Source organism: Paenibacillus pinisoli (assembly GCF_003605435.1).
Classification (GTDB): Bacteria; Bacillota; Bacilli; order Paenibacillales; family Paenibacillaceae; genus Pristimantibacillus; species Pristimantibacillus pinisoli.
Map to the genome: position 1 here is coordinate 1,208,468 of NZ_QXQB01000002.1, position 163,976 is coordinate 1,372,443.

Below are 163,976 nucleotides of genomic sequence, written 5' to 3' on the forward strand. Positions count from 1 at the left end.
ATTTGACTAGTTTAAGTACTTAAATAAACTCAAAAACGGGTACGATGCGTCTCCTGTATTTGATATGTGGTGGAGCTATCGCATGTCTTAACGATACTGATGCTTCCTTTCTGTATCAGTTGACTTACTAAAATATACAAAAAATAACGGTGACTTCATAGCCACCGTCATTGTTCTTAAGTACTCAATATAGGAACACAACTCGGATCAATTAAGTTACACATACTGCCAAATAATACTCATCTGTACTTGTCACGCCGTCTCCGTCCCTCTGCCCCTCACCAATTTCACGACAAGGAACAGTACAACGAGAACCAACAGCGCAGCCAAAGCGTAGCTTGTATAAGCCACCGTCGGATAAGCCTGCTGCTTGATGCCAATGGCAATGAACGCCCAGATGAAAACCAGCATGCAGGCAATGTCCTTATACTTAAACCCCAGTGCCAAAGCGACAACAGTCGCAATACCCAGCATAATGATCGCCCACGTTGTATCCGGCAGGCCCCATCCGTCCCACCCGCCAGCAGACAGCGCAACTGCCACGTTCACGATTGAGGCTACGCATATCCAGCCCAGATAGATGCTGAACGGCAGCCGGACCGACCATCTCTCTGCATGCCGCGCCGGCTTGGCACTGTTGATCTTGCTATAGACGATACCTAACGTAATCAGCAAAGCGAACATCATAAATACGCTGCTCGTCAGCCGCTCATGATGCCAAAGCAACAGCCAGCCGATATTGAACAAGCAAGACAGAAAGAAAAACACACCGATTGCCGCCACCCTGCCGCTGGCCCTTCCGTCCTTCGTAAAACCATAGATGACGAACAGGAACAACAGCATATAAATGATGGACCATATGGAAAATGCGTAGCCTGCAGGCGTAATCAGCACCGGATGCTGGGCCGATATCTCGCCGGTCGTCTTGCCGCCGATGGGCAGCTTGTTCGCTAAGAAATTGACGATAATCATGCCGAGAAACCCGATCAAATTAAGCCAAGCGTATATCCCCTTCATAGGCAGCCTCCAATGTTTGTATCCCATCCTGGTCGTGGACCTGTACAGCCCTTGTACTGGGTATGTTATGCCTTTACCCGAATGGTTATGTTTTAAACATGGAGGACTCCGTAACGCTAAGTGAAGCTCGTCTAACCAACCCGCACTTTTCTTACAAAATAATTCAAACGCTCCGTGCACAGAATCATCGCAACAGCGAACAGAACAATGAACATCGGGAAGATGCCAATCGTCGAGTTAGACGCAAGCAAGCCGAGGAACGGCGGCACCAATGTCGTGCCTGTATAGGCTGCAGCCATCTGATAGCCGATAATGGACGGCGCATGGCCTTTGCCGAATCGGGCTGGCGTCTCGTGCAGCATGCACGGGAAGATCGGCGCAAGTCCGAGGCCGATAACCATCAATCCGGCGAGCGAGACGATGGACGGGAGCGGCAGGATCAACAGCACCGTACCAGCCAATGCGACCCATTGGCCGTACCGAATCAGCATACGGTTGTTCACTTTAAACGTAATGAAGCCAGTCAGCATCCGGCCAACCGTAATCCCTACATAAAACAAGGAAACCCACTGAGCCGCAGTAGCCGCAGGCAAATCCTTGATATTAACCAAGAAGCTGCTTCCCCACAAGCCTACGCTGGCTTCAACGCCACTGTAAAACACGAAGGTGAGCAGAGCCAGATTGACGCCTTTTACACGCCAGGATTTGACCGAAACGGAAGCCCCAGCGGCCGCTTCTTCATGCTCTTGCTGGCCCTCCTGAGCGCTTAGCTGGACCCTGCTACTCTTCGCCACCTTATCCCATAATGGAAGCGTGACGAACAATATAACGACGAGCAGAAGCTGAATGCCCGCTACAGCCAGATAGCCTTGTCTCCACAGCAGATTGTCGCCTGCCATGAAGGAAGCCATAATAATCGGCCCCAGCGATGCGCCGACACCCCAGAAGCAGTGCAGCCAGCTCATATGATGGGCCTTATAATGGGCGGCGACGTAGCTGTTCAGACCGGCATCGACCGAACCTGCGCCGAGCCCCAGCGGAATCGCGAACAGGACGAGCCAAATCAAGGATGGCGACCATGAGAATCCGGCCAGCGCCCCTGCCGTCAGAATACAGCTGATCAGCGTAACCTTCCCTGTGCCGAACAGCCTAAGCACCGTTCCGCTCAACAAGCTGGATACGATCGTACAAGCGGCAATAACCATAGACAGCACGCCTGCCGTGCCAAGCGACGCATCCATATCCAGTCTCATGACAGGCCATGCGGACCCCAGCATAGAGTCCGGAAGCCCCAGGCTAATAAATGCCAAATAAATAATAATTAAGAAGAACGTTGCCATGATGGTATCTATGCTCCTTCGTGATGTTATGCTCTACTCATATAATCATAAATTTGCCTTTAGGGGAAGGGAACTTTTTGGCGCGATGAGCAGTCTAATGGGCTAAAGGAGGGATGCACTTGCAGCAAGAAACCCTGTGCTTCAATGAACTGGTAAGAACATATGAACAAGATGTGAGGCGCTATTCTCTCTTCCTGTGCGGGAACCGGGACTTAGCTGAGGACATAGCTCAAGAAACCTTTTTAAGAGCGTATCGCTATATCCACTTGTTCCGGGGAGACGCTTCTTTCAAAACATGGCTATTCAAAATCGCCCAGCATGCGGCCAAAGATTTGCAGCAAAAGCAGTCCGCGCAGCACTCCATCCTTACAAAAGCCAAGCTGGCCCTGAACTATTATCCATCAGCTGAGCATACTTACTTCGATTCATACCTTAAAGACGAAATTTGCGAAATCGTGCTGATGCTTCCGCATGTATTCCAGCAGGTCATCGTGCTTGATGTGAAATATGACCGAAGCATCCAAGAGATTGCCCAGCAACTTCAGGTATCTGCCGGCACGGTGAAATCGCGTTTGTATCGGGCCCGGATCAAAATATCCGAGCATATGATGAGGAGGCATGGTTAGATGAAGCATTTTTTGGCCGGCAAAAGGGTTGTGATCATCGGAGGAAGCTCCGGCATTGGACTTGCAGCCGCCAAAGCGGCTTGCGAACAAGGGGCCTCGGTACATATCGCTGCCCGATCAAGGAATAAGCTTCTGGACGCTATACAAGCCATCGGAGGCGATGTGACTGCGCATGAAGTGAATGCCGCCTATGAAGACGAAATGAAGGCGTTGTTCGATTCAATGGATCTTGTAGACCATGTATTCGTAACAGCCTCAGAGGTAGCGACCGGGGCTGTGCTGGAGAGCGACAGCGAGCAGCTAAGAAGCTCGCTCGACAGCAGGTTCTGGGGATGTTATTTTGCGGCAAAATATGCCTCGCCTAAGATGCATCGCGGCGGCTCCATCACCTTTATGTCCGGCACATCCAGCGTAAGGCCCTCCATCGGCAGCGCTGTTGCGGCAGCATCGGGCGCGGCTGTCGAATCATTAGCCAGAACTCTGGCGCTTGAGCTTGCCCCTATTCGGGTAAATACGATTAGCGCAGGCGCTATCGATACACCCTTATTGGACAACATCTTCGGCGAGAAAAAAGCGGCAGTGCTCGCTCATCTGACCGAACAACTGCCCGTGAAGCGAATGGGGCAGCCAGAGGATATTGCCGATGCCGCCTTATTTCTGATGAACAACAGCTACACAACAGGGACCGTTCTTACTGTGGATGGCGGTATGCTGGTTACATAAGCTCTGAGATGCAAAAAGCATCTCATACAGCGAGTGATGCAGCATGTGGGGCCGGATGCAGAAGAGAATCGCATTGACCTTACTTTGGAGAATCTTGCAAGCGGACAAAGGATTGAGCTTGATGCCAACCGGATGACCCAAGTGCTGCTCAACTTGCTGGTTAACGCGATTCGCTACACGCCAGAGGGCGGCTCTGTCAGAGTTGTGCTAGAGGATCGTCGTATCGGGAATAAGGACTTCCTGAAATCTCTGTCTCCGACACTGGAGTAGGCATGAAGCCGGAGCAGCTGAGTCTATCTTCAACCGCTTCTACCGAACGGATGAAGCCCGCGCACGCAACAGCGGCGGCATGGGGCTTGGACTTGCCAAAGCCAAGGAATTCGTAATCGCCCATCAAGGGACGCTCAAAGCAGCCACCACACGGGGACAAGGAACGATATTTACCGTTAAGCTTCCTTATTAGGAATCCATTCAACGCGAAAAAGCCGACCCTTCTGAGGTCGGCTTTGAATTTTATCGGATGTAGTAGGTTCCCCGGTTCAGCACTCTTTGCGCAGCTTCAAATATCGCCTCAGCCGTCTTAAGGCCTGCTGCTTGTTCAATCGCAGCAATTCTAAGCGTGACGGATAAAGCTGCGTCCACCATTTATCGCTGTCCTCCGCCTAACCTCTGGTGCTTGTCGCTTCCTGGCCTGTTCAAGGCACCAATATCCTTTGTCGAACAGCGGCTTGTAATTAAATCCATGCTGTAACGGAAATGAGCGACCTTAATTGGGCATATTGTCGTGAATTTTCATTCTAACGGAAACAGATGATGCTATTTAGCGATAAATCCAGTAAAATCGCGGTTTTGCCGCTAATAAGGTCGCCTGTTTCCGTTATAACTTCAAAATCGCGTTTTGGAAGGATATAAGAGCTGTCACTTCCGTTACGTTGGCAACTTAGCATCAAGGCATCGAGGCGTCGAGGCGTCAAGGCATTGAGGCATTGAGGCATCTAGGCGTCATGGCAGCAAGGCATCGAGGCATCTAGTCGTCGGGGCGACAAGTCATCAAGGCAACAGTGCAGCCATGCTGAATCGAAGCGAACAGCTCATAGGCTTCATTGCTATCGAAAAGCAACTCATCGGATTTCAGAGGAGATTTTGAAGTCATTGGGACGGTAAAAAGAACGGGGCTGTCCCATAAGGTCCCCTCTTTAGATAACTGAGGGACTCCCCTTAACGATTAACCGTGTGGCATAACTATTCGCTTTTGGACAGTCCCTTTCTTTAAGTATCGCAATTTATATTCTATACTCCGGCGCTTCCTCGACCGTGTCTTTCTCGGTATAAATAGTGCTCCCCAGAATAACGGATCTATCTATGAACTTATACTTGCTGCTATCCTTCAAAGTGCTGCTGTTCCCCAACAAGATTCTATTTTTATCTGTGGCACGATGGATATACCACTTTTCCGTTTCAAGCCAAATATAGAGCGGACCTTCATTAATGTAATTAGGATTTATCGACTTCAAATCTATATAATTGAAAACAGCTTTAAACATCGACATACACAATAAAGAAAAGAAGGCGTAACCTATGCTTAATGCTATAAATGTTCCTAGTTTATCTAGATCACTAACTAATCTCGAATAGTTTTTTATTCCAACTAAATAAGCAGGCATCGCAATGCTGGAAGGAACAAAAAAGAAAAGCAAAAAAAGAAAAACGATAATATTTACGGTTCTATACTTTCCAGTGAACAATAGCTTTTTTCCCCTTATCTCTACATTCCACAAGACCCAAAGATGTATAAATATCACTACTATAACCCACACATATCCAAGAGTTTCGTTGTACTCCGCCTCTATAAAATAAGTTAAAAACAGCATGATTGACGTATACAGCATAATTTGTACAAGACCATTCAACATCACATGCGCGACTTTCTTCTCTTTTGAGTACAGCTTCTTCTCGAGGTTTGTTGAGGTCAGAAACGTTAATGGGCCAAACTTTATAATAGTGCTTAATATTGCAATAACTGCACCAGGAATCCCTGCATAAGTAAATATGGTTTTTGCAACGTCTAACATTTCTTCTTCCCCTTTTTAGCGATCAGCAATATTTAATGGAGTAAAATACTCTTGTTAAGTTCGTCTTTTATATACAAATCCCTCCTCCATTTCCTTTTATCTTTTTCTTTTAATATTTTTTCTTATGTATCCAGCCCTTATAAGATCGGTAAGAATTGCATGTACCGATTGCTTAAAACGGCAAAGCCCATTACGATACCTATAAGGATGCTCGTCCAGCTGTGAGCGCTTGAAGCGTTCACCCCATGAACGTTTCAAGGAAATATTTATAAATACGCGCATTCTGTCCCATACTTAGGTCTATCAACTTAAGAGACGACTTCATCTTACTGATTCTTTCAGGAAGGAGAGATCAGACCATGGAAAAGGAATTTACATTGACGCAAAAGCTGCTGATCCTGCTCGATTCGGAATATCGCTGGTTTACACTGGCCGAAATCGAAGAGCAGCTTGGCGTATCGGACAAAACGATCCGTAAAATTATTGACGAAACGGTGCAGGAGCTTCCTCCTTCGATTCATATTGAGATTTCCCGCGGCAAAGGCGTCATACTCCATTATGAGAAACGGAATGTCGCGATCGGTGAAGTCATCTCATCCATGTACAGGCAGAGAACCTTATATCAGCTGCTCGATTTGCTGTTCGCCGAAGGGGGCCAAAGCTCACTGGAAGAGCTCGCCGACAAGCTGTATATGAGCTCCTCCTCGCTTAAGAAACTGATTATCCGGCTCAACAATCATGAATTGAAACGATATCACCTGCGCATCGCGTATTCCATGCCTGAGGTCAAAGGCAACGAAATGAATATCCGTTATTTTTATTGGAAGCTGTATCACGATGCCTATGAATTTTCCGGCTGGCCGTTCCCCGGCATCGATCAGGCTCAAATTCACGAATACATCACCACTATCGAGTCGGAGAATGATATCGTGTATTTCCTCAATGCCAAGCGGAGCCTGTCCTTTCTGGCCGCCATCATTATGACAAGAGTGCTGCAGGGCAAATATGCAGACGTTCCGAGGGGCCAATACGACTGGGAGAGCAGCATGCTCCATTCCTCCGTCACGGCACTTGCCCGCGCGCTGGAGCAGCGGTATTCCATTCATTTGCCGATGGACGAAATCCGGTTTCTTCAGGCCATGTTCAGCCTGGGCCAATACAACTATTATGACGATGCGAAAATCAGCACGATGATTGCGATGGAGAAAACCAATCTCGTACAGATCCAAGAGGAAAAGTATCAAATCGTCAATCATTTTCTGATGCTGGCGCTTACCGCTTTCCCTGCCATAGATATGAATGACCGGTTCATCTGGGAAGTCGGGGAATTCTTCGAAAAGCTGCGGCTGGAGAATGTGCTGCCGGGGATGATCGCGATCTCAACAAGCAACCTGACAGACTATGTCCAGAAAGAATGCAGCCCCATGTACCAACGCGTCAGGAGCTGCATGCAGGAGTGGAGCCTGCGGTATCCCGACATTCTGTACAATGACTATCATCTGACGAAGCTGACGCTATTGATCATCTCCAGCTTGCGCTACAAGAGCAAAAGAGCGTTCCTGCTGATCGGCGGCGAATTCTCCATCCGCCATTACGTAGCTAAGCTTATCAAGAATGAAATCGGGGACGAGCTGATCATTAACACCTCCATTATGGAGGGGCTCTCCGATGAAATCATTCAGAAGCACGGCATTGATTTTGTGATCAGCACCTTCCCACTTGAGCTGAATACCGTACCGGTGGTCATCATTTCCACCATACCGACTAAACGGGATTTGGAGAATATACGCAAGGAACTAATGCAGCCATGAGACCTCATGGTTGCATTTTTCCGTTAAGCTCCGTAACTTTCTGGTCTTGGTTCTCCCGCCGATTCTTACTATGATGGAGACAGCAAGATAATAAAGCGCTTTCTTAAGAAGGAGGCCAGCAGGAGGAGCAACATGAGTATACATTTGGGAGCAAAATTGGGAGATATCGCAGAACGCGTGCTGCTGCCCGGCGATCCGCTTCGGGCAAAGTTTGTAGCAGAGAACTTCCTGGAGGATGTCCATTGCTACAACGAAGTGAGAGGCATGTACGGGTATACCGGACTCTATAAAGGAGTTCCAGTGTCGGTCCAAGGCACAGGAATGGGCAACCCAACCATGAGCATTTATGCAACAGAGCTGATTCAGGATTACGGTGTCAAAAAGCTGATTCGCATCGGTACATGCGGCGCCATGCAAAAAGAGCTACAGGTCCGCGATATCGTACTGGCCCAAGCTGTATCTTCAGACAGCAATCTGATGGAAAAAATATTTTATGGCTGCAATTACGCTCCAACCGCCGACTATGGGATGTTAAGCAAGGCCCATCAACTGGCTCAGGAGAAAAGCGTCAATGTCCACGTCGGAAATATCTATAATTCAGATGAATTCTACCGGGAAACGCTGGACCGTCTTCATAAATTTATGGATTTCGGCGTGCTCGCGGTGGAGATGGAAAGCGCTGCGCTGTACACGCTGGCCGCCAAGTACGGTGTAAGGGCTCTGTCCATATTAACGGTAGGCAGCCATCTGCTGACCAATGAACGCTCGTCTCATCAAGACAGCGAGAAGTCCTTCCATGACATGGTGGAAGTAGCGCTTCATACGATCTTGACAGACGAATAGTCGTTCAAAAAGACGCGCTTTAACGGGTTTCTTTTATGCCAAATATGCTCCTAGGGGGAAAAAGCGATGGGAATCAAACGCGGACTTAAATATGATTTTTCATTGTTGGCCATTCTGTTAATTCCAATCGGTATCGCAATCAACTTTGTCGGTGCGCAAATTGTGCTGCTGCTCAAGCTGCCGATCTATCTGAACACCATCGGAACGATTCTGACCGCGATGATCGGCGGCCCTTGGGTCGGTATGGTTACGGGCGCAAGCACCAATCTCGTAGTCGGAATAACGAACCCGGTCTCGTTCGCATTTACACCTGTTCAGATGGCCGTCGGCCTGGTAGTCGGCGTGCTGGCGATGAAAGGGATGTATACGAAGCTGTGGAAAGTCATCTTGGCTTCATTAGCCGTCGTCCTGACCGTATTGATCGTTGCATCTCCAATCCAGGTGCTGATGTTCGGCGGCGCGACCGGCAACTCCTCAGATGCCGTGGTCGCGACATTCCTGGCTTCGGGACAACAAATATGGACAGCGGTATTCTCAACCAAGATTCTAGTGGAAAGCGTCGATAAAATCCTCACCAATCTCATTGCCTTTGCCATCGTGATGAAGATGTCGCCGAGATATTTGTCCAAGCTGAATTACGGCGCTATTTTCATCAAAAAGAAATGACGTATAGCCAGTAATGGTTGCGCTCTTTAGAAGGAGGGGTTCTTGTGAATAATGAACGGTCCATGTTGAGCCGTCTTTATCCAACAACCAAGTTTTTCATTACCATCACATTATGTTTGGCTGCCTTTATCGTACCCGGCTACGGGTTCAGCTACGCCATTCTGCCGATCTGCATGGTGCTCGCCTACTTCGCCGGCAGCTTCAAGGAATTTTCCAATCTGGCGGTCAAGGCCCTGCTCATGATTGTTGTGTTCATCTTTATTCTGCAATGCTTCTTCTATCCCGGCAAAGACATTATGTGGAGCTGGAGCATCTTCTCCATCAAGCGGGAAGGCCTGGAATTCGCCCTGTTCCTGACATCCAAAATCGTAGCAGTAGCATCGGCGTTCATTCTGTTCTTCCGCATCACCAAAGTAAAGGATTTGGTCTATTCGCTGGAACAGGTGGGCTTGCCGTCCAAGGTAACCTATGTGATCTTGTCCACGCTGCAGCTCATTCCGGAGATGAAAAAGCTGACCCATGTCATCATGGATGCGCAAAAAACAAGAGGCGTCGAGACCGAAGGCAAGCTGTTTGTCCGCATGAAGGCTTTCATACCAACGCTTAGTCCGCTTATTCTAGGCTCGGTGGCAAGCACGGAGGAACGGGTATTAACGCTGGAATCGCGGGCTTTCTCAGCCAAAGTGAAGAAAAGCAGCATCTACAAATTGGAGAAAACAAAGCTTGACCGGCTGGTTCAAATTCTGCTGCTTGTCCTGCTTGTTATCCTAATCGTCTGGAGAGTTGCGCTATGAGTATGATTACGATCAAGAATTTATCCTACCAATACCCCATTAGCGAGACCGATGCGCTCAAGGACGTGAATGTAACCATTGAGAAAGGCAAGCTGTATGCGCTGGTTGGCGCCAACGGGGGCGGAAAAACAACCCTATGCAACGTCATCCGCGGGTTTATCCCCCATTTCTACAAAGGGGATCTGCGCGGCGAGATGCTGATCGAAGGCAAGGATATCCGCGAGTGGGAATTGGGCGAGCTTTCGCAAAAAATCGGCTATGTCTTCCAGAATCCTTTTACCCAAATTAGCGGCGTAAAGGATAACGTATTCGAAGAAATCGCATTTGGCCTTGAAAATCTGGGCATGGAGCCCGAGCTTATCCGGGAAAAGGTAGCCCAGGTTATTGAGATGCTTGGAATCGGCTATTTGCGGGATAAAAACCCGTTCGAGCTCTCCGGCGGCCAGAAGCAGCGGGTTGCCCTCGCTTCCATTATCGTCATGGAGCCGGATGTGCTGGTCATTGACGAGCCGACCTCACAGCTGGATCCGAAGGGGACGGAAGAAGTGTTCAAGATTATTGAGCTGATGAAGAAGAAAGGAAAAACCATCATTCTCGTCGAGCACAAAATCGAGCTGATTGCCGAATATGCCGATTACGTCATCCTTCTGAACGAGGGTGAAGTGGTCATGCAAGGAAATACGAAAGAGATTCTTACCGATGAGCGCTCGCTTTCATTCGGGGCCGCTCTCCCTCAATATTCGATGTTCGGCCTGGAAATGCGCAAGCGCGGGATGGATCTCGGCACGATTCCGTTAACGGAAAAAGAAGCGATCGAAGCCGTGAAGGCTTGGATGAAGAAGGAGGTTAAAGCATGAGCTTCCTCACTTTGACGAACGTATCCTTTGCCTATCCGAATGGCTACAAAGCAGTGGATGGAGTCAACATGAGCTTCAAAAAAGGCGAATCGGTTGCCATTGTAGGACAGAACGGCGCGGGTAAAACAACGACGGTTAAGATGATGAACGGGCTGCTGAAGCCTTCCGAAGGTGACGTCCTCATTGATGGCTGGAACACGCGGGATTATACAACCGCGCAAATATCGAGAAAGGTCGGTTATGTGTTCCAAAACCCGGATGACCAGATCTTTCATAACGATGTGTACAGCGAGATTGAATTCGGCCCCCGCAAGCTGGGTCTGCCGGAGGATCAGGTCAAAGCGAACGTCATGAAAGCGGCGGAGCTGGCCGGGGTCGTCCCCTATCTGAAGGACAATCCCTACAACTTGCCCTACTCTATGCGCAAATTCGTCACCATTGCCTCCGTCATAGCGATGGATTCCAGTGTCATCATTCTGGACGAGCCTACAGCAGGCCAGGATATTCCCGCTATGGAGCGGCTGTCTCATCTCATTGAGACATTAAGCAAGGAAGGAAAAACCATTATCACCATCACGCATGATATGGAATTTGTCGTGAACAACTTCCAGCGCGTCATCGTCATGGCGAACCGCCGGGTCATTGCGGATGACGACAAGAGGTCTATCTTCTGGGAACTTGATGTCCTGGAGCAGGCGATGCTGAAGCAGCCGCATATTAGCAGGCTCAGTTACTCCCTGGGTATCGGCGGCAATATCCTGACGATACCAGAGCTCGCGGACGAGCTTGCCAAGCATAAGTAAGGGTGTAAGGAGTGACGATATGGAGCAGGTAAAGCACATCCTGTTGGATGTGGATACCGGCGTGGATGATGCTCTGGCGCTCATCTATGCCGTTAAATCCAAAAAGCTGTATATAGAAGGCATCACCACTGTATTCGGCAATGTGGATGTGCAGCAAGCGACAGACAATACACTTAGGGTGCTGGCATTGGCCCAGCCCCGTTACGATATTCCGGTTGCTATGGGTGCGAACGCTCCTTTGTTTCGTCCCCGCCGCGAGAACGTAACCGCCATTCACGGAGCCAACGGCCTTGCCGGATACGAGCTGCCCCAGTCGGGCCAGTCGCTGGTGGACGAGAGAGCATCCGATTTCATCGTTCGAAAGGTGCGGGAACAAGCGCATGATATTACGCTGGTATTCACCGGCAGGCTGACCAATCTGGCAGTCGCGCTCGCCAAGGACCCGTCTATTGCACAGAAGGCGAAGCTGGTGCTGATGGGAGGCGCCGTCAAAGTGCCAGGCAATACAACGCCAGTGTCTGAGGCTAACATCCATGGCGATCCTGAAGCGGCGCACCGGGTGTTCGAATCCGGCATTCCGATTACGATGGTCGGCCTGGACGTGACCGGCAAGGCTAAATTCGGCGAAACGCATTTTCATGAGCTGATGAACGGCTTTACGGATGAACAGGCCGCATTAAAAGCATTCATGCATCATATCTTCACATTCAGCTTTGAGGCAAGCGAACGCTTGAATGAGGGCAAAAACAGACTGATGCATGATCCGCTGGCAATCGCTGTCGTCGAGGATGCTTCTTTTGTGGAGATGGAGAATTATTACGTATATATAGAGACAAAGGGACAATTATCCTCAGGTGCTACCTTAGTCGACTTCAGAGCGCCGCAGTCACGGACCAATGCCTCCGTATGCATGCGCGTCCGTGAAGAGGCATTCCTGCAGCATTACATTCGCACGGTGCTGTCATAACCGTCAGACGAAGGAGGAGCATGATTGATGCACCGAATATTATTGGATGTAGATACAGGGGTTGACGATGCGCTGGCGATTGCCTACGCCGTCCGGTCCTCGGATCTGGATGTCATCGGGATCACAACCTGCTTCGGCAACGTGCCGGTTGACCGCGCGACGCGCAATACGCTCCATGTGCTGGAGCGGTTAGGAGCAACCGAGATTCCTGTCGCCATGGGTGAAGCCGCCCCGCTGTTCCATCCCTCCAAGGAGGCATATCCCGCTCAATTTCATGGAGAGAATGGGCTTGGCGATCTGGCATTCCCCGATCCGGCGGGCAAGCCGGTATCAACGTCAGCGGCGGCCTTTATGGTGGATCAGATCAGGCGATACCCGAAGCAGGTAACGCTGATCTGTGTCGGCCCATTGACCAATCTGGCCGCCGCTATTCTGCAAGCGCCGGAGATTACAACGCTGGTGCGGCAGGTTATTATAATGGGCGGAGCTGTGGAGGTGGCGGGAAACCGCCGGATGCATGCGGAAGCGAATGTGTACTCCGACCCGGAGGCGGCTCAGCTCGTCTTCCAATCCGGAGCCCCGATTACGCTAGTCGGACTGGATGTGACGATGCAGACAGAGCTTAAGCTGGAGGATATTCAGCGCTGGCGAGAACTGAATTCAGACCTTGCCGGCTTCCTGGCGGATATTACCTCCTGCTATATCGAAGGCTATCGGCAAGCTTATGGCGACCGGACAGGCTGTGCACTGCATGATCCGCTGGCTGTTGCCGTTGCGATCGATCCGAGCCTGGTCGCGGTTCAGCCGATGGTTCTCCAGGTTGACCTGGAGGGTGTCCACTCCTACGGCAGAACCGTAGCCGACCTGCGCCCGCGCTGTACGGACCAGCCGAACGTCAACGTCTGCACGAGTGTCGACGCCAAGCGGTTTCAGGAGCATTTTATGGGGACATTAATGTCATAAATTGCAGCATAAGGAGTGTGCGCTAGGAGCGTACGCTCCTTTTTGATCTGCTTCCAGCGGCAAGGATTCCATCCTTAACCGCCGCTTTTTTGCATTTGAAAAACCCTACACGTCGGCAGCAATGCGAAAACCGCAATTTCCCGTAGAACTGTCCGGTGTATTGGAGCTTCTGGCCGCGACCCGATAACGATTGCAATACGACCGGTGGCACAGGTAAGAACCGCCGCGCATTGACTTTCTTCCGGTCTCTTGCGAGTATAACGGGTTCAGATCCGCAGTCTGCCTATGGTAGCCAGGGCTGAACCAATCCGCACACCATTCCCACACATTTCCTGAAGCATTATATAGACCGTAGCCATTAGGCTCATAGGCATGCACCGGCGCTGTGCCGATATATCCGTCTGAGGCGTTATTTTTGACCGGAAACTTGCCCTGCCAAATATTGCACATATGTTTCCCATCCGGTTTAAGCAAGTCGCCCCATGGATAGGTTCTGCGCGCCAATCCGCCCCTTGCCGCATATTCCCACTCCGCCTCGGTAGGCAGCCTGGTTCCCGACCACTTGCAATATGCATTCGCATCATTCCAGGAAATATGGACAACAGGGTGATCCATCCGGTCTACGATCGAAGAATCCTTGCCTTCAGGCCTTGCCCAGTACGCTCCTTCCACAACCAGCCACCACGGAACCCCCTGCGGCACGTCCTTCACCTGCTCGCGGACCTGGTCAGATGCAAGCAAATGGAAAACATAGGACCAGCCGAAGCTCTCTGCTTCCGTAACATAACCCGTAGCTTCGACAAATGATTGGAACTCGGCATTCGTCACGGCGTAAGGCGAGATGCGGAATGAGTTGACGGTTACTTTGCGTATCGGCCCCTCTCCGTCTGACGGGACGCCTTCTGCCGAATCCGTCCCCATGTCGAAGGTACCGCCTCCGATGTGTATCAATCTTTCTGCCATGTTCAATTTATCATAAGGCGACAGCTCTGAAACCGATGCTTCTTGATCCACTCTGCGCAAGTGCTCTGAAGCTCTCGATGCCGCACAGCATGATTTCATATGCTCCACAACCGTATCCCCTCTCGCAAATAGGTTAGCTCATTTATATTCTACCATCTTATTTTCGTTTTGGAATTAACTTTTCTTCATCGTTCATTCAAATCGGGTAATATTTCTTGAAACCAGCTATATATTTTAATTTTTATTTGAACCTACTCAAAACCAACAAAAACTTTATTCCATTTTGGAATTTAGTTGTTATAATAGATAATGAAGATACGAGGAGGTAGATCGGAACGATGTTACAACAGCTTAGAATGCTCTTCCCCTTATTCTGGACCTTTTTCCGAATCGGTCCCGCTACTTTCGGAGGCGGATATGCCATGATCTCCTTGATCGAACACGAGACCGTCACGAAGCGCAGATGGCTTGACGATCAAGAGCTTAGCGATCTGGTATCGATAGCGGGTTCGGCTCCAGGCGGTGTCGGCGTTAACGCCGCCGCTTTTATCGGTTACCGAATGGCCGGCATTACAGGTGCTGTCATCTCGATTATTGGAATTACCCTGCCTACTTTCCTCATCATATTGGGGCTGAGCTTTCTATATATGAATTTGGACGGCAACCCAAAAGTCGCCGCAGCCATGAAAGGGATTCAAGCAGCTGTTATCGCATTGATTCTCAGCGCCGCATACCGAATGGCGAAGACGTCCCTATTCGATCTCTCCACCGTTATTATCGCTATTGCGACATTGGTTGTGCTGCTTTTCACGGAAATCAACCCTATTTATGCCATTCTGTCAGGTCTTCTTATCGGTGTTGTCAACATTACGGTTAAGATGTTATTGGGGCTAAAGGTTCGAACCGAGAAGGAAACACCGCAAAAACGGGAGGACGCCGTATATCTCGAATATTATATTTAGAACATTTCATTTAGATTAGAGGCGATACCATGCTGCTCAAATTATTTCTTTTTTTCCTCAAGATTGGCTTCATTTCTTTCGGCGGCGGCTATGCGGTCATTCCTATGATTCAACATCAAATGAGCTCGCAATCGTGGCTAACGGACAGCGAGTTTCAGGAAATCGTCACTCTTGCCAGTATGGGTCCTGGTTCTATTGCCACAAACAGCGCTACGTTAATCGGCTTTCATATTGCGGGCATCCCAGGCGCCATTGCCTCCACAGCAGGAATTATTATACCGTCATTAATTATTATTGTGCTTATTGCGGCATTTTTCTATAAGTTTCATAACAATCAGTGGGTGAAAGCCTCATTCTACGGACTGCGGCCGATTATTGTCGCACTAATCGCATATGCGGCCATCCATTTGGGCCTCCAATCAGGAAAAGCCTTCGCTCCAAGCTGGGCGACAATAATGACTTTCGTAATTTGCGGCGCATCCGCCTTCGCCTTGATCAAATATAAAGTGCATCCATTCACGGTTATTGTTGCCGCAGGAATTGCCGGAATCATCTTATTCTAAGAAGCAAAGCGATATTTCAATCAAATCTGATATACGTTATAATGATCTCAATTATAAGTACGCTGATACGAAAAATGGGGATCGAACGTGGACAAACAACGTAAAAATGCATTCGTTTCGCCTAAGAGCGCTATATATAATCAAATAGCTGAGCAGGATATCATGTCGAAGGCGGAATTGCTTTCGGCTTTTAAGCTTACGAACAGCACGCTGACGCGCTTACTCGACGAAATGGTTCAGGAAGGATTGCTCGTCACATCCGGACTTGGACCCTCTAGCGGAGGCCGCCGGCCGATTCTCTATGAGATTAACAGTCATTACGGCTACTTCTTCGGCCTGGAATTATCGAGGCGAACGTCATCTCTCGGCTTCTTCGATATGAAGATGAATCCCAAATCGTTCACGCGCTGGCGCATGGACGAAGCGATGACGCCCGAGCAGCTGACCAAGCATGTCGCTCAGAATATTCGCTCCATCCTGAATGACCATCAGCTCGAACGGCGGCAAGTAGCCGGAATCGGCATTGGAGCCGTCGGTCCGTTGGAGCGCTCTACAGGAACGATCCTTCGCCCGCTGAATTTTCCGGCAAGAGGCTGGACGAATGTGCCTATCTGCGAGATGATTGCGCAGGCGACCGGTATTCCCGCAGTGCTTGAGACTGGCGCGAACGCAGCGCTGATCGGGGAGCAATGGGCACTGCGCGAGAAGAACCTGCAGCATATGCTCTATGTCCATGCCGGAGTCGGACTCCGGTCCGCCATGATGTCGAACGGACAGATTGTGCACGGCTCCATCGATATGGAGGGCTCGATCGGCCAGATGATCATTCAGACAGACGGGCCACGGCTGCAGAATTACGGCAATTACGGAGCGCTTGAAGCGTTTGTGTCCGTACAAGCTTTGGAAGAGCAGGCACGAGGCGATGCCAAGCTTGGTCTCAATAACTTGCCTCAAAGTTATAACATGGATCCAGGGCGAATCAGCTTCGATACGCTATTGCAGGCCTTATCGCAACAGGACGCCTACGTCACTCAGCTCTTCATGAAGTCCGCCTCTTACTTTGGAGTCGGACTAGCCAATTTGATCAACATATTTCATCCCGAGAAAATCATTCTTGGCGGCGCGCTCGTCAATGCTTACAAGCCATTCTATCAATCCGCCATACAGATCGCGCTGAGGAACAGCTATTGCTATCCCGACCATATTCCTTCATTCTCCAAGGGGGTACTGAAGGAAGATGCTGTGGCCACTGGAGCCGCGCTTATCGTAAGAAAAAATATGGAGCTATAGCAGAGTCATTTTCGCGCATATTTCCGCAAAAAAAGCATCGTCCCGCATAAAGGGAACGATGCTTTCCTTACGTCGAATATCAGCTGCAGCCTACGCGCTGCAGCATTTTTTGTACTTTTTCCCGCTGCCACAGTAGCAGGCGTCATTGCGCCCGATTTTCACCGGGTTCAAATGCTGGCGTACCGCTGGTTTCGCAAGGCTCGCCGCCTCGCTCAATTCAGCCGCCGTGTATCCGCCGTTGGACCACACTCTTGTATGCTGCGCAGCCTCCGTTACCAGGCTAACGAACTTTTTCGCCTGATTGAGATCCTGGAATGCAATCCCTCTGTCCGTAAGCTCATTCAGAACCTCTTCCATCCCGCTTTCCCATGAGAGCATAAGCTGGATATTGCCCATCATCAAGTTCGCAATGCCTTCCCTCTGCTCCAGCTCCTTCTGAATAAACAGCTTCAGTATATGCAACTGCGAGGTCATCTCATAATGTGCAGGATTGGCGTACTTCAGAAACTCCTCTTGGCTTGGCACATAATACGACTTATCCTTAACTTTCGCCAGAAGCTCTTCAAGCTCAGCGTTGCTTCCATCCCCATAATACGTATCAACCAGATAGCCGTTCTTATGCCATATGAATGGCTGCTCCCTCATGCTGTGGAACTTACTGATTGTGCGCAGATCCTGACGCGTAATCGAATCGGCCTGATGTGAATTATAAATCTCCACAACCCGCTCCGGTTTGCAAGCGCCGTATAGATGAACGGAAGCGCTCATGTAGTCCAGCACCCCTTGCTCGTAAGCCCTTGTCTGGTGCACATGCGTCCAATCCAGCTTCTTCAGCGCTTCTTTCACTTCAAGCGGTATAAAATAACCAAACTGCCCTTCGTGTATGACGCAGACCAGAACGCCCTTATCAATTAAATAGCTTAAGTGTACAGGCATGTGTTCACTTATGGTTAGAGACTCCGACTTCAGCAGATCCTGATAGAAATCGAACTCGTCGTTATGCATAAGCAGAAGCATGTTCTGCAATGCCTCCGGCTGAACAATAGCCTCCGCTAATGCGGATGCCAGGTCGGCCTTGTTTAACTTCGAGCGGCCAACTATGGCGTTAGCGCTTGCCTTTTGCATAAGGCTGTCTTTTTTCTGCTGCTTGAATACATCGTTCAATCCCAACCCCGATACAGATTCCAATACATAATCACTGTTCATTGCTATGTTTTGTTCCTTGTTCACGATAGTAATATTCCTCTCCATCTCTTGCAAAAAATTAACGGTCGCACCTTACCCTCCTGATTACTATACCACTACCTATGCCGAAATGCTTCTTCCCTGAAAATTATTAATCGTTTTAATATTCGCACATTTTCTCCGAAAGATTCGGTTAAATCTCCCTATCAATCTATCCATACCATCTCTTAATTATTGAATATCATGTACTAATCGCTAGTAGGAAGGGGGGACTTAGGCATGAGCAAAAATGTAGAGATCAGCAACCGATTTGATGATGAGGATGACTTCGATGACTTCGATTTTGAAGACTTTAACGACTTCGAGGAAGATCGCAACAGAGGCCGCAATGGAGGCCGCGACAGACGCCGTCAGCTCCGCAGACTCAGACGCCTGTTGAGACGCCTTATTAGACGCCTTCGCAGACTCATCCGCCGCGGCGCCGACCGCCGTGAAATCCGCAGATTAAGACGCCTCATCAGACGCATCCGCAGACTCATTCGCAGACTGGAAGATCGGGGCTAATGCAAGAGAAAACCTGTAAGACGGCAGATGCCTCTCTTACAGGTTTTTTGCATCTTGGGGCAAACCCCAAATTTCTCAAGCTTCAGGACAACCGTCTGCTTTTCCATACAAACGCGGAATAAAATCAATTAATCTCCCTATTAATCTATCTATACCATCTCAAATCTACTGAATAAAATGAACTATTCTTGCAGAGAGGTGGATGGATAATGAGTAAAAAAGCAGAAATCAGCAACCGATTTGACGATGAAGATTTTGATTTCAACGACTTCGACGATTTTGATTTTGATGATTTCGATTTTGACCGCTTTGACTTTGAGCGTTTCGAACGGGAGCGCGAATGCGGACGCCACGACGGAAGAGGTCGTGATCGCAGAAACCGCAGAATCAGACGTCTGATTAGACGCCTGATCAGACGTCTTCGCCGTTTGATTCGCCGTGGAGCCGATCGCCGTGAAATCCGCAGACTGAGACGCCTTATTAGACGCCTTCGCAGACTCATTCGCGAGGTCTAATCATAACTCTGTTAACTGGCTTTAAGTGACACTCCTCTGTCATGCAACAAAGCGCTATGTTAAAGCCCGCAAGATGGACGAGCGTCCATTTTGCGGGTTTTACAATTCCTGCAGCATAATTAATCATCCATTAACAAACAGTATTTATACTTAACCTCATCAAGCACTTATTTCATTCTATTAAGAAAGGAACACAACACTATGGGCATTCATACGTATTTTCAGTCGCTGACCGATCTGGAGCGCATTATCCGCTGTCCCGGAAAGTTCAAATTTCAAGAGCATAGCGTATCGGCGCATTCCTGGAAGGTGGTCCAATACGCCAAGACACTTGCGGACATTGAAGAAAGCCATGGCGTCACAGTAGATTGGAAGAAGCTCTACGAGATTACTAGCAGCCATGATTACGGCGAGATTTTTATCGGGGATATCAAAACGCCCGTGAAGCATTATTCGCTTGAGCTTCGCTCGATGCTTCAGCAGGTGGAGGAAGGCATGGTTGCGCATTTTATCGATGAGCATATTCCAGAGGAGTTCAAGCCGATCTTCCGCAGACAACTGCGCGAGGGCAAGGATGACTCTGTCGAAGGCCAGATTCTCGAAGTGGCAGATAAGCTGGACCAGATCTACGAAGCATTTGCAGAGCTGCAACGGGGCAATACGGAGAAGGAATTTATCGTCATGTACCGCAGCGCGCTGATTAAAATCAAAGGCATTAAACTCCATTGCGTCGCTTACTTTCTACAGCACATCCTGCCCGACATGGTCAGTGAAGGCGCAAGATCCCCTATCGATATCGCCACCATTACGAATGAGGCTCTCGCTTCGTAACTCCCTGCAGCGCAGAGCCTTAATTCGCAGGCTTCCCCTTGGAATGAACCCCTGTAACTCCTCCCTACCTATCAGCACTTCCTTAAAATCAACAAATTGGAATAGATTCAACCCTCTACCTAAAGACTTCTCTCTATTCCACGTAACGATTCCGCGCAGCGCCAAGTCCGACCACCCCGAGCAGGATGGATGAGGCAACTAGGATTATCAGAGGCGCATTCCAGCTGCCAGTAGCGTCATGCAAGTAACCAAATAACGCCGGGCCTGCCGCGGCGAGCAAATACCCTACCGATTGAGCCATGCCGGACAGCTCCGCTGCCTGTCTGGATGTCCTCGTGCGCAAGCCGAAGAACATCATCGCCAGGCTAAAGGCAAAGCCTATGCCCATCCCAAGCAATATGATCCACACGATCAGCAAATGAGAGCTGCCAAGGAGCAAGCCGAGCGTTCCCGCTAATAGAAGCACGGTCGTTGTCGCAACCAAAATGCGCTGATTAGCCATACGTCCCGCGATGACCGGAATAATAAACGTAAGCGGCAGCACTGCCAATTGCATAATAGACAGCAGCCAGCCGGATTGATCCGAACTTACGCCCTGCAGGCGAAGCATATCGGGAAGCCAGGCAATCAATACATAGAACAGCATGGACTGTATCCCCATGAACAGCGTAATTTGCCATGCTAACGGAGATCGCCATACATTCACGCGGCGCTCCTTCGAATGGCTCACGGATGCGACAGCCCTGCGAGAGCGGATTTGCGGAAGCCATGCCAGCAGCGCGATGAAGCCCAGGATGCCCCATATCCCAAGCGCCCCCTTCCATCCCAGCCCTGCCTTGACGGCAAGCGGAACGCTAATGCCCGAAGCAATCGCTCCACACAGATTCATAGCGATGGAGTATACGCCTGTCATAACGCCCAGCCGATCGGGAAAATCCCGCTTGATCAGACCCGGAAGCAATACATTGCATACTGCAATGGCTAGTCCCAAGATGGCTGTACCGGCGAACAAGGCGGCTGTACCGGATACGGAACGGATCATGACCCCCAGGAATAAAAACAAGACGGCAATAAGCATCAGGGGTTCAATGCCATAACGTCCTCCGAGACGAGGCACAAACGGGGACAGCAGAGCAAAGGCCAGCAGCGGCAATGTCGTGATCATTCCCGCCCAAACTCCGGTCAAGCCGAGGTCCGTCCGAATAAGCTCCGACAGCGGGCCTACCGAAGTAAGCGGAGCCCTCATATTCATAGCAATAAAGACGATGCCGATTATAAGCCATAGAGCTGCCGATTGGCGGCCTGTGCCTCTGCGTTCTCCTAACTGCTCTTGCACGCGTTCTGTTGTATTCATGTTGCACTCCTCCTGTTGGAGTCTCGCTTTAAACGAACCAGACTCATTAAATTATATATTATAATATACTTAACAATATTTATAACACATCATACTATACAAATATCAACTCGTCTACTCTCGTTTTTTTCCACGGATGCAATCGCCTCAACATCAAAAACCCTCAATCCATACGATTGAGGGTTGGAACGTATAATCACAGCATGAAAGCTGCACATTAGTTGTATCTCAAAATAATATGCAATACCGCAAGCTCATCGCTTAGATTCGTGTAGGAATGCGTATCATCTGCGCGAAAGCTAATGGAATCGAAAGCACTCAGTCTATAGCTTTCATCATTCACACGAATTTCCACTTGGCCGGTCATGACCGTCGCAACCTCCGTCGAATGCGGATGATGTTTTTCAGGATAATAAGTGCTATTCGGCTGCAAATACGCCCGGCACATCTCGATATTCAGGCGACTTTGCTGGAAGATCGGCTCTATTACCCAAGCATCGTCATCGCCGGCAATTCTAAGCCCTTCCCCTGCTCGCGACACCTGAACATCGCTTGAATCGGAGAACAACGCCATCAACGGCACCGAGAGGCTATTGGATATTTTCCACAGCATGCCGATTGTCGGATTTGTATCTCCTCGCTCAATATTGCCCAGGGTCAGCTTGCTGACACCCGTCACCTGCGCCAGCTCCTCCAGACTCAGTCCCTTGTCCTTCCGCAGCTTCTTCAGAACAGAGCCTACTTGCAACACGACCTGCTTCGGGTCATCAATCTCCATGGGTTACAGCCTCCTGCTTTACATTCTACAACCGAACCTATTCGCTTTCCCTATTATAAATGAACATCTCCACTAAGCAAAACATCCCCACTCTGATCCCGCCGCCAAAAAAAAGCTGACCCCGGGAAACCGGAATCAGCTTTCGTATCTTGCATCCGTATTCGGTCGCCGCTCAAGCATGCCGCAACTGAAGGCCTTTAACCCAGCTTCTGGCCGCAGTTGGAGCAGAAATTAGCCCCTTCTGTCTTCGTTCCGCAGTTGGGGCAGAAGTTCGGCTTGGCCCCGCCTTGAGCTGCCGGCTGGCTTGCCGGTTGCTGCTGCCCGGATGGCTGTTGCTGAGCCGCTGGCTGCTGTTGTCCGTTCTGGGCCGGCTGCTGCGCATTGCCGCCTCCATTCGAATTCGGGTTCATGTTCTGCATCATCTCTTTGGCAATGTTCATGCCCATCATCATGCTGGCCATATCGGCCGCAGCGCCGCCGCCTTGCATCTTGCCCGAAGCCATGCCGTCGACCATCGAGACTTGCTGGTAGCGCTGCATATCGCCGATCATGCTGTGGGATGCCGTCTTTGTAATCATTTGCTGAATTTCCGGCGGGTAGTTGAAGCTCATCACCTGGAAGCCAGTGATGCTGATTCCGCTTGCCAACAGCTCCATATCCAGATCCTCGCGGATGCCTCTGGAGATGGCATGAGCATTCGCCTGCAAATTGAACATATCTTTGCCTTCCGTGCTGATCCACTTCATCAGCAGCTGATCCAGCACCGACACGATTCTGAGACGCACATCCTCCACCAGGTAGCTTTCTCTTACACCCGCGATCTTATCAATAAACGTCACGTAATCCTTGACCTTGAACACGAAGGTGCCATTCGCGCGAATCGGCAATCCGCCCGGCAGCTGGGGCGTCGGAATGAGAATCGGGTTTTGCGTTCCCCATCTGACCGTGAACTCCTTCGTATTGACGAAGACGACTTCCACCCGCATGCCGCTGTTGAAGCCGAACTTAAAGCCTTTCAGCGTAGAGAGGAACGGGATGATCTGCGAATCAACCGCGTATTCTCCTTCATCCTGGAAGATCCCTTCGATCTTCCCGTTATGGACGAAGATCGCGTCTTGTCCAGGACGTATAATCAGCTTGCTTCCTTTCTTAATCTCGTTGTTGCTCCACTTCCAAAATATCATATCATCGCGAAACTCTTCCCATTCCACAACATTGGCAAATTGATTTCTGAAAAATGACATAAGACTGCTCATTCCCTTCCAGGTTAAAATGATCCTCTGCTGCCGCTATGCGAGTGCCCGCCCGAGGTTGTACCTCCTCCACCGCCTCTGCCGCCTCCGCTGCTGCTCGGCTTCGGTATCGGCTTCTTCGTGACCGTCGTGCGCAGATAGATATCATGCTTGTCGATAATGCCTGAAGTGCCTGCATTCGCATACGTTCCCGCGTTCACGGTGACGCGTCCGCCTGCATTCGCCTTCATTCCCCATACGATAAACAACGCGATGAAAAAAGCGACTGCCAGCTGAAACCAGCCGTTAAATATAATGTTATCCGGATTTGTGCCCGGCTTAAACCCCATATAACGATCTGCCGTATTCATATATTTAGAAAACGCAGAGTAATAATAGCCGCCACTCAAATCAGGCGTAATCTTGTTGCGGATTTTGTCCAGCCTGCCGTCATCCAGCAGCGTCTTCGCTTTGTAGAAGCCGGCAAGATAGACCTCTCTGTTCCTCATATCCATCGTCAGAATAACTGCGTTGCCGTGAGGCTTGTCATACCCCAGCTTCTTGCTGTCATAGAAATCCTGGGTCAGCTTTACTACATCAACGTTCTTCTCGTTATTCGTCGTATAAATAATAAAGTCCGTATCCCGCTTCTCCGCGTGCCTTGCAGCTGCGCTTTCGAGCAGCAGTCTCTCGTCTGCATCCAGCAGGTTGGCATCGTCATAGACCATCCGCTTCGGCTCAGCCGCATACGCGGCGGACGCCAAGAATGGCGAAGCCCATGCGACCAGCATGGCTATGAGCATGACTGCTCCCAAATACCGTCTTCTCCTCATCACCAGAAACCGCCTCCCATCGCCAAGGAGATCCCTTTCATCGCAATGAGGGATGCCAGGAAGATACCAGAAAACCACATAAACATTTTGCCCTTGCTAATCGGCGGATGTCCGACGACCTTGCCCGTCTGGCCGTTCATGGCAAACGTATATTTCTTCCGGTTGTAATCATAATGGAACACCCACACCGGCAGCAGCACATGCTCCGCCTTGCGCGCGGTGGTGTCAACATCCTTGCTCTTGTACGTTACCGTATGGTATCCCGACATCGTCGAGCGTACATATGATTCAATGAATCCATCAACCTTATGCTGCGCCCGGGGCATGAGCTGGTTATTGTCGTAATTGTATTTCTCCGCGATGTATCCGGCGAGATAAGGCGTCTTGAAGTCCTTCAGCTGATCGTACGGGAACGGCTCCAGCTTATCCATCAGCTCGTCGTTCATCTTCTCAGACGCGTCTACGGGAACCTTCACATAATCGAGCGTAATGTCCCGGTATACATCAAAATGCTGCGTCTCCGTATAGAAATAATCTCCGCTCGTGTAGGATCGCACCCTCGTGCCATGCGCCCGCACCTCAACGTCGCTGTGCAGATCATACAGCCAGAATGGGACATATAGGCCCGTGATGCCTTTAATCCGGTTCGCCTGCATGAAGCCCCCTGGCGTCAGACGCCCGTTCTTGCACCATTTCTGGAATGCCTTCTGCGCCTGATCTTTGCTAATCGCAAAGGGGATGACCTTCGACGGAGCGAATTGGCCTGCTATCCGGTCGATCAGGACGACGCTTGAATTGCAGAAGCTGCATGTTGTCGCCGTCGTCTCGGGTTCAGTAACAATGACGGCTCCGCAGCTGTTGCACTGGTATTCCTTCATCTGGCTCTGGGCAGATACCGAAGAGCGCGGCGCGTCCGCATACTGCTCAATATTGTCCTTTCTTCCGCAGCTTCCACAGGCCAGCATGCCCGATGCGCTGTCGAATGTCATTTCCCCGCCGCAATTCGGACATTTGTAGTCTAATACTGCCAATCCCCTCACCTGCCTGATGTATGATTAATCCTGGTTGTTCAGCTTCTTCTTCAGTTCAGCCAGCTCATCGGCAGGACTGTCCGCCTTGCCTCTCTCCAGCTCGGCGAACCGCTCGTCCAGATCGCTGCTCTCATCCTTCTGCAGCTCTGCCATTGCCAGCGCTTCGTAATACGCTTGCTCCGCTTTCTCTTCCAGGGCGCTGATTCCCGCCCCGCCCATCTTCTTCTCGGATTGCACAGAGGCAAGCCTTCCCTTCGCTTCCAGCACGCGCGCTTCCAGCGTTCCGATGTCGGACGAAAGCTTATCCCGCAGCTGTCTCATTCGCTGCGCATTAGCCGCTATCTGATCGTATGCAGACTGCAAGGAAATCTCCTTTGTCGCCTCCGCCGCCTTCATCTCGAGGAAACGCCGGGCTTCATCGTCCCGGCCATCCTGCACCATCTTCTCCGCGTAACGCTGCAGCTTCCGAATCTCAGCCCGGCATTCGTCAAGCTCTCTTCTTGCCCTGCTCTCATCCGCCGCCATTGCGCTCATCTCTGCTTTGACTTGGCCCAAGTCCGAATTCAGGCTCCTCATATATTCATTCAACGCCTTCACCGGATCGTCTGACCGCTTCAGACTGGCGTTCACATTGCTCGACATAATCATTTTAAATCTGGATAGGATACCCATAGACCAATCCCTCCTTCAGCATGTGCTGCTCTGTATTCTAATAGTACCTGATTTTTGGGCAAAAGGATTCACTTTTCTCATTACTTCTAGCTAATGGAAGTTGAATATTCCGTCCAGCAGGCCTTTTTTTTCACAGAAATAAAAGATTACATGGAAGCCCTATACGTGAAACAAATTATTAGCCATATTTCAACAAGAATATTCACATATTCAACCTGTATGCTAAGTATAATGAAACGCAGAAGGGTTTTCACAACAAAACAGAACGCTGGCCAGCATTCATGCACCTAGAGAGGTACTCCTTCTACCATCCTCCAATTTGAAAGGGCGATATGAATGAAATTGAAAAAGGTAGCTATCCTGCTCATGACTGTTGTTATGCTTCTCATGACTTCTGCTGTTGCGAGCGCATCCGTTCCGCTCAACCATACGGATACGGTAACGGGCCAAGGCACGCTTATCATTACGGGCTCGGCCTACTTCAGCGGCAATCCTCCAGCAGGAGTAGTATTTGCTAATGTCTATCGCGTAACAGGCGGTACGGAAGTTCTCGTCGAAAGCAGCCGTACGAATATCTATACGAATCCAACGGTTGTCAATTATACAATTAACTTCAATACCAACTTCACACAAGGCACTTATATCATCCGCTATTCGCACAGCGGCTCGCTTGCAGATTTAACGACATATGCACGCTTCCTCTAATACTTAAATAAGAAGAAACCGTCAGCCGCGTGGACTGCATTCTCTATAGATAGAGATGCAGTTCACCGCTCTGACGGTTTCTTTGCGTCTATTCTAGTGAGCCCAATTGCCCCTCCGGAAGACAGGCTCGATGGTACCGTCCGGCAGCTCACCGTCGATATCAAGCTCTGCGCAGCCAATCATGAAGTCCACATGGGTCAAGCTGACGTTCGCCCCGCGCTCCACCAGCTGCTCATTCGCAAGCTTGGTTCCGCCATCCAGATTGACTGGATACGCGCTGCCGAGCGCGAAATGGCAGGATGCGTTCTCATCGATCCCGGTGTTGTAGAATACCCGGTTCATATTCGAGATCGGGGAATCATGAGGCACCAAGGCGATTTCCCCCAAGTAGGATGCTCCTTCATCCGTCTCCAGCAACGAAGTCAGATGCTCCTTGCCCGACTCGGCATCATACGCCACGACCTTGCCATCTTGGAACGTAAACGTAATCCCTTCGACCAGACGGCCGTTCAAGTTAAGCGGCAGCGTGCTTTTCACCGTCCCGTTCACACCCAAGCGATGCGGCATCGTATACACTTCTTCGGTCGGCATATTGGCAACGAAATATACGCCCTTCTCGTTCTCCCCGCCGCCGCCGCGCCAGATATGGCCCTCTGGCAGCTCTACACGGATATCTGTGCCGGGCGCCCGGTAGTGGAGGCTCTTATATCTCTTCTCGTTCAGGCGATTCTGGCTTTGCTTCAATTGCGCGATATGGTCCCGCCATGCGGCGATCGGATCCTCCGTATTGACGCGCGCCATGCGGAATACCGCCTCCCACATGGCGTCTACGCGCTCTTCCTTCGGCAGGTCGGCGAATACTTTGTCCGCCCATGCGCGGGTAGGCGCTTTGATCAGCGACCAGCTGATCTTGCTGTTGCGCGTATACGTCGAATATTCCTTGCGCGCAATGGCAGCCGCCTTGACCGCCCTCGACACTTTGGAGGAGTCGATGCCTTGGAACAGCTCCGGATTCGGCACCTTAATGTGAAGAATTGCTCCGCCCTCTTCGGCAAAGTGAACCATGCTGTCCGCTTGCCACTGCGGGTAATAGTCGAAGGAATCCTCAGACGCATGCTCGTAACGCGCGCGGGTAACGGCATCGTCATCCCATTCTACAATGACATACTTGGCTCCCGCCTCGTAAGCTTTTGCGACGATCAGTCTCGTAAGCTCAGCCGTCTCGATCGGCGCATGGACAATCAGCACCTGCCCGGCCTGAATGTTCACACCGACTCTGACGACCAGCTCCGCATATTTATTTAATTGTTGTTCGAATGTATCCATTGTCATTCCCCTTCCTGTCGCTTTCGTCCTCTAGATGTCTAGGCAAAAAAACTGTATCCCTAGCATACCAAATGCCCGCTGTGATTGCATCTGTGCGGGGAGACGGATGGGAATTGACAAGCGCTGGGTTGTTGAACAGGCGGAATTGACAAGCGCTCGATTGCAGCCGTACAGGACACAGCCGGAATTGACAAGCATTGAGAGGGTGCTCTAGCATGGAAATATAATTTGATCGCTATGCTTGGCAGGTGCTCCGTAGAAGTAATTTCGTCAGCCATGCATGGAAGATGCTCTAGCATGCGATGCTCGACCCTCATCATTCAGAGAAAGCACCGCACGCGGTTCGTAATTTGTTTGCCATACCTAGAGAAGGAGTGGATAGATCTGGATACCAAGCATATTCCATGGGAGCAAGGGACATGGACAGCCCAACCTGTATCTGTCAGCATCGAGGATGGCTGCCTGAGAGCGGCAGCCGAGAAAGGAAGCGACTATTGGGAGAAAACGCTGTATGAGTTCCAGCACCGCAACGGCCATGCGCTGCTTGCTCCTTGGGAGGATAGCCATGCGATTGAAGTAACGTTCCGGCTCGATTCGTTCACCGAGCTGTATGATCAAGCTGGCTTAATGCTATGGCACGGCCAGGAGCAATGGATCAAGGCTGGCATCGAGCTGAACGACGGTGTTCCGCACCTTGCCGTCGTCGTCACGGACGGCTATTCGGACTGGTCGCTCGCTCCTGCGCCCGATTGGGCGGGACAAGAAGTTACGATCCGCGCCTCCCGCATGAAGGATGCGGTCATTCTGCGGGCTCGCTGCAGCTCTGAGGCCTGGCGAACGATCCGTGTCGCCCGCTTTCCTTACCCTGCTGGCAAGCAAGCCGGGCCTTTCTTCTGCGCCCCGACAAGATCGGGACTCGAGGTTGTCTTCACCCGCTGGGTACAGACTGCACCGGATGCGGATTTGCATACGGATCCGCCGATATCGGGATAAATTGCTGGATAACCCCTAGCCTTCGTAAAAGTCAGGGGTTGAGTAGTTTTTTTGTACATACTCCCTCTCCTTCGAGTTTACCAATCTAGCTCTGCGGAGGGAGCCCGGCTTGCAGCTCTCCGCGGCGCGCGGTCAACCGCTCTATGCCGACTTTCTCGGCCTGCAGCTCTCCGCGGCACGCGATCAACCGCTATATGCCGACTTTCTCGGCCTGCAGCTCTCTGCGGTGCGCGATCAACCGCTCTATGCCGACTTTCTCGGCTTGCAGCTCTCTGCGGTGCGCGATCAACCGCTCTATGCCGACTTTCTCGGCCTGCAGCTCTCCGCGGCGCGCGGTCAACCGCTCTATGCCGACTTTCTCGGCTTGCAGCTCTCCGCGGCGCGCGATCAACCGCTCTATCCCGACTTTCTCGGCCTGCAGCTCTCTGCGGCGCGCGATCAACCGCTATATGCCGACTTTCTCGGCCTGCAGCTCTCTGCGGTGCGCGATCAACCGCTCTATGCCGACTTTCTCGGCTTGCAGCTCATCACAGCTGCAGATTCACATGGCAAAAGTGTACCACTACTACTCGCTTACTGAGGAAGTCCAAAACCTAACTCCGAACAAACACTTGTACATAATGGCCGCACTGGATACTTCATACCAGAGTGCTTACAATAAGAATGAAAGGTGGTAACCTAATATGACTACTTCCCGTATAGATAAACTTCAATCTTATATGGATGCACACAATCTTGATGCCATACTGATCACATCGCCGCGGCATGTCTATTACTTAACCGGCTTCGCCACGAATCCCCACGAGAGGTTTCTTGGACTGCTCCTGCCTAGAGGAGCAGAAGCCAAGCTGCTCGTTCCGGCGCTCGATTACGAGGCAGCCCAAGCGGCTTCCTCTGTAACGTCCATCCTTACGCATAGCGATACGGATAACGCATACGAAATATTGGGCCAACTCATGCCTTCCGGCATCCGCCATCTGGGCGTGGAAAAGGAAGATTTGAGCGTCCTCCGCTTCGAGGCGATCAGCGCCGCTGTCAGCGCGGAGAGCTATAGCGATATCGGCTTGCCGCTAAGAGAGATGAGAGCCATCAAGTCGCCGGAAGAAGTGGCGCGCATGAAGCATGCAGTGCGCATCGTCGAGGATGTGCTGAGAGCGGGCGTAGCCAAAGTACGGCCAGGCGTCACCGAAATTGAGCTTGTGGCAGAGCTGGAATTCCAAATGAAAAAGCTCGGCGCACAAGGCCCTTCGTTCGATACGATGGTGCTGGCCGGAATAAAGTCGGCTTTGCCGCACGGCACGCCGGATCATACGAAGATCGCCGAAGGCGAGCTCCTTCTGTTCGATCTCGGGGTATATGCTGATGGCTATGCTTCGGACATAACCCGTACATTCGCTGTTGGCGAAATATCCGAAGAGCTCCAAAATATCTATGCCGCTGTCCTGAATGCCAATCTCCTGGCGATTGAGGCTGCGCGCGAAGGCGTAACCTTCGGCAGCTTGGACCGCACGGCTCGCGAATCGATCGAAGCGGCAGGCTACGGCCCCTACTTTAACCATCGGCTCGGACATGGCCTTGGCATGGATATTCACGAATACCCGTCCGTCCATGGCCGGAATGAGGATCTCCTGCGCGCAGGCATGGTCTTCACGATCGAGCCAGGCATATACGTGCCGGCAGTTGGCGGCGTCCGAATTGAAGACGATGTGCTCGTTATGCCAGACGGCGTGGACGTGCTGACCTCCTATCCCAAGCAGCTGACGGTGATCGGCTCTTAAGAAGAATAGCAGAATAAAGTCCCTCCTTATTAGGCAGGGACTTTATTCTGCTAAAAAATTTGTTCTGGTCACTCATTATAACCCTGAATCTTAAAGGTCAAAAATAGCATGATTAAGCCTTGACTCAGATTTACCGAATTCTTCTTCTATTAAAACTTCTAACCAAATTTGCTAAATCAAAAAAAGTCATGGGGACCGAGATACAGTTCCAAATTCTGTTGAAAACTTTGAAAATGATATTCTGCCCTATGTCCAGCTGCCTACATCAGCATATTTTGAGTATATGACTTCTTTTGGGACACTTTTCTTCATTGGCTCATAGTACTTTTCGTAAAAAGCCATAGCTTCTGCAAAATAATAATAACGAATCAGCGATTTTAACAATGCAGGATTCCCCATAAACTCCCCCCATTAACTAACATTGCAACTTTTTTGCATAGCTCACTTATTTTTTCGCAATAAACCACCGCCTCACTTCCCGTATACCAGCGAATTAGCGATCTGCAATTGGTGTCGTAATGTGCCACAAGTTTAAATGGAGGGCGCTTAGTTCATAATGGATTCATAAAAGACAACATGTTTGTTGACGCAATAGGGTGATGACAATGTGGAAAAAAATGATCTTTTATTTTCCTGAATGGACCGTATTTCTGCAAGGCTTTATCGCATTTTTAGTCCCGTATGGGATAGCCAAAATATATAAATGGATTTGCACGGCAAAGGAAGAAAACGAAATGGCGGACATCAAAGATGAAACAAAACTCAGATCCTGAATGGTTTACCGGTGACTTTGCTATAGATCTTGCACTTGTGAGGAACGAGATCGGCCATAACTCGGATGTGCATTTTAGAGAGTTTCATATCGGAGGCACAGACGTATGTGCGGCCATTATTTTTGTAGAAGGGCTGACGGACCGAGAGCTTATCGACAAACACATTATTAAATCTTTAATGATGAGCTTTACTGGCGGAGCTGTGTCGAGGGATTTTATCACCAACCGTGTTCTATCAATTGGCGAAGTAGCCGAGGAGCAGGCCTTGAAGAGCTTGGTCGCGAAAGTATTGACCGGCTCGACCGCGCTGCTCATTGATGGCTTGCCGAATGCGCTTGTTCTAGGAACAACCAAAGAGAAATCGCGCCAGATTGAAGAGCCGGTGTCGGAGGCCACGGTCAGAGGTCCGCGGCTGGGCTTCACAGAAACATTATGCGACAACACCGCCCTGTTGCGGCAGCACGGGGAAAATGCCAGCTTGTCCTTCATGAAGCTGCAAGTCGGGCAGCGCACCAAAAAAGAGCTGGTCATTGCGTATATAAAGGATATTGCCGATCCTGACCTGGTCGAAGAAGTGAAGAAACGAATACAAAATATAAAGGCTGATGATGTACCAGAATCAGGCTATGTGGAGCAGCTCATCGAAGATAACTATCTGAGTCCATTCACGCAAGTACAGAATACCGAGCGCCCCGACCGGGTATTCAGCGCCTTGATGGATGGACGCGTCGCCATTCTGCTGGACGGGACGCCTTTTGCCTTGATTGTCCCGGTTACATTCAGCATGATGCTGCATTCACCGGAGGATTACTATGAGCGCTGGCTGCCTAGTTATCTCTTCCGCCTATTGCGTTATCTTGCGGCAGCTATTTCGCTTTTTGGACCCTCCTTGTATATTTCATTCGTCTCCTTTCACCAAGGCCTGATCCCAACCAAGCTGGCCTTATCCATTATGGGGACAAGGGATGGCGTTCCTTTTCCTGCGATTATTGAAGCTCTGATTATGGAAGTAACCATCGAGATTTTGCGGGAAGCCGGGCTGCGCTTGCCTAAGCAGATTGGCCCAACGATTGGCATTGTAGGCGGTCTTGTCATTGGAGAAGCTGCCGTGCAAGCGGGAATCGTCAGTCCTATTATGGTCATTGTCGTCGCGTTGACCGCTATCTCTTCCTTTGCCATTCCCCAATATAGCGCAGGGATATCGTTGCGGCTGCTTCGTTTTCCCGCCATGTTCTCCGCAGCTGTGTTCGGGCTGTACGGGGTTGTTCTGTTCGCCCTGTTCCTCTGCAGCCATCTGGTCAAGCTGAAGAGCTTTGGCGTTCCTTATGTCAGTCCGATCATACCCGATCGATTGACGAATTGGACGGATTTTATGATTCGTATGCCGCTTAAGAAGATCAAGCGCCGAATGAAGCCTATATCTGCAAATGGCTCCACCCGCAAAAAATAGCTCGTCAGGAGGGGAATTTGCTAGCCATGAGCGGCAGTTCAAAGGATCGAATTACGAATTTGCAAGCAGCCGTCATCCTCGTCAACTATATTCTTGCGGCAGGCATCCTCACTCTGCCACGCACATCTGTCGAGAAGGTGAAAACACCCGATGTGTGGATCACCGTTATCATCGGCGGTCTAATCACCATGATCGCAGGGGTTATTATCGTGAAACTGAGCCAAAGGTACCCTGAAAAAACCTTTTATCAATATAGCGGTGAAATCGTAGGGAAATGGATAGGCGGACTGCTCAGTATCCTGATTATCGCTTACTTCTTCACTATATCCGCCTATGAAGTCAGAACGATGGCCGAAGTGACCGGCTTTTTCCTGTTGGAAGGCACCCCGACCTGGGCAATCATCATGCCCTTTATGTGGATAGGGCTGTATCTGATCATTGGCGGGATCACTCCGCTCGCTCGGCTGTTCGAAATGATCTTCCCTGTGACGATTATTATATTTTTACTCGTTGCCTTTCTGAGCTTGGGCATATTCGAGTTCAACAATCTTCGGCCTGTGCTGGGATTGGGAGTTATCCCTGTGTTAAAAGGGATTAAAACAACCGCGCTCGCCTTTCTAGGCACTGAAGTCATGCTGCTCCTCGTAGCGTTTATGAAAAGACCGGAGAAGGCAGTCAAAGTCGTTCTGATTGGGGTAACCGTCCCCATGGTCTTTTACGTCATAACCGTCGTCATGGTCATAGGAGCTTTATCCATCGATGGAGTAACCACGAGAACTTGGCCGACGCTTGAGCTGATGCGCGGCTTTGAAATCCCCGGCCTGATCTTCGAACGGTTTGAATCCTTTTTGCTTGTGATATGGATCATGCAAATTTTCACCACTTTCACGATAACGTACTATGCCGCTGCTCTAGGGCTGTCACAGCTGCTCAAGAAGGACATACAGCCCTTTATTTATGCTTTATTGCCGGTGATTTATGTGATTGCCATGATACCCAAAAACATCAATGACCTGTTCCACATGGGAGACATGGTCGGCAATGTAGCGTTGCTATTGTTTGCCGTCCTGCCCCTCATCCTGCTCCTCATATCAAGACTGAAGAAGGGTGGAAAAGCATGAATACCCAGCAATTGCGGCGGCTGTTGTGCTCATTGTCCATTCTTATCCTTCTGCCTCTTGCAGGGTGCTGGAGCAGCAAAGAAATCGAGAATCTAGGGTTCATTGTAGGCACTGCATTGGATTTGGAAAAAAAAGACCCTGACCATAATGGACATTTGCTTACCGTAACCAATCAATTTGTAACCTCAGAGACGATTGGCTCAGGCACCAAAGATGGAAAGACCCAACAAAAAGCCTACAAAAACATATCTGAGACAGGCGATGCCGCCCTCCCTACCTTGCGCAATATGATATTGAGAATCGACAAGCGCGCTTTTGCCGAACACTCCAAAGTTCTGGTCATTGGCGAGGAGCTTGCGCGCACCTTGAATCTGCAGCAAACTCTGGATTTCTTTATCAGGGAACAAGAGATGAGGCCAAGCGGACTTATCCTGATCGCTAGAGAGCGCGCGAGCGGAACGCTGGAATCCAAGAATCTCGTGGATATTCCGGCATTTCAGCTCATCGAAATGACACAAGGGCATGACAGAACAACAAAAATTCTGCCTCCGATGACTCTGACCAAAATACAAGGAAAGCTGCAATCAGGCTCAAGCTTTCTCCTGCAAAGCGTGAGCTCTATCAAAGGGGAAATCAAATTTACAGGCGCTGCCGTCATTAAAGGGAAGACCAACAAGCTAAGCGGGTTTTTGAACGAAGAGGAATTAGAGGGCATAACTTGGATATCCGGAAAAGGAAAAGGCGGTTTGGTTAGAAGCTTTGATGATGAAGGCCTGCCCATTGTGTACGAAATTCTATCCATGAAAAGCGTGATTAAATCGCATGTTGACGGGAATCGCATTTCATTCGATTTGATCATCGAATCTGAAGGACGAATAGCGGAGCATTGGGATGTTTCGGAGAAAGACTTTGAGAACGGATATTTGAAAAGAGCCGAACAAGCTTCTGTGAAAGAGGTCAAACGTTTAATCCGTAATGTCCTGAACAAAATGCAGCATACGTACCAGGCTGACGTATCCGGGTTCGGCAACAAATTGCGTATTGAATATCCTTACGTATGGGAAAAAGTGAAAAAAGACTGGGATCAAACCTTCAGTGAGGTTCCCATCCGTTGCGAGGTGAAATTAACGATCAAAGATTACGGAACATCCGATCACTGAAACTGAGCATTTTGATTAAGGTAGCACTAATTGACTGGCCTGGAATCCTATGGAATGATGTTGTCAGGGTGATGATATGGAAACGATGAATGAGAAAGACACGGCATTAGGAGCAAGCACGAAGGGCGGCTTTCGAAAAGGGGCGGGCAGGAAGCCCATCGGCATTACGCGCAAAATCTCGCTAACCTTGCCCCAGGCCTGCTGGGAGGAAATTGACCGCTGCTGCCATAGAGGCGACCACTCCATATCCGAAGTGATCAGAGCGATTATCGAGGACAACCTGAGCCATGCAGATCTATTGTAAAGGAGGCCCTGCCGATGTCCCAGTACGCCGATGTAAGTAGAGGGGACATATTCTATACGGTTGCCGGAAGCGGCGAACCCCTTATCCTGATTCATGGGAATTTCAATGATCATGGCATCTGGAAGGAGCAGGTCTCTACTCTTGCCTCGCACTATCAGTGCATTCGGTATGACTTGCGCGGGTATGGCCGCTCCAGTACGCCAACCGCTGCCTTTTCCAACGTTGAGGATTTGAAAGCGCTCGTGGATATGCTTGGTTTGGAGAAAGTTACGCTTATGGGGTCTTCATCGGGTGGCGGCCTTGCGGCAGACTTCTCGCTTGCTTATCCAGAGCTGGTGAGGGCACTGATTCTGGTCGCGCCTTCGATTCATGGCAACAAGTATCCAGTATCCATGATGTGGCAGGGGACCAAAAACTTCATTAATGCCCGCCTAAGAGGGCAGGAGAAGGCAATCAAGCTATTCTTAACCAATCCCTTCTGGCACTATTATTTCCCTTCCGGAACCAAGGGTGAAGCTCGGCTAAAGGTTGTCCACCATGCAAGCAATCGCGATAACTTCTGCCGATTCCCGCCAAAGCTGTCGCTCGCTCTGAAGCCTTATGCGTTCGGCCGGCTGCATGAACTGGACATCCCTACTCTAATTATCGTACCTGAGCTGGATCATCCCTTCAACGTCCGTACCGCGAATGCTGTTCATGCCAAAATCAAAGATTCAACTATAATTACAATGCAAGGCTGCAGCCACCTCCCATTCGTCGAGGAGCCGGAAGAGTTCAATCGTCATGTTCTTGAATTCCTATCGAATTCAAATGCCTGATGATTTATGGCAGCTCCTCCCCGCGAACACCGAAGAGCTTGCTGGAGGCGGCAGAGATGAGCAGCATTTGCTCGATGAATTGCTCTTGCGGCGGATTCATGCCGTTATCCAGCCACTTGCGAATCGTCTGGATCGTTCCCCCTACATTCCATTCAACATAGACTGTGCCGGCGGCGAGATTTACCAATAATCCATAGCCCGACTTAAGCGGGCTGCTGGTTATTTCGTTTGGAACGACCACACCTTAGAGATGGAATAAACGATTAGGTTGGAGGCATTATCAATGTGCATTCCCTTACGGGACATGTTCATAGTAATGCCTTTTCCTTTGACTGCGGCGAGAATCCAGCTTGAGATACGCGTGTATCTGCCTGCACGCTCCGCGTAGCGAGTTTAAGCACTGTTTTGCGGCTTGCAGCTCTCTCGTGAGCTTCCTTTGCACCTGCAAGCCGAGTTTCTCGGATTGCAGCCCTCCCACGGCTCCGCTCTGCACCTGCAAGCCGAGTTTCTCGGATTGCAGCCCTCCCACGGCTCCGCTCTGCACCTGCAAGCCGAGTTTCTCGGATTGCAGCCCTCCCACGGCTCCGTTCTGCACCTGCAAGCCGAGTTTCTCGGATTGCAGCTCTCTCGTGAGCTTCCTTTGCACCTGTAAGCCGAGTTTCTCGGATTGCAGCCCTCCCACGGCTCCGTTCTGCACCTGCAAGCCGAGTTTCTCGGATTGCAGCTCTCTCGTGAGCTTCCTTTGCACCTGTAAGCCGAGTTTCTCGGATTGCAGCTCTCCTGCGAGCTTCCTTTGCACCTGCGAGCTTCCTTTGCACCTGCAAGCCGAGTTTCTCGGATTGCAGCTCTCTCGTGAGCTTCCTTTGCACCTGCAAGCCGTGTTTCTCGAATTGCAGCTCTCCCGCGTGCGAAAAAGCACATCACGTTGCTTTTCGCATGAAAGCAAACAAAAAAAGATGGCCCAGAGGACCATCTTTTACATACGACAACCATTCATTTCCCTTGATCTACTACAACGCTGGCCTTATCTTCTTTTGCCTCGATGATCTCATTCTCCATATAATAGTCCTTCAATTCATCTTGGGCGGTCTGCTCGGTTAACGGCACCTTATGGCGGTAAGCGGCCCGGCAGATCACATGGGCAGCCACTGGGGCTGTCAGAAATACAAAGAAGATTCCCAAGATGAGGCGGATGCTGAAAAAGCCGTCGGTAATTAAAAAATACAGCAAGGTTCCAACGAGCGCGCACAGCACGCCAAGCGTAGAACTTTTAGATGCAGCATGAGATCTGGTATACACATCGGGCAAACGCACATTCCCTATCGCGCTAATCAAGCTGAAGATAGCGCCAATAAGGATAAGGATCGCCCCGATTACTTCACCGCTTCCGCTCAATCACAACACCTCTTTCAATGAATCTGGCAAAGGCGATCGTTCCGATAAAAGACAAGATTCCGATCAATAAGATTAGATCAAAAAAGGCATGAGTGTGCAGCAGCACAGAGAACACGGCAATACTGGCGATCAGATTAATGCCGACGGAATCCAGCGCTATAACCCGATCCGCACTGGACGGCCCTTTGACCACCCGATATAAATTGGCCAGAATGGCCAGCAGCAATATACATAATGCCGTAATCAACACCGTCTCAAATATCATTTTCTCGTCACATCCTTTATCGCCTTTTCAAAAACAGATTTTGATTTTAGAACGGATTCCTTCGATTCGGGCATGTTCAGACCGTGAATGTACAGCGCCTTCGAATCAGGGCTGACCTCCATGACGACGGAGCCTGGCGTTAGGCATATTAATAAGGATAGGAGCGTGATTTCCAAGTCCCCCTCCAAATCCGTTTCTACCTTGAAAATGCCTGGTCTGACATCAATTTTGGGACGGAGTACATGCTTCATGACCGCTACCGCAGAAGTATTCAGCTCGTGGATAAAAAGAATGAACAGCTTGCCGATTGCAGCTAGCGTGAATAGATAAAAGCGTTTATTAAAGAAACGACGGATACAAAGCAATATAATCAGACCGACTAAGTAACCGCTGATAAAGTTTAATATGGTCATTTCCTCTTGCAGAAACATCCACAAGTAAGCAATGAAAATGTTAAGTAGCACCTGAACGGGCATGGCTGGTTCCCCCCTTTATTCAAACACGGCCTGAATATATAAATTTGGATTCAGCAATTCCTCAGCGGCTTGAGCCACATACCCCGTAATCGCCTCGGCGCCGACTCCCAGGGCCACACTAGCCACTGTCAAGAGAGCGATCGGGAACAACAAGCCTTTCGTCGTCCCTTTCTCCTCTTCTACACTCAGAATCGTCTCACCCCAAAAAGCGTTCATAAACAATTTGATCATCGAATACAGGATAAGCAAGCTGGCCGCCAGGCCGATTATGCCAAGCCAGTAATACCCTGCTTCAAACACGCCTTGCGTCGTAAACACTTTGCCAAGAAAACCGCTTAACGGAGGAATTCCAACCATAGACAAAGCTGCAATGAAGAACATCCAGCCTAATTGAGGGTGAAGCCGGATCAAGCCGCTAATATTTTTCAAGTCGCTTGTTCCCGTGAGATGAACAATCGTTCCCCCAATCAAAAATACAATCGCCTTAATCAGGATGTCGTGAATCAAATAATAAATAGAACCCGTTATGCCGGCAGGTGTTAATGAGACAAGTCCAGCCATAATAAACCCGACACTTATGATCACATTGTAAGTTAAAATTTTTCTCAAATCAGAATATCCGCTTGCTCCGAGTCCACCTAAAATCATCGTAATTGCGGCTAATATCCCGATAAACAAATGGGTAATCTGCGGTTCATGATAAAAAACGAGTGTAAACATTCTGAAAATCGCATATATCCCCACCTTAGTGAGCAACGCGGCAAAAATAGCAGCGATTGCCGTCGGCGGTACGCTATATGATCCCGGCAGCCAGAAATAAAGCAATAATCCCGCCTTCATGGCAAATACGATCAGGAATAATATTGCGACAGTAGTGATTAACCCATCCTGGCCAATCTCTGAGATCCGGATCGATAAATCAGCGAGGTTCAATGTGCCTGTTATCGAATACAGATAGGCAACGCCGATCAAGAAGAACGCCGATGCAATAATGTTCGTGAAAATATATTTCAGCGACTCACGAAGCTGCCTCTTGGCTCCCCCCACTGTGATCAGTACATATGAAGCAACCAAAAACACTTCAAAACAAACATATAGATTAAACAAATCCCCAGTCAGGAATGAGCCGTTGACGCCTGTAATCAAAAACAAAAATAATGGATAGAAGTAGAGCTTTTCTTGCCTTCGCCCAATCGAGGAAAAGGCATAGACAAGGCAGCCCACCGAGACAATTGAGGTAGCCAAAAGCAGCAAAGCACTGAACATGTCGCCCACTAAACTGATGCCGTATGGCGCTTCCCAGCCGCCCAGCTGTAAGGTTTGAATCCCACCGTCTCTGATCTGATTCATCAATAGAACCGAAGTGACTATAGTGGCTAACAATGCGACCAAACTAAGAATCCGCTGAAGCATTATATTTTTCTGGAATACAATGAGGACCATTCCAGTCAACAGAGGAAGGATAATCGGCGCGATCAATAAATTATTCATGCTCATTTCCCCTTAATTGCTCCATGTCATCCGTCCCGAAGCTCTGATAGGAGCGGTAACATAAAACGAGTACTACCGCTGTCACGGCAAAGTTAATGACAATCGCAGTTAATACTAATGCCTGAGGAAGCGCATCTGCAAAGCCCGCGGCTTTCTCTCCCAGCAAAGGGGCGCTCCCCGTCTTGAGCCCGCCGGAAGTTATGATGAGCAGATTGACCGCGTGGCCCACGATCGATACGCCGAGGACAATCCGCAGCAGCTGCTTGGATAGAATCAAATAGGTTCCAATGGATACCAAAATACCGACAAGTATGACCATGAGTGTCTCCATATTAACGGTCCTCACTTATGCTTAGAATGATATTGACTGCGGTGCCTATAACCGCCAGAGCGACTCCGGTATCAAAAATCAAAGCAGACGCGAGCTCGGTATTCCCGAATATAGGTAAGTCATAATAACCAAAGGCCTGGCTTAAAAAAGGTTTGCCGAATACCACGCCTGCCATTCCGGTCACAAGCGCAATCAACACGCCGATCGCGGCCAGCTTTTTGAAATCGACTCGTATATTTTCCCTTACCTTCTCGATTCCAAAGGAGAGATACAGCAGGACAATAGCTGATGCGGTGCTAAGTCCCCCAATGAATCCCCCTCCCGGATGATGGTGGCCATTCATAAATAAATAAATCGAAAAGGTCGATATGATTACGGCTGCCACCCGAGTTACGCTTTTCAATATCACATCATTCGGTTTCATGTTGTTCCCTCCTTTTGGAACGCTGATGAACCAATATATACACGCCTAGCCCGGCTATGGCGAGCACGGAGATTTCCAGCATCGTATCGAAACCGCGGAAGTCCACTAATATCGCGTTGACGATATTTTTGGCGCCCGCCAGCTTATAGGAATTTTCAAAAAACGATGAAATCGGTTCAAATAATTTATGTCCGTTCGCAGACAATGCGAGCACGGTCACCGTTAACCCCATCGCGATCGAAATAATCAGATTCGTCAGCTTGAAAGGAATGCGTTCGACCGATTTCTTCAGCTTCGGCAAATGGTAGAAGCACAGCAGGAACAGCACCGTCGTCACAGTTTCCACAACCATTTGGGTCAAAGCCAGGTCAGGCGCCCTAAAGATGACAAAGAACATAGAAACCATATAGCCTAACGCGCCTAGCGCAACAATAGCTACGATCCGGTTGCCGGCAAATAAAACCGTAAGCGCGGCGATCACCATCGCGAGCACAAGCCCCGCATCAAAAATGCTGATAGCTGCATTATTAGAGAAATCGAACTGAATACCATGGAGCAGCAGCAGCGAGCTCAGCAGCACAATCGCAAAGAAAGCAAAAATGTAGATCAAATAATGTCTAAGCGATCCTGTCATGTACCGGTTCGTCAGGGATGCGGAGAGCTTCTCCGTGCCTGATAAGCCCTGATTGTACAAATGATTCAACGTTAGGCCCTGCGGATAATTGCGCAAGATCTGAACCCAATGCTTCTTCGTCTTGAAGAGAAAGATGCCGATAACAATGACGCCGATCGTCATGATAAGCTCCATATTCAGCCCATGCCATGCGCTAATTTTCAGGTCGTATGAGGAAATTGGCATCTTAGGCAAAATAGCGGTTAATGCCGGAGTGAGAATATACTTTCCGAGTACATTCGGGAAGAAGAAAATGAATATAACGAGCAATCCCAAAACAACTGGAGAAAACAGCATCCCCCAAGGCGCTTCATGCACTTTTCGCGTCAGCTTTTCAGGGCGATATTGTCCTCCAAAGGTTCTGAATACAAAAATCATGCAGTAGACGAACGTAAATACGCTGGCTACCCAAGCAATGACCGGGAACAAGAGACCGATTTTGCCCAGACCGAAAATGCCGGCCCCGGATACGTCATTTACCGCCGCAAAGAACATTTCCTTGCTCAAGAAGCCGTTAAACGGCGGCAACCCCGCCATGGAAAAGCCGCCAATCACAGCAATCGTGAACGTGATCGGCATCACTTGCATCAAACCGCCCAAATAGCGAATATCACGCCGTCCTGTCTCATGGTCAATAATGCCGACAACCATAAACAGGCTTCCTTTAAAGGTCGAGTGGTTAAACAGATGGAATAGGGCGGCAAATGTAGCTACCGTAAAGATCGTACCGCTATCGCCAGGTCCAAAATAAATCGCCAAGGAACCGACCCCAAGCAGGCACATGATCATTCCCAATTGGCTAATCGTTGAATAAGCTAACATAGCTTTCAGATCCGTCTGTCTCACTGCAGTCAAAGAACCATAAAGCAGAGTAATGATACCAATGCCCGCCACAAGCCAGAACCACACGGAGCTGCCTCCGAAAAGCGGTGTCATGCGAGCCACTAAATAAATGCCAGCCTTGACCATCGTAGCCGAGTGGAGATAACTGCTGACCGGGGTTGGAGCCTCCATCGCGTCCGGCAACCAGATGCCGAACGGAAATTGCGCGGATTTCGTAAATGCGCCAAGCAATACACATAGCATGGCAGGAATAAATAATGCATGGCCCTGGATAACATCCAGGTTAGCGATCATTTCCCGTATGCTGTACGTATCCGCCATCATGATCAGCATAATAAATCCAGCCAACATGCCGAACCCGCCAAGGACGGTAATGAGCATTGCCTTCAAGGCGCCTTGGCGAGAGCTCTTGCGCTCGTACCAATAGGATATTAATAAGAAGGAAGAGACGCTGGTCAACTCCCAGAATCCGTACAGGACCAGGAGGTGGTCCGAGAATACCAGCCCCAGCATGGCGCCCATGAACATGAGCAAATAGACATAGAAGCTATGGAGAGCCTCACGAGCCTTGGACATATAGAAAATAGAATAAATAATGACCAAGGTGCCGATACCGCTGATGAGCAGGCCGAATAACAGGCTGAGCCCGTCTACGTAAGAGGTGAAATTCATATCAAGAGACGGAATCCAGGATAAGGAGTATTTATAGGTGTTCCCAGCGGCAACGTCAGGTATATACCTTAACAAATAGATAAAAATAGATAGTGGCACAAGTAAAACGAACCATCCTGTATGTACTAGGCGATTCAAATACTTATAAAGTAGGGGTACAATCACTGCACTGATCAACGGGAGAAAAATAAATATAAAGAATATACTCAAGTGCACTCCTCCTATTCATGACTTCTGCTTCCTTGACTCTTGCCGTAACATCCACTATAGTCTTACATAATAATCGAGACCTTGAGGTGAAATATTTAAAATGAACAATGTGTACAATGAGAGTATTCTTGTTTGCGTTTATTATGGTCCCAATGGCGAAAGACTAATCAAACGCGGTTGCGCAATCGCTAATTTGATGAAATCTCCGCTATATATATTGACCATTGATCCCAAGCCATTCGACGAGCTGGATGCCGAAAAATTATTCTATATCGAACAATGGAAAGAATATGCCCACTCTCATGCAACAGCCCAATTTATTATGAAGGACAATGAAAGCCGCCCTGTCTCTAAGGTCATTGCTGAAGTAGCCAGAGATAACAACATTACACAGATCATTCTTGGTCAGACGGCGCACAGCCGCTGGGAACAAATTACGAAGGGATCTATCATTAATTCCTTAGTGCGCGAGATCCCGTTTGTCGATCTGCATATTGTTTCCGTTGCCCGTTATATTCGGGATGAAGAGGGTATATATGAAAAGGGAGTTCGCGCTTATCTGGTCAAAGACGGGAAACAATATAAGCTAAGCTTCAATCACGAAAAAGATACTGAATTCGAGGGCATCTTCTTCAAAGAAGTCGATACCGATTTCGATAACGGAATCTTCCGCTTAATGAAGGATGCCGTAACTTTAAATGTGCTCGTCAGTGACGGGATCGTCACCGAATTAAAAAACGTAGATATTTCTACCGCGATGGGCCTGGACGACTCTGCCGAATAAAAGCGAATAAAGACATTCTCTCTCCGCATGTTTCATGCGGAGATTTTTTTATTTTCGCCGAACAGGGATCCTTTACAAATTGACATCCACTTGAATGGGTTTCTTCTCAGCTCTGTCGATGCCCAGATACTTTAGTGTCTCCGCAGTGGAATGATGATGAAAAATCGATTTTAAGATGGAGATCGCCACTCCCTTATAGTACGCATGGTAGCCAAACGTCTTCCTCAGCGTATGTGTCCCGATTTTCTCGGAAATCCCTACCTCCCTTGCCGAGTGGTTAATAATTCGATACGCCTGCTGACGGGTAATGGGACGGCAATCCTTTTTGGATTTAAACAAATAATCCTCAGGCTTCCAATCGCCGTTAGATAAATACTCGATCAGGATCTCGCCGATCCTGCTGTTCAGGTAGTGCGCCTTATCTTCTCCTGTCTTTTCATCCTTAATATAAAGAAACGGCTTGGCATTTTGGCCATCCCAAACGTCCTGTACAGTAAGATTCAGCAGGTCAAGGAGACTAATCCCCGTGTTAATGCCCAGTACAAAAAGCAACAAGTCCCTTATCGAGTGTTTTCTCAGCTCATCTTTCATCGCTTGAATGGTTTTTATATCTCGAATCGGATTAACAAATTGCACAGAGAACCCCTCCGGTTAATGTTACTTAACTTAAGGTTAACAGATATTAAGTAACATCACAATAAAAAAGTCACTTCAATTGAATAAAAAAAATCGGACAATTGGCCCTATCACTGACTTCATATGAACTATTCCGGTAAACATAGAGTGAATTTCCATGGAATGTATTCCAACCGGATATTCGTATCCAATTTCGTCATGATAAGAGGAACACGGCAGGCGTTTATCGAAATGTATCCTTTGCGAATTTTGAATCGAGAAGGTGACGAAAGTGGCAAAACAAAAGGTTTATGTCGTGTGGGCAGGCCATAAGCCCGGCATCTATTCGACTTGGGCGGAATGCCAGGAGCAGACGAATCATTTCACAGATGCGAAATATAAATCATTCGGCTCGCGCGAGGAGGCTGAACAGGCCTATCGTGATGGATGGCGGCTGCATTGGGGCCAGAAGAGCGCAGACAAGCCCCTCCGGGAGAAATCTGCAGCAGCCAGTCTGGATAGCGTAGAGGAAATTGATTGGGACAGCATCAGTGTCGATGTCGGCTGCAGCGGCAATCCGGGGATTGTGGAGTATAAGGGCGTAAATACACAAACTGGCGAAATCCTCTTCTATCATGGACCCATCGCCAAAGGAACGAATAATATTGGAGAGTTCATTGCCATTGTGCACGGACTGGCCTATCTGAAGCAAAAAGGCAGCAAGCAGACGGTATATACCGATTCCAGAACCGCGCTAAGCTGGCTGAGAAAGAAAAGCATCAGCTCCAGTCTGGTCCGGGACGCTTCCACCAAGGAAATATGGCAGCTGGCCGACCGGGCGGTCAGCTGGCTCCAGAACAATACCTATGACAATAAAGTGCTGAAGTGGCAGACGGAGGTCTGGGGCGAGATCAAAGCCGATTTCGGCAGAAAATGATCGTTCAGTGCATCTGACGCAAAAACACCTTCAAGTGTCTGGCAATCTGTCCTTAGACAGACCGCCAGCCTTGAAGGTGTTTGTCATTGCTTTATCTTTCGTGCCATTCAGTGTCTCTTTATTTAGCGGGACCGCTGCGATACAGAAGCGACTTTGGCGAGACCCTCTTCCTCGGTCTTCAGCTGAGCGATCAGCTTATCGCCTTCGACATCCAGATTAGGCAGCATGCGGTCCAGCCACTTCGGCAGCCACCAGGCCTTGTCGCCGAATACGGCCATAACGGCAGGAACGAGCGCCATACGGATAATGAACGCATCGATCAGAATGCCGATCGCCAGCGCAAACCCGATTTGCTTGATCATAATGTCGTGGGCGAAGATAAAGCCGGCAAATACAGATACCATGATGACTGCTGCCGCTACGACAACACGGGCTGCCTGATCATATCCGTCAATGACGCTCTCTCTTCCATGATGCCCGTGAACATAGGATTCGCGCATGGAGCTGACCAGGAACACCTGATAATCCATCGCAAGCCCGTACAAAATACCCGTTACCATTATTGGCATGAAGCTCAGCAGCGGACCGCCTGTGTCGAAGGCGAAGAGGTCATGCAGCCAGCCCCATTGGAACACCGCTGTCGTCACCCCGAATGTAGCCAGGACGCTGAGAAGGAATCCCACAGTCGCCTTGATCGGAACGATAATGGAGCGGAATACGAGCAGCAAAATGATTAGCGAGAGAATGACGATAATGCCCACGTAAAGCGGGAATACCTCAGCCAATCTCGACGACATATCAATATTAATGGCCGTAAAGCCAGTGACGCCAAGCTTGATGGCATTTGCTTTCGCCAACTCGGAATCCGCAGCGCGAAGCTCTTGCACCAGATTTTTCGTCTCAGCATCCGTCGGACCCGTCTTCGGAATCAGGCTTATGATCGCCATATCGCCTGTTTGGTTCAGACCCATTGGCGTGACCAGCGATACATTCTCATGCTGCTGAAGCTGTTGAACCAGCATGCCAATCGTCTCCGGCGCCAGCGTATCCGAGGATCCTTGCGGTTCAGCCACAAGCAGCAGCGGGCCGTTGAAGCCTTCGCCAAATCCTTCGGAAATCGCGTCATAGCTTTGTCTGGCAGGCGTATCCAGATTGGCCGTAGCCCCTGAAGGAATGCCCATTTCCATCTTCATTACCGGAAGCGCCGCCGCTCCCAGGATCACGATGACGCCAATAATGATGACCCAGCGTCCTTTCACGACAGACGTTACCCAGCGCTGCGCTGTGCCGTTGCGCGGCTGCTTGGCCGCTTCCCGGCTCTTGGCGCGGGCTTTCTCCGAACAGATCCGCTCGCCTACCAGGGCCAGCAGCGCCGGCAGCAAGGTTAACGCGACAAGCACATTGACGAGAACCGCAACGGCCGCCACAAGCGCCATGGCGGACAAGAAGCCGATCCCGATGACCAGCATGCCGCACAGGGCAATAATAACGGTCAACCCGGCAAAAAAGACGGCGCTGCCCGCGGTGCCTACCGCACGGCTTGCAGCTTCTTTAGCGCTAAGCCCTTGCTCCAGAATCATCCGGCGCTGGCGGTTGACGATAAACAGCGAGTAGTCGATCCCGACTGCCAGGCCTACCATGAGCGCCAGAACCGGCGTGAGATCGGTCATATGGAACATCTTCGAGAAGGCGTATGCTCCACCTACGCTAATGCCAACCCCCATAAGAGCGGTCAACAACGGCAATCCCGCTGCAACCACAGAACCGAGCGTCATGAACAATACGACGGCTGCGACGGCAATGCCGATCGCCTCTGTCGAGCCAATAGCAGGCTTGCCCATAAGCGAATCGCTTGGCAGCGCCTGAATGCCCGTGTTTTCGGCGGCTTTGGCCGCTTCGATGACGGAATCCGGAACCGAATCCGGCAGCGACATCTGCTGCACCGTGAACTGGAATTGGAACAGAGCCACGCTGCCGTCCGTTGCCAGCATGACACCTGGAACCGGCATCCCGTTCACCATAAGCGGACCGTACGGAGGCAATTCGCCAGCGGCCGCCCCGCCATTCTGGGCATCGCTTCCCTGTCCCGCTCCTGCCCCGGCAGCATCACTGCCTTGCGCGGCGCCCGCTCCCTGAGCGGCATCCCCTTGGGCTGCCCCTGCCAGAGCAGCGGCGTCGCCTGCTGCTACACCGGCTTTCTCAGCCAGTTCAATCGGATTAATGACGTATTCCACGTTGTATACCTTATTAACTGCTTCAATAATAGAAGCTAGACGCTCTTCCGTATCCAAGCGCTCGCCTTGAGGCGCTTTGAACAGGATGCTGGCTTGACCGCCAGAGGCCTCCGGCAGCTCCGCAGCCAGCTTATCCAGCACTTTCTGTGATTCTGTACCTTCGATTTTCATATCGGAAGTGACATGTATGCCGTTAACCCCGAGAATGGCGAGTACGGCCCCGAGGATGACAATCCAGCTAATAATGAAAGCCCAGGGCTTGCTGTAAGCCGACTTGCCTAATTTGTACAAGAAAGTAGACATGAGATTATGCTGCTCCTTTTCATCCTTTATTCACATGTAACAATAGACTAGAATCCTTGGCGCAAGTAGCTGAACATGGTATCCAAATACTGCTCGAACGTAACGGCATCCTCCGTATCGACGACAGGATGATCCGGAAGCCGCACGTTCAGGCTGCCGTCCAAGAGCGGCAGGATCGCTCCATATACAGCGCCTGTGAGAAGATGGGTATAGCCTTCCGGATGGCGTCCGCGAGACAGCTTGGCCAGCATCTCTTGGGCGTCTCTCTGCAAGCCATGGAGAGCGCTTAGAATATACAGCTCAAGCGTCGGATGCTGCTTCGATAGCTGCACGAGCTGACGCAATTTGTGAAAGTGCTCGGTCGTCATTTGCATTTTCAACAATTGGTACAGGCTGTCAAGCGGAGACATCTCCTCATCGAGTGCCTCGATCCATTCGATGACTTCTTCCGCTCCTTTGAAGTTGATAGCGGCGGCGGCTACCGCCTCTTCCTTGCAGGAATAGTAGTTGGCGAAGGTTCTTCTGGAGTAGCCCGCCCGCTGAACGATCTCCTCCACGACGAAACCATCCGGCCCCTTCTCCAGCGCAAGCGCAAAAGCCGCATCGGCAAGCGCGCTTGCCGTAGCTTCCCTTTTCATATGGCGCAGACCAGGTTTGTTCATCATATTCCGACTACGTGTACACTCCTTTTCAAGATCATAGAAATTAGTGCATAAAAAGATGGCTCCCTCTTATTATTGCCCAATGAGCAAACTTGCACAATGAGCAACATGTGAAACTTATGTGGCAATGGCGGCTGTTATCGTCATTACCTGCTCATTCTGCTCACAAAAGCAAAAGCAACTACTTGGGATCATCTCCAGTGATCCTAGTATTTGCTCTTCTGTGAGTTTCCATTTCATTAGCGGCATGGTTTATGATAAATAGACCTATATCAGCTTACTTAAGGAGCTTTCACGATGAAACAGACCATCATATCAGACAAGTGGAAAAGACACGCAATTGTTACGATTGGCGGCGTCTTAATGGGGGCAGGCATAGCGGATTGCCTGTTCGCCATGAATGAATTGGATTTAAATCAAATTGCGAGAGGTTTGACGATTGCCAGCGCAGGCCTGACCATTCTGGTTGTCATAGACAACTCCAAAACGCAAAAGGAAGCCGAGCATATTCAAATCGAATCCCGGCTTCGCTTGGAGCAAGTAGAGAAAAAGCTGACGGCCATCGAGCAATCCCAACAAATGACGGAAAGCCAGCTTCGTGAAATAAAGGAGCTGCTGCTGAAGGCAAAATCATAACTATTCACGCAAAAGATCCATACTTAAAAATGCCACCCTTAAGGGCGGCATTTTTAAATTACTGTTTCAGTTGAAATATGAATGCAATTCTTCTTGAGGCTAATCGGTTGCAGGCGGAGCTATGGCTGTCGCTTTGCGGACCATGCTGGCCGCCCCATCGGATCCTATGACCGTTACAACATAGACGTCATACTCTGCCGCCGTCTCTTCAAGTTCAACTTCATATTGGAACTCCCGGTCCGCTGCAATATCCGCGCGATAATAAGCCAGCCAGCTCGGATTCTCCAGGCCTTCAATCAATTGTTCTGCCGCAGGAGCGGCCTCGCCGCGCGGCACCACAACGAAGAATACCATGCCCGATTGGTTCGTCTGCACAAGAACGTGGATGCGTGTAGTTTCATCCAAAGTGTCGGCATATGTTTTTGGATATCCCTCGGCAAATTCAGGCCGATCCTCTTCCGGGACAACAATGGTATAGCTTAGAGTTAAAATTGCGCTGCTTGTATACCCCGATTTTACGGCAACCGCTTTAATGGTTATATTGTCCTCGATCACCAGCGGCTCTGTATAAAGCGTGCCGTTGCTTGCTGATGGCGCGCTTCCGTCAGTAGTATAATAAATAGCAGCCCCCTCTGTCGCGGTCGTCAGCTCAATCTCGGTGCTCGGCTCCACAGCTCCGCTCACGATGCTTGCCATTGGCATTGCGGCTCTTGGCGCAGCCGGAATGGACGGTGCAGGCGGCGTCGGCGCCTGTGGCAGCTGCGCCGCATCCTGCTGCTGCTTTTGCCTATCCAACTCTTGCTTCTGCTGCTCGAACTTTTGCTTTTCTGCATCCGAAAGCTGCTGCTTCAATAAATCCTCCGCTCTCTTTGCCGCTGCTTCCTGCTGCTTCTTGTTCTCTTGATCCAGCCGCTCTTTTTCAGCCAAAAGTTTATTCTTCAAAGCCTCCAGTTGCGCCTGCTGTTGTTCGCGCAGCTTATCTTGCTCCTGCTGCTTCTTTCTTCTTTCCTCCTCCAGCCGCTTCTGTAGCTCCTGCTGCTGCCGTTGCTGCTCTGTTAATTGAAGAGGAGGGACATTGTTTATATCAATTTTGTTATTCAATTTCTTATTGGCCTCGTCGATTATTTCCTGAAGTTTGTCCTTATCCAGCTTCCCTTGGTCGAGGGCTTGCTTGGCAATATTCGCGAGCAGGTTCTCCAAATTTCTCTCGAATTGGTCAAGCTCGTAAGGAGAAAGATTGTACGGATTGCCGCCAGGGTCAGAACCGGCAGCCGCATTCTTCATTCTCTCCAGCATCTCTGCATTCTCTTGTTCAACCTGCTTCATTTGCTTCAACAACGCTTCAATGACAGCAGGTGAAGCTTGACTAATAAAATCAGCCAGATCTACTATATCAGGCAGATTAGGCGCTCCAGCGTCTGCTCCCGGGAATAAGCTCAGCTGCTGAGCGGGATAGACGGAAACGGGATTCTGATTGGTCCCGCTGCCGCTTCCCTGAACAAGGCCGCTGCTTACATATAGCTTGGAAACCCCCGTAACCGGATCGATTCCCACGATGAAATTCGTCCCGCGAACATCAGTCTGGGCTGTCGCGGTCATGATTTTGAAGGTATCCAGAGAATCGATTAACGGAGACACGCTAGCTCCAATCATTCCGCTCCATAGAACAAGGCTCGTGTGCTTCACTTGGGCCGCGTTGCTTAAATTGGAAATATACAGCTCCGAGTTCTCACTAATCGTAAGCTCATCCTTGCGGTCAACCGTATTTAAGATTGCGCTTGACTGGAATTCAGTGATGATACGATCGCCATGATGAAGACTCATGCCATCATAGGCTCTATAGCGCAATGAACCGCCTGCTTGGCTGATCCATACCGTCCCTTTGATCTGGTTAAGCGTCGCCTCTCTCGAATGGCGATCCGCTTGAGGAAGCTTATCGACGACTGTAGCTATTTCTCTTAAAATAACCGTTCTCGAAGTCCCGTCCCATGTTACATCTGCCCCAAAAGCCTCGCTGAAAAATCTGAGCGGGACATAGGTTCTGCCAGCTTTGATATAGGGAGCCCCCTCTATTTCCAGCTGTTCTTGCGTACCTGTCGCCACGTTCTCGGCCGCAATCACTCGGCTCCCAACCTGCAGCCTCAATTTCACATCGCCTTTGACCAGCTCAATCGTACGCTCGTTATTCTCGAATCCTACCTCATAGCCCATCTTTTCGCTTAACGCTCTGACGGGAACCATTGTGCGTCCCTGCACAATCTCAGGCTGCGCGTCAAACGGGATAATCTGATTCTCGAATACAACCTTCACTTGATCATTTTCCGGCAAATCGCCCGGCAGCTTATACCATTCAAGCTCGCGAATTTGGTTGTTATAGCTGTCGGCAATGAGCACATTTCCATCAGGCAATACAGCTACGTCAGTCGGGTGATGCAGAAGATTATGACCGTTAATGCCATCCAATTGGCCGAATTGTGCAGGCACACCGGCAATTGTGCTTACTTGCCCATCAACGAGATAACGAATAGTATGGTTCAAGCTGTCGGCAATAATCAGACCTTGCTCCTCCGTTACGGCAATGCCTCTTGGAGAATAGAAGCGCGCCTCTGAGCTGGAACCATCCGCATAGCCGCCTGCGGCATACAGAGCGCCCTGCTCATATACAGGCTGCTCCCCTGGGGACAAGCCTGCTGCCGTTGTCACTGTGCCTTCAGTCAGATCCATATATCGAATGAGATGATTTCCTGTATCGCTTACATATAAGTTGCCCTTGTCGTCTATTGCAATGCTAGCAGGTTCATTGAACTTGGATTCGGCCAATTTTCCGTCTGCATAATCGCCTGCAGGAACCGCATAGCCGGCAGCAACCTCAATAGCACGGACGGAAGGAGCATTCAGTGTAGCCACCTGACCATCTGGCGTTATACGGCGAATGGCATGATTCAAGGTGTCCGCGACATACAGGGTTCCATCCGCAGCAACAGCGACATCCTGTGGATGATAGAATCTCGCTTCTGAGCCTGCTCCGTCTTTAAGTCCGAGAACGCCGTCTCCGGCAACAGTCGAAACCGTTCCATCTGTCGAAATTTTTCGGATCGCATGATTTTCCGAATCTGCGATATAGATATTGCCTGCTGCATCCGTGTCTATGCCTGAAGGAGCGTTGATTGCAGCGGTCGATCGGGTTCCATCATTCCAGCCCCCGCTCGGAATTCCATTGGCATCCGTCTTCAGTATTAAACCAGCATATGTAGAAACTTGCCCATTCGCGATCTGGCGGATCAGATGGTTTTTGCCCTCTGCGACAAGCACGGATCCGTCCCTCAATACCGCAATTCCTTGCGGCATGCGAAAAGAGGCCTCCGATGCCGCTCCATCCCAAGCTTCAAAATCACCGCTGCCCGCAAAGACGGATACGCTTGTCAAAAAGCTCGGTCGATCGACGCTTCTCGTCGAATCCATCTTTTCATTGCTTGCCGAAGCATGTGGAATCACCGGCAAGAGCAGCATGATCGCGAGCAAATACATCATCACTTTCTTCATTGTCCTTATACCTCCGTAAGAGTTTGATTCGAAATCCATTCCCGGACGACCCCAGGCACGCCCGTCTAAAGCTATCGGAAGCTTACCAGGTCCATAAATCTGCGCAAGCACACTCCATAAGCCCTATTATAATGATTTTGGGAAAATAAAAAGTCATACGAAAGTTGTATAATTTCTAAAAAGGCCGAATATTCTTGTGCAAACCTTCCTTCAAAAAAAAAGGGGACGCGATATTCATCGCATCCCCATTTCACTATCCCTATATTCAAACTCAAAGTTCCTGTATGCTTACTGCTTAGACTTATTAAAACTCGTGTTCTCCAAAATCGCAAGCATTTTCTCGCCTTTCTCCATCAGAGAATTGCATTGGACACATACTGGTTGTTCTAAGAAAACGAAGTTATCCCTTGTCCATCCATTGCATTCTTTATTGGTACATGACCAAATAGCTGTTAGAACCAATGGAAGATCGTCCATTGGTTTTTTCCGTGAATAATACAAGCCGCATCCCCCTTTTCTCCTGGTATCATTGACGAAAAAAAAAGCCCCATTCTTGCGTCTGGGGCATTGTCACCAATTTGCGATTCTACAGTTTTACAACATTTTCGGCTTGCGGGCCGCGATTGCCTTGTACGACGTTAAATTCAACGCGTTGGCCTTCGTCCAGCGATTTGAAGCCGTCACCAGTAATTGCGCTGAAGTGAACAAACACGTCATTGCCGCCTTCAACCTCGATAAAACCAAAACCTTTTTCTGCGTTGAACCATTTTACTGTACCTTGTTCCATAGTGTATTGCCTCCATATTTTCGTTTTGAATTTCCAAAAAAAAATCACATATCATACAAGGTTACACATTAAAATCATAACCCTCTACAATATGTGCTCTCAGGTCGAAATTCCAATAGACTAATCATAACACATTCACCACTGACTTACAACTTTACTTCTCCCCTCCATGCATCTGCATGTTAGGATTGCAATTGCTGACCGCAGCTTCGCATGAAGAGCATCAATGTCGCCATTAAGATAATGGTCACGATAAACATGGCAATGGCACCCATAATGAATAACGGCGGAATAAAGATTAACACGAATAAGAACAAGCTGGCAATTTGGTAAATCAGAAAATAAGTCCATTTCTTCTCCGCTTCCTCCACGATGCCAGGCTGTTGCTGCCTTGCCGCCATTTCCTTGATGCCCATAAGAAGATGATACACGATCATGAGCAACAGAACGATTGAAACCAGCGCCACAATGGTACCCATAAAATTAATATGAACGCCGCCGCCCTGAGCAGGCCGCTCGTAGATCGAAAAGATGGAGAGAACGGCCATTATCATACTGTACGTTTTCCCTTGGGCAAAATGATGATTATATTCTGACAGCGCCAGCAACCCCAAGGTGAACAGAATGTACCCGATAATATCCGGCATAATATCAAAGCCTTGAATGCGGAAGTCAAACATGATGAACAAAAATCCCCAGAAAAACTTGTTAAAGCTATCCTGTACCATAAGCCCTCCTGTCAGCTCGCCATAATATAGCTATGCCATTTTTTCTTAACTCTGTCATTATCATACCAGATAAAAGCTAGTACAGGTTCTTATTCGCCCACAAAAAAAAGCCATCCGCAAACCGGATGGCGACTATCCTTATTTAAATTTCCTGGCTATATAATCCTTTACGTCTTGAACAGCGTCTGCAATCGTGTTGGCTTGTATAATCGTAATATCTGTCCCATATTGCTGCATCGCGTGCTCATAACGCGGGTCGTAATAATGCTCCAGCAATAGCTTTACCGCTTGTTCATATTGCTCCGACTCCAGGCTGGCCATAATTTCTTTGGCTATGGGAGTATGAATCCGTCCCTTAATATGCTTGAAGCCCTCCATCAGCGCTTGCTTATGCTCCGACGGCTGGTAATCCGCCACAATATGACGCACGCGTTCCTCTAGCGGCAGCTGAATGAACAGCTGAGCAGCCTGCTCCCTCTTGTCCATTATGACCTCCGGAAGCACCACTTTGCCGATTCGCTTGCTTTCGCCTTCCAGCAGCACATAGGACGAGCGCTGCCATTGCAGCAGCTCCGTTACAAGCAGAGAATCGAATGTCTTCTGATTGTGCGCTTTCATGCCGACATGCCCGAATACAGATCCGCGGTGACCGGCCATGCCCTCCAGATCAAGCACAGGAAACCCTTCTTGCTTCAATTGCCTTAGGATCTCCGTTTTCCCCGTCCCCGTATTGCCAAGCAGCACAACATGCCTCGGCTTGAAGTCGATCCCTTCAAGAGTCTCGACAACCCATCTGCGGTAAGCCCTGAAGCCCCCCGTCAATCTGTGAACCTTGATGCCCATTAAGGATAAGACGGTTGCCGATGTTTTGCTCCGCATACCGCCCCGCCAGCAAAATACGGCTTTCGGGCCTTGAATCTTCTCAAATTGCTTAATAAATGCCGGCAGCTTGGCCGAAAAAATCTCCAGTCCTCTGTCCATAGCCGCTTTCACGCTATCCTGCTTATAAATCGTGCCAATCTCGGCACGTTCTGCATCATCAAAAAACGGAATGTTCACGCTGCCGGGAATTGTCGCATCGGCAAATTCCGATGGAGAACGAACATCGATTGTGACTACGCCTTTATCTTTGGTCAGCTTTACTAAATCATCTATGTTCATATCCTGGAACAACAAAATCGTCTCCTTACGTCCTCAATCCCGTTCTTATATAACAACAATGCGGCCAGGGTGATCCGCTGTCGCCTCTCCGATGATGCCGGCCTCTACGCCAGCTCCTCTCAGATTGCCGAGCAGCTCCTCGGCTTCATCGTTCGCTACTGCAATCAGCAGCCCGCCTGAGGTGACCGCATCGCACAGAATCCATTGGCCGATTTGATCCAACGATTCAGAGAAAGTAATGGAGCTCTGCACATGAGCGAAGTTGTTTTTGGTTCCGCCCGGCACGAAGCCCTCCTCCGCAAGTTCCCTTGCTCTTGGAAGTACCGGCACATCCGAAGCATGGATGACGATGCCCACCCCGCTTCCCTTGGCCATCTCAAGCGTATGGCCCATTAAGCCGAAGCCTGTTACATCCGTGCAAGCATGTACATTGAACGGCTCCATCTGCTCCGCTGCCGTCTTGTTCAGGGCAGCCATAACTTGCGTGACCCGCTCGATCTCCACTTCACTCAGCTTGTCCTTCTTGATCGCCGTAGTCAGGATGCCTACCCCGATCGGCTTCGTCAAGATCAGCTTGTCCCCCGGCTGCGCTCCCGCATTGGTGCGAACCTTGTCCGGATGAACCAGACCCGTTACGGCAAGGCCGAATTTCGGCTCGTTGTCGTCAATAGAGTGTCCGCCTACCAGCGTGACATTCGCTTCCTTCATCTTGTCTCCCGCGCCGCGCAAAATCTCCGCCAGCACTTGCTTGTCCAGCGTGCGAATCGGAAATGCCACGATGTTGAGCGCCGTGAGCGGCTTGCCGCCCATGGCATATATATCGCTAATCGCATTGGCAGCCGCTACTTGTCCGAATGAATAGGGATCATCTACAATCGGCGTAAAAAAATCAACGGTTTGCACCAGTGCCAGCTCATCATTAAGCTTGTACACACCGGCATCGTCGCTTGTGTCCAGTCCGACCAGCAGGTTCGGATTCGGCACAGCGGCAGGCAGCGCGCTCAGCACCTGAGACAAGTCCCCGGGACCAATCTTGCAGCCGCAGCCTCCTTTCGTGGAGTAAGACGTAAGCTTGATTTTCTCCATACTCATCTGCCTCTGTCCCTTCTATCTATTGTATCCGCTTAAACTCTGAATCCTCTAGACCATCATTATTGATATGATAAACCATTCATATCGTAAAATCTAATGAGATCTGCAGCATGATTTGGCAGAAAAAAAAACACCACCCGGATTAAGGGTGGTGTTCGAGCATTATTTCACTTTCCAGCTCTCTACGCCAGTCTCGTATTGCTCGAATGGGTGAGGCGTCGAAGCTTCCATAATATCTTTGTAGAACGGATGGCTCTCAGGCACGTCTGTCCACTTCTGTCCGACTTCGACATGCCATGGCGTGCGCTCCATCAATTGGTTGAAGATACGGACAACCTCTACTCTCGTAATTGGCTGGTTCGGGTTGAATGTTGTTTCTTTGAAATCAAATAGCAGGCCTTGTTTCTCAACAGTTGCAATGGCCTTCTCCGCCCAATGTCCAGCTATATCCGTATAGCTGCTTTCTTCAGCGGCCTCCCATTTGTACATATTCGCAAGCATCTGCGCGAATTCCGCACGAGTGATCTGTTTCTTCGGCTGGAACTTGTTCTCGCCGATACCGACCATCCACTTATTATTGGTTGCAATCGTGATTGCATCAGCAGCCCAGTAGTCAGCACTTACGTCAGCATATGATACTTTCTCAGCTTTTGCAGTAGCTGTATACAGGCGGGACAGAATGGCAGCCACTTCAGCGCGGACAATGCCGCGGTTCGGCTGGAACGTTCCATCCGGATAGCCGAGCATGTACGGCGTATGTTCTCCCACAGCTTTTACCTTCGGCTTTGCCGAGAAGCTGAATTTCACAATCGTGTCGCCGACATGGATTATTCCGTTTTTGATATAGCTGTCTTCGCCAAAACGCTCGTCGCGCTTGTCTTCACGGCTGTCAAACACGGTGTAGCCGTCTTTTTCGCCTAAGAAGTAATAGTCGCCGTCTGCGTATACCATCCAGCCATATTCACCGCTGTCCGAGCTGATTTGCGGGTTATGGTTTTTGTTTGGCGCGAAGTCTGGCAGCTCAGGCAAGTTAACCGGCGTTCCAGGCACTCTGCCTTTCGAACGGTTAAGCTCCGTATCCGCCCAGTACAGCTGCATATTCACGCCCGTAACGGGCTGGTTCGTTACGTCATCCAGAATCGTGCCATACGGATCAACCAGATCTACCGACAGGCTTGCGCTTCCGTTCGAGCCGACAGTCAGCTTGCCGGCAGGACCTGCCAGCCTCTCGCCATTCGGCGCGATAACATTCAGCAACAGCTTGTATTCGCCGGCTGGAAGCTGCGGGATCGAGAAGCTGCCGTCTTGGTTCATTGTAATCTCAGGGACGCTAATCTCTTGGCCGTTGGCCGATTTCACCTTGCCGGTTACTTTCAGATTCTCGCCAACGAGCTTCGTAATTTTGCCCTGAACGACTTCGCCGCCGTTCGATTGATCAGATACAATCACCTTGGTATCCATGTCAGGCGGTATCACTACGCCTGGCGAAGAAGGCGCAACCGGCTTCACTGTAACCACATTGGACGTACCTTCATATGGTCCGGATTCAACAACCAAACGGATGTGGTACGTTACGCCATTTCTCAAGCCCGTTACCGTTGCGCTTGTCGAAGCGTCATCAATCGTTTCTTCTGTAAAAGCCGGTGTGAAGTCTGTTCCGTTCTCGGACAGCTCCACGGTAACTTTCGTAGCGCCAAGCAATGCCGGGAAGTTCAATGTAGCTTCCTTGTTGCCTGCAACAACGTCTAACGTAGACAATGGAACCGGATCAGCTGCAGCGACGTATACGGTAAACGACTTCTCGCTTGTCAGCCCGTCCTTCGTAATCGTTGCTGTCAGAGTTACATAAGTGCCTGTCTGAGCAATAACCGGTCTTGTTACGGTGCCGTCCTCAGCGATAATGGAAGGCTGATCGGAGGACCATACGGTCGTTACATTTTCGTCCGCGTCTTGCTTCAGCGTAATGTTGTTCTTCACCGTATTTTTGCTGTCGCCTGATGCAAATGAAATATCCGTCTTTGTTTCTGCTTTTTCAATAGCCAGAATCGCATCTTTGTAACCATGGATGATCTGATCCGCAATGCGCTCTGCGATGGCATCGATAATCTCTGCGCTGGTTTTATCGGATTCTACATGCTGGCCGCCTTTATGAATCTCGCTAATAAAGGTTTCGCTGATATCCTTATATTCCGGATCGGAAACCCCAATGTATTGCGCCTCATTGCGATCGAAGGAATCCTTCAGGTTTGTTTGGTTGATATCGCCGTCCAAGAGCGTGCTTGGATCATCGTTGATGTCCACAACATAGCGCAGCGGCGCATGCTCGCCCCATGGAATTTGATCCACCGCTACCTCTAACGACTTGCCTGAAGTTGTGAACAGCTTCAGGTTGTCATAAGCAAATACCGAGATCTCCTCGCAGCCGTGGCTGGCATAGCTGACAATTGGGCCAAACTCATCACCGTACACAGCAGGGAGAGCCAAATCTCTAATGATCTGATCCCCATTATCCCACATGTTCAGTTTGGTATCCGTGACATTAATTTTGATCGTATGGTGGGTTGAGGCGCCTTTTGTATAAGAGCCGATCTGAGTTACGCCTGGTACCTGGCTCAGTACTCTGGTCTGCTCATTATGTAGAGCGTCTGCATCCACATCCGAGATTTGATAGACTTTAATTGCGCCATTGATATACAGAATGGCATATCCGCTTAATTTGCCTTCACTGTCAATCGCGGTATTGAAGAGGAAGCCGCCCCCCTCCATGCTATGATAATCCACTTTGGACTCATCCATGTCGAAGGTAATGATCTTCTTGCCTACAGGACTTCCGCTTGTCAGCATGAAATCCTTGTAAGCAGGCTGAGTGTAACCGAAGAAGGTTAGCGTTCTGCCATCGTTGGTAATTTGAACGTGATTATAGTCCGGCGTCTCCAGCTTCGGAGTAAAGCCGTTGCTCAAGTACCATGTGTTGCGGCCGGAATGCACATGTGCCTCCGATACATTCGCCGGATCAGCGCTTGCGTCCATAATGGACACGTATTTCGGATTAACGCCGCCTGCTTGCAGCTTGGCTTTAATCGCATCATTCAATTGGCTTTCGAAATCGCTGGAGTCATATGTACTGGTTCCGGCATTGTAATAAACCTCGGCTACCGGCGCCAATGCATGCACCATGGATGCATTCATGACAACGAGCATGAAAGCCACCAGCATTGCAATCGTTTTTTTCTTCATCTGATTCACCCATCCTGTAAGATTAGTCATAATGTCTTGTGTCTTAGTTCCCATCCAGTAACAATCCGCGAGGGCAACACCGTCCAAAATAAGAGTTAGGTACCTTGAAAACGATAAGCTCTTTTGAATCGTGCCGATTACATCTTAAAACATATCAAAGCCGCCTCTCAAAAATCTCTCAAGCCATTTTGGTAGTTTTTCGAGAGATAGATAACGTATGATAGTAACAATAGGGGTGTGACTAGACATGAAGAAGTGGATTGGCTGCCTGGGTGCGGTCTGCGCCTTAATCGCTATTCTCTATATGATATTTAGCGACAAGGATACAAGCGAGGTGAAGATAAAGGCCATAGACGGCGTGCTTGACTTGCGGGAGCTGACGGCTGATTCTCCGTTCGTATCGTTAGCCGGCGAATGGTCATTTATTGCCGAATCCTTTGTCTCCCCCGCCGAATTGTCTCAAGAAGCGACTTACATACGCGTACCAGGTCCCTGGACAACGCATGTGCAGTGGGGGTCCTATCAGCTTCTTGTGCAGCTGCCCGATGACTGGTCGGAGATCGGTCTCCGTGTCCGCAATATTTGGTCTGCCCATACCCTCTATATCGATGGAGCAGTTGTCTCCCAAGCCGGTCAGATAGGCACTTCCAAAGCGGATACGGTCATGGACAATCCCGCTTACGAGGTGTATCTTGAGCCGGAAGACCGGGAGCTTCTCATTACGGTCCATGCGTCCAACTTCTACAATGCCAGAGGCGGCATCGTCCTGCCCATCGATATTGGCGACGCCTTGCAGATGAAGGCGGACGTGCATCGGGATTTGACTCTGGAGTGGGCAGCGACTCTATGCCTGCTCTTATTCGGCATCTTCCATCTGACGATCTACCTGCTGCGGACGAAGGATGAAGCCTTCTTGTACAGCGGGCTGCATTTTCTAATTCTGGCATTCGTCATTGTGCTGCGAGGGGAGCGCCTGTTAATGCGCGAGTTCCCATCGATTCCGATCGATCTTTATTTGCGACTGCAGGATACCAGCACCTATGTGATGGCGCTCTTGCTTCTTGTGTTTATTGTCAAAACAATTCCGTCCATCATGAACCGGAAGACGATGATGCTGCTCTTCCTTCCGGTCTTAATCTATACGATATTAAATGCCGTTCTTCCGGCCAGAGTATTGTCTGGCGTGCAGTACCAGTTCTTTTATTACATCGATCTGTTATTCCTAATCATTATTGTTCGGTTATTCTCGTTGACGGTTAGAAATCAGACCACCACGCGCAAGAATGAAGCCATCATCATTCTCTTGATGCTTCTATTCCTGGCCGTATTCGCGATCAGCAGCTCGTCGGACACCCTATTCTTCTCCGGCCGCAACGAGCTCAGCCGAATCGGATTAATCGGGGGCGTCATTATGATGAATGTGTTTCTCGGCATTCGTCTCATGAACCGGGCCGAACAATCGGAGCAGCTCACCGCCCGGCTGCAGAAGGCCAACGATACGAAAGACGATTTCCTGAAGGTTGCGACACAAGATTTGCAGAGGCCGCTTCATGATACTATGCATTTGATCCAATCGATTAGCCGAGAACCGGACCGGCAAAGACAGGGCGAGCAATTATACCTGGCTGAGCAGCTGATCGGCAACATGGTTTATCTGCTCCGGGATTTGCATGATTTTACCCGTATCCGATTCGATGATTATGCCATTCAGCTGAAATCCACCAATCTGCGGATGGTCATGCTCCATGTTCTTTCGCTTATGCAGCTGACATTGGCCAAGAAGAAGATTCATATTCACGAGAATATTCCGAAGCAGCTGTATGTATGGGCGGACGAGCAGCGGCTGACTCAGGTGCTGCTGCGTGTGATGACCGAAATTGCTCATGATACCGCAGATGATAATCTGACCATTGAATCGATGCAGTCCGGAGAGACTGTCCTCCTGGAAATCGCGACGATCCGCAAGCAATCGGCGCTTCAGGGGAACTGGCAACAGCGTTCCTCCGGTCTTATGATGACAGAAGAGCTGGTCCAGCAGATGAACGGCAGCATCACCTATGAACACAAGGAGAACGGCATCCGCTGCGCTCTCCAATTGGCTTTCAGCGAGTTCAAGGAGCCGGCAGCCGCGCCAGAATACGAGGAACATGCGCAAGCAGCCGCGGCCGATGAAGAACGTGAGCCAGGCACGCTTCTTATCGTGGATGACGATGTTATGCACGCCGAAGTGATGAAAGACATGCTGAGCGATACCTACAAGATCAGAATCGCTTATACCGCTCAAGAAGCGCTGGATTACTACCATAACCATCCGGAAATCTCGATGATGATCATCGATGACATTATTCCAGGCACTCTGAACAGCCTCGAATTGCTGCAGCAAATCCGGACAAAAGCGTCATTGATGGAGCTGCCGGTCATTATGATGATTTCTTCCGAGTACCCCAAGCATATTGAACGAATCTTGGCTTCCGGCGCCAATGATTATCTGATTAAGCCTTTCTCAAGGGAAACCTTGATGGCAAGGCTCAATGCAGCTGAGCAGACGAAGCACTCGATGCTGAAGGCGATCGAATACGAGATGGCCTTCCTGCAGACGCAGATCAAACCGCATTTCTTATACAATGCGCTTAGCAACATCATCTCCTTCTGCTATACGGATGGAGAACGTGCGGCTTATCTGCTCTCGATGCTCAGCTCGTTCCTGCGCTATATCTTTGACACGAGCCGGGATGGACAATATTCTTCCCTGCAAAAGGAACTGGAGATTATTGAAGCTTATGTTGAGGTAGAGAAGGCCAGATTCGGCGAGCGCCTGACCTTCGCGTATCATATCGATCCGCTTATTGATGCCGAGAACATCCTTATGCCAAGCTTGCTGCTGCAGCCATTGGTCGAGAACGCGATCCGACACGGCTTGTTTGACAAGGAAGGCCCGGGTCATGTTCAAGTCTCGATCTACATGCTTGATTCCCGCTTAAGCATACATGTCTCCGATGACGGTGTCGGCATGTCGGAAGAGAGATGCGCTCAGCTCATGGAGGGCGGGGGCAATATCGGCATCGGATTTACCAATGTGCGCCGGCGCGTGCATGATCTCACCCAGGGCAGTCTGGAGATCAGCTCTTATCCCGGCAAAGGCACTACTGTTCAACTGAAGATCCCCATCAAGGAGGCACGAGAAGATGTGGAAAGTCATCATCGTAGAGGATGAGAAGCCGATTCTGGGGCTGCATGCCAGATTGCTGGAGAGCTACGGCCCCTTTCAGGTTGTAGGCCTCTTCGAATCGCCATTCGATGCGCTGCCGGAAATACCGAAGCTGGAGGTCGACGCGCTCCTGCTCGATATTGAGATGCCGAGAATGACGGGGCTCCAGCTCGCCCAGACCTTGGTGGAGAGCGGCATTGATGTGCCTGTTATCTTCACCACCGCGCATCAGCAATATGCCGTGCAGGCCTTCCGCGTACAAGCGCTGGATTATATCTTAAAGCCGATGACCCCGAATATCGTGAAGCAGCTCGACGAGCGCCTGCAGAAATATTACGGCCAGAAGCAAAAGCTGGCCCCGAAGAAGGAGCTTCTTGTCCAGCTGTATGGAGAGGCGCATGTGAAGAAAGGCGAGAATCCCATTAAGTGGCCTACCCGCATCACGGAGGAGCTGTTCTATTACTTCCTGCTTCATGAGAATAAGCTATGTCTGAAATGGAGAATCATCGATGATCTCTGGCCTCATGTCGAAGAGAAACGGGCGCTCCCCAATCTGTACAACACCATATACCGCATGCGCCAGCTCTTCATGGAGCTAGGCGTTCCCATCGCCATCGACCGAATCAACGACGGATACATGATGAGCACGAACAGCAGCATTGTATTCGAACCGAAAGAAAAGTCGGATGCCCTTCTGCTGGAGTCGAAAGGTTATTTGTGGGCTTATCGGTTGGAGTCGGGGATTTGAAGCCGTTCATACATATGCAGTTCAAACGTAAAACCCCGGCCGTATAAGGTCGGGGTTTATCCTTTTATAAATGGGAGTTGCTCCATTACTAGCGAAGAACATCGTCTACCCCGCATGCTCCTGCACAACCTCATAAATTTTTCCGGGCCTTAAAGCTTTGCTGATCGATTCTTCCGTCTGAAGGGTAAGCGCAGCGCCGGCAAGCCCCAGTTGGCATGCATGATGAAGCGGTTCATTGTTCATGATGCCATACATGGCACAAGCGGCAAATGCGTCGCCAACCCCTGTAATGTCCACAATATCCGTCAGGAATGAAGGCAAATGACCGGACTCCTCGGAGGAAGAATAATAGGCCCCCTGATCGCCAAGCGTGATAATCACGTTTTTAGCGCCGCGCTCTCTAATTTTCCCGCATGCGATGCCGCAATCCTCGATGGAGTCGATCTTCATGCCCGCAAGCACCTCTGCCTCTACCCGGTTGGGGAGCAGCAGCTCTACTCCGTCAAGCCGATAAGGAAGCTTATGCGTCTTGGCTACAGATGCAGGATCTATGTAGACAGGAATTTGTTCATCGGCGCAGCGTTTAATGATGTAGCTGATACATTCCTTGGGAATATTCGTATCCAGGAAAACAGCTTGGGCCGAAACAATATTGGACCATTTTTCCTCAAACATGGAAACCGTCATCTTTTCATAGATGTGCATATCATCCATCGAGACTACGCTCTCGCCCGTTGGATCCAGAAGAGTGATGAAAATCCCCGTCCGCTCAGTCGGCATCACCCATACTTGGCTGACATCAACGCCTTGGCTCTTGATTTCATTCAGGATCCAGTCGCCTTCCTTGTCGTCCCCGACACAGGTCATAATGGACGTGTTGCAGAGTAGCCGGCTTAAATTCTCAGCCACGTTGCGTGCAGCGCCGCCGCAAGATTCATTGATTTTGACCGGATTGGACGAGTGAAAGCTCACCTCTTGATTCGTCCGCGCTTTCTTGTCAATATTAGCCCCGCCGATACAAACAATCGACGACTCTTCCCGCAAAATATAGGCTCTGCCTTTGATTTCGCCGCGTCTGGTCAAGCTGGCAATATAATTGGCTACCGTCGGGCGGGATAACCCGACCTTACTCGATAACTCTTGCTGAGATATAAAAGGATTCATTCGTATATAGTCCAAAATTTGCTTTTCTTTATCCATAAAGGTACCTCATTTCTGCTTGTATTCACTAAAACACAAACCTCATGTTTGTCCCACATTTTATTATACAACTAAAACCACTTTCAGAATGAATTCATTTACCGTATTGACATATCGACTTGAAAGCGTATACTAAACTTATGTTTTTGTTATAAACTTTTGTTTGTTTGGAATTAGGGGGTGTACATTGGCTGTTCATGATGGCGGGCACAAGTCAATCTTGCATGAGACATTGGCATTAACATGGAGGAGATATACATGAATTTTGTTTTCTTGCTAACTGGCCTTCTTCTTGTTTTTATTATTGGTTTTGTAGTAAGCAACAACCGCAAAAAAATAAAATACAAACGCGTTCTAATCATGCTGGCCGTGCAGATCCTTCTGGTTTACTTCATGATGAATACGAGCATAGGGATCACAGCGATTACAAAAGTGGGCTTGCTGTTCGAGAAGCTGATGAGTATTGCCAATGCGGGAATTCAATTTGTATTTGGCGGCCTCGCAAATGAGGGTCAAACTCCGTTTTTCCTTGGCGTGTTGATGCCGCTTGTTTTCATGTCCGTTCTAATTGGAATTTTGAATTATATCAAAGTATTGCCGTTCATCATCAAATATTTAGGCCTGTTCCTAAGCAAAATTACCGGCATGGGCAGACTTGAAAGCTATTTTGCGATATCTACATCTGCACTCGGGCAGCCGGAAGTATTTTTAACCATTCTCAAGCAAATCCCGCTTCTGTCCAAAGAAAGACTTTATACCATCTGTACATCCGCTATGAGTGCCATAAGCATGGCGATGGTTGGGGCATACGCCAATATGCTGGAGCCGAAGTTCGTGGTAACGGCTGTTGTATTGAATATTTTCAGCGCTCTTATCGTTGCCAATATTATTAACCCCTATGATCTGGATGAGAATGAGGACTTAGTTGAAGTGGAGGAAAAAGAAAGGCTTCCTTTCTTCCGAATGGTCGGCGAGAGCGTCACGGACGGTTTTAAAATCGCCATTATTGTTGCCGCCATGCTGCTAGGATTTATCTCTCTGATGGAACTCGTGAATGTGATATTCCAAAGCACCCTGCACATCTCGTTCGATACGGTTATTGGCTATATCTTCGCGCCAGTCGCTTTCCTAATGGGTGTTCCTTGGTCGGAAGCTGTACAAGCTGGCGGGATTATGGCTACCAAGCTGATTACGAATGAATTTGTAGCGATGTTGAGCTTCGGCAATATGACAGGTGAACTCTCATCCCGGACGGTTGCTATTGTATCTGTCTATCTGGTTAGCTTCGCTAACTTCGGAACGCTCGGCATCATCTCCGGATCCATCAAAGCGATCAGCGATAAGCAAGGAGACCATGTGGCGAAATTTGCGCTTAAATTGCTGTTGGGCTCAACTTTAGCGTCTGTCATCTCAGGCACAATGATGGGTCTGGTCATGTAAATAAAAATTAGAGGTGAACGATATGACAACAAGAAAAATTATTATGGATTGTGACCCCGGACATGATGACGCGATTGCGATTATTTTGGCTGCCGCTCAGCCGCAGTTGGAGATCTTAGCGATTACAACGGTTTCCGGAAATGCAGAAATCGAGAAAACGACTCAAAACGCACTGAAGGTTTGTGATTTGATTTCATTAAATAAGGTGATCGTGTCAAAAGGGGCAAGCGAGCCTATGGTTCGGTTACGCGAGACGGCGCCCGGCATTCATGGAGATTCAGGCCTCGATGGTCCTGAGCTGCCAGAGCCTTCCCACAGCTGGAGCGAGGAGCATGGCGTCGACACCATTATAAGACTTGTGAAAGAGTCGGCAGAGCCCGTGACCCTGCTTCCGACAGGCCCACTAACCAATATTGCGTTAGCTTTAACAAAAGCGCCGGAAATTAAAAGCAATATTGAAGAGATTGTCCTTATGGGCGGCGGGACGTTCGGCAACTGGACACCAACGGCCGAATTCAACATTTGGGCTGATCCGGAGGCCGCAAGAAAGGTTTTTGAAAGCGGTATTCCGACCGTAGTGATGGGACTGGATATTACGCATCAAGCTTTGGCCACCAAAGAAGTGATTGCAGAAGTGAATGGCATCGATAACCGTGTTGCTAAAATCGTCGGCGAATTATTAGTGTTTTTCGCATCGACTTACAAAGAAATGTTCGACTTTGACGGAGCGCCGGTACACGATGTGCTGACTGTGGCTTATCTTGTTGCGCCAGAATTGTTCAAAACCAAGGATGTTAATATTGTCGTGGAAACTAAAGGTGAATATACAGCAGGAACCACTTTAGTTGATCTGCATGGGGTTACGGGCAGAGCCGTTAATGCGAAGTTTGGCCTGGAGCTTGATGTAGACGGCTTCTGGAAACTCATGATTGACGCGCTTAAAACATACTAGACCTAAACATCAAAAAGAGAGATAGAGCAATTCAAGAGCGAGCTTACATGGATCATGCCCACAGAGGCTCCTTGTAAGCTCGCTGAATATCAGGAGTGGAGAACATGAAGAGACCTAACATTGTTGTAATAGGAAGCTTAAATATGGATATCGCGGTCGAAGCGGAGCGTGCCCCTCTCATGGGAGAGACGCTTATGGGCAATGGGGTCCATTTCATTCCCGGAGGGAAAGGCGCCAATCAAGCCGTGGCCGCTGCCAGGCTTGGCGCTCGCACCACGATGATTGGCGCGGTGGGCAGCGACAGCTTTGGAGCTGAGCTCCGGGATTCTCTAGGGAAAAGCGGAGTCGATGTATTCGGGATTAAAACGGAGGAAGGCATTCCGACTGGCATTGCCACTATTCTTCTCGCGCAAGGGGATAATCAGATTGTGGTGGTCCCAGGAGCGAATGCCCACTGTCTCCCGGCAGACGTGTACCGGCATGAAGAACTCCTTGCTCAAGCTGATGTGGTGCTTCTGCAGTTGGAGATTCCTTTGAAAACAGTCATCGCTGCAGCAGAAGTCGCCAAACGTCACGGCAGAACAGTCATATTAAATCCTGGCCCCGCCAGAGACTTGCCGGAGGAGCTGCTGAAGCATATAGACTATATTACTCCGAATCGTTCGGAGCTTGGCCTGCTTACCGGAATGGATACATCGGAGGAGCAGTGGAGAGAAGCAACGAAGCGTATGGCCCAAATGGGTCCGCGCCATGTCATCACTACATTAGGCTCGCAAGGCTCAGGCTATATGAACGCGGACATGCAGATAACGGCCGTCCCGGCATACCGGGTTCCTGTCATCGATACGACCGGAGCCGGCGATTCCTTCAACGGCGGGCTGGCTTACGCTTTAGCCGCAGGAAGCGACCTCGACAGCGCCGTACGTTTTGCCACCAAGGTATCCGCTCTGGCTGTCACCAGATTCGGCGCCCAAGCGGGCATGCCTTCTCTTGAAAAAGTAGAGACGTTCGACTGGAGCGCCGTATAGGCGCGACTTATGTGAAGGTGCAGAGCATATGTGGATATAGTTCTTTCATTGAATAAAACCCCAGCAGCCGTGGTGGCTGCTGGGGTTCTTAACGTTTGTTCATTTGGAAGTGCTTTTCACGGTGGAGTCGAGGAAAATTGATCTCCTGTCCAAAGGTCCCTCTCGATACTATAGCGAAAATTCAGTAACGCCCTTTTTATAAGCATATTTCAACGTATAAGCTCCTTCTTCTATACCATAAGGCATTGTAGCTATTTTTATCTTGGTATAATCAAGTCTGCTCTCTCTCAAAACTCTTTTGATCAAGGCGATGCTCTGATCTTCTTCCGTCACGACACAAAATATGTTAAGCACATACTTCTTCGGATCGGCGATGCATCTCCCCATATCAAATCCATCCACTGAGCCTAACTCAGCATCTGCTAGAGAGATCTCTAAGTATTCCATTACTTTATCTTTTAACCAATGGTCGCGCGCACTGCCTTTGGCGCTTTTCAGAGGATATTGTACAACTAACCAAAACTTTTCACTCATTCAGATTTCACCAGCCTATATACAGATAATATATACTGCACGAATGCGTTTGCTCATCCTTATCCTTCAAGGGATTTGCTTATTCATTATAACAAAGAAATTTTGCAAATGGGATTGTTTGTTAATAACGAAAACACCATCCGACTCCGGATGGTGCCCACTAATCCCCAAATATTCACTCTCTCAAATGTATCCCTATTATCTTGCTTGCCAAATCTACCTGATTATGATTAAGTTCTACTTTAACAGCACCTATTCGACGCTGCTCACGCCATGTCACAAGATCCTCATCTGTATTTAGCTTTAGCTCAGCGATTTCAAAAGCACGATCAAACATATATTTAGAAGTATACAAAAGCGAATATATCCCTCTGCCTCCTGGTACGATTGGTTTCTCACGCTTAAACCATTCTTGTACCGTAAACTTCACATATAATTTTTCCTCTGAGCCGTATCTCGCTGGTCGCTCTAAGATCTCTTTACGACGTAATACCTTCCAATCAGCCACCTTACCGTACCAGTTCACGCCAGCTTCTCCCTGGCCATGAAACTGATTTCTTGACTGATAAAGCGCTATGTATTCAAGCTGTGTTAATAAAGAGTGATCGGATATATTCTCTAATGGAACATGGTAAAATTTATACCGCAGTGCATCCTCTAATTGTGAGACCTCTCTAAGTGATCCTACAAGAACATTTTTACCTGTCATCAGATTACGATAGTATTCCTTTGTTCCTCTTGGACGAATTGAACGTTCATAAGCCTTCTCCGGACTATCTAATATTATCTCATCCAAGAAGTCCTCCATTAACTTCGTAGAGTTGGGTAAAAACGGGAATGCACCCACATTAATTAATTCGATGCTTTTATAAAACTGATGATTTCGGTACTCTTCCTCATTATGATATGGAAATAATACATATGCACCAAACATACTCCGCTCCAACTCTCGGCTCTTGATATCAGTGTAGACGATTGCATCACGGTAACGATGCATCGTATTGATATCCTCTTCTTCCGGTCCTGGTATCCTATATTTACGGTGATATGAAGTGCCCTCATAAGCCGGGTTCAAGCGGTACTTAGCATCAAATATATACTTATATTCTACGGCGGAATCATTTTTCTTAAGTGTAAGAACATTATCAGGCTTCTGCCCCAAAGTCTCACTATGATCCCCTTTAGGAAGGCTATTGTAGTAAAGGGTGAATTTTTCACCATTCTTAGGGTTACGGTAAACCATCTTTGCCTGCTGAGATTTATCCAATGTTACGAACAAGCCCGTATGATACACCTTTATGATATCTTGTTGTAGCAACTCATATTTCCGTCCAAGAAGTTCATGGATTTTCAGGAAACACCAATATTCATATAATTGGGCCAAATCCTTCATCGATAGTCTGAATAAGTCACTTTGAATAGATAAGCCTTTCATGAGCATCAGGTAATTACGATAAACTTCTCGATAGCCTGGTGCCATCTGTAAGACAAGTGATACCGAAAGCTGGTTTATTTCCCCAACGTCCAAGAAATCAAATTTCAATAATCGCTGGAGTTGCGTTTGCATAAAGCCCAAGCGTTTAGTTAAAAGCGGATCCTGCTGGCGTTTTTTTTCGGATAAGCGTTTTTTTAAGTCATTGAGTTTATTGTAAATACGTAACAGTACCCAACGTACAAAACGATTTTCTATCGTATCATAATTAACCTGCCGTTTAGTTTCCACCGCATGACTTGGATAAAACATCTTATCTTTTACAGGAATAAAGCCTAGCTTCTCATCAGGAACAAGAAGATGTGGTCGTTTTGTTAAAAGGGTTAAGCTTTCTCTGCCAGCCTTCTTCACCTTCGCCACATCCACCATTCGCTTCTCGCACTCTAGCTTGGAATGAGGGGCTAGTTTAATCCGCTCCACAGCATTAACCAACTGACCGAATATATGTTGAAGTATAGTGAAGAATTCCGTTAAACTTTGATTACCTGTTCCCTTAAGCCCCGTTAAATTGTACGTTTTCCTAAGAAAATCAAATGACAGATTATAAATCTGTTGATTCACATCTCGAAGAATCATTTGATAGTCATGCTTATAATCAATTTTGGCAGGAAAGATCTCCAATTGTAATTGAAAGATAGGATTTCCGTTTAGCCGAAACTCTAGTTCTGTAAGCCCAACTTCGTTTTGAAATTGTAATATACCAGCTAAAATCATTTTGCCTAATGGTTTAACAGCCTGCCTCAGAAAGACATTATCATGATGAAATGATAATGCTATTTCTTCTTTTTTTTCGACTACTAACTCATAGCTTTGTGTTTCAAAAAATATTGGCAAGCTCTGTTCTCCCATTTGCCAAATAGCCAATTCTTTAAGCTCTGGATTAAATAAAGAAATAGCTTCAATCTTTAGGGATGGAGAAGTAGCAGATACCTGTAACCCAGCGGCCACCCATGCTTTCTCATTAGTACGGTGTAAATGTAAAGTCTCAACCGTAGGGTGAAAGGGTTTTCCTTTAATATATAGATTAAATAAGTTTGTCTCTACGTATAGAAGCTCAACACTTTCATTAGGAAAGCCAGAATGAGGTGAAGCCATCTTCCTCCAACCTCCGTAACATAAAAGCAATCTTTCGAGCGGTTTGCGGATGTTTCGCTGTTTCTACCGTATGGCTAGCGCTCCATCTCTCATATAAACCTGAGGCATCATCCATTAGCTCCGAAATCGGCAATGTTCTACCTAATGCTCCTTGCATCAATTGAAGTAATGCATGTTTAACGGAAGAACTACTCCCTTGAACACGGGGTAATATCTTTTGAAGCAGTTGTTGATCGAATGCAGCATCCTCAGTAAATAACTGAAACCGCTCATTATAAATCATATAAAAGCAAACTGCATCGCGAATCCGGAAACCAACATGGGAATGGATTTCTTCTAAAATTTCGTTAATCTTTACGAGCTTTTCAGTAGTTCTATGTACCAAATCATAATGATCTTGATAGACATCAACTAACTGTAAATACTCGCTACGTAAGAACGAATTATCTACTTTCTTTATCCCTTTGTCATGTGCGGATCCTACCTTAAACATTGGGAACTGCCCTAAATTGATATAATTAAACTCAATTGTATTTGCACGGTCGAGTACTTTTTTGCTGAAGGGATGTGTGGTCTCATCCATGTTCACAGTACCAACCAAATAAACATTATCAGGCAGGGTCAAGTTACCATACACCTGTTGATCCTCTAGACTTAGGGATTCTGTATAGATTAATGGAGCCGTTACGATATGGTTGCTTTTCCATTCTTGTGTCTCAATAACACTGAGTACATCACTGAAGTAATGTTCAACTCTAGCCAGATTCATTTCATCTAAGCAGATAAAATATGACTTCTGACGATTCTCCGCTTTTGATGCCTCAACCAGTACCTCTGCCAACTGCCCTGGGCGAAACGATCCCGATAGATCTTTATATCCTAGTAAATCAGAGGGATCACTCCAATCTGGTCTTACGGGGATAAGTGTGAACTGCTTATTATTACTTGTTGCACCAAGAGCCTCTGCGAATAACTTAACAAGCTTTGTTTTCCCTGTTCCTGATACACCTGCCAGTATAACAAATGGTTTGGTCTTAAGTGATAAATAGAGGTTCTCTATTAACAAGTCGGGAAAGTGAAATCCTTTTTGCTTAATATAGTCCTTAATGTTTTCGATTCGTTCCGGTACAATTGATGCATCCAAAGGTTCACTCTCCCTATTCCCTTGAAAAATATACTTTTCTCCTGACTTTTGAATAAATAAAAGTTCTTCCAACCAATTCAACATAAACCTCGATCTATTCTCTTGGGTGACCTTTCCCCATTCATCTTGCATTTGCATTATATTTATAAACTTCTCATTAAAAGTTCCCAAAGAGAACTCATTTAATTGTCGAACAATAGTTATTGCCATATTTATTATTTTTATTAGGTTGCTGCTCTCGTCACTGTTTTCATCATTGGCTAGCTTTTCTCTAAGTAAGTTAATTTGCTCCGAGCTCAACCGCCATGGATTTGAATCCAAAGCATTGAAATATTGAATTCCTAATGAAGTTAATGAATAATAACTATTATCTATATATATCAAATCGAGTTCCAGCAATGCACGTCCAATATGTTGGATTCGTTCCCTAGGATGTTTTACTTCATCACCTGAAATTAATACGATTGATTGATTGGCTACCAATTCATCTAAATCAATTGGAGTAGGTAATTCCTTTCCTAGATAAGCGATAATACCCTGCGCTAAGTAGAGATGAGCCAGTGTATATTTAAATATTGGTCTTTTATCAAGACTATTGGCTGTCACTGTTTCTGCGTAAAATTTATAGTTTGAAATCATATTGTCTAAATCAGCAATTAATTGATCATCATCTGGAATATGACCCCGTTCATAACGAATATATGCGACAGTGGAAATTTGATAATCTCGACCTAGACCACTGGAAGTTAGGTGGATATACTCATCCTTTTGCATATTATCAAGCGGTAGTAGCTCACGCATTTCCCTGACCTTCTGCTCGAGATATTGATACCCATTTCTTCTCCCACGATCTTTAAGTGGAAGGGTAACCCCCTGAGCCAACGTCAAATAGACCGAACTCATATCCTCGGCAAATAAATACACCACATATTCTCCATGCTGTGTAGTTTCAGTTATTCGCTTATCCATAATTGCTAGCCAAGGAATATTAGCCCAATTTCCCTGACCGATCGATCCCTGTACTTTGTACCTCTGATCGATAAATGATAGTTTTCTTATATTTTCTGGAAGCGCTTGTCTCAGTAATTCACCTAATGGATGATTGGAGAACGGTTGTGTCTTAGCACTTATGTAACTACTCATGATTTGGTTCAAAGTCTGTTTTAGTGATATGGGTGAAGTTAAATTATTATTATAGCTATCTAATTCAGTTAAGGCGTATCTGCGTAATTCATTAATCATATTGTCATTCAGCTGGTCCCAAATTAATGACTTAAAAGAAATCTTTTGTCCTCCGTCACTTTCCTCTAGTACCGAAGATAGTGCTTTAATAGGCGTGTAGAGCAATGACCTTGTTTTACTTAGAGTAAAATCTGACCAGCTTGCTGCTACACCACTCGGTGGTTCATCTACCTTTTCCCCATTTGCGATGCTACTTTGGTAATAGGTTAGGAATCGGCTTGCGACGCTATCAAGTGAAATCAATGGATTATTAGTGATCTGATACTCATCTATTATAGAAAGGATAAGCACCATTTTATATGACTTTTGCTTGCTTCTAAATATCGAGGATAATTCGGCAGGAAGTGACATGATTGTTTCCTCCAGTACTAAGGTTCAATTGGCACTATTATACTATAAGAAATATTCCATGGGGATATATTCCATCCTAAGAGAGCAATAGAAAGAATTTCTGCAAACATGACTAACAACTTAAACAAGCTGGCGCCAGTTTAATACCAACTCCAGCTTATTAGCTAATATTTTTTATGTCTGCTATTTTAACTAATGACCGGTATGGCCAAGTTTTTAATACCTGCTCAACTTAGCAAGCAGATTGGGGACATATATATGCGTTTCAGTCTTGGCCCGAATCCGTTTCCCTTGGAGATAAATGATGATTTCCTCTGAATACTGAATGATTTTGATAATATCGATATATTTGAAATCATAACGTTTGCCTCTACGATTGATATCGGTGAATGAATACTCCCACATCATAATCTTCCATTTGCGTCTGAGCACGTATAGGAAGCTCCGAACCAATATCGAAGTATATATACCGAAAAAACTAGCAAATGGCAGGATAAGTGAAAGCGTTGTCGAACAACTTATGAGATTGGGATATATGATTCATTGACATTCATGGGCACTAGGACCGAGGGAGAGAAACGGCATCATGTTTAAACTTAAGAATCGTTTGGCTGTAAAATTATCTATTAGCATTCTGGCGCTGCTCGTTATTTTGTCTGCCACTCTCATCTACATGCAAATCCAGAACATCAAGAAGGCCAGCAACGAAACGATCGGCAGCTTTAGTATTCATATAGCCGAAGCATACGCACAGCGATTCGACTTGAATGCTTACAAACAATTTTTGAATGATCCGCAAGAGAATGATTTGTACTGGAGCATCCGCGAAGAGATGAACCAGTTCCGCTCAGAGATTGGCGCACAGTATGTATACACCTTTATGATTGACGACCAAAGACAGCCTGTCCTGCTTATTGACGGACAACCTAAGGAATCGGATTCCGCTTCTCCAATCGGGGAAATCACCGATGTGCCTGAAGCATCTATTAATGCGCTGTTGAACGGGGAATCCTCGAAGAGCGACGTGATCCGCAACCTCGTATACGGAGATTATATCTCTTCATATGCGCCTCTTCACGATGCGGACGGAACGATGATCGGAGTGCTAGGCATCGATACCAATGTGTCCGTTGCATCCACGATTCATCGGGAAATTATGAAAAACAGCACCCCATTATTCATTATAATGGGAAGTTTAACCTTGCTGATTTTCGCTCTGATTGCATGGTTTATGTTCAGAGCCCTGCGGCCTCTACGCCTTATCGTAGGCGGTGCGGAGGCCATAGCCCGGGGCGATCTCGCGGAAGCGAGGACGATTCTGCTCGCCAGAAATGTGAAGTCCAGCGATGAAATCGGTCAAGCGCATTCCGCTATGAACAAAATGCTGGAGCGGCTGGGAGCCACCCTTGGCGATGTCCTTGGCAATATCACTGTAACGACAGACGATCTCGTCCAATCTACCGAGCGATTCAGCTTGGAGGTGAACCAGCTGGTCTCCTTGAACCAACAGCTTGAGCAATCCATTACCGAACTGGCGGACGGGGCGCAGCATCAACGTATCGCTGCTGAAGAGAGCGCCAAATCCATGGAAGAAATTATCGTTGCTATCCAGCGAGTGTCCGAAGCCTCCTCCGATGTATCCAACGCTTCCGGTGAAGCATTGGATACAGTCGAGCACGGACGCAGCTCCATTAACGGTTTGAAGGAGCAAGTCGCTTTCATGTCTCAGGTTGTCCACCAGACCACAACCTCCGTACAAGCGCTGAATACGTATATGGTGGAGATTGAGCCTGTCCTTCATTCGATTGCCAGCATTGCCGACCTCACCAAGCTGCTTGCGCTTAATGCTTCTATTGAAGCCGCGCGAGCAGGCGAACATGGCTCAGGCTTTGCCGTCGTTGCCGGAGAAGTGCGCAAGCTAGCGGAAGCCTCCTCGGTGTCCGCAGCGCATATTACCTCGCTGCTGCAGCAAATCCAGCAGGAATCCTCGCAGATCGGATCGTGGATGTTGAAAGAAAGCGATGAGATGGCGAAAAGCACAGAGCTGTTCAACCAAGTGGAATTGCTGTTCAACCATACGGCTGACCGGTTTCTGATCGTTAACGAACAAATTCAGGATATTTCAGCCGCTGCCCAAGAAATATCGGCCGGCTCCGAAGAAATCGCCGCATCGGTTGAGCAAATCTCGCAAATCTCAGCAACAGCTGCGGAAAACGCGTCAGCCGTTCAATCGATGTCAGCCAATCAGCTGCAAGCCACGAAACGTATAGCCGATACGAGCAAGCAGCTCGAGACAAGGACGACCGGCCTGGAAGAAGCGGTATCGAAGTTCAAGCTATAACCGTCTCGCGATATAAAGCAAAAATCCACAACCTCGCGGTTGTGGATTTTACTTTTGGGCCGGGTCAGGATTTCGCCCGTTCCGTAATCTTTTGGTCGACATTAGCGGCGCTCTGCCAGTTTTCTCCCTTCGGGATTCATTGAGCAACTGAATGTCGAAGCATGGCCCTCTCTTCTAGCTATGCAGCCCTCCCGTTAGACGAGGGCCTCGACGATAAGGTCCTACCGGCACTTGGATGAGGCTGGTTAATCCCTGCGAAGCCATCTTGTACATCTCATCACATAATCGGGCGTCAAATCCGAGGAGCGGATGCCCGCCTAACCCGATAGCTGATGCTGTTAACAGCAATCGCTGTACAAGCATCCCCGCCTCCATCTGCTGGATGCGGTATCCCCTGTACCCCAGCGTTGTTGTAAGATGATCCTTGTCTCCCGCAATATGAAAGCATAGCGGCACTTGAAACAGGTTCACATTATCGGAAGGCATTCCCCGCTGCAGCGGGAGCCGATGATCCCCTGGACGTACCAATCGCAACGCATGAGCATCGCTGTCATAATAATAAGCGCCCTCTGGAATACCCTCGACATTATACAGACATACATATAATGAGACGCGGGAAACGGCGTTCTCCTGTCCGACATCTATATCATTCCAATACCGGAAGGAAGCCGTCGTCTCCTGCAACAGTAAGGCTAGCTGTTCTTGGCTTATCTTGCTCATCATAAAATCGCTGTCCGGCGAATACCGCTTTCGGCTCACAGCCGCCAGATCATACAACAACCGATTCATACGGGGCAGAGCTATCACTGAATCCTCGCTGTGAACAATCTTCTTTTCCCTGATTTGCGGTATCGGCCGAAGGGATTCCAATAGAGAGGCCTCGTTCATTCTAATTAGCAGCGGAAATTCCTTAACCCTCCGGGACCGGACATAATGGTCATGCCGAACCGCCCTCAGCTTCCGGCATAGCTCGGCAGCGGAGACCAACTCCTCTGTCTCATTCGAATTCGCAGCCCCATAAATCCCGGGCTCTATCGACAGCGGAATGACCGCATACACGCTTTCCTCTTGTTCGGATACCCCGAGGAGATGATTCACCGCCCGATCAAGAAACCGGAAATGAACCCCCGGTGCAAAGCCAAACCGTTTGGCCACTTCCAAGAGCTGCCCGATCAGAGCACCCGCATCAAGTCCTTGCAGGCGATAGGAGAAGTTATTGTATTTAAAAAAGTTTTTCCAAAACATGCTCGATACCATTACAGCGCCAAAGCAAGCCGACACATCATAGCGATTGCCAAGAGCCCTTGCCAGATAGGAATCGAAGTTGCCTTCCCGCAGCAACACCAGGCGATGATGCGCCACATCATAATGATAGACTCCCGCAGGCAAATCCTCTATTTTTAGATACACATATAATTCATTGGGATACAACGCTCCCCCGGAAGGAGCAAACCTCCGATTCAGTTGAAGCAAGCCCATCGCTTGCATCGTGGAGTTCGAGGAAAAGACGGCTTGAGACAATTGAGTAAGCCCAAATACGTACCAGAGAAAATGACCCATTCGGCGAAGGTCGGGCAACAGCCGCGCTTCACTGCCTTCGAGCGTCAGCGGTACTTCCGGAGATAGCGGAACCACAGGCAGACCGCGATAGAGCTTATAGGCAAGCGGTCCGTCTTGCCAATCCACCGCCAAGTCCGGCGGCTTGGTCTTATCAATGTCATAATGCAGATTGTGCAAAAAAGCTTCCAGACTCATCCTTGTCCCTCCTTATATGAACGAGGGTGGTCAACCACGCCATATTGTTATGCTTATGGAAACGGATGCGGATATGGATTAAGTTCATCTGGTTCAAGCGGCTCCTTTACATACCCCAGCTCCGCAGGTACCCACAGCACTCGCTCAAGCCCTGCCAGGCGTGTAAACTGATGTCCAAATGTCATCGGCAGCATCCCGGGGATCAGCACTTTCACGCAATGCAGACCATTTCGTTTAATTTCCGGCGCTGTTACATCTACCACAATTACATCGAGATGAAGCCGGCGGAATGTATGAAGAATGTCCTTCAGGTCATCCGTCAAATCAGTATGCCTTGCTCCCCGCTCGAATTCCTCTTCAAACGTTCGCAATGGGCGACTCTCATCCAGCAGAAAGTTTAGACGCTCCTGCGCTTGCGGCAATCCGTAAAGCAGGGAATGATCCTCCATCTGCTGCACCAGCGATGAATCATGGAACATCCGGACATACGCCTCCCGGTTCGCAGCCAATTTCTCATCAAGCGTCTGCATCATGCCGGCAAGCTCGAGAACCGCGCTTTTCACGGCCCGCACCGGATCCGGATGAGCTCCGGCCGCACAGATGAGATTCGCTCCTGTTTGCTTCCTGTTTTTCGCTATTCCCCATACGCTTGGAATTCCATTATCCATCGTCGAGTTAAAGAAATGCACATCATACCCCGCCACTGCCTGCAGCCGATCGATCATCAAGCGCAATTCCGGGTCATTGGCTGAATTCAGGTCAAGGCGCGGGAGCGGCAGCTGTGCATACCAGGTCATCAGGAACGAATCCCGCTCCACCACCTCCAATATGCCGTAAAAAACAGCCTCCTCCAAGCTCCCGCCTAACGCGCACCCGTTGGATGTTTCGTACACAAAGTTGTGCCCGCAGCCCATGCTGTAATAGGCGAGCTGCTCTGGAACCAGAATGGGACGCTCCTGCAAAAACGAATGGCCCCATACCCACTTGATTGGCTGATCGGGATTAAACGCTGTGAGCGAAGTCCCCGGCTGGGCGTATTGCTCTTCTGTATGCACCCCCACTTTAACCGGGTCGAGCGCTTGATCCCTCAGGCTGCGGTAGCTGCCATGGACTACCGTCCGTTTGCTTCGGGGCGCCAATCCGCAGTACCGCTCGAGCCCCTCCAATATCGCGGTCAACTCACTCGCCGCATAGGAATGAGAGCGGCCGGCCGATCCCACATCCTCTCTGAACAACGGCAGATTCACGCTCACATCGGCGAATAGCGACTGAAGGCTAGCCATTTTCCCATTCAAAAAGCCGGTTCGGTAATCCAGATAGTCTTTGGCCAACACTTTACTGAGCTCATCCATGGAGCGGCAGCGGTAACTGTCTTCGCTAATCTTAGGGCTTGGCTGCAGCGAAATATGAGCTGCTGTCGATGAATCGTCAGTCATTCGACTGCAATACGGACATAGCGGGTCAGGGAGAATGCGGTGGAGGGTGCTCTCCAGCGATTTCAAGTTGACCAAAAATATCTTCCCTGCCAATTGAACCGTATTGCCTTGCAATGCCCTTCGCGTCTCATCTGCCAGCAAGTGAGCGACCTGGAAGAGTCCTGTGCGTGACGCCCATGCATCACGCGAAATCCCCCCTTGTGCTGCCATTCTCTGCTGCATTCCCCGCATTTCTTTGCGTTCACGTCCCGCCATAAGTCGCCGCGTATCAGCACACTGGGAGCAGCCTTGTATACCCGGGCGAACCAACGGCCCGATCACGCCTTCGCCAAATGAAACGAAACCTCGCAGCCAAGGAATGCCAGTCGCCCGCAGCGCCTCTTCCGCCTTTTGATGAACGTGAGGATGCCAAGCATCGTGCAACACTAGCACTATATCTACCGCTTCCGGTACTCCTGCCTCGAAATCAAACTGACGAACAACCTCGAATTGGGCTGACAGCTCCCCATGCACGCAGTCTGCCAACACCCCTTCTCCTACAATCGCAATCCTAGCGCTCACCGGGATTCCTCCTCTCGCAGCACCACACCAAATACCCCTGCTATTTCCTCCTTCAAAAACGGCTCTACTGCCAGATCGAGGGCCAAGAGCCTCGTATTGTTCCGATTCAGAACCTGCAAGGCGGACTTAAGCACCTCTTGTTGGGACGTCGCGTCACAGGCAGGGATGTCGACGAGCCTTACTGGCGCCTGCCCATCCAGATACACGGATGAAAACGCTAATGCTTGAGAGTTGAGACCATCCGATTGGTTTTGTGCTGCCAGCAGAGCCTGCTGCAATGCCTTCCGCAAAGCTAATGTCTCATTCAAGCCTGCATGTCCATACCAGCCATCCCTCGTACCGATCCACATCACAGGAAATCCGAACACTTCCTCTCCCCAGGCGAAGTGCGGCTCTCCCTTCATGGTCGTCAAAGCCTGCAGATAATAAGAGCAGTGTTGATCTTCTACCGCGCCTAACTGAACCCGGGATACAACGGATAACTGATGCGCCTGACGCCTGCGCAATGCTTCGTCCAAGCACCTTTGCAGCCCTCGGCCAATCCCCTCCGCAACCGTTTCTCCTGCCCCGATGCCAATAAATTGTTGCGTGTCTATCCTTCCGCCTTTTACTTCCTGATGGGAGGACAGCAGATCGGCTATTCTCGATACATAGGCTTCAATCCCGGCTAAACCCGCTTCCCGCCGCGCCTCCTCATGCGTCAGATCGTTACAGATAATCTCAGGCATCAGACCCGCCGGTCCTTCCGTTAGCGGATCGATAGCTTGAACGCGGCATTGAGACAGCGGCAGCTGCTTTAAATCCCCCTCCTCCCAAACATGAAAAATCCCTGATTCCGCCGATGTCAATCGGATGAAGTAAGGAATTAATCCGCTCTCGCTTTTGCTCGATCTCCGTTCAAGCTGCTGCTCCCAATCCTGAATCCATTCAGGTGTATGAATTCCGGTTACAAGCGGATGAGGCATGAACGAATGCCACTTTCCTTCCAAGGTCTCCAGGTCCAATAGATAAAATCGGGTACTTTGTTCCGAATCGTCCGTTCCCGTCAACTTTTTAAATAATTCAAATACCATCACATTAGCCAACATCGCTCCCGCTGTAGAAGAAAAGGCGTGCAACTGCGGGTCTTTAGAGATCGCAGATTGGTGTATGCGGCGCCATGCCGATTCCCAGCATCCCTCAGCGTCCGGATGCACTAACGGCCCCGCCATACCGACTTGCTGCACCATTACAGCAGAAAGAAACACCTTGTTCTCCTCCCTGCAAGCGGCATGAAGAGCGTGAAGTCCCTCGATATCTTCCTCACGCGACACGAACAATATCGAATCAAACGGGCTTATAATCTCCCGCCACCCGATCTCCTCCTCTTTTGGCAGGGTAATTTCCACAACAGCCACATCAGAATCTGACTTACGAGCATGTACCGCTATTTCCGCCATTCGTTGCCGGTCAGTGGCATCCGAGCCCGAGACCAGTACATAAAACCTGGGCAGCCCGGATTCAAGCAGCGCAGAAATCGCCGATATCAGAAACGGACCAGAACCAACAACCAATACATTGGCCTGACGATAGGCTTGAAACCGATATGCACCCGAATCGCCAAAATGCTCCAAAAACTCAATTTGAGAAGCATACCTGATGAAAACCTCTTCCGGCAATTGATGCGGGGCATCTTGGCTCACATCCCAAACATAGCCGTTGCGATACAAGACTTCTGCAATGTTATATACCTGGTTCCGGTGCTGGTCCGGCAATCCGTCGGTTAAATCCCCCAATCTATGCTCCCCGTTGAATATCGGTATCAGCTTTTCAATCCACTGATCGATCGCCTCACCTTCCATACGGAACGAGCTCACATTGTTTCGGAAATACACACCACCCGAATCAGGGAGAAAAAACGTATCCCGTTTCACCTTTAGACGCATGGAAGGATTTAACTCCATCATTCTATTCCTCCTCATAAGCAGTTCTCGATCTGCCCCAATACATTACATATAATTTTATGTCTAGCTATTTGTCCCTCATGTCAGTAACGTTGCAACTTCTGTCCTTTCACCGCGGACGCAAAACACCCCCTAAAATAGACTAGATTGACCCGGGGTCTCTCTAAAATCTATTCTAGAGGATGTACATCCATTTGATTCAAAGGCCTTCTCTTCTCAATAAGTAGATATAACTGCTGCCATATTAGAAGAAAGCGCCTTATTGTCCTCCGCGATGACAGTTATGGCAATTATGGCAGTTATGGCAGTTATGACAGTTGTGGCAGTGGTGGCAGTTATGGCAGTTGTTGCAATTGAAGCAATTGAAGCAATTAATACAGCTGAAGAAGCAATTAATACAACTGAAGAAGCACAGACGAGCTGGTTGCTCGTTTTGCACGTTCCAAGGGGTCACCTCACTGGCCTTAATTGGGGAAACACTTAGATTCGATAAATCATTTTGGAAATTATTCATACTCTTACCTCCATTTTTTGTATTGCTGGCAGCGTAACCTCGCACTGGAAGAAGAACAGAACCAACCGCCCCAATGAGATCCGCCAATTCATAATGACAACATATGAATGGAACTCCGCGCTTGTTACTGATTAAAATGCCTATATTTTGCTTTTTTCGCAAATTCAAGTTCGAAACATCTACAGCATGTCTGCATTTTTTGACACAACAAAACCCAGTCCTCATAAGGACTGGGTTTTCATGGTGGAGGCGAGGGATATCGTCCCCCCCACTATATACAACTTTCTTTAGGACAAGTTGCAAGGATTGAAGATTTTCCGGTAGGGAGCAAATTAAGGACCTGAAAATAGGTGACGGTGGCGACATTGTTATTTTCGGTAGTCCAACGCTCGTGCGATCACTTGCAAACGCGAATCTCATTGACGAATATCAGATAGTCATGCACCCGGTTGTGGTCAACGTAGGTGAGCATTTGTTTGACAATCTTAATGAGCAGAAGGAATTCCATCTCGTGGACGTCAAAACACTTAAGGTTGGTTCCCTCTTGGTAACCTACAGACCCGCTAAAGCTTAGCTCAACCCGGCAGATTATTACTGTCAACACAAACAGTTACCCAGTTAATAATGTGCAATGGACCGTCAACCTATACAATAATTGATTCAACACAGTAGTTCCATATACGTCCCAAAAATGAAAAGACAGTTAAGCTTGAACGCCTAACTGTCTTTTCATTAGTTGAACCAATGTGTTACTGCAAATCCACCAAGTAAGTATATCGTGTTCGTTTTAGTAAGGTTGGTGGAGGCGAACCGTGGCTGTGCAAAGCCACAATTCGCCGGATTGCACTGCCTTTTTTAATCAATAAGCCAAGACTCTCTTAATAATCTCTGAACCATAACCGCAGCTTCCGCCCGCATGATGAATGCTTTTGGTGCAAGCGTATGAATGTCTCGCCCTGTGATAATGCCGGCTCTAAGATTATCCGCAATGCTGCTCCGTGCCCATTCTCCAGCCTCATTAGCGTCGTCGAACGATGCCAGAAGCTGTTCCTCTACCTGTACAGGAAGTTTGTCGCTCAGCCTTGTCAGTTTCATTGCATTGGAGAGGATCTTCATCGCTTGCTCCCGTGTCAGCTTATCATCTGGACGAAATGCAGCATCCTCAAATCCAGATATAAGACCGTACTCGTATGCGATTTGGATCACATCACTGTACCAAGCGGAGGGTTGTACATCAGAATAAGGCGAGAATGGCTCTCCCTTCATCTTCAGACCTAAACCATTTACAAGAATCGCGGCGAACTCGGCACGAGTGATATCGTCCTCTGGATGGAACAGCCCCATGCTGTCTCCCCGTACAATGAGTCTCGCTCCCAACTCATTCACTGCAGATTTTGCCCAATGGGCCTGCACATCCTTAAACGTAAGCGAATGAGAGATTAAGACATAGGTATCATTGGTTAAGCTGCTTGCCACTGCGTATCGTTTGCCGTCTGCCGTCGACATCTTCGTCGGCATATGCCTGATCGCTCCATCCTTTCCCAGCGCAATGGCTGTCGTCACTTGGCCTGGCGTTATGTCATCCGGCAGCTTGATCATTTTCTGCGCAAAACGATCTGTCGTCAGCTCCCATTGGTCGTCTCCGTTGTAAGCCATCAAAGTAAAACGTACCGGTTCTGCCAGGAGGGTCATGCCATTATCCCTTGCTGCTTTCTTAGCAACATTCAGCAAGGTCTCCCCCGCTTCTCCTACGCCCATGCGCACTAGCCATTCCTGCAACTCCGTAATCGGCTTGCCTGCTCGATGTTGATGAAGATCAATGGATTGGAGGGGCACTCGATAGATGCCTGTAGGAGATTGCAGCTCCAGCACAATTTGCTTTTCGTGTAAGTATTCAAGCTGTATTCCACTTAGCTCGATGTAGATCTCTGCATCCAGCTGGCCGCTAACCCCAACCTCTAGCACAGCTCCTGGATCGGCATTCTTAAGCTGCTCCGCTAGCTTGGCCTGATTCAGTACGATCGCAAGCTCATTGCGGCCTTCTCGTGTCGACCGGGTTGCCGATACTGTTCCTGCTGCAGCCTCTTTCCCATTCAACCGTATGTCCACTTCTGCAACCGGCAGCTCTGGATTGCTCGGACCTGGTGCCGGTGTTGGCGGCATAGGCCTAATGCTGCCGGAAGCTGTCGACTCTACACTGCTGCCTGCGGCGTTGATCGCTTTCACTGTAAACGTGTATGCTGTCCCGTTCGTCAGGCCCGTAGCAACGATTGGACTGCTAGCTCCGATTATGCTCTGCCCTCCCGGATATACGGTGACCTCATAATCCGTTATGGGACTGCCTCCATCAAACACCGGTGCGTCGAAGGTGATTGTCGCTTGACGATTGCTTGGCACAGCCACAACGTTCGTTGGCGCTCCCGGCACTGTAAACGGAGTTGCACTTACGATATTGGAGGAAGGACTTTCACCTTGGACATTCTCTCCCTTAACCGTAAAATAGTAAGTCGTCCCATTGGCCAACCCCGCAGCCGTATAATCGTAGACTGAACCGCCCACCGTGCCTACTTCTGTTCCATTCATAGAAGCGCTCAAGCTTTGATAAATTTTATAGCCGGAGGCATTATCTACAGGATCCCAAGTCAAGCTAACTTGCCCATCCCCAGCTATAGCAAGCTGCAAGTGAGGCGCTTCGGGTATGGGTACAGGCCATTTGCCCATATAGTCTCCATTCGAATCAAACTTTTGGATGCGCGGGCTATTGGCTTCCGTTACATAGACATGACCACTGCTATCTTTTGCTATACTGTTAGGAAAATTAAACTGACCATTTCCAGTACCGATGCTCCCCCATTGACTAATATAGGTCCCAGTCAAATCGAATTTTTGGACTCGATTATTTTGAGCATCAGGAATATAAACATAGCCGTTATTGTCTATCGCAATATCAAAAGGATACCGGAATTGACCATTTCCAGTACCGAAGCTCCCCCATTGACTAATATAAGTGCCATCCGCATCGAATTTTTGGATGCGATGGTTTTCGCTTTCAGTTACATAAACATTCCCATCCTGAGCAATCGCAAGACCATATGGCCGATTAAATTGCCCATCTCCATTGCCATTGCTCCCCCACTTACCCAGAAACTGACCGTTCAAATCAAACTTTTGGACTCTATGGTTATCCCGATCCGTAACATAGATTATATTTGCGTTGCGGTCAATTTCAAGATTTGCCGGATTTCTAAACTCCCCATCATTGGCGCCGAGCACTCCCCACTTCGTGAGATAATTGCCTTCCGAATCGAATTTTTGGATGCGGTGATTCTCCCTATCTACTATATAGACATTATCGTTGTTATCAAATGCGATTCCACTTGGATAATTAAACTGACCATCGCCGCTTCCTGTTTCCCCCCACTCGGCAAGAATGCCTCCGTTACTGTCCAATTTAACAATCCGGTTGTTGCCGTAATCTGCAACATATATATTACCTCTGTTGTCTATCTCTATAGCGACGGGGCGATCAAGCAAAGCTTGTTGAGGTTGAATAAACGGAATAACCCCGCTTCCTCCATCAGCCCATGCCACTGGGTATGTACTGACCCATAACACAGCAATGAGAACTATGCTTGATACCTTCCTCATGAAGCCATTCCATTTTAGCATCCGTGTCATTCTTTACGCTCCCCCAATAATCGAACCGTCATCTCGTAATTCGTTCACTTTCTCTCCGCTCGAAAAAAATGCTGGGACCGTGCACCGGCATCGTCTATCCCATAAGCCCCAGTATAGTGGATTTGGGATAAAAATGAGTCATACGAAAGTTGTATAAACACAGATCGACTAATATTAAAAACCCCTGGCAATTGGTCAGGGGGATCATTATATTGCCCAAGCAGCTTTGATCATAAAAAAAGAAGGCTGCCCCAATAGTCATTAATCATGACTTATGGGACACCCTCATCGCGGTGCAGCCATTAATTATGCTTCGTTTGAATCAAATAAGATTTGATTGTTCCAATAACCGCCGAATGATTGTAGCCACTTCGGCCCGCGTAATATAGCTCTGCGGAGCAAGGCGATTATCCTTGTGTCCGGTCACCAGCTTCGCTTCGACAGCGATGGCCATCGCCTCCCTCGCCCACTCCGACACTTCCTGGGTATCCGTGAAGGAGTCGAGCCGCTGCATAGCGTCTGAAGAAAGGGAATGCTTCTGCTTCAGTCCGGTAAGCTCCATCGCGTTCATCAAAATAACGACCGCCTGTTCGCGAGTCAGTTCCTGCGATGGACGGAACGTGCCGTCCTCGAAACCGCCGACCAGATGATAGGACTTCGCCGACTCGATCGCACCGCTGAACCATGCCGAAGCGCTTACGTCCGAGTAGGAGCTGACGGCTTCATTCGTAGACTTAAACCCTAGAGCGCTCACGATGATCGCGGTAAATTCGGCGCGTGAAACCGCCAAGTCCGGCTTGATTTGGTTATTTTCAATGCCGCTAATGATTAAGCGCGATCCCATCTCGTTAACCGCATCCTTCGCCCAATGACGGGCTGCGTCAGCGAACGAGACCGGATGCCAGACAACGGCATAGGTGCTATTCGTCAAGCTGTTGATGATGGCTCTATGTTTGCCGTTTTCCGCAATGATTTTCGTCGGAACATGGCGCACCGTTCCATCAGGATCGATCGCTACTCCCGTCGTAATCCGGTATGCATCCGTGCCGCCAGGCAGAACGATGGATCTTTCTACATAAGAGGAGAATGATTCGATCTCGGCGCTGCGATCGCCATAGCTGACCTCTACCGTAAATTCAAGCGGTTCGCCGACCAGCGTCAGGCCCTCTTTCGCAATGGCGTCTTGAACGGCCTTTTCTTGATCCTCGGAAGTCTTGGCGATCTTCAGCCGTACCTTGATCTCCTCTGTCGGAACATTGGAGCCAAGTCGTTCGGACAAGGCTGCAAGATCAATATGAGAAGCCGGCAGCGAATACGTTCCGCTCGGGGTCTGCAGTTCGATAACCATATCTTTGTGCTGCAACGCCTTCACCGTGCTTGCTTTAAGCTCCATCATAACGGAATCCGACAGCACTGCGACCGGAACGGTCAGCGTGCCTCCCGCTTTTTCTTCATTTAACTCACTTTCCAGCTTAGCCTCATCTATGGAGACAACTGTCGTTTTTCTCCCGTTTTCCGTCTTCGTATCCGCTTTGGCTAAGCTCTCTCCCCTGCCATTGATCAGCAGGCTCAGGCTCTGCTCAGATGGCTCGGATGGCGTAGGCACACCCCCTCCGCCTCCTTGGGAATTTGGCGACCATTTGGCATACAGCATCGTGTTGGCAACGACCTTATCCGAGGTAAACGTCCATCTTTCCGTCAGCTCTTCGTTCTTGTACCAGCCATTGAAGGAATAGCCCGAGCGGGTCGGTCTCTGCGGCTCCGCGATCAAGCTATTGTAATCCGCCGTAACGCTCGGCACCGCGCTGCCGCCGTTCGAATGGAAAGACACCGGATAACGGTTCACTACCCACTTGGCATACAGCGTACGGTGCATGGATTCGATCGGAAGCGAATCGCCCGCCATATAGATGGTTCCAAGATTGGCTTCATCCGTCGTCCAGCCTCCGAAGGTGTGCTCCGTCTTCACCAAATTTCCAGTGTTGCCGAGTACCGTCGCCTCTTGCCCCGTCTCGTAAGCGGTCGTATCCACAGGAACGTCGCCCTGTGTCGCGCCATTGGCTTCGTAGAGAACCTGGTAGGTCGGAACTCCAATCGGTCCCGTCCACGCGCTCTTCACCGGAGTCCCGGCCCCCGCTCCCGTAATGGCAATTGGGGTCACTTCGAAACGAATATATTTGTCTTTATCTCCCGATTGGAGAACATATGTCTTCGCGTCGGCTCCCGCAATAGGCTGCTCTCCCGCCCCGGCTGCGTTATTTGCCCGATACCACTGGTACGTCGACACGCCTTCCTCATCGAACTCTGCATCCAAGTAGCTGTAATTGCCATGCAGCGTCTCCCCAATTTGCGGTGTGCCTATTACGTTCACGTTACCGGCAGATGGAGGCTGATTCTCAGTGATGGTGATATAGCCTATTTGCGAATCCACTCCGGATAACTGCTCGCCAAATTCGTCTGAAAACGTGTAGATGTATGCTGGAAGCCCTTGCTGACCCGACGGAGTATCGCCATTGATTTTGAACTTCATCTTGAACAGCTCTCTGTTCGTCAGAAGCACAGAGGAGTCGTTATTGTTCCATTCCACGACTAGAACATCATCTTCTTCTTCATCTTCGTAATAGATCATTCCTTCCTCGGCCGCCGTCACATCCACGACCTCGAGAACGGAAGAATCGTACGGAATCTTTATCTTATATGCGCTGATCGGCTCGGTGGAGTTGGTGGATACCGGAACCTCCACGTAACCTCCCGCACTTCCGCTCGTATGACCCACGGACACTTGCTTCTTAACGGTGATCACGCCGTCCTCCGTATCATAATCCGTTGTGAAAGCTACATTTTCGCGGGTTGTCCCTTTTTTCACCCACATATTGTCTAGATCAAAGTACATCGGATAATCACCCGAAGGAGCGTCTTCCGCAATTCGAATAGACATCTGGACCCGAGTGCCATCGTCCTCCCATTGTCCCCAATACGCCTCCGTGATAGGCACAGATGAATCTACATAAGGTGTGTATTCGTAAAAGAGATTGTCGGCTGGTAAATCTACGGTCAAAGTAACGTGGATCGATTGCCCCGGTCTTCCTTCAATGCTCCATAGTTTGAACTTGATTTTACCCGGGGCCGCCGCGGCGACGGAGCTGAACGATAAAACAAGGCTCAATGCCATAATGATAGACAAACTTTTCCTTAACAGCTTGTTCAAGTTATAATCCTCCCCTATCATTCTTTCAATTGCTTGAATGAGAGGATTATAAACCATGTTTATCAACAAATAGTAAACAAGGGAATGGAAACAAAAAAAGGGGGGCATGTATTAAGCTTCAGCACAAAAACCCGGCCTCAAGCGGTCGGGTTTGTTAATGAGGTTATTGGGTCGGGCGTATGTTTTCGAGGAGCTGCCTTCAGACTATATAGTTCCTATTGATTAAATAAATTCCGCTTTTTGAAGAAATCGCTGAATGATTGCTGCAGTTTCGGCTCTTGTAATATTTTGCAGAGGATGCAGTTCGCCTTTGTATCCGCCGATAATGCCGCTTTCAATGGTTAACGCTGCAGCTTGATGAGCCCAAGAGGCCAATTGCTCGCTATCTGCGAAATGGTTGACCAGTTCTTGCTGCTTCGTATGGTCTATCTTCTTATTCAGCTTCACAAGCATCATTGCCCTAGATAGAATAACCATCGCTTCCTGTCTTGTAATCTTCTCATTAGGTTTGAAGGAAGCATCGCTATATCCATCGACCAGCCCATAAGAGTACCCGATCTGAACGGCTTGATGATACCATGCTTGCTCCGTTATATCCTTGAAATGAAACGTCTTGTTAGCTGAGCTTAAGCCTAATGCTCTGATCATAATAGCCATAAACTCTGCACGTGTAATTTCGCTATCCGGTAAAAACCGTTCCTCGTCCGCTCCATTAATGACTAGTCTTGATGCCAGGTCATTGATGCTTGATTTGGCCCAATGAGTGGATACATCATTAAAGGATTTGTCATTTTGGATTAGCCCATAGATGCTGTTGCTCATGCTGTTGAGAACAGCATAATAGCGACCGCCTTCTTGTATGATCCTAGTCGGAATATGAATGAGCGTTCCGTCTGAGGTTATCTTGACTCCCGTCATGATACGATTCAAGTTTACCCCTTCAGGTATCGCAATACGCCTCTCGATATAAGTATCGAATTGGTTCAACTCCACTTCTTTGCTGCCATAAACAAATTTTACAGAAAAGCTTAAGGGTGGAGCGACAAGTGTGACTTGTCCGTTGCCAGAGTCCTTGAACACAAATGCCGAATCAGATAGATTACTCAGTTCTAGCTTGATCTTCATATCCTTCAAAGGGATATTGGCTCCTAATTGATTGCGCCATCTATCAGCAGGGACCTGATCTAATGGAAGACTATACACTGCATTTTCCGTAACTACTTGAATGATCGCGTTGCTATTCTCAAAGCTTTGTAGAAGTGCTGCATTCAGTTCCCAATTGACAATATCTGATTTATTGCGAACCGCTATTATAATAACCGGACTATTGCCTGCTTCCTTCAACAAACCTTTGAGCTGCTCTTCTTCCAGGATGACAGTTGTTACCTTCTTCCCATCCGTTGTAGTGACGACAACTTTGGTCGCTTTTTGTGACTTATCACCTAAAATAAGTAAAACTTCTGAGGTTGATGTGCTTTCTGTGGTTTCGGAACCTCCTCCGCTGCTGCCTGGGCTACCGCTATTGTTTTTTTCAATTTTGAAGTTTATAGTCGTTTCATTCCCTGTCGCATCCGTTACGACAAGCGTGTATGTACCTTCAGCAACTATTTCAGTGCCGCTAGTAAATGGTACAGCATTCAACTTCGCTGTTCCTTCGGTGAATACGGGAGTTGCACTCCTATACACTCCGCCCTCAGATACTCCAGTAACGGTAGGCGGGGTCGTGTCGATCGCGAAGTTTATCGTCGTTTCATTCCCTGCCGCATCCATTACGACAAGCCTGTATGCACCTTCAGCAACGATTTCAGTGCCGCTAGTAAAGGCTGCAGCATTCAACTTCGCTGTTCCTTCGGTGAATTCGGGAGTTGCGCTCTTGTACACTCCGCCCTCAGCTACTCCAGTAACGGTTGGCGGGGTTGTGTCGATCGCGAAGTTTATCGTCGTTTCATTACCTGCCGCATCCGTTACGACAAGCGTGTATGCACCTTCAGCAACGATTTCAGTGCCGCTAGTAAAGGCTGCAGCATTCAACTTCGCTGTTCCTTCGGTGAATACGGGAGTTGCGCTCTTGTACACTCCGCCCTCAGCTACTCCAGTAACGATTGGCGGGGTCTTGTCGATCGTGAAGTTTACCGTAGTCACATTACCTGCCGCATCCGTTACGACCAGAGTGTACACATCATCTTGAGAAACCTGTGTACCACTAAGAAAAGCAGCTCCGTTTAAGGTCGCTGTTCCTTCGTTAAAGGTAATCATTCTGCTTGTGTTGTATATTCCGCCATTCGCTATTCCCGCCACGATAGGCGCCGTCATATCAATCATGAAGACCACCGTCGTACTATTGCCTGCTAAATCGGTGACGACCAGTATATACGTTCCATCCTGCGTGATATCTGTGCCACTGGTATAGGGGCTCCCGTTAAGCAATCCGCTGCCTTCGAGAAATAGAGGAGTAACTTTGCTGTTATATGCCTTGTTATTCACTACATTTGTAATAAGAGGAGCTATTGTATCTACAGTAATTGTATTGCTAATGGTTGAGCTGCTCGAATTTCCGACTTTATCTCTATATTGTACATATACAGTCTTAGCTCCCTCGCCAGCCGGAAGGACCCATGACCTCCCGTTAAGGTCAGCGACACTGAACCAACTAGTCTGCCAACTGCCATTAATATTGGAGAGACGCACCTGCTCAACTCCTGAGCCGCTTCCATCCGTATAGGTTCCTTTCAAAGTGACCGTGTGTGAGTTCGTCCATGCAGCACCATCATTAATGCCCAGTGTACCTGTTGGGGCTGTCTGATCCAATAGAATAGTCTGAGAAGAATTGGCTGAGATCCCGTTGTTGGAATCCCTCAACTGCATATAGATGGTCTTCGCCCCATCTCCTCCACTTAGACTGAATGTTGCTGTATTGCTGAAAGGCAACCAGGATGCCGACGATAAATTAGCAGCGCTATTCGCAAATCTCATATGGGTAACACTATCACCTGCATCAGGATCGGAGCCTGTTACGGATAGATTAACTGTGCTGGCGCTTGTCATTGCTCCCTCCGTAATCGTAAAAGAACCCGTAGGAGCGGTATTAACCGGTCCAGTCTCATAAGTAACGACTAGCTTTGGGCGGAATGCAGCATTTGAAGCTTCTAGTGAATACAATAAAAATCTCCCGCTGTCTGCATCTGCTTCATTGCCGTTAAGGGTAAAAGTTACTTTGCGATCAGAACCATCCGTAAAGGCATCGACAGCACTCTTAACGTTGAGTGTAATCGTTTGATCCTGAAGATAAGTGCCCATTGGCACTTCCGCAGTGCTTTTCGCAGTAAACTTGTCTGAGTAAGGGCTACTCGTATCTACAGAGGGGAAGGTACCATTAAAATTATGGTTCAAACTATTCGCAGCAGAGCCCCTTACCTCCATGTACAGATTGTGGTTTGGAACTCTTAATACAGTAGCAACCGTCACGACCAGCTCTGCTGATACTATGGTCCCTTCTGGAGCACCTAAATCGAAAATTACGGCCATTCTATTGCGCACATTGACGAAGCCGTCATTATTGCTCATGCCGACATAGAGATAACCATCGCCGTCATTATCATAGATTCCGTTATATTCAAGTTGACCATTTAATTGCATCGTATCGGCAGTTGCTGTATAGGTCTTTGTAACTGTGCCTCCTGCTGCTTCAGCTCTTGGTGCCGCCCTCGGTGTAATTATCGTGAATAAAATAGCAAAAGTCATTAATAGAATTAGTATTCTTGATTTCATTGTTTCTCCCCAATTCATTGTAAGGTCTTCAGAACATCATAAGTCAAATCCTATTAAGTTGTAGTCCAACTAAAGTTGTACATTGCAAAATTATCTAATCCATCCACAAACCCTTTCTGACTTAGAAGCCGTAGAATATGATTTCTCTCTATTCGTGTCTACTTGACTGGGATATGAGCATGCTTCACGGCCCGCTACGAACATCGGACTTCGAATAGTAAACAACGTTATTCGCGAGTATCTCCTATGTCAACGGTTCGTCGCTTATGAAGCTCCCGGATAAGAGGACCAGCCGGCTTTTCATAGATTGTTGGCTGGATATCATCGATCAATGATTAAATCGCATGTCGATATACGTTTATAACCCACTGAAATAGCAAAAACCCGACCTCATGCGGTCGGGTTAATGATGGTGGAGGCAAACCATGGCTGTGCAAAACCACAACTTACCCTCAGGCATACGGCATCAACGCTGATTGTTATTTGCCCTGTCTAAATGTTCTACCTAAATTGACTGTGATAAAATAGATGTGTTGATTCACATTGGAGGGTTACAGATACATGGCTGATGTAACATTTTATCGAGACGTGGCATTGCCTTTCTTGGAAGCAAAACGATGTCGTAAAAGCGACTTAGCGTATCAGAAACATTTTCATGAGGAACTCTCAATCGGATTAATAGATGAAGGTGAAACGCAGGCGTGGTGCGAAGGCTTGTTATGGCGTGTAGAATCGGGAAGAATGATCAACTTTCCGCCGCACATGCTCCATGCTTGTCAGCCTGCTGCGAATGCCAATTGGAAATACAACATGTTGTTCATTAAACCGGAATGGTTAGAACAAATTGAATTGCCTCATATCCACAGGCTTCAAATTCCTTTTCTACTAGAGGACGGGAAGAACAAAGCTTGCAGTCAGCTATTCAATCAAACTATGGAATCCCTTACCCGTAATGAATCTTCCCTGGAGATTGAAACTTCGTTAATCGAACTCGTGCACATGCTCATAATTAAGCATGATTCCGACCTTGTGCATGAACCGTATGGCGCGTTGGAGCAGAAGTACGTCAAGCGAGTTATGGAATATATTCATGCACATTTCAAGGATCGGATCACGCTTGAAAAGTTGGAGCAAGAGACCGGCGCCAGCCGTTATCATCTCATACGATTATTTAAGAAAAGCACGCATTTGCCTCCCCATGCGTATCAGAATCTGCTACGCATCAATTATGCCAAGATTGAACTGAAAAAACGACGGCCCATTGCCCAAATAGCCGTTGACACCGGCTTCTATGATCAAAGTCATTTTACGAAAGTTTTTGCCAAAATAGTAGGCGCGACACCTCAAACTTACGCGATATCCATATAGAATAGAGCAATTTTATACAATACTCTTCTGCTGTCTCGATTGTACACTGAGATGAGAGGATAAGAGGAGGACTACTATATGGTGACAAAAGATGATTTAGAAAAGCAATTTACAGAAACCATGAAATCCATTGCCCGGCGAGTAGATTTAAAGGCTTATGTCGAGCAGACGCCGTCCATCTACCATATGCTGCAACGCGCTGCGGCAAAGTATGTGACGGGCGATGATCGAGCAGCCGGTCTTCAAGCTGGGCGGATGCTGATTAATAAGGGTTATGCGGTTTCCTTAGAATACATTGGAGAAAATGCGACAGATCTCCAGTCTTGCGAAGCGGCGGCACTGGAAATGAAGCAGCTCATTCAGAATCTGAATGAGCGCGGAATAGCGGCTCGCGTATCGTTTGACCTTTCCCACATCGGACTAACGGTAGACGACGCATTGGCATTCAAACAGTTGGCAGCCTTGGCGGAACAGACCCAGCGGACTGGTATCGAATTATATATAAGTATGGAGGAATCCGCCAAGGCGGATGCGATCCTTGCGATCTATGAGCGTGCGGCAGCCATCTATCCGAATATCGGCATCACATTGCAGGCGCAGCTACACCGCACAACTCAGTACATGAATGACTTACAGGCTAGTCCTAGACGATTACGCCTTGTGAAGGGAGCATATCAAGAGCCGGAACAACTGGCTATTTCACGTTCAGACGCTCTAAATGAGCGCTATTTACATCTCTTGGAGCAATCCATCGATAAGGGGCACCGCGTATCCATAGCTACCCATGATGAGCGCATCGTAAATGAGGTGATCAATCGGGGATGGGCCCAGAAGCCGGAGGTAGAATTCGAAATGTTATATGGGATTCGGCCGGATTTGAGCAGCAAGCTCAAAAAAGCAGGCTATCCCGTTCGCATCTATCTAACCTATGGCCATGAGTGGTATTTGTATTTATGCCACAGAATCGCCGAGTATCCTCCAAATTTATATCAAGCAGTTATAGACATCACGTCTGATAAACCGGTTGATTCTGTCATAGATTATTTGTAGCGCTAATCCTAAGCCTATTTGTCGCATAAGCAAAAATCCATAACCTCAGAATCTCAATCTTAACTGCTAACGAAGGTCAACTCGTCGACGACAACCATAGCCAATGCCGCGCTCGTACGCGAAGCAGCTCTTCGAAGCATCATTCGCTCCCTCTGCGCGGACTGAACCCGGATTCGCCCCCTCTGGCTTCTCCATATATACAAAAAAAATTATTAACATGATCAGCCTACGTATTACAAGTGCGTTGAAAGTAGGTATTGCAATAAAAAAGCGAGCACTCCCTTACTCTACAAGGGAGCTCGCTTTTTAATTTTTATTTAACCGGTATCTGCACAGTTTCACCAGTTTTCTTTAGGATAAGTTGCAGGGATTGAAGATCTTCCGGTAGGGCCTCGTACTCCATTGAAAAAGCTCCGGTCGTCCACTGCCATGATTTGCCGGTCATATATACCGAATCTCCATTAGCGATCAGTTCTATTCCCTTCAGTACTGCTTGTTTCAGCTGATCATTTTCCAAATCAAGAGTGCCTTTAATTATAGTCATTGTTGGCGTTGCGGTGATCGTGCCGATGGTTATCGTTTGGTCATTTAAGGTAACATTTACGGATTGTTTGATCTTGGTAGGCAGCGCTTCATCCGGTCGGTAAGGGAATGTAACTTGTCCTACCCGTCGTTGATCACTTTCCGGCAGCTTATACCAATACGAAAGCGTTAATTTCTTGGCAAGCGGGCTAACCGCATTGAAAGCCACGTATCCTTTGGTCTCGGTAACCCCACCGGTTGGCCCAGTTGTTGCTCCACTTAGTATAAAATCGGAATCCGTTTGAAAGCCAGTAATCCCAATAGGATCAAAACCATCGTAACTCCGAAGTCCATTCGGGTTGCTCAAAGTATAGTACAAGATAAACTGATTTTCATCCGACATAAGGCCGTTGATGGTAAGCATAGTACCGTCTACAAGCTGGAACCGCTCGTTAAGAGCCTGTCCCTTCCCCTGTTTGTCTAGCTCACTAAGAGTGTTGTATACGGCTTTCTCAAAGCCGAGCAACATCTTGCCGTAATAGGCTAACACATGGTATTGGTTGCCCGCAACTAGCATAAACGCGAGGATAGCTGCCGCGATTGCCCAACTTCTTATCACATTCCATTTCGTTTTTCTTCTAGGGATTGCGGTGTTTAACGCCTTTATTAATCTTGCTTCCAGCTCTTCAGGGACAGAAAGTTCACTTAAGCGCACTCTCTCTTCCAACAACCGATCTTCAATGTTGTTCATCTGTATTCCTCCCGTATAACGCTCTCAGCTTCTGAAGCCCTTGATAAATTCTTGATTTGACCGTTCCCGTCGAAACGCGGGTCATCGCAGCAATCGAACCATAATCCAGATCATGATAATATTTGAGTTGAATGGCTTCGCGTTGGTCAGTGTTCAGATGGGTTAGTAACGCTTGCAGATCCATCTGCTCTTCCACTTGCCGGTACACGGATATTCCGGTAGAGCCGATGTGCCCATTATTCACATCTGGCTTGTCTCCTAATGGAATTACCCTATTGTTTCTTTTCAACAAGCGTTTGCATTGATTGACCAGAATGGTCTTGCTCCAGGAGTAAAAGGACTCTTCTTTCTTCAATTGGCCGATCCGCTCATAAAGCTTCACGATCATTTCCTCTAAGACATCCATGGCATCCGCTTCATTCCTCATGTAGGAATAAGCTAGCCGATAATATGCTTCTTTTTCTGCTAATATCAATTGAAGTAAGGCTTCCTTGTCCCCCTTTTGGGCTTTCTTAACTGCATTAACTACATCCATGTCTTCACCTCTATTACTAAGAGTCTCGAGCAACTCAAAAGGTTCACCTCGCTGCAAAAAAATAAAAAACGGACTTCTAATTCCCACACCAAGGTTTGAGATAATCAAAATGACCTTATGTTAGACGAAGGTGTGAAGCGTTAGGGGCTTCAACTCAAAAGGAACTAATGCAAACATCGTTATTGTTAAAGAAGATGGGAAGCGGAGAATAACGGAGTTAAAAACAGGATAAATAAAAAGAGCTATCTTATAACATCTAAGATAGCTCTTTTCATCTTTCAAGCCAGAGAGTCCGCCCTTGCATCCACTTAACGACAGAATGAAAATATTCTGTATTTAAGTGGAGGCGAGGGGATTTGAACCCCTGTCCGAAGATCACGCCACGCGGCTTTCTACGGGTGTAGCTGCAGTTTTGATGTCACCTAAGGAGGCCCCCTGCAACGCGGTACTCTTTAGGTCAGCCTGATTATCTTCTTCAGCACACCCCAGGCGGAGATGTGACAGCGTATCCCACTAAAGTTGGGCCCTCATCCCGGTACATGGGCGATACAGAGCGAGAGCACGTGAGCAGGTTATTAAGCTGCTACAGCGTAGTTTGTTTGTTGTTTGCCATTTAATTGGCTTTAGCGTTGATGAAGCAGACGACTCCCTGCTACCCGCTGGCTCGCGCTCGTCCAATCCCCGTCGAATCCATAAACGCCCCCGAATAATGGGCATAAACGCTGCTTATGCTCTTGCCGAGCATCAACGTCTAGCTTAACGGGACCTCTGGACCTAAGGCGATGCACTGGACTGCACAAGTCAAGTCATGTACATCTGAATCCGGCTGAGCTCGATTGCTCTCATACCGACTGGCAACCCACCGTTGCCGTATACCTAGTATACCACGAACATCCTGCATTTGCCCGAGATTGTTGCTGGCAGCGTTGGCCGTTCCATCCATGGGAAGAACGGGCTATCTAGCCACCTTCTGCTTCTCCCGAAGCGCGCGCTGGATATCGCGCTGCGCATCCCGCTTGGCTGCGGTATCGCGCTTGTCGTATTGCTTCTTGCCTTTGCCCAGCCCGATCAGCAGCTTGGCGTAGCCGTTGCGCACGTAGATCTTCAGCGGCACGATGGCGTAGCCTTCCTGCTTCGACAATCCCAGCAGCTTGTGAATCTGCGCCTTATGCATCAGCAGCTTCCTCGCACGCGTCGGATCTGTCGGGTTGTGAATGTTGCCCTGTTCGAATGGGCTGATATGCATGTTGTGAATGAAGATCTCGCCATTGCGAATCGTCGCGAACGCATCGCTTATATTCGCCCTGCCATTGCGCAGCGACTTAATCTCCGTCCCCATCAGGACCATGCCCGCCTCGAAGGTCTCCTCAATGAAATAGTCATGGGAGGCCTTCTTGTTCTGGGCGAGCTGCTTGCCGTCATTCTTCTTGGCGCCCATGCTAATTCACCTCGTTTCTTCTTCAAGACCAGCGTCTCTGTTGGTTCATTGTAGCAACTTTAGATGCCAAAATCAACAGCCGCAAAGGGTACTCTTTCCTTTAAACCGATCTTCACCTGTTGAATCGATATCGAACGTTTCGAAGCGCTTATGGCATCTCCCGCTTAAGCAAAAGACCGCCCGACACGTGGTCGAAGCGGTCTCTCCGAAATTAAGCTATTACAGCTTAACTACGTTTTCAGCTTGTGGTCCGCGGTTGCCTTGAACAACGTTGAACTCAACGCGTTGGCCTTCTTCAAGAGTTTTGAAGCCTTCGCCAACGATTGCGGAGAAGTGTACGAATACGTCGTTTCCGCCTTCAACTTCGATGAAGCCGAAACCTTTCTCAGCGTTGAACCATTTAACTGTACCTTGTTGCATGTGGAATTACCTCCAAAAAATTAAATTAATATGCGCCTATTTGTTCTTTAAACAAAAAATTCACACATTGAAAAGGGTTTCATGACTCTAATGACACCCTTTTCAATATGTGAATTCAGGTTCATCTCATCCGATTGCCTTGAGTATACTATCCTTGCCGCCAAAAAGCAAGCGACAAGCTTAAATATATTTTCCCATTATGTCCAGTTGGGAGCACTTTCATTCCTGGACAATGTAAGCGCATGCTTTGAATGGGCTTATGGGATTAGAGCAGTTTTACTGTAAACTGTCTAATCCCAGCCCTGACAATCCTTGGGCTACTTCCGCTTCTTCCTTACGAAAGCCGCTGTGGAGCTATTCAAGTCGCCTTTTTTCTTGCGCTTCTTTTTCTTGGCTTCTCCAGCTTGCGGAGCGGATGCGCCCGCTTCGCCGCCATTGAACACACCGCTTGTCGTCGCATTCTTCCGGCTTCCGCCGCCTTTGCCCTTCTTCTTGCCTTTGTCGCCGGTACCAGAGCCTCCGCCGTTTCTGTTCCCAGGACGTCCGCTCTTGCCGCGGCCATCCTTCCGTACTTCGCCGCCCTCGCGAATCGGCAATCCCCACATATCGATGCGCGGCTTGCCATCGGCCTCAAGCTCAGCGGCTCTTGCCTCAATCCAATCTCCGTCGTCTACAACGCCGCCCTCTTTGCCCCACGGATTGCTGCCGTTATTAGCCGCAGCAGGCGCAGCACCGTCCTTGCCGCCGCGTTTGAACCGGCCTTTGCCGGCAGGTTGAGGGGATGCTCCTGAGCGGTTTTTCTCGCCCGCACTCGCACCTGCCTGTGCTGCTCCGCCTTTGCCTCGACCGCCCTTGCCGCCGCCAAATCCACCGCGGCCTCCGCCGGAAGCATCTCTGCCTCCTGGTCGACCGCCTTCGCGCTTGCCATAGCCGCCGCGTTTGCGGCCTGCGCCGAAGCCGGCGTCTGCGACGCCTTTGAAGCTGCCGCGCGGCTTCATATCGACCATCTCGAAGTCAATATTATATTCATCCATATCGACGCGCGCCACACGAATCTTCACTTCGTCGCCGATCCGGTACACCTTGGATGTGCGCTCGCCAATCAGTACCATATGAAGCTCGTGGAAGTGGTAATAGTCATCCGTCAGATCGCTGAGGCGAATCAGGCCCTCGACTGTATTCTCCAGCTCGATGAACATGCCGAAGTTCGTGACGCTGCTAATAATGCCGTCGAACTCCTCGCCGACCTTATCCAGCATGTATTCGCATTTCTTCAGCTTATCCGTATCTCTCTCCGCATCGACCGCCGCACGCTCCCGCTCGGAGGAATGCTGGGCAATATCCGGCATTCGTGCCGTCAGCGCTTCATGGCGCGCCTCTGTCAGCGCTCCGCCTCCTTCAATCACTTCACGAATGACGCGATGAATGACGAGGTCAGGATAACGTCTGATCGGCGATGTGAAGTGCGAATAGAACTCCGCAGCAAGGCCAAAGTGGCCCAGGCTCTCCGCATCGTACTTCGCCTGCTTCATCGACCGCAGCATCATTGTCGAGATGACGGTCGATTCCTTCGTGCCTTGAATCTCTTCAAGCAAAGTTTGCAGCGCGCGCGGATGAACAGAGTTGTTGCCTTTGCCGCCCTTCACGACATAACCGAAGTTCGCCGCGAACTGCATGAACGTAAGCAGCTTCTCCTGATCCGGATCCTCGTGAATCCGGTACAGGAACGGCACGCGCAGCCAGTGGAAGTGCTCCGCTACCGTCTCGTTCGCCACAAGCATGAACTCTTCGATGATCTGCTCCGCAACGGAACGCTCGCGTTTCACGATATCGACAGCCTTGCCGTTCTCGTCCACAATTATCTTCGACTCCTGGAAGTCGAAGTCGATCGCGCCGCGCTTCATCCGCTTGGAGCGAAGGCGCATCGCCAGCTTCTCCATTAGCGCGAACATCGGCAGCAGATCGGCATAACGCTCCTTCAGCTCCGTCTCCGGCTCTTCTTCCGTCGCGGTCAGGATGCGCCGTACATTCGTATAGGTCATGCGCTCCTTCGTGCGGATTACGCTTGTGAAGACATCATGGCGAACCCGCTTCAGCGTCTTCGCGTCGAATTCCATCTCGCAAGACAGCGTCAGGCGGTCAACCTGCGGATTCAGCGAGCAGATTCCGTTCGACAGCCGGTGCGGCAGCATCGGAATGACGCGATCGGTCAAATAAACGCTGCAGCCTCTGCGGAACGCCTCTTGATCAAGCGCAGACTTCTCCCGCACATAGTAGCCGACGTCGGCTATATGGACGCCAAGCAGGAAGTTGCCGTTCTCCAGCAGCTTCACATGCACCGCATCATCGAGATCCTTCGCATCCTCGCCATCGATCGTTACGATAACCTCTTCCCGCAGATCGCGGCGGCCCTGCTCCTTGATCTCCTCTTCCGTAATGGTATCCGGCGCAGCCTCCGCTTCCGCCATAACCTCATCAGGGAAACCCTCGGGCAGCTGATGCTTGCGGATAATGGAGAGAATATCGACCCCCGGGTCATTCTTATGGCCCAGAATCTCCAATATCTCGCCCTCTGCCGCGCTGCGTCCCTCCGGATAAGAGACGATGCGAACAACGACTTTCTGTCCGGTCACCGCGCCTTGGAAGCCGCCCTTCGGAATGAAGATATCCCGGTTGATCCGCTTGTCGTCAGGAATGACGAAGCCGTACACCTCATGATTCTCGAAGGTGCCGACAATCTGCGTCACAGCTCGCTGGACAATGCGGACAACCTCGCCCTCCATCCGTCCGCCGCCTTCGCTCTTGGACGTAATGCGCACGAGGACGATATCCCCGTTCATCGCGCTTTTCAGATCGTTCGCATGAATGTAGACGTCGGGGTGATCCTTCTCATCCGGCAGCAGGAATGCAAAGCCCTTCGCATGAGCCTGCAGCTTCCCGCGCAGCAAGTTCATCCGTTCCGGTACGCCATAACGCTCGTTCCGTGTGCGAATAATCTTGCCCTCTTCCTCCAATTTATTGAGCAGCTGCAGGAATTCCTTGAATTCCGCTGCTCCCTCGATGCCGAAGTGCCCCTCCAGCTCTTGGTACGTCATCGGCTTATACGCCGTTTCTCTCATAAAATCTAGCAATTCTTGCTCGCGTTCCATCATGAATGGCCCTTCTCCTCATGAACCGTCTGCTAAGCCCTAAGCTCTTGCAACGGTTGATAGATTATCATATACCATGTAGTATACACGAAATGCCAGCGGCACATCCCCATTTGCAAAATAAAACGAAAAGCCGCTTCCATCTCAGTCTCTGCCAGCATTTGAAGCCTCTGCTTTAAGCGCTGGCCTTCTCCATTCCCTCGTATGCGCCACCCGCCAAATAAGCACACATGCCACCATCGAAGGCAGAACTGCCCATAATCCCAAAAGCCTAAACCCTGCGACTGCCGACCAAATCATCATATTCGGAAGCAGCAGCCAAAACCGCGATATCCGAAGTCCCGCGAACATATCCGCCGTATTCCATGGGAATTGTCCGACAAATTCCTCATTCCTCCACTGCTCCCACTGGGCACGCAGCCAAGGCACGATCAGGAACAGGAATCCGCCGATGAGCGCAAAACCCGCCGAGGCCGGCACAGCAATCAACGCCCCTGTCGTCACCGACAGAAAGCCAAGCCCGATTCGCAGCGTCGATAATGACCTTATGAAAGCAATAATGCGCAGTTCGGCAATAATCGTGCCGGTATCGGACTTTTTGAACAGCCGGCCCGACCGCCGCATAAACAGCGGCTTCTTCAGCTTCATAACCGGCTTGCGCTCGATCACTTGGCTCATCAGGAGCTCTGTGGAGGACAATCGCGCCGAACGTTCGTTTTTCACTTCCGTCTCGAATTGAATCGGCCTGCGGAGATATACGATCACCACGATAATGAGCAGAACAGCAGCACCTGCCAAAGCTTCTCCAAAGATGCTCGCTTCCGGCTTCAGCGTTAGGATCGGATATACATATGCCGCCGCGCCAATCAACAGAACGATCGCTTCCATGACGATCAGGCGCCACTTCCGGAACATTCCTGCCAGCATATGAATCGTCATCGACATCAGCATGGCGAATAGGAGCGAGTACAGATATGCTGCTCCAATCTCCTTAAGCTTGGCCTGCTCCACCCCTACAAGAAAGGGCAGCGCCACAAGAAACGGCGGCACAAGAACCAGCGCCTGCATCAAGAAGGAATAGATCATCCCGTAACGCTTCAGCTGCTTCAGCCAGCGGGACTGCTGCAGCAGGAACAACCGGTCTGCCTCATCGACAAAAATCCGAATGCGCACGCCGAACGCCATAATAAGAAACAGCACAATCGACAGGAGTAAAAACCACGGAACTCCTGCAGCCCACTTCGGCGTCTCCAGCCATATTTCACGATACAGCCCTCCGAAGACGAGAATAGCCGGTACAAGTATATACAACAAAACCGTCCAATCCAAAACGCTGCTCCATGCCTTTGCCTGCTCCTTGATATTGCGCTTAAGCCGGAAGAAGAACAGCCCTGACGGTGTCATCATCGCTTATCTCCTCCTTACGTCAACGCCAGGAAGCACTGGGACAACGTCGCATCCTCCGCGCATCCCGCATCTCGCCTGACTTGATCCAACGACCCTTGCGCCACAATCGAGCCTTGATTGATCAGGACAAAGCTCCGGCATATCCGCTCTGCGGTATCAAGCACATGCGTGGACATGAGAACACCGGCGCCTCTATCAAGCTCCCCCTGCAACAGACTCAGGAAGTCGCTTGTCGCCCGCGGATCCAGGCCTACGAACGGCTCGTCCACAATATAGATATCGGGCTCCAGCAGGAATGCGATAATAAGCATCAGCTTCTGCTGCATGCCTTTCGAGAAGGACATCGGATAATGATGCTTCTCTTCCGTCAGCCGGAACTGCTCTAGCAGCCGTTCCGCTTTGCTCGCGAACTGGGCCTCTGTAATGCCAAAGACAGAAGCAGCCAATCTCAGATGCTCCCATAGCGTAAAATATTCATAGTACACCGGCTGCTCCGGCACATATGCATACCGTTTATGCCTGCCGCCGATTTCCACTTTTCCCGTTACATTCGGCATCAATCCCATAATGGTCTTCACCGTTGTGCTTTTCCCCGCTCCGTTCGGACCGATCAAGCCCACCAGCTCGCCTGGGGCAACCTTCAGATGAATATCCCGAATTGTCGCTTTCTCCGCTTCATATCCCGCCTTCGCAATGGCCGCTTGAAGCACATAGGCGTTCTCTTTATCTCCCATACTCCACTCCTGGCTCATACTATCGACTCCCATCACATCTGCGCGAATACCGGCGCTGCCGGTACGATCACAAGCATTTCCTCTATTCTACGAAGCTCCCTGTTATTGGGTATCAAAAAGACATCAAAAAAAGACGAGGAATAAGCTCCTCGCCTTTCGATAGTTCATGTTATTTTTGCACAAAATAGGAGACAATCAGCGACAATAAGAAGAATCCGATTGCCAGCGCAACTGTCAGACGCTGCAGGAACAGGTCCAAACCGCGGGCCTTCTGCTTACCGAACAAATGCTCAGCGCCGCCGCTAATCGCACCGGACAAGCCAGCACTCTTGCCCTTCTGCAGCAATACGACTGCGATCAATCCGATAGAGAATAATACAAGCAGGATCTTCAATGTAATTTCCATTCCATCCACCTCCAGCGTAGCCGCTCGTAAAACACATAACGTTATTGTACCATAGCTGCACAGGATTGACAATAGTACGAGCCTGGATATGTCTGCTAGGCATAGCCAAGTTTTTTCAAATAAAGAATATTCGCCTTCGCGCTATCGAGTGAACTTGTCAGGAAATCCTCCTGCTCCACGAACATATATTGCACATCGGTTTTCTCAATCTCCTGCAGAAGCTGTTCCATTTCAATAACGCCTTTTCCAAGCTCCGTATCCTTGCGCCCGGTTTTGAAATTGCGTATATGGACGAGCGGCGTTCTAGCCTTATGCTTTTTCAAATATTCCGCCGGGTTATAGCCCGCTATGTAGATCCAGCCCAAATCCAGCTCCGCTGCCATCAGCTCCTCCGGCACCAGCTCCAGCAGGCGGTCGAATGCAGGCTTTCCGTCTACCAGCTTCAATTCATAATCATGATTGTGAAGCGCCAGCTTCATGCCCAGCGCCTTCGTCTGCTCCCCGCATCGAATAAGCACATCGGCAAGAAAATGCATATCCTCTATCGTCGGCTGCTCATGCATCGGAACCCATGGCACAGTTATATAAGACACGCCAATTCCGGCGGCATATTCAATATCATTGGCGAAGTCCCGGTCCAGCTTCGCAAGCGTCTTGAAATTGAGCGATACAAGCATGGACGGTATGTCGATGCCAAGCTCATCCGCCCTTTTCTTCAGCTGCTCCGGCGGCGAGTTGAAGTAGCCGATAGATTCAATGGCCTTATAGCCCATATCTGCTATCTTCTCAAGCGTACCCAAAATATCGCGCTCCGCTTCGTCCCGCAGCGCATACATCTGTATTCCTGCAATAGGCTTGCCCATATAGCCTCCTCTGTTCCACCGTCCGCATCTCCGAGTGGATCTCTCGTACATTATGCGCAATGAAGACATAGAGAATACTTGCTATGGACAATACAGACTGACACCACGACTTCCGATAGTTATGGGCGCTCGTGCAGCAAGCGCCTAATCTCCGTTATATGCGAAGGCAGCAGCACCTCCATAAAGCTGCCGTTCCGCCTTGCCCCAGAACCGATATGAATCTCATGGACACCCGTCTTGCTGACAAATCCTTCGATATTGCCGGCATGAAGTCCGTACCCGCCGAGTATGGAAATGCCAAGCCTGTCCCCTTCCTCCCGGAGCAATCTGATGCGCTCTGTGGACTGTGGCGCGGGCTTTAAGCCTCCTGCCGTCAGGATGCGGCTTATAGACGGGTAATCAGCCAATTGCCGCAACGCCTCCATCTGATCCCCAATCTCGTCGAACGCGCGGTGGAATGTCACATCCAGCCCTTCCGCGGCACGCAGCGCCCGTTCCAAAGCATCTCGATCCAGTTCGCCTGCAGGCGTCAGCATTCCAATGACAATGCCGGCGGCTCCCGTCTCCTTAATCGCTTCAATATCCCGAAGCATAATGTTCATATCCGAATCACTAAAGCAGAAGGACTGGCTATGCGGCCTGACCATCACTTGCACAGGCAGCGTGGAAGCATTAACGGCCCCTTCTACCAAGCCAATGCTTGGAGTAAGTCCGCCCTCCGCAATTCCGGTTACCAGCTCAATCCGGTCCGCGCCTCCCTCGGCAGCGGCTTCCACATCCTCAGTCCGAATGGCAATCACTTCGATCAACATCATCCATGCCCCCTTGCCCCATTTCTTTTATTCGAGCCTACCTCATAACCAAACAAAAAGGAAGACCCCCAAAGGAGGCCTTCCTTTCATAACCTTGCCTATACCTTGGACGGCTTGAATACAGAGAGCAGCAGCACGATTAAGCTTCCCCCTGCGATAGCCGCCAATATGGCTGCAGGGCCGCTCCAATGGAGGCCTTGCCCGAAAAAGAACAGCTCGCGCACACCATCCACCATGAACCGCATCGGCAGCCACGAATGAACCCAATCCCGATAAAATCCGTTCATGAATTCAACGGGCAATGCCAGCAGCGGCGCTCCGAAGAACAGGAGCAGTACAAATAAGACGATCCCTTTTATTCCCGTCCAGCTAAGGACAGCGGATATCATGAGGAAGAAGGCAAGTACCGCCAGCGCAAGGAACCAGCCCATGTCGGCCACGCTTGGAACATCCAAATCCAGCAGAAGCTCGGCCAGCCACGCCATCCCGAACCCTGATAGGACTGCAAGGATAATGCCGATGGCCACTTGCGAGATTCGCGCCATTCCCTTCTCTCGTCTCGATGCTCCTGAGTTGAATTTGCCGATAACTAACGTACTGATTGCAGCTCCGGCTATACTCGCCATCCAGATCGGCTGGAAGAGCGACACCGGCGCGTTGCCTCTGGACGGACTTGCTCCCGTTTCATTCACATTCGTTATTTTGCCTAGAATAGGAGCGGCGATGGTGGCCGCCTGACGCGGCGTGAGCGTCGCGCCTTTCGCTTCCAGCTCCATAACAAGCTGTGAGCTAATCATACCATTCATGTTCGCTAACATGCCGTTTATCATCCCAGTGACTACACTTGCTGCCGTTGCATTCATGCCTTGGTTCACCCATGCCTCGACTTGCGCTTGCTGGGGTTCCGGCGATCGAAGCGAGGCTTGCTTCGCGCTGAAGTCTGCAGGAATGACCAGTGCTCCATAGTAGCTCTGCTCATTCAAGCCTTCCCTCGCTTCTGCTTCGCTGCCGACAGGAACCCACTTCACGGGCAAAGCGCCCCCATTCGTCCCGGCAGCAGCTGTTGCCTGGCTGATCTGCCCCAGTAACTGTTCACCCAGCTTCAGTTCTGTTCCATCAGGAAGCTTAATCCCTGCATCCAAGTTCACCACTGCAATTGGCAGATTAGCAGGCTTCATCGTAGCCGACGGATAGATGACAAGCGAAAATATAAAGACGGCAAGCAGCGCTATGACCGGCGACACCAACAGAAGCTTATTGTTCAGCACCTTCATTCTTCCAACTCCCTTCAGTTTATGAGCAGCTACCCATAATGGACACTGTGTTGATTAATACCCACGTTGTTTATTATAATGAGGGCAATTCGAATTACAATGGTCAATAACGGCGAGTCTGACGCATAATCAACATGATTGTGAAATCTGTTCAGGAGGGATTCAATGACGGGTAAAGAACAGGGTCCAGACAGAAGGGTTGTACGCACCAAACGAGCCATACGGGACGCGCTGACAGAACTGATGGAAGAGAAAGGCTTCGACGGGGTGACAGTTAAGGACTTGACTGAACGGGCCGACATCAACCGCGGCACCTTCTATATTCACTATAAGGATAAATTTGATTTGCTGGAGCAAAGCGCAAATGAACTGATAGAGGAGATTTCCAATATGGCGGCAACCAGTTTCCTGACGGTCGCCAAAACGTACAAAAGCAGCCCCGACAAATGGATTCTGCTTCCGTTCGTGGAGAAGCTGTTCGATATTATGCAAGACAATGCGGACTTCATGCGGGTCGTTCTTGGGTCGAAGGGCGATCCGTCCTTTCAGAAGAAGCTGAAGGAAGTAATCCGGCAGCGGGCATTGCCTATTCTGAATATCGTGGGAGGCGAGCTGCTCGTTCCTGTGGACTACTTGACCGCTTACGTCAGCTCCGCCCATCTTGGCGTTATCCAGAGCTGGCTCGACAGCGGCCTTCGGACTCCGCCCAAGGAGATGGCGCTAATCCTGGCCCAGCTTACCCTGCTCGGCCCAGGATATGTGGCGGGCATTACACGGCACAATATCGATTCTATGAACCCAATTGCGAATCATGCCGAAGGGAACGAAGAGAGGTAGCTGCAGGAGCAATTTGCTTTAATAAAGACCACATCCTTACATCCGCCGTTAACAAGCAAAAAGAGAGCCTATCCCCGAAAGGACAGGCCCTCTTTTTATTTTACAAGCAGCCAAGCCGCCCGTTATTATTTGAAGTTTTTCAAGTTGTAGAATGCAGCTTTGCCGCCATATTGAGCTGTGGAGCCCAGTTGGTCCTCGATACGAAGCAATTGGTTGTACTTCGCTACGCGGTCCGTACGGGAAGGCGCGCCTGTTTTGATTTGTCCAGCGTTCGTTGCAACAGCGATGTCAGCGATTGTGCTGTCTTCGCTCTCGCCGGAACGGTGAGAGATAACCGCTGTGTAACCAGCGCGTTTCGCCATCTCGATCGCGTCGAATGTTTCAGTAAGCGTACCGATTTGGTTAACTTTAACCAGAATGGAGTTGCCCACGCCTTTCTCGATGCCGTCGGACAGACGCTCTGTGTTGGTTACGAACAGGTCGTCGCCAACCAATTGAACTTTGTTGCCCAGCTTCTCGGTAAGAAGCTTCCAGCCATCCCAATCGTCTTCGGAGCAGCCGTCTTCGATCGATACGATCGGATACTTCTCAACCCACGAAGCAAGCAGGTCTACGAACTCAGCAGGCGTGAAGGATTTGCCTTCGCCAGCCAGTACGTATTTGCCGTCTTTGAAGAACTCAGTGGAAGCAACATCCATGCCCAGGAATACGTCAACGCCTGGCTTGTAGCCTGCGCGCTCGATTGCCGAGATGATTGTAGTGATCGCTTCTTCGTTGGAGCCAAGGTTAGGAGCGAAGCCGCCTTCGTCGCCAACTGCTGTGTTCAGGCCTTTGTCATGCAGGACTGCTTTCAGGTTGTGGAAGATCTCTGCGCCGATGCGAAGAGCTTCTTTGAAGTCGGAAGCGCCAACTGGCAATACCATGAACTCTTGAACGTCGATGTTGTTGTCCGCATGCTCGCCGCCGTTGATGATGTTCATCATCGGAACTGGCAGAGTTTTGGCGTTGAAGCCGCCCAGGTATGTGTACAAAGGAACATCCAGAGCGTCAGCCGCTGCGCGGGCAACAGCCATGGATACAGCCAGGATTGCGTTAGCGCCCAGCTTAGCTTTGTTAGGCGTGCCGTCAAGCTGGATCATTTTGCGGTCGATCGCTACTTGATCAAGAGCGTCAAGGCCGATGATCTCAGGAGCGATAATCGTGTTTACGTTCTCTACAGCTTTAACAACGCCTTTGCCCAGGTAACGGGATTTGTCGCCGTCACGAAGCTCTACCGCCTCGTATGCGCCAGTGGACGCGCCGGATGGAACGATAGCGCGGCCTTTGCCGCCGGACTCAAGAGCTACTTCTACTTCTACAGTTGGATTCCCGCGGGAATCCAGCACTTCGCGTGCATATACGTCAACGATAATGGACATTTGAATGAACACTCCTTTTCTATAGTTCGCAAAATCAATACTGCTTCATTCCACTAGTCTACTATTATTGGCCAAGCAATGTCGAGCCTGTCATCTCAGCCGGCTTCGCCAGACCAAGCAGGTCCAGCATCGTCGGCGCGATATCCGCCAGGATGCCGCCATCGCGCAGCGCTGCGCCTTCTCTCGTTACAATCAAAGGCACCGGATTCGTCGTATGCGCCGTATGCGGACGGCCATTCTCGTCGAATACCATATCCGCGTTGCCGTGGTCCGCTGTAATGATGCAGACGCCGCCTTTGGCAAGCACCGCTTCCACGACTTTGCCCAGGCACTCGTCCGTCGCTTCTACCGCTTTGATCGTCGGCTCCAGCATGCCGGAGTGGCCAACCATATCCGGATTGGCGAAGTTCAGGATGATCGCGTCATGCTTATCCGCTTCAATCTCGCGTACGGTGGACTCTGCCAGCTCATACGCGCTCATCTCAGGCTGAAGGTCATAGGTTGCAACCTTCGGCGAATTGATCAGCACGCGCGTCTCGCCTGGAAGCTCCTTGTCGCGGCCGCCGCTGAAGAAGAACGTAACATGCGGGTATTTCTCCGTCTCCGCTGTACGAAGCTGTGTCTTGCCGTTCTGCGCAAGCACTTCGCCCAGCGTGTTGTCGAGATTCTTCGGCGAGTAAGCAACATAGCCGCCTACCGTCTCGCTGAACAGCGTCAGGCAGACGAAATGCAGGCCTACCGGATGGTTCGCGCCGCGATCGAAACCGCGGAAGTCATCGTTCGTGAACACTTGCGACAGCTGAATGGCGCGGTCAGGACGGAAGTTGAAGAATACAACCGCATCTTCGGACTCCACCAGACCTACCGGCTTGCCGTCTGCGCCTACGATTACCGTCGGCATAACGAATTCATCATATACGGATTTCTCGTACGATTCAACTACCGCCTGCACAGGGTCAACGTATTGAGGTCCTTCGCCGTACACCATTGCGCGGTAGGACTTCTCTGTACGCTCCCAGCGCTTGTCGCGGTCCATTGCATAGTAGCGGCCTTGGACCGTAGCAATGCGGCCTACGCCAAGCTCTTCGATCTTCGCTTGAAGCTGCTCGACATAGCCCTTCGCGCTATCCGGCGATACGTCGCGGCCGTCGAGGAACGCGTGGATGTAAACATCCGTCAAGCCTTCCTTCTTCGCCAGCTCCAGCAGCGCGAACAAGTGAGCGATGTGGCTGTGAACGCCCCCGTCGGACAACAGTCCATACAGATGAAGCTTCTTGCCTCTCGACTTCACATGATTGACAGCTCCCAGCAGCGTCTCGTTCTCAAAAAACTCGCCATCACGGATCGACTTGCTGATGCGAGTCAGATCCTGATACACGATGCGGCCTGCGCCGATGTTCAGATGGCCCACTTCGGAGTTGCCCATCTGGCCTTCCGGCAAGCCTACAGCTTCGCCGCATGCTGTCAGCGTCGTGTGAGGGTATTGCGCCATGTAACGGTCGTAGTTCGGCTTGTTCGCTTGTGCAACCGCATTGCCCGTTACATCGTCGCGAAGACCGAATCCGTCCATAATAATCAGTGCTACCGGTTTGCGGGAGGCCATATTACTTGGCCCCCTCGATCAGAGCGATATAGGAAGCAGGCTCAAGGCTCGCTCCGCCTACCAGCGCGCCGTCGATATCCGCTTGGCCCAGGTACTCCGATACGTTGTTCGGCTTCACGCTGCCGCCGTATTGGATGCGAACCTTCGCCGCTACCGCCTCGTCATACAGGCCAGCGATTACGCCGCGGATGTAGCCGATTACGTCCTGCGCATCCTCGGAAGTGGAGGACTTGCCGGTGCCGATCGCCCAGATTGGCTCGTAAGCGACAACCACTTCAGCCGCTTGCTCAGCCGACAGGCCTTGGAATGCAGCTTCCGTCTGTACTTTGCATACTTCTTTGGTTGCGCCGGATTCGCGTTCTTCCAGCTTCTCTCCTACGCATACGATTGGCGTCAAGCCATGCTTGAATGCCGCAACCGTCTTCTTGTTCACGATTTCGTCGCTCTCCGCGAAGTAAGCGCGGCGCTCAGAGTGACCGATGATAACGTACTTCACACCCAGATCCTTCAGCATAAGGCCGCTGATCTCGCCTGTGAAAGCGCCATTGTCTTCGAAGTGAACGTTTTGTGCGCCGATTGCGATCGTTGTGCCTTTTGCCGCTTCGACCAGCGCCGGAAGCGCAGTGAATGGCGCGCAGATTACGCTCTCTACGCCAGCGACTTCCGCTTTGCCCTTCACTTCCGCGAAGAATGCCGTCGCTTCGGATACAGTTTTGAACATTTTCCAGTTGCCTGCGATAATCGGTGTTCTGCTCATAGGATGACCTCCCGTTATTCTATCGTAAAGATTCATTTACTTGTCGTTCAGTGCCACTACGCCTGGAAGGACTTTGCCTTCCATGAATTCCAGGGAAGCGCCGCCGCCAGTGGAGATGAAGTCCATTTGGTCAGCCAGGCCGAATTTCTCAGCCGCTGCTGCAGAGTCGCCGCCGCCGATAACCGTGTAAGCCGAAGTCTCAGCAGTCGCTTGCGCTACTGCGCGCGTGCCATGGGAGAATGGCTCGATCTCGAATACGCCCATTGGTCCGTTCCATACAACCAGCTTGGAGTTTTTGATCACGTCTGCATAAAGTTCACGCGTCTTAGGACCGATGTCGATGCCTTCCCACTCAGCAGGAATGCCGTCAACGTCTACGATTTGCGTGTTTGCGTCAGCGCTGAAGTCGTCAGTTACAACAATATCTACTGGAATGTAGAAGTTTTTGCCCAGCTTTTTCGCTTTTTCGATGAACTCAAGCGCCAGGTCCAGCTTGCTGTTGTCCACCAGGGATTTGCCGATTTCATGGCCTTGCGCTTTGAAGAATGTATAGGACAGACCGCCGCCGATGATGATGTTGTCTGCGATCTCCAGCATTTTGTCGATAACTGCGATTTTGTCTTTAACCTTCGAACCGCCTACGATCGCCGTGAACGGACGCTCTGGGTTGTTCAGCGCTTTGCCAAGCACTTCAAGCTCTCTCTCCATCAGCAGGCCGGATACGGCTGGCAGAATGTGAGCGATGCCTTCTGTGGAAGCATGAGCGCGGTGAGCGGCGCCGAAAGCGTCGTTAACGAACAGGTCAGCCAGCTTGGCAAAAGCTTTCGCAAGCTCTGGATCGTTGCTCTCTTCGCCCGGGTAGAAACGCACGTTTTCAAGCAGAAGCACATCGCCGTTCTCCATAGCGGCTACTTGAGCTTCTACTGCCTCTCCGATGGCTTCGTTCGCTTTCGCTACCGGCTTGCCCAGCAGTTCCGACAGGCGCACAGCGGATGCTGTATGGCGAAGCTCTTCAACAACTTGTCCGTTCGGACGGCCCAGGTGGCTCGCCAGAATGACTTTTGCGCCTTTTTCGATCAAATAGTTAATCGTTGGAAGCGTCTCGCGGATACGCTTGTCATCCGTGATTTTGCCGTCTTCCAGCGGCACGTTGAAGTCAACGCGGACGAATACACGCTTGCCTGCCAGTTCTGCTACGTCACGTACACTCTTCTTGTTCATGGTTGAAATCCTCCCCAATAGTGGTTGTCTGCCGGCATATCGGCCATATCTATCTCTATAAAGCAAAGGGCGCCCCTTCTCTCTAAAGGAAGGAACGCCCATAGGTCTGGCCCTGCGAGGGCGCAAACCAAGGGCCGAAGCTCTTACGTAAGGAGCCGCGGCCCATCAGCTTTCTTTCCTTACAGACCTTTGCTTGCGATATAAGCAGCAAGATCAACTACGCGGTTGGAATAGCCCCACTCGTTGTCATACCAGGAAACGACTTTAACCATGTTGCCTTCAACTACCATAGTCGACAGCGCGTCGATTGTGGAGGAAGCCGGGTCGCCGTTGTAGTCGCTGGATACCAGCGGCAATTCGTTGTAGTTCAGGATGCCTTTCAAAGCGCCTTCGGAAGCTGCTTTGAATGCTGCGTTAACTTCTTCAACTGTAACGTTGACTTTCAGTTCAGCAACCAGGTCAGTTACGGATACGTTAGGCGTAGGAACGCGCATAGCCATGCCGTTCAGCTTGCCTTTCAGCTCAGGCAGTACCAGGGATACCGCTTTTGCAGCGCCTGTGGAAGAAGGAATGATGTTCTCAGCAGCAGCGCGAGCGCGGCGCAGGTCTTTGTGCGGTACGTCAAGTACGGATTGGTCGTTTGTGTACGAGTGAACAGTTGTCATCATACCTTTAACGATGCCGAATTTATCGTTCAACACTTTAGCGAATGGAGCAAGACAGTTGGTTGTGCAAGAAGCGTTGGAAATGATTGTGTGAGCAGCTGGATCGTATTTGTCTTCGTTAACGCCGATAACCACAGTGATATCTTCGTTAGTTGCAGGAGCGGAGATGATAACTTTTTTAGCGCCGCCTTGCAGGTGAAGCTCAGCTTTTTCTTTCGCTGTGAAGATACCAGTGGACTCAACAACGATCTCAGCGCCTACGGAACCCCAAGGCAGATCAGCAGGGTTGCGCTCAGCGAATACTTTGATTTCTTTGCCGTTTACAACCAAAGCGCCTTCTTTTGCTTCAACAGTAGCGTCAAGAACACCATGAGTTGTGTCGTATTTCAACAGGTGAGCCAGCGTGTTAACGTCTGTCAGGTCGTTGACTGCTACGATTTCCACCTCAGAATTGTTCAGCGCTGCACGGAATACGTTACGGCCGATACGTCCAAAACCATTGATACCAACTTTAACCATTGTTTGTTCCTCCTAAGCGTTTTTGGATATTGCTATAAAAAATATATTTCAAGACGTGTCCCGGCGGCTGCCTCGGCAGGCCGTTCTCCGTCATGATGCCTTATTCATCTAGTTCTCTTCCAGAAGACCGGCCATCTCCAGCGCCGCAGCTTCATCGGTAACCAGCACGTCGTTATGGCCGAATCGCATCACTGCCGCGATCGCCTCGCCCTTATTCTTGCCTCCGGCGACGCCAATCACTAATTCAGTGTTAACGATATCCTCGAGCCGTAACCCTACGGTCTGCATTTGGTGAACGACGGCTCCGCTTCGGTCAAAATAAAATCCGAATGCTTCTGCCAGCGCGCCCTCCGCCTCGATCTCCGCTACGACTTCGCTGTCCAGCTTCCGTCTTCTAGCCATAATCATGGCGTCTCCGATTCCATGCACGACAACTCGCGCGCTTCGGATCACATCCACAATCTCCCGAATGTTGGGCTCTTGCATCAAGGAAGCGAAAGCTTCTTCGCCCAAGTGGTCCGGCACATGCAGCAGCCGGTAATGTCCGCCTGTCCGCTTCGCCATCGTCGAGGCCAGCGTATTCGCCTGATAATCCAGACTCTCGCCAAGACCGCCTCTTGCCGGTACGAACCAGATATCCTTCATGGCAGTCGTTGTGGTCAGCTGATTGGCTACCTGGGCTATGGTCGTGCCCCCGGTTACCGCTACGACATCCTTCGGCTTCAGCGCTCCGCGAAGCACCTGGCATGCCGCCCGCCCGAGCTCGCGCTTCGTCTGAATCGACGTCTCGGAATCACCTTGCACAATAATGACCCGCGATAGCCCGAATGCCTTGCGCAGCTTCTCCTCCAGCTCGGACAAGCCGAACATCGACTTGTACAGAGGCTCCAGCTGTTCCAGTGCACTGCGGCCTTGCTCGCTGATCCGCATGCCTGCCGTATGAATCTCCAGCAAGCCTTGCTCCTTCAGGAAATCGGTCTCTGCCCGAAGCACTCTCTCCGTCATATCCAGCGCATTTGCCAGCGTACGGCGGCCGATCGTGTCCGATAGCATCACCTGATGCAGGATCATGTACCTCTTCCGCATGACTTCCAGAAGATCCGGCACAAGCTGCTGCTGCAGTTCAATGAGCTGTCGCATCTCTTATCCTTCACTCCATCGGTCATTTAGCATATGGGAGTCGAATGAATCGTTTGGGACCGAAATCGTCCCGCAGGTTCATTTTAAGTCCCACCTTTATTTTAACGAAAACAAGAGCAGCCTGCAAGAGTCGAATCCCATTTGAAAACGATTTCCGACACCTTTTTCACAAATTTAATTTTTCCAGCCTGCTTGCTTTCACCGCATGAATATCATATAATCATCTACGCTACTGTTTTTTGAGATGCGCCCGTGGTCCAATGGATATGACGTAGGCCTCCGGAGCCTGAGATCTAGGTTCGATTCCTAGCGGGCGCGCCACTATAGGAATCACAAGCCGCTTAGCTGATGCTGAGCGGCTTTTTATTGTTTTCCTGCCCTGCAGGCATCAGGAAATCTCTCCATTTATATCAATCCATTAAGTTTTACGAGATGTAATTGGCGCAAAGTTATTAGTAAGGGCAGTAAGCTGGCTTATTTTGATTTGAAAGGATTATGGCTGGCCTTAAATGTGGAAGAAGGCATTCCTCGTAATGAAGTCCAGCATTCAACTACACATATAGCTTTTACAGTAGCTAGCCTTAAGACGAGTTTAATGCTGTAACGGAAATGAGCGACTTTAATCGGGCATATTGCCGTGAATTTTCATTTTAACGGAACTAGATGACGCTATTTAGCGATTAATCCAGTAAAATCACGGTTTTGGCGCTAATAAGGTCGCCTGTTTCCGTTATAACTTCAAAATCGCGTTTTGGAAGGATATAAGAGCTGTCACTTCCGTTACGTTGGAAGCAGGACAGCAGAGCAGCCGCACATCTGAGCATCAGGGCAGCAAGACAGCAGAGCAGCCGCACATCCGAGCTTCCAAAAAGCAAAAAAGATTAAATTCGAGTATAGCCTAAGCCCGAAGGTCAGACACCTGACGGAACAGCTAATTGAATATCCCGATTGCTTAAAGCCGAAAAGCCCACTGCGATACCTACAAGGATGCTCGTCCATCTGTAAGCCAAATTAAACGGGCAGCCCATGAAATAACTGCTGACAACCGAGGCGCTGCCCGATATTTGAATATGGTGTTAGATGAAGTATCAGAAAATACTGATCGCCCATACCCCTGCTCGGAATAGATACATATGATCACCTCGGCCATAGCTTGCGCCGATCTCTTGCAATTTATCGCATAACCGATCTCTTTCGCATGATAGAAGAAAGAGCATACGCGCCCTGCGCATGCCCTCTCTCTTTGATCGGATTATCCTCTCGGGTACAGAATCTCATACCGGGCCGATTCCACCCACGCAGCGTTGGCAAAATCTCTGCCGCGCACCAGCACGCGATTCTCATATACATCGACAAACAACCCTTGGCTACCGTCCTTATGCTGGTCCTCATCCGTCCATAGATAAGCGGTGGAGACAGCGTTCACCATCGCAGGAAGCTGGCCGTCGCCATCGTAATACGTATGGCCCGCTTCCAGCTCCCAATGCGTATGCCCAGTGAAAAGAATCGCTTGAGGATAACCTGCCAGCACTGCGCGCAGCTCCTCATCCTCTTCTACGCCATGCCATTGCTGCTCTTCATAGGAGCCAGCCACTGTATTTTTGAGCGGTTGATGCAAGAAGATAAAGATCGGCCTTCCGGAAGCAGCCTTCTCCTCCAGCTTGTTCTTCAGCCAGCGCAGCTGCTCCTGCGACAAGGAGCAATGAATCTTGAGATTCTTCTCCGTCCCCAGGAAGATGAAGCGATGCCCTTCAATATCATGCGCATGATAAGGGCCAGGCGTGCCGGTGCTGAACAAGAACCTTCCGATCCGGTCCTCCCATACGCCGAGGCCAACATCATGATTGCCCGTCGTCATGATCATCTCTGGCAGCTCGCTTCTATGACTCTCCCATATCCGCCAGAACTGCGCGAATTCATTCGGGAAGCCGTGATCCGTCACATCGCCGACATGCATTATTCCCTTTGACTGCGGGGCCAGCGCCTTGATCTGCTGCAGCGCATTGTCGAAATTCCGATTATGCGTATGCTCCGCATCCTCCGTGACATGCGTATCCGTAATAACCTGGAAGGAAAACAGCGGCGCTTCGGCAGCCGCCCTCGCCGCCTCCGTCTTTGCCTGTTCCATCACCGTTCCCCCATTCACTGCCGAGAGTCCATTGTTATCCATGCCGCATTACCTCCCTGATCATCATCCATGACCTTTGCTGCTTATATTCAAGCCGATGACGCCCGCCACAATAACTCCAATCCACAAGAGCGAGGACAGCGACATTTTTTCCTGAAACACGAAATATCCGAATATCGCGATCAGCACGATGCCTACTCCTGACCACACCGCATAGACGACGCTTACCTGCAAGTAGCCCAGCGCAAAGTTCAGGCAAGTGAAGCTCGCTCCGTAAAACAGAAACATCAGAATGGACGGCAGCCATCTGGTGAAGCTTTCTGAAAATTTCATGCTGATGGTGCCCGATACTTCCAGCACAATTGCAATCGCCAGCAGCAGCCATCCCATTCCGGCATCAGTCTTCATCTTGCTTATCCTCCACGGACAAATCGTCCATAGAGCGGATCGTGATATCCGCATGCGGCAGCTGTGCCTTATGGTTCGAATGAATATCTCTTATTCCAATAGCGAGGCCTGCACCTGCGGCCTTCGCCATCTTCATATCCCCATCCGTATCGCCGATCACGACGACACGCTCAGGCTGAACAGACAGCTCATGGCAGGCGAGCAGCACCAGGTCAGGGAATGGTTTGCCCCGCACCGCAAGATCGGTGCCGATGCAAGCTTCGAACAGATGGCGAATGCCCAGCCACTCCAGATGCTTCTCCGCCGCTATCGTCTCATCTGCTGTCACGACTGCGAGCTTAAGACCTGCTGCGCGGCATCGTTCCAGAAACGGCAGCACATGAGGAAGCAGCCGGACTGCCCGTTCTTCCTCAATAGCCTGATCCGCTGCGCGCTTGCCATCCAGCGCGGCTTCTCGAGCCTCGCCCCAGGATAAGCCGTTCTCATATCCTTGCCATGCCATTATGGCTGTAATATCCTCCACGGTGCCCATTGCAAGCGGCCCGCTTCGATCATAATCCACTATCGTCCCGTCTTCTCCGTGGCGCGTGCCAAGCAGTCCTTCCAATACCGATTGTTCATTCGGCAATCCCAGCCTGCCGGAGCAGGAAGCGAGCAGCTGCTCGCTCCACTTCCCCCACGTGTAGGCAAAATCCATCAACGTGCCATCTTTATCGAACAAGATGGCGTCAAAGCGGCTGCCGATATCTGCTACCACTGCTTGCGGCATTTGCCCTCTCCTCCTACTTGTTCGATCGATCCAGCTCGCGCTGTGCGGTCTCCTTCGCTTCCTTCAGCGCCTGCCCTGCCGGAACGTTGCCGATCTGCACCTTGTCCGCCGCGATTTTCAGCGCATCAACGATTTTGCCGCCCGTCGGATCCTGGAATGGCATCGAGGCATGCGCCGCTTGCTTGAGCGGTACTGTAATTTGCGGATTTTTCTTGCTGAATTCCACCATCGCCGGATCGTCCAGCGCAGATTGGCGCACCGCGATATAGCCTGTATTCATCGACCAGAACGCTGTATTCTCAGCGCTCATGAAGAAGCTGAACCATTTGAAAGCCGCTTGCTGCTGCTTGGCATCCGCCAGCGCCGGAATACCGGCCATAATCGCGCTTGCTACCGGCTTGCCAGGGCCTTTGCCTTCCCAGCCCGGCTGCTCCATAGCCGCTACGATGCCAAAGTCCAGATCGCCTTGGTCGCCGGAGGAACCTGTATAACCTGCCGCATTGCCTTTCATTACATCGTCAATCGTTTTGTACCAGTACTCCCAGCCTTGGCCGCCGGAGTGAATGCGCATAATGCCGTCTTCATGAATCCATTTGCGGAAGGAGTCCCACGTCTCGATCCATTCCGGCGAATCCACCAGCACCGTTTTGCCGTCTTCGCTAATGACGCGGCCGCCCTTGCCGTATACCGCATCCATCATGTTCTCCGCGCCCCACATCGGCTCCCAGCCGTAGAACGTCGTTTTGCCGCCTTCCTTCACCGTCATCGTCTTCGCAGCTTCCGCCAGCGCTTCCCAAGTCGTCAAGTCTTCCGGCTTGATATTATGCTTCTCCAGCGCATCTTGGCGGTAGTACATCACTTGCGTCGTGCCGTACATAGGAAGGAAATATTGCTTTCCGTCCACTACACCTTGCTCCAGGAACGTGGAGATTACATCATCTTTATTGAAATCCGCTTGTCCTGCGAGCAGCTCATCCAGCGAAGCATAGTAGCCCTTGCGCGCCCAGTCCACGTTGGAGGACAGCACCGCAGCAGGCACCTTGCCGGATGCGATTGCCGCTTGAAGCTTTTTCTCCGTCTCGGAGTAATCGGCTTGTACAACGGGCTTTACAATGACCTCGTTCTGGGAAGCGTTGAATTTATCGATAAGCACTTGCATATTCTCGCCAAGCTTGCCGCCAAGCCCGTACCAGAACTCGATCGTAACCGGTTCGGCAGCAGCCGGAGGAGCATCGCTGTCTCCTTGAGAAGCAGGCTTGCCCCCATTTCCCTGATTGGCGCCGCATGCGGACAGTACAAGAATCGAAAGCAAAATTACTCCGGATAGCCATTTTTTCATTGTCTTAAATGCTCCCTTCGAATGGTTGAACCTTTAATAGATGGATGCAGCTTTAGCCCTTGCTGGAACCCGCCGTCAGATTGACGCTTTGAATAATCAGCTTCTGTGTCAGCAGGAACAGGACGATGAGCGGCGCAATGGTGAATGCGCTGGCTGCCATAATAAGCGGCCACTTCAGTCCGTAAGCACCTCCTTCCACGAAGAAGCTCCGCAGTCCCGCCGAGATGAGCTGGAGATCGGGATTGCGCGTAATGAGCATCGGCCAGAAATAATTGTTGTATTGATCGATAAAGGTGATAAGCGCAAGCACAGCGAAGGAGGAACGCGTCAGCGGCACCAGAATGGTCCACAAAATCCGCATATGAGTAGCTCCGTCGATCTGGCCCGCCTCAACCAGCTCATGATTCACTTGCAAGAAAGCCTGTCTGATCAAAAAAATCGAGAAGACGCTCACGCAGTTCGACAAGATCAATCCGCCGTAGGAATCCAGCAATTGAAGCTTCCCGAGAATGATATAGCCAGGCAAATAGACAGCGGTCACCGGCACCATATAGCCGATCAGAACCATCGCCGTCATGGCCCCCTTCAGACGGAATCTCATATGCGTCAGGGCATAACCCATCATAGCGGAATTGATCACCTGAACGACCACAATCGTGCTGGCGACAAATACGCTGTTGAACAAATATTGCGCGAACGGCGCAGCTTGCCACGCCTCGACGAAATTGCTCCATAACGGCGTCTCCGGCCATAACGCAGGCGGGAACTGCCAGATCTCGTCATTGGTCTTCAAGGCGCTCATGACCAGCCAATAGAATGGGAATGCCATGACGATTGCAGCCGCCGCGAGCAGCAGATGCCGAATCGTGACCAAGATTGCTTTGGAGTAAGGCATGGGATTGCCCCTTTCAGAAGGATTAATGATAGTGAACCGTCTTTCTTCCCGCCATGAACGCAATGAGTGACAAGGCTGCGCATCCGAGTATGATCGCGACCGCCACTGAAGACGCTTCGCCTATCTGGAAGGAGGTAAAGGCCGATTGATAATAGAGATACAAGAGCGTCCGGGTAGAGCCCGACGGCCCCCCTTGAGTCAGAATATTGATCTGGTCATACGTCTGAATGGCCGCAACCAATTGCACGATTACCAGGAAGAACGTCGTTGGCGAGATAAGCGGCAGGGTCACGCTGCGGAATTTCTCCCATTTATTCGCCCCGTCCAGCTCCGACGCTTCCAGAAGATCGGCAGGCACATTGCGGATGGCAATTAAGTAGAAGATCATGCACCAGCCGGCCGATTTCCATATCGTCATAATGAGTATCCCGACAAGCGCCCAATTCGGGTCCTTCAGCCAGCCGACGCCGTCCAGGCCGATCAAATTCAGCAGGCTATTGGCCAGGCCAACCTCGGGCTCGTAGATCCAAGACCATACGATGGATACCGCCACCGTAGGCGTCACCCACGGCGCAAACATCATCGTGCGGTAGACGGCTCCTCCCTTTCCTTGACCGCCCAGCAGCAAGGCCAGCAGCAGACCGAGCGCCATGCTCGGAATGACGCTGCCCAAGCAGAACCACAGCGTCACGCGAAGCGACTGGTAGAAAGCCGGGTTCTGAAGCAGGTAACGGTAGTTGTCCAAGCCGACGAACAGCTTGTCCGGACTCATGAAATCCCATTCCATGAAGCTAAGGTACAGGACGTACCCGAGCGGGATAAACCAGAACAGCGTCAAAGGCACCAAAGCTGGCAATGTGAACAGGAATGCCTTCAAATCGCCTGCAAGTTTAAATCGTTTCATGGGTCCTCCCTTTTCGTTCAAAAATTGTTTAATTTATGATAGGATATTGATAGTTGAGCTGTTATCAACATCTTTGTTCAAAAATTATTGTACGTTCATTGGCGGGAAGAATGGTTATTCCTGCGTTAACTTGCAGTAAAGATTATGTAAATCCAAAAAAGTGTTCAGAATGATTAGCAGGCGGAGGAGAAATCGTGAAAAAAGCTACATTTGGTCAAATGAAGGAGCCCCTGTCCCCTCGTGAGGAGTGGCGGGCGCAGGTCATTGATGCCATTGCGGAGACGATGGATTTGTACGGAGTCAACTATACATTCGGGCAGCTGTACGGAATTATGTTTTTCGAGGACAGGCCGATGACGCTGGAGAGCATGCAGAAGAGCATGAATATGAGCAAAAGCAACATGAGCTACGCAGTCCGGGCGTTAACGGAATCGAAGATGATCCACAAACTGAATGAAAAGGAAGAGCGCAAGGATCTGTACGCTGCGGAGACAGACTTCTTCAAGGCATTCCAATCCTTCTTCACCTTCAAGCTGCAGCGGGAGATCGATGTGATGCTTGGAGCGATCCAATCCGTCATCCCTCCGTTAAGCGAGATGATTCTAGAGCTTGATACGAGCGAGGAGGAGCGGAAGCTGTGCCTCGAGGATCTGCACAAGCTGAAGCATGCCGTGAGCTATTATGAATGGCTGCAGCGCTTCGTTAACGACCTGCAGGGCGGCCTCTATTTTAGGGAGCAGGCGGAGGATAAAGCGTAGCATTGGCCTGAAAAATCAATTTCTTTGACCATCTTTGACTTTTTGATTTTAATCCGTTATGATAGGAATACGAATTTTTGATTCATGCTTTTACGTAGACGAAGGAGGATTGGTTCGAAATGAATTTTGTGCCTATGGTAATTGAGCAAAGCAATCGGGGGGAACGTTCATACGACATCTATTCCCGCCTGTTGAAGGATCGCATCATATTTCTAGGTTCCGGCGTGAATGACGTGGTAGCCAACTCCATCATCGCGCAAATGCTGTTCCTGGCGGCGGAAGACCCGGATAAGGATATTTCCCTATACATCAACAGCCCTGGCGGTTCCATTACAGCCGGTATGGCGATTTATGATACGATGCAGTACATCAAGCCGGATGTATCGACGATCTGTGTAGGCATGGCCGCGTCCATGGGCGCGTTCCTGCTGACTGCAGGCGCGAAGGGCAAGCGTTATGCGCTGCCTAACAGCGAGGTTATGATCCATCAGCCGCTTGGCGGCGCTGAAGGCCAAGCCAGCGACATCGAGATCCGCGCTCGCCGCATCCTGAAGATGCGCGACAAGCTGAACCACATCCTGGCGGAACGTTCCGGCCAGCCGCTCAGCCGCATCGAGCAGGACACTGACCGCGACTACTTCATGAGCGCAGCCGAAGCACACGCTTACGGCCTCGTCGACAAGGTTATCGAGAAGGTCTAATCGTTATCATCGCAAAGAAACCTCCCTTCCACGTTTGTGGATGGGAGGTTTTTTTCGTGTTCCGATTTCTTGGCTGATCTGATATTACTTTAAGAGATGAACCAGCTCGCGTAATGAATCACCGTTATTACTTTAAGAGATGAACCAACTCACGCAACGAATCGCCTTTAATATAAGCATATTTCACAGTTACATGATCAATAATGACAGACTGATGGTCATTCACCCAGAGCTCATAATTTTTCACTCTGTTTTCTACACCTTTACGTTCAAGCCAGAAGGAGTAATCGGGATCGCCGTTCGTCGGCAGGCTTCTGTCCTGCCATTGCAGCGGACTCAAGAGCTGATCGATTCGTTTGATGCGCTTCTGCTCCTTTATTTCCGTGATGGACGTAAGATGCGCAACCTTCATAACCTCTAATGGTTCCACTGAACAACCAGCTATGATCATAATACAAACCATTAATAAAACCATTTTACTCAAAGCATCCAGCCCTCTACTATCAAAATGAGATTTCACAGCGATTTCCGCAATCTTATTTCACTATTAGAACAATATTGAATGACGCAAAGTTGCACCCCTAGCTGGTCAAAAGTTCTGTTTGCTACTTTCTCCGGTCTTTCCGCTAAAGTTACCTCACAACACTAACGCAGCATCCCCCATTCGCCCGATTTCCCTCCTCCAACGCCGCCACACGGCGCTACATCCTCCATTCGCCCGATTCCCCACCTCCAACGCCGCCACACGGCGCTACATCCTCCATTCGCCCGATTTCCCACCTCTAACGCCGCCACACGGTGCTACATCCTCCATTCGCCGGATTTCCCATCTCCAACGCCGCCACACGGCGCTACATCCTCCATTCGCCGGATTTCCCATCTCCAACGCCGCCACACGGCGCTACATCCTCCATTCGCTCGATTTCCCACCTCCAACGCCGCCACACGGCGCTACACCCTCCATTCCCCGGATTCCCCAACTCCAACGCCGCCACACGGCGCTACATCCTCCATTCGCCGGATTTCCCATCTCCAACGCCGCCACACGGCGCTACATCCTCCATTCGCCCGATTTCCCACCTCCAACGCCGCCACACGGCGCTACATCCTCCATTCGCCCGATTTCCCACCTCCAACGCCGCCACACGGCGCTACATCCCCCATTCGCCGGATTTCCCTCCTCCAACGCCGCCACACGGCGCTACACCCTCCATTCCCCGGATTCCCCACCTCCAACGCCGCCACACGGCGCTACACCCTCCATTCGCTCAATTTCCCACCTCCAACGCCGCCACACGGCGCTACATCCTCCATTCGCCGGATTTCCCTCCTCCAAAGCCGCCACACGGCGCTACATCCTCCATTCGCCCAACTTCCCGCCTCTAACACTCCCCCACATCTCGCTCCAACCGCACTTTTACCTCACCTTTCCCATTTCTTTCTACTCCATAGTGACTTTTATCACATCTTTCCATTTCCGCCACGTGCTATATTGGCATCACACCGACGAAAAACAGATGCAACAGAGAGATAGTCAGGAGGAGTATCTATGGAGACCGAAGCCCTGCTCAAGGTGGAGCAGCTTGCCTTGAAAAAGCTGCGCATATTCCGGCAAAGCATATGGCGCTACCTGTCACGTTCCATGCTGGCAAGCATGTTTATCGGATTTGGCGTTATCGTCGCCTTCAAGACCGGCAGCTTCTTTTACCTGGAGCATTCTCCGCTCACCTATCCCATGGCCGCCCTCACCTTCGGCACCGCGATCATCCTGATCAGCTTTGGCGGAGGCGACCTGTTCACCGGCAACACTTTTTACTACAGCTACGCCGCCCTGCGCAAAAAAATGCGCTGGAGCGATACCACCAAGCTATGGGTTCTAAGCTATGGCGGCAACATCCTTGGCGCTGCAGTATTCGCGCTTCTGATCTGGCTGACGGGGCTATTCGCCGATCCGAAGGTGAACGGCTTCCTGCTTGAAGTAGTAGACAAAAAGATGCACACGCCGATGCTCGAGCTGTTCTTCCGGGCCATCCTGTGTAACTGGCTCGTCTGCCTGGCCTTCTTCGTACCGATGGGGCTAAAAGGAGACGGCGCAAAAATGTTCGCCATGATGCTCTTCGTATTCTGCTTCTTTATCTCGGGCTACGAGCATAGCATTGCGAATATGTGTACCTTCGCCATCGCGCTTGTCCTGCAACAGCCGGGAACTATATCGCTGGACGGCATTCTGCACAATCTGATTCCTGTTACGATCGGCAATTTGATCGGAGGAAGCGTGCTTATGGCAGCGATGTACCACTATGTAAACAAACCATTTATCGAAGAATAAAGGAGACTATTGTATATGAAAAAATCAAGAATCGTCATTATCGGCACGGGAGCTGTAGGCTCGACGACCGCTTATACTTTGCTGCTTCGCAATCGCATGGATGAGCTCGTGCTCATTGACGCCAACGCCGACAAGGCTGCCGGAGATGCGCTCGATATGAACCACGGCATGCCGTATCTAGGCGGTGCCAAGGTATGGGCGGGCACTTACGAGGATTGTAAAACAGCCGACATCATCATCATTACAGCCGGAGCGGCGCAGAAGCCTGGAGAATCGCGCATTGATCTGCTCAAACGCAATATCGCGATCTTCGACAGCATCATCGATCAGGTGCTGCTTCAAACACGGGATGCCATCCTGCTGATCGCATCCAATCCGGTCGATATCATGGCCTACAGATCGTGGAAAAAGTCGGGCCTGCCGACTCATCGCGTCATCGGCTCGGGCACGCTGCTCGACAGCGCGCGCTTCCGCTATCTGATCGGACAGAAGCTGCATATTGATCCGCGCAGCGTACATGCCCACATCATTGGAGAGCACGGCGACTCGGAGCTGCCGGTATGGAGCCTGGCGAATGTAGCCGGCACGGAGCTGCAATTGAGCGAGGAGGATAAGGAAGAGATTTTCACGAACACACGCGATGCCGCGTATCAGATCATTCAAGCCAAAGGCGCTACCTACTATGCCATCGCACTGGCGCTCGACCGTATCTGTACGGCGATTCTGGACGACGAGGGTGCCGTCCTGAACGTATCGACGCTACTGGAGAACTACCATGGGGTATCGGATGCGTATCTCGGCATCCCGTGCATTATCGACCGCAGCGGCGTACGCTCGACGCTGGAGCTCAGCCTGACCGATCACGAGAAGGCTCTCTTCACCCAGTCGGCCGATAAAATGAAGAATATTCTCGCCACGCTGGAGAACTAATCTTCGATAGGCTTCATCATTCAGGAGACGGCTTACGTTCAACTTACCCGCCTCCGACTCAACTCAAAAAGCCTCCCTTCTACTCCCGAATCGATAGGTATCCAATGCAAGCTCAAGCTTGCGAGCGGTACCGACCGGCCGGAGTGAAGAGAGGCTTTTTTATGTACAGAAATCCATCGTATAAACAAAAAAAAGAAGTCGCTTTAGCGCGCGAGCTAGTCATGCGGCAAAGCCACTTCTTTCCTCTTATTGGTTATCCAATTCCTCTTTGCTGACAAGAGCGACTAAAGCGTTTACAGCCTGCTCAGCGTCCGACCCGTCCGCACTGATCGAAATTTCTGTGCCAGAGCTGATTGCCAGGCTCATAATCCCCATAATGGATTTGGCGTTAACCTTCTTATCGTCCTTCTCTACAAATACCTCGGAGGAGAATTTGTTCGCTTCTTGTACGAATAGCGCTGCTGGTCTCGCATGAAGCCCCGTCTTCAGACGAACGACAACTGGAAGCTTGGTCATGGAAATTTACCCCCTATATTTTACTAAAAAATTTATCATGTGGGAATTGTTCAATATTATATATAAGCCCAATTACTCCTTATTATATCATTATACAAGCCGTTGCACTAGGCAAAAGTTGCGCCGCTTCGGATTTTTTCGGCTAATTCGTCGATTTTGCGAAGTCGATGATTGACGCCTGATTTGCTTACTTTCCCCCGAAGCATCTCGCCCACTTCCGTCAGGTTCAGATCGGGATGCTGCAGCCTGATCTCCGCCACTTCACGCAGCTTCTCAGGCAGGCTCTCCAATCCGATCTCCTTCTGAAGCAGCTTGATATTGTCGATTTGTCTCACAGCCGCTCCGATCGTTTTGTTCAGATTGGCTGTCTCGCAGTTGACGATCCGGTTAACGGAGTTGCGCATATCGCGCATGATCCGCACATCCTCGAACTTGAACAGCGCTTGATGCGCGCCAATGATGTTAAGCAGCTCGATAATTTTTTCGCCTTCTTTGATGTAGAAAATAAAGCCCTTCTTCCGCTCGATGCATCGCGCGTTCAGATCGAACTTGTTCGCAAGGTCGACCAGCGCGCCGCAATGCTCCTCGTACATCGACGCAATCTCCAGATGGTACGAAGACCCCTCCGGATTGTTCACCGAACCTCCAGCGAGGAACGCGCCCCTTAGATACGACCGCTTGCAGCAAGGCTTGCGCACAATCTCCTTGTCGATGCCGTTGGTGAACATGAAGCCTTCCGATACGATACGCAGCTCGCTCAGCACTTCCTGAACATGCGTCGGCATACGAACGATGTAGACGTTGTTTTTCTTCAGCCGCATCTTCTTGCGAACAAGCAGCTCCACATGCACTTCAAAGTGCTTTTTGATCAGCGAATATATTCTTCTGGCAATGGCCGCGTTCTCCGTCGAGATGTCCAGAACGACCTTGCGGCTGGATAGGCTGACCGAACCGTTCATCCGGATAAGGGCCGATAGCTCGGCACGCTCACAGCAGCTGTCCGATTCAATTAACGTCAGTTCCTTCTTAGTTTGCGCCGCAAAAGACATTCTTCCTCACCTCTTTCTTAACATCCAGTTCTCCACTAGTTTATAAATATGATGGCTCAAACGTTCCGCGTCATGGCGGAGGAACTTCCGGAATAATACGAGTCTGTCGGCAATCACCTTATAGCCTCTGCTTTCGACCTCTTCCATATCCAAATGGACGGCCTTCGCGCCCAACTCGGCGTATTGGCTCTCTACTTGCGGCGGAATTTCGCCGTCGTTGACGATAACATAGTCGAATAAATGATGGCCAATATGCGCATGAATCGCATCCAAATGATTGCTCACCGTATAATTATCCGTCTCGCCCGGCTGCGTCATGACGTTGCATACGAACAGCTTTACCGCTTCCGACTCCACAATGGCCTGCGCCAGCTTCGGTACGATCAGGTTCGGCATAATGCTTGTATACAGGCTGCCCGGCCCGATCAGAATCGCATCCGCGGTTTCAATCGCTTCCACCGCTTCATCCAGCGGCTCGACATCGGCCGGCTCCAGAAATACGCGCTTGATCGCCTGCCCCGCCTTCGGAATCATGGATTCCCCCGTAATGATCGTACCGTCCGCCATCTCGGCCTTCAGCACAATGGCCCGGTCGGATGCAGGCAGCACCCGTCCCTTTACGGCCAGCACCTTGCTGAGCTGCCGGATGCCCGAGACGAAGTCGCCGGAGATATCCGTCATAGCTGCCAGCATCAGATTGCCCAAGCTGTGTCCTGCGAGGCCCGTGCCATTAGGGAATCGATACTTAAGCACCTCTGTCAGAAGCGGCTCTGTATCGGCCAGCGCCGTCAAGACGTTCCGAATGTCGCCTGGGGGAGGAATTTGCAGCTCGTTGCGCAATATGCCGGAGCTGCCGCCGTCATCCGCTACCGTTACGATCGCGGTAATATCGAGCGGCTTCTCCTTCAGCCCCCGAAGCATGACAGACAGTCCCGTACCGCCGCCGATGACGACGATTTTGGGACGCCTGACTATTTTTTGTATGGTCTGCATGTTTCTCACCCCGCGTCAGTGCTTATCTCGCTCGGAATCGCGGTGGCTGACCCGCACCCGCTCCGTATCGCTGCTGCCAAGCATGCGTCCCAAATATTCGGCTATCGCAACCGAGCGATGCTTTCCGCCCGTGCAGCCGATCCCGATGACCACTTGGCTCTTGCCTTCCTTGCGGTAGAGCGGAATGAGAAATTGCAGCATATCAAGGAGCTTCGTCAGAAATTGCTGGGTTTCCGGCCACTTCATCACGTACTCATAGACATCCGGATTTTGTCCCGTGTTGGGACGCAAATGCTCTACATAATGAGGATTCGGCAGGAAGCGGACATCATAGATCAAGTCGGCGTCGATCGGAATGCCGTACTTGAAGCCGAACGACGTCACATTGACCGACATGCTATTTTGCTCCAGATGGGTAAAATGATTTATAATCCGCTCTTTCAGCTGCAGCGGCTTCAGGGTAGTCGTATCAATAACCTGCGATGCGGAGCCCTTCAGATCCTCCAGCATGCGCCGCTCGTTATGGATGCCTTCGAGAGGCAAGCCTTGCGGAGCAAGCGGGTGGCGGCGGCGGCTCTCCTTGTAGCGCTGCACCAGCACCTCGTCGGTCGCATCCAGGAACAAGATCTCGCAGCTGATTGTATGATGCTCTTTAATATATGCTAACGACTCCGCCAGCGCAGTGAAAAACTCCCTGCCGCGGAGATCGATGACAAGTGCTACTTTTCCTATCTTACCATTGGATTGCTCGATTAATTCCGCGAACTTGGGAATGAGTACCGGAGGCAGATTATCGACGCAAAAAAATCCGAGATCCTCAAGGCTCTGGACAGCAATTGTTTTGCCCGCACCCGACATACCGGTAATTATGACAAGCTTCGCCAATGTCGCTGTCGTTTCCATGAGAGACACCTACTATCCTCTTAGAATAAGTCCTGCTGCGCCGACGATGCCCGCGTTGTTGCCAAGCGTAGCCGGAACGATCTTAACGCCTTCCTTCGCCTGATCAAGCGTGTACTTCTCGAATACTTCGCGAATCTGGTCGAACAGGAAGTCGCCTGCTTTGGATACGCCGCCGCCGATAATGAAATATTGCGGGTTCAGCAAAATAGCCAGCGTCGACATCGATTTGCCCAGGTAGTACGCTGCGCGGCTTACGATACGCGCCGCTACTTCGTCGCCTGCTTTCGCCGCATCGATAACGTCCTTCGCCGTAATGTCTTCCAGACCCGACAGGGTTGTGCGGTCTCCGCGCTCTACCGCGTCCTTCGCCATACGGATGATGCCTGTAGCAGAGGAAACCGTCTCCAGACAGCCCATCTTGCCGCAGCCGCACTGGATCGCTTCCAGATCAGGCACAATCGCGGCATGGCCAAGCTCGCCCGCCATACTTGCAAAGCCTTCGACGATACGGCCGCCGATAATAATACCGCCGCCAACGCCAGTGCCGAGCGTATAGCATACGCAATTGTCGATGCCTTTGCCTGCGCCGGCCCACGCTTCTCCAAGCGCCGCCACGTTCGCATCGTTGTTGACCTTGATCGGCTTCTGAAGCTCTTGCTCCAGGAAACCTTTCAAATCTGTATTCTCAATATAAAGATTTGCAGAAAACTTTACAAAGCCTCTTGGAATATCAAGGAAGCCGGCGATCCCTACGCCCACACCCTCAACCTGTTCCCATTCAAAAGGCGAATCTTTCACAATCTCCCGTGCATAATTCGCAATATTATGAAGGATGACGTCCGTTCCTTTACCTGTTCCCGTCGGCCCTTCAAACGTGTGGAGCAACTGTCCCTCCGCATCGCAGATGCCTACCTTGATCGTAGTACCACCGACATCGACTCCAATGTAAATCTTCTCAGACATGACAAAGCCACCTCATCCATAAAGTTAACGTTCTCTGTTCTCAACTATAAGCGTTGTAACCGCTTCGGTCAAGCGCATTCCGTGACTCCGGACCCCGGTGAAAAGTGCCGAATTGCCGCATCACGGCTGACATTTTGCTATACCGCGGCCCCTCTTTCGCAGTATCCGCAATCGAGATGCCTATGGATATTTGCAAGCGCCTATCGACATTATATTTTCTTCATCTATATATGAAAAGGACTGCCGGATTGGAATCAACCCCACAGTCCTTAACACATGCCTGCCGCTTACAGCGATTGGCTCCAATCCTGCGTAATATGTCCCTCGAGGAACCGCTCGCAGTCCAGCGCTGCCATACAGCCGCTGCCCGCAGCCGTAATTGCCTGGCGATACTTGTTGTCCTGTACGTCGCCGCATGCGAATACGCCCGGTACATTCGTCTCGGAAGTGCCCGGCTTCACCTTGATGTAGCCATGCTCATCCGTATCGATTTGGCCGCCGAGGAATTTCGTGTTCGGCGTATGGCCGATCGCGATGAAGATGCCGTTCGTCTCAATCACTTCTTCTTCGCCCGTATCGTTGTTTTTGACTTTAAGGCCCGTTACACCCATGCCGTTCGCCACCACTTCCACCGGCGTGCGGTTCAGGCTCCAGCTGATCTTCTCATTCTCGCGCGCCCGATCCTGCATGATTTTGGAAGCGCGCAGCTCCGTACGACGGTTGACGAGCTCGACGTTCGTAGCGAAGCGAGTCAGGAAGTTCGCTTCCTCCATTGCGGAGTCGCCGCCGCCGATAACGATGATCTTCTTGCCGCGGAAGAAGAAGCCGTCGCATGTCGCGCAAGTGCTTACGCCTTTGCCCACATTGTCCTTCTCGCCAGGGATGCCGAGATACTTCGCGGAAGCGCCTGTGGAGATGATCAGGCTTTCGCCAACGATCTCGCCTTGGCCTTCAATTTGAAGCTTGAATGGACGCTGCGACATATCGACGCTGTTCACCCAGCCTGTCATGAATTTCGCGCCGAAGCGCTCCGCTTGCTTACGCATATTGTCCATAAGCTCCGGTCCCATAATACCTTCAGGGAAGCCTGGGAAATTCTCCACATCCGTCGTCGTCGTAAGCTGACCGCCCGGCTCCGGCCCTTCAATAATGAGAGGATTCATGTTGGCGCGAGCCAGGTAGATTGCAGCCGTCAGTCCGGCAGGACCCGTACCGATAATAATGGATTTGTACATATGCTTCACCTCATGATCAAAATTAGTCTTCCGTTGGCTGCTGCGCAAAAAATACAGAGTTGATCGACTTCATCTTCTCCTTAATGCCGCATGCCTCGTCAATCAGCTTCACATGCTTGCTCACCGTCGCAATGGATGTCCCGTATCGGACCGACACCTCATGATACGATATCGCGCGGCGATGCATCTTCGCTGTCAAATATTCCAGTGCCGCCGCCCAGCCCTCCGGCTTCGCCAGCTTCGGGACGTTGGGATAAACCCTGGTTAGAAATTCAACCCATAATGTCATCATATCATGCTGCTGCACAAGATCATAATGCTTGCTCATGCGGCTGATGGCCGCTTGCGCCACAGCCTCCCATTTATCATCCCACTCCGGCAGCCTGGACGGTACGCGATTCGGCTCAATGACCGTCTCCTTGCCCTCCAGCATGACCCGAAGCGGCTCCTGAACGCCCATTGTACGCAGCACGAATACCGCGATTTTTTTCAAATAATCGTCTTCCTCCGGCTCCAGCAGGAATGCGCGCAGCACATCCTTCACTTCATTATCGGCAATCATGCCGAAGGCCTGAATGACCTGGAGCTTCGTATGCTGATCGCCATGACGCAGCGCCCAGAAGAAGGAAGACCGCACCAGCGGATCGCGCTTCAAGTGATCCGGCATCCCATCCGACGATTTCTCCCACAGCTTGAACTGCTCTTCGAACGGCAGATGATAGTGGTAGCTGATCGGCGAAGCCGTCTCGCCGCCGCGGATAAGCTGAAGCTGATCCAGATAATACGGAGCAACTCCCGATGAGGGATCCAGCTTCATCGTGCTTCTCCATAGACGCTCGGCATCGTTCAGCCGTCCGGAGTTGTAAGCCGCGACAGCCGCGTAATGGTGCAGGCAAGGATCCTGCTGCGCCTCCCCGTCCTTGATCAGCCTGACGAAATGCCCATGCGCCACGTCATGCTCACCTAGTATTCCCATTGTCGTCGCCAGCTTGAATGCGTGCTCCTGGTGGAACGGCACGGTTTTCGTCAACAGCTCGACCAAGCCCTTCAAGTTTTCCGTGTCTTCCTCATGCTGATAGAAGATAGCCAGGTTGCACAAGGCATGCAGATTGCCAGGCTCGTGCTCCAGCACGCCCTGGATGCAGGCTTTGGCCTTATCGAACAAGCCCATGTAGTAATAGGCCAGCGCCAAGTTATTCCGCGCCGCGAGGAAGTCGGGCTGCTGCTCCGCTATTTCTTCCAGAATGCGGACAGCTTCTGTAAACTTCCCTTCCTCCAGCAGCGCCCGGGCCTGATCATGCTCGACCATGCCTTGGCGGGACTTGATGTTTTTCAGCGGCATCGGTCTCTCCAGCTCATACTGGAGCAGCTCCATCATTTCCTCCGCTTCATCCAAGTAATGGCCCTCCGCATCCTCCTGCAGGTAACGGACGAGCGACTGCTCGGCCGATTCGTACATCTCCATATTGGCAAAGTTATTCGCCATGTAGAAATGGCATTCCGTCATCTCTGGATCGAGCTCATCCAGAATCCAGCTTAGCACTTCATTGGATTCCTTGTAGTTGCCCATTTCCGACATAATGCCCGCCATATTGCAATGGTTCACGGGATTGTCCGGCTCATACTCCACGGCTCTGCGAAAATACTTCAGTGCCTTGTCATAATGAAACCGGTCCAGCGAACGGACCGCGCGCTCGAAAAAGAACGTAGCGTCCCATTGAACCGGTATAATTTTTGTTCCTGCTCCTTCATTAACAGCCATACGTTTCTTTCCCTTCATTCGCAAGGCACCTCCCTGTAAGTTCTGCTCATGCAGCCCGCCATTCGTACATCGCAGCATGGTTTTGCATTGGCAAAACAGCTTTCGTGCTTGATCAGCGTTGTTTTGCCCCCCAGGCAAAACAACCTTTGCATGCTATATTTCATCATTTGAATGTTTGTTTATCCTTTTGTTGGTATGTGGGGCTCGCTTGCAATGCTGCAAGCCGAGTTTTTCGGCTTAGAGCGCCCGCGGAGCTCAATAGCTGCCCTGCAAGCCGAGTTTCTCGGCATACAGCACCCGCGGAGCTCGCTCTCTACTCTGCTAGCCGAGTTTCTCGGCTTACAGCACTCGCGGAGCTCGCTCACCTACCTGCTAGCCGAGTTTCTCGGCTTAGAGCGCCCGGTGGAGCTCAATCACCTACCTGCTAGCCGAGTTTCTCGGCTTACAGCACCCGCGGAGCTCGCTCTCTACTCTGCTAGCCAAGTTTCGCGGCTTACAGCACTCGCGGAGCTCGCTCACCAACCTGCTAGCCGAGTTTCTCGGCTTACAGCACCCGCGGAGCTCGCTCCCTACTCTGCTGGCCGAGTTTCTCGGCTTAGAGCGCCCGCGGAGCTCGCTCTCTACTCTGCTGGCCGAGTTTCGCGGCTTACAGCACTCGCGGAGCTCGCTCACCAACCTGCTAGCCCAGTTTCTCGGCTTAGAGCACCCGCGGAGCTCGCTCCCTACTCTGCTAGCCGAGTTTCGCGGCTTAGAGCGCCCGCGGAGCTCGCTCTCTACTCTGCTAGCCGAGTTTCGCGGCTTAGAGCGCCCGCGATGCTCGCTCACCAACCTGCTAGCCGCGTTCCACGTCTTGCAGCATTCATCACTAAAACGTAAATTACGTTTTGCATAAGCAAAACCGCACCGCACAGCAGTTCCGCTACACAACCATCCAGCGGTCAGCGTGCTCTAGATATGTTTCGCACATGCAAAACGCAACTCAACTCCACAAAAATCACTTCTACTTTCAACCAGGAGTTCTCTCTCCTTCTCCTTCCCCTCCTCCTATATCTGCATGTCACCCATACAGCGGAAAAGGTGGAAGCCCATCGCAGCCAATTAACCTATCTCTCATTATAAGCGGTTATCTAAGTCGCGGGTGGTCGGCATAGCCCATCAACAGCCCGCTGGCACGTCTGGCAAGCGCATCCCTCGAAAAGTATATGCGTTCGACGCCTCAAGGCATGCAATTGGACAAATTCAAAAGTTAGAGGCAGCAAGCGCAAACCTTTGCGCACAACCACGCACACCATTGGCTTCAACAGCAAAAAAGCGCACTGCCCAGTGCGTCGATCGTCGGCTAGCCATGGCGGTTCTCCAGCTCTGACATTGTCAAGCTGATAACTTTCACCGTGCAGTATGAACAGCGGCAATATGCCTTGCCGGATATCATGTCTCGGTTTCGTTTTTTTCGATTATACCATAGCCCCGCAAAACTCAACACGTAAGATTATTGGATATCCCGAAAATTGAAAAGATCGCGGACAGCATAAGCTGCCCGCGATTCGCTCTTGTCGATATGCAATTACTAAAGCTTATAAGCGCTATACACCTTTGTTTTTGAATAGGGTGCTGATGGAGCCGCCATCCAAAATAATACGTGTCGCTTCCGCCAGCAGCGGCGCGACCGACAGGATTTTGAAGCGGTCCGGTGTCGTCTCCGGCAACATAATGGAATCGGTTACGACGACTTCTTTAATATTGGGATGATCCAAACGCTCAATTGCGGTTCCTGAGAAGAGCGGGTGCGTCGCGCAGACGTATACATCCTCCGCGCCTCTTTCTTTCAAGCTTTCTACAACATTGACAATCGTATTGCCCGTATCAATCAAATCTTCAATAATGATAGGCGTCTGGCCTGCAACATCACCAATTACATGCGTAATGGACGATTCATTGTGAGCTGGACGTTTCTTGATCATAATGGCAAACGAAGTGTCCAGGTAGTTGGCCAGCTTCTCCGCCGTGGATGCACGGCCTGCGTCCGGCGATACCACAACCGGGTTCTTAATGTTCTTCGACTTCAGATAGTCGCTGATCAGATCAAGCGCCGTCATGTGGTCTACCGGAATATTGAAGAAGCCTTGAATTGCCGGAGCATGCAGATCGATCGTAATGACGCGAGTAGCGCCTACTGTCGTCAGCACATCAGCCAGCATTTTCGCCGAGATCGGCTCCCTCGGAGCAGCCTTGCGTTCCTGGCGTGCGTATCCGTAGTACGGCATGATGATGTTAATCGTTCTTGCGGAAGCACGCTTCGCCGCATCAATCATGACAAGCAATTCAACGAAGTGCTCGTTAACGGGATGCGAGAACGACTGAACCAAAAATACGTCGCAATTCCGTATCGTTTCTTCGTAGTGGACATAGATCTCGCCGCTCTTGAAACGGGACAGCTTGATTGCACCTAGGTTCAGTCCTAGTTCGCTGCTGATTTTCTGAGCCAATACCGGATTTGACGAACCCGAAAAAATACGCACCTTGTCGCTTAACATGATACCCTCCTGAGCGTTTCAACCAAATAATTTAAAACTTCGATCATTCTTACTTGTCCTATTATACATTGATTTACCGATAATTCAAAAAGGTATTGCTACTATTTTTCGACAAAGTCATGACTTCCGATATTTACCGCATCTTATTCGTAGTCGGCTTGCCGTGGCGATTCTCCAGCTCGGACATAATGTCGTCAAGCGGAAGACCCCTTTCACGGAGCAGCACCATGAGATGGAAGAGCAAGTCGCCAGCTTCGCTGCGGAGCTCATCGTTATCCTTGTTCTTGGCCGCGATGATCACTTCGGCGGACTCTTCTCCGACTTTTTTCAGAATTTTGTCGACGCCTTTGTCGAAGAGATACGTCGTATATGTGCCGGACGGACGCTCTGCATGTCGCTGTGCGATGACGTTCTCCAGACGGCCCAGAATTCCGAATCGGTCCCCATTAGCCTCTTCCGTTTCTCCAGCCTCTTCACCCTGAACCGCAATCGGATTGAAAAAGCAGCTGTAGCTGCCGGTATGGCAAGCCGGTCCATGCTGATTCACGCGTACAAGCAATGTATCGCCGTCGCAGTCATAGGCCATGGAGATAATCTCTTGAGTATGTCCGCTAGTCGCTCCTTTATTCCACAGCTCGCCTCGCGAGCGGCTCCAGAACCATGTTGTGCCCGATTCAATCGAACGCTGCAGCGACTCCCGGTTCATATAAGCGAGCATTAGCACTTCCTTGCTCTGCGCATCCTGCACAACAGCCGGCACGAGACCGTCCGCATCCCACTTAATCTGATCCTGTATCTCTACTGTACCCATTATCTGACCTCGACTCCCTTCTTGCGCAAATCATCTTTCACTTCTTGTATCGTCATTTCCTTGTAGTGGAAAATCGTAGCCGCCAAAGCCGCGTCTGCGCGCGCTTCCTCGAACACTTCGTGGAAGTGGGCGATCCGGCCTGCCCCCCCGGATGCGATAACCGGAATGCCGACGGAGTCCGATACCGCCGCTGTCAGCTTGATATCGAAGCCGTCTTTCGTGCCGTCCGCGTCCATGCTTGTCAGCAGCAGCTCGCCCGCGCCTAGCTTCTCAGCCTCGCGGGCCCACTCCAGCGCGCGAATGCCTGTCGCCTGGCGTCCGCCATGCGTATAAACTTCCCATTCGCCCCACTCCGGATTGAACTTGGCGTCGATGGCCACGACGATGCACTGCGAGCCGAAACGGCGCGCGCCGTCGGATACAAGCGATTTATTTTTAATGGCGGCGGTGTTAATGCCGATCTTGTCCGCTCCTGCGCGAAGCAATCTGGTCATGTCATCGACATGCGAGATGCCTCCGCCTACCGTGAAAGGAATCGTAATCTCTCCCGCCGTACGCTTCACGACCTCGATCATAGTCGCTCTGCCCTCTACAGACGCCGAAATGTCCAAAAAGACCAGCTCATCCGCACCCTCGCGGTCATACGTCGCCGCAAGCTCCACCGGATCTCCCGCATCGCGCAGATTGACGAAGTTGACGCCTTTGACGACGCGGCCGTCCTTCACATCCAGACAAGGAATAATTCGTTTTGCCAGCATGCTCTCTCTCCCCTCTCCCTATCAGACCGTAGCTGCTTGCGGCTTGCCGCTTCCCGTCAAGGCAAGGAAGTTGCCCAGCAAAGCCATACCCAGATCTCCGCTCTTCTCCGGGTGAAATTGCATGCCGTATACACTGCCGCGTCCTACAATCGCGGTTACCGGTCCATAATAATCTGTCGTGGCCAGCAAGTCGGATGCTAAGCCCGGCTTCGCATGGAAGGAATGTACGAAATAGACATGGCCTTCCTCAAGCCCTTGGAATAAAGGAGAGCCTCCTTGCAGGAAGCTCAGCTTGTTCCAGCCCATATGCGGAATTTTGAAGTCGCCGCTGAACCGGATAACCTCGCCCGGCAGCAAGCCGAGACCTTCGTTTTGGCCGTATTCCTCGCTCTGGCTGAACAGCAGCTGCATGCCAAGGCAGATACCCAGAATCGGCTTGCCCGAAGCCGCGTAAAACTTCACAACTTCATCCAGTCCCGTATTGCGCAGGTTCTGCATCGCGTCGCCGAAAGCGCCTACGCCCGGCAGGATCGCGCCGTCCGCCTCCACGATCTGCTGCGGATCGGCCGTCACAACCGCCTCATAGCCAAGACGCTCCACAGCTTTGCTTACGCTGTGGAGATTCCCCATGCCGTAATCGATAATCGCGATCATCTTACAGCATTCCCTTCGTCGAAGGGACTCCTTGCACGCGAGGATCAATGGCGGTCGCCTCGTCAAGCGCTCTGCCCAGAGCCTTGAATATGGCTTCGACCATGTGATGCGTATTTTGGCCGTAGTGCACAATAACATGCAGCGTAATGCGGGCTTCCAGCGCAAGCTTCCATAGGAACTCATGGACCAGCTCGGTAGAGAAGCTGCCTACCTGGGAAGAAGGATATTGCGCGCGGTATTCAAAATGCGGACGGTTGCTTACGTCAACAACAACCTGCGCAAGCGCCTCGTCCATCGGAACGAACACGCTGGCATAACGCTTGATGCCGCGTTTGTCACCCAGTGCCTCGCGAAATGTTTGTCCAAGGCAAATGCCGATATCCTCCACTGTGTGATGGTCATCGATATCGATATCACCCTTCGCATCGACAGTCAGATCGAATTGTCCGTGCTTGGCGAACAGGTCGAGCATGTGGTTCAGGAATGGGACATCCGTCTCCAAGTTGACCTGCCCTGTGCCGTCTACCGCAAATTTAAGCGAAATATCCGTTTCATTCGTCTTCCGTGAGACCGAAGCCTCGCGCACCGCTTGTTCTGTCATTGTAACTCCTACCTCCATCTATAGATTCCTGCTATCAATTACTGTTTCGCAAACTACTTCGAGCCGTTCTCCTTATCCAGACGAACCTGAATCGCTCTGGCGTGGCCTTCGAGACCTTCATGGCGGGCCAGCGTCATGATGCTGTCGCCGTTCTTCATCAGAGCTTCCTTGCTATAGTAGATCAGGCTGGATTTCTTCATATAGTCATCCACATTGACCGGCGACGAGAAACGGGCAGTTCCGTTCGTCGGGATAATGTGGTTCGGTCCTGCAAAATAATCGCCCACAGGCTCGGAGCTGTACGGCCCAAGGAAGATTGCGCCCGCATTCTCGATCAGCGCCAGCAACCGCATCGGCTCTTCCGTCAGCACCTCCAGATGCTCTGGAGCAAGCTGGTTCACAACATCGATGCCTGCTTCAATAGAATCGACCAGCAGGACCGCGCCGTATTGATCGATCGAGCTTCTGGCGATATCTTGCCGCGGCAGCGTCGACAGCTGACGCTCAACTTCGCCCGCGACCGCTTGCGCCAGTTTCTCCGAAGGCGTCACCAAGATCGACGAGGCCATCTCGTCATGCTCAGCCTGGGACAGCAGATCCGCTGCGATATAGACCGGATCGGCGGAATCATCCGCCAAGACGACGATCTCGCTTGGACCGGCAATGCTGTCGATATCGACTGCGCCGAATACCGCTCGCTTCGCCAGCGCCACGTAGATGTTGCCCGGACCGCAAATCTTATCCACCGGCGCAATCGTGTCTGTACCGTAAGCAAGCGCCGCAATAGCCTGAGCGCCGCCTACGCGGTACAGCTCCTTCACGCCCGCTTCGGCTGCCGCGACCAGAATATACGGATCGATCCCTTCCTTGCCGCCTGTAGCCGGCGGCGTCACCATGACGATCTCCGGCACGCCAGCTACTTGAGCCGGAATGACGTTCATCAGCACGGACGAAGGGTATGCCGCTTTGCCGCCCGGCACATACACGCCGACACGCTTCAGCGGGCGCATAATTTGGCCCAGCATCGTGCCGTCCGGCTGGAGATCCATCCATGAGTTGCGCAATTGCTTCTCATGGAACTTGCGGATATTGACCGCCGCTTCGCGCAATGCCGTCAGGAAAGCAGCATCAACACGGTCATAGGCCGCATCGATCTCTTCTTGCGCAACACGCAGCGCAGACGCATCCAGCTTCACCTTGTCATGCTGCTCCGTGTAGCGCAGCAGGGCTGCATCGCCTTCCGCCTTCACATCAGCCACAATGCGCAGCGCACTTTCATTTTGCTCCGGCGTTCCGTATTCCACCTCACGCTTTAATCCGAATTGCTCCGCACGCATAATACGCATCATCCAACACTCCTCTCCCTGCGCTTTGGTGCCGCGCATCCTGCTCTATGTCCATAATGCCGACTCAGCCCGCCTGAGCCGCACGGGATGTATTCGGCTGCAATTTGTTTGATCCTGCTCCTAGAAATTCTTGGTTGCGATTGTATCTTGCAATCTGTCGCACAGGCTCTGAATGCTGTCGTTCTTCATCCGGTAGCTCACGCGATTGGCAATCAGACGGCTCGTAATGCCGAAGATGGTCTCCATCTCTACAAGCCCGTTCTCCCGCAGCGTCTGGCCCGTCTCGACCATATCGACAATGCGGTCCGCCAAGCCGATCAGCGGAGCAAGCTCAATAGACCCGTTCAGCTTAATCACTTCTACTTGCTGACCTTGCTCGCGGAAGTAGGCGGATGCGACGCTAGGATATTTGGTAGCCACACGCGGCTGAATGGTTGGCTTCCAGTCCGGCAGCCCGATTACGGACATCCGGCACTTCGCAATGCCCAGATCCAGAAGCTCATAGACATCCTTGTCTTCTTCCATCAGAACGTCCTTGCCGACAATGCCGATATCGGCCACGCCGTATTCGACGAAAGTCGGTACGTCCACCGGCTTCGCCATAATAAATTCCATCTTCGCTTCCGGCTGCTCAATAATCAGCTTCCGCGTATCGTCAAAGTCGCCCGGAATCGAAATGCCCGCTTCACGGAACAACTTGAGCGCTTGCTTGTATATTCTGCCCTTCGGCATCGCAACTTTCAAGATTTCCTTCTCGCTGTTCATGTTGCGCTGCCTCCTTTCGTCACTTGGCCTGCCATATAGGTCTGCAGCGCCGTATAACGCAGCCCTTTATAGTGGAAGCTGCCCGCCTCAGCGGCCTTGTGCAGCTCATCCGAAGGCGAGTCCGCCCGCAGCGTTACCGCCAGGGCGCCTGCTCCGCGAAGACGCTGCGCCTCTGCCAGCGCATCGTCGCGCCCTGCAGCATCGTATACGATCAGCGTGCGCTCTTCTTCCTCATCGCTCTCCGCGCCCAGAAGCTCCAGCACTCTCGTTGTCTTAAGCGCAAAGCCAGTCGCCCCTGCCGGGCGCCCGAATTGCGCCAGCAGATTGTCATAACGGCCTCCGCTTACGACAGGGAAGCCGAGATCGGCAGCATATCCCTCGAAGGTCATGCCCGTATAATACGAGAAGTCGCCGATCATGGTCAGATCGATCAGGACATGCTCGCTGACACCGTAAGCCTTCAGCGCATCCCAGATCTCGCACAGATGGCTGATCGACGCCCTTGCCGTCTCGTCCGTGCAGAGCTCCAGCGCCTGTTCGCATACCTCTCCGCCGCCGCGCAGACGCAATATTCCCTCCAGCTCAGCGCGTACCGGCTCCTCCAATGACAGCTTCCGCAGTTGATCGCGGTAGCCGACATAATCCCGCCCAAGCAGGCAGGACTTCAGCAGCTCCTGCTCCTCCGTGCGGCCAGGCAGCGCCTCGCCGAGCAGACCGTTCAGGAAGCCGACATGGCCGATGGCGAACTTGAAACGTTCAACTCCAGCCGCTTTAAGCGACGCAATCGCCAGCGCGACGACCTCGGCATCCGCTTCCGCAGATGAATCTCCAACAAGCTCGACGCCTGTCTGGAAGAACTCGACCTCGCGTCCCGCTTCCTCTTCGATCGATCGGAACACATTGGAATGGTAAGACAGGCGCAGCGGGAAATCCGATTCCTTAAGCAGCGAAGAGACGACCCGAGCAATAGGGGACGTCATATCGGAGCGCAGAACCAGCGTCGTGCCGCGGTTATTAAGCAGCTTGTATAGTTTATGGTCGGATGTGGAGCTTGCCGCTCCCACCGTATCGTAATATTCCATCGTTGGCGTAATGATTTGTTCATAGCCCCAGCCGCGCATGCAGTCCAGCACTTCGCGCTCGATATGACGCAGCTTGCGAACCGCTTCCGGCAGATAGTCCTTGGCGCCGGTCGGCTTCTCGAACATCTTTGGTTTAGACATAACCGTTCTCCTTCATTAATGCTTTAATGATTTAAAGTGTTACCATACTACCAAAATAAAGATATTAGTGGTTATCGTAGCATGATTAACGCTCTCCCGTCAAGCTGTGAACGCCCCATTTTCGGCATAACAACCCAGCTTCTCCTAGTATCGGCAGAACGCTTCCTTATGAATAGATGAATCCTCTTCTTCTCATGAAAAAAGGACATCCTTCCACGTTCGCGACCAGCGCCTACCTGCGCCAGCCGCTCTGCATGAAGGACATCCCCGCTGTTGAATCAATCACTAACTCTATGGACAACCCGGTTCCCGTTCTCCTACATGGATAAACGACTTGCCTTGCTTGCTCAAGACTCCTTGGAGCCGGTGCGGCGCTCGATCGGCCTCATCGGATTGCCGCCGACAAAGGCATATGCCGGCACATCCTTATGAACTACCGAACCAGCGGCGATAACGGCATGGTCCCCGATCGTAACACCGGGAAGAATCGTCGTATTCGCGCCAATCATAACATGATCGCCAATATGTACATGGCCAAGCCGGTATTCCTTAATTAGATATTCATGAGTCAGAATCGTTGTGTTATACCCGATAATGGAATTGTTTCCGACAGTGATTCGCTCCGGGAAGAATACATCGACCATCACCATGAGGGCGAAGGCCGTATGCTTCCCCACCTTCATCCCTAGCACACGGCGGTAGATCCAGTTCTTCCAAGGCAGCACGGGGCAGTATCTGGCCAGTTGGATGAAGATGAAGTTCCGCACTGCCTTCACTCTGCTTACGGTTGAATAGACCTGCCACAAGGCGTTCGGCCCTTCAACGGGATAACGTTCAACGTCTCTCAAGCGTCCCCAGCTCCGATCCGGCGAAAGCATACAGCTCCCGCATATCGTCTATCACATACGACGCGCCGGCATCCCGTAGAATCTGGCCTCCCTTAAGCGACCATGCAACTCCGACGCCGATCGCTCCAGCAGCGACAGCGGACTGGATATCGACCGTGCTGTCCCCAACCATGATTGTCGAAGCAGGATCAGCTCCCAGCAATGCCATCGCCTTCTGGACCGGCTCCGGATGCGGCTTCGGATGCGTGACGTCATCGATCGTCACAATCGCATCAATGTAATCGTAGATGCCGACGAACTTCAGGCCCCGCTCCGTCGTCAGCCTCATCTTGGTCGTCACTACGCCGATCTGAACGCCTTCGCCATGCAGCTTCTCCAGCACCTCGTTCACATGCATGAATGTGGTGACCAGATCATCGTGAAGCCTCAGGTTCACTTCCCGATAAGCCTTCACGAGATGCTCCACATCGTCCAGCCCGGAGAACAGCTTCATCTGATCCGTGAGCGTCAGCCCCATGCTTGGGATGATATGATCCCTGCAGAAGTCCTCTGGAACATATCCCTTCAGCGACTCCAGGAAGGAGCGGATGATCAGCTCGTTCGTATCGAGAATCGTGCCGTCCAAATCGAATAGCATCGTGCGAATTCCATTCATGCTGACTTGCCTCCTAATATAACAATGCTGTCGTTCCTATCTTCTATTCAAAGCTTACTTTTTATCTTTGTCGCCGCCTGCTGCAGCGGCAATTTCTTCCCCTTCAGCCGTCAAGCCGTTGCGCTCAGGCTTCGTGCTCACAATCGGATCAGAGTAGCGCACATCCGCTTGACCTGTTACACGCCGTACAATAATAAAGATGATCGCCGCGATAATAAGCAGCAGCGCAAGCAATTGAGAGATGCGGATATTGCCGTAAGACGGATCCAGATACCCCTGATCGAACACTCCGCTGATTGGCGACCATAGGCCGTTGATCAGCGAGGCCAGCCAGCTTGGACCCATGAAGGCCAGGCTGTCGATGCGCAGTGCTTCAATAAAGAATCTGCCGATGGAATACCAGATGAAGTAAGCGGCTGTCAATTCGCCGACGCGCAGGAACTTCTGGCGGCGCAGGATGAACAGAATAGCCAGTCCCACCAAGCTCCAGAGCGATTCATACAAGAACGCCGGATGACGGTACGCACCTTCCTGGATAGCCTGGTCTACAATAAACATATGATTGACGATAAAGGACGGGATATGCAGCGTATTGCGAAGGAACTCTTCGCTGACCGGACCCCCGTAGGCTTCCTGGTTCATGAAGTTGCCCCAGCGGCCGATCATTTGCCCTACCAGGATCGACGGTACGGCAATGTCTGCGATTCTGAGGAAACGGTAGCCTTTATATCGCGCATAGATAATGCCGCAGATAAACGCGCCGATGATCGCCCCGTAGATGGCGATGCCGCCTTCCCATATTTTGAACATATCGAGCGGACGGTCCTTGTACTGGTCCCACGAGAACGCTACGTAATATATGCGCGCTGCAATAATCGCGGACGGCGCTCCAAGCAGCAGCAAATCCATGAAAAAGTCCGGCTTGATGCCGAATCTCTTTCCTTCCCGCACTGCAAGCAGAAGCCCCGCAAGCGCACCCAAACCCAAAATAAGTCCGTACCACCGGATCGACAAGCCGCCGATCTCGAATAGGACGGGATTAATCGCGAACGTATCCATTGGTTTGATCTACTCCCTCATTTCATATATTGGCGTAAGTGCGATGTTGTGTTCGTGCTCAGGTCAATCATAATCATCCATATCGTCAGCAATCGTCTCGGTGAGTTTGTTCGTGAACTGCAGGGCGGCATTGTAGCCCATCCGCTTCAATCGGAAGTTCATGGCGGCTACCTCAATAATAACGGCAAGGTTCCGCCCCGGACGAACCGGAATCGTAACGAGCGGGATGTCAGTATCAATGATACGCGTCACTTCCTCATCCAGACCCAGACGGTCATATTGCTTATCCTGCTGCCAGTTCTCCAGCTTGATGACAAGCCCGATCCGCTTCTGCGTGCGGACAGCGCCTGCTCCGAACAGCGTCATGACATTGATGATGCCCAGACCCCTGATTTCCAGCAAATGACGGATAAGCTCCGGCGCAGTGCCGTGCAGCTGACCATCGGAGGTTTGGCGAATCTCCACCGCATCGTCCGCAACGAGACGATGACTCCGCTTCACCAGCTCCAGAGCCGTCTCGCTCTTGCCGATGCCGCTGCCTCCTGTAATCAGCATGCCTACTCCGTACACATCGACGAGTACGCCGTGAATCGTTGCCGTAGGCGCGAGCTTATGCTCCAGGAAGTCCGTGATGCGGCTGGAGAGAATCGTAGTCGCCGTGTTGCTGCGCAGCACAGGCACCTGCGTCGCATTCGACTGCTCGATCAATTCCTTGGGCGCTTCGAGTCCGCGCGTCAGAATGATACATGGCGTGTCCTCATTGCAAAGGCGCACCATGCGGTTCTTCCTCTCTTCGCTGTCCAGCATGTTGAGGAACGAAATTTCAGTTCGTCCAAGCAGCTGCACCCGCTCACTCGGGAAGTAGTGGAAGTAGCCTGCCATCTCCAGCCCCGGTCGGTATAAGTCATCTACAGTAATATTACGTTTAAGTCCGTCCTCGCCGGCTACTATCTCCAGCTGGAACTGCCGGACGAGCTCTGATACTTTCACTTTTTTCGGCACGGTGTGGACCCCCTTCATCTGCGCGAACAAGCATGATCTGTCCGTATGTACATCAATTTTTCCAATGTCTTCATCGTAATGCAAAAAGACGCCGAACGCAACGTTTCCGCCGCGCGGCGCCTTTCCTTTATTTGATTAGAACGGATAAATCCTGAAGGACATATCCATAATATTGGTCCACATCCAAAGTCAGCGGCTGAGCATAATCCTCATTAGGAATATGGAAGTAATAATGGCCGGTTTCTTCCTCGCTTATCCGTATGGATACGTAATTCTGCCCCAGTGTATCCCCGTATTCGATCGGGTAAGCCTTGCCCGAAGCGTCCCGGAACGTTCCTCCGTATTGAAACAGCCTATATCCGCCATAGCTGGCTCCCTCTATAGGTGTGTTCAGCCGCATATCAAACCGAAGATCAATTCCGTCCTTCCGCATATTGGCCTCTCCCAGGGACAATCTTTCATCAGGTGCGCTGATCAACAGCTTTTGGTCTGTATCAATGACTACTTTCAAGTCACGGTCGTTCATCATCAACCCTCTGGCCGTCAACGTGAGCGACTTCACCTTCTCGAATGCGCCAATCTGGAAGTGCCTTCTGAGCGAACCCTCCAGATCGCCCATCCCGCTCTGTGTAGCATAGCTTCGCCCGCGATCATCAACCAATCGCAAATCGATGAAATCGACAAGGCGCTTCTGATTGGCGGGGTCTCCCTCAAAGTCCACCGTAACCTGAAGCGGCGTAATCTTTTGGCCAGCTATCTCAATCGTCTGATTCAAATCAAATGTTTCTTCCAGCTCGGCAAATTTCTCATGATTAATAGCTACCTGTACCTCAAGCCATTCCTCACCCAGCTTCATCATGACGTCAAGCTCTCTCGGAATCGTCTCTCCCGGCTGCATGCGAATATCGAGATAATCCTGCACGATGCCCTCCTTTTGAGTCGCCTCCCGGAAGAAATGAGAGCTCATTGACATTGCTTGGAGATCCGCTCCGCTGCCATCCTTCAACTTGTATGGCAGAAAAGTTGTATTCTCTTCCGTAATCCCCGGCCCCTCTGCTGTATACAGAACAACGACCCTCTGTGAGTCTGCGATCACGCCATTAACCGTAAAGGTGTAGCCGTTCCTCTCATCGGATTGGTTCACGAGCTGGAAGTATTCATGGTTCAATGCATTCATTAGGGACCGGTCATACGACACTAACTCAACAAATCGCCCAAACCCCGGAATTTCCTTCACGATTGCAGCAAAAGCTGGCGAGATTCTTACGAAGGCTGTCAGCGTCAGCATCAGGCAAATCGCCAATGCGACCATCTGAAAGCCGATTCGTGTCCTCCGGGCAGTGACACTGCGTCTCCTTCCCTTCCTATGTCCATCGCGCAAAGCAAATTCCAGCCGGTCTGCAATGTCGGCTTCTAGACTTAACGCCATCTCTCTATCGGCCTGTGAACGGTCCTGCTCCAAGCTGTTCAATAGCTGCGCCATGTCCGGGTCATGCTGCAGCTCCTCATTGAAATGATCTCTCTCCGTCATGCTGTGGCTGTCACCCTTGGATTCATCCCGTCCATCCTTAGGCCAATCCTCCCTAACGTCTTCCCCAGCCTTCTTCGGCGACTCGCTCATGCCCGGCCCCCTCCTTCCCTAGCTCCATCTCCAGCCGCAATAGCTTCAGCGCCTTGTGCAGCCAAGTGCGTATTGTCCCGTCGGGCTTCTCCAGCAGCTCTGCAATCTCCATCACGGTCATATCCCGATAATATTTCAGTACGACAACCATCCGATAACGCGGCGGCAGCTTCGCAAGCTGCTCTGCCATGCCTAGCCGTTCCAGCGTTCTGTCCGAAGCCACAAGCCTATCCAAATTCGCATCTGGAGAAGGCAGCTCCCGCTTCCGCTTCTTGCGTTCATCCATACATACATTTATTAAGATGCGAATCATCCATGTTGCAAAATAACGCGGCTCCCTAATGCTCCGCCGTTTCATCCAGACTCTGCATACCGTCTCCTGCACCGCTTCCAGCGCATCGGACTCATTGCGCATATAAGCGTAGGCAATGCCGTACATCTTGTCCCTCTCTGTCTCTATCCGCTTAAGCAACGCATCATCGTCCTTGCGCAGATCGTCTTCGCTCTGTGCATCACGCTCCATATCTTCCCCCCGCTCTTGCCTTGCTGCCGTCCTTGTATGCATTAGACGGTTCAACCCTCCAAACGGTTTTCCCCTCCGGAAAATTAAAAAAGAGCCCCCGGAATGAACCGGGGACTCCTTGTTATAATCAGTTATTAGTTCTCGAAGATGTTCAGTTCTGTCTCTTTGTCGAACAGGTGAACCTTGTTCATGTCCAGAGCCAGCTTCACGCTTGCGCCATCGCGGATAGCGGAACGGCCGTCAACGCGTGCAATTACAGTGTCGGAACCGATACCGTTCAGGTACAGGTACATTTCGTGACCAAGGTTCTCAGCAACCTCTACGTTCGCGTTCACGATCGAGTTAGGGGAAGCTTCCAGGAACACAGGCTCTTCATGGATGTCCTCAGGACGTACGCCCATGATGACTTCTTTGCCGATGTAGCCTTTGGAACGAAGCGTAGCCGCTTTGCCTTCAGGTACAGCAACGTCAACGCCTGGAGCTTTGAAGCGAACAGCGCCGCTTTGCTCAGACAGTGTGCCCGAAATGAAGTTCATGGATGGAGCTCCGATGAAACCTGCTACGAAGATGTTCTTCGGATTGTTGTACAGTTGCTCCGGAGAATCTGTTTGTTGAATGAAGCCGTCTTTCATAACAACGATGCGATCGCCCATTGTCATGGCTTCAATCTGGTCATGCGTTACGTAGATTGTAGTAGTTTCCAGACGTTTAGTCAGTTTGCTGATTTCCGCGCGCATTTGGCCGCGAAGCTTAGCATCAAGGTTGGAAAGCGGTTCGTCCATCAAGAATACTTGTGGCTCACGAACGATCGCACGGCCCAAGGCAACGCGCTGACGCTGACCGCCGGAAAGAGCTTTCGGCTTACGGTCGAGCAAATGCTCGATATCAAGAATTTTAGCAGCTTCACGAACACGCTTGTCGATGTCTGCTTTTTTGAATTTACGAAGTTTCAGACCGAATGCCATGTTTTGGTACACGTTCATGTGCGGATACAGGGCATAGGATTGGAATACCATCGCGATGTCGCGATCTTTAGGAGCTACGTCGTTCACAAGACGGTCGCCGATGAACAATTTACCTTCCGAGATTTCTTCAAGACCCGCGATCATACGAAGAGTCGTCGATTTACCGCAACCGGATGGTCCGACCAATACGAGGAATTCTTTGTCCTGGATGTCTAGGTTTACATCGGTTACAGATGCTTTGTCCGAACCCGGATATTTTTTGTAAATGCCTTCTAAGCGTACGCCTGCCATGATCAATTTCCCCCTAAAAAAGAATTTCGATATGCATCTATCTTATCCCACGGGAAGACAGATGACTATGCACATACCTTACAAAAAATTTAATTCCTTTTCGTAACTTTGTACAATAGCAAAATGATCTTCACAAGTACGGCGTCGCGGAATTGGCGAACATCAAGTCCAGTCTCTTGCTTCAGCTTGTCCAGCCGATAGAGCAGCGTATTGCGGTGAATATACAGCTTCTTGGCCGTCTCGCTGACATTGCAGTCAAGCGAGAAGAAGGTATCCAGCGTGCTGAGCATCTCCGCTTCCACGAACAGATCGGCGCGCTTCAGCGACTGCTCCAGATACTTGGACCGGTTAGATTCCGGTATCGCATTAAGCAATCTCTCAAGCTGGAGCATCCACGGCAGATGGATGTTGGTTCCGACATGGAACTTGCGGCCCAGGTGGATCGTCTCCCGCATCGTAATGGCGGCCTCAACCATGCCTTTCGCCGGCGACACCGGATGCGTCACGGCCAGATGGCACTCGCCCAGCCATTCGCTGGCTAGCATCTCGTGCAGGCCGATGGCAATGGAGGCAAGACTGTCCTCCAGCGTCTCTTCCTCCGCAAGCTCATGCATATCCGAGTCCTCATCCTTCAGCAGCGACATCGGGCCCCAGATGAGCCACTCTCTGCTCTTCAGCGGGATAAGCAATATATCGTCGGAGAGGAAGGAACGCAGCAGCTTCTCCAGCTCCGGATAGACATCCTGCTTGACGCTCGACTGTTCGGCTACGAGCAGGAACGGAATCATATCGTGGTACAGCCGGCTGCCTACGGTCAGGTGATCGGGCAGCGAATAGACGGGCTCTTCGGCTTCCAGCTGCTTCTGAAGCCATTCTCCAAGCTTGAATGCCAGCTTCTCGGATTCCGATGCGCCTTGGTCGCCGGCTTTTAGCCCGATGGATGCATGATTCAGCGACCAGCTGATCAAATCCTTGTCCTTCGCTTCCAGATCGCGCGCGTCCATCTCCAGGACGGTCAGCCCCTTCTGGCCCGGTTCTGCGATCATCCATAACTTGCCTTCATGCTCGATCCATGCTCCCGCCTTCAAACCGCCGTCCGTGTACGGCTCCGAGCATGCCTCAGCTCCTTCGGCGGCAGCCTTCCATTCCGACGGTTTCACCGTCAAGACCGCAAGCGGCCTGTTCATAATACGTTCCAGAGGCTTTACCCATTCATATGTGCTCATCCCAGTTCCACTCCCATGAAAAAAAGCGCTCTTTTTCGTCAATTTTATCATATCATTCTGCTTAATTCAGCCTATCCCGCCGTTTGACCGTTTCGACCGTTCATGGTACGCTTTTACAGATAAAACATATCGGATAAGACTACTATAACTGCGTACTCTTACGTATACGTGCTTACTATAAAGGAGATGCATATTTCATGTCCAACTCTATTGTAATCATATCGGGCAGCCCCAACGCAACGTCGCGCCTGAATGGAATCGTTGATTTCATTAGAAGAGAGCTCGATCAGAAGGGCTATCCTTCCAAGCAAATCACCGTAGTTACATTGCCGGCTGAAGACCTTGTCCATTCCCGCTTCGGCAGCCCCGCCATCGTAGAAGCGAATAGGCTGGTAGAGGAAGCCTCTGCCGTTATTATCGCCAGCCCGGTATACAAAGCTTCTTATACAGGGGTTCTGAAGTCGTATCTCGATTTGCTCCCGCAGAAGGGGCTCGAAGGCAAGCTGGTGCTCCCGCTCTTCATTGGCGGCACGCTCGCCCATCTATTGTCTATCGATTATTCCCTCAAGCCAGTACTGGCATCCATGGGCGCCCGCCACTTCATCCGCGGCGTATATGCGACGGACAATCAAGTGGAACGCATTCAAGACGGAAGCAGCGAGACGAAGTTCGAGATTAATGAAGAGCTGGCCGAACGGCTGCAAGCCTCGGCCCAAGAGCTCATTGACGAATTGTCCTTGCGCAGCCGCGTCAGCCAGTAATAGAAAGAAGCTGCCCACGAGTCATGCAGGCTCATGGGCAGCTTCTTTTTTATTGCCGTTGCTTCATCATTAATCATTCGTATGATTTCTTCCTTGCCTTAGTTGCGAACTTGAATTTCGTCAATAAAGGTCCATGCGCTGCTTGCCGGCTGCACTTCCACTTTCACATAACGCCCCGACACGCCGGACAGACCGGCCATCCGGTACTTCTTCGTCTGGTCGGAGCTGCTGACCGCAGGCTTCTCTACAGACCCGACATCCGAAAAGCTGATATTGTCCGTCGAGACAGAGAAGCGGACCTCCTTCGGCAGCAGCACATAGACGGATTTCACCTGCAGGAAGCTGGCATTCAACTCGCCGATTGTGCGCACTTGACCCAAATCAATAACAAAGCTGTACGGATTGGCTGTATTGCGCCCTTGCCATGCTCCGTCCACGTATGCAGCCGAGCCGTTCACGCCATTGGTCAGCTCCGTGCCTCCGGAATCTGGATAAGCCGAATCCGCAGGCATGGAAGCGGTATACGACTTGCCTGCCGACCAAATATTCGGGTAGGTCGTTCCCACCGGAGTCGCAACGGATACAGCCGCTGTCAAAGGCGACAGGTTGCCTGCCGCATCGAATGCGCGAACCGCATACGTATAGGTTGTGCCCGGCGTAAGCTGCTTGTCGATAAAGCTTGCAGCCGCCGTATAGCTGGCATGGACAAGCTCGCCATTGCGGTAAATCTGATAGCCCACCACTCCCGTATTATCTGCCGAGCTGCTCCAATTCAAGCTTACTGTCATCGAATCGGCCGCCGCAGCCGTCAATCCCGATGGCGTGGATGGAGCTGACGAATCCATAATACCGGTAGCTGCATAATCGGCATAAGTCTGATAATAGAGCGGATTAACCGTCTGCGGACTCATGTAATGGTTGAAGCTGAAGCTTGTGTAATGGCTCACATAAGGCTCCACTGCCAGCATATTGTCAAGCATCAGCCTCATGTCCATCGGCCTGAAGTCCATATTGAACGTCTCGGTGTCGGCCCACAACTCCGTGCCCGGGCTTGAAGCGGCAATCGCATTCTGTGTCGCTGCGAACCATCCCGCGAGATCGGATGTCACTGCATGCCCTGCTCCGATACCGTCCTGCAGCGCAATAATATCAATATCTGTACGGCTCAGAATGTAGCTCCACATCGTCTGCCAGCCGGACGGATTCAGTCCGCCGGATACGTTGTAGAACGGCGATATCATAATTGGCAGCCCTGGCGATACCGTATGGGCTACCGTAGTTACATCATTGTAGAAATTCGCCATCCGCTGCCATGACGCAGCATCGGGCATGTTCCAATTATCTACCTCGAAGCTTAAATACCAGCCCTTGAAGGAGTCGTAGCTGCCGTATTGAGCCCACAGGTCCTCGATCAATTCGCCCGCAATACCCGCTTCTTCATCCAGCCACGCCACATTATTCGTATAATTGGCGAACCATTCATGATTGAGCTGAAGGCCGATATAGATATCGAATCCATACTCCTCGCCCATCTGCAGCGCTTTGGCGACCACATCCTGCGACGTCTCTTGCGTCAGCCCGGATATAGTCGTCGGATAGACAGCTGTGCCGAACTCCGTATTCGCCGACCATTGCAGAATAAGATGATCCATGCCTACATCCTTCATGTACTGAAACTCGTCTTCCCACTGCGCATGGCTCCACTGGTCGCCTAGCTCCGGTTGGAGGAACGAACCGTTTAATATCAACGCGTTGGAAGGTGCGGGCTCCGCTTCAAGCACTCTCCATTCATCGACGAAGGACCAGCTGCCCGGCGTGCCGTTTACGGTCATTTTCACATACCGCGCCGTGGCAGGCGCGGCGGAATCACACCGATACGTAAGGCGAACAATATCGCTGCCCGCTCCCTGCTGGCCTACCGAGCAAGCCGGCTGGAATGCGGCATTATCCGCAGAATAGCTGTACTCCACGCTGGTTGGAGCCGGAATGCCGCCTCCCGCGTATTTGAAAAACCCGGCTTCAAACCGCTGGAATGTCTGAGCCGCTCCCAGATCAACCGTGAAGGAGTAGCCCCCCGGCGTCAGTCTTCCTTGCCAGGCGGCATCTGCAAGCAGCGGCGCTGCGGTATTGCCGTCAGTCAGCTCCATCCCTCCGCTGTCCGGATAGGATGCATTGGCAGGCATGCTGGCCGTGTAGCTTTTCCCGGCGATCAAGTTCGCGCCTGATGCGCCTGCCCTCTCCGTCCCGAGAGGTTGAAACCATGCCAAAACCATCATTAAGCATAATACTTTGATCAACTGGACCCTGGTACTTCGCAACCATAATTCCTTTTTCATGAATCGATCTCTCCTTTGAATGAGGATGGTTCGATCCAGCTAGAAAATCCGGATGTCTATATCATGAAGCCAGTGCTGATTCTCAGGCATAGATCCGTACGATGGTATACGAGCTTGCAGGTTAGCGCTTCAAAGCGGCCAGCGCTGCCCCGATGACACCGGCATGTCCCCCGAGTTGAGCTGCGGCGAGGACCACAGGCACAGGCTGCTGGTATACAGGCATGACTTGCCGATTCAGCAAAGTCTGAATGCGCTCAAGCAGGAATTCGCCTTGGCCGGCCACGATGGCTCCGCCCAGCACAATCGCAGGCGGATTGTAGATATGAATCAGACTGGTCAAGCCAGCCGCCACATATTCGCAATATTGATTCACGATGGACAGCGCCTGAATCCCGCCCTCTCTCGCAGATTGGAACAGTGCCTCCGGTTCCTCCCAAGGCCCTTCTTCCCACTGCTCGCGGGCCAGCCTCTTCAGTCCCGTAACGGAAGCGTAGGCTTCCCAGCAGCCCCGGTTGCCGCAGCTGCACTCGCGGCCGTCTATAGAGATCACCATATGGCCGAATTCGCCGGCATATCCCTCTCTTCCCCCATAGACGCGGCTATCGCTAATCAAGCAGCCGCCTACTCCGGTACCGAGCGCGACGCACAGAAAGTCGCTCCATTCCCGGCCGGCTCCAAGCCATGCTTCGCCCATAGCGATCATGTTCACGTCATTGTCGACCACGACAGGCAGCCCGGTCTCCCGGCCGACTCTCTCTCCGAGCGGCATGCCAGCCCAGCCTGGAAGCGTCGCGGTAGCGCCTCTGACCGTGCCGCTTGCGCGCTGAACCTGGCCTGCGGTGCCGATTCCGACGCTATCCAGCCCAATGCCAAGGCTGGCGGTGGCTTCAAGAGCTTGCGCTGCTATAGCCGACAGCTTGTTCAGCAATTCGTCTGGTCCGCGCTCTGATTCGGTAGGCACAAGTCCTTCCAGCAGCACCTTGCCGTCTTCTGCGGCGATGCCCCATTTGATATTCGTGCCCCCAAGGTCTATCCCTAAGGCGGATCGCATCGGCGTCATTCCTTTCCTACGAGCTCGGCTCTCTGCGTAAGCCCGTCTACGAATTTCTTCGTAATCGCCTCTGGCCGCGTAATAGCGCTGCCGATAACGACAGCGTGAGCTCCCAGCAGCAGGCATTGATAAGCCTGCTCCGGCGACTGGATTCTCCCTTCAGCGAATACGGGGATGGAAGTCTTGCGCGATAACTTGGCTACCAGATCGAAGTCCGGTTCCTTCTGTTGAGGTGAATATTCCGTATAGCCTGATAGAGTAGTAGAGATGATATCGAACCCCATCGCTTCCGCTTGCAGGCCTTCCTCTGCCGTGGAGACATCCGCCATCAGCAAGCATTGCGGATAGCTTGCCCGCAGCAGTGCGACAATATCAGAGAGGCTTTCCCCTCCCGGCCTGCGGCGGGAAGTAGCGTCAATCGCGATGATATCCGCCCCCGCTTCCGCGACGGCAGCCGCTTCCGTTACCGTTGGGGTAATGTACACCTGCGAATCCTCGTAGCGCGCCTTCCAAATGCCGATGACAGGAAGCGATAGAGTTCCCTTAATCGCTGCAATATCTGCCGGAGAGTTGGCGCGAATGCCGACTGCTCCGCCTTCCCGCGCGGCGACAGCCAGCTTCGCCATCGTATCGGAGCCGAACAACGGCTCCCCTGCGTATGCTTGACAGGAGACGATCAACCCGCCACTCAGAGCTTGTATTAGGTCCTTTTTCATATATGTTACACTCCTTACGTACGGAAACATCAGCCTTTGATTCCTGTCAAAGTAATACCTTCAATGAATTGCTTCTGTGCAAAAAAGAACATGATAATCAGCGGCAGCGTGAACAGCGCAGACGCCGCCATCAGCAGCCCCCATTCGGTGTAATGCTCGGCCAGGAACGCTTGCAGGCCCAGCGTCAACGTATACATATCCGCCTTGTTCAGATAGAGCAGCGGCCCCATAAAGTCGGACCATGTGTACAAGAATGTGAATATGGCTACCGCAGCAAGAGCCGGACGGCAAAGCGGAAGAATCATCGTGACATAGATGCGGGACTCGGACGCCCCGTCAATACGTGCCGCCTGGATGATAGCATCCGGGATGGACATAAAAAATTGTCTGAGCAAAAAGATATAAAGCGGCGCGCCTGTAAAAGTCGGAATAATAAGCGGCCAGTAGCTGCCGGTCAGCCCCATATCCTTGAAGATCATATAGATCGGGATCATCGTAACCTGGAACGGCAGCAGCATCGTCGCAATGACGATCGGGAAGATCCATTTGCGCCCGCTCCATTCAATCTTCGTAATGGAATACGCCACGAGCGGCGCCGCGAACAGCTGGCCTACGACACTCGCCAGAGTAACCAGCAGCGTATTGAGGAAATACCTCGCGAACGGAATAATGTCGAATACGTCCTTATAATTGCTCCAATGAAACACTTCAGGCCATATCGTCAGCGGAAAAGTCGAGATTTCCTCCAGCGACTTCAGCGACGTCAACAGCATCCAGGCGAACGGCGCCAGGAAGGCGATGCCAACCAGCACGAGAAGCGTATGGACCGGAAGACTTTTTCTAAGTTTGATTGACCTCATCTTATTCGCCTCCGTATGTGACCCATTTTTTCGACGAACGGAAGATGAGCCATGTAATGATGCCAGCTATGATGAACAATATCCATGCCATAGCGGAAGCTTTACCCATTTTGAAATAAATAAAGGCATTGTGGTACAAGTACATCGCATACATCAAAAGCGAATTCTCAGGACCGCCGCTGCCCGGCATATTGAGCGCACTGCTGGATACGACGAAATAAGCTTGGGTGAAATACTGCAAATTGTTGATAACCTGCATAATGAGCTGGAACAGTATAATTGGCGAGATCGTCGGTATCGTAATGCTCCAGAATTGACGCCACTTATTGGCTCCGTCGATCTGGGACGATTCATACAGCGATTGCGGAACCTCCTGCAAGGACGCCAGGAAGATAATCATCACATTCCCGGAAGCCCACAATCCCATCAACACGAGCGAGAATTTACTGAGACCCGGATCGGCAAGCCAGTTGGGTCCGGAGATTCCGACCATGCGAAGCATGTCGTTCAGCAATCCGTATTGCGGGTTCAGAATCCACATCCACAGCAGCGAGGTCGCTGCGAGCGGCACAATCGTCGGGATATAATACACAGTACGGTAGATCGACAATCCTCTGATCTTCGTATTCAGCAGCAGCGCGATCAATAAGGAGAAGAACAGGTTAATCGGCGTGCTGACGGCGGTTAGATACAGGGTGTTTTTCACACTCTTCCAGAACAGATCGTCTCCCATCAGCTCGGTATAATTGGCGAACCCTATGAATTCCGGCGATTGGAAAATATTGAAGCTAGTAAAGCTGTAATAGAATGATGCCAATAGCGGATACAGCGTAAAAGCGAGAAAGCCCAACAGCCAGGGACTGGCGAACGCTAATCCGATCCAAGTTTTTTTCTTCATGGTTGCTCCCCCTGAAGTCTGCTTACCCTCATAAATTCTGTACCGCTTCGCCACTCGGGCGAAGCGGTACACATGAACGACGTCATAGTTTATTTATTTCAATAAATTTGCTGACTTGTCTTTCATCGTCTTCAGCGCTTCGTCAGCCGTCTTCTTGAAGTTGACGGCCAGCTCGAATTCATCCGTAATGACCTTGCCGTAAGAGCCTTGCTCCCCGAAGGTCGGGAACGCCTTGAGATTCGGGTTTTTCGCTGCTTCCGCGAATGCTTGGAAGTCCGGAATATCTTGCAGCGCCGGATCATCGTATGCCGAAGTTCTGGCCGGCAAGTTGGCGAACTTGTCATTGAATTTAACCATATTTTCCTTTGCCATCAGCCAGCTCATGAATGCCCATGCGCCGTCTTTGTTCTTCGCATTGCTTGGGATAAAGAATGTCGATGCGCTCACTTCGCCGCCGCCTGCAAGCTCAGGCTTGCCAGCTGGCGCCGGATATGGAGCTACTCCGTAGTCGATATCCTTCTTCAGCACGTTTTTGACCGTATGGCCGAACCATGGCCCGTCGAAGCGGATCGCTTGATTGCCTTGGATGAACGGATCCGTTGCGTCCAAATATTTGGCAGAAGAGTTGAACTTCAGTATATTGTCAGCCCCGAATTGCTTGCGGTATGCCTGCATCAGCTCGATGCCTTTCTTCATGCCTTCGTTGTCAGGAGTAAGCGTCTTGCCGTCCTCGGAGATGAAGTCACCGCCCATGGCGAAAGCCATGCTGTTCGTATAGTACACGTTCGGGAAGTCCGGGAAGCCCATTACTTTGATCGTGCCGTCGGCATTCGTCTCCGTCAGCTTAATCGCATATTCCAGCAGCTCTTCTTCTGTCTGTGGCGGAGCGTCATAGCCCGCTGCTGCGAGAAGCGATTTGTTGTAGAACATCATATTGAAGTTCACGTTGATCGGAAGCGCATACAGTTTGCCGTCATAACGGCCGGAATCCAGTGCTGCCGGCACGAAATCGGAGACATCGTAGTTATCGCGCTCAATGTATGTGTCTAGCGGTTCCAGCATCCCTTTCTCTACATAAGAAGCGGTATTGTTGCTAAAGTTGTCCGTCACGTCCGGTCCTTCGCCGCTGGAGATCGCAACGATAATTTTTTGCATATCCGGTACAGACAAGCCTTTCACTTCATATTGGTCCTGGCTTGCATTGAACTCGGAGATCAGTTCCTCTACATACTCTCCTTCAACGCCGCCCCATAGATACCAGAAGCTAACCTCCGTCTTCTTGCCCGATGAGCCGCTATTGCCTTTGTCCGTGCTGGAAGGGCTGCCGCCATTATTGCCATTCCCGCAAGCGACAAGCGCAGCGGTCAGGATCAATGCAAGCGTCGTTGTGACCCATTTTCTCTTCAACATAATTCGCTCAATCCCCCTAAGTATGAAGTAATGATGAAGTTCCTGGAGCTATTATACCTCCGGGCGAGCTTAATTGTAAAGGATATTTCCTTTTTTATTTATTATAAAGGAGGAATACTCCAAAATTATCGTTGTTCACTCCTTTTTGTTCTGAAATAACGCTTCGCCTGATCTACTGGGCCTCTAGCCGGAAGCCAATCTCGAACATCCGCTTCCAAGGCGTAGATATCTCAGATATCGTCAGCGTTCCATCATAAGGGATATATTCATTCGTGAACTGCTGCAAATGCTCTTCAATCAGCCCGTTCACCTTATCCTGCACATGCTCAATGTGAAAGTAGGATGCCTTCAGCACCGGCAGCAGTTGATCGGTTATATGCTGGCGGACGACCGCCTGATAGCCCCAATCCTCAATAAGCCGATAATAATAGTACATGCGGCTGGCCGCTTCCTTCTGCGGATCTGGCTGCGCCTGCACGCGATTGTAAGCCGTGATGATCGCATGAGAGATGACGGTGCCCAGTGCATTGCCGGACGTATTCCAGGCTGCATAACCATCAAGCTTATCCAATAAGCCTTTTTTCGCAAGCAGCTTCATTAGAGTGTCATCCCCCCCGTTGCATAGCGCAACATCGCCCAGCACGATTACTTTCCCTTGTTTGGCATAGCGCTCCATGCTGCTAACAAATTCACGCATATTTACTTCGGAGAAGTAAGAGTGATGGCGCGCATCATAGCTGTCAGTTGTCTCAGCAACGGAGACGCCGCTTGCAGCCGGTGCATGAACCATTAAATAAATATCCGGAACTTCAAATCCATCCGCCGCATAAGCTCCAGAAGCTGTGATATGATGCTTAATGCTTTCATTCAAGCTGCGGTCCTCATACTTGGGCACAATGGTTGGGCCAAGCGTGGAGGAATACCGTACGTGAATGAGAGGTTCATATTGATGAAGCTCGCAAAATATCCGGCTGAACATCGTACAGCCGATTTCGTCTGCGCCGGGGTATACCGCGATCCGGTCCAACAGATTGCGCTCTTGGATCAGATGTACAAGGCTTCGCTGCTCTGAAGAGGTGTAGCCATATAGCGAATTGTCATCTAGCGGCACAACGAGATAATCGATAATCCCATCGTCAACGAGCGATACGGAAAGCTGGTTCATTTCCTTGTTGACAGCACGTCTGCCCAAAAAATCCTCGAAAATTGCGTGCGGGACCGTTCCTTCGATTGAGGTTAACTGTTCCACTTCAGCCTCATTCAATCCGTCACGCTTGCGCTTATCCCCTAGCCAGCCGAATTCATACAGCTCTCTGCCGTAATGGGCATAATAATCCGGCTCTTCCTCGCTGCTTGAATAAGCAGGCGCTCTCGTAATGAGATGGAAAGCATAGAGTTTAAGAGAAGGATTAGCCGATTTAATCTCCCGCAATATATTGAGGCGCCTCTCCAGCTCTGTCTGATCAAGGTGATGCAGCCTGGAAGGAACAATTCCGCCATATAGCAGCATATCGATGCTAATTAACGCATAATCCGCATCTGCCGATTCCTGAAGCAGCCACCGGGCAACGGCTTCTGTATTCGCAGGCTGCTTCTTATCCCCAAGCACTGTCCGGCTTGGCACCGCCATTCGCAGATCCGTCATGCCTGCCAAATATAACGGATAATCATAATTGCATGGTCTTTCGTCCAAAGGTACGTACACGATCTTGTTCATAAGATGCGCTCACTCCTGTTCGTTAATAAAAAATCCATACGCCCAAAGGTACGTATGGATAATTTCTTCATATTCATATTATAGTACGGAGAATTACTCCATTTCAATCATTTTAATAAATTTTATGGACAACAGCCATGGAGGTTTTCTCCAACGCGTCATACGCCTTCGTCCGGTAACGAATTGCCGTAGCCGTCGACAGAATATCCAAGACATGAATTTGCGACAGCTTGGAGGAGAATGCGCCGCCCTGCAGAGGAGTTTCCCGAGATTTGGAGAGCAGCACCACATCTGCGTATTGGGTCAATGGCGAGCGAAGATGGCTAGTCAGACATATGAAAAACACGGACTTCTGCTTTGCTATCTTTACAGCATCAACAATATCCTTGGTGCTGCCGGAAGTTGATACGGCAAACAGAACATCGCCCTCTTCCATCAGAATCGCGTTCATCGCCATAATATGCGGATCGGTCACGACCTCTGTATTATATCCTAATCGCATAAAACGGTATTTTCCGTCCATAGCCGTATTGGCTGACGAGCCCACTCCGAAGAAGTAGAGCTTCTTGGATGTGCCGATCGCCTCGATCGCTTTCTCCATTTGCTCCATATCAAGCAGATTCAGCGTATTTTCAATCGATTTTGTATTCTCTGCGGTTATTTTAGCCGCGATATCATGCAGATTATCCGATTCATCAATCTGACTATGCACGTTCTTGATGGGCACGACCAGATCTTGGGCCAAGGCCAGCTTGAATTCCTGGTAGCCCTTGAAACCGATCTTGCGGCATAAACGCAATACCGAGGTTTCTCCCACTCCAGCCATCTCAGCCAGGTCTGTTAAGGTCACATAGACGACCGCCTCCGGGTCTTTCCGAATAACGTCCGCGATTTTCTTCTCTGTCTTGGTCAGCGATTCGTAGATGCTGGATATCACTAATAAGGTATTGGCACCTTCGGAGAAACCTTTAAGCTTGGACATTGCATACACTCCTCAAGTTGAAGAAATATTCCACTTTATAAAATAATAATAGACTTTCACTCCATAAGTTTCAAGTACAAACCATCTCCAAATAAAAAAGCCCCTAACAAGGGGCTTAAAAACAAAAAAAGAGCCTTCGCTCTCTCTGCTTGTTTGCTTCTACAGTTTTTTAAAAAAACTGGTGAGCCATGTAGGACTCGAACCTACGACACCCTGATTAAAAGTCAGGTGCTCTACCAACTGAGCTAATGGCTCTCAAGATGAAAGTGGTGGAGGATGATGGATTTGAACCACCGAACCCGAAGGAAGAGATTTACAGTCTCCCGCGTTTGGCCACTTCGCTAATCCTCCGCATTGTGAGAGAATAAGTGGTGGCTCGGGACGGAATCGAACCGCCGACACGAGGATTTTCAGTCCTCTGCTCTACCGACTGAGCTACCGAGCCTAACCTTATTAAAAAAATGGCGGAGCTGACGGGATTCGAACCCGCGGTCTCCTGCGTGACAGGCAGGCATGTTAGGCCTCTACACCACAGCTCCAGGATTAAATATGGTGGAGGATGACGGGATCGAACCGCCGACCCTCTGCTTGTAAGGCAGATGCTCTCCCAGCTGAGCTAATCCTCCATATGGTAGCGGCGAAGGGGATCGAACCCCCGACCTCACGGGTATGAACCGTACGCTCTAGCCAGCTGAGCTACACCGCCACATGTCCCCGAAATTGTCGCTTGCAGCGCTCGGGGTCGCTTGCAAGGTCAGGCAATGGCATAGCCAAATGCCATGTGCAACTGTTCTCCTACTGATGAAGCTTGTCCACCAGAGGATGAGAATTGCGCCCTGAAAACTGGATACGAAAGTAATATTGAATGTTCCTTAGCGTGCTCGCCAAGTTCCAGGCTCACCTAAGCATATGCTTACGATGTCAGCCTTTCCTTCGGAAAGCTTGTAGGATAAGCCCTCGACCGATTAGTATTCGTCAGCTCCACACATTGCTGTGCTTCCACCCCGAACCTATCAACCTCGTCGTCTTCAAGGGGTCTTACTAATTGGGAAATCTCATCTTGAGGGGGGCT

142 protein-coding genes, 7 tRNA genes, 1 rRNA gene, 1 other RNA gene and 2 pseudogenes are annotated in these 163,976 nt (G+C 50.4%); 48 read left to right on the plus strand and 105 right to left on the minus strand.

The window, feature by feature from the left end; translation table 11 throughout:
• Positions 1-252: 252 nt before the first annotated feature.
• Both D3P09_RS12710 and D3P09_RS12715 read right to left on the minus strand, forming a co-directional pair.
• Positions 253-1,017 (minus strand): tryptophan-rich sensory protein, encoded by a 765-nt coding sequence (locus D3P09_RS12710; RefSeq protein ID WP_120110271.1) that lies wholly within the window; start codon positions 1,015-1,017, stop codon positions 253-255.
• A gap of 131 nt (positions 1,018-1,148) precedes the next feature.
• Positions 1,149-2,357: an MFS transporter gene (locus D3P09_RS12715; protein WP_120110273.1), complete on the minus strand. Its 1,209-nt coding sequence runs from the start codon at positions 2,355-2,357 to the stop codon at positions 1,149-1,151.
• A gap of 119 nt (positions 2,358-2,476) precedes the next feature.
• Between D3P09_RS12715 and D3P09_RS12720 the strand changes: the two genes are divergently transcribed.
• From D3P09_RS12720 to D3P09_RS28480, 4 genes are read left to right on the plus strand one after another with little or no spacing between them, the layout of a single operon-like run.
• Positions 2,477-2,983 carry an RNA polymerase sigma factor gene (locus D3P09_RS12720; RefSeq protein ID WP_165867417.1) on the plus strand — a complete coding sequence of 169 codons (507 nt, stop codon included), beginning with the start codon at positions 2,477-2,479 and terminating at the stop codon, positions 2,981-2,983.
• Entirely contained in the window at positions 2,984-3,706 is a 723-nt protein-coding gene (locus tag D3P09_RS12725) for an SDR family oxidoreductase (protein WP_120110277.1), read from the plus strand.
• Between the two features lie 33 nt (positions 3,707-3,739).
• Positions 3,740-3,976 (plus strand): hypothetical protein, encoded by a 237-nt coding sequence (locus D3P09_RS12730; protein ID WP_133305000.1) that lies wholly within the window; start codon positions 3,740-3,742, stop codon positions 3,974-3,976.
• A 25-nt stretch (positions 3,977-4,001) separates the two neighbouring features.
• On the plus strand, positions 4,002-4,169 hold the full coding sequence (locus tag D3P09_RS28480; RefSeq protein WP_120110281.1) for an ATP-binding protein: 168 nt from the start codon (positions 4,002-4,004) through the stop codon (positions 4,167-4,169).
• Between the two features lie 50 nt (positions 4,170-4,219).
• Here the strand turns inward: D3P09_RS28480 and D3P09_RS28325 are convergent, their stop codons facing one another.
• Both D3P09_RS28325 and D3P09_RS12740 read right to left on the minus strand, forming a co-directional pair.
• Positions 4,220-4,351 carry a hypothetical protein gene (locus tag D3P09_RS28325; RefSeq protein WP_279387126.1) on the minus strand — a complete coding sequence of 44 codons (132 nt, stop codon included), beginning with the start codon at positions 4,349-4,351 and terminating at the stop codon, positions 4,220-4,222.
• A gap of 638 nt (positions 4,352-4,989) precedes the next feature.
• Positions 4,990-5,778: a hypothetical protein gene (locus D3P09_RS12740; RefSeq protein WP_120110283.1), complete on the minus strand. Its 789-nt coding sequence runs from the start codon at positions 5,776-5,778 to the stop codon at positions 4,990-4,992.
• Between the two features lie 359 nt (positions 5,779-6,137).
• On the opposite strand from D3P09_RS12740, the gene D3P09_RS12745 reads away from it, so the two are divergent.
• From D3P09_RS12745 to D3P09_RS12780, 8 genes are all read left to right on the plus strand, one after another.
• Positions 6,138-7,589, plus strand: coding sequence for an AcpB/EbpR/MafR family transcriptional regulator (locus D3P09_RS12745; RefSeq protein ID WP_120110285.1), 1,452 nt, complete (start codon positions 6,138-6,140; stop codon positions 7,587-7,589).
• A 132-nt stretch (positions 7,590-7,721) separates the two neighbouring features.
• Positions 7,722-8,432 (plus strand): purine-nucleoside phosphorylase, encoded by a 711-nt coding sequence (gene deoD, locus D3P09_RS12750; protein WP_120110287.1) that lies wholly within the window; start codon positions 7,722-7,724, stop codon positions 8,430-8,432.
• A 66-nt stretch (positions 8,433-8,498) separates the two neighbouring features.
• Positions 8,499-9,098: an ECF transporter S component gene (locus D3P09_RS12755; RefSeq protein ID WP_119803156.1), complete on the plus strand. Its 600-nt coding sequence runs from the start codon at positions 8,499-8,501 to the stop codon at positions 9,096-9,098.
• Positions 9,099-9,142: 44 nt separating this feature from the next.
• A complete protein-coding gene (locus tag D3P09_RS12760) occupies positions 9,143-9,892 on the plus strand; it encodes an energy-coupling factor transporter transmembrane component T (protein ID WP_120110289.1) in 750 nt (249 codons plus the stop codon).
• Positions 9,889-10,749, plus strand: coding sequence for an energy-coupling factor ABC transporter ATP-binding protein (locus D3P09_RS12765; protein ID WP_120110291.1), 861 nt, complete (start codon positions 9,889-9,891; stop codon positions 10,747-10,749). Before D3P09_RS12760 ends, D3P09_RS12765 begins: the two co-directional genes overlap by 4 nt.
• Entirely contained in the window at positions 10,746-11,552 is an 807-nt protein-coding gene (locus D3P09_RS12770; protein ID WP_120110293.1) for an energy-coupling factor ABC transporter ATP-binding protein, read from the plus strand. Before D3P09_RS12765 ends, D3P09_RS12770 begins: the two co-directional genes overlap by 4 nt.
• Before the next feature lie 19 nt (positions 11,553-11,571).
• The gene (locus D3P09_RS12775) at positions 11,572-12,519 is read left to right on the plus strand and encodes a nucleoside hydrolase (RefSeq protein ID WP_120110295.1); all 948 of its coding nucleotides are present in this window, start codon (positions 11,572-11,574) and stop codon (positions 12,517-12,519) included.
• Between the two features lie 27 nt (positions 12,520-12,546).
• The gene (locus D3P09_RS12780; RefSeq protein WP_120110298.1) at positions 12,547-13,482 is read left to right on the plus strand and encodes a nucleoside hydrolase; all 936 of its coding nucleotides are present in this window, start codon (positions 12,547-12,549) and stop codon (positions 13,480-13,482) included.
• 105 nt (positions 13,483-13,587) lie between these two features.
• Here the strand turns inward: D3P09_RS12780 and D3P09_RS12785 are convergent.
• Positions 13,588-14,424 (minus strand): annotated as a pseudogene (locus tag D3P09_RS12785) (formylglycine-generating enzyme family protein); the annotation flags it as partial.
• Between the two features lie 359 nt (positions 14,425-14,783).
• On the opposite strand from D3P09_RS12785, the gene D3P09_RS12790 reads away from it, so the two are divergent.
• From D3P09_RS12790 to D3P09_RS12800, 3 genes are all read left to right on the plus strand, one after another.
• Positions 14,784-15,407, plus strand: coding sequence for a chromate transporter (locus D3P09_RS12790; protein WP_120110300.1), 624 nt, complete (start codon positions 14,784-14,786; stop codon positions 15,405-15,407).
• A 29-nt stretch (positions 15,408-15,436) separates the two neighbouring features.
• Positions 15,437-15,970, plus strand: a complete 534-nt coding sequence (locus D3P09_RS12795; RefSeq protein ID WP_120110302.1) for a chromate transporter — start codon at positions 15,437-15,439, stop codon at positions 15,968-15,970.
• 87 nt (positions 15,971-16,057) lie between these two features.
• Positions 16,058-17,260 carry an ROK family transcriptional regulator gene (locus tag D3P09_RS12800; RefSeq protein ID WP_243644118.1) on the plus strand — a complete coding sequence of 401 codons (1,203 nt, stop codon included), beginning with the start codon at positions 16,058-16,060 and terminating at the stop codon, positions 17,258-17,260.
• A 90-nt stretch (positions 17,261-17,350) separates the two neighbouring features.
• On the opposite strand, the gene D3P09_RS12805 is transcribed toward D3P09_RS12800, so the two are convergent.
• Positions 17,351-18,490: a YecA family protein gene (locus D3P09_RS12805; RefSeq protein WP_165867418.1), complete on the minus strand. Its 1,140-nt coding sequence runs from the start codon at positions 18,488-18,490 to the stop codon at positions 17,351-17,353.
• Positions 18,491-18,724: 234 nt separating this feature from the next.
• On the opposite strand from D3P09_RS12805, the gene D3P09_RS12810 reads away from it, so the two are divergent.
• The 3 genes from D3P09_RS12810 to D3P09_RS12820 all read left to right on the plus strand — a co-directional run bounded on the left by D3P09_RS12810 (position 18,725) and on the right by D3P09_RS12820 (position 20,355).
• Complete coding sequence (locus tag D3P09_RS12810) at positions 18,725-19,009, plus strand: hypothetical protein (protein ID WP_120110308.1); 285 nt, start codon at positions 18,725-18,727, stop codon at positions 19,007-19,009.
• Between the two features lie 209 nt (positions 19,010-19,218).
• Complete coding sequence (locus D3P09_RS12815; RefSeq protein WP_120110310.1) at positions 19,219-19,524, plus strand: hypothetical protein; 306 nt, start codon at positions 19,219-19,221, stop codon at positions 19,522-19,524.
• Positions 19,525-19,725: 201 nt separating this feature from the next.
• Entirely contained in the window at positions 19,726-20,355 is a 630-nt protein-coding gene (locus D3P09_RS12820; RefSeq protein ID WP_120110312.1) for an HD domain-containing protein, read from the plus strand.
• A 133-nt stretch (positions 20,356-20,488) separates the two neighbouring features.
• Here D3P09_RS12820 and D3P09_RS12825 read toward each other — a convergent pair whose 3' ends face one another.
• The 6 genes from D3P09_RS12825 to D3P09_RS12850 all read right to left on the minus strand — a co-directional run bounded on the left by D3P09_RS12825 (position 20,489) and on the right by D3P09_RS12850 (position 26,255).
• A complete protein-coding gene (locus D3P09_RS12825; protein ID WP_120110314.1) occupies positions 20,489-21,709 on the minus strand; it encodes a CynX/NimT family MFS transporter in 1,221 nt (406 codons plus the stop codon).
• 217 nt (positions 21,710-21,926) lie between these two features.
• Positions 21,927-22,487, minus strand: coding sequence for a helix-turn-helix domain-containing protein (locus D3P09_RS12830; RefSeq protein WP_120110317.1), 561 nt, complete (start codon positions 22,485-22,487; stop codon positions 21,927-21,929).
• Between the two features lie 197 nt (positions 22,488-22,684).
• Positions 22,685-23,731, minus strand: coding sequence for an SPFH domain-containing protein (locus D3P09_RS12835; protein ID WP_120110319.1), 1,047 nt, complete (start codon positions 23,729-23,731; stop codon positions 22,685-22,687).
• 23 nt (positions 23,732-23,754) lie between these two features.
• Complete coding sequence (locus tag D3P09_RS12840) at positions 23,755-24,552, minus strand: TPM domain-containing protein (RefSeq protein ID WP_120110322.1); 798 nt, start codon at positions 24,550-24,552, stop codon at positions 23,755-23,757.
• The gene (locus tag D3P09_RS12845; RefSeq protein WP_120110324.1) at positions 24,552-25,583 is read right to left on the minus strand and encodes a TFIIB-type zinc ribbon-containing protein; all 1,032 of its coding nucleotides are present in this window, start codon (positions 25,581-25,583) and stop codon (positions 24,552-24,554) included. Before D3P09_RS12845 ends, D3P09_RS12840 begins: the two co-directional genes overlap by 1 nt.
• Positions 25,584-25,607: 24 nt before the next feature.
• Complete coding sequence (locus tag D3P09_RS12850) at positions 25,608-26,255, minus strand: PspA/IM30 family protein (RefSeq protein WP_120110326.1); 648 nt, start codon at positions 26,253-26,255, stop codon at positions 25,608-25,610.
• A gap of 336 nt (positions 26,256-26,591) precedes the next feature.
• Here D3P09_RS12850 and D3P09_RS12855 point away from each other — a divergent pair, with 336 nt between their 5' ends.
• Positions 26,592-26,960, plus strand: coding sequence for a hypothetical protein (locus D3P09_RS12855; protein WP_120110328.1), 369 nt, complete (start codon positions 26,592-26,594; stop codon positions 26,958-26,960).
• 93 nt (positions 26,961-27,053) lie between these two features.
• On the opposite strand, the gene D3P09_RS12860 is transcribed toward D3P09_RS12855, so the two are convergent.
• Positions 27,054-28,286: an aminopeptidase gene (locus D3P09_RS12860; protein ID WP_120110331.1), complete on the minus strand. Its 1,233-nt coding sequence runs from the start codon at positions 28,284-28,286 to the stop codon at positions 27,054-27,056.
• A 384-nt stretch (positions 28,287-28,670) separates the two neighbouring features.
• On the opposite strand from D3P09_RS12860, the gene D3P09_RS12865 reads away from it, so the two are divergent.
• The 8 genes from D3P09_RS12865 to D3P09_RS12900 all read left to right on the plus strand — a co-directional run bounded on the left by D3P09_RS12865 (position 28,671) and on the right by D3P09_RS12900 (position 36,683).
• Positions 28,671-29,279 carry a DUF1349 domain-containing protein gene (locus tag D3P09_RS12865; RefSeq protein WP_424452402.1) on the plus strand — a complete coding sequence of 203 codons (609 nt, stop codon included), beginning with the start codon at positions 28,671-28,673 and terminating at the stop codon, positions 29,277-29,279.
• Positions 29,280-29,388: 109 nt separating this feature from the next.
• Positions 29,389-29,859 (plus strand): hypothetical protein, encoded by a 471-nt coding sequence (locus tag D3P09_RS12870; protein WP_120110335.1) that lies wholly within the window; start codon positions 29,389-29,391, stop codon positions 29,857-29,859.
• Between the two features lie 103 nt (positions 29,860-29,962).
• Positions 29,963-31,057 carry a M24 family metallopeptidase gene (locus D3P09_RS12875; RefSeq protein WP_120110338.1) on the plus strand — a complete coding sequence of 365 codons (1,095 nt, stop codon included), beginning with the start codon at positions 29,963-29,965 and terminating at the stop codon, positions 31,055-31,057.
• Positions 31,058-31,807: 750 nt separating this feature from the next.
• Positions 31,808-33,280: a spore germination protein gene (locus D3P09_RS12880; protein WP_120110340.1), complete on the plus strand. Its 1,473-nt coding sequence runs from the start codon at positions 31,808-31,810 to the stop codon at positions 33,278-33,280.
• Positions 33,281-33,306: 26 nt separating this feature from the next.
• The gene (locus D3P09_RS12885; RefSeq protein WP_120110342.1) at positions 33,307-34,401 is read left to right on the plus strand and encodes a spore germination protein; all 1,095 of its coding nucleotides are present in this window, start codon (positions 33,307-33,309) and stop codon (positions 34,399-34,401) included.
• On the plus strand, positions 34,398-35,561 hold the full coding sequence (locus D3P09_RS12890) for a Ger(x)C family spore germination protein (RefSeq protein WP_165867419.1): 1,164 nt from the start codon (positions 34,398-34,400) through the stop codon (positions 35,559-35,561). Before D3P09_RS12885 ends, D3P09_RS12890 begins: the two co-directional genes overlap by 4 nt.
• A 76-nt stretch (positions 35,562-35,637) precedes the next feature.
• The gene (locus D3P09_RS12895; protein WP_120110344.1) at positions 35,638-35,865 is read left to right on the plus strand and encodes a ribbon-helix-helix domain-containing protein; all 228 of its coding nucleotides are present in this window, start codon (positions 35,638-35,640) and stop codon (positions 35,863-35,865) included.
• Between the two features lie 14 nt (positions 35,866-35,879).
• Positions 35,880-36,683, plus strand: a complete 804-nt coding sequence (locus D3P09_RS12900; RefSeq protein WP_120110346.1) for an alpha/beta fold hydrolase — start codon at positions 35,880-35,882, stop codon at positions 36,681-36,683.
• Positions 36,684-36,687: 4 nt separating this feature from the next.
• Here D3P09_RS12900 and D3P09_RS12905 read toward each other — a convergent pair whose 3' ends face one another.
• The 9 genes from D3P09_RS12905 to D3P09_RS12945 all read right to left on the minus strand — a co-directional run bounded on the left by D3P09_RS12905 (position 36,688) and on the right by D3P09_RS12945 (position 43,463).
• Positions 36,688-36,870, minus strand: coding sequence for a TetR-like C-terminal domain-containing protein (locus tag D3P09_RS12905; RefSeq protein ID WP_120110349.1), 183 nt, complete (start codon positions 36,868-36,870; stop codon positions 36,688-36,690).
• Between the two features lie 108 nt (positions 36,871-36,978).
• Entirely contained in the window at positions 36,979-37,482 is a 504-nt protein-coding gene (locus D3P09_RS12910) for a hypothetical protein (RefSeq protein WP_120110351.1), read from the minus strand.
• A gap of 194 nt (positions 37,483-37,676) precedes the next feature.
• Entirely contained in the window at positions 37,677-38,078 is a 402-nt protein-coding gene (locus D3P09_RS12915; protein WP_120110353.1) for a Na+/H+ antiporter subunit G, read from the minus strand.
• Entirely contained in the window at positions 38,062-38,343 is a 282-nt protein-coding gene (locus D3P09_RS12920; RefSeq protein WP_120110355.1) for a Na(+)/H(+) antiporter subunit F1, read from the minus strand. Before D3P09_RS12920 ends, D3P09_RS12915 begins: the two co-directional genes overlap by 17 nt.
• Positions 38,340-38,819 (minus strand): Na+/H+ antiporter subunit E, encoded by a 480-nt coding sequence (locus D3P09_RS12925; RefSeq protein ID WP_120110357.1) that lies wholly within the window; start codon positions 38,817-38,819, stop codon positions 38,340-38,342. Before D3P09_RS12925 ends, D3P09_RS12920 begins: the two co-directional genes overlap by 4 nt.
• A gap of 15 nt (positions 38,820-38,834) precedes the next feature.
• Positions 38,835-40,310 carry a Na+/H+ antiporter subunit D gene (locus D3P09_RS12930; RefSeq protein ID WP_120110359.1) on the minus strand — a complete coding sequence of 492 codons (1,476 nt, stop codon included), beginning with the start codon at positions 40,308-40,310 and terminating at the stop codon, positions 38,835-38,837.
• Positions 40,303-40,641, minus strand: a complete 339-nt coding sequence (locus D3P09_RS12935) for a Na(+)/H(+) antiporter subunit C (RefSeq protein WP_120110361.1) — start codon at positions 40,639-40,641, stop codon at positions 40,303-40,305. Before D3P09_RS12935 ends, D3P09_RS12930 begins: the two co-directional genes overlap by 8 nt.
• Before the next feature lies 1 nt (position 40,642).
• On the minus strand, positions 40,643-41,065 hold the full coding sequence (locus tag D3P09_RS12940; RefSeq protein ID WP_120110363.1) for a Na(+)/H(+) antiporter subunit B: 423 nt from the start codon (positions 41,063-41,065) through the stop codon (positions 40,643-40,645).
• The gene (locus tag D3P09_RS12945) at positions 41,052-43,463 is read right to left on the minus strand and encodes a Na+/H+ antiporter subunit A (protein ID WP_120110365.1); all 2,412 of its coding nucleotides are present in this window, start codon (positions 43,461-43,463) and stop codon (positions 41,052-41,054) included. Before D3P09_RS12945 ends, D3P09_RS12940 begins: the two co-directional genes overlap by 14 nt.
• Before the next feature lie 100 nt (positions 43,464-43,563).
• Between D3P09_RS12945 and D3P09_RS12950 the strand changes: the two genes are divergently transcribed.
• On the plus strand, positions 43,564-44,247 hold the full coding sequence (locus D3P09_RS12950) for a universal stress protein (protein ID WP_120110367.1): 684 nt from the start codon (positions 43,564-43,566) through the stop codon (positions 44,245-44,247).
• A gap of 72 nt (positions 44,248-44,319) precedes the next feature.
• Here D3P09_RS12950 and D3P09_RS12955 read toward each other — a convergent pair whose 3' ends face one another.
• Positions 44,320-44,883, minus strand: a complete 564-nt coding sequence (locus tag D3P09_RS12955; protein ID WP_120110369.1) for a tyrosine-type recombinase/integrase — start codon at positions 44,881-44,883, stop codon at positions 44,320-44,322.
• A gap of 271 nt (positions 44,884-45,154) precedes the next feature.
• Between D3P09_RS12955 and rnhA the strand changes: the two genes are divergently transcribed.
• A complete protein-coding gene (gene rnhA, locus D3P09_RS12960; RefSeq protein ID WP_120110371.1) occupies positions 45,155-45,799 on the plus strand; it encodes a ribonuclease H in 645 nt (214 codons plus the stop codon).
• A gap of 122 nt (positions 45,800-45,921) precedes the next feature.
• On the opposite strand, the gene D3P09_RS12965 is transcribed toward rnhA, so the two are convergent.
• Positions 45,922-48,336, minus strand: coding sequence for an MMPL family transporter (locus D3P09_RS12965; RefSeq protein ID WP_120110373.1), 2,415 nt, complete (start codon positions 48,334-48,336; stop codon positions 45,922-45,924).
• Between the two features lie 47 nt (positions 48,337-48,383).
• Positions 48,384-49,001, minus strand: coding sequence for a TetR/AcrR family transcriptional regulator (locus tag D3P09_RS12970; protein ID WP_243644120.1), 618 nt, complete (start codon positions 48,999-49,001; stop codon positions 48,384-48,386).
• A gap of 294 nt (positions 49,002-49,295) precedes the next feature.
• Between D3P09_RS12970 and D3P09_RS12975 the strand changes: the two genes are divergently transcribed.
• Positions 49,296-49,634, plus strand: a complete 339-nt coding sequence (locus tag D3P09_RS12975) for a hypothetical protein (protein WP_120110375.1) — start codon at positions 49,296-49,298, stop codon at positions 49,632-49,634.
• A 99-nt stretch (positions 49,635-49,733) separates the two neighbouring features.
• On the opposite strand, the gene D3P09_RS12980 is transcribed toward D3P09_RS12975, so the two are convergent.
• From D3P09_RS12980 to D3P09_RS13010, 7 genes are all read right to left on the minus strand, one after another.
• A complete protein-coding gene (locus D3P09_RS12980; protein ID WP_165867420.1) occupies positions 49,734-53,177 on the minus strand; it encodes a stalk domain-containing protein in 3,444 nt (1,147 codons plus the stop codon).
• Between the two features lie 288 nt (positions 53,178-53,465).
• A complete protein-coding gene (locus tag D3P09_RS12985) occupies positions 53,466-53,678 on the minus strand; it encodes a cold-shock protein (protein WP_120110379.1) in 213 nt (70 codons plus the stop codon).
• Between the two features lie 85 nt (positions 53,679-53,763).
• Positions 53,764-53,964: a cold-shock protein gene (locus D3P09_RS12990; RefSeq protein WP_116047398.1), complete on the minus strand. Its 201-nt coding sequence runs from the start codon at positions 53,962-53,964 to the stop codon at positions 53,764-53,766.
• Positions 53,965-54,146: 182 nt separating this feature from the next.
• Positions 54,147-54,692: a hypothetical protein gene (locus D3P09_RS12995; RefSeq protein ID WP_120110382.1), complete on the minus strand. Its 546-nt coding sequence runs from the start codon at positions 54,690-54,692 to the stop codon at positions 54,147-54,149.
• A 138-nt stretch (positions 54,693-54,830) separates the two neighbouring features.
• Entirely contained in the window at positions 54,831-55,865 is a 1,035-nt protein-coding gene (gene mnmH, locus D3P09_RS13000; protein WP_120110385.1) for a tRNA 2-selenouridine(34) synthase MnmH, read from the minus strand.
• Between the two features lie 33 nt (positions 55,866-55,898).
• Positions 55,899-56,939: a selenide, water dikinase SelD gene (gene selD / locus D3P09_RS13005; protein ID WP_424452404.1), complete on the minus strand. Its 1,041-nt coding sequence runs from the start codon at positions 56,937-56,939 to the stop codon at positions 55,899-55,901.
• A 168-nt stretch (positions 56,940-57,107) separates the two neighbouring features.
• Positions 57,108-60,182 (minus strand): S-layer homology domain-containing protein, encoded by a 3,075-nt coding sequence (locus D3P09_RS13010; protein ID WP_120110390.1) that lies wholly within the window; start codon positions 60,180-60,182, stop codon positions 57,108-57,110.
• A 247-nt stretch (positions 60,183-60,429) separates the two neighbouring features.
• On the opposite strand from D3P09_RS13010, the gene D3P09_RS13015 reads away from it, so the two are divergent.
• Together D3P09_RS13015 and D3P09_RS13020 are read left to right on the plus strand one after the other, a co-directional pair.
• Positions 60,430-63,396 carry a histidine kinase gene (locus D3P09_RS13015; RefSeq protein ID WP_120110392.1) on the plus strand — a complete coding sequence of 989 codons (2,967 nt, stop codon included), beginning with the start codon at positions 60,430-60,432 and terminating at the stop codon, positions 63,394-63,396.
• On the plus strand, positions 63,368-64,138 hold the full coding sequence (locus tag D3P09_RS13020; protein WP_120110394.1) for a response regulator: 771 nt from the start codon (positions 63,368-63,370) through the stop codon (positions 64,136-64,138). Before D3P09_RS13015 ends, D3P09_RS13020 begins: the two co-directional genes overlap by 29 nt.
• A 105-nt stretch (positions 64,139-64,243) precedes the next feature.
• Here the strand turns inward: D3P09_RS13020 and D3P09_RS13025 are convergent, their stop codons facing one another.
• Complete coding sequence (locus D3P09_RS13025; protein WP_120110396.1) at positions 64,244-65,338, minus strand: carbohydrate kinase; 1,095 nt, start codon at positions 65,336-65,338, stop codon at positions 64,244-64,246.
• 258 nt (positions 65,339-65,596) lie between these two features.
• On the opposite strand from D3P09_RS13025, the gene D3P09_RS13030 reads away from it, so the two are divergent.
• The 3 genes from D3P09_RS13030 (at position 65,597) to rbsK (ending at position 68,758) form a co-directional block, all read left to right on the plus strand.
• Complete coding sequence (locus tag D3P09_RS13030; RefSeq protein WP_120110399.1) at positions 65,597-66,778, plus strand: NupC/NupG family nucleoside CNT transporter; 1,182 nt, start codon at positions 65,597-65,599, stop codon at positions 66,776-66,778.
• A gap of 22 nt (positions 66,779-66,800) precedes the next feature.
• Complete coding sequence (locus D3P09_RS13035) at positions 66,801-67,730, plus strand: nucleoside hydrolase (protein WP_120110402.1); 930 nt, start codon at positions 66,801-66,803, stop codon at positions 67,728-67,730.
• A 104-nt stretch (positions 67,731-67,834) separates the two neighbouring features.
• Entirely contained in the window at positions 67,835-68,758 is a 924-nt protein-coding gene (gene rbsK, locus D3P09_RS13040; protein ID WP_120110404.1) for a ribokinase, read from the plus strand.
• Between the two features lie 168 nt (positions 68,759-68,926).
• Here the strand turns inward: rbsK and D3P09_RS13045 are convergent, their stop codons facing one another.
• From D3P09_RS13045 to D3P09_RS13055, 3 genes are all read right to left on the minus strand, one after another.
• Complete coding sequence (locus tag D3P09_RS13045) at positions 68,927-69,292, minus strand: hypothetical protein (protein WP_120110406.1); 366 nt, start codon at positions 69,290-69,292, stop codon at positions 68,927-68,929.
• A 175-nt stretch (positions 69,293-69,467) separates the two neighbouring features.
• A complete protein-coding gene (locus tag D3P09_RS13050; RefSeq protein WP_120110408.1) occupies positions 69,468-71,879 on the minus strand; it encodes a restriction endonuclease-like protein in 2,412 nt (803 codons plus the stop codon).
• A complete protein-coding gene (locus D3P09_RS13055) occupies positions 71,851-74,616 on the minus strand; it encodes an MrcB family domain-containing protein (RefSeq protein WP_243644124.1) in 2,766 nt (921 codons plus the stop codon). The genes D3P09_RS13050 and D3P09_RS13055 overlap by 29 nt, the downstream gene beginning before the upstream one ends.
• Positions 74,617-75,202: 586 nt before the next feature.
• Here D3P09_RS13055 and D3P09_RS13065 point away from each other — a divergent pair.
• A complete protein-coding gene (locus D3P09_RS13065; protein WP_120110414.1) occupies positions 75,203-76,957 on the plus strand; it encodes a methyl-accepting chemotaxis protein in 1,755 nt (584 codons plus the stop codon).
• A gap of 174 nt (positions 76,958-77,131) precedes the next feature.
• On the opposite strand, the gene D3P09_RS13070 is transcribed toward D3P09_RS13065, so the two are convergent.
• From D3P09_RS13070 to D3P09_RS13080, 3 genes are read right to left on the minus strand one after another with little or no spacing between them, the layout of a single operon-like run.
• Positions 77,132-78,712, minus strand: coding sequence for a SagB family peptide dehydrogenase (locus D3P09_RS13070; RefSeq protein WP_120110416.1), 1,581 nt, complete (start codon positions 78,710-78,712; stop codon positions 77,132-77,134).
• A 53-nt stretch (positions 78,713-78,765) separates the two neighbouring features.
• The gene (locus tag D3P09_RS13075) at positions 78,766-80,709 is read right to left on the minus strand and encodes a TOMM precursor leader peptide-binding protein (RefSeq protein WP_120110419.1); all 1,944 of its coding nucleotides are present in this window, start codon (positions 80,707-80,709) and stop codon (positions 78,766-78,768) included.
• Entirely contained in the window at positions 80,706-82,655 is a 1,950-nt protein-coding gene (locus tag D3P09_RS13080; protein WP_120110421.1) for a putative thiazole-containing bacteriocin maturation protein, read from the minus strand. The genes D3P09_RS13075 and D3P09_RS13080 overlap by 4 nt, the downstream gene beginning before the upstream one ends.
• Before the next feature lie 280 nt (positions 82,656-82,935).
• Here D3P09_RS13080 and D3P09_RS13085 point away from each other — a divergent pair, with 280 nt between their 5' ends.
• Together D3P09_RS13085 and D3P09_RS28485 are read left to right on the plus strand one after the other, a co-directional pair.
• Entirely contained in the window at positions 82,936-83,136 is a 201-nt protein-coding gene (locus tag D3P09_RS13085; RefSeq protein WP_133305002.1) for a hypothetical protein, read from the plus strand.
• A 370-nt stretch (positions 83,137-83,506) separates the two neighbouring features.
• Complete coding sequence (locus D3P09_RS28485; RefSeq protein WP_424452406.1) at positions 83,507-83,740, plus strand: dihydrofolate reductase family protein; 234 nt, start codon at positions 83,507-83,509, stop codon at positions 83,738-83,740.
• Between the two features lie 281 nt (positions 83,741-84,021).
• Here D3P09_RS28485 and D3P09_RS28490 read toward each other — a convergent pair whose 3' ends face one another.
• The 3 genes from D3P09_RS28490 to D3P09_RS13105 all read right to left on the minus strand — a co-directional run bounded on the left by D3P09_RS28490 (position 84,022) and on the right by D3P09_RS13105 (position 93,820).
• Positions 84,022-86,844, minus strand: coding sequence for an S-layer homology domain-containing protein (locus tag D3P09_RS28490; RefSeq protein ID WP_120110429.1), 2,823 nt, complete (start codon positions 86,842-86,844; stop codon positions 84,022-84,024).
• A 322-nt stretch (positions 86,845-87,166) separates the two neighbouring features.
• Positions 87,167-90,052 (minus strand): S-layer homology domain-containing protein, encoded by a 2,886-nt coding sequence (locus D3P09_RS13100; RefSeq protein ID WP_165867421.1) that lies wholly within the window; start codon positions 90,050-90,052, stop codon positions 87,167-87,169.
• A 222-nt stretch (positions 90,053-90,274) separates the two neighbouring features.
• Positions 90,275-93,820, minus strand: coding sequence for an S-layer homology domain-containing protein (locus D3P09_RS13105; protein ID WP_165867422.1), 3,546 nt, complete (start codon positions 93,818-93,820; stop codon positions 90,275-90,277).
• A gap of 561 nt (positions 93,821-94,381) precedes the next feature.
• Here D3P09_RS13105 and D3P09_RS13110 point away from each other — a divergent pair.
• Complete coding sequence (locus D3P09_RS13110; protein WP_120110436.1) at positions 94,382-95,188, plus strand: AraC family transcriptional regulator; 807 nt, start codon at positions 94,382-94,384, stop codon at positions 95,186-95,188.
• Between the two features lie 78 nt (positions 95,189-95,266).
• Positions 95,267-96,238, plus strand: a complete 972-nt coding sequence (locus D3P09_RS13115; RefSeq protein WP_120110438.1) for a proline dehydrogenase family protein — start codon at positions 95,267-95,269, stop codon at positions 96,236-96,238.
• 313 nt (positions 96,239-96,551) lie between these two features.
• Here D3P09_RS13115 and D3P09_RS13120 read toward each other — a convergent pair whose 3' ends face one another.
• From D3P09_RS13120 to D3P09_RS13175, 12 genes are all read right to left on the minus strand, one after another.
• Entirely contained in the window at positions 96,552-97,511 is a 960-nt protein-coding gene (locus D3P09_RS13120) for a DUF4179 domain-containing protein (RefSeq protein WP_120110440.1), read from the minus strand.
• Positions 97,498-98,046, minus strand: coding sequence for an RNA polymerase sigma factor (locus D3P09_RS13125; protein ID WP_120110442.1), 549 nt, complete (start codon positions 98,044-98,046; stop codon positions 97,498-97,500). The genes D3P09_RS13120 and D3P09_RS13125 overlap by 14 nt, the downstream gene beginning before the upstream one ends.
• Positions 98,047-98,384: 338 nt before the next feature.
• Positions 98,385-98,750, minus strand: a transfer-messenger RNA (tmRNA) gene (ssrA, locus tag D3P09_RS13130).
• Positions 98,751-99,001: 251 nt separating this feature from the next.
• A complete protein-coding gene (gene smpB, locus D3P09_RS13135) occupies positions 99,002-99,484 on the minus strand; it encodes an SsrA-binding protein SmpB (RefSeq protein WP_119803876.1) in 483 nt (160 codons plus the stop codon).
• Between the two features lie 219 nt (positions 99,485-99,703).
• Positions 99,704-99,904 carry a cold-shock protein gene (locus D3P09_RS13140; protein WP_012772186.1) on the minus strand — a complete coding sequence of 67 codons (201 nt, stop codon included), beginning with the start codon at positions 99,902-99,904 and terminating at the stop codon, positions 99,704-99,706.
• Between the two features lie 317 nt (positions 99,905-100,221).
• On the minus strand, positions 100,222-103,053 hold the full coding sequence (gene rnr / locus D3P09_RS13145; RefSeq protein ID WP_120110839.1) for a ribonuclease R: 2,832 nt from the start codon (positions 103,051-103,053) through the stop codon (positions 100,222-100,224).
• 144 nt (positions 103,054-103,197) lie between these two features.
• Entirely contained in the window at positions 103,198-104,460 is a 1,263-nt protein-coding gene (locus D3P09_RS13150; protein ID WP_120110445.1) for an ABC transporter permease, read from the minus strand.
• Between the two features lie 14 nt (positions 104,461-104,474).
• Positions 104,475-105,212: an ABC transporter ATP-binding protein gene (locus D3P09_RS13155; protein ID WP_243644127.1), complete on the minus strand. Its 738-nt coding sequence runs from the start codon at positions 105,210-105,212 to the stop codon at positions 104,475-104,477.
• Between the two features lie 151 nt (positions 105,213-105,363).
• Positions 105,364-105,600: a preprotein translocase subunit SecG gene (gene secG, locus D3P09_RS13160; RefSeq protein ID WP_119803882.1), complete on the minus strand. Its 237-nt coding sequence runs from the start codon at positions 105,598-105,600 to the stop codon at positions 105,364-105,366.
• A 95-nt stretch (positions 105,601-105,695) separates the two neighbouring features.
• Positions 105,696-106,463, minus strand: coding sequence for a sugar phosphate isomerase/epimerase family protein (locus D3P09_RS13165; protein WP_165867423.1), 768 nt, complete (start codon positions 106,461-106,463; stop codon positions 105,696-105,698).
• 119 nt (positions 106,464-106,582) lie between these two features.
• Positions 106,583-107,278 (minus strand): copper homeostasis protein CutC, encoded by a 696-nt coding sequence (locus D3P09_RS13170; protein WP_243644128.1) that lies wholly within the window; start codon positions 107,276-107,278, stop codon positions 106,583-106,585.
• 95 nt (positions 107,279-107,373) lie between these two features.
• Positions 107,374-108,549, minus strand: coding sequence for a YhgE/Pip domain-containing protein (locus D3P09_RS13175; RefSeq protein ID WP_120110455.1), 1,176 nt, complete (start codon positions 108,547-108,549; stop codon positions 107,374-107,376).
• A gap of 165 nt (positions 108,550-108,714) precedes the next feature.
• Here D3P09_RS13175 and D3P09_RS13180 point away from each other — a divergent pair, with 165 nt between their 5' ends.
• On the plus strand, positions 108,715-109,386 hold the full coding sequence (locus tag D3P09_RS13180) for a TetR/AcrR family transcriptional regulator (RefSeq protein WP_120110457.1): 672 nt from the start codon (positions 108,715-108,717) through the stop codon (positions 109,384-109,386).
• A 125-nt stretch (positions 109,387-109,511) separates the two neighbouring features.
• Here the strand turns inward: D3P09_RS13180 and eno are convergent, their stop codons facing one another.
• The 6 genes from eno to D3P09_RS13210 form a co-directional block, all read right to left on the minus strand.
• Entirely contained in the window at positions 109,512-110,804 is a 1,293-nt protein-coding gene (gene eno, locus D3P09_RS13185) for a phosphopyruvate hydratase (RefSeq protein WP_120110459.1), read from the minus strand.
• 64 nt (positions 110,805-110,868) lie between these two features.
• Positions 110,869-112,407: a 2,3-bisphosphoglycerate-independent phosphoglycerate mutase gene (gene gpmI, locus D3P09_RS13190; protein ID WP_120110462.1), complete on the minus strand. Its 1,539-nt coding sequence runs from the start codon at positions 112,405-112,407 to the stop codon at positions 110,869-110,871.
• Between the two features lies 1 nt (position 112,408).
• Positions 112,409-113,164, minus strand: coding sequence for a triose-phosphate isomerase (gene tpiA, locus D3P09_RS13195; protein WP_120110464.1), 756 nt, complete (start codon positions 113,162-113,164; stop codon positions 112,409-112,411).
• Positions 113,165-113,200: 36 nt separating this feature from the next.
• Positions 113,201-114,385, minus strand: a complete 1,185-nt coding sequence (locus D3P09_RS13200) for a phosphoglycerate kinase (RefSeq protein WP_120110466.1) — start codon at positions 114,383-114,385, stop codon at positions 113,201-113,203.
• 179 nt (positions 114,386-114,564) lie between these two features.
• The gene (gene gap / locus D3P09_RS13205) at positions 114,565-115,569 is read right to left on the minus strand and encodes a type I glyceraldehyde-3-phosphate dehydrogenase (protein WP_120110469.1); all 1,005 of its coding nucleotides are present in this window, start codon (positions 115,567-115,569) and stop codon (positions 114,565-114,567) included.
• A gap of 108 nt (positions 115,570-115,677) precedes the next feature.
• Positions 115,678-116,709, minus strand: coding sequence for a sugar-binding transcriptional regulator (locus D3P09_RS13210; protein WP_120110471.1), 1,032 nt, complete (start codon positions 116,707-116,709; stop codon positions 115,678-115,680).
• 246 nt (positions 116,710-116,955) lie between these two features.
• Between D3P09_RS13210 and D3P09_RS13215 the strand changes: the two genes are divergently transcribed.
• Positions 116,956-117,030 (plus strand) — tRNA-Arg (locus D3P09_RS13215).
• 124 nt (positions 117,031-117,154) lie between these two features.
• Positions 117,155-117,289, plus strand: a pseudogene (locus tag D3P09_RS28115) (metallothiol transferase FosB); the annotation flags it as partial.
• A gap of 672 nt (positions 117,290-117,961) precedes the next feature.
• Here the strand turns inward: D3P09_RS28115 and D3P09_RS13225 are convergent.
• The 6 genes from D3P09_RS13225 to D3P09_RS13250 are packed head-to-tail and all read right to left on the minus strand — an operon-like array spanning position 117,962 to position 123,152.
• Positions 117,962-118,879, minus strand: a complete 918-nt coding sequence (locus D3P09_RS13225; RefSeq protein ID WP_341538287.1) for a metallophosphoesterase family protein — start codon at positions 118,877-118,879, stop codon at positions 117,962-117,964.
• 21 nt (positions 118,880-118,900) lie between these two features.
• Positions 118,901-119,245, minus strand: a complete 345-nt coding sequence (locus D3P09_RS13230; RefSeq protein WP_120110473.1) for a DMT family transporter — start codon at positions 119,243-119,245, stop codon at positions 118,901-118,903.
• Positions 119,235-120,014, minus strand: coding sequence for an HAD family hydrolase (locus D3P09_RS13235; protein ID WP_120110475.1), 780 nt, complete (start codon positions 120,012-120,014; stop codon positions 119,235-119,237). Before D3P09_RS13235 ends, D3P09_RS13230 begins: the two co-directional genes overlap by 11 nt.
• Before the next feature lie 13 nt (positions 120,015-120,027).
• Positions 120,028-121,353 (minus strand): ABC transporter substrate-binding protein, encoded by a 1,326-nt coding sequence (locus tag D3P09_RS13240; protein ID WP_120110477.1) that lies wholly within the window; start codon positions 121,351-121,353, stop codon positions 120,028-120,030.
• A gap of 52 nt (positions 121,354-121,405) precedes the next feature.
• Positions 121,406-122,248 carry a carbohydrate ABC transporter permease gene (locus D3P09_RS13245; protein WP_120110479.1) on the minus strand — a complete coding sequence of 281 codons (843 nt, stop codon included), beginning with the start codon at positions 122,246-122,248 and terminating at the stop codon, positions 121,406-121,408.
• A gap of 22 nt (positions 122,249-122,270) precedes the next feature.
• Complete coding sequence (locus D3P09_RS13250; RefSeq protein WP_120110481.1) at positions 122,271-123,152, minus strand: carbohydrate ABC transporter permease; 882 nt, start codon at positions 123,150-123,152, stop codon at positions 122,271-122,273.
• Between the two features lie 218 nt (positions 123,153-123,370).
• Between D3P09_RS13250 and D3P09_RS13255 the strand changes: the two genes are divergently transcribed.
• Together D3P09_RS13255 and clpP are read left to right on the plus strand one after the other, a co-directional pair.
• Positions 123,371-123,910, plus strand: a complete 540-nt coding sequence (locus D3P09_RS13255; protein WP_120110484.1) for a GbsR/MarR family transcriptional regulator — start codon at positions 123,371-123,373, stop codon at positions 123,908-123,910.
• 119 nt (positions 123,911-124,029) lie between these two features.
• The gene (gene clpP, locus D3P09_RS13260) at positions 124,030-124,611 is read left to right on the plus strand and encodes an ATP-dependent Clp endopeptidase proteolytic subunit ClpP (protein ID WP_119803907.1); all 582 of its coding nucleotides are present in this window, start codon (positions 124,030-124,032) and stop codon (positions 124,609-124,611) included.
• A gap of 127 nt (positions 124,612-124,738) precedes the next feature.
• On the opposite strand, the gene D3P09_RS13265 is transcribed toward clpP, so the two are convergent.
• Positions 124,739-125,041 carry a hypothetical protein gene (locus D3P09_RS13265; RefSeq protein WP_133305003.1) on the minus strand — a complete coding sequence of 101 codons (303 nt, stop codon included), beginning with the start codon at positions 125,039-125,041 and terminating at the stop codon, positions 124,739-124,741.
• Between the two features lie 1,119 nt (positions 125,042-126,160).
• On the opposite strand from D3P09_RS13265, the gene D3P09_RS13270 reads away from it, so the two are divergent.
• Together D3P09_RS13270 and D3P09_RS13275 are read left to right on the plus strand one after the other, a co-directional pair.
• Positions 126,161-126,940 (plus strand): formate/nitrite transporter family protein, encoded by a 780-nt coding sequence (locus D3P09_RS13270; RefSeq protein ID WP_120110489.1) that lies wholly within the window; start codon positions 126,161-126,163, stop codon positions 126,938-126,940.
• Between the two features lie 15 nt (positions 126,941-126,955).
• Positions 126,956-127,870 carry an L-lactate dehydrogenase gene (locus tag D3P09_RS13275; RefSeq protein WP_120110492.1) on the plus strand — a complete coding sequence of 305 codons (915 nt, stop codon included), beginning with the start codon at positions 126,956-126,958 and terminating at the stop codon, positions 127,868-127,870.
• A gap of 246 nt (positions 127,871-128,116) precedes the next feature.
• Here D3P09_RS13275 and D3P09_RS13280 read toward each other — a convergent pair whose 3' ends face one another.
• From D3P09_RS13280 to D3P09_RS13395, 23 genes are all read right to left on the minus strand, one after another.
• The gene (locus D3P09_RS13280; RefSeq protein WP_116047300.1) at positions 128,117-128,386 is read right to left on the minus strand and encodes an HPr family phosphocarrier protein; all 270 of its coding nucleotides are present in this window, start codon (positions 128,384-128,386) and stop codon (positions 128,117-128,119) included.
• Between the two features lie 107 nt (positions 128,387-128,493).
• Positions 128,494-129,435 carry a DNA-binding protein WhiA gene (gene whiA / locus D3P09_RS13285; protein ID WP_120110495.1) on the minus strand — a complete coding sequence of 314 codons (942 nt, stop codon included), beginning with the start codon at positions 129,433-129,435 and terminating at the stop codon, positions 128,494-128,496.
• A gap of 6 nt (positions 129,436-129,441) precedes the next feature.
• Positions 129,442-130,428 (minus strand): gluconeogenesis factor YvcK family protein, encoded by a 987-nt coding sequence (locus D3P09_RS13290; protein ID WP_120110498.1) that lies wholly within the window; start codon positions 130,426-130,428, stop codon positions 129,442-129,444.
• A 15-nt stretch (positions 130,429-130,443) separates the two neighbouring features.
• The gene (gene rapZ / locus D3P09_RS13295) at positions 130,444-131,331 is read right to left on the minus strand and encodes an RNase adapter RapZ (protein ID WP_120110500.1); all 888 of its coding nucleotides are present in this window, start codon (positions 131,329-131,331) and stop codon (positions 130,444-130,446) included.
• Positions 131,332-131,343: 12 nt separating this feature from the next.
• Positions 131,344-132,294, minus strand: coding sequence for an ROK family glucokinase (locus D3P09_RS13300; RefSeq protein WP_120110502.1), 951 nt, complete (start codon positions 132,292-132,294; stop codon positions 131,344-131,346).
• A gap of 287 nt (positions 132,295-132,581) precedes the next feature.
• Positions 132,582-133,529 carry a thioredoxin-disulfide reductase gene (trxB, locus tag D3P09_RS13305; protein ID WP_120110504.1) on the minus strand — a complete coding sequence of 316 codons (948 nt, stop codon included), beginning with the start codon at positions 133,527-133,529 and terminating at the stop codon, positions 132,582-132,584.
• Positions 133,530-133,551: 22 nt separating this feature from the next.
• The gene (locus D3P09_RS13310; protein WP_207892479.1) at positions 133,552-135,309 is read right to left on the minus strand and encodes a tetratricopeptide repeat protein; all 1,758 of its coding nucleotides are present in this window, start codon (positions 135,307-135,309) and stop codon (positions 133,552-133,554) included.
• A 1,565-nt stretch (positions 135,310-136,874) separates the two neighbouring features.
• On the minus strand, positions 136,875-137,825 hold the full coding sequence (locus D3P09_RS13320) for a ribose-phosphate diphosphokinase (RefSeq protein WP_120110510.1): 951 nt from the start codon (positions 137,823-137,825) through the stop codon (positions 136,875-136,877).
• A 133-nt stretch (positions 137,826-137,958) separates the two neighbouring features.
• The gene (gene hisIE / locus D3P09_RS13325; RefSeq protein ID WP_120110513.1) at positions 137,959-138,636 is read right to left on the minus strand and encodes a bifunctional phosphoribosyl-AMP cyclohydrolase/phosphoribosyl-ATP diphosphatase HisIE; all 678 of its coding nucleotides are present in this window, start codon (positions 138,634-138,636) and stop codon (positions 137,959-137,961) included.
• Positions 138,636-139,394, minus strand: a complete 759-nt coding sequence (gene hisF / locus D3P09_RS13330) for an imidazole glycerol phosphate synthase subunit HisF (RefSeq protein ID WP_120110515.1) — start codon at positions 139,392-139,394, stop codon at positions 138,636-138,638. Before hisF ends, hisIE begins: the two co-directional genes overlap by 1 nt.
• Before the next feature lie 21 nt (positions 139,395-139,415).
• Positions 139,416-140,048, minus strand: a complete 633-nt coding sequence (hisH, locus tag D3P09_RS13335; protein ID WP_120110519.1) for an imidazole glycerol phosphate synthase subunit HisH — start codon at positions 140,046-140,048, stop codon at positions 139,416-139,418.
• Position 140,049: 1 nt separating this feature from the next.
• Complete coding sequence (hisB, locus tag D3P09_RS13340; RefSeq protein ID WP_120110521.1) at positions 140,050-140,649, minus strand: imidazoleglycerol-phosphate dehydratase HisB; 600 nt, start codon at positions 140,647-140,649, stop codon at positions 140,050-140,052.
• A gap of 53 nt (positions 140,650-140,702) precedes the next feature.
• Complete coding sequence (gene hisD / locus D3P09_RS13345) at positions 140,703-141,995, minus strand: histidinol dehydrogenase (protein WP_120110524.1); 1,293 nt, start codon at positions 141,993-141,995, stop codon at positions 140,703-140,705.
• A gap of 120 nt (positions 141,996-142,115) precedes the next feature.
• Entirely contained in the window at positions 142,116-142,760 is a 645-nt protein-coding gene (gene hisG, locus D3P09_RS13350) for an ATP phosphoribosyltransferase (protein WP_120110527.1), read from the minus strand.
• On the minus strand, positions 142,757-143,983 hold the full coding sequence (locus D3P09_RS13355) for an ATP phosphoribosyltransferase regulatory subunit (protein ID WP_120110530.1): 1,227 nt from the start codon (positions 143,981-143,983) through the stop codon (positions 142,757-142,759). The genes hisG and D3P09_RS13355 overlap by 4 nt, the downstream gene beginning before the upstream one ends.
• 347 nt (positions 143,984-144,330) lie before the next feature.
• On the minus strand, positions 144,331-144,831 hold the full coding sequence (locus D3P09_RS13360) for an acyltransferase (RefSeq protein WP_207892480.1): 501 nt from the start codon (positions 144,829-144,831) through the stop codon (positions 144,331-144,333).
• Positions 144,818-145,486: a pyrophosphatase PpaX gene (ppaX, locus tag D3P09_RS13365; protein WP_120110535.1), complete on the minus strand. Its 669-nt coding sequence runs from the start codon at positions 145,484-145,486 to the stop codon at positions 144,818-144,820. Before ppaX ends, D3P09_RS13360 begins: the two co-directional genes overlap by 14 nt.
• A 54-nt stretch (positions 145,487-145,540) precedes the next feature.
• Positions 145,541-146,545 carry a prolipoprotein diacylglyceryl transferase gene (lgt, locus tag D3P09_RS13370; protein WP_120110537.1) on the minus strand — a complete coding sequence of 335 codons (1,005 nt, stop codon included), beginning with the start codon at positions 146,543-146,545 and terminating at the stop codon, positions 145,541-145,543.
• Between the two features lie 63 nt (positions 146,546-146,608).
• A complete protein-coding gene (gene hprK, locus D3P09_RS13375) occupies positions 146,609-147,547 on the minus strand; it encodes an HPr(Ser) kinase/phosphatase (RefSeq protein ID WP_120110539.1) in 939 nt (312 codons plus the stop codon).
• 127 nt (positions 147,548-147,674) lie between these two features.
• Positions 147,675-149,168 carry a DUF4179 domain-containing protein gene (locus tag D3P09_RS13380; RefSeq protein ID WP_120110542.1) on the minus strand — a complete coding sequence of 498 codons (1,494 nt, stop codon included), beginning with the start codon at positions 149,166-149,168 and terminating at the stop codon, positions 147,675-147,677.
• Positions 149,131-149,733, minus strand: coding sequence for a sigma-70 family RNA polymerase sigma factor (locus tag D3P09_RS13385; RefSeq protein WP_243644129.1), 603 nt, complete (start codon positions 149,731-149,733; stop codon positions 149,131-149,133). The genes D3P09_RS13380 and D3P09_RS13385 overlap by 38 nt, the downstream gene beginning before the upstream one ends.
• A 92-nt stretch (positions 149,734-149,825) precedes the next feature.
• Complete coding sequence (locus D3P09_RS13390) at positions 149,826-150,947, minus strand: ABC transporter ATP-binding protein (protein ID WP_120110545.1); 1,122 nt, start codon at positions 150,945-150,947, stop codon at positions 149,826-149,828.
• Positions 150,948-151,036: 89 nt separating this feature from the next.
• Complete coding sequence (locus D3P09_RS13395) at positions 151,037-152,173, minus strand: PucR family transcriptional regulator (RefSeq protein WP_120110547.1); 1,137 nt, start codon at positions 152,171-152,173, stop codon at positions 151,037-151,039.
• 197 nt (positions 152,174-152,370) lie between these two features.
• Between D3P09_RS13395 and ssuE the strand changes: the two genes are divergently transcribed.
• Positions 152,371-152,934, plus strand: a complete 564-nt coding sequence (ssuE, locus tag D3P09_RS13400; protein ID WP_120110549.1) for an NADPH-dependent FMN reductase — start codon at positions 152,371-152,373, stop codon at positions 152,932-152,934.
• Between the two features lie 98 nt (positions 152,935-153,032).
• On the opposite strand, the gene D3P09_RS13405 is transcribed toward ssuE, so the two are convergent.
• From D3P09_RS13405 to D3P09_RS13475, 15 genes are all read right to left on the minus strand, one after another.
• On the minus strand, positions 153,033-155,270 hold the full coding sequence (locus tag D3P09_RS13405; protein ID WP_120110552.1) for a DUF4434 domain-containing protein: 2,238 nt from the start codon (positions 155,268-155,270) through the stop codon (positions 153,033-153,035).
• A 121-nt stretch (positions 155,271-155,391) separates the two neighbouring features.
• Positions 155,392-156,321 (minus strand): ROK family protein, encoded by a 930-nt coding sequence (locus tag D3P09_RS13410; RefSeq protein ID WP_120110556.1) that lies wholly within the window; start codon positions 156,319-156,321, stop codon positions 155,392-155,394.
• Between the two features lie 5 nt (positions 156,322-156,326).
• Positions 156,327-157,037: an N-acetylmannosamine-6-phosphate 2-epimerase gene (locus D3P09_RS13415; RefSeq protein ID WP_120110559.1), complete on the minus strand. Its 711-nt coding sequence runs from the start codon at positions 157,035-157,037 to the stop codon at positions 156,327-156,329.
• 29 nt (positions 157,038-157,066) lie between these two features.
• The gene (locus D3P09_RS13420) at positions 157,067-157,897 is read right to left on the minus strand and encodes a carbohydrate ABC transporter permease (protein WP_120110561.1); all 831 of its coding nucleotides are present in this window, start codon (positions 157,895-157,897) and stop codon (positions 157,067-157,069) included.
• A 1-nt stretch (position 157,898) separates the two neighbouring features.
• Positions 157,899-158,795 (minus strand): carbohydrate ABC transporter permease, encoded by an 897-nt coding sequence (locus D3P09_RS13425; RefSeq protein ID WP_120110563.1) that lies wholly within the window; start codon positions 158,793-158,795, stop codon positions 157,899-157,901.
• 93 nt (positions 158,796-158,888) lie between these two features.
• A complete protein-coding gene (locus D3P09_RS13430) occupies positions 158,889-160,205 on the minus strand; it encodes an ABC transporter substrate-binding protein (RefSeq protein WP_120110565.1) in 1,317 nt (438 codons plus the stop codon).
• Positions 160,206-160,377: 172 nt separating this feature from the next.
• Positions 160,378-161,922 (minus strand): DUF4127 family protein, encoded by a 1,545-nt coding sequence (locus D3P09_RS13435; protein ID WP_120110568.1) that lies wholly within the window; start codon positions 161,920-161,922, stop codon positions 160,378-160,380.
• A gap of 112 nt (positions 161,923-162,034) precedes the next feature.
• Positions 162,035-162,904 carry a MurR/RpiR family transcriptional regulator gene (locus D3P09_RS13440; protein ID WP_120110571.1) on the minus strand — a complete coding sequence of 290 codons (870 nt, stop codon included), beginning with the start codon at positions 162,902-162,904 and terminating at the stop codon, positions 162,035-162,037.
• Positions 162,905-163,083: 179 nt separating this feature from the next.
• A tRNA-Lys gene (locus D3P09_RS13445) sits at positions 163,084-163,159 on the minus strand.
• A gap of 12 nt (positions 163,160-163,171) precedes the next feature.
• Positions 163,172-163,255: transfer RNA gene (locus tag D3P09_RS13450), tRNA-Tyr, on the minus strand.
• 18 nt (positions 163,256-163,273) lie between these two features.
• A tRNA-Phe gene (locus tag D3P09_RS13455) sits at positions 163,274-163,349 on the minus strand.
• Between the two features lie 17 nt (positions 163,350-163,366).
• Positions 163,367-163,443, minus strand: a tRNA-Asp gene (locus D3P09_RS13460).
• Between the two features lie 11 nt (positions 163,444-163,454).
• Positions 163,455-163,530: transfer RNA gene (locus tag D3P09_RS13465), tRNA-Val, on the minus strand.
• Positions 163,531-163,533: 3 nt separating this feature from the next.
• Positions 163,534-163,610: transfer RNA gene (locus D3P09_RS13470), tRNA-Met, on the minus strand.
• Positions 163,611-163,849: 239 nt separating this feature from the next.
• Positions 163,850-163,976: ribosomal RNA gene (locus D3P09_RS13475) — 23S ribosomal RNA — on the minus strand; the annotation flags it as partial.

Excerpts from the sequence above, each read along its gene's own strand:
- D3P09_RS13080 (WP_120110421.1), bottom strand. The coding sequence starts at position 82,655 with ATGATGGAGTTAAATCCTTCCATGCGTCTAAAGGTGAAACGGGATACG.
- D3P09_RS13025 (WP_120110396.1), bottom strand. The coding sequence starts at position 65,338 with ATGGATAAAGAAAAGCAAATTTTGGACTATATACGAATGAATCCTTTT.
- D3P09_RS12900 (WP_120110346.1), top strand. The coding sequence starts at position 35,880 with ATGTCCCAGTACGCCGATGTAAGTAGAGGGGACATATTCTATACGGTT.
- D3P09_RS13250 (WP_120110481.1), bottom strand. The coding sequence starts at position 123,152 with ATGAAACGATTTAAACTTGCAGGCGATTTGAAGGCATTCCTGTTCACA.
- D3P09_RS13230 (WP_120110473.1), bottom strand. The coding sequence starts at position 119,245 with ATGAAGACTGATGCCGGAATGGGATGGCTGCTGCTGGCGATTGCAATT.
- D3P09_RS12740 (WP_120110283.1), bottom strand. The coding sequence starts at position 5,778 with ATGTTAGACGTTGCAAAAACCATATTTACTTATGCAGGGATTCCTGGT.
- D3P09_RS13045 (WP_120110406.1), bottom strand. The coding sequence starts at position 69,292 with ATGAGTGAAAAGTTTTGGTTAGTTGTACAATATCCTCTGAAAAGCGCC.
- D3P09_RS12875 (WP_120110338.1), top strand. The coding sequence starts at position 29,963 with ATGACTACTTCCCGTATAGATAAACTTCAATCTTATATGGATGCACAC.
- rapZ (WP_120110500.1), bottom strand. The coding sequence starts at position 131,331 with ATGGAAACGACAGCGACATTGGCGAAGCTTGTCATAATTACCGGTATG.
- D3P09_RS12970 (WP_243644120.1), bottom strand. The coding sequence starts at position 49,001 with ATGATGAACAAACCTGGTCTGCGCCATATGAAAAGGGAAGCTACGGCA.
- selD (WP_424452404.1), bottom strand. The coding sequence starts at position 56,939 with ATGGAGAAAATCAAGCTTACGTCTTACTCCACGAAAGGAGGCTGCGGC.
- deoD (WP_120110287.1), top strand. The coding sequence starts at position 7,722 with ATGAGTATACATTTGGGAGCAAAATTGGGAGATATCGCAGAACGCGTG.
- D3P09_RS13380 (WP_120110542.1), bottom strand. The coding sequence starts at position 149,168 with ATGAGCGAGTCGCCGAAGAAGGCTGGGGAAGACGTTAGGGAGGATTGG.
- D3P09_RS13425 (WP_120110563.1), bottom strand. The coding sequence starts at position 158,795 with ATGAAGAAAAAAACTTGGATCGGATTAGCGTTCGCCAGTCCCTGGCTG.
- D3P09_RS12940 (WP_120110363.1), bottom strand. The coding sequence starts at position 41,065 with ATGAAACCGAATGATGTGATATTGAAAAGCGTAACTCGGGTGGCAGCC.
- ssuE (WP_120110549.1), top strand. The coding sequence starts at position 152,371 with ATGTCCAACTCTATTGTAATCATATCGGGCAGCCCCAACGCAACGTCG.
- D3P09_RS13270 (WP_120110489.1), top strand. The coding sequence starts at position 126,161 with ATGGAGACCGAAGCCCTGCTCAAGGTGGAGCAGCTTGCCTTGAAAAAG.
- D3P09_RS12965 (WP_120110373.1), bottom strand. The coding sequence starts at position 48,336 with ATGTCTACTTTCTTGTACAAATTAGGCAAGTCGGCTTACAGCAAGCCC.
- D3P09_RS12715 (WP_120110273.1), bottom strand. The coding sequence starts at position 2,357 with ATGGCAACGTTCTTCTTAATTATTATTTATTTGGCATTTATTAGCCTG.
- D3P09_RS13175 (WP_120110455.1), bottom strand. The coding sequence starts at position 108,549 with ATGAAGGTGCTGAACAATAAGCTTCTGTTGGTGTCGCCGGTCATAGCG.
- D3P09_RS13165 (WP_165867423.1), bottom strand. The coding sequence starts at position 106,463 with ATGGGCAAGCCTATTGCAGGAATACAGATGTATGCGCTGCGGGACGAA.
- D3P09_RS13140 (WP_012772186.1), bottom strand. The coding sequence starts at position 99,904 with ATGCAACAAGGTACAGTTAAATGGTTCAACGCTGAGAAAGGTTTCGGC.
- D3P09_RS13385 (WP_243644129.1), bottom strand. The coding sequence starts at position 149,733 with ATGCATACAAGGACGGCAGCAAGGCAAGAGCGGGGGGAAGATATGGAG.
- D3P09_RS13290 (WP_120110498.1), bottom strand. The coding sequence starts at position 130,428 with ATGCAGACCATACAAAAAATAGTCAGGCGTCCCAAAATCGTCGTCATC.
- D3P09_RS12725 (WP_120110277.1), top strand. The coding sequence starts at position 2,984 with ATGAAGCATTTTTTGGCCGGCAAAAGGGTTGTGATCATCGGAGGAAGC.
- D3P09_RS12830 (WP_120110317.1), bottom strand. The coding sequence starts at position 22,487 with ATGGAGATTGATGACCCGAAGCAGGTCGTGTTGCAAGTAGGCTCTGTT.
- D3P09_RS13300 (WP_120110502.1), bottom strand. The coding sequence starts at position 132,294 with ATGTCTGAGAAGATTTACATTGGAGTCGATGTCGGTGGTACTACGATC.
- smpB (WP_119803876.1), bottom strand. The coding sequence starts at position 99,484 with ATGGGCGCCAAGAAGAATGACGGCAAGCAGCTCGCCCAGAACAAGAAG.
- D3P09_RS12780 (WP_120110298.1), top strand. The coding sequence starts at position 12,547 with ATGCACCGAATATTATTGGATGTAGATACAGGGGTTGACGATGCGCTG.
- D3P09_RS13125 (WP_120110442.1), bottom strand. The coding sequence starts at position 98,046 with ATGGATGTAGTTAATGCAGTTAAGAAAGCCCAAAAGGGGGACAAGGAA.
- eno (WP_120110459.1), bottom strand. The coding sequence starts at position 110,804 with ATGTCCATTATCGTTGACGTATATGCACGCGAAGTGCTGGATTCCCGC.
- D3P09_RS13020 (WP_120110394.1), top strand. The coding sequence starts at position 63,368 with ATGTGGAAAGTCATCATCGTAGAGGATGAGAAGCCGATTCTGGGGCTG.
- D3P09_RS13420 (WP_120110561.1), bottom strand. The coding sequence starts at position 157,897 with ATGAGGTCAATCAAACTTAGAAAAAGTCTTCCGGTCCATACGCTTCTC.
- D3P09_RS12850 (WP_120110326.1), bottom strand. The coding sequence starts at position 26,255 with ATGGGTATCCTATCCAGATTTAAAATGATTATGTCGAGCAATGTGAAC.
- D3P09_RS12925 (WP_120110357.1), bottom strand. The coding sequence starts at position 38,819 with ATGCCCGTTCAGGTGCTACTTAACATTTTCATTGCTTACTTGTGGATG.
- trxB (WP_120110504.1), bottom strand. The coding sequence starts at position 133,529 with ATGTACAAATCCATTATTATCGGTACGGGTCCTGCCGGACTGACGGCT.
- D3P09_RS13115 (WP_120110438.1), top strand. The coding sequence starts at position 95,267 with ATGGTGACAAAAGATGATTTAGAAAAGCAATTTACAGAAACCATGAAA.
- D3P09_RS12860 (WP_120110331.1), bottom strand. The coding sequence starts at position 28,286 with ATGGATACATTCGAACAACAATTAAATAAATATGCGGAGCTGGTCGTC.
- D3P09_RS13050 (WP_120110408.1), bottom strand. The coding sequence starts at position 71,879 with ATGGCTTCACCTCATTCTGGCTTTCCTAATGAAAGTGTTGAGCTTCTA.
- D3P09_RS13110 (WP_120110436.1), top strand. The coding sequence starts at position 94,382 with ATGGCTGATGTAACATTTTATCGAGACGTGGCATTGCCTTTCTTGGAA.
- D3P09_RS28325 (WP_279387126.1), bottom strand. The coding sequence starts at position 4,351 with ATGGTGGACGCAGCTTTATCCGTCACGCTTAGAATTGCTGCGATTGAA.
- D3P09_RS13035 (WP_120110402.1), top strand. The coding sequence starts at position 66,801 with ATGACAACAAGAAAAATTATTATGGATTGTGACCCCGGACATGATGAC.
- D3P09_RS12990 (WP_116047398.1), bottom strand. The coding sequence starts at position 53,964 with ATGGAACAAGGTACAGTAAAATGGTTCAACGCAGAAAAAGGTTTTGGT.
- D3P09_RS12930 (WP_120110359.1), bottom strand. The coding sequence starts at position 40,310 with ATGAATAATTTATTGATCGCGCCGATTATCCTTCCTCTGTTGACTGGA.
- D3P09_RS13245 (WP_120110479.1), bottom strand. The coding sequence starts at position 122,248 with ATGCCTTACTCCAAAGCAATCTTGGTCACGATTCGGCATCTGCTGCTC.
- D3P09_RS13085 (WP_133305002.1), top strand. The coding sequence starts at position 82,936 with ATGGCAATTATGGCAGTTATGGCAGTTATGACAGTTGTGGCAGTGGTG.
- D3P09_RS12975 (WP_120110375.1), top strand. The coding sequence starts at position 49,296 with ATGAAACAGACCATCATATCAGACAAGTGGAAAAGACACGCAATTGTT.
- D3P09_RS12920 (WP_120110355.1), bottom strand. The coding sequence starts at position 38,343 with ATGATATTTGAGACGGTGTTGATTACGGCATTATGTATATTGCTGCTG.
- D3P09_RS13310 (WP_207892479.1), bottom strand. The coding sequence starts at position 135,309 with ATGAAGGGAAAGAAACGTATGGCTGTTAATGAAGGAGCAGGAACAAAA.
- D3P09_RS12755 (WP_119803156.1), top strand. The coding sequence starts at position 8,499 with ATGGGAATCAAACGCGGACTTAAATATGATTTTTCATTGTTGGCCATT.
- D3P09_RS12935 (WP_120110361.1), bottom strand. The coding sequence starts at position 40,641 with ATGGAGACACTCATGGTCATACTTGTCGGTATTTTGGTATCCATTGGA.
- D3P09_RS12890 (WP_165867419.1), top strand. The coding sequence starts at position 34,398 with ATGAATACCCAGCAATTGCGGCGGCTGTTGTGCTCATTGTCCATTCTT.
- D3P09_RS13255 (WP_120110484.1), top strand. The coding sequence starts at position 123,371 with ATGAAGGAGCCCCTGTCCCCTCGTGAGGAGTGGCGGGCGCAGGTCATT.
- D3P09_RS12710 (WP_120110271.1), bottom strand. The coding sequence starts at position 1,017 with ATGAAGGGGATATACGCTTGGCTTAATTTGATCGGGTTTCTCGGCATG.
- D3P09_RS12895 (WP_120110344.1), top strand. The coding sequence starts at position 35,638 with ATGGAAACGATGAATGAGAAAGACACGGCATTAGGAGCAAGCACGAAG.
- D3P09_RS12880 (WP_120110340.1), top strand. The coding sequence starts at position 31,808 with ATGAAACAAAACTCAGATCCTGAATGGTTTACCGGTGACTTTGCTATA.
- D3P09_RS12795 (WP_120110302.1), top strand. The coding sequence starts at position 15,437 with ATGCTGCTCAAATTATTTCTTTTTTTCCTCAAGATTGGCTTCATTTCT.
- hisG (WP_120110527.1), bottom strand. The coding sequence starts at position 142,760 with ATGAACAGCGAGAAGGAAATCTTGAAAGTTGCGATGCCGAAGGGCAGA.
- tpiA (WP_120110464.1), bottom strand. The coding sequence starts at position 113,164 with ATGAGCAGAACACCGATTATCGCAGGCAACTGGAAAATGTTCAAAACT.
- D3P09_RS13390 (WP_120110545.1), bottom strand. The coding sequence starts at position 150,947 with ATGGCAGGCGTACGCTTAGAAGGCATTTACAAAAAATATCCGGGTTCG.
- D3P09_RS13010 (WP_120110390.1), bottom strand. The coding sequence starts at position 60,182 with ATGAAGAAAAAAACGATTGCAATGCTGGTGGCTTTCATGCTCGTTGTC.
- D3P09_RS13405 (WP_120110552.1), bottom strand. The coding sequence starts at position 155,270 with ATGAAAAAGGAATTATGGTTGCGAAGTACCAGGGTCCAGTTGATCAAA.
- D3P09_RS13435 (WP_120110568.1), bottom strand. The coding sequence starts at position 161,922 with ATGAACAAGATCGTGTACGTACCTTTGGACGAAAGACCATGCAATTAT.
- hisH (WP_120110519.1), bottom strand. The coding sequence starts at position 140,048 with ATGATCGCGATTATCGATTACGGCATGGGGAATCTCCACAGCGTAAGC.
- D3P09_RS13440 (WP_120110571.1), bottom strand. The coding sequence starts at position 162,904 with ATGTCCAAGCTTAAAGGTTTCTCCGAAGGTGCCAATACCTTATTAGTG.
- D3P09_RS12790 (WP_120110300.1), top strand. The coding sequence starts at position 14,784 with ATGTTACAACAGCTTAGAATGCTCTTCCCCTTATTCTGGACCTTTTTC.
- clpP (WP_119803907.1), top strand. The coding sequence starts at position 124,030 with ATGAATTTTGTGCCTATGGTAATTGAGCAAAGCAATCGGGGGGAACGT.
- D3P09_RS13180 (WP_120110457.1), top strand. The coding sequence starts at position 108,715 with ATGACGGGTAAAGAACAGGGTCCAGACAGAAGGGTTGTACGCACCAAA.
- D3P09_RS13105 (WP_165867422.1), bottom strand. The coding sequence starts at position 93,820 with ATGAAATCAAGAATACTAATTCTATTAATGACTTTTGCTATTTTATTC.
- D3P09_RS13055 (WP_243644124.1), bottom strand. The coding sequence starts at position 74,616 with ATGTCACTTCCTGCCGAATTATCCTCGATATTTAGAAGCAAGCAAAAG.
- D3P09_RS13410 (WP_120110556.1), bottom strand. The coding sequence starts at position 156,321 with ATGCGATCCGCCTTAGGGATAGACCTTGGGGGCACGAATATCAAATGG.
- hisB (WP_120110521.1), bottom strand. The coding sequence starts at position 140,649 with ATGACAGAACAAGCGGTGCGCGAGGCTTCGGTCTCACGGAAGACGAAT.
- D3P09_RS13240 (WP_120110477.1), bottom strand. The coding sequence starts at position 121,353 with ATGAAAAAATGGCTATCCGGAGTAATTTTGCTTTCGATTCTTGTACTG.
- D3P09_RS13120 (WP_120110440.1), bottom strand. The coding sequence starts at position 97,511 with ATGAACAACATTGAAGATCGGTTGTTGGAAGAGAGAGTGCGCTTAAGT.
- D3P09_RS12995 (WP_120110382.1), bottom strand. The coding sequence starts at position 54,692 with ATGGTACAGGATAGCTTTAACAAGTTTTTCTGGGGATTTTTGTTCATC.
- D3P09_RS12815 (WP_120110310.1), top strand. The coding sequence starts at position 19,219 with ATGAGTAAAAAAGCAGAAATCAGCAACCGATTTGACGATGAAGATTTT.
- gpmI (WP_120110462.1), bottom strand. The coding sequence starts at position 112,407 with ATGGCCTCCCGCAAACCGGTAGCACTGATTATTATGGACGGATTCGGT.
- D3P09_RS13280 (WP_116047300.1), bottom strand. The coding sequence starts at position 128,386 with ATGACCAAGCTTCCAGTTGTCGTTCGTCTGAAGACGGGGCTTCATGCG.
- D3P09_RS13030 (WP_120110399.1), top strand. The coding sequence starts at position 65,597 with ATGAATTTTGTTTTCTTGCTAACTGGCCTTCTTCTTGTTTTTATTATT.
- D3P09_RS12950 (WP_120110367.1), top strand. The coding sequence starts at position 43,564 with ATGAACAATGTGTACAATGAGAGTATTCTTGTTTGCGTTTATTATGGT.
- D3P09_RS12885 (WP_120110342.1), top strand. The coding sequence starts at position 33,307 with ATGAGCGGCAGTTCAAAGGATCGAATTACGAATTTGCAAGCAGCCGTC.
- D3P09_RS28490 (WP_120110429.1), bottom strand. The coding sequence starts at position 86,844 with ATGACACGGATGCTAAAATGGAATGGCTTCATGAGGAAGGTATCAAGC.
- D3P09_RS12745 (WP_120110285.1), top strand. The coding sequence starts at position 6,138 with ATGGAAAAGGAATTTACATTGACGCAAAAGCTGCTGATCCTGCTCGAT.
- D3P09_RS13070 (WP_120110416.1), bottom strand. The coding sequence starts at position 78,712 with ATGAGTCTGGAAGCTTTTTTGCACAATCTGCATTATGACATTGATAAG.
- hisIE (WP_120110513.1), bottom strand. The coding sequence starts at position 138,636 with ATGGGTACAGTAGAGATACAGGATCAGATTAAGTGGGATGCGGACGGT.
- D3P09_RS13200 (WP_120110466.1), bottom strand. The coding sequence starts at position 114,385 with ATGAACAAGAAGAGTGTACGTGACGTAGCAGAACTGGCAGGCAAGCGT.
- hisD (WP_120110524.1), bottom strand. The coding sequence starts at position 141,995 with ATGCGTATTATGCGTGCGGAGCAATTCGGATTAAAGCGTGAGGTGGAA.
- D3P09_RS13395 (WP_120110547.1), bottom strand. The coding sequence starts at position 152,173 with ATGAGCACATATGAATGGGTAAAGCCTCTGGAACGTATTATGAACAGG.
- D3P09_RS13150 (WP_120110445.1), bottom strand. The coding sequence starts at position 104,460 with ATGATGACACCGTCAGGGCTGTTCTTCTTCCGGCTTAAGCGCAATATC.
- D3P09_RS12855 (WP_120110328.1), top strand. The coding sequence starts at position 26,592 with ATGAAATTGAAAAAGGTAGCTATCCTGCTCATGACTGTTGTTATGCTT.
- D3P09_RS13235 (WP_120110475.1), bottom strand. The coding sequence starts at position 120,014 with ATGCCGCAAGCAGTGGTAGCAGATATCGGCAGCCGCTTTGACGCCATC.
- D3P09_RS12980 (WP_165867420.1), bottom strand. The coding sequence starts at position 53,177 with ATGAAGAAAGTGATGATGTATTTGCTCGCGATCATGCTGCTCTTGCCG.
- D3P09_RS13320 (WP_120110510.1), bottom strand. The coding sequence starts at position 137,825 with ATGTTAAGCGACAAGGTGCGTATTTTTTCGGGTTCGTCAAATCCGGTA.
- D3P09_RS13155 (WP_243644127.1), bottom strand. The coding sequence starts at position 105,212 with ATGAGCCAGGAGTGGAGTATGGGAGATAAAGAGAACGCCTATGTGCTT.
- D3P09_RS12840 (WP_120110322.1), bottom strand. The coding sequence starts at position 24,552 with ATGAGGAGAAGACGGTATTTGGGAGCAGTCATGCTCATAGCCATGCTG.
- rbsK (WP_120110404.1), top strand. The coding sequence starts at position 67,835 with ATGAAGAGACCTAACATTGTTGTAATAGGAAGCTTAAATATGGATATC.
- D3P09_RS12835 (WP_120110319.1), bottom strand. The coding sequence starts at position 23,731 with ATGTCATTTTTCAGAAATCAATTTGCCAATGTTGTGGAATGGGAAGAG.
- D3P09_RS12820 (WP_120110312.1), top strand. The coding sequence starts at position 19,726 with ATGGGCATTCATACGTATTTTCAGTCGCTGACCGATCTGGAGCGCATT.
- D3P09_RS12770 (WP_120110293.1), top strand. The coding sequence starts at position 10,746 with ATGAGCTTCCTCACTTTGACGAACGTATCCTTTGCCTATCCGAATGGC.
- D3P09_RS13415 (WP_120110559.1), bottom strand. The coding sequence starts at position 157,037 with ATGAAAAAGGACCTAATACAAGCTCTGAGTGGCGGGTTGATCGTCTCC.
- D3P09_RS13225 (WP_341538287.1), bottom strand. The coding sequence starts at position 118,879 with ATGGATAACAATGGACTCTCGGCAGTGAATGGGGGAACGGTGATGGAA.
- D3P09_RS13355 (WP_120110530.1), bottom strand. The coding sequence starts at position 143,983 with ATGTCTAAACCAAAGATGTTCGAGAAGCCGACCGGCGCCAAGGACTAT.
- D3P09_RS12810 (WP_120110308.1), top strand. The coding sequence starts at position 18,725 with ATGAGCAAAAATGTAGAGATCAGCAACCGATTTGATGATGAGGATGAC.
- whiA (WP_120110495.1), bottom strand. The coding sequence starts at position 129,435 with ATGTCTTTTGCGGCGCAAACTAAGAAGGAACTGACGTTAATTGAATCG.
- lgt (WP_120110537.1), bottom strand. The coding sequence starts at position 146,545 with ATGGATACGTTCGCGATTAATCCCGTCCTATTCGAGATCGGCGGCTTG.
- D3P09_RS13275 (WP_120110492.1), top strand. The coding sequence starts at position 126,956 with ATGAAAAAATCAAGAATCGTCATTATCGGCACGGGAGCTGTAGGCTCG.
- rnr (WP_120110839.1), bottom strand. The coding sequence starts at position 103,053 with ATGGAACGCGAGCAAGAATTGCTAGATTTTATGAGAGAAACGGCGTAT.
- hisF (WP_120110515.1), bottom strand. The coding sequence starts at position 139,394 with ATGCTGGCAAAACGAATTATTCCTTGTCTGGATGTGAAGGACGGCCGC.
- D3P09_RS13170 (WP_243644128.1), bottom strand. The coding sequence starts at position 107,278 with ATGATGTTGATCGAAGTGATTGCCATTCGGACTGAGGATGTGGAAGCC.
- D3P09_RS13210 (WP_120110471.1), bottom strand. The coding sequence starts at position 116,709 with ATGCGACAGCTCATTGAACTGCAGCAGCAGCTTGTGCCGGATCTTCTG.
- ppaX (WP_120110535.1), bottom strand. The coding sequence starts at position 145,486 with ATGAATGGAATTCGCACGATGCTATTCGATTTGGACGGCACGATTCTC.
- D3P09_RS13015 (WP_120110392.1), top strand. The coding sequence starts at position 60,430 with ATGAAGAAGTGGATTGGCTGCCTGGGTGCGGTCTGCGCCTTAATCGCT.
- D3P09_RS12765 (WP_120110291.1), top strand. The coding sequence starts at position 9,889 with ATGAGTATGATTACGATCAAGAATTTATCCTACCAATACCCCATTAGC.
- D3P09_RS12825 (WP_120110314.1), bottom strand. The coding sequence starts at position 21,709 with ATGAATACAACAGAACGCGTGCAAGAGCAGTTAGGAGAACGCAGAGGC.
- D3P09_RS12775 (WP_120110295.1), top strand. The coding sequence starts at position 11,572 with ATGGAGCAGGTAAAGCACATCCTGTTGGATGTGGATACCGGCGTGGAT.
- D3P09_RS13065 (WP_120110414.1), top strand. The coding sequence starts at position 75,203 with ATGTTTAAACTTAAGAATCGTTTGGCTGTAAAATTATCTATTAGCATT.
- D3P09_RS13430 (WP_120110565.1), bottom strand. The coding sequence starts at position 160,205 with ATGTTGAAGAGAAAATGGGTCACAACGACGCTTGCATTGATCCTGACC.
- gap (WP_120110469.1), bottom strand. The coding sequence starts at position 115,569 with ATGGTTAAAGTTGGTATCAATGGTTTTGGACGTATCGGCCGTAACGTA.
- secG (WP_119803882.1), bottom strand. The coding sequence starts at position 105,600 with ATGGAAATTACATTGAAGATCCTGCTTGTATTATTCTCTATCGGATTG.